This window comes from Christiangramia sp. 3-2217-3z (assembly GCF_051195275.1).
Lineage (GTDB): Bacteria > Bacteroidota > Bacteroidia > Flavobacteriales > Flavobacteriaceae > Christiangramia > Christiangramia marina.
Window position 1 is genome coordinate 1 of the sequence record NZ_JBNJLI010000006.1, and the last position, 230686, is coordinate 230686.

A 230686-nucleotide genomic window follows, 5' to 3' on the forward strand; every position below is an offset into this window, starting at 1 on the left:
CAGATCCTCTCACATCACCCACCATTACTACTTTCAACGAACATACGCCTTGCTGCCAAAGCGGCTGCAAATATACATCCCATTTTTAATTACACAATAGCTTTCTGAAGAAAAATATAAAATAAATACAAGATTATTTATAAGTGATTGAAGATCAAATACTGCTCTATAGAATTAGTTTGAAACTTTTCTTAATTTCTGCTTACTATTCCACTTATCACTAAGATCAAGATATTCAAAATCCAAGGCAGAAGATTGTCTTTCCAGAATATTATCCCTGAATGATCGTTGTAAGATGTCTTCGATCAGGAAATCTTCCTGGTTATTTTTCGGGTTGTACTCTTCTTTTAAAGAAATGTCGAACATACTGGCAGTTGTATTGTACCAGAAGGCTCTCCAACCACTCTTAAGTTCTCTTACTAGCTCGAAAGCTGTTGTTCCAGTTTGACGATGAATAAGCTTCACGAGAATCTGACCTTCAGTTCTGGTAAGCTTCTTTAATTCAGCAGAAAATTCATCTTCAATATAATCCTGAACGACCTTGGTATACTTCTTACGGGCACGTCTTGACTTAATATCGTCCAACCTGGAATTGAGCGTAAGCAATCTTTCCGAAGCCATTTTAGCATATGGATATACTTTTCTAGTCTTTCTCCTTAATATAAGGTAACGCTTCCTATCTGCATTACTATCAAACTTCAATCGTCTCAAAAGCACCACTTCTTCCAGGTCAATAAGTTCTCTGGGAATCGAATCTCCTGCAATGATCATATACTGTGCGGTCATAGACGTATCTACTTCCGTAGAATCCATAGGCCTTGATAAAGTATCAGATTGAGCTACTACTGTAGCTGAAGTAAGTAAAAGTAAGATGTAAAATATACGAATCACTATAAAGTTTAATTTTGGATCATCAATTCTTTTTGCTAAAACCATTCCAAAATTAGTCAATAGCCACTTCTCTCCAATCTAAATTTTTTAAATTCGTGAAAATTAAAAGAAACTATGGATAAAACTGAAGTACTGGATCAAAAATCCCTCGAATTTCTAGAGAAATACCTTAATAATGCAGCTCCCACAGGATATGAGTCTGAAGGCCAGAAATTATGGATGGAATATCTGAAACCTTACGTGGATGAATTCATTACTGATACCTATGGAACCGCAGTTGGTGTCATAAATCCGGAAGCTAAATATAAGGTGGTTATAGAAGGTCATGCTGATGAAATTTCATGGTATGTAAATTATATCTCTGATGAAGGACTTATATATGTAGTTAGAAACGGTGGTAGTGATCACCAGATTGCTGCTTCTAAACGTGTTAATATCCACACTAAAAATGGTATCGTTAAAGGAGTTTTTGGATGGCCGGCGATCCACACCCGTGATAAGGAAAAGGAGCAGTCTCCAAAAATGGACAATATCTGTATAGATGTTGGATGTACGAATAAAGAGGAAGTTGAAGCTTTAGGTGTTCATGTAGGATGCGTAATTACTTATCCTGATGAATTCTTTATTCTGAATAAGGACAAATTCGTATGTCGCGCTCTGGATAATAGAATTGGTGGCTTTATGATCGCACAGGTAGCCAGATTACTGAAAGAAAAAGGCGAGAAATTACCGTTCGGACTTTATATCACTAATTCAGTTCAGGAAGAGATTGGTCTTCGTGGTGCAGAAATGATCACACATCGTATTCAGCCAAATGTTGCTATTGTGACCGATGTTACTCATGACACCACTACTCCAATGATCGAAAAGAAAACCAATGGACTTAACAGAATTGGGGACGGACCAGTCATTTCATATGCTCCAGCGGTACAAAATAAACTGAGAGAGTTGATCATTAATACTGCGGAAGAAAAGAAGATTCCTTTCCAGAGACATGCGTCATCGAGATTCACAGGTACAGATACCGATGCATTTGCTTATAGCAATGGTGGTGTGCCTTCGGCACTGATCTCTTTACCTTTGCGTTATATGCATACGACCGTTGAAATGGTGCATAAAAATGATGTTGAAAATGTGATCAATCTTATATATGAATCATTATTAAAGATTAAGGATGGTGATACCTTTAATTACTTTGACTAATTGAACACTTCTCAAGATGTTGTTAAACTCCCTGTAATCAGGGAGTTTTTTATTTTATAACACTAAACTTTCACTTTTCTTTAATTCTGAAGTGCTCAATTTCATCCTATATTTAAACAAAAAAATAATGACGCTATCGCCTGATGATGTAGAAGTAATGATGAGTGATACTCATGAAGCCGTAAAACTTGCGAATCTTAGATACGTTAATGAAAGCTTACTCTCAATAAGCAGAAAGAAAGTAGGACGTGGTTTTGCATACTATCGTAAGGATGAAAAAGTTACCGATCCGAAAACGATTGATCGCATTAAAAGTCTGGTGATCCCGCCAGCCTGGAAAAATGTTAGGATTACACATCTTCATAATGGTCATCTTCAAGTAGTAGGAAGAGACGAAAAAGAACGCAAGCAATATATGTATCATCCCACCTGGTCCAAAGTTCGAAATCAGACGAAATTTTTCAAAATGACTGCCTTCGGGAAGATGTTACCCAAGATCAGGAAGCAGGTGGATGAAGATCTCAATCTCAAAGGAATGCCTAAACGCAAAGTTCTCGCCTTGATCATTAGACTTATGGAGGAAACTCATATAAGGATTGGTAATGAGTATTATGCGAAGAATAATAAAACTTATGGTCTATCTACTTTTCGTACCAAGCACGTGAAAACTATGGATGACGGACTCAAATTCGAATTTATAGGAAAGAAAGGGAAAGAACATTCTATTTCAGTGGAAGATAAGCGACTCATTAAATTGATCAATCAATGTGAGGAAATTCCTGGATGGGAGCTTTTCAAGTTTTATAATGAGAATGGTGTTAAGCAAACTATAGATAGTGGAATGATCAATGATTATATCCATGAAATTAGTGGAGACATGTACTCGGCTAAGGACTTTAGAACCTGGTCTGCTACCAAAATATTCTTTGAAACTCTACACGAATTAGGGTATACGGAAGAAGAAAAACAAAATAAAAAGAATATCCTTATTGGTTTTGATGCTGCTGCTGAAGGCCTTGGCAACACACGTTCTGTTTGCAGAAGCTACTATGTACATCCAAAAGTGATTGAAACTTATGAAAACGGAGAGATAGAACCATACTTTAAAAAGGTGAAAGAAGATATAAAACCAGAATACGTACAACTTTCAGAAACAGAAAAAGCAATTTATAAGCTTATCAAAGATTACGAAATAGAAATTGCTGACTAATCCAGGTGTGTATTGTCGGATTTTCAGATAAATTTGAAATATGACAAATTCCATTGCCGCTCGTATCGCCGATTTTCTAGAAAACTATCCGCCATTTTCACTTCTGGAAAAATCTGAATTACTTCAAATTTCGGAATCTATTACCGTATTCTATTTCGAGGCTGGTAAAATGATCTTCAAAAAAGATGAACAGGTTCACGATCAATTCTACATAGTTCAAAAGGGAGCAGTTGACCTTCAGAAGGTTGAAGAATCTAAAGAACCTGAAACTATAGATAAATGTGATGAAGGTGATATTTTTGGATTGCGTCCATTATTTGCAAAGGAGAATTACCAGATCAATGCCATCACAGATGAAGAAAGTGTTATCTATGGCATTCCGTTGAACCTTTTTAAGCCTTACACGATCAACAATCCTGAAGTAGGAGATTTTCTTATGGAAAGCTTTGCTTCAAACACCCGTAACCCCTATTCAGAAAAACATCGCGGCAGGCTATTTACAGATGAAGAAGAAATTCAGCTAAATAAAGATCCGTTATTTGAGCTTCAGCCTATTCCAATTGTCAAGAAAATGGTGACAGTATCCAGGAACACCAGCATTCAAAAAGCCGCTACTCTTATGAGTGAGCGCAAAGTTGGATCTGTTATCGTGGTGGAAGATAAAAAGCCTGTTGGAATCGTTACCGATGTGGATTTTAGAGAACTGGTTGCTACCGGTATTTTGCCTATTACCAGCGACATTTCAGAAGTAATGAATTCTCCGGTGATTTGTTATTCTAAAAACCTCACGGTGGCACAGGCACAGCTTGCGATGATGAAACATAAGATCAATCATATCTGCATCACCAAAGATGGCACTCCAAATACAAAAGTAAAAGGAATTGTTTCTGAACATGATATTATCGTTTCTCAGGGTAACAATCCTGCTGTATTGATGAAAGCTATAAATAGAGCGAATTCCACCAAAAAGCTGAAGAAGATTAGAACAAAGATCATGCTGTTGCTCGATGGATATATAAAAAGCAATATTCCGGTATCCCATATCAGTACCATTATTTTTGAATTAAATGATGCAACTATTAAAAGGACAATTACTCGTTGCATTGATAAAATGGAGGAACCTCTACCCTGTAGTTTTAGCTGGATGTCTCTGGGAAGTCAGGGAAGAAAGGAACAATTACTACTCACAGATCAGGACAATGCGCTTGTATTCGAAAATGTTATGGAAGAAAAATTGGAAGAAGTTAGAGCCTACTTTCTTAAGCTAGCCAAAAAGGTTACCAAAAGGCTTAATATCATTGGTTATCAGTTTTGCCCGGCGGAGATGATGGCTAGGAATGATAAATATTGCCTGTCTTTATCTGAATGGAAAGATCAATTTTCAAACTGGGTTACTACTTCAGGAAATGATGAAATTCTACTCTGCCAGATCTTTTTTGACTACGACATTAGTTATGGTGAATCAAAGCTAACCAATGAACTTTCTGACCATGTTTATGACATTTTAAAAGGAAACCGGAATTTTTTGAATCGACTTGCAGCACAGGCATTGAGAAATCCTTCTCCTTTAGGATTTTTCAGACAATTTTTAGTAGAGCATGATGGAGAGAAAAAGGATCTTTTCGATATTAAAAAACGTGGAATAATGCCACTTACAGATGCAGCAAGACTTCTAATTCTGGAACACCGGGTTAAGAATATAAGTAATACTGCGGAAAGATTTGCAAAGCTTGCACAGCTGGAACCAAATAATAAGGAGATCTACCAGGCTTGCGCCTATTCTTCCAAAGCACTTATTAAATTCAGAACGAAACAAGGCCTTAAAAATAAGGATAATGGCCGATTCATAAATCTTGAGGATCTAGGAAAAGAGGATAAGATCAAATTAAAGCGCTGCTTCAAATCTATTAAAGAAATCCAGGAACTTATCAAGATACGTTTTGAAACTACTTATTATTCATGATTCGAGAATGGTTTAAAAAAAACGAACAACCTGAAGATTTACCAGAATATTTTTCCAGGTATCTTTCTTTATTTGATAAGGATAAAGCTGAAGACGTAGCAGTCCAACGTTTTGTTGTTTTTGATACCGAAACTACCGGCTTTGACATTCATGAAGATCGGATTTTGAGCATTGGCGCAATCGCTATTCAGAATAATCAACTTAAGGTGAAAGATCATTTTGAAGTTTATCTGAAGCAGAACACCTTTAATCCTGAAACCGTGAAGATTCACGGGATAATCAAAAACGAACGTTTTGCTCAGTTACCCGAAGCTGAAGCTTTGGAGCATTTCATTAACTATATCGGCAATTCAATTCTTGTTGCTCATCATGCAGGTTTTGATAAAAGCATGATCAATAAAGCATTGGCAAGAAACGGTTTGCCAAGGCTTCAGAATAAATTCTTGGATACCGCAATTCTTTATAAGAAGACCAGAATAGTAACAAACTTTATAGATAAGAATAAAGTCTATTCATTGGATGAAATCGCTGAAGATTATAACATCGATCTTACCGATAGGCACACTGCTTCTGGTGATGCATTTATTACAGCACTCATATTTATGAAATTGATAGCTAAAATCGACGCGAAAAATATCAAGATTCGAAAATTACTTAGATATAGATACTAAAAAAGCCCCGTTATGGGGCTTATAATTTTCTAAATGTAATACTGAAGTTAATCCTGTTCTAACTTCTTGAGAAAATTAGAATGCTCAATATTTTCCGCTAAATCTTTACCTTTCAAGTCTAGCTGACTAAACTCCTCATTATCTAAAGAGGCGTAATAGGTAGTTAAAATTTTATATTTACCATTTCTAGTAGAATGATAAGGGGTCCTATTTGGAATGGCTGGAATTACCTCTATCATTGGAACACCTACTACCTGATAATTTTCTTCATCTCTAAACTTAAGAACATATTTTTGACTACCACCTGGTAAATTTGAGTTCTTATCTTTTCTCGAGTATTTGTAATCTTTCGTTGAGAATGATAAATCTGGTGCATCCGGCAATTCGTAAACTTTCGAGGAATTTAAATTCTTTTTGATATGAAATACCTCATCCAATACGTTGTAACGAAAATACAGATACTCTGATTCTCCTTGTTATTTATAACCTTGCCTTCCACAAATTCATTCTCATAACATGGTGATTCATCAAAATCAAACATTCGAACCTCCCTAAGTTCATCATTAAAACCTGCAACATTACCAGCTGCTGGCCAGGTTTGCGCGTTGGTTAGGAGTGGAACAAGAATTATCAAACAAAATAGAATTTTTTTCATGATACTGATTTCAGGTTAGTAACTAAGTTGATTTAATTCAATTGCTCATAATATTTAAGCAAAGAGACAACATCTTGCTCTGTTTTTATTTTATTGTCATCCAAATAATCTTCCATTTTATCCCCTTTAAATAAATCCTCCAGATCCTTTTCCTTCAAACGAACCTCCTTGAATGGTGCTCCATCTACTGAGATGTAGTAAACCATATCTACCGATAACTTAGCCTGTTTATCCTCTCCATAGGCAGTTGAAGCAGCTTTTGCCGGTGTATAATCAGCAACAGGTTGCCCAACAAAATCGCTCTTATCACCCTGATAAAATCTGGCGAAATAGGCTTCCAGCTTACCGTCCTCTGTATTGAGCTCATCAATGAAATAAGTGTAATTCCCTATTTTGTATTTGATAGACTTTATCTTAGGTAGTACATACTCTTTCCCTGTAGTTATATCTGGTTTCAAAACAACTACATCTTCTACCGCATTATATCGCATTAACAAATTAACCCTACGGTCCTTATCTATTACAGTTCCCATCATAAAATCCTGTTCATAATATGCTGATCCTGTAACACCTTCAGATTCCTTCTGTTTAGTAAAAATTTGCATACCGGTATTCTCAACATTTGCCCAATATTGTGCATTGATTTGAGTAACGGATGCAGATAAAATGATTGCAAAAAGTAAAAATTTCTTCATGATTTTTCGATTTAATTAAAATAATAATATCAATAACGGTGCCGAATATAATTTATTTAAGATTTCCTTCAATAATGTCTTCAACAACTTCTGGGTTTAGTAATGTTGAAGTATCCCCAAGATCAGAGGTATCATTACTTGCGATCTTTCGTAATATTCTACGCATAATCTTACCGCTCCTGGTTTTCGGTAAACCTTCTACAAACTGTATTTTGTCTGGTTTTGCTATAGGCCCGATCTTATCAGCGATTTGCTGATTGATCTCTTTCCTTAAATTATCGTGATTCCTCGATTCTCCAGATTCTTTCAGAATAACGAATCCGTATAGAGCGTTTCCTTTTACTTCATGAGGGAACCCAACAATAGCAGATTCTGCTACCGCCGGATGTTCGTTAATAGCATCTTCAATTGGTGCAGTCCCTAAATTATGTCCTGAAACTATAATGACATCATCTACTCTCCCCGTAATCCGGTAATAACCAACCTCATCACGCATCGCTCCATCACCAGTAAAATACTTGTTCGCAAAAGCAGAAAAATAAGTATCTCTATACCTATCATGATTACCCCAAATAGTTCTTGCCATGGATGGCCACGGGAATTTAATACATAATCTGCCATCAACCTGATTTCCTTTAAGCTCCTTTCCATGCTCATCCATTAAAGCAGGCTGAATTCCTGGGAAGGGTAAAGTTGCAAAGGTTGGTTTTGTAGGAGTAGCAAAGGGTATTGGAGAGATCATGATTCCGCCAGTCTCCGTTTGCCACCAGGTATCAACTATCGGACTTTTATTCTTTCCAATATTATTATCGTACCAGTGCCAGGCTTCCTCGTTAATTGGCTCGCCTACCGTTCCCAGCACTTTTAAGGAAGAAAGATCATATTTATTGACAAAATCAAGATTTTTCTTCGCTAAAGCTCTTATCGCAGTTGGTGCCGTGTAGAATTGATTTACTTGATGTTTTTCTACGATCTCCCAGAATCTACCGTAATCCGGATATGAAGGCACGCCTTCGAACATTAAGGTGGTAGCACCATTTAATAACGGTCCATAAACTATATACGAATGCCCGGTAATCCATCCAATATCGGCAGTACACCAATAGACATCATCATCCTGATAATTAAATATATTCTTAAAGGTGTAAGCTGAATAAACCATGTATCCCGCAGTTGTGTGCAACATACCTTTTGGTTTTCCTGTTGATCCCGAGGTATACAATATAAAGAGTGGATCTTCTGCATCCATGATTTCAGGAGTACAGGAATCAGCAGCTTTAGACATTTCCTCTTCCAGCCAGAAATCCCTTCCTGCTTCCATATGTATGTTAGCCCCGGTTCTTTTAGCAACCAGTACTTTTTCAACATCTGGGCAACTATCGAGTGCCTTATCAACGATCCCTTTAAGATCAATAGTCTTTTCTCCACGGAATGAACCATCGGAAGTAATCATCATCTTACAATCGGCATCCTGAGTTCTGGCGGCCAGAGCCGAAGCCGAAAATCCAGCAAATACGACAGAATGTATTGCTCCGATTCTTGCACACGCTAAAACTGAATAAGCCAGTTCGGGAATCATAGGAAGATAAATGCATACCCTATCCCCTTTTTCAATGCCGTTTGCTTTTAGAACATTTGCAAACTGACTTACTTTTTTATGTAATTCATTATAGCTGATCTTCAGAGTTTCTTCTGAAGGATCATTGGGCTCCCAGATAATGGCAGTCTTATCTCCCTTGGCAAGTAGATGTCTATCAATACAATTTTCAGTAATATTCAGTTTGGCATTCTCAAACCATTTTACTTCCGGCTTACTAAAATCCCAGCTAAGCACATTGTCCCATTTTTTTCTCCAGGTAAAATGTTCTTCAGCAACTTCCTGCCAGAAGTTTTCAGGCTCACGTATGGATTTACGGTATACCTGAAAATATTCTTCCAGGTTCTTTATATGGTAGTTACTCATAATTAATATCGTTTATAAAAGAAGAAAACCGGAAATACCGGTTTTCATTAAAAATATTAAATACTGAGCAATCAGAAAAAGAAACTGCTAAAAAATCATGGTATCATTTACATAATTAATAGAAATGTTCATCTTCCTTACTTTTTATTTGTGAGATTCCAGATAATTAAGAACGTTCTGTTCAATTCTAGTTTCAATATCACTAACATTAGCCTTTTTAAAAGTTTCTCCAGAAATGTTCTCGTAAAGCTCAATATACCTTTCAGAAACTGTTTCGATATACTCATCGCTCATCAATGGTACTTCCTGACCTTCAAGTCCCTGAAAACCTTCACCTATAAGCCATTGCCGAACAAATTCTTTAGAGAGTTGTTTTTGTGCTTCACCCTTGGCCTGTCTTTCCTGATAACCTTCCTTATAGAAATATCTTGAAGAATCTGGCGTATGTATTTCGTCTATCAATACAATTTTTCCTTCGGAAGTTTTTCCAAATTCATACTTGGTATCTACCAGGATCAGGTTTTGTTGATCGGCGATCGCAGATCCTCTTTGAAATAATTTACGAGCGTAATCTTCAAGCTGAAGATAATCTTCCTTTGAAACGATATTTTTAGCTATAATGTCCTCTCTGGAAATATCCTCATCATGATCTCCCATTTCTGCTTTTGTAGCCGGAGTGATGATAGGTTCAGGAAATTTATCATTTTCCTTCATTCCTTCAGGCATCTCAACTCCACACAATTCTCTCTTCCCTGCTTTATACTCCCTTGCGGCATGACCAGAAAGATAACCACGAATAACCATTTCAACTTTAAAAGGCTCGCAGTTTTTACCGATTGCCACATTAGGGTCTGGTGTTGCTTCTAACCAGTTTGGAACGATATCCGCAGTCTTTTCCATCATTTTCGTAGCGATCTGGTTAAGGATCTGACCTTTAAATGGAATACCTTTTGGCATGACCACATCAAAAGCTGAAAGCCGGTCTGACGCGATCATTAACAACCTGTCATCTTCCAGGGTATATACATCTCTGACCTTTCCTTTGTAAACCGATTTTTGTCCTGGAAATCGAAAGTCTGTTTTGATAATTGTTTTACTCTTCACGAGTTGAAAATTTAGTCGTTATGTTCAATAGTTTTGTAAGCGGCTATGATCTTTTTAACCAGTCGGTGTCTTATCACATCTTTGTCATCAAGATAAACCATACCAACACCTTTCACATCTTTAAGTACCAGTAATGCTTCCTTAAGACCTGAAATAGTTCTTCTAGGTAGATCTATCTGTCCAGGGTCCCCCGTGATCATGAATTTCGCATGTTTTCCCATTCTGGTTAAGAACATCTTCATTTGAGCATGCGTAGTATTCTGTGCTTCATCAAGGATCACAAAAGCATCATCCAGAGTCCTACCTCGCATAAATGCTAAGGGTGCAATTTGGATAACACCTTTTTCAATAAACAATTCGAGCTTTTCATGTGGGATCATATCCCTTAATGCATCATATAATGGCTGCATGTATGGATCCAGTTTTTCTTTTAAATCACCCGGCAGAAATCCAAGATTTTCGCCTGCTTCTACCGCGGGTCTGGTAAGAATGATTCTTTTCACCTGCTTCTCCTTAAGAGCTTTTACCGCGAGTGCTACGCCCGTATAGGTCTTTCCGGTTCCAGCAGGTCCAATAGCGAAAACAAGATCATTCTTTTTGGTAAGTTCTACCATCCTACGTTGATTCGCAGTTTGAGCTTTGATCACCTTCCCACTTAAACCATGAACAATCGTCTCGCCACTTTCCTTAGTGGTTTGATAATCCTCTTCACTTTCGCTAGTGAGAACTCTTTCGATTGTATTTTCGTCCAGTTTATTATACTTTCCAAAATGATCCATTAACATAGAAAAGCGCTTGTCGAACTCCTCCAGCATTTCCTCATCACCAAAAACTTTAATTTTATTACCTCTGGCAACTATTTTGAGCTTGGGAAAGTATTTTTTTAGTAATTCGATATGTTCGTTATGTTGCCCGAAGAATTCGCGTGGGCTTATTTCTGAGAGTTCAATAAGAAGTTCGTTCAAAAGCTAGAATTTTAGATGAAGCATTGTGAATTTTTCAGTTAGAATTTATTTGTCCTTCGTATTTGTATGTTCTAATTTTGGGCTGAGAAAAGCGTTACTTTTGACTGCTGTCCTCGAGCGAATCACTAAAATAAAATTTATATTCGCTACCTATACAAACTTAAGGAAAATTACCTGTTTCAGGTTAAAAAAATATTAACAATCGCCTATGTCAATCATCACTTTAACGACCGATTTTGGGGAGAAGGATTATTTCGCTGGAGCGGTTAAAGGTGCTATCTACAATGAGCTAAGTGATGTTCGAATTGTTGATATTTCACATTCGGTTTCACCCTTTCATATTAGTGAAGCTTCGTATATTATCAAGAACGCTTATAGAAGTTTTCCGAAGGGAAGTATTCATATTATTGGGATCGATTCAGAACTTACACCAGAGAACAAACACCTCGCAGTAAAACTGGATGACCACTATTTTATTTGTGCCAATAACGGGATACTATCTTTATTAGCTTCAGAAATAAGACCGGAGAAAATCGTGGAAATCAATATTCATGATAAGATACAAACCAATTTTCCTGTACTGGATGTTTTTGTAAAAGTCGCCTGTCATATCTCCCGGGGAGGAACGCTGGAAGTAATTGGTAAGAATATTGAGCAAATTAAGCATCTCAAACAGTTCGAACCCATTATTAATAGCGAACAGAACCAGATACTGGGACACGTGATTTATATTGATAACTACGGAAATGTGATCACAAACATTTCCCGAAAATTGTTTGAAAGTACAGGTAAAGGCCGACCCTTCAAGATTAGTGCGCGCAGGCATAATTTCGATGCGATTTATGAAACCTACAGTCATGCTATTAATTTTGAGGTAGAGAAAGAAAACAGGAAAGAAGAAGATGGTAAGAAACTGGCAGTTTTCAATTCTGCCGGCTATATAGAACTTGCGATCTATAAAAGTAATCCTAATACGGTGGGTGGTGCGGCCAGTTTATTTGGTCTGGAATATCTTGACACTGTAACTATAAATTTTGAATAGATGTTCGTGAGAATTGTGAAAATGGGCTTTAAGGAAGATAAGGTCGAAGAATTTCTGAATAACTTTGAAGAGGTAAAATCCAGGATCAGAAATTTTGAAGGCTGTCAATTTCTGGAACTATACCGTGATAAAAACAATACAAATACATTTTTTACGTATAGTTACTGGGAAGATGAAGATGCTTTGGAGAACTACCGACACTCAGATCTATTCAAAAAGGTTTGGGCAGAAACGAAAGTTCATTTCAATGCAAAACCCGAAGCCTGGAGCGTTGATAAACTTGTAAGCCTGGACTAAATGTTCGCGATCTTTAAAAAAGAAATTCAATCATTTTTTGCAAACCTTACCGGTTACCTGGTAATTGGTGTCTTTCTGCTGATTAGCGGATTGTTTCTTTTTGTATTTAGTGGAGGCTACAATATTCTGGATAGCGGTTTTGCAGATCTCAAACCATTTTTTGATCTCGCACCCTGGATATTTATATTCCTGATTCCTGCGATAAGTATGCGCAGCTATTCCGAAGAAAAGCGAATGGGAACCATGGAAATTTTGCAAACCCGCCCAATTAGTAGTTGGGATCTTGTGTTTGGTAAATATTTAGGCGGACTAATTTTAGTACTTCTTGCGATCATTCCAAGCCTGATTTACTTGTTAGCCATTGGAGAATTGGGACAGACAACTTATAATTTTGATACCGGCGCAACTATTGGATCTTACCTTGGTTTGATCTTTCTGGCTGCAAGTTATACCGCGATTGGCACCTATGCTTCCAGTATTACATCCAATCAAATTGTGGCGTTTTTAATAGGAGTTTTCCTCTGTTTTGCCATCTACTATGCATTCGAAGCACTCGCCACCATCAACATTTTTGGAGAATTCACCTATTTGCTGGAATACTTCGGAATAAGTTATCATTATCGTAGTATTAGCCGGGGTGTATTAGATACTCGTGATCTCATATATTTTGTAAGTGTGATCGCTTTGTTTCTGAAGCTTACCCAGGTAAATATTTCATCAGCAAAAAACCGAAGATGATGCGAAATAATAACATATCGCGTTTATTGGTTTTTGTGATCATTTTGATCATGCTTAACATCATTGCTGCTAATTTCTTCACAAGACTTGATCTCACCGGAGACCAGCGATACAGCCTATCTTCAGCAGCCAAAGAGATCGTGGACGATGTCGATTCTCCTATAATCATTGATGTATTTCTTAAAGGCAGTTTTCCTTCGGAATTCAGACGGTTAAAAGAAGAAACAAGGCAAATGCTTGAAGAGTTTGTTGCTTATAATTCGAATATAAAATTCAATTTTATCGATCCTTTAGCTGAAGGTGATGATGCCAATGCTATTGCTGAAGAATTCTATAAATTAGGGATGACACCTGCCCGACTGAATGTTCAGGAAAACGGGAAAAACAGCGAAACCATCATTTTTCCCTGGGCTATTGCTAATTTCGAAGATAAAACGGTCAAAATTCCGTTGCTAAAGAACCAGATTGGAGCAACCGATGAGGAGCGAGTGAATTCTTCCGTACAGCAATTAGAATATGCTTTTGCTGACGGTTTAAACAAACTTATATATCCAAGGGGAAAAAAGATCGCGGTAATGCGCGGAAATGGAGAACTTCCAGACGCGAGAATAGCAGACTTTATCAAAACCGTACAGGAATATTATTTCCTGGCACCTTTTACGCTGGATTCGGTTGCCAGTAATCCGCAGAAAACACTGAAGGATCTAAAATCTTATGATCTGGTGATCGAAGCGAAACCCATAATCCCTTATTCTGAAAAAGAGAAGTATGTGCTCGATCAATATTTAATGAATGGCGGCAAAATGCTCTGGCTTGCAGAAATGACCAGTATGGAGAATGACAGCCTTTTTAATGAACGAGGTTCAGCACTTGCCCTACCTAGAAATCTAAATCTTGGTGACTATTTCTTCTCTTATGGCCTGCGCATTAATTCTGAACTGGTAAATGACCTATACTCTGCTCCTATTATTCTTGCTAGCGGAACTGGAAATGAAACCCGTTTTAATCCATATCCATGGTATTATAGTCCGCTTACAAGTTCTATGGCCAATCATCCTATAGTCAACAATATTGAAGCTGTAAAATTTAATTACGCCAACCCAATCGATCTTTTGGAGAATGACCTTGAGAAAACTGTATTACTAAGCAGTTCTCCAAAAACAAAGCTTGAAGGGGTCCCGCTGCAAATTGGACTGGATATTATTGGTTCAAAGCCAGTAATGGAAAGTTATAATGCCGGTGAACAACCTTTGGCAATATTACTGGAAGGCAATTTTAAATCTGTGTATAGGAATAGATTAAAACCTTTTGAGACAACTCACCTCGATAATAGCAAGAATACCAAAATGGTGGTAATATCTGATGGTGATGTGATAAAGAACGACCTGCAGCAAGGAAAACCACTGGAACTTGGTTTTGAACGGTATACGGGGATGACCTATGGCAATAAAGAGTTTCTACTCAATACTGTCAACTATTTGCTAGATGACTCAGGACTTGTGGACGTGAGGACAAAAGAGATAAATCTGGCATTTTTAAGCATGGACAAAGTTGCCGCTCAACGTGAAATGTGGCAGATCATTGCTATTGGCGCACCATTGTCATTGCTTGCACTGTTTGGTGCTGCCCTTACCTACTTACGTAAACGAAGATATATACGTTAAAACTTCGATAGAAGGCTACAGAATATTCAATTTGAACATATTAACAATTATTACTGAATAAAAATCTGTAACAGCATATTTTACAGCTACTTAGATATGCAAACCAGATAATTTCTGTTAATAAATACTACAGGTTTAAAGGGTCAATTTATACATATTAAAATATATTTGTAATTGATTCAAAATAAATCAATAAAAGCCGATGAAATTTATTGTATCCAGCAATTACCTGCTGAAACAGCTACAAATACTTGGAGGGGTAATCAATAATAGCAACACGCTACCAATATTAGATAATTTCCTTTTTGACCTTCAGAATGACGAATTAACTGTATCTGCTTCAGATCTTGAGACTACCATGTCTGCAAAGCTTAAAGTAGAGTCAGATTCAGAAGGAAAGATCGCAGTTCCTGCAAAACTACTTCTTGATACCTTGAAGACCTTTCCGGAGCAGCCTCTAACTTTTGTAGTTGAAGACAATAACACGATAGAATTGAGTTCGAACCATGGTAAATATGCTCTTGCATATGCTGATGGGGAGGAGTTCCCGAATCCGGTTGCTTTGGATGAACCTAGCAGTACGATCGTGGAAGCCGATATTCTTTCTTCAGCAATTAGTAAAACAATTTTTGCTTCAGGAAATGACGATCTCAGACCAGTGATGAGTGGTGTCTTTTTCCAGTTTAAGGAAGACGGATTAACTTTTGTAGCGACAGATGCTCACAAACTTGTAAAATATTCACGTGAAGACATTCAGGCGAATCATGCAGCAGAATTTATTATGCCGAAGAAACCTTTGAATCTTTTAAAAGGAATTCTGGCAGGAAGTGAATCTGAAGTTTTGATCGAGTACAATGATTCGAACGCTAAATTTACTTTCGATGATACTCAACTGATCTGTAGATTGATTGACGGAAAATATCCTAATTACGAAGCGGTAATTCCAAAGGAAAACCCGAACAAACTTACTATTCAAAGAAATCAATTCTTGAGTTCTGTAAGAAGGGTTTCTATTTTCTCCAATAAAACCACGCACCAGGTAAGACTTAAGATCGCCGGGGCCGAATTAAATATTTCAGCTGAAGATGTGGATTATAGCAATAAAGCTGAAGAACGTTTGACCTGTGATTATCAGGGTGACGATATGCAAATTGGTTTCAACTCGCGCTTCCTAATTGAGATGTTAGGAAATCTTACAGCAGACGAGGTGATGCTTGAAATGAGCTTACCAAACAGAGCTGGAATTCTAACTCCTGTAGATGGGCTTGACCCGGGAGAAAAAATTACCATGCTGGTTATGCCGGTGATGCTTAATAGCTAAACAAAATTCTCAAATAATAGAAAAAGCCCGTTCGATCGAACGGGCTTTTTTATTCTTATACTTCAGCAATACTATTTTAAAAACTGTATGGTAAGAGGATAATATGGCATTTCTCCATTGCTCACTTTGATCGCATTCAGAATTGGTAGAACAAGCGCCAGCAAACCAACAAGAATTAGTAAAATGATTCCGAGGCCAAATAAGATGATAAGCGGAATACAGATGATACTATATATAAAAATGCTGATCTGGAAATTGATGATCATTTTGCCATGCATATCCATCCCTGCTACTTTATCTTTTTGGGTAGCCCATATTATTAATGGAACAATAAATCCTCCTATGCCGGTCACCAGGTCGAGTAACTGACTTAAATGCGTGATGACCAGTAATTGATTGTCTTCTCTCATTTTTTGATTTTTGATGGTTAGTGATGTATTCTACTTAAAAGACGGTAAAAACCTATGTTTGTTACAGAATTTGCTACAGCAATGAATTCTTTCATAAATTTGCCGCATGAAATTGAATGATACAATCGTTGCTCTTGCGACACCTTCAGGAGCCGGTGCCATTGCTGTAATTAGAGTTTCTGGCCCCGATGCCATTAATATAGTTACGCCATTATTCAAAGCAAAAAGTAGAAAGGAGCTTTCATCGCAGCCTACTCACACCATTCATCTTGGAAATGTGGTAGATGGAGAGAGAACGATCGATGAAGTACTAGCTTCGGTTTTTCGTGCTCCAAAATCCTATACAGGTGAGGAAACCGTGGAACTATCCTGTCATGGGAGTCCATATATTCAGCAGGAAATCATTCAGTTATTAATTAGAAAAGGCTGCCGTTCTGCGGAAGCTGGAGAATTTACCTTACGCGCGTTCCTAAATGCAAAAATGGATCTTAGCCAGGCTGAGGCTGTGGCTGATCTTATTAATTCTGAAAATGCCGCTTCTCACCAGATGGCCATGCAACAAATGCGTGGCGGCTTTTCGAACGAGATTCAGAAATTACGCGAAGAACTGATGAACTTTGCATCACTTATTGAACTTGAACTGGATTTTGCTGAAGAAGACGTGGAATTTGCAAATAGAGATCAATTTAAATCCCTTGTTGTTAAGATACAGACCGTTCTAAAAAGATTGATTGACTCCTTTGCTACAGGAAATGTACTCAAAAACGGAATTCCAGTTGCCATCGTTGGTGAACCCAATGTTGGTAAATCTACATTGCTCAACGCCCTTCTAAACGAAGAAAGGGCCATAGTATCAGATATTGCCGGAACTACTCGTGATACAATTGAAGATGAACTAAGTATTGGCGGTGTGGGATTCAGGTTTATAGATACTGCCGGGATCAGAGAAACCCAGGATTTAGTGGAAAGTATTGGCATCAAGAAAACATTCGAGAAAATTGGTCAGGCACAGGTTGTTGCTTACCTGGTGGATAGTTCCCGCATAGCAAATGATGACGATAGACTAAAGCAGGTTTTAATTGAAATTGAAAAGATCAAGAACAAATTCCCTCAGAAACCGATTGTAATTATCGCAAATAAAACTGATCGACTGACTACCGAAGAACTTGATCAATTAAAAGCTCATTTAGGTTTTATTTCGAATACAAGTTTTCAGCCATTATCTGCCAAAACGGGGACTGGTGTGGAAGAGTTAAAAGAAAGCCTACTGGAATTTGTAAATACCGGAGCACTTAGAAATAGTGATACTATTGTAACCAATAGTAGACACTACGCAGCATTATTGAAAGCCCTGGAAGAGATCAACAAAGTAGAAGATGGTTTGAACGCAGACCTTTCCGGAGATCTTTTAGCTATTGACATCAGGCAGGCCTTGCATCATTTCGGTGAGATCACCGGGGAAATCACGAATGATGATCTTCTGGGGAATATTTTTGCAAATTTCTGTATTGGAAAATAAACAGAAGATATTATTTGATATTAAACTGAATCAAATACACTTAAAACCTATTAAACAGGGGCTTCAGAGCCTCTGTTTTATTTTATATATTTTCCCTTAGAATACCCTTGGTACACCTTATTTTACACCTCTGGTACACCTCAAAGTTAAAAAAGGGTAATGAGGTGTAATTTGGTACACCTTAATAAAATTTTTATGTATCTTTATGAAAATCAAGGTCGTATGAAAATCAAGCTAAAAAAGAAAAAACTGGCTTCAGGAAAACATAGTCTTTATATCGAATATTATAAAGGCAATACCAGAGATGAAAAGGGGAAGCAGACTCATAATAGAGAGTTTGAATATTTGAAAGAATACCTCTATATCAATCCTCAAAATGCATTTGAAAGAAAACAAAACGATGAAACGCTTTTACGAGCTGAACAGATTCTTTCCATCCGCCGAGCTGAATACGCACAGGGTAAATATGGCATTAAGGATAGATCAAAGGACAAATTGCTGTTCCTAACTTATTACGATAAATTAAAGGAAGAACGCTATGAGAGCAAAGGTAATTATGACAACTGGGACGCAGCGCAGAACCATATTGAAGATTACTGCAAAAAAAGGAATATAACCTTTGAGGACATAGATGAGGAATTTGTTTTGGGATTCAAAAAGCATTTAAACAAAACTGCTAGAACTAAATCTAGTACTCCCCTATCTCAAAATTCAAAATATACATATTATAACAAATTCAAGGCTGCCTTGCGAAATGCATTCGATGATGGTTATACTAGCAGGAACTTTGCGACAACAGTAAAAGGTTTTGCACAGGGAGAAACCTCAAGAGAATATTTAACACATGAGGAATTACAGGAACTTGCTACAGCAAGGTGCAAGCACCAAGTTTTAAAGAATGCATTTTTATTTAGTTGCTTAACCGGATTAAGATGGAGCGATATTAATAAATTAAACTGGGCCGAAGTTAGAGATGAAGATGAAGGTTCCCGACTCATCTTTACGCAAAAGAAAACTAAAGGCCAGGAATACCAGTATCTTTCACATCAGGCTAGGAACTTGTTAGGTAAAAGGAAGAGTGGAAATGATAGGGTTTTCCAAGGTTTAAAATATGGGGCTCATTTTAATGCTGAAATTCTTAGATGGTGTATGCGAGCAGGTATCACTAAGCATATTACTTTTCATAGTGCAAGACATACTCATGCAGTACTCCTACTTGAAAATGGAGCAGATATTTATACGGTTTCAAAGGTACTTGGCCATAAAGAAATCAGAACCACTCAGGTTTATGCGAAGATTGTAGATAAAAAGAAAAAAGAAGCAGCCTATCTAATACCAGAGCTTCATATGAATTATGAATTTTGATATAATTACATATCTATCTTGCTTTGCATTTATTTACGTCTATAGTCGTTTAGCTATTCATTATCTTCCCGTTATCTATTCACAATTTTTAAATGAAAATTTAAGCTTAGCCAGTTCAATTGAAAAACCACGATTATTATTTCATATTACTGGACTAAGTTTTATGCATTTGATGTTTAATTTTCATCAATCAAATCAAACTTCAAATCTGGCCGTCCAGCTTATAATTGTATTAGTCTATTTACTAGGATTATATTTCTGTCATACTTCCTGGAGAGAAAATTTTAAATCTTCTTTTTCAGAAAAGCTAAGAATCAAAACTGCTAAACCTTCCTTTAATTTCAACTTATCCATTTCAGATATTCAAATAAACCGATTATATAATGAGATGATCCGGTATAATCTGATTGACCAAGAAGAAACTTCTATAGCGGATTTTAAAAATGTTTTACTTAAGGATTGGAATAGACATAGTTCAAAGATTCACCTGAAAATGGATGGTCCCAGCTGCAGAGAATTTTACGAATTTCTTATTAAAACATTTCCCAATAATTCAATCACCCTGAAAAATCTATTTAATACCTCTGGATTAATTCTTAGACCGGATGGCAAAAAATACAATTATAACACCTTGAAAAATGCTCCTACCCGCACTCCTATATCGAAACAAAATGAAGTTTTGAATTCAATTTTCCAGAGTCTCAATTAGACTATGCATTAGAACTCAGCTTTGAAAGCCGGTTCCATAATTAATTGTTCCTTATTAGCAATTCCTATCTGTTGAGCCAAAGATTTCCAATTACTTACTATAGATAAAATTTCCTCTATTATTTGATCCATTTCATCCTGACTTAATCGAAAATATTCTCCAACACTTATTGCAAGGTCGAAATCCAAGGCATTATCATCTGTATCAATATTTAATGCAAGTCCATCTTTATCCACAGAAGGATTTAAATCATATGCCGGAGATAATTCCCATCCCTTTTCATGTAGTATAAAACCATGATTTCTTAAATGATCATCAGTATTCGATACAGCAATATTAAAAATTAAACGACGCCATAATTTATGTAAATTCTCCTCCACATTGATACCATAATTTTCTATTACATCCACAATATCAAGGTAACTTGGACTAGCAGTTTTTAAAGATTCTTCGGTATTACCGGTCATTGTCATTGCTGAAGAAAAATGAATTCTTTCCCCTTCTTGACGATCGAACCTTTTTGTCAAAAATGTATGATAAGGCCCTGAAATTTTTTCAATTTTTGATTCCGCCATTTCTATCCCACAATCAAGAGCTAACCTATATATTAGGAATTCCCATGCACCCTTGTCAATTGTATCCATTTTAGAAGGAAATTTTGCAATCCAGAGATCTCCATTTTTTCCTAATACATTAGCCTTTGGCCTGGCACCTCCCAGAGAAGATCCCGGAGCTATCAGAACGGCAAGCCATTGTCTAATCGCATCATTTTCAGAATCACTTTCAAGGTGATTTACCGCCTCCTGCAAATCGCCTAGAGATGACCATGGTGGAGTTGGATTCTTAGTGTCATTATCTAAAAATGGTCCCTCGCGATCAGTCTTGAATCGTAAAGCTCCCATTCTACTTTCATCATATACACCTAATAAATAATCAATTTCATAGAGTTTGGGGACTTTTTCATTTCTTGATCTGGCCTCCTGTGCAGCCCTTCTCTTCATCAATGTCTTTCCCCATGTATCGGGCATACTGTCCAGGAAAACTCCGAAATTTTCTTTATCTGACGGGTATTATGGCCCTGAAAAAAAATTAATGTCAGGGTCGAGGAATTGATAAGAATTGCGCTTCAACCAATCTTTATTATACTTAAAGCTGAATGCTTTTTTGGCTTTAGCAAATTGTGCTGAAAGTACTCCGATCTCGGTGGGAGCTTCTAATCCTTTCCAGTCAGCATAAACGTATATATCGATTTTTCCTTCCGCCATAATTTAGAGCAAATCCAAGTCCTGAAGTTTACGACCAAGTTTATCATCATTTGCAATGTTAACAAAATCCTTTTCAAGATTTAATACTTTGAGCACATTGAAATAGATTCCCATTGCAACTGAAGGATCTCCCTTTTCTACTCGATATAGGGTAGCACGATGCACACCCGCCCTTTCAGCGACCTGCTCCGCAGTTAATTTTCTTCGTTTGCGAGCAAGTTTAATATTCTCTCCTATTCCATCAAATATTTTATGATATTTAGGAAGGATTAATGCTTTCTTAGAATTCATTTGTCGCTTATTTTCAACAAAAATATATTATATGTTGTAAATAAACAACATTTAGGGATTATTCTTATAATAGCATTTAGATATTTCAAATTAAAGATATCCCTTTCTCTTAATTTCCAATTAATGCATACCACATCTATCATTTTACATACCCCGCACCCATAGCATACAATACCTTTAGTTTCCGTTCCTAGTTTAGCTCTAGAATTCACCGATCAAAGGAGTAATTGCTCCTCTTCTTAATTTAAAAATTTGAATTATGGAAATACTAAAAATCTTAGAACAACTGGATCGCATTGAAAGACTAGTACGTACCCACAAAAATGTTCTCAACTTTGAAGAAGCTTCCGATTATACCGGGATCTCACAGAGCTATTTATATAAGCTAACCGCCAAAGGTGAGATCCCTTTTTCTAAGCCCAGGGGTAAAATGATTTTCTTCTCAAAAGAGAAACTTGATGACTGGTTACTATCAAATCAAAGAAAATCCATAGATGAAATAAAAACAGAGGCAGTTAACTATGCCTTTAGAAATAAAAAAAGGTTCTAATAAATAAGCTCATGAAAATGGCTATATCGCATGATAAAATATACGGAGTAAAGGAGCATAAGAAGAAAACTATATACGACACCATTAATGATTATGTGCTAGTCAAATATGACATTCGCTTTGATGAATTAGGACATGAATTCCAGATTTCTCTTAAAGATCAGAACCAATGGGAGATCCTTGAGACGAATTCCTTTCTAATAGAACTGGCGCAATCAAATATTGAAGTGAATCCTGCAAAGCTTGAAATCTATCTAAAATCTCATTTTATATCCAAATTCAATCCGATTTCGGAATATTTCAAATCATTGCCTAATTGGAATGGTGAGGATCATATCAAAGATTTAGCATCATATCTCCCTATAAAAGAACCTGTACTGTTCCTCTATCATTTAAAAAAATGGCTTGTGCGTTCCGTGAAATGCGCCTTGCAGGAGGATTATTTTAATAAGCAATGCTTGGTTCTGGTACATCCCCACCAAAATTCTGGAAAATCAACTTGGTGTAGATTTTTAAGCCCACCAACTCTATCTAAATACTTTGCAGAAGATATGAATACTGATAAAGATGCTAGAATTCAATTAACTAGAAACTTTCTGATCAATCTTGATGAGTTATCAATTCTAGCAAAAAAAGAAATAAATGCCTTAAAGGCTTATTTCTCAAAAACTATGATTAATGAAAGACTTCCCTATGAAAAAAGAAATACTACGTTGTACCGTACATGTAGTTTTATAGGTTCCACTAACCGTGCAACATTCCTAAATGATGAAACTGGATCGGTGAGATGGCTCTGTTTTGAATTGGATGGTAAAATAGATTTTCGTTACTCCAGTAAGGTTGATATTAATAAGGTCTGGTCTCAGGCGTATCATCTAGCTTATATAGATGAAAACTTTTATCCTGAGTTGACTATAAAGGATATTGCTGAAAATGAAGAAAGAAATAAAACATACAAGGAATGCAGTATGGAGGAAGAACTACTATGTAAATACTATACACAAAGTAACGATACGGCAGATTTTAAAACTGCTTCAGATCTAGTTATAAAATTGAACAGTATTAATCCCAGACTAAATATGTATAGTATGGGTCGTGCATTAAAAGCACTGGGCTACGAAAGAATTAAATCCACGAAAGGAAGAGTTTACGGTTACCTTATAAAACCTCTGTTTGAGAACTCCCCTTTAGAGAGATTATAAAATATAATTTACCCAATTACCTCACACTACTGACACCTTACTGAATACGAGGGTTTATAACGGGTAATTAAGAAAATTGAATAATTACCCATCTTACTGAGGTAATTGGTAGATATAACAATTAAGTAAACAACTCTAAAACCCAACGTGTCACAGACCTGGGTAGATGGGTAATTAAAAATCGAAAAAATGAACTTAAAAACTATATCGTGGAGTAGCGCCCGTAATATTTGTATCATAAAAACACTCGCGAAATTAGGGCACTACCCCACCAAAATATCGGAAAAAGAAGCTTGGTTTCTGAGTCCCCTTCGGTCAGAAACGCAAGCCTCTTTCAATGTTTCTTTAAATAAAAATCTTTGGTACGATTACGGACTAGGAAAGGGTGGTAACACGATTGACCTTATAATAAGCATCAAGAGGTGTTCGTTTCATGATGCCCTTATCTTATTGTCCAAGGGCGAATTTGACTTTTCTTTTTGCCCGCCATTGGTTGTAAAAACGAAGCATCCAAAAAATAGTATATCTGTCAATCGTTGCCTCAACCTAAATCACCCAGCCTTGCTTAATTATATTATGTCAAGGGGTATTCCATTAAGTGTTGCAGGAACCTATTGCAAGGAAGTTTGGTATGAGATTAATTGCAAGCAATATTTCGCTATAGGACTGAAAAATCATTTAGGTGGATGGGAACTCAGAAACAAGTATTACAAAAATTCCTCTTCTCCAAAATCATATAGTTCTATCCAACATTCTTCAGATCGATTATTAGTTACAGAAGGGATTTTTGATTTTCTATCTCTGGCCGTTATGAAGACAGATATCGTAAAAAATTCTGATTGTATTGTACTTAATTCATTGGCTTTTATCAAAGACATCGATCAATTATTCTACAAATATTCGGAAGTATTGTTATTCCTGGATAATGATTCAGCAGGAGAAAATGCAACAAGAAGACTCTTAGAACATTATGATAACGTTTCTGATAACAGTCAATTTTACTCCGGCTATTCCGATCTAAACGAAAAATTAATAAGCCATGTTGGAAAAGTATAATAGCATCAATCAGAAAGAATTTGGAACTGAGGAAATTAAGGGAATTCCAAAGTCTGAAAAGGATCAGAAAGAACTTATAGTGCCTGCTACAAATTTAGAAGATAATGCAAGATGTGTGCCTGTGGGCACAATCTTGATTACTCCCGATGGTCGCAATAACAAAAGAGAGAGGTTTAAGGGCAAAAGTGAATTTATAAAATTTAGATGCTCTATCTATGAAAAGAAGATGCTGAGAGTTAGAGCAAAACAAAGCGGACTTTCGTTAAGTGAATTCTGTAGAAGGGCGATCTATGAAAAAGAGATCAAAGAAAGACTTTCTGATGATCAGATTGAGATTTATAAAACACTGTTGAAGTTTCATAACAATTTTAAATCTATCGGAAATATGTTCCGGAAAAAGGATCCGAAATTATCCGGTAGCGTATATAAGTTAGCCGAGGAAATAAAAAGCCACCTTCAAAATTTAAACCGATGATAGGTAAGGGAAAAGCCATTTCACATACCCAGGTAAGTATGCAATATGGCTGGGATCAAGAAAAAAATGCACAGGTAGTCTATGCTCAAAATATAGCGGGAGATTCTCCTAAAGAGATTACAGCAGAATTTAAACTAACACAGGATCTAAACATTAATTGTGAAAAGAATACTCTCTCCTTTATCATTAGTCCCACTATTGAAGACGGAAAAACTTTGGATAAAAAAGCGCTATCTAAAGTATGCCAGGAATTTATGAAGGAAATGCGACTTAAAGATCGTCAGGCTATTGGATTTGTTCATCTAGACAAGGCTCATAAACACATTCATTTATATGTAAATAGAATTGATTTCCAGGGCAAGGCTTATAATGATAGCTTCATTGGTAAAAGAAGTCAAGTAGCAGCAGAGAAAGTTGCCGATCGAATGCAGTTGACAACTGTAAAACAGGTACAGTGGGAAAAAGATCATAACCTACAAGCCATTAGAACGGAGATTAAAAGGAGGCATGATCTAACCATGCGCCAATTTAAACCCCGAACGTTCCAGGATTATATCAAAGCAATGGAAACTAACGGTGTGAAGGTAATTCCCAGTATCAACAAGGCTGATAAACTTCAGGGTTTTAGATTCGAATTCGATAACTATAACCTTAAAGGCAGCGAAGTACATCGTAGCATGACCGGAGGGAACATTGGCAAACAACTATCCGGGGATAAAAACATAAAACAGTTTATAAATGAAAATACTACGCTAAAATTAGCAGGTAAAACGGTCCAACTTTCTACCGGCATCTTGCGGACAATGGTAAAAGAAGTAATTAAAAAAACGATCTCAAAGACAATAGATATTGGAATGGGAATTTAAATTAAATAATGATGACGAAATTAGAACAATTGAGTGAACTGTTAGTTTCAGAAATTAGCCAGTTTGAGAAAACTGTTGAGTTACTGAAAAAAATTCAAGCGGAGAATATAGGTGTCGATATAAGTGGTTTAGAAAACTTGTTCAAACAAAATCAGATGTATCTAGATGATATAGTAGCTAATCATATCAAGGAAATGAAAAATCTAGGAGGAAACTTGCAAAAATCTAAAACATATCCTCTATGGGCCTTAATACTTTTTATTACATCACTACTAACTAATGTGATTCTGACATATACCTTATTCTTAAAAATATAACCTGAACTATATCAATGTATAAAGTACCCAATTTTGAAGTATCGGTAAATTGGATATGGCATTACTCAAATTCGTGCAGTAGTCAATACTGAAAAACTTAAGGTTAACCGAATTCAGAGAATGGTAAAAAAATTAAAGCTGTTGATTAATATTCCTTTCTAAACCGTTCCCCTATAAATGGAGTATAGAAAAACATGACTTAAATCGATAAAAAAACCTGATTCTCTTATAACTAAAATACCAAAGAAACTTTGGCTCCTTTCTCATGCAAATTGTCAATTTGAATTTTGCCGCCATGTAAAGTCATGATCTGCCTGGATAGGCTTAAGCCTATACCGCTCCCCTTTTCTTTTGTAGTGAAAAATGGGACAAACATCTGATCTTGAATTTCAAGAGGAATTCCTGACCCATTATCGATGACGGCAATCAATATCTTGCCATTCGGTTTTTTTACGGCCATTACAATTACTTCTGGTTTTTCTGTTCTTTCACATGCTTCCACAGCATTTAGAATAAGATTGATTATGACCTGCTCCATAAGATATGTATCTATCTCTATCTCCAGTGTTTCATCTGCAAGCCTAAATTCTAGCGCTACATCCTTATTTTTTAGCTGCGCCTTCATAAGATGTTCTAAATCATCAAAAACATCCTTAATCAAGACTTTCTCAAGGTTCAAGCTTGTAACTTTATTGAGGCTGCGGTACGTTTTAGCAAACTTCAGTAAACCTTCACTTCGTTTTTCAATACTCGAAAGACCAGCGTCCAAATCCTCGATGTCCAATTTATTAGTTCCTGGATTTTCCTGATGTATTTGTACTTGGAATTTTAAAGTATTGGCAAGGGAAGAAATTGGTGCAATGGAATTCATGATTTCATGGGTCATCACACTTAATAGCTTTTTCCAAGCTTCAGATTCGGTTTTATTTAACGTGTCTTCTATATTGTGAAGTACCACGAGCTTAAAACACTTGTCGCCTATTTGAAAAATGCTATTAGAAAGGAGCACCTTAATAGTTTCTTTTTGCACACTTATTTCTATCGCGGTAGGCTTCGGATAAAATTTGTCGAAAATTAGTTCATAAACTTCAGGGTTTCGGCTCGAAACAAAACTGATATTCTTAAAGGAAGGAAATTCAAGGGTGTTCTGAAATGAGCCATTGGACCAAAGCACCTTTCCACTTTCAGTTTCATAGGCCATAATACCGATATCGACCAGTTCCAGTATTTTTTGAAGATAAAGATATTGTGTCTCTTTTTCAGAATTTATTTTACGTACAACTTCATTTACAGTATTAAACCCCTCATAAAAAAGTCGTATATCTTTGGCTTTATTTTCAGCTAGATACTGTCGGGAAAAATCACGGTACTTAACCGATTCAAAAAAATCATCGATGACTTCAAATCGCTTACTTAGAAATCTGAATAATTCGTAAACTGAGATAATAGTGAGCAACAAGCTGAAAATGCCTGCTATATACCAAAGCTTAAAAAAACAAAACAATCCCGTAGCAAGCAGTCCGACAAGGATTAAAATACGTAGGAAAATGCCTATATGGTAGCTTTTAAAGGTCATATTTGTCTAGTCTACGGTACAAGGCGGCCCTTGTAATACCTAACTCCTTTGCCGATTTTGAAATATTTCCCTTGTTCTTATCGATCACCTTTAGAATGGTATTTTTTTCCACCGTTTCTAAACGCATATCATGAATTTCTTCATACTGCAGCTTGCTTTCAATGGGTGAAAAGGAAAGATCGCTATCTCTTAGTAAATTGGACTCGGACATAATCACAGCTCTTTCAATTACAAATTGTAATTCCCTTACATTTCCAGGAAAGGCATGATTTTTCAGCTTTTTTAAAAATCCCTGTTCCAATTTAAAAGGTCCTCTATCATATTTTTCTGAATACTGGTCCAGAAAATACCTGGTTAGCAAAGTCACATCAGTACCTCTGGCCCTCAGAGGAGGAATAATAAGATCTACTGTATTAATGCGGTAGATAAGATCTTTTCTAAATTTATTTTCATCAGAAAGTTCAGAAATATCCAGGTTCGTAGCACAAATTAACCGAATATCGACAGGGATACTTTCATTCGATCCTAATGGAGTAATATACCTGTTCTGCAGCACCGTAAGCAACCTTGCCTGTTGGCTAAGACTAATATTACCAATCTCATCTAAAAACAATGTGCCTCCATTGGCAGCTTCGAAACGACCTTTTCGATCTTCTCGAGCATCCGTAAATGCTCCTTTCTTATATCCAAATAATTCGCTTTCAAATAAAGTGGAAGTGAGTGCACCAACATCTACTTTTATAAACGCCTTATTTTTCCTCTTGGAGTTTTCATGAATTGCTTTAGCCACAAGGTCTTTACCCGTACCGTTCTCGCCCAGAACTAGAACATTGGCATCTGTAGGAGCAACCTTTTTTATTTTAGAAAAAACCTGCTGAATTTCCTCGCTCTCCCCCACTATTTTCTCTCCTTTCGTATTCGATTTTAGTGATTTTGAACCGGCTGTTTTTCTATTCTGAAGCATTTCTCGAATAGATTCAATCACTTTCTGATTCTGCCAGGGTTTCACGATAAAGTCTGAGGCTCCTTCTTTTAATGAACGAATGGCAAGATCAATATCACCATAAGCAGTAATGAGAATCACATCGGTAGCCGGAGCAATCTCTTTTATCTTATTTAGCCAGAAAATACCTTCGTTCCCGGTGTTCACCAATCCATTAAAATTCATATCAAGAATGATAATTTCAAATTTCTTTTCAGAAATGATCGACGTAAGATTTCCGGGATTCTTTTCGGTTAAAATTTCAGCTACAAAAGGTTTTAATAATAGGCGCATCGCCGTTAGCACGTCTGTATCATCGTCTATCACCAGTATTTTAGCGTCCTTTAGCTGCATAGACACAATATTACGATTTTCTTTAGAGGCTGATCGAGTTTCAAAAGCAGAAATATATTTAAGCTTAAAATTGTATTGTCACCGAACATACAGTGTATCAAAATCGAACACCTTAAAGTTTAAAATAAAACATAACTTACTGATATAATGCGTTTTAAAGTTATGGCATCATATTGACTATTAATCAAGTGGAAACAATTATTTTATGGACATACCTTTAGAAAAGAAACGCTTCACACCCAAAAGAATAGGAATTATCGCCGGCTGTGTTATTATTGCCGCATTGATACTTTTTGTGCTTTTTTCCTCTACCGGAAATTCTAAACTCAACGTAGAAAAAGAACGAATTAGCATAAGTGAAGTTCAAAATGGTAATTTCCAGGAAAACATTCCTGTAAACGGTGTTGTATTGCCTATTAATACTATATATCTAGATGCGATGGAAGGCGGTCGTGTGGAAGAACGATTCGTAGAAGACGGCGCGATGATGAAAAAGGGAGAACCTATAATTCGCTTATCTAATACCGATCTCGAACTTAGCCTAGTAAACCAGGAAACCCAGGTTTATAATCTACTTACCCAGATGCAAATCTCACAGAATGCCGCGAGACAAAACACCATTAATAAGAGGAATAACCTTACCGATGTAGAAAATAATCTCATTGAAGCAAAACGTAAATATCAGCTCAACAAAAAACTGCTTGAAAAAGGAGCCGTTGGTCGACAGGATTATATAGAATCAGAAAATAATTTCAATTATCACAAAGAGAAATTCCAGCTGGCGCGGGAAGTATTGGCTCAGGATTCAACTTCCAGTAAGCAGGAATCGCAGCAGGCACGTGAATCATATGAAAGAACTAGAAAAGCTTTGGAGCTAATGCGCAGAAAAGTAGGAGATTTAGTAGTGAAGGCTCCGGTTGATGGGCAGCTTACCGCGCTTGATGCGGAAATTGGACAATCCAAACAAAAAGGGGAGCGCCTGGGACAAATTGATGTTATTAGTGGTTATAAGGTTCGAGCTGAAATTGATGAACATTACATTTCCAGGATTTTTACCGGCCAACGTGGTTCTTTTGATTTCAACGGAGAATCTTATGCACTGGAGATCAAGAAAGTTTATACCCAGGTTTCTAATGGAAGGTTCCAGGTAGATATGCATTTTGTCGATGGTGTTCCAGAGAATATACGAAGAGGACAGAGTCTTCAGATAAAATTAGCGCTGAGTCAGGAAAAAGAAGCCGTGTTGGTATCTAAAGGAGGATTTTTTCAGCAAACGGGAGGAAACTGGATTTTTAAAGTTTCCGAAGACGGCGAAACCGCCTATAAAACACAAATTCGCCTAGGAAGCCAGAATACCGAATACTACGAAGTCCTGGAAGGAATTGCACCAGGAGATAAAGTGATTACCTCCAGCTATTCTAACTTTGGAGATATCGAAGAGTTAGTTTTAGAATAATGTCACGAATTTGAAATTTATAACGTCTTTAAAAAATTACAGATAAATCAATTAAAAATGATAAAAATCACCAACCTCGAAAAATATTACACAACCGAAGAGGTACAAACCATCGCCCTTAATAAACTTTCCTTTGAAGTTAAAGAAGGAGAATTTGCTGCCATCATGGGACCTTCCGGTTGTGGAAAATCAACATTACTGAATATACTCGGATTACTAGACGATCCCGATGGAGGTAGCTATTTATTTAACGGTACGGAAGTCGCAGGCTTTAATGAGCGCCAGAGAGCCAAGCTTAGAAAGCACAATATAGGTTTCGTATTTCAAAGCTTTAATCTCATTGATGAACTTAGTGTTTTCGAGAATGTGGAGCTGCCCTTAATCTATACCGGCGTAAAGCCTGCCGAACGGAAAGAACGTGTTCATCAGGTTCTTGAAAAGATGCAAATTATGCATCGTAGAAAACATTTTCCACAACAATTATCGGGAGGACAGCAACAAAGAGTGGCAGTTGCCAGGGCTGTGGTGAACAATCCAAAACTCATACTTGCCGATGAGCCAACCGGAAACCTAGACAGTAGCAACGGAAACGAAGTAATGGACCTTTTAACCGAACTCAACGAAGCAGGAACCACCATCATCATGGTTACCCACAGCGAGCACGACGCAAAATTCAGTCATCGAATCATCAGGATGCTGGACGGACAAAAAGTAACAGAAAATGTACTAGTCTAAGAGGGTCATTCATCAATCAAAAAAACATGCTCAGAAATTATTTCAAAATCGCCTGGAGAAGTCTAATTAGGAACAAGTTTCTTACTCTCATTAATCTAATAGGTTTAGCAACTGGTTTTGCAATCACATTGCTTATAGTACAATACGTTCAGTTTGAAAGAAGCTACGAAAGTACTCACCCAAATGCTGATAGAGTTGTGCGACTCACATTGAACATGATGACCGGAAACTCAGTCACTACTCAGGATAGCGAGGTATATCCTCCGGTTGGTCCGAAGATTATTTCTGAAGTACCTGAAGTGGAAGCTTACACTAGGGTTTATGCCATAGGTGAACCAAATTCTTCTATAGAGATTGAGGAAAAGCAATTTCTAATGAAAGATATCTATGCTGTTGATGCAGATTTCTTCAAAATGTTCGATTATAAATTGATACATGGTAGCGAAAAAGATTTATTCATAAAACCGAACCAGGCTGTCATTACCGAATCTACAGCTCTAAAATATTTCAACAAAACTGATGTGGTTGGTGAAGTTATAACTTCTCTAGGAAGTGAAGATGCTATACTTTACACAGTGGTTGGTGTAACCCATGACAGCCCTGCGAATACACATTTGAAATTTGACATGCTTATTTCATATCCAACCATGCTTGCAGACGCCGAAATGCTTAAACGGCATGGAGAAAGGGAAGAAAATTGGAGTAGTAATAACTCATTTATGTACGTGCTATTGGCTGGAGGCACAAATTTCGATCATTTTACTACCTCGTTAGCAGATTTTAACAAACGATTGGTGGAAGAAAAGAAGATAAAAAGTGAAGAAATTGTTGCTCAGCCTATTAAAGATATTCACTTATACTCAAAAAAGTCCTTCGAACCTGAAATTAATGGAGATGCAAAATCTGTTTTCTTTCTTCTGGGAGTAGCCTTGTTAATTATAATTAGCGCTTACGTAAACTATATAAACTTAGCCACTTCAAAAGCATTGGATAGGGCCAGAGAAGTGGGAATTAAAAAAGTGGTAGGATCTTCCATTGCTCAACTTAGACTTCAATTTTTAATAGAATCTCTGGTAATCAATGTACTTGCCGGAGGCCTTGCATTAATTATCGTTTGGATAGTAAAATCTAGTTTTTTATCACTTTCCGGATTACCACAGGATTTCGTACTCTTCGGTAATATTACTTTCTGGATACTTCTTTTGGTCCTGGTGATATTGGGAGGACTTCTTTCAGGACTCTATCCAGCCATAATTTTATCTTCTTTCAAACCATCAGCAGTTCTAAAAGGTGATTTTTCACATTCAGTGAAGGGAGTAATATTGCGTAAAGGGCTTGTAGTTTTTCAATTTGCCATAACCATCGTCTTATTAATTCAAACATTTACAGTTAGTGAACAACTTGAATATATGCGTAAATTAGATAAAGGAGTTAACGTTCAGCGTAGTATTGTTATTGAAGCACCTACCAAAAATTCGCCTGATAATTATTCGGTATTCAAGCAAGGGCTTTTGGCGCATTCAAACGTAAATACTGTTTCCCTATCCCATACTGTGCCTGGCCTGCCATCTTCCTCTTTAAGCACAACGGCCGATATACATATTTCGGGAATTACTCCAGAACAGTACCACAACTTTTATATAACTTTTATCGACAAGGATTATATTCCATTGTTAGAGGTTGAGATGTTGGCAGGATCAAATTTTGATGATGGTACGATTTCAGAAAAAAATGAAGTTGTCGTAAATGAGGAATCTATTAAGCTTTGGAATATCCAAACTCCCGAAGAGGCAATAAATAAAAAACTCACTTTTTGGGGGATTGAATGGACGATCAAGGGAGTCGTAAGAAATTATCATCAGCAATCTCCCAAATCACCCTACTTGCCCATGATCCACATCTTCAATAACAGGTTTAGAAGCCTTGCCACAGTTCAGTTTAATGGAGGTTCGCCTAAAGATAACGTGAAACAAATTAAGGATAGCTTTGATGCAGTTTATCCGGGGTCTCCTTTCTCCTACTTCTTTATGGATCAAGAATACAATAAGCAATTTGAAGCTGAAAATCGCTTTAAAAATGTATTTATGATACTTACAGGTTTCTCTATTCTGGTAGCCTGTTTGGGACTATTAGGGCTCGCCTCATTTTCTGTTGAAAAAAGAAAAAAGGAAATTGGAATTCGAAAAGTTATCGGGGCCAGCAGTACAAATATATTATTGCTGCTTTCTAAGGATTTTTTAAAAACCATTATCCTTTCCGTTCTATTAAGTGTTCCAATCAGCTTCTTTCTGATTCAAAATTGGTTGAAAAATTTTGCCTTCAAGATCGAATTGCACTGGTGGCTGTTTATTCTCCCTATACTATCTGTATTCGGGTTGGTACTCTTCTCAATTAGTATCCAAACTTTAAAGACTGCACTGGCCAATCCAATCAACAATTTAAAAACAGAGTAAACCTTAAAAAATGTTTAGAAATTATCTAAAAATAGCATTGAGAAGTCTTCAGAAAAACAAATTGCAGACTATTATAAATCTACTGGGTTTGACAGTTGGAACTGTTTGCTGCCTAAGCATTCTGGTTTACGTTTTTGCTCAATTTGGATATGACCAACAATTTTCCGATTCCTCCTCTATTTACCGAATTAATACATCTATAAAAGAACATAATGAAGGTAAACTCTCTGCTGGAACTTCACCTCCAATAGCTTTCGCCATGAAAGAAGACTTCCCAGAAGTCGTGGAGGCAACTAGAGTAGTTTATTTTGGAGCAGGTAATGCAGGTCTTCTTAGAAATCCAGAATCTGGTGAATCTTTTTATGAGAACCGGGGTTATTTAGCTGATTCTACATTCTTTAAAATTTTCGATTATCCGTTTGTGGAAGGCACCTCTAAAGCTTCGCTAACCGCGCCAAATACGGTTGTACTTTCAGAATCATTATCCCGAAAATTTTTCGGAGATGAAGGAGCTTTAAATAAAACCCTCATATTAGGAAGTGGCGATGAGGAACAGCGACTGGTGGTAACCGGGGTATTTAAGGAAGATTTTGGTAAATCACATCTTCGACCAAATTATATTCTTACAATGAATTCTGGCGGACTCGGGCAGCACGTTAGAAATGTACAAAATTTCGCTACAGAAAATTTTGCCATGAGCTATGTGAAATTGAAGCCGGGAGCAAGTCCTGAAAATCTAGAGAGAAAATTTTCAGAATTCCTGCAAAGACATGGCGCAAAGGATTTTGCGATGGTTGGTTTTCATAAATCGCTCAATCTTCAGAATATTACTGATATTCATTTATACTCAAAAGATATAAGCAATCAGCTTAGCCCTGTTTCTGATATTAACTTTTTATACGTTCTACTTCTTCTGGCGCTATTTATTCAGCTAGTTGCCTGTATCAATTTTATTAATTTGAGTACAGCGCGTGCAGGTAAAAGGGCCCGAGAGATTGGGGTACGAAAGGTTATTGGAGCTGACAAAAGTTCCTTAATAAAGCAATTTTTAGGGGAATCACTATTACTCTCGTTATTTGCATCCTTAATTAGTATCCCATTCACTTCAATGGTATTGCCTTTTGTGAACACAATCACTGAGGGCAATATCAGTTTCACCGCTTTGTTCGACTGGAAAATCCTGATTGCTCTCTTACTGCTAGGAATTCTAACAGGGCTTATAGCCGGAATTTATCCTGCTTTTATATTATCAGGTATTAAACCCATCAAAGTTTTAAAATCATCAGTGAATCTGAATCTAGGCAATGGTGACCTTCGAAAAGCGCTAGTGGTGTTCCAGTTCGTAATTTCGATAGGACTAATAAGCTCGGTTATTATTATCACTCAGCAGGTGAAATATTCCCAGAAACTGGACATGGGTTTTAGTAAAGAAAACCTTATCGCTATGCGTTTGGGAACAGAAACTGTTTCAAGAAGGTTTAAGGCAATAAAGGAAAGTTTTGAATCCATCAGTGGTATCGGTAATGTTGCGGGATCCAATTATTATCCCACTGAGTTTATTATGGGAGATATGGGTATGACGCTTCCAGGTGGTAGTCTTAAAGATCGCACGTTAGTTCACTATCACGGCGTAAGCCCAAATTACCTTGAAACTGTTAAAACCAAACTGCTGGTTGGTCGAGGATTGAACACGAACGATGGAAATCAGATATTGGTTAATCAGACAACCCTTGATGCTTTTGGAATTCCTCTTGATAAAGCGGTTGGATCCAGACTTGTAGACACTAATGGCGATGATTCCGATTCGTACGAAATTATAGGTGTTACCGAAGATTATCGATTTGGAACTTTGAAAGATGCCATTGAGCCATTGTTACTATATAACGAAACCCAACCTGGCTGGATTATTTTACGTACAGATACTGAAGATTTTGAAACACTCCTCGCAGACCTAAAACGTTCCTGGGAAAGCATAAATCCTAACACGCCATTTATATACAATTTTGTAGATAAAGAAGTAGAGAAGTTATATGCTGAAGAAAAAAAATTGGCGACAATTTCTGTTGTATTTACCGCACTAGCAATTCTAATTAGTTGTCTTGGACTATTCGGCCTCGTTTCCTTTGTAGCTGAACAAAAGAAAAAAGAAATCGGGATCAGAAAAGTTCTTGGGGCAAATGTGAGAAATATAGTGCAACTGCTCACCAAAGATTTTATCGGTTTAGTGTTGATTGCATTTCTAATTGCTTCACCTCTCGCCTATTTTTTAATGTCTAACTGGTTAGAAGATTTTCCAAACCGAATAAGTATAGAATGGTGGGTATTCGTTATAGCTGGAACCGTGGCTTTACTATTAACGCTTCTTACGGTAGGTTCCCAGGCAATAAAAGCTGCAGTTTCCAATCCAATTAAGAATATGAGAACAGAATAGTTATGATAAAAAATTATATAATAATCGCATGGCGCAGTCTCTGGAAAGAGAAGACCTATACATTCCTGAATTTATTTGGCCTATCCGTTGCTTTCGGAGTAGCCATTCTTCTAACAGTATATGCACTTTTTGAACTTTCTTATAACAAATTCCACGAAAATGCGGATACTATTTATCAGGTTTATCGCACAGAGTATACCTCAAAGGGGCCACAGCCAGGAATCGCACAACCTCTACCCTTCTCAAAAGCATTGCAAGATGAAGTTCCGGGAGTTAAAAGTATAACTCGCTTTAATGGTGGCAGTGTTTTAGCTAGTATCGGTGAAAACCAGGTGCATTTACAATCTGCCTTTGTGGATCCTGAATTCTTTTCCATATTCACCTTTCCAATTATTAAAGGTGATCAAAATCCGGTTTCTGGAAAATCAGAGATTGCTCTTTCTGAAAAAGCTGCGAAAACACTTTTCGGAACAAAGGAAGCATTAGGTAAATTGGTCAATATTTTTATTGATGAAAAGGAAGTTCCTTTCACAGTAACTACAATAATGGAAGATGTTCCTGTAGAAAGTAATATCTCTTTCGATATCGCACTTAATTTTCAAAGTCAACCGTACCATGCTTATGAAAGAAATGTTGGAAGTTGGGATAATTCCAACCACGAAGTTTATCTGCAGCTGGAAAAAGGAATCTCTCCTCATCAATTCGAAAACGCTACCCAGGATTTTACAAATCTACATTACCAAAATGATATTATTAATGCCAAGAGAGATGGTGCAAAGCCTAACCAAGACGGTCAGTATATTCAGCAAAGACTCTTATCTGTAAAGGACCTAAATTTCGTAAAGATAGAAAACGGGATGGCTGTACCCAGTAGAATCTATCCATATCTGATCTTGTCGATAGCATTCTTAATCCTATTTATCGCTAGCGTTAATTTTATCAATATGAACATTGCTAAAAGTTCACGGCGTCTACGTGAAATAGGAATGCGTAAAACTCTCGGTGCTAATAAAAGTCAACTATTCTTTCAATTTTGGGGAGAAAGTATACTTATATTTCTGAGTGCACTGATAATTGGGTTGTTCGTATCCAATCTACTACTAAAGCCATTTCAGACTTTATTTAACACCAAAGCTACTTTTTCTGATATTGTTAGTTTGACGAATATTATCGGGTTTATAGTTACCCTAGTTATAATTACTTTAATCGCTGGCGGGTATCCTGCACTTCTCTTGAGTAAAATTGGCACTCTAAAAGCTTTAAAAGGAAAGATTCAGGTAAATGGAGGTAACAGGTTGCGAAATGCTCTTATAGTAGTCCAGTTTAGTATAGCAATTCTTCTTATTAGTGGGACGCTGGTGCTTTGGAATCAGCTTGAGTTTATGAGAAACAAAGATCTAGGTTTCAATAAAGAACAGGTCATCGCTTTTCCACTAAACGGAAAACGAGAAGACTTTCAGGCTATGCAACTACTGCGAAATGAACTCCAGAATAAACCTGAAGTAATTAGTGTTTCAGCAAGTAATAATATCCTCGGAATAGGAAAGGACCGTTCTACTACCACCAGTGTAACAGGTTTTGAACATAAAGGACGTGTGGTAAAAACTAACATTTTAATAGTAGATAAAGATTATTCAAAAACTGTAGATCTGGAAATAATGCAGGGAAGAAGCTTTGATAATGCAAGAGCGTCAGACAGTCTATCTGTGCTCATTAATGAAGCTATGGCCAAAGAGTTAGATGAAAAGGAGCCTTTGACGGCACGTCTTGGTATCATGGAAGACCGGCAGTATTCAGTAATTGGAATAATTAAAGACTTTAATTTCCAATCCTTGGATAAGGAAGTAGAACCACTTACTATTTTCTTAAATCCAAATTGGAATTTACGGTATGCATATGTAAAAGTATCGCCCAACAATTTATCAGATTCATTTAATGAAGTAAAAACTGCTTGGAATATAATTGAACCTAATGCTGAATTTCTAGGTTCCTTCTTAGATGAAAATATTGACCGTACCCTAGAGAAAGAGCGCAACATGACTACCATGATTACTGCTGGGTCTATAATCGCCATCATTCTTAGCTGTGTGGGACTTTTCGCTATATCGTTACTTGTTGTTTCCCAAAGAAGAAAAGAAATAGGTATTCGTAAAGTTGTAGGTGCTAGTGTTGGAAAAATCACTGTTTTGCTAACTACAGATTTCTTAAAACTAGTTGTCGTTGCTTTTTTGATTGCAACTCCAATTGCATGGTATTTTAGCAACGAGTGGCTTCAGAATTATCCCTACCGAATGAATTTGAGCCTATGGATCTTTGCTGCAGCTGGAATTATTGCACTCATTATCGCCATATTGACAATTAGTTTTAGAACTATTCGTGCGGCTATGCAGAACCCGGTTAAATCATTAAGAACTGAATAATCATGATTAAAAATCATTTCAAAATAGCGTGGAGAAGTTTATGGAATACGAAATCGTATACCTTGATAAATATCGCAGGTTTATCTGCTGGTTTGGCCAGTTTTATAATCGTGCTTTTGTACCTAAATTATGAGCTAAGCTATGACACCTGGTCACCAGAACTGGAAAATGTCTACCGCGTGAGCATGGAAAATGATGGTGATGTACAAAATCAAACTCCTGCACCATTAGCTTCATTTCTAGGCGAAAAGTATCCAAAGATCGAGGCGTCCACCTCTATGCAGGGAGCTGGTGAATACGAAGTGCTGATTAATGGAAATGGTAAAAGTATTTATCATCAAGGCTTTGCCTCTGCAGACTCTCTTTTTTTAAAGGTATTCCCTTATCAACTTCTCCAGGGTGATAGAAGTACTGCGCTAAATGCTCCAAATTCAGTCATTCTAAGTAAGGAACTAGCTACCACTCTTTTTGGTGAAACCAATCCTATGGGACAAACCGTCAAAGTTTTTGATGCCATGGAGGGAGTGGTCACGGGAATTATTCAATTACCAAAGACACCTTCACACCGCCAGGTTCATTTAATCATGCGGGATCCTTATGAGAAACAGAATTTTTTCTGGAATAATCATTCCTATGAGACCTATATCAAAGTAAACCAGAACATAGCTTCTACGCAGTTGGAAGAAGATCTTAATCGTATATATTTTGAAGAGAGAATAAAAAAAGACGAAGATTTAAATAAAGCTTATTTAGAGACAGGAGATAGATTCACACTGTTTACGGACGCCGTACCCGATATTCAGAATTTTTCCAAATACGGTACAAGCAATATTGAAACGCTATCGATACTTTTTATACTTGCCGTCTTACTACTCCTTGCAGGTGCTGTCAACTTCAGCAATCTCAACGTCGCGAAATCTATTGGCCGCGCCAAAGAAGTTGGAGTAAGAAAAGTACTGGGGTCAGGGAAAAGAAGTCTGGTTTTTCAGTTCATGGTAGAAACTGCACTGCAATGCATGATAAGCTTTGTGATTGCAGCGGTATTAATTTTGTTATTCCTACCCTATGTAAATAACGCTCTCAACCTTCAGCTTAATTTCTGGCAGCAAAATTCCTGGGTGCTTTTAGGTCAAATAGGAATCTGTTTAATAGTGATCATACTGCTCTCGGGGATTTACCCTTCCTTTTATCTTTCAAGATTCAATATCATCAATGTTCTAAAAGATAATTTTTCTGGCGGAAATAAACGGACAGGGCTTCGGAATGTCTTGCTGGTATTTCAATTTGTAGTAACCGCTTTTTTTATTGTGGCAATTCTAGGTGTAAATAAGCAGCTTGATTATATGCAACATGCTGATAAAGGCTTCTCCGAAGACCAGATATTGCGTATTGAAACCACACAGGCAACCCGGGAACAGGGATTTCAGAAAACCAGAGAAGAATTATTAGCTATTCCCGGAGTGAGCAATGTTGTGAAAACTACCACGGTTCCAGGAGATAAAATTGCAGATTCCTCTACCTACAATTTTCAATTTAGAGGAGAAGAAGTACGCATGGGATCGGTGAAAGTGAGTACTGAATATTTCGAAGCTTTAGAAGTGCCTTTGATAAACGGCAGGTATTTTAATGATAGTTATGCCGACCAAAATACACGCAGTGCAGTTATTAATGAAACTGCTGCAAGAAAATTGGGGGTAGGGAATCCTCTGGGAAAAACGATCTCATTTGGCGGATGCGATGAAGGTGATGTGAAAATAGTGGGGATCGTTAAAGACATTAATGTGCACGGATTTGAATCTGCAATTAAGCCAATGGTGTACACTATCGAAAATAAAGCCTGTATGTATCAATCTGGCGGAGCGATTTTACTGAAATTAAATTCAGATAAAGTACAGGCTACGGTTGCTGCTATTTCCACCAAATGGAAATCTATAGAACCACAATTTCCTATTCGCTATACTTTCCTTGACAGCAATTTTCAGCAATTATTTATCTCTTATTTCAGACTTCAAAAAATCCTGAATTTCTTCGGGATTATTGCGATCCTTATTTCTGTGATGGGGTTATTTGCCCTTACTGCTTTTACGATTAAACAAAGGGATAAAGAAATTGGCATTCGGAAAGTTCTAGGCGCTAAGGTCTCAAGTATAGTGGCTCTTATAACCAAAGATTTTATGATGCTACTAATACTGGCCATCCTTATTGCTATTCCTCTAGGTTGGTACGCAATGGATAAATGGCTTGAGAATTTTGCCTATAAAACCGAGCTCAGCCTGTGGATTTTTATAGTGGCAGCAGGCTCTATTTTTGGAATTGCGGTCTTAACGGTAAGTTTGAAAACCATAAAAACCGCAATGAAAAACCCGGTAAAAAGTTTAAGAACTGAATAATCATCAACACTATTCATCATGATTAAAAACTATTTAAAAACTGGTTGGAGAAATATCCAAAAGAACAGAGGCACATCCATGGTCAATATAGTTGGCCTTGCACTGGGAATAGCATCGGTGATCATGATTATACTATATGTTTCTGATGAATTAAGCTTTGACCAGTACAATGAAAAAGCTGACAGGATTGTTAGGGTTGTTTTTAATGCCAATGTCAACGGTGAAGAGATGAAAGAAGCAGTAGTGATGGCCCCGGTGGCACAAACACTGAAAAATGATCTTCCGGAAGTAGTTGATGCTACGCGTCTTGCAAAATCTTATAATAACAGGCTGGAGTATAACGGATCTTACTACGGGCAAAGCAGTTTAGGTTATATAGATCCTAACTTTTTTGATGTTTTCACACTTCCTATCACTAACGGAAAAAAAGACAACCCTCTAAATAAGCCGAATTCCGTAGTTGTATCTGAAACCCTGGCGGAAAACATCTTTGGAAATGCAGATCCTATCGGAAAAACAATTACCGTCACTAACAGAGAGGAACAACTAACTGTCTCTGCGGTCATGCAGGATATTCCAGATAATTCGCATTTTCATTTTGATCTGCTTGTTTCTACATTGGGATATGCCCAAGCCAAAAAAACCAGCTGGATGGAATCTGATTTTTTTACCTATCTGGTTCTCAAGGAAGGAGTCGCTATTAGTGAAGTTGAAGCCAAGCTTCCCGCGATCAATAAGAAATATATGGGTCCGCAAATGATGGATGCCATCGGGATGTCTTATGACGAATTTCAGAAAGACAATAGCATTGGACTTTTTCTCCAGCCATTAACAGATATACATTTACATTCAGATTTTTCTGATTCCACCACGTTGGAACAAGGCGGGGATATCAAGTACATCTACATTTTTAGCGCTATTGCCCTTTTTATGCTAGTGATTGCTTGTATCAATTTTATGAATCTAGCTACCGCTTCAGCTTCTAAAAGATCTAAAGAAGTTGGAATACGAAAAATACTTGGTTCTAATAAAAATCAATTGATTTATCAGTTTCTGGCAGAAGCTTTTATTTCCACCTTGGTCGCCACTATGCTGGCTATTGCTTTTTTCGCGTTTACGCTTCCATTTTTCAATCAGCTGGCGGGTAAAGCTATAGAATTCAACTCTCTTCTAAAACCTGTTTACTTGTTATTTCTTTTCGGATTGATCCTACTTATCACTCTTCTGGCGGGAAGTTATCCGGCATTCTACCTTTCCTCGTTTAATCCGTTAAATGCCCTAAAAGCTAAGTTTTCAGGAAATGGCCAACGTTCCGGCATACGCAGTGGCCTGGTAATCTTCCAGTTTGTGATTTCCGCAGGACTAATAGTAGCGACTTTGGTGGTTAGAGAACAGATGAATTATATTCAGAATAAGGACCTGGGATATGAAAAAGATCAGCTACTTGTAGTTCGAAATACCTACCTCCTGGAAAACAACGAAGATAATTTCATACAGGAAATTGAAAATAATCCGCGAGTAGCCAGTGTTACGCATTCTGCATTTGTTCCAACCGGTGAAAGTGATAACGAGGTTGGCGGAATTTTCCAGAATAGTGAATTTCTTCGCCGCATGTATTTTTATAATATAGACGAGAACTACATTCCAACCATGGGGATGGAATTGTTGCATGGTCGAAATTTTTCTGATGATTTTGGAAATGAAAATAATAAGGTAATCATCAATGAAATAGCCGCAGAGATCCTTGGGTTCGGGAAAGATGCCGTGGGAAAAACGTTTCAACGGGACACTGATGAAGGTCTTCGAGACATCACGGTTATTGGGGTGATTAAAAATTTCAACTGGAAATCTCTCCACCAGGAAATAGAACCGCTTATTTTGAAAAAGAATCCTTACGGCGGAATTATTATTAGGTCTAAGACAGCAAATATGTCCGGGATTATTGAGAACCTGGATACTGCATGGAATCAATTCAATCCCAAAGAAGCACTGGACTACAGTGTACTGGATGATGCTTATAACTATACCTATGTCAAAGAACGTAAAATGGGAACCCTTCTTAGCCTTTTTGCAGTTCTAACCATTATTGTGGCCTGTTTAGGCTTATTCGGACTCGTGACGTTTACAGCAGAACAACGATTTAAAGAAATAGGAATAAGGAAAGTACTGGGTTCTTCAGCAACACAAATTGTAGCCTTGCTATCTAAAGATTTTATAAAACTGGTGGGTATTTCATTTGTCATCGCTTTTCCCCTTAGTTATTACCTGATGAATAAGTGGTTACAGGATTTCGCTTACCGAATAGACATTCAATGGGAGTTATTCCTGCTGGCAGCATTGATCACTATGGGAATCGCTTTTTTAACCATCGGAATTAAAAGTTTTAAAGCTGCCAGTGCCAATCCAATAAAAAGTTTGAAAACCGAATAAAAATAACAACTATGAAAAAATCAATCTTAACTCAGAACAAAATGCTCATCCCAATAATTCTAGCCCTTTTAAATTTCGGTCTATCTAATGCTCAATCTGAAACTGTGGAAGTTTCCAGTTTTTCAGAAGTCACTATAAGTCCATATATAAAAGTGGATTTCAAACAAGCTGATACCGAATCGGTAATTATTCAGAATACAAAAGTAGAACGCGAAAAGATCAATATTGAGGTAGATGGTAAAGAACTTCATATTTACCTGGAAGACGCAAAGATCGTTGCCAAAGAAGAGGAAGTGAAGATAAACGGTCGTGAAATGGATCGTTCTATTTATAATGGTACGGAGGTTCACATCACCGTCTATTATAAAAAACTGGAAGCTGCGGAAATTCGTAGTGAAGAAGTGATCAATTTTGAAGATGCCATCAGCGTAGAAGATTTTGACCTTGATATTTACGGCTCTCCAAAAGTATATTTTGAAAGTATTACTGCAGATGATTTTAAAGTAGCCATTTATGGAGAAAGTTACCTGGAAGTAAAAGCTGGTAATGTTGATTTTCAGCGCTATCGATGCTACGGAAAAAGCGAAGTAAATGCAATTGATCTTCCATCTTCCGAAACCAAAATCGCAGCGTATGGCAACAATCATATTGTGGTAAATGTTTCTGAGAAACTGAAGGTTTCAGCTTTCGGAGAAGCCCGAATTCAGTACAAAGGCGATGCGAAAGTGAATAACGGACTCAAAATAGGAGAAACCGTGGTTCAGAAAATCGATTAAATCTTTTATAAAATCATCTATGCTTAAAAATTTCATCAAAATATCCTGGCGAAGAATCAAAGCCGATAAAACATTCTCTTTCATCAATATTCTTGGTCTTTCGATTGGATTAACCATAACCATCTTACTGTTCCTGTTCGTATTGCAGGAGCGAAGTTTTGATACGATGTATGCCCAAAAAGACCGGATCTACCGGGTGATCTTTAATACCTCGCAGGAGCGAGATAATGAAGTTTGGGCAACAGTGCCCGCTGCACTAAAGCCCTCTGCTGCTAATGAAATTCCGGAAATACAGAAATCTGCCAGATTATGGGATCATGATTTCGGAAAAACCGCGTCTATTGAAGCCAACAATCAGCAATTCACCGAGCAAAAATTATATTATGCAGATGCGGAGTTCCTGGATATTTTTCAACCTGAATTTATCTACGGAAATTCAAAAAGTGCATTGGTAAGACCTAATACCATTGTTATTTCTAAATCTACCGCTGAAAAGTATTTTGGAAATACGAATCCCCTTGGCCAGACGATTGGTATAGACAATAAGAAAAACATGGAGATCACCGGGGTCTATATGGACTTTCCGGAAAATTCCAGCCTGGATGGTAATATGATCGCTTCGTTTAATTCTGTAGGTTTTTATAATGATCCTACCTGGGGAAATGCCAGTTTTGAAACTTATTTTCTACTGAACGACCAAGCAAACCGTACAGAGGTTACCAAAAAAATGCAACAACTTGTTGATGCTAATGTGGAAAAAGAACACCAATGGTATACCTTATCGCTGCAACCATTAGAGAAAATGCACCTCTACTCTGCAAATATTAAAAGTGCTTTCTCCTCAAAAACGGGAAGTATTGAGGAAGTTCGAAATTTCAGCTTACTGGCTATTTTAATTTTATTGATCGCCTGTATTAATTATATGAATCTTGCCACGGCGAGATCACAAAAAAGTACTAAAGACGTAGGGATCAATAAAACGCTTGGTGCATCCAGCAAAATATTGATCTTACGATTCTTTACAGAGACAGGTTTTGTCACTCTGCTGTCTATATTTCTTGCTTTGATTTTTACTGTTTTGGCGATTCCTTTTTTTGAAAGTATCGTTGGCGTAGATCTTTCCACTAAATTTCTATGGTCTCCTGAATTTGTCATCGCCCTCATCGCAATCTGGTTGATCACCACGCTCATCGCGGGATCGTTCCCTGCATTTCACCTTTCTAAATTTTCCCCGATGGAAGTGATCAGGTCTGGCACCAATAAAAATAGTTTTACAGCGGTCCTAAGAAAAGGACTCGTGGTGGTTCAATTTTCCGCCTCTGTGATATTGATCATCAGTGCGATAGTGATTTATAATCAGCTGGAGTTTATGAGGAATAAAAATCTTGGATACAATCCTGATAATACCGTGGCGATCTCAATCGCTGCTGTAAATTCTGAAAATGAAAAGCAAACCCTACTTGATGAATTTGAAAGTCTGCCTGAAGTTTCGTCTACGACTATGGCCCAGGGATTTCCGGGAATCAGCGTTAGCGGCCGGGCGCTTTATAGAAATATGAATTCAGACGAAGCGATGTCTCTGCAAACTAATCGTACCACGGGTGGAATTGTGGAAACACTTCAACTGGAACTTCTAGCTGGAAAAGATTTACCGGCAACTAAACAGGAAGGCGATTCAATAGTAGATGTCGTACTCAATAAGAAAGCGGTGGAATTCCTTGGAATAGAACCACAAGAAGCCATTGGTAAGAATCTAATTGCCCAACTGGGGCCTAATGCCTACGTTATTGGGGTAGTAGATGATTTCAATTTTTCATCCTTGCGTTCTCCAATTGGTGGTTATGCTTTTAATAATGGTCTTGAGCCCCTTCAGTATATGCTGGTTCGGTTTGAAAGTGAAGAACTGCCGTCCACGCTGGACAAATTCCAAAGTAAATTTGCGGAAGTGGTACCATCTTCTGCATTTGATTATACGTTTCTGGATAAGAATGTAGAACAGATGTATGCCAGGGATCGTCGCACGGCGACCGTTGCACTCATCTTTGCCGGACTTGCAATTTTTGTAGCCTGCCTGGGACTTTTTGGACTTGCCGCATTTATGGCGGAACAACGTACTAAGGAAATTGGAATTCGAAAAATATTAGGTGCCAGCGTTACTGGTATTATTGGACTGCTTTCCAAAGATTTCGTGAAACTAGTATTCATTGCACTCATTATCGCTTTTCCGCTGGCATATTGGCTTGCGTATAAATGGCTTCAGGAATTTGTGTACCGCATCGAGATTAACTGGCAAATCTTTCTGTATGCCGGGCTGGTCGCACTGCTCATAGCAATTACAACGGTAAGTTTCCAGGCCCTCAAAGCAGCGATCTCTAATCCTGTTAATTCTTTAAAAAACAATTAAAAAATATACTAATGCTAAAGTTAAAACACATTTATAAATGGGTGAAATCTGGTGGAAAAAGAATTTTTCTACTGAACGATCTAAGTCTGAATGTCGAACAGGGAGAATTTCTCTCTATCATGGGACCTTCAGGTTCTGGTAAATCTACTTTGCTGAATATCATTGCTATGCTGGATGAATTCCAGGAAGGTGAATATTATTTCGAAGACGAAGCGATCCATCAGCTTAAACCAAAAAAAAGAACAGAGATCTTCAACGAGAATATCGGGTTTATTTTCCAGGCGTATCATTTGCTGGACGATCTAACTGTATATGAAAATATTGAAACTCCCCTACTCTATAAAAATGTAAAGAGCACAGAAAGAAAAGCGTTGGTAGCCGATATGCTGGATCGCTTCAACATTGTTGGGAAAAAAGATCTTTTTCCGCATCAATTAAGTGGCGGGCAGCAGCAACTTGTAGGTATTGCTCGCGCCCTAATCATCAAACCTAAATTAATTCTTGCCGACGAACCTACCGGAAATCTCAATTCCAAACAAAGTGACGAAATTATGCAGCTTTTTATCGACCTGAATAAAGAAGGAGTAACCATCATCCAGGCAACTCATTCTGAAAGTAATGCTCGATACGGTTCGCGAACTATTCATCTCTTAGACGGCAGCGCCACGAAACTATAAAACCACTATTTTGAAAAAATTCATCATTCTATTTCTTATCATCACCAACGTATTAGCTGCACAGGATTCTTCAGAAACCAAATTATCCCTGGAAGAATGTATTAACCTGGCCATCGATTATAACATCAATTTCAAAAGATCCAATTTGCGGTCTGAAACCGAAAAACTCAATTTTCGTGCAACGAAGTCCCAGGTGCTACCAACTATTAACGGAAGTTACAATTATGCTTTAAATAAAGGGCGGAGTATAGATCCTTACACGAACGATGTGATTGACCAGCAGTTTAGTTTTAGTAATGCCGGTTTGCGGTTAAATGCCCGGATTTTTAATGGTTTTGAACTAAGAAACAGTATTCAACGGGATCGTTATAATATGAAGGCCGCTGAAGCCGAAAAAGAATCCGATAAGCAACAATTGATTCTTGACGTTACCCTAGCATATTTTCAGATTCTTAATAACCGTGATCTAGTGGAACTGGCTAAACTAAGACTTGAAAGTACAAAACAGCAAACTGATCGTGTTCAAACGCTGAATGAACAGGGCGAAGGTAATCCGGCAGATTATACAGACATACAGGGACAGATAAGTAATGACATGTCTGCCGTTATCGCAGCTGAGAATCAGTTAAAACAATCGAAACTGGAACTTGCACAATTGCTCAATACCGATGCTGAAATTAGCATTGAAAATTTGCAGGTATTACCTCCGATTACAGCATACGATCTTACTGCGGAAGAAGTTTATTCAGAATCCTTGGACAACCTGCAGGTTTTTAGAACAAGACGATTGCGACTGGATGCAGCGGCAGAAGACGTTGCCGTAGCAAGATCCCTGTATTTGCCTGAAGTTTCCCTGTTTGCACAGTTAAATACTAATTATTCCAGCCTGGCCAGCCTGCTCAATGAAACCGGTACACAGATAGTTGAAACCGGTCAATTTATAAACGTGGATGGAATTAATTACGCGGTACAATCAAACGAAAGCCAGTTTTCGCAACAGGATATTCCATATATCGATCAATTAAATAACAACCTCAGTTCGGTTGCGGGAGTAAGTATTAATATTCCCGTTTTCAACGGTTTTAGGGCTAAAAGAGAGGTGTCTCTAAAAAAGATTCAACTTAAAGATACGGAGCTAGAGCTGGAAGACATTAAAAATCAATATGAGCAGGCCATTAAGCAAGCCTATAATGCCATGCAGGCAGCATATGATAACTACTTCGTTTTACAAGAACAGGTCGCGTCTTATGAAGAATCTTATCGCGTAAATGAAATCCGTTTTCAGAATGGAGTCTCCAATCTTGTGGAATATATCATTAGCAAAAACAACCTCGATCGCTCAAGGATTAAGCTGGCGAATACCAAGTATGAGTTTTTAATCCGGGTTAAAATTCTGGATTATTATCGAGGTGCCAATTTTTCCAGTTAATTGTTCTATTCCTTATCCCCTACTCATTTTAGTAGCTATTTTCTTTTAATTGAGTAGATATCATAAATGCGCCCTATGCTGTTTTTACTTTACGTTTAATTTTCCATACACTATAAAAACAGCACAGGTTCCATGCTCAAGGTTAGTTACGGTAGAGATGGGGCCTTAAACTCACCTATGTACATTAATTAAAATTTCCTGCTTGCTGCAGCTATTAAATTATAATTGATTATTAAAAAATTCAATTTTCTAAAATCATCCTATAACTTGATAACATCAATAATAGCAACCAGCGATGAAAGATCCTCTGGATTCTTTACAGGTATTATCTCGAATTCTCCGGTTTGATAGTCATACTTAAAAAGGCCATGACCTTCCCTTGCAATTAACGCAATTAACTCCTTCGAATCATAGTTAACATATGTCTTATTCGCGAAATGTAGCGCGGAGATTCGAGGTACAGCATCTATTAAAATTAACTCTTCCATGGTAATATCATAGATATATGGTTTTACCGCACCCGCATAACCTGTATTAAGCTGAGGAGCAAAACCAAGTAATTTACTAGTATTTGGTATAGCAGCCAGATTTACGAGACCTGTCTCTATACTGTCCTGGGATAAAACCTTGATGGTTTTATTGGAAAGATCAACTTCCAAAAGATCCGCATCGCTTATTCGGGAATTCTTCGATGCGCTAACATATATTTTCTGATCGATCAATTGGGAGGAGAATACATTTTGATAACCCAGTGTATTTAAATCTAGATTTTCTAAAACCTGTATCTCATACGTATCAGGATCTATTCTGGCAATTTTTACAGGCTTATCTGTTGAAGGACTATCAAATTCATGTCTAATGATCCCTATCAGACTATTTTGAGTTTCATCCCAATCCAAGGACATAAAGCCGGGAATATTTCCGAACTCTTCCGGAAATTTCAATTCTACCATTTCACTATTTCCGGTCTCTCGATTACGGATAAATAATCTTGATTGTGGTGGGTCAAACCAGGGTTCGTAGATATAAGTATTTTCCGAAGAAGAGGTTACCGTATTGAATATACTATTAAACTCCAAGTTCGGAATACTTCCTGCCGGTTCCACTACTCCACTTTGATCTCCAATAGTAAATAGTTTCCCATCATTTCTTAGAGCAATATATTGAAACTTATCCTCTATTACCTGTTCTTCAGGTTGCTGTGTTTCTTCATTGGGTTCCGAATCTTTAGAACAGGACACAAGGATTAAACTAAGGATAAGTAAAAGGTGAAATCTTGAAAATTTTAACATGTTCAGCGTTAGGTTTTAAAGTGGTGAAAATAGTAAATTTTCATTCTGATTATCTAACCATGCATAAAAAGATTAAACTTACCAGAAAAGAGCTATTTTCCGCGGTATGGGAGCATCCACGAACCTATTTCACTGAAAAATATATGGTTTCGTATGCCAGTTTTAAAAGGATATGTGAGCGAAATGAAATAGCATTACCTCCTAACGGTTATTGGTCGAAAAAGAAATACGGAAAGGAGGTTGAAAAGCCACGGCTTAATTCCATAGATAATGAAACAAACATTGAGCTATACCTCCGACCGGAAGGTGATCATAGGGATTTTGGAGATCTCACTGAAATGGATCAAAAAATTTTGGAAATAGAAGCTGATTCCCGAACAAATTTCTCCATTCCAGAAAAACTGTCAAACATGTTAGATCCAGTTTTAATACACACCAAAAAATGGTATAATAAAGATGTTAAAGTCCCAGAGGATCTTGATTACTATGCAAGATATTATCCAGGACCAATTCGCTGCTATATTTCTAAAAAACAATTGAGCAGAGCTTTATTATTATTTAATGTATTACTGAAAAACCTCAATGCCAGGGGTCATGAATTGACCTTCGGAAGGTATAATTCTTTCGTAAAATTATACGGAATTGAAATAGAGATCAGTATTTCGGAAAAGAATAAAAGAATCAAAATTCCTGGCAAATATGGTGAAGAATATAAATCGGAACCTACCGGTATGCTAGCCATAAATACCGGTGAATATTATTATAGTAAAACCTGGAACGATGCTAAAACCATCAAACTTGAAAATAAATTATCTGCAATAATAGCATGGTTGGAGATTGAAGCTGAAGCAGAAAGACAACGGGAAATTGAAAGTAAGAAACGAGAGGAGGAGGAAAAGGAGAAAGAACGTTTAGAAAAAGAAAGACAGATATTAATTGATAATGAGATTAGCCTATTACAAGATCTAAGACAGAAATCAGAGCTATGGCATGAGGCAAATAAGTTAAGAAAATTTCTTTATGAATATGAAGCTCAATTAGAAAAAGACAATCAGCTAACCAAAGAGAACATAGAATTATTGCACTTTGGATTTCAAAAAGTCGATTTGCTGGATCCTCTTATTCAGACCCATGATGACCTGTTTTCAGATATTGATCCATTCAAGCTTCTCAAATTATGGAAGTGATTATTTGAGTATACCTATTTAGACCTATCACTAGTTTTATTCTAGCTCTATTGCCAAAAGTTTTTACGTGAAAAACGTTCTCAACCCGCAGGAAGAAGCAGATCTTCATGCAAATAATTTTTCAAAGACCTTCGGTATATTACTTATTCCAGATTTTAGTTGAATTCCCCAAAGACGATGTCTTCCGAAGCTAATTGAACTGCTAAACTTATTTTGTCCATTTCTAACTTCTCCAAAATACTTTTGATATCCTCCTGAATTACATTCAAGGCTTGTTCTCGCTGGATACCTTCATTAAAACTGGATACCCAAGTATCTCTTACCTCGCTAATTTTTGACCACTCTTTCTTGATCATTTCCTGTTCAAAAAATTCTTTTGTTTCGGCTGAGTTATTTTTTAAATCCAAAGATATTAAGGCATTTAATCCCACGATGTAGTTTTTTATGAGTTTTTTCAAATATACATGATTCTCTTTCTACCTACTTTCAAATTAGAAAACCTAACAGAATTTCCATATACTATGACCAAAAAAATAAGAGTAGCCCACGCGTTGTATATGCTCTACGCATTTAGTGAGTGTCTTTGACCTCACCTTACGGGTGTACAAGCACCCTCATAACCAAAACTTTAATCTATAATAAGTTCCACCCCGGCCTTTTCAGCCTTGTATTTTATTTTTGTCATCAGCTCATAATAACTCCAGTTTCTAAATACGAATTCTTCTTCTTTGGCTATCCCGATCTTGTCTTCCTGATTTAATAAAATGAGTGTTCCAGCCTGATGTTTAATACAAAAGTCAATAAGCCTTTTTGTATATACGTGAATACGCTGATGCACATAGTTTTTTTCCATATTCTGAAATTTATCTACAGCCTTTGTTTTTCTTTTAATGCCTTGGCCAGACCTGGAATAGGTAGCTCCAACCTGTGCTCTTTTCCTTGCTGCCTGGATGGCCAGCCTTCTGTATAAAAATTCTTCCCGGGTGCCTATGCTTAGCTTTGCTTTTCCCGATTTTACCACGATAGGATATTCAAGTGACAGCGAAGCTTCTGCAATCACCTCCGGTTTAAGTCTATGTTTTTCTTTTTCAATTTCGAATACCGGAAGCCAAAAGATCTTGCCCTCTTTCAGTTTAATATGGGACATGCAGAGTTTGGTTTCTCCTTGTATGACGTGCTGCAGTAACTTCCGTTTATCGGTAAAGTCCTTTCCTAAATAGGTGCGAAAAGGAATTTGATACAGGCTGAAACAAAATGCTTTTTTCTCTGCATTAAAATGTAATCCGCTAATCAACTCCATATCAAATGGAAAAGCCATATCTCTCCGGAAGTTCTGCAGGGAACGTTCACCACTCCAGTACTGCGGTAAGTTCTTTTTAAAAGTAGAAATAAGAAATTGGTTTAAGTTCGATAATATGTTGGTGGGGATTTCTCCTTTGAAACGATTGGAGATAAGCCGGTAGGTGGTATTTGTTCGGGAGCGATTTAAGATCCCGTAAGCATCTTTATTTTCATCGGCTAATTTATACTTAACGCCTTCAGATAAATAAAAGAATTCTTTGATCATTTCCTGGGTATACAAATGGGTCATGATAAGGTTTGCTGCTCTAAAACATCGGTTCTGCCACTGGTACAATTTATCCAGGGCTTCCTTTCGTTCTTCTTTGGTGGGAAGATCAACTAATAGCTGGATTTTCCGGGTGAGTTTCATGGTAGACTTTTCCATATTATGCCGATTCTAATTGCTGTTCATGTTTCTCCTGCATCAGTTTATAGGCTGTTATAAATTCCTGGTGGACTTCCTTTTGAGAAAGGTTCAGTTCCATAGCAATGGAAGCAAATGAATACTTCTTTTCACAGCGTAGCTGCAATACCTTTTCCTGCTCCTCGGTCAATTTCTTCGGAAGCTTTATTTCAAGAATAGGTTCTGGCTTCGTTTGAAGCCTGCCTTCCTGGGTGATGATCGTTTTAATATCATGGATCGCCTTTTTCACCTCGTTGCTAGTCTCGGTAACACTGGTGCCTTTAAGCTGCGCAATCGCTTTATACTGAAAGCCGTATTTTAAACAGAGCTCGATCAGTCGGCTTCTTTCTGGATCTATTAAAGGCAGCACCCTTTTAATACTATCCAATGCTTGTTGATCCTGCTCGTGATCCTGGAGGCTCTCAGCGTCTTTTAAAGGATCATAGCCCAGCATATAATCCTGATAGTTCTCATAAGTCTCTAAAGAATTTACTTTTCTGAAAAACTTATTTTTAGGCCGGGTATAGTAGGTGATGCATTCTCTTTTCATCACCATACGTAAGAAGAAGAATAGATGTTTTTCTGATTCGATCTTATCTCTGTTCGCCCATAGCTTTAAAAAGGTATCCTGCACTAAAGATTCCACCACGAAATCATCGCTAATGATTCTTTTTCCAAGCCAGAAAACCATATGGCTGTACCTGGCATGAACTTTTTCCAAGGCAGAAGAATCGCCTTCTTTTAATAGTTCATAATTATTTTCCCGCATAATAGAACTCATTTAAATTGATAGATGTTCGTAAAATTTGAAACTGACAGGGGTTTTCTACCTGCAATTACAGCATAATGTAGGGAATGAAGCTGCGGCTATTAAGACAAATCCAAAAATGGAGCTATCTAAACAACCATGCGAGTTCTAAAATTTTTAAAAGAAGAAAGCTTTGAAAAAGCGTTGAGAAGAAGAGCCTCTTTCAACAAGTAAAAAGGCGTGGATACTCAACTTATCGGATTGGGGTACTGGTATACCTAACACACAATAAGCAAGCCCACGCCCGGGTCGTGAGCATTATGCTTATCCTCTCGTGTGTTTAAAAATTACCAGTTTTCAATCCGAGATTCAAAGCGAAATGCTTCTAATATTTTACTTTAAGAAGTTTCGCAAATATATTAATATGAAGTAAATATAATAATTATTTTTAAAAAGTGTCAAACTTGACAATTTTTTTTGATTGTTTGAAGTGATATTGTGCTTGTGAAAGACTGGCGCCAAGAATATCGAAAAAAATTTAGTGAGCATTTAAGAAAACTGATTGATGAAAGCGATCGAGATATTGCTACTATTGCGTCAATTGGCAATATTGAAAATAAAGCTATTTATAGAGTTCTGGCCGATGAAAATGAACCAAAAATCACCACACTCTTACCTATAGCAAAGGGTTTAGGTATTCATCCAATGGAATTATATAATTTTAGTTTTTCTCTGCAGGAATTAGAAAAATAAGTTTTCAATTACTTATTAAATATTACAATTTCTCGTAATCCAGATCCAATTCAATTATAGAAATCAGACAAACCTTTCTTTATCCCTTAGATATTTTAGGTTAAAGAGTTATATTGCTTTGGATATAAAGTGTTAGGTGCAATACTTCAACAAAATTATGGCAATAAAAGAAATTACTGAAGATCAATTTAATTCATACCCTAGTAGAAAAAATGCAATGTCAACTTTCGTTGCAAAAGAAAAGCAATGGTTTGCAGATGATGAAAATAATTTATTAGGCACAATTCTATTAGACAATTTTGATAAGGATTGGAGCTATGTTATTATGGCAAAAGAAAGTGACGGAAATTACGGGTTTATAGATGCTAAAGTCTCATTAGAAACAAAAGAAATTTCAAGTCGCGAACTTAAAAATAGGATGAAAAATTTAGCTCAACAAGGAAAAATTGAGGAAAGCCTATTTGAGGATAAAGTTTCAGGAAATAGCGAAGAATCCAAACTGATAATAACGGATATTAATTTGGAAGTGAAACGATATTTCAAGAAGTACCCTGATAAATTATATAATATAGATCCCAGAAAATTCGAAGAATTAATCGCTAGTATTTTGGAAGATTTTGGATTTGACATTGAACTCACAAAAGCTACACGAGATGGAGGAAGAGATATAATTGCTAATATTAAAAATGAAGTATCAAATTATCTAACTTATGTAGAATGCAAAAGATATGCTCCAGACAATAAGATTGATGTTAAAATAATAAGACAAGTTTCTGGTGTGCATAATTTCCATAGGCCATCTAAGAGTCTTATAGTTACTACTAGCACATTTACACCAGATGCAATTAAAGAAGCCTCAATTTTAAAAGATCAAATCGATTTAAAAGATTACAACCATTTAAAAGAATGGCTCAGCAGGTATTAAGAATACCGTATTGCACCTAACAGCGGTTCATCTCAAATTCCGGGTGTCTGAAGAAAAAGTGTAATTTTAATAACCAAGAAAAAACAACGGTAAGCCGACAAGTCCGAGTCCCTACTCCCGTAACTTGTGATAATCGCAAATCGTTAGATACAATCAAAAAATAAATAAAATTATTAGTGAATATAAATGATCCAATTTTCTTTGATAGTAGACAAGAATATCTTGAACACATTAATGAGGAGATAAATTTAATTCGTTCCGATAGATCTGGGTTTATCGACTTATCATCACTCCAACTTAAAGAAATTCCTGAAATTTTGAAAGAAGTCGAAGATAAATTTTGGTTGGATTTGAGTGATAACTTACTATCCGATATACCTGATTGGTTTTACGATTTAGACAATATCCTTTTTTTAAACTTAAGCTTAAATAATTTTTCTCAACTTCCCATTAGACTCCTTAAAATGGATTCTATTATAAAAATAGACTTTAGTTTTAACGATCTAGGAAAATTAAAAACTTTTGAATGTGATAAATCACATTTGGAAATACTAGTGTTAGACAATTGTCATTTGAAAAAATTTCCAAAGTTTATTAAAGGATTAAAGAATTTAGTTAACCTGTCTGTTAAAAATAATTTCTTAAGAAAAATTCCTGATTGGGTTAATGAATTGACCAAGATCAAAACTTTAAATTGTGAGAACAATTATCTAAGGAATCTTCCCGTAATTGAAAATCTAAATGAACTTGAATGCCTCAATCTCAAAAGAAATAAAATTTCGAAAATAACCAATGATCTAACAATTTGTCAAAACTTAGAACAGTTAGGACTTAGCTCTAATAAAATAGGGGAATATCCAAAGGCATTAAAAAATTTAAGTAAACTCAGAAGATTAGAATTAGAGAATAATAATCTAAAAATAATACCTGCATTTGTAAAACACTTAAAGAATTTAGAAGTTTTGAATATCAGCAATAATGCAATTTCAACTCTTAATCCTTTAAGTGATCTTGATAGTTTAATAAATTTGGACTTCTCATCTTGTAAGGTTGTTTCATTAGAGCCAATCTTACATATGCTTAACAAAGGAATACAGATAAATGAAAAACCTTCGTCCGGAAATCCATTTTTTGGTTCAGTAAATCTCAAGAACAATAATTTAGAATATCCACCAATAGAAATTATTAAACAAGGAAATTCATCGATTAAGAGGTACTTTAAAAGACTTAATAATACCAAGAAAAAATCAATTCTTAATGAAGCGAAAGTATTAATTGTCGGTAGAACAGGGGCAGGTAAAACATCGTTGCGGTATAAACTAAAAGATGAAAAATCAAAACTTCCCAAACCTGATGAAAGTACTCAAGGAATTGATGTCGAAGCTTTATCGTTGAAGTTAAACAATAGAAGTTCTATAAAACTTAATATTTGGGACTTCGAAGGACAAAGTATAGCTTATCAAACTCATCAATTTTTTCTAAGTAAAAGATCTTTATACCTTTTTGTTGTTGATACTAGAACTGAAAAGATAGATACTGACTACTGGTTACAAATTGTAGAAATACTTGGAGATAAAAGTCCTCTTATCTTATTCAATAATGAAAAACAAGGGAAAATTGCTCATTTAAATCAAAAGGCCTTAATCGAAAGATTTGGAGTTTTTTTAGATGACAAATTTTATCAAATTGACTTAGGAAAAATTCCAGAAGATAAACCTCAAAGTCAAAAATTTCACACCTTCAAAGATGAAATCATTAATAAAATAAAATCGCTCCCTCTTGTCGGTATTGAACTTGAGAACTCTTGGTTAAAAGTTAGAGACGCCATACAAAAACTTTCAAATTCAAAAAGTGTTATTTCTGTAAATGAGCTTTTCAATATTTGTGATGAATTTGGGATAACTGAGAAACAAGATAAATTAGATCTATCTCAGTTATTTCATGATCTTGGTGTTTTTCTTCATTTTCAAGATCAAAATTCTATTTCGGCATTGAATAAAATTATAATCCTTAAAAAGGAGTGGTCAACAAAAGCTGTCTATAAAATCTTAAAATCCGAATCAATCAAAAAAGATAATGGAAAGTTTAGGCTGAAAGATATTCATAACATTTGTAGTTCGGATGAAAGCATGCACAAAGACTTTGAGGTTGAAATTTTAGAGTTAATGTTGAAATTCAAATTGTGTTACCAAGTAACAAACACTGATTATTTCATTATACCTCAATTGCTAGAGCCAAACAAACCAATTGAAGAAGAGTTCGATTATAATAAAACCACTCAAATCAAGGTCACCTATGATTTTATGCCTAAAGGAGTAATTACGTTATTAATTGTTGAACTTCATTCTTTTATAGCTCAAAATCAAACATCTGTCTGGAGAGATGGATTAGTTATTGAGTATTCTAATTCTGTAGCTGAAATTGAGGAAAGCCAAGGTATACGTGAAATTCTAATAAAATCTAAAGGACCTAAAAGAAATTTGGTAGCATTAAAAGCATTGTTTGCAATAGATACTATTAATAGCCGATATAATTTTAATGAACAATCAAGTGTTAAAACGAAACTACAATGTACTTGTGAAGAGTGCGTGAACGATGAAAATCCATATTTTTTTGATTTACTTTCATTGGAAAAATATAGAGAAAAAGGTGGTAAAGATTTTCCTTGCGGTAAAACGGGTAACGTCGCTTCGATAAGTAAAGTGCTAAGTATATTAGAGAATGGAGAACAAAACAATAATCTAGAACTCGATTTATTTAAAGAACTTAACGAGAAAATTCTGGAAAAAATAACATCAGATTTACTTGAAGTTTCGTCTCGTATTTTAGAACGTAAATTCGTAAAAAGGATTGAAGACCAAATTAATGATGATATCGTTGACTTATTGAGAACAAAGGGATTCAATGTAACTGATCAAACAAGATCAGGAGCTTCCGAGTCTGGGCTTCAATCTGGAGAGTTAGATTTAATGATAAGGAGAGAAAATGGAATACCATTAACTATAATCGAATCCTTAAGATTAAAAAGTTGCGGCTCCAAAAACAAATCAATAGCAACTCATATAAACAAATTATTCACAAAATATGACACGCATGGTCTTCAACGAAACTTTATGTTAGTGTTCGGAGAAGCTCGAAATTTTCAAAGTCTGTACAAAAATTATTTCCAATATATCAAAAAACTGAATTCCAAAATTGGTTTTGACGAAAAGGAATTTCCGGTAAATAAAGTAACTCAAAATTCAAATCTTTCAGAGTCTGCTAATATTAAAATAATCATATCATATCATGTCCATAATGGTGAGACCAGAGAATTAACTCATATAATACTAAACATGAAATAGTGACAGCAACTAACAACGGTTAAAAATAAATAAATTGATCAACGAACCAATACTAAGCCTGATGTGCTCTAATTACTGTTCAAACTAATACAATGGTGACTTATAAATTAAGGTGTCAATCCAACTAAAATTTTAATGAAAAACTTCGGTAAAACAATAAAAATCTTCCTGGTAGATGGAGAGCCAAATGGAAGAATGACCTGCGAATTATCAAATTGGTCTGGTAAAGCATTAAAAATTCCTAGAAAGAAAATTAAAGAGTCATTTGACCGGCCAGAATTAGAAAATACCGGTATCTATATTTTATTTGGAAAATCCGACAAATCTGAAAATAAAGAACTAGCATACATTGGGGAAGCAGAAGGAATTTATAAAAGATTAAACCAACATTTATCGGCGAAAGATTTCTGGAACGAAGCTCTGGTCTTTGTAAGTAAGGACGAAAATCTAAATAAAGCCCACATAAAATATTTGGAGAGTAGACTACACGAAATTGCGATAAAAGTTAATCGCTATGATTTAGATAATAATAATTATCCAACTAAATCAATAATTTCGGAATCAGACCAGGCAGAAATGGAGGAATTTCTAGAAAATATTAAACTTCTAGTAAATGCTTTAGGTTTCAAAATATTTGAAGAATTAAGAAAAGACCAAACATTTGAAGAAGAAATCAAAAGTACTTTTTATATAAATGCCGCTAGAGGAGCAGATGCGAAAGGGCAAATGACCAATGAGGGGTTTATAGTTCTTAGAAATTCAGAAATCGCAACTTCACCGACAATTTCCTTTCCTGAAAAATTGATCAGTTTGAGGCAAAGTTTGATAGATGATGGGATAGTAACTTCAATTGATAATAAACTAATTTTTAAAGAAGATTATTTATTTTCAAGTCCATCTGCGGCTGCGGCAGTGGTGATGGGAAGAAGTGCTAATGGTTTAAAAGAATGGAAATTAAAAGATGGTAGAATATTAAAAGCAGTGGAATCTGACAACTAAACGCAGCACAAACCAACGGTTATCTTAAATGCCTGGTTTCTACTCTCAAAAGAATTTCGTATAATTTTTTTGAAATTACCCTGGCAATTATATTATTCCGCTTCAAATTTTATTAAAACAAAACTTCAAAAAATGAACGCATTTATATCATACAGTCATCAGGATAAAAATTATCTCGATTTATTACATAAACATCTTTCTCAGCTAACTAGGGAAGAATTAATTAATACCTGGACCGATGAAGAAATTAAAGCTGGTAGCAATATAGATCAAGGAGTATCTCAATCGTTACAAAATGCTAAATTATTCCTGGCATTATTGAGTCCCGATTATATTGACTCTGAATATTGCTATGAAAAGGAATTTAAAACAGCATTAAGTAAAGAGGAAAATGGAGAATTAATAATTGTTCCAATTATAGTTGAGCCCTGTGATTGGCTAAACACTCCTTTTAAAAAATTTAAAGCTTTGCCCAAGGATGGAAAACCTGTTTCAGAATGGAAAAATATGAATACCGCATTCTTAAATATTATTCAGGAGTTAAGAGCTTTATTAACTGAGCCCTCTGGTTTAATCCACTTACCAACTAAAGAGAAAAAAGTTTCTTCCACAAACTATAAGATTAAAAAAGATTTTGACTCTATTCAGAAAATGGATTTTCAGGAAGAAACATTTAAAAACATTAAAGAGCATCTCAGAGAAAATATTTCTGAACTCAATTCTCTCGAAAATATCCGTGCGCGAATTACCGAGGACGAAAAAAATAAATTTGAGGCTATACTGGTAAACCGGAATAAAATTAATAATGAATCGGTCCTAACCTTAACCACAGATGCAACATCTGCAATTCCTCGAATAAATTTCAATAAATCAGATTTTACAATTTCATATTCTACTGGAGAAAAACGGTATCATAATCATGGAAATAGTTTTAACCTGGTAGATGATGAATATGATCTTTTTTGGCAGAGATTTTCTATAGAATCCTTTAATAATTCTAATTCAAAAAAGAAATTAACTTATATAGATATGGTAGATGACATATGGATTGAATGGTTGAATAGTGTGGGTATAGAATTTTAGATAAGATTAGACCACCGCAAAAGTGAACCTTTGCTCCTACTCATTCTCATTCAATGTTTTGTATAATCATTCAATCTTATACTACTTTTAAAATTAAAAATGTGACGGCGGTTTGTTAATCACTGCCATTAAACAAAGACCTTTTATAATTGTTTCAATATATTTGGTTGCAAAAATTATTCTAACCAAATCAATCAATGTCAGAAGAACAAAAGAAGCTGCTTCAGAAAAAATTATGGGCTATTGCCAACCTTCTAAGAGGTAAAATGGATGCCGATGATTACCGAAATTATATCTTAGGTTTTATCTTCTTCAAATACCTTTCTGAAAAGCTTCATATCTATGCAGATGAAATCCTCAAACCAGATAATCTTAAATACGAGACCCTTAATGAAAATTCAGAAGAAGGCTTAAAGTATATAGAAGCAGTAAAAAAAGCCTGTATAAAGAATTTAGGCTATTTTCTAAAGCCTTCCGAACTTTTTACAAGCATTGCTCGAAAAGGCTATAATCTTACTGAGATTGAAACTAACGATAATCAGGAAGCAACTCAGTACTTTATTATTGAAGATTTAGAACGTATTCTGAACAATATTGAGCAGAGCACCATGGGAACAGATTCAGAAGATGATTTTGTTCGTTTGTTTGAAGATCTGGATCTTACTTCTTCCAAATTAGGAAAGACCTTAAAAGCCAAAAATGAGATCATTGCAAAGATCCTAACCCATTTAGACCAGATAGACTTCCAATTGGATGATGTGGAAACTGATGTGCTGGGTGATGCTTATGAATATTTAATTGGAAAATTTGCTGAAGGCGCTGGAAAAAAAGCTGGCGAATTCTACACCCCGCAACAAGTTTCAACCATTTTAGCCAAAATAGTAACTTCCAGAAAAAAACGTATAAAATCGGTTTATGATCCAACTTGCGGGTCGGGTTCTTTACTCCTTCGGGTATCACGAGAAGTTGGTAAGGAAAATGTGGGATATTACTATGGACAAGAGCTTAACAGAACGACCTATAACCTTGCCAGAATGAATATGATCCTGCATGATGTTCATTATTCTAAATTTGATATTAAGCAGGAAGATATCCTGGAAGAACCTCAGCATTTAGATATACAGGCAGAAGCAATAGTTGCAAATCCGCCGTTCTCAGCTAAATGGAGTGCAAAACAGGTATTTTCCAGTGATGACCGTTTTAGCCAATATGGGAAATTAGCCCCTAAAAGCAAAGCCGATTTTGCCTTTGTGCAGCATATGATTCATCATTTGGATGAAAGCGGAATCATGGCTTGTGTATTACCTCACGGGGTTTTATTTAGAGGTGCAGCCGAAGGGCATATTAGAAAATATCTGATAGCAGACCGTAATTATATTGATGCCATTATAGGTTTACCGGCTAACATCTTCTTTGGAACGGGTATTCCTACCTGTATTCTGGTAATTAAAAAATGCAGGGAAATAGATGAAGATGTATTATTTATAGATGCCAGTAATGATTTTGAAAAAAGGGGAAAAGACAATGTATTGCTTTCTGAACATATCGAGAAAATAACCGATACCTTCATTAACCGGACTGAATTAGAAAAATACAGCTACAGGGCGAAATTGAAAGAAATAAAGGAGAATGATTACAACCTAAACATTCCCCGTTATGTAGACACTTTTGAAGAAGAAGAACCGGTTGATATTACAGCGATAGCAGCAGAATTAAAATCTTTGGAAAAGGAGATTTCTGAAACGGATAAGACCATTGCGGATTTCTGCAGGGAACTTAATATTGAAACTCCTTTTTAGTTATGGAAAATCTACAAAAACTCGCTCTCCCTTTAAGGTTTCCAGAATTCACCCAAAATCTTAGACAAAGGAACTTAGGAGATATTGCTAAGTTTTTAAAAGGTAAAGGCATTTCAAAAAGCGATATTAAAGAGGATGGAATAAACGAATGTATTCGCTATGGGGAATTATATACCCATTACAAGGAAACCATTTCTAACATTCTCTCAAAAACAAATAAATCAAAGGATGAAAGTGTTTTAAGTCAAAAAAATGATATAATAATTCCATCTTCCGGTGAAACTCAATTAGATATTGCTACGGCTTCATGTGTAATGAAACCAAATGTTATTTTAGGTGGAGATCTAAATATTATCAGATCGAACGAAGATGGTGTTTACTTATCCTACTACCTGAATAGCAGAAAAAAAATAGATATTGCTAAACTATCTCAAGGTAATTCGGTTGTTCATCTCTATGCAAAACAACTCTCAACCCTAAAAATCAATCTTCCAGAATTTTCTGAGCAAAAGAAAATTGCAACCTTCCTTTCTTCTGTAGATGAAAAGATAAATCAACTTCAAAAGAAAAAAGAACTTTTAGACCACTATAAAAAAGGAATGATGCAAAAGATCTTTAAACAGGAAATCAGATTTAAGGGTGAGAACGGGAAGGATTTTCCAAATTGGAAAAAAAGGTATTATTTCAGATTTTGGATCTTTTTATTATGGAAAAAGTGCTCCAAAGTTTTCACTTTCACCCGATGCCCCTACTCCATGTGTACGATACGGAGAACTTTATAGCACCTATAAGGAAATAATAAACGATATTAAATCCTATACTAATATAGATCCAAATAATCTCAGATTTAGCAAAGGTGGAGAAGTACTCGTTCCTCGTGTGGGCGAGGATCCTTTAGATTTTGCTAATTGTAGTTATTTACCATTACCTGATATAGCTATTGGTGAAATGATTTCAGTTTACAACACTAAAGAAAATGGTTTATTTATCACCTATTATTTTAATGCTATGATGAGGAAATCATTTGCAAAAATGGTAGAAGGAGCCAATGTATCTAATCTTTACTATAAATACTTAGAAGATATTGAAATGGAAGTACCATGTAAAGAAGAACAAAATAAGATAGTAAAGTTGCTGTCTTCAATTGATAATAAAATAGAATCGATTAAGATAGAAATTGAGCAAACAATAATGTTTAAAAAAGGGCTTTTACAGCAGATGTTTGTGTAATGAATTTTTCAAATAAAGAAATAGCAGTCTTCGTTGACAATTTTGAAAAGGATCTTTTTAGCTCTAAGCGTATTGAATTTAATTTTGATAAAAAATGGTCTTCTAATTTTCCTAGTGAAGCAGGAATTTATGCCATTTACGACCAGGATAATTTGGTATATGTCGGTGAAACCGCAAATCTTAAAGAGCGAATGAAGGAGGTTAAGAGAACCTATAATCATAGCTTCAGAAAGAAATTAGGAAAATTTCTGGTGGAAGGATCAAAGATTGTTAAAGGTAAGTTTGGAGAGAAATTGGAATTGAGGCTGAATGATTATTATTTGGAACGAATCAATTTCAGATATAAAGAGATAAACTTTGGAAGACTTGAAGTTGAATCATATTTAATCCATAGACATTGCGACAATGGTCTTCTAAACTCACCTGGAAAGAGAAACCGAATTGATTAATTTAGCACGCCAAATATGACCACTCAACCGGAACAAGTTCTCGAAAATAATCTTATCTCCCAATTAACCAGTTTAGGACACGAGCCGGTTGTTATAAGAACAGAAAAGGATCTTTTGGAAAACTTCAAAGCTCAACTTGGAAAACACAACCAAACCTTTTTTTCAGATACAGAATTTGAGAAGATCATTATTCACCTCAGCAAAGGAAATATCTATGATAAAGCCGTTACTCTAAGAGATAAGTTTGAACTTATAAAGGATAACGGAGATAAAGAGTATATCGAATTTATCAATCAGGATTTCTGGTGTCAGAATCAATTCCAGGTTACTAACCAGATCACCATTAACGGGAAACGGGAAAATCGTTATGATGTAACCCTGCTTATCAATGGTTTGCCCTTGGTCCAGATCGAACTAAAAAGACGGGGAATCGAATTAAAAAAAGCTTTCAACCAGATACTACGCTATCAGAAAGATTCATTCGCAGCTAATCACGCCCTTTTCCAGTACGTGCAGATCTTTATTGTTTCTAATGGAGTAAATACTAAGTATTACGCGAATAGTCCCAAACAAAGTTTTAAACAGACCTTCTTCTGGAGTAAAGAGAATAATAAAAACATAACTCAACTCACCGATTTTGCCAATGTCTTTTTAGAACCCTGCCATATTGCAAAGATGATTACCAAGTATATCGTTTTGCATGAAAGCGATAATATTCTAATGGTATTAAGGCCTTATCAGTTCTATGCAGTAGAAGCGATAATCAACAGGGTAAAGAACAGCACTAAGAACGGGTATATATGGCATACTACGGGATCGGGTAAAACATTGACTTCCTTTAAAGCCAGTCAGATTCTTACAAATAACCCAAAGATTAAAAAGGTAGTTTTTGTTGTGGATCGGCAGGATCTGGATGACCAGACAGTGAAAGAATTCAGGGCTTTTGATAAAGAGAGTATAGACGGGACTGAAAACACAAAAATGTTGATAGATCAGTTTCTGGATGATAGTAGAAGGTTAATGATTACTACCATTCAAAAATTGAATGCAGCGATCTCTAAAGCCAAATTCAGGAATAAAATAGAAAAGCTAAAAGATGAAAAGATCGTTTTCATTTTTGATGAATGCCACCGCAGCCAGTTTGGAGATACCCATAAAAGAATTGTGAAATTCTTCACGAATCATCAGTTATTCGGCTTTACAGGCACACCCATATTCGCGAAAAATGCACACAGGGAAAACAGCCTGAAATATACTACTACAATGCTTTTTGACGATTGCTTGCACCGTTATATTATCACAGATGCCATAAGGGATGAAAATGTCCTGAAGTTTAGCATTGAGTATTATAATGTATTCAAATCTAGAAATGAAATAGAGGATCTTCAGGTGGAGGGAATTAACAAGGCTGAAGTTTATGAAAGTGATGAGTATGTTGAAACCGTTACCAACTACATAATTGCTAATCATAACCGGAAAACACATAACAGGACTTTCACAGCAATGTTTTGTGTTAGTAGTGTTGATATGCTAATTAAATACTATGACCTTCTAAAGCAAAAAAAGGAAGAAGGTAAACATAATCTCAACATTGCAACTATTTTCTCTTATGGAGCGAATGAAGAAGATAAAACGGCAGACGGTTTTATAGCTGAAGAAGATTATAATCTGGCAGCCGAAGAAGGAAGCGAATATAAAGTATTACCGCGAAGGGATAAGTTAGATTTATATATCAATGACTTCAATGAGATATTCAATACAAGGCATTCTGCAAAAGACGGAAACGCATTCCTAAACTATAAAAAGGATATTTCTAAAAAAGTTAGAAGCCGTCAAATAGATATTCTTCTGGTAGTAAATATGTTTTTAACCGGATTTGACAGTAAACCGCTTAATACGCTGTATGTAGATAAGAATTTACAATATCACGGGCTTATTCAGGCTTTTTCCCGTACTAACAGAATCCTCAACGAGAAGAAGTCGCAAGGGAATATTTTAGCCTTTAGAAACCTTAAAAAAGCGACTGATGAAGCTATTGGATTGTTTTCAGATAAGAATGCAAAGGAAACTATCATCATTGCGCCTTATGAAGAACACCTGGAAAATTTCAACAAAGCTTATAAACTTTTGATGTCTATTGCCCCAACGGTGAACAGCGTAAATGATCTACAGACTGAAGAAGAAGAACTGGAGTTTGCTAAAGCTTTCAGGGAAATAATGAGGTTAAAAAATATACTTGCTTCATTTACTGATTTCAGTTTTGATGATACATATATGAATGAACAGGAATTTGCTGATTATTCCAGTAAGTATTTAGATCTCTATGATAAAATAAAAACCGATAACCAGAAAGAAACTATTTCCATTCTGAATGAAATTGATTTTGAATTAGAATTGATTCACAGGGATGAAGTAAATGTTGCTTATATACTTAAGCTTCTAGCCGAATTGAAAAATGCACCTAAGAAAGATCAGGCTAAAAGGGAAAAGCAAATTATTGACATGGTTGCCGGTGAAACCGAATTGCGAAGTAAGAAAGAACTCATTCAGAAATTCATTGAAAAGAATCTTCCTAACATAAAGGATGATGAGAATATTGAAGATGAATTTAACCGGTTCTGGCAAAAGGAGACCAAAGAAGCGATTTCAGACATTACCAGAAAAGAAGGTTTGGATCAATTCAAAGTTGAAGATATTATCAATGATTATCTGTTCACAGGAAGAATGGCTACCGAAGATGAAATTATAGAAGCCTTAGAAAAACAGCCAAGCGTTTTACAAAGGGAAAGCATTAGCGACCGGATCATTAATAAAATTCAGGGCTTTATTGCAACTTATATAAGTGGGGTTTAGAAGTTTGTTATAAACATCTTAATCAAATTTAATGTAGAATATTATTTGAATAAAAATATACTTTTAAATGAAACTATTACCAAACAATATAGAACCAGATGAATATTTTGGTAAGAATATTCAGTTCTTATCATTATTCTTATTCTTAATACTGTTTATTATAATGGTTATATTCTTTGGGATTTTTTACAGAGATTTTTCCATTGGAGAACTTGGAGCCATATTAAGCGGTACTATTGGAACTATGGTTGCACTTATAATTGCAGTATTTACGTTCTTAGCATTTTATGTGCAATATGAAGCTAATAAAAAGATTCAAGGACAATTTAATATCCAAAGAACAAATGAGCATTTTTATAAGATGTTAGATATACATCTAAATAATGTAGATTCATTTAAAATGAATAGTCACAGACTAATTGAAGAACCCTCAATAATTAAAATTGAAGAACTCAAAGGTTCATATACTCTAAAAAACTTTTCAGAAGCTTTTAATTATATATTCGTCACCGTACCATCTACCAACTCACAATTTGACACCCAGCCCATAATTATTAATAAAGAAATTTTAAAATACAATATAACCTGTACCTCTACTGAATTTAGGACTTCAGCTGTCAACGATAAACGGGTATTTTTACTTATGATTAAAGATTTTCATTTCTGTCATTCTATGATAAAAAATGCTAATGAATTCTTCAAGTATAAAATTAAAATTGATTCACTCAACGAATTATCCTACAAAGTTTTCTTTTGGGGTAGCGATTCAAATCATTTATCTACCTCAGGCGTTACCGCAGAACAACTAGAAAATATTGTAGCTTATCTTACATCAATAAGAAGGACATTCAGAAATAATAAAGGTGCAAAACTTTCTTTTACCTATAAAACCCACGAAGGGGAAAAATTAAACACTATACGTTTTGTTCCTTTGTCAGGTCATGTTTCGAGATTAGCCCATTATTTTAGACATTTATATCAAATGGTCAAATTCGTTCATTATAGTTATGTTGGTAATTTGATTTCTAAACTTGAATTAGAAAACAATCTAAAAGTTCTGAGAGCACAATTTACGAACGAAGAAGTTCTTTTACTGTATTATAATTATCGTATAGGGTTTGGAAAAAATTGGGATAAACTTGGAGAACACGATTATCCATTTTTCAGAGAATATGAACTTTTACATAATATTCCTTTATATGATAATATCCCTATTGATATTCAACACCCATTAAACCACTTTGAGAAATTTATAGAAGAAAAAAGACAGATCAATCCAAAGTTCAAAATGTTCGAATGGCAACGGAAATAAAAATTATATAAAGTAACTTAAGGCGCAACTACTGTCAACTATAAAATAAAAGCTCCGTTATCATTGTGATACAGGCATTGTTAGTAATAAAAATGACTAAAAAGTAAAAATATTTGCGCAAGCTGATGAAAGTGAGTTTTTTAAGTACTAAAACTAGTTTAATTGTTTTCCTTATTACCTTTTAATCTGGTTTTACTCTACAGATACCGAAGCCAACTCCCTCAAGATACGCTCATTTTTAACGAGCTATATTACTCAGCCTGAGAGGGCAATTAATTCCCTTCTATTGCTTTTAAAAAAAAATTCAACGACCTTTGTCATTACCTTTTAGAAAAATTTCTACCCACTCTTTTATATTTTTCTTAAAGGTAATGATCTCAAGTGATTTTCCGGCATATTTCAGCTATTTCCTCCCACTAAAACCTCCAAAAAATACTCCATAAACCCTCATTATAATATGGATTACAGCATATTTACAATGTATTTGAGCGAAAAAACATCAAATACCTCATTAAAGTATGGATTTTAATGTATTTTTGAATCCAACCGGTATTTTGATTTATAAATCCTCAATATACTATGGGTTTTAGCATCTAAAATATGGAAGCAATCGTACAAATCGGAAAGCTTATTCAACAACGACGTGATCACATGCGTATCAATCAGGAACAATTAGCCGAGATGGCCGATATTGGGATCATTACTTTGTATAAGATCGAGACCGGACAGGCCAATCCTACCTTAAAATCCCTGCAAAAGATCACTGATGTATTAGGTCTAGAGATTACCCTTCAGGTTAAAAAAATATAGCTTAAATGAGACAAGCCGCTATTTTATATAAAGGAACAGAGGCCGGTATGCTCCAACAGAATGATGATGGCAGCTTTACTTTCCGCTATCTGGACAACTGGCTGGCCGATCCGGACAATCCCCCTATTAGTCTTACCCTACCCCGGTCCCAACAGGAATACCATTCCAGATATTTATTTCCATTCTTTTATAATATGATTCCGGAAGGTACCAATAGGCAAGCTGTTTGCAAGGCAGAACGCCTGGATGTAGATGACTATTTTGGGATCCTGATGTCTACGGCCCGTTATGATACTGTTGGGGCCATCACAGTTAAAAAATTTAAAAGCTCCGTATGATATCTAATCTTACACATTGTCCCGGGACCTTATCCCCAGGCTTTGATAGCTATAGCCGAACCAGCCTAAAACGGATGTTTGATGGGCGCAAGGTGTCCCACATCCTACCCTATGAGGCTCCAAATTCAGATGCCCCAACGGACAAGTTGTTTGAAGAGAATCAAAAGCGAATATCCATATCAGGAGTCCAGGAGAAATTTTCAGTATTGCTGGAAAAGAACAAGCTACGCCTTATAAAAAAAGGAGAGCGAGGCACATATATTCTAAAACCAGTTCCTAATTCCGGAAAAAAACGGGACCAGATGCCGTCCAATGAGCATTTGAGCATGCAGATAGCGCGGCAGGTATTCGGGATTGAGACCGCAGAAAATGCGCTCATCTTTTTTAAAAACGGCGCTCCGGCCTACATCACCAAACGATTTGATGTACACGCGGACGGCAGCAAAAAGGCCAAAGAGGATTTTGCTTCACTGGCCGGTAAAACCCCACAAACTCATGGGGACCATTATAAATATGAAGGGAATTATCTGGAGTTATTTGAACTTATGAAGAAATACCTTCCTGCCTACCGTGTGGAAACACCCAAATTATTTAAACTTCTATTGTTCAATTATTTATTTTCCAACGGAGATGCCCACCTGAAGAATTTTGCGATCTTGGAAACCCCTATGGGAGATCACCGCTTAAGTCCTGCTTATGACCTGCTGAATACCCGCATTCATATTGAGGATAGTGATTTTGCATTGGACGGAGGTCTGCTACCGGCCCACCTGGCCCAAACCCATGTCGCCGGACAGTTTAAAGTTCTGGCCGAACAGGTAGGCCTTTCCTCGAAGCAGTTTAATACCATCATGGATTCCATGCTCAATGGTTCCGATCAGGTAGATACCCTAACTATGGCTTCCTTTTTAGATGATAAAACAAAAAGAAACTATTTGCAGGCCTATAAGACCCGATTAAAAAAACTGACCAAAGAGTAATTATAAGCGATAATTTAAATTCTGGCAGTAGATAAACTGATATCTTTAAGAGATTTAAAAGTTAAAAATTATTTTTTGATGGGCGAGGTATATTTCCCATTTTAAGAGTGGAGAACTAACCGGTGAAATCACCTAAGATTACATATTTGATAATATTTTGTGACTTTTTTTCAATATGTTATAATGGCCGTGTACTTAGATTACACCTCGATTCCTTGGAACTCCCCTATTTCCTAAAAAGGTAACTTCTGTATTGGGAAATAAATCCTGTTTTCTCTCGTTTCCTTTTCTGCTCTTTCCTTTACCAGTAAGGAATTAGAGCGATTTTAGTTTTCTTATCATTTCCTTTGTTAGTATATTTGGTACCTCATATGTACCCCACTTTTTTAAAATGGGGTACAAACGTACCTCACTATGATTATAACACTCAAAGAACGCAAGTTAAAAAGCGGCAAGATCAGTCTATTTATAGAATACTACAAAGGTTCAGAAACCAATGAAAATGGTAAACGAAGACATATCCGAGATAGAGAGTATTTAAAAATGTTTCTTGTTGCGAATCCAAAAAGTGCTGCTGAAAGAAAGGAAAACAAGGAAACTTTGGTGTTAGCCAAGAAAATACTGGCCATTCGAGAAGCCGAGTTTTATCAAGGACGGTATAATATTAAGAACACCACGAAAGAAAAACGTCGATTCTTGGACTTTTTTGAAGAAAAGGCAGAAGAGAAAAGCGACAGTGTAAAAAATTATGGCAACTGGACCGCCACGCTCGTCCATCTTAAACGGCATATTTCACCACAAACTACTTTCGAGGAAATTGATGAAAATTTTATAAAAGGGGTACGCAACTATTTTGATAAGGAAGCACACACCAAAAGTAATCTACCATTAGCACTTAATTCTAAGTATTCCTATTTCAATAAATTTAAAGCATCAATAAGAGCAGCTTTCAATGAGGGCTATTTGGCCATTAATTATGCAGCGAAAGTAAAATCTTTCGAGCAGGCGGAAAGTCAGCGTGAATACCTCTCTTTTAAAGAATTGCAAACCCTGTTTCAAACCAGTTGTAAATATGAAATCTTAAAATCTGCTTTTTTATTTTCTTGTTTAACCGGATTAAGATGGTCGGATATTAATACTCTGGTCTGGTCGGAAGTTCGTGATGAAGATGATTCCAGCCGAATAAATTTCAGGCAACAAAAAACGGATGGTGTAGAATACCTGTATATCTCGAAACAGGCACGTGAATTATTGGGCGAACGTCAAGAGCCGGAAAACAGAGTTTTTAAAGGATTAAAATATTCTGCGGTTTACAATAACGAAATTGTACGCTGGTGTAATCGTGCCGGAATCTCCAAACACATAACGTTCCATAGTGCCAGACATACTAATGCAGTTCTGTTATTAGAAAATGGAGCCGATATTTATACGGTTTCTAAGCGTCTTGGACATCGAGAAATAAGAACAACAGCCATTTATGCCAAAATTGTAGATCAAAAAATGAAAGAAGCTTCTAATTTAATACCTGAGATAAAACTATAATATGATAAAGGTTATTACGAGTATTTTAGTTCTTATAATAGCATCAACCCTTGTAAACTACAGCTATTGTAAATGGGATGATCTGATTTTGCGTGCAGGACTATTTTCTATAATTATTTATTTATTCGTCAAAGAGATAATAATCCTATTAAAATTCTTTGGCGCATATATGTTCAATTTACGCACTGACTTCTTTAATAAAAAAATTGAGAGACCTCGATTATTCGTTTATTTAACACTGGGTACAGCTAGTATCGTATTGTTTATTCAGTACTCTCGCTTGTATAAAAGCTTATTTTTCAACCAATATATTACATCTACACTTGTATTGGTGCCATTAATCTTTTGTGTTTATATTTTAAACTTTACTTGGGATAAGAGGTTTTACGAGAAATTTGTCGAAAAAGTACAGAAACAGATTTTATCAAGAGGACATAAATCTTATGAACTATCTTACAGTAATAGACAAAGATTAGAATTGATTTATGAAAATCTGTACGATAATAATTTCATTAATGTAATTAATATTAAGGACGATGATATTGGTAAGGAACTGTTTTCTGAAATTTTGTTTTCTGGGAAAATACCTGAGTATCCAGTTTTCAAATTGAATATGGACAACATTCAAACAAAATACCTTTTTGATATAATATCTGAGAATAGCAAGAATTTTTCACTTGACAAATTCTTGAAAATCTTTGAAAATAAGAATAAAAAAACTACTAGAAACTCGGTGGAGGCTTCTTTCTCAAAAGCTAAATCTGAACCAAAAATGAAGAAAGAAATAATTAATTCATTTCAATAAACAAATAGGTTAAGATTCTAAAGAAATAGGTTAAGACCTCTTAACCTTCAGCTACTTAGAAGTGATGAAAACATTTCCTTTGTTATCGTTAATCCACAAAAACAAAGCAATGGAAAATCAATTAATTATCGAAAAACTGAACCGATTAGAAAGACTAATCGTTGATTCAACTAAGGAAATCCTAAATGTAGAGGATTTAATAAACTATACCGGCTATAAGCGATCATATATCTACAAGCTCGTTCATAATAATATCATACCATTTTCAAAACCGAATGGGAAGACTTTGTTTTTCGAAAAGTCTGAAATAGATAACTGGTTACTTCAAAATAAAAGTCAATCTATCTCTCAGATAGAAAACAAGGCTCACGATTACATCAATAATTCCAGAAAAAAATAAAGCGTTCAAAAGTACCAGTTTTGAACGCTCAAGATCATTATTAATTCAATTGAATTCTTATATGCAAATATAAGGATTATAATCATAAAAATTTATGGACTTAGATATTCCTTATATCCGAGTAGGAACTTACTACTATAAAATTATTGAAAAGCCTCTAATTTCGGGCGATAAAGTTAAAATAATGGTTCGATGGAACCGTGAAACTATTGTTACAGATCACGGGAAAGCCTACTTCAACAAAATTCTGAAACTTGATGGCTTTTGCTGTATTCCCAATCATTTCGATTATAAAAAAATCGTAAAAGGCTTTTATAACACCTATCACGAATTACAAAATAAACCAGTAGAGAAAGATTATTCCTTAGAAGAGCTCGAAAGATTGATCCCCCATTCTTTGAAGTTTATCAAACACATTTTTGGCTCCCAAAGTGAATACGGTTTGGACTATATTAAACTCTTATACGAAAAACCAACGCAGAAACTTCCAATTCTTTGTCTTGTGAGTAAAGAAAGAAGCACCGGAAAGAGCTCCTTTATTAAATGGATGAAGTCGATTTTTGAATTGAATATGACATATATCAAAGGGGATTCTTTTGGCTCCCAGTTCAATGCAGATTGGGCCAGTATGCTTCTAGTTGCCATTGATGAAGTATTCTTTGATAAGAAGGAAATCACAGAACGATTAAAATATTTATCCACCACTGATAAGGATAAAGTTGAAGCAAAAGGAAAGGACAGGCAAGAAATTGACTTTTTCGCCAAATTTATTATGTGTTCCAATAATGAGGATAATTTTATTCAGGTCGATGACGAAGAGATTCGATACTGGGTAAGAAAAATTACACCGATTGAGAGCGAGGATGTTTTCTTTAACAGCAAGCTCAATAAAGAAATTCCATACTTTTTAAAATACCTAGTAAAAAGAGAATATGTCTCTAAACACTCTACTAGAATGTGGTTTCGGAAGGAGGAAATTATGACCCCTGCCCTTTTGAAGCTTTTAAACCACAATAACGCTTCCTCCAAAATATTGGAACAAATTCATGAGTGTTTTGAGAAAGTTGATGATGAAGAATTAAAACTTGCACCAAAGGACATTCACACCCTCTTAAAAAAGCATAATAATAGAACTACAGTTTCATTAAACGATATAAGAAAGGTGTTAAAAAAATGGAATTTTGAACCTGAAAGTAATTCTAAATCCTATTCCGGAATCGAATTATTATCGCACGGAGAATACGTCAAAATTGATAGAAGAGGTCGATTTTATACTATAGGAAGATTTTCATTTTATAAAATATTTGATGCTTTGATGCAGGATTGACTTAAATAGCTATAGATAAATAAGTTACGGCTGCATCAAACTTTGCATCAAACTCAAAACCCCCATAGTTTGATGCAAGTTTGATGCAGAACAAGAAAAAGTTTGATGCTTTGATGCAAGTTTGATGCAGAGATAGTCTATTGATTATTAAACAATTGAGTGGTGTTTGCATCAAAGCATCAAAATAACTGGAAATCCAAACCCGGAAAACTTGGGAACGGTATAACAGCAAAACAAATTAGATTGAGCTCTATTTCTCATAAAATAGCAACCATAAAAAAGCTAACATAAAGCGTGAAATAAAAGATGGATAAACTTTGAAATTGATGGTCCAACAATTTTCCGATTTAACTTCAAATTGGAAAAAGGAAGAAATCTTTTGAGTTACGCTTTGGGATATTTCAAATGTGATTTAAGCAAGACTGCAAAATTTTTGGATATAGATTATTACTTTTTTCTTTTCATCAGCAAAAAGAACTCTGTTGAGAAAAAAAATGATGCTCGAGAAATAAGCGTGGAAATTATCAGGCACCTTGCTTTTTGGAATTGAGAAAATAAATATGGTCTTAGAATGAAAGATACTTTAAAGAAATTCATTACTTCAATTATGACAATGCAACATCATTTAAAAAAAATATGCTGTTGAAAAATAAAAAGACGCCTTTTTTTGAAAATTATTTAATCTCTAGTAGGAATAAATAACAGCCAAAATATTTTAGTAAGAAAGATTGAAAAAAACGTAGAATCCAGGAAAATATCATACGAAAAAATAAAGCGTTTTCCTTTGCGGAAAGTAAAGGCAAGATGTATGCAATGTGGCCACAAATAGCCAAATTACATTCCTTTGCCCGATCAATCGGGAAACAATCTTCTTCGAAGATTGGAGTTACTTTTTAATTTAAATACAAAAAAATGAAAAAGAATAAATACATTAAATTTCGTGTATCAATCGAAGATAAAGCCGAGATAAAAAAATTATCAGAGACATTAGGCTATGATAGTATTAGTGATTATTTATCCTCTATTGCATTAAGCGGAATGACTCATAAAGATAGAATTTTAGCCTTTCAAGAAGTCGATTCCTTAAGAAAAAGAAATGCAATGGTCGAGAATAATATTAATCAAATAGCAAAATACGTGAACACTTATAAGGTAATTGATAAAGATAGATATGACGAGTATGTAAAATTGTTTAGAAGTTTTATCACAGCACGATATGAACAGAATTTACATCTCGAAGAGTTTTATAAGAGAATCTCAGACTTGAAAAAATAAAAATCTTGAATTTTTTTTCTTATTATTCTGAACAGATCCATTAAGCCAAAAACCGATTTTAAAAAATAATATGCCTAAATTTATCGTCTAAATTAAAATATGAAATAAAAAGAAATTAAATAATATTAAGCGTTTCGCTTCTGATTAGGTTTTAGAAAATCGCCAGTTTTTGAAATCGACCAAATCGTAGCTAAGACGCCCACGCCACGGCGTGGGCTGTTCTTACTTGGTCGATGGGTGTCTGGCGATACCTCTAAAACTTGTAGGTTCAGTTCCACGCTTTTTTAATGCTCAAAAATGAAACAAAAGGAAATAATAATTACAGACAAGTTAAGTCTTGATGCCGAGCAATTGATTTACGAATATTTTGCGGTCAAGAGAATAGGAAAAATTGAAGGATTTATAGTGTCGGAAGAAGAATTCATAAACCGTCATCAAGGTACTTATGCCTATCAAGAAATGATGCAAGCCGACTTTCACGCAGTGTATAAGGTGAAAAGCTGTGATATCTGCTTCAAATCCTTTAAGGTAAACATTAACAGTCGAGAACACTTAAACAAGTATTTCCGAGCAAAATATAAATTATGCCGGGGGTGTCAAAAATTCCATTTTCATTTAAGCCATACTATGGGAATGAAACTGGATGGTGATGTAGCATCTTAATAATCTTAAATAAAATACCTATGAAAATAAAATCTACAATTATATTATTATGCAGTCTCCTTTTGGTTTCTTGCGGTTCAGACGAGCTTACAAAATCTAAAGCTGCGGCTCTGGCCAAGAAATGTGAAGCCAAGTCCGAAAAAAAATTGGTTAGAACATCCAAATTTAAGTACGGAGAAATGAGCTTGAACGCGACAGATAAAAATCAGAATCAGGAATTACTCAAATATTATGAGAAATTAGAGAATCTAGGTGTAATTAAATTAAGTACTATTGAAAGAAAAAAAGGTGCTCTGGGTGAGAAGGATCACTTTGAAGTTTCCATAACCCCGAAAGGTGAAACATATCGGGTGGGAAAAGAGCAGGATTTTTTAGGATCACTATCTGGTCAATTCAAAATCTGTGAATATAAATTCAAAGTGGCCAAAGAAATTCAGGAAATTCCCGAACGCAACGAAGCAAAGGTTTCACTTATACTTAAGCGATTTAACGAAACCCCCTTTTTCCAAGATGCTGATGAACCAAATAATCCTAAAGAAATTGTAGAGACTGCCATTTTTAGAAAAACTACTGATGGCTGGAAGCTTTGTAATTAAGCACCTTAGAATTCGCTAAATTTTTAAACCGCTCATTGGCGGTTTTTTTATTTTATACAATTGCTAATACAAAAAAGTCAAATATAGATGGTTTTATTCAACTTTTATATTACATTTGACATATATTGACAAGTCTAAAATTGAAAAATGCGCTTTGGCGAGTATTTAAGAAATTTAAGGGAACAGCGTAATTGGCTATTGCGGGAAGTTGCCGCAAAGACAGATATGGACACCGCACTATTAAGCAAAATAGAGCGCGGCCATCGCAATGCCCATAAGGAACAAGTTTCCGCTTTCGCGAAAGTATTCGATGTAAATGAACAAGAATTAGTTAAACAATGGATGGCAGATCAAATCGCCCAGATGCTATACGACCAAGAAAATCCAAACGAAATTTTAAAAGTAGCCGAAGAGCAAATACAATACATTAAAAAGACACCATCAAAAAAATGAAACTATACAACCACATAAAAGACCTACTCGCAACCGTTCCCATATACAGTAAGGAAGGCAAACTGTTTAAAAACGTAATTGTAGAAGATGGTTTAAAACTCGATCCTACACTACTCAAACTTTTGTTGAATGATGAGCGCAGTAAAAAGCACTTTTTTCAAGATGTAGATGGAGTATCGGTTTTTGACAAAACCAAATTCCAAAAATTCATTTCAAATAAAGAATTTCTACCAGACAGCTTTACAGCCTTTTCACAAAACATAGGGCTAACTGCAAATGGCAAGTTCCTAACTGAAGCCAACGAAGTGGTACTGGACTTTCCCTATAAGGATTGTGTGCTGGAAGGTGGCCAGACCAAGGAAGACCAGAAACGCAAGGAAATTTTCTGGAACGAGACCCTGGCACCAGATGAGATAGACAGGCTCTTTGATCCCAAGGCATTAACCAACATAAAACACTACGACAAGGACGGTACTCACGATGTAAAAGAGATTAAGGACACAGACAACCTAATTTTTAAAGGCAACAACCTACTCGCGTTACATAGTTTAAAGAAAAAATACCGTGGCAAGGTCAAGTTGATCTATATCGATCCGCCTTATAATACGGGTAATGATGGGTTTGATTATAATGATAACTTCAATCATTCGACGTGGTTGACTTTTATGAAAAACCGTTTAGAAGTCGCTAAAAGTTTACTTTCTCAAGATGGCACTATTGCGATTTCGATTGATCACAATGAGATTGCCTATATGATGGTATTGCTCGATGCTATATTTGGTTTAGAAAATCGGAAAAACATAATTACTGTTAAACGTGGTTCGGTTACAGGTGCCAAAGTTATAAATGCAGGAGTTGTTAATCTTTCAGAATACGTTGTCTTGTATTCTAAAAATTCGAAAGATTGGAACCCTAATAGGGTGTATATGTCTAAAGACTGGGACAGAAGATATAGCACATTCATTCTAAATTATGAAGAAGGAATTGAAAAATGGGAATTTTCAACAGTTTTAGAAGAATTTGCCAATCAAACAGGTGTTAAAAAAAGTAGATTGAAAAAGCATTTTGAAGAAGAATATGAAGCAAAACTTGAACAATTTGTTTATGATAATATCGAGAAAATCATACGTCTTGCTGCTTTAGATGAAAATGCCATTAGTAAGGATGCACTTGAGCTAAAATTAAAATCAAAAGATGCGTCGGATACTGTCCTAATTATGGAGCGTGATAATAAACGAAATTATCATATGATTAATGGTCAACTTATTTTATTTGCTGAAGACAGACTTTCTAACATAGATGGGAAAGACACTTTTTCTCAACCTGCTACGGATATATGGGATGATGTTTTGCCAAATGACCTACACAACGAAGGTGGTGTAACATTGAAAAAAGGAAAAAAACCTGAAAAACTCATTTCAAGAATTATTGAGTTATGCACGGATGAAAAGGAACTGGTTTTAGACTTTTTTGCTGGTAGTGGTACTACTGGAGCAGTAAGTTTAAAATTGAATAGACAATTTATTATTTGTGAACAACTTGAATACACTGATGCCTTGCCGATCCAAAGACTTAAAAATACAGTTGAAGGTGAACAATCGGGCATCTCAAAAGCCGTCAACTGGCAAGGTGGCGGTAGCTTTGTCTATGCAGAACTTGCAAAAAACAACCAGAACTATATAGACCGCATACAGGCGGCAGATAGTGACAAAGAGTTACGTGAGCTATACAAAGAACTTACCGATAGCCATCTTATAAGCTATAAAGTTTCCCCAGAAGATCTCAAAGAAAATAATAATGAGTTTGCAGGATTAACCCGTGATGACCAAAAACGATTTCTCATCAAGTTGCTCGACAAGAATGAACTGTATATCAACTATAGTGAAATGCGGGATGAATGCTATGTGTTAGATAAGGATAAAAGCAAGGCTGAAAATATATTTGCCATAAACGATAAATTCTATTCATAAATACCATTTTGTAAAGCCCAACCAAAAGGTCACACCATTTTGCTGAAGTCAGCAATATGGTATAGAAGAAAAAAACAATGAGCGAGACAGCAACATTATACGACGGTTTACAGGCAGCTTTTAAATACGGGGTGCCAGTACCAGATGTACCAGACTACATAAAGGATAATCTTAATCCTAAATTCCCGCTACGTCCCTATCAGGAAAAGGCATTTGGGATGTTTATACATTATTCAGAACGGTTTCCAGAACGTGCACAGCCTACACAATTATTGTTTCATATGGCAACAGGAAGCGGTAAGACATTGATTATGGCAGGTGCAATGTTGCACCTGTACCATTTGGGTTACCGCAATTTTATCTTTTTTGTGCATAGCAAGGCCATTATAGAAAAGACCAGGGACAACTTTTTAAATCCATTATCTTCTAAATATCTTTTTAATGATAAGCTCAATTATCGTGGTCAGGAACTCAACATTGTAGAAGTAGATAATTTTGAAAGCGCCAATACAGACGATCTTAATATTGTGTTCAGCACGACAAATAAGCTGCACAGCGTATTGAATACACCACGAGAAAACGCGCTGACCTACCAGGATTTTGAAGATAAGAAAATAGTCCTGTTAAGTGATGAAGCGCATCACATCAATGCCGAAACAAAAAAAGGTAAGCTCAACAAGACCGAACAAGAAGACATATCAAGTTGGGAACAAACGGTAGATAGAATTTTCAAGGCAAATCCTGAAAACTACCTATTAGATTTTACTGCCACGGCAGACCTTAAAAACCCTTTGATTGCCGCAAAGTACAGGGACAAATTGCTTTTTGATTATCCGCTGAAGGAATTCAGGCACGATCAATATTCTAAAGAAGTAAAAGTTCTACAGGCGTCACTAAAACCTTTTGACAGGGCGTTACAGGCAGTATTACTTAATCAATACCGTTACAAGATATTTCAGGATCCAAAGCATCAATTACAAATAAAGCCAGTCATTTTATTTAAGTCAAAAACAATACCTGCAAGTCAGAAGTTTTATCAGGAGTTTATAGATGGCATCGCAAACTTAAAAGTGCAGGATCTGGAACACATTAGGCAGGTCAATAAAGATAATGTAATGTCAAGGATGTTTAAAAGCTTTCGCGAAAGCGGTATCACCCTTGCAAATCTGTTAGAAGAACTTAAAGTGGACTTTTCAAAACATAAATGCATTGCTGTAGATAGCAAGAACGATAGCGAAGAAAAGCAGCTTATCATAAACAGTCTGGAAGATACCGATAATGAATACCGCGCCATTTTTGCGGTTGATAAATTAAATGAAGGTTGGGACGTACTTAATCTATTTGACATCGTGCGATTATATAATACACGAGATGCAAGAAATGATAAACCTGGAAAGGGAACTGTACAAGAAGCGCAATTGATAGGCCGCGGCGCGCGGTACTGCCCTTTTGTTATTGATGAGAACCAAGAGCGTTTTAAACGCAAATATGATGAAGATACAGATAAAGAGATACGGCTTTGTGAAGAGTTGTATTACCACAGTGCTCATAATCCGGACTACATTAGAGAATTAAACCTCGCTCTTATTGAAATTGGTATGAAAGACAAGGAAACGACACAAATACAACTTACCCTTAAGGATAGCTTTATTGACAGCCCGTTTTACAAAAGTGGGTTGTTGTTTCTTAATGAACGAATTAAAAATGACAATAAAGACAATACACAATTAAGTAAAACAGTACGTGAAAATGTAGTATTGATAAACTTGCCAAGCGAGATTGTTTCAGAAAGCCTTGCTTTTGGAGATGAGCAAGAGAAGGTGATAGAAGACAAAAAGCCGCAGACTTTCAGTTTGCTTTCATTTGGTAAGCCTGTGTTGCGCAAGGCGATGAGTAAACTGCCGTTTTTTCGTTTTAGCAACCTGCAATTCTATTTTCCGTCATTGACGACGATTGAGACATTTATCACATCGCCTGATTTTCTCGGCAATATACAAGTACAATTATCGGGTACGCCAGAACAACTGAAAAATGTAAGTCAGAGTGATAAGTTGATGGCAACGTTAAAGGTGTTGGAAAACGTGCAAGCTGCAATACTTACGGGTTCTCATAAATTTATAGGAACAAAACTATTCCGGCCACAAGCGGTGAAGGTAAAGTATGAAAACAAGCCTAAAAAGATGAACATTACCGTAAATGAAGGCGATGCCGAATATGGCAATCCCCAAAGTCAAGCAAAAAAATCAGAATTGGTAATTGATCTTTCCAAAGCAGAGTGGTATGCGTTCACAGAAAATTATGGTACATCACAAGAAAAGTATTTAGTAAAATACATCGAGCAAGCCTACACGTCACTTTCATCAACCTATGATGAAATTTATCTGTTGCGAAATCAAAAGCATTTCACACTATACACCTTTACTGAAGGGCAGGCAATGGAGCCAGATTTTGTGCTGTTCTTGAGCAGCAAGAAAAATAAAAAGAAGTTTACCTATCAAATATTTATAGAACCAAAAGGTGGCGACAGAATAACAAATGAAGATAGCCGGATTAAAGAACAGTTTCTAATGGAGTTGGCAAATTTGTATTCCATTGAAACAGTCTTTGAGAACAAGGAGTTTAAACTGCTGGGCACACCATTGTACAATGAACAGGTTACACGGACAAAGTTTGAGAAACATTTAAAGGACGAGAATATTCTTTCATAAATATATAAAAAGGAGTTAATAGAATAACAATTTATGATTACAGTACTGACCCCAGATGTGGAGTATTATCATTACGAAAAAAATGGAAATGTAGCTAAACAGTTTTTTTCAGGGGCAACGAGTTTCCCAAACTGTATGTTGGAAAGTGAAGTGCCATTTATTTTTAATTCAAATGGAAATAGAATATTGGTATCCACTGATAAAAAACTTAAAGTTCCAGCTGGGGTTGAATATGTATTATAGCGTCCAAGAAGCCAACCGGAAAAGACTTTACTCGTTCAGAACTTCCAATTACACGATGGATAAAGCATCCTTCCATAACTATAAAAAATCCGTCAGAGGTAAAAGAATCGTGGTTTGGAAATTTTCATTTTATAAAAGAAGATTTAGAGAAAAATATAGATGGTCTAAGACCACCCCAACTCGGTGCCTTATACTCGATATTATCGCATATTCAAAACCAGAGCGACAAAGGCATTGTTGTTATGCCAACAGGAACAGGTAAAACAGAAACAATGATTTCGGCATTAATTGCAAATCAATGCGAAAAGTTACTTATATCAGTTCCATCCGATGCGTTAAGAGAACAGCTATTTAAAAAGTTTTTTACGCTTGGATTGCTTAAAGATTTTAATATAGTTGCCACAACTGCATTGAATCCAATTGTAGGATTGATTACGAAAAAGTTTAAGAGCGAGGACGAACTTCAAAAATTTCTTTCAAAGGTAAATGTAGTTGTTACTACAATGAGCATTCTGTCGGGTTCTGAACAAGCCCAGAAGGCAGTAATGAGTGATGTTTTTTCTCATTACTTCATTGATGAAGCGCATCATTCGGAAGCTAAAACCTGGCGAGATTTTATTGATTTATTCGATAAAAATAAAGTGTTTCTATTTACTGCTACACCTTTCAGAAATGACCAGAAGAAGCTCGATGGAAAGTTCATATTTGAATTCTCTTTAAAAGCGGCACAGGAACAGGGCTATTACAAAAAAATTGTATTTAAACCAATAAGGGAATATAATATTGAAAGCGCCGATAAGGCAATTGCAGAAAAAGCAATTTCTGTTTTAAGAGAAGATTTGTTGAAAAATTTAAACCACGCATTACTTGCAAGATGCAAAACGAAAAATAGAGCAAAAGAGGTTTTTAAATTTTATTCCTCACATTCTGATTTATCCCCAGTATTGGTATATACAGGAATTGCGGGACTGAAACAGAAAATAGAGAATATAAAACTTTTAAAGCATAGAGTAATTGTTTGTGTTGATATGCTTGGCGAAGGGTTTGATTTACCAGAATTGAAAATTGCAGCCATCCACGATGACCGACAAAGTATTCCAATTATGCTTCAATTTATTGGAAGATTTACACGAACATCTGGAAATAATATTGGGGACGCAACATTCATTACGAATACAGCTTATCCACCTATACAGCAAGAACTTGATGAACTTTATGCTAAAGGAAGTGATTGGAATGCTTTACTTCCTAAAATAAGTGAAGGAGCAACCAAAAGTCAACTTGATATTCAAGCATTTTTAGGAGGTTTTAAGAATCTGGAAGAATCTGAAATACCTTTTGAGTCAATTAGTCCAGCTTTGAGTGCCGTAGTTTATAAGGTTACCTGTGAACGATGGAGTCCAAATAATTGGAAAGAAGGTGTTGCAAATATTGAATCTTATGAGCATCAATTTAGTGATGTAAACGATAACGAGAAAACTTTAGTGGTCATTTTAGGTAAAACTGGAAGGACAGATTGGGGAACTTTTGATTCAGTCAAAAATTTGCAATGGGAATTATTAGTAGTCCATTGGGATAAGAGGAAAGAAAGTAACCTGGCATACATTCATACATCATTCAAATCTTTAAAAAGTGAAAAGTTGATAAACGCAATTTTCAATGAGCCAAATTCAATTATAAACGGAATGAATGTTTTTAGAGTTTTTCACGATGTTAAACGATTGAGGCTTTATAATTTTGGTGGTCGTAAAGGAATTGGTCAAGATATTAGCTATCAATCTTTTTTTGGTAAAAATGTAGAAGATGGAATAAAACAATTGGAACAAGGAACATTAAAGAAAAACAATGCTTTTGGTACTGGACATACTTCAGGGGAGCAGGTTTCCATAGGTTGCTCTGTAAAAGGTAAAGTTTGGGCATATCTTCGAGGTAATTTAAAAGAATTGAATGATTGGTGTGAAAATTTAGGAAGTATCCTTATCAATGACACTATTAATCCAAACATTTTTTTAAAGAACACTATCATCCCATCAGTTATTACAAGTCGTCCAATAAACACACTTCCGATAGCCGTAGATTGGAACGCTGAAATTTATAAGCATCCAGAACACCGATATTCATTTAAAACAAAAAATAATCAGAAAACTTACGACCTTTCCAATTCTGAATTGAATATAATAGATACGAACGTTGAAAATCCAATTAAATTTTCTTGGGATTGTGATGACTTAAGTATAGAATTCGAGGTTATTTTAGGCACAAAAATAATTGATGGAGTTTCAGTATCAAATTGTAAAATAGTGAAACTTGGTAACGCTAATGCAACTGTGAGTTATGGCAGTAAAGTTGAGAAAATCGAAGAATTTTTAAATGAATTTCATCCAATAATCTTTTTTGCAGACGGATCACAACTTGAATTAAATTATTATTTCAAACCAAAAGACCCAGTTGAAAATTTTGATAAGGAATTATTGCAGAGTTGGAATTGGGATGGCGTGTCTTTGAATAAGGAATCGATGGGTATTGCACCCTACATTCAAGATTCTATACAATATCAATTCATTCAAAAGATTAAGGATGATTACGATATAATTTATGACGACGACGGTTCAGGCGAAATTGCCGACGTGGTGGCCATAAATAAATCAGAAGGAAAAATAGATATACATCTATTTCATTTAAAATATGCAAAAGGTGGTAAAGTAGGTAATAACATTGACAATTTTTATCAAGTCTGTGGTCAAGCCCAGAAATCCTTAAACTGGAAATATAGGGAAGGAAAAGAATTGTTTGTCCACCTCTTTAAGCGAATAGTTAAAAAAGAAAAAGATAAAGAATGCTCAAGACTGATAAAAGGCACAGAAGAAGAGCTTGAATTACTACTCACAGCTGTTAAATGGAATCTTGATACAAAGTTCCACATATACATAGTTCAGCCATCCTTATCTAAAGAAAACGCATCAGATAGTATTTTGTCACTGTTAGCGGTAACAAGTCATTATCTGGCAACTGTAGGGGATGTAAATTTGCAGGTTATTACAAGTTAAGAAGTAATATTATACTTAACAAAAGCAAAATTAGCACTAAACTAAATGAAGAAGGATAAAAATTTAAAACCCAGTGATGAGCTAAGCGATTTTATTCTTTACACCGCTCCAAATGGTGACGTAAAGATAGAAATCTATGTGCAAAATGAAACCGTATGGTTGACGCAACAGAAAATAGCAGAACTATTTGGAGTAGATAGATCTGTGGTTACTAAACACCTTAAGAATATTTATTCTGAAGGAGAATTAGAAAAAACGGCAACTAGTGCAAAATATGCACAAGTTCAAAAAGAAGGTAACAGAGAGGTAAAGCGAAATATTGAATTTTACAACTTAGACGCCATTATTTCAGTAGGCTATCGGGTAAACTCCACCAAAGCTACACAATTCCGTATTTGGGCTACCAAAACTTTAAAAGAATACATCATAAAAGGTTTCGCCCTGGACGATGAACGCTTAAAGCAAGGAAAAGCGGTTTTCGGTAAAGATTATTTTAAGGAGTTATTAGAGCGGGTACGTTCTATTCGCACCAGCGAACGCAGAATCTACCAACAGATCACTGATATTTTTGCCGAGTGCAGTATCGATTACGACCCAAAATCGCCTGTAACCCGAAATTTTTATGCTACCGTGCAAAATAAATTTCATTACGCCATTACCGGCAAAACAGCCGCGGAGATCATTTACTTAAAAGCAGACAGCTCTAAACCAAAAATGGGTTTGACAACCTATAAAAATGCACCGGAAGGCAGGGTATTAAAGTCTGATACGGCCATTGCAAAAAATTACTTAGAAGAAAAAGAAATCAAGCAATTGGAACGTACCGTAACCGGTTATTTTGATTATATAGAAGGTTTGATTGAACGAGAAAACACCTTCACGATGGAAGGTCTGGCGGCAAGTGTCAATAAGTTTCTCGAATTTAATGAATATAAAGTTTTAAGTGGACTGGGAAAAAGATCAAAAAAGCAAGCTGATAAGAAAGCTTATTCAGAATACGATAAGTTCAACAAAACTCAAAATATAGAATCCGATTTTGATAAGATGGTAAAGGGGATAAAAAAAGAAAAATGAGTTTGCAAAAAGCAATTGTCAAGAAATGTTTAACAGTTCAAAAAGATTAGACGAACTTATTTTGTATATCAATACTTTACAAATTTGTATATTTAAAGCAAATAAATAATGTGCGTACGCAAATTAACATTGCAAAAAAATTCCCAAAGCACTTATTTTGGGATATGGATGCCAGTAGATTATCGGTTAAAGAAGATAAGGCTCTTATCATCCCCAGGGCTCTATTTGCCACAACGCAAGCTACGTTTGAAAGGGATATTCAACGTTTAGAAGAAATCTATTCAAAAAAGGAGATTGTCAGTATTCTTAAAAACACCAAAGAGCGTATAAGTAATGAGGTTTGCATTTTAGTAACTAAACGTTACAACGCAAAACCCTTTCTACGTTACTCATTATGAAAGCCGTAAGTCCGGTACTTTATCAAACCATAAAAGAGTTACAGAGCTTAAAAAGTTTACAATTAAAAATGATGTCAAAAACGGATATGAACGAAACAATGATTTTTCAAGCTGAAAACGGAGCTTTGGAAATCCGATCTGATATTGATCATAAGACCGTTTGGGCCACGCAGGATGATTTGTCTTTTTTATACGGCAAGGATCAGTCGGTTATTTCACGCCATATTCGGAATATTCTCAAGGATAAGGAAGTCGATAAAAAAAGCAATATGCAAAAAATGCATATTCCTAATTCTGATAAAAGGGTTAATTTTTACTCTTTAGATATTATTTTAGCTGTGGGTTACCGAACCAATTCCGCTAGGGCGATTCAGTTTCGAAAATGGGCTAATGAAATTTTGAAACAGCATATTGAAAAGGGATTTACAATCAATCAAAACCAACTAGAAAAAAACAAAATCCAATTTTTGCATACCTTAGAGAATTTAAAAATTCTCTCTCAAAATAATACACAACTCGAAATTCCGGATGTTTTATCGCTTATCCAAAATTTTTCAGATACTTGGTTCTCATTAGATCAGTTTGATAAAAATGAGTTTCCTAAAAAAGGGACTAAAGAAGAAATTCAGCTTAGCGCCAATGATTTACAGTTGGATTTGGGGCAATTAAAAATAGACCTTATTAAAAAAGGAGAAGCCACCGAGCTTTTTGCACAAGAAAAGTCTAAAGGAAATTTAGAAGGCATTGTAGGTACTGTTTTTCAAACAGTTTTTGGAGAAGATGCTTATCCTACAATAGAAGAAAAAGCTGCGCACTTAATTTATTTTGTGGTCAAGAACCATCCGTTTAATGATGGCAACAAACGCAGCGGGGCTTTTGCCTTTATATGGCTGCTACAAAAGGCTGGAGTTAATTTCACAAAAAACATATCTCCGGAAACCTTGACAACCCTAACGCTGTTAATTGCGCAATCAGACCCAAAAGAAAAAGATAAAATGATTGGGGTTGTATTACTGCTTTTAAATTCAGATCAAAAATCACCTTTTTCAGAATGAGAAGTAGTATGAATTTCCGTGTATGTTATTTCTTTTCATAAGTTTTTTTCCCCTTCCATTTGCTTATACTGTACCACTCCTGTACCGCACTTACCCCCTAACCCCCCCGTAAACAAAGGAAAATTACATATTGCATCGGAAAATAAACACCCTTTTATTAGAGCATTATAAACTCTTCTCAAGAGGTAGTTGGTATCTTCAATTCAATAGGATAATTCTTTACACTTTTTTAATTTACAATATCTAAGCTGAAGTTATTGATTGGCCCAATAACAATTGCCAAAAGTAGAAAATTGTTATCGCTAACTTTTCTGCTAATTTATTGTAGCTCGCTATTTTACGTATAATAGAATTGATTCAATATTTCAGGTTTCAAATATGTGGACCTGTTTTTCAAGTTCACTGCAAGACTTACCGAATCCAAATCTTTCAAAGTATTTATCTTATGACCTTCGAATAACTTAGATAAACGAACCAGCAAGAATTCCCAATGAAATCAATATACTCTATCAGCTTTCTAGCTTCCGATATTTCCAAAATTTTATTATACCGAATATCGATGTGATCCTTTTCGAAATTATAAGCATCCAACAGGTATTCACACTGTACATTTCAGTTAAACTTACGAGTCCATCGACTCGCTATTTCTGCAATTTACTGGAAGTACTAATCCTTTCTTTTGAGCCGAATTGGACCTTTTGCTTCTGAAGGTAAATCCTGAATAAGGACTCCATTTTGCAACGTGATTAATTTATTCTCTTTAACCAGTTCATCAGCAACTATACGCACCATGTCCATTCCATCTCTCAATTCTCATCAAAATATATTCTGGCAATTTCTGAAGGACAGAAACTGGAATCATTTGATTTCCTCTGATCCGAAATTTCCTCAATTAAACCTTTAATTTCTAAATGTTCATCTTTCAAAATTTAGTTTTTGAATGTTTTAAATACGTGAAATAATTCAAGGTAGAATTGACTTACAAATACCTTCGGCAAATTTTATTACTTTTGATCACTTCAATATCTCCAATTTGAAGCTAATATTGTAATTTTAGAACCAGCTTTTATTTTGCAAACCATTTTTTTCCAAAGATTATGAATATTTTCTATTTCGTTATCGGAGTGGTAATTGTTTTAGTGACCATTTACGATATGATCTATACAATCCTATCCCCTAGAGGTTCGGCGCTATTAGCCGATAGAATATCGAGATGGTTTTGGAGATTTGCATTAAAGGTTTCCGGTAAAAATGGCAGGAACAAGCTTCTAGAATATATTGGTCCGTTAATATTGTTGGGTGTCGTTCTAACCTGGATCATAATCTTATGGCTTGGAAATACTTTAATTGTCTATTCAGATCCACAAGCCTTGTGGTCCTCTCAAGATAGTGCATACGTAACTGGTTTTTATAATAAGCTCTATTTTGCAGCTTATGTACTTTCATCTATGGGTAACGGTGACTACACTCCGGCTTCTGACTGGTGGTTGTTCTTTACAGGTTTTATTTCCTATACTGGAGTGGTATTCATCAGCTTAGGGATTTCCTTCTTAATTCCGGTAGTGGAAGGAATTACTTTAAAAAGAAAGTTGAGTATGCAAATTCATAATCTGGGCGAAACACCAGAAAGAATAATTTCCAATTATAATAGTAATAATTTTGAGCAATTATCTTCAGCATTAAGCGATCTGGAAGCGCCCTTATTAAAAGTGGCCCAAAGTCATTTAGCTTACCCAGTAATTCATTATTTCCATTCAGTAAATATTAATGAATCCTTACCGGTTCAATTAGCTACTCTTGATGAAACCTTATCCATCCTGCTTTATCAGGTCGAAGAAGACAATTTTGAGGATAGGCTGAGTATGGAAAGAACCTATAAATCCCTGACATATTACTTATCTACCTTAGCTTCTGCCTTTATACATCCCGGAGATGATGAGCCTGAGCATCCTAATACTGATTATTTACAAGATTTAAAAAAATCTGATCAGGCGATCGATGACTCAGCAAATCGCAAACTTGCTGCTAGAAGGAAACTATTACTAGCATATCTTCAAAATGATGGGTGGGAATGGGATGTCATAGAAAAAAAAGAAAAAGTTACGATCAAAGAAAGAATTTAGATCAACTGCTATCTAATAAATTTCTGACAATCGTAAATAACTATTCGCCATCTGTTTCTGTATTTTCTGCAGCTTGTAATTCTTCTCGAGTATTTATATTCCGTAAAATCGCTGTATTCTCGAGTGCGTTTAGATTTAATATGACATGGGGTTGCTTTGAAACAAAATCCTGCATTTTTAATTCATCTGCCAAAATAGCTTTCTCTACTTTTTCTATTACTGATTTTGGGTAGCAGGCTAAAAGGGGAGAAATTCGCTCCGAATGTGTGGCCACAGTTATTTTTTCAGGTTCGGCTACAGTCATCAAACTCTGTATTCCTTCTTTGTTAATGGAAGGCATATCGCAAGCCAGCAATAAAACCATTGGAGCCTTAGAATATTCAAGTGCAGCATATAATCCGCCCATAGGTCCTTTCTTCGGAATAATATCGGTATACAAAGGTTTACCGAATTTCAAATATTCCTTGTTATTACTAATTATATTGGTTTTCAGGTTTAATTGATCGAGAAGCTTTATGATATGCAAGATCATGGGAGTTCCTTTAAAATTAAGCAGACCTTTGTCTGTTCCCATTCTTCTGCTTTCCCCTCCCGCAAGTATAAAAACTTCGATCGCTTCTTTTTCTATCACTTCAATTGATTTCAGGAAATAAAAATAAGCTAATTTTGAAAAGACAAACCTGATTTGAAAATCTAGATGTATTGTAATTAAGCAGAAATTTAGATAGTAAACTACATCTTGAAATCTAGAAAGTTTAGATCGTTTCTTATTCCGTATCAATCATAAATTACCACAAAACCTTAAAAGCACCTTAAAAGTTTTATTTCGGGTAATATTCTTATCCATAATTAAAAACATTAGGCTTAACTTTAAATGGTTGTTTGAATAGTCAGCAGCCAATAAAATTACATTAAAATGAAAATTAGGATTCGAGGAAATTCGGTGAGATATAGATTGACGAAAAATGAAGTGGAACACTTATGCAGAAAAGGATCTATCGAAGAAACCACAAATTTTCCAAACCTGGATTTCGCTTATGAAGTGAAAGTTGCAACAACTGAGCAGTTGAATATTGATTTTGTGAATAATAAGATCTCTTTGCAAATTTCTGATGTTCTTCTGAAAGATTGGGATACTAACAATCGGGTAGGATTTTCTCATTCTGTCATCACTTCTAAAGGCAAATCTATAGATGTCCTTCTCGAGAAAGATTTTACCTGCCTGGAAGATCGTGGTGAGGACGAATCTAATAATTACCCTAACCCAAAAACTCTTGCGCTCTAGATGAAAAAGAAAATCGAAAGAAACGTAAATCATAGAGGACCCGTTAAGTTTCAGGAACTTGAATTTAAAGATCCCGTTACCCATGCTGCAGGAAAACTGGGGATTAGAGAAACCGTAAAGCATACCTTTAAAGAAATGGGTGTTGTAGATTCCATGCGAGCTCTATTCACTATTAATCAGCAGGATGGTTTTGACTGCCCTAGCTGTGCCTGGCCCGATCCTGAACATCCTTCCAAAATTGGAGAATATTGCGAGAATGGAGCAAAAGCCCTGGCAGATGAAGCTACGCATAGTCATATTGATGCCGCTTTCTTTCAGAAATATTCAGTGGAAGAACTTTCAGAGTTAAGTGATTTTCAGCTAAATAAATTCGGGCGACTTATAGAACCACTGGTCTTACGCGAGGGCAGCATTCATTACGAAAGCATTTCCTGGCAGGATGCCTTTGAATTAATTTCAGAAGAATTACGCAGTCTGGATTCTCCAAACGAAGCTATATTCTATACATCCGGTCGTTCCAGCAATGAAGCTGCTTTTTTATACGGAATGTTTGTTCGCGCTTATGGAACCAACAACATGCCAGATTGCAGTAATATGTGCCATGAATCCAGCGGAGTCGCCCTTGACGAAACCCTGGGGATTGGAAAAGGAAGTACCAAACTTGAAGACTTTTATGAAGCTGAAGTGGTGATCATTGCCGGGCAAAATCCTGGCACCAATCATCCAAGAATGCTATCTGCACTTGAAAAATGTAAAGAAAACGGTGGCTATATTATTGCGATAAATCCATTAGAAGAAACCGGTCTGGTTAATTTTAAAAATCCCAAAAATATCAAGGGTTTACTTGGCAGTGGTGAAGATATTGCCGACTTACATTTAGCAGTCAATATTAACCAGGATATTCCATTGGTGAAATTGATTCTTAAACGTCTAGCGGAAAAAGATGCTTTAGACCATACAGTTTTTGACCATGAGTTTCTTGAAGAATACACACAGGGATATTCAGAATTGATAGACGATCTAAAATCCTTCAATGAAGAAGAATTGCTGGCTTTAACGGGAGTTTCTAATGAAAAAATAAATCAAGCCGTAGAGGTACTTGCCAAGAAGACCAAAATTATTGTCTGTTGGGCCATGGGACTTACTCAGCATAAAAACGGGGTGGAAACCATCCGGGAATACGTGAACTTATTGCTTCTGAAAGGAGCTATAGGCAAGGAAAATGCGGGTACCTGTCCCGTACGCGGGCATAGTAATGTGCAGGGAGATCGAAGCGTGGGAATCATGCACTTTGTAGATAAAGATCTTAATGAGCGTATTAAAAAGCATATGAATTTTGATCCGCCTACCGAAAAAGGTATTGATGTGGTTGAATCCATGGAGGCGATGCACGAAGGCAAAGCGAGTGTATTTTTCGCTTTAGGAGGAAACTTTTTAATGGCCGCTTCAGATACCGATTATACTGCGCAGGCACTCCATAACTGTAAATTGACAGTCCAAATTAGTACTAAGCTAAACCGCTCGCACTTAGTAACGGGTAATAAAGCATTGATCTTACCTACTTTCGGCAGGTCTGAAAAAGATGAGAAAAATGGAAATCTTCGTTTCCTGACAATGGAAAGTAGTATGGGACGAATCCGGCAATCCAAAGGTGTTTTAAAACCTGCTTCCAGCGATATTATGAGCGAGCCTGAAATTATCGGGAATCTAGGCCATACATTTTTCAATGGAAATCACCCCGTAGACTGGATAGCAATGGGAGAAGATTACGAATTAATACGCGAGAAAATCGATCTGGTAGCAAAAGGATTTGAGGAGACCAGTGAACGATCTAAAGGTTTTGGATATTACCTTCCTAACAATGCGCGGCACAGAGATTTTAGTATGTTGCCTAATGGTAAAGCACAGATCACTTTGAATAAACTTCCAGACCACCAGTTACAGGAAGATGAATTAATGTTGATGACCATTAGAAGTCACGACCAGTTTAATACCACTATTTATGGCTTAGACGATAGGTATCGCGGAGTTTATAACGAACGTCGGGTAATCTTTATGAATCAGGAAGATATGGAGAAGCGCGGTTTAAAGAAATTTGAGATCGTTAATTTAAGTAGCACCTATGATGGCAAGAAAAGAATGGCGTACAAATTTAAAGTATTGCCTTATAACATTCCGGCCGGCAACACTGCTGCCTATTACCCTGAAACCAATCCGCTGGTGCCTTACAACCATTTTGCAGAGCGTAGTAATACACCCATTAGCAAGTCGGTAAAGATTCGGATTGAAAAGGAAACTTAATTAAGTAGACGATCTTCAATGTGATAAAAAAATCTTCTCTGTAGAACTAACTTAGGTATCAGAAGCTAATTGGAATAAGTTGTTTAGTTGAAAACAGGAATAAAATCATAATCTTCATAGAGGCATAAGCCTGACTTTTGATGAGAATTAATCATATACTTCGGAAGTAAAAAATAAAATAGATAGATATTTCCGAAGTGACAGTGCTTCTATAGTTTCTTAAAATTGAACTATTTTAGAGTTACAACCAACTGTTCCAGATGCCTGCTATTTTTTCTGGCAACTAAAAGTTTACATATCTCTAAGGCTATTAAAATTAATTTTAAAATGATAAGGAACAATTATAATTATATCCTGAGTACGATCTTCTTTCTTAGTTCTATCACCTTCAGTTATGCACAGAAAATTCCGGATTTTATCAATCCCGAAGATCTGAAAAATGTAAAATTTAAATGTCTGGAAGAATTTGAAGTGTATTCCGAAAAGGAACAGAAGTATATCGATATTTTATGGAAAGAATCGCTGCAGTATCTTGAAGCTTATGCGGTGGCTTGAACGACCTCTCCAGCTGGAAGCTCTTGCATTGATTCAGACGTGGCAACTTATGAAACCGTGGACGGAATTGGTAAGTTATGTGTGATGGAGCGTCGCGATATGCAATTAATAGTCAAAAACATCTACCAGATCCTGCACAATCCTGCGGCTGCAAAAGCTTGCTTCGCTGCAAGAGGCAATGTTGACTGGCTCTATAGTCCCGGCGGTGAACTGGAGGCAAGGTCTGAAGTAGCTAAATGGCTTGATAGAACCACTTTTCAAGAATTTTTTGAAACTAAAGTTAGCGATCCAGAGGTGAAAGCTAAAGGTTATACCTTCTCTGATAATTTCTTTAGCATGGTGACCAGTGAAAAGGTGAAGGCACCTAAAAATTTCCCTTATGATTTAAGTGCCAGATCACTACCAAATCTTTGGCCATCTGTAGGCTGGTTCCCAATGTATGCTGAAGAAAGTGAAAGAAATCAAAAAAAATTCGCAAATGTAAGAGGTGGATATGCTTATGCTGAAATCCTGGGACATTGGGGATTGCTAAGAATAGATGAGATCAACGGACAAAAAGTTGGTGCCGAAGTTGGAATGACCGTTCAGGCTGTAAACACCTTATATCCATACCATAACCACGCTACTTCTGAGTTGTATTATACGATGCGCCAGCCATCCTGTGTGAATCAATTTAAAACTTTTGCCATCAGGGATACTAACTAAAAGCTTACAACCATCTCAGAAAATGAAGATGAACGCGTTGTTCAGTTTGATACGGGAATGCCTGATGAATTCAGGATGTGGACCACCTCATCGTATGATCGGGATCCTTTTGTCTATTTTTACGAAAATACTATTCATGCATTTGAAATCGACGGGGACTGTGAAGAAGATCCGGAAAAAAATGCGCTTGTATCCATTTGAGCACGCTCCGATGCTCATGAAAAGCTCAATGACTACGGAACTACAAAGTTGTGTGAATGTGCTGAAGAACCTGGCAAACCAGCCGCCAGAGGTGGAAAAATACAATGTCAGCTAACAAAGCTGAAGTATTAGAATTTCATCTCAAGCTATACTTATAGATCTTATATTCCACTCAAATTTTAAAGCTGCCTTTTTAGAGTAAGACTTTTAAAAAATTCGTTTAGTTTTTACTTATAATAGCGTGTTTATAAATTAATAGATCATCAAACTTTAAAGTATTCGCAAATTCAACTCTATAAAATAAAAAAGCGGCCATCTGAAGATTCATTTAGCCGCTCTATTTAGAAAGGAGTTTTTATTAAACTTTGGCTAATTCCAAAAAAGCTGGAACATTTTTCCTTTCATTCTTTTCCTCATATCGGGACTTAAAAGAGATGTCTGATCTTAAATCGTATATCAGGTTGTCTTCCGTAGGATCTAAAACCATTACGTAGATCCATTGATTTTCAATATGTTTTTTAGTTTCAGGATTTCTGGATACTATTTCTCTTACCTTATTTAAAGGTGCTTGAATAACTACCGACAATCTTAAGGGCTCATGATATATTTCTTCATCAAATTTCATGAGTGATTGGAGAGGTAGTCCTGTTTTAAGATCAACTCCATTCCCTTCTACTACGCCAAATCTGCCCGTAATATTATGGACGATTTTGTTTCCACCACCAAATTTGTTATTATCAACCATGGCATAATAATAGTGATTGTTTATCCATTGAGTGACCGTCATAGGACCTTGTAAAATAGCCTCGAGTGCCTTTCCCGACTTATCGAGCTTCCAATTATAGGAATGTAAGAAGCATCGACTGTCCAGATCAACTTTTTTGGTTAGATTTCTGGGTCCTATAATGAATCCGGCGTTTTTTGCGAGTCCTCATTCTGGCCTGGTTTCGCTCCAGTCATTTGCTTTACGTTCTGCAAGAGAAACTGAATTTTTCTTCGTGCTAAGTCGTTTAGCTGTAGCGCGCTGCTGAACCTTTTTCAGGTCTGCTTTTAAAGACATGATTGCTGCCTTATGAATATCTTTGGTCTTATCTTCAAATAGCAGGATCTCATCGGTCGTTGTATTGTGCTCAGCTGCTAGAAATAAGGTGTTTTCGGGAATTTCAATATCAAAATTGGTTGCCAGAATTTTTCTTACAACTTCGTTATTTGCTATTTTAGCGAGCATTCTGGCGTTGTGTCTACCCGGGTTCGCAGCACATGCACCGCAATCCAGACTTGAACCAAATGCATTATTCGCAGTATGACTACCATGTCCGGTAAAGACGATCAAATCTGCAAAAGTCTGCCATCCAAGTAAATCAAACGCATTTTTTAAGATTCCGGCCTGTTCAATTAACGGAATTTGAATATCACAATCGTTTACATTTTTCAGTAAATCTGTATCGCAATAATTTTCGTACGGATTTTCAGAATTTCGTTTCCATTTATACAAACCTTGCGGAACTATTGTCCTACTGAAAAGTCCTCCGCCATAAACCAGACCAGCAGCTTCCACAAATCCGAAAGCCGATGGAAGCATGGCGTTCTTCGGAAATATTTGACCAGAAGTAAACAAAGAGAGCTCTCCCCTACTTTATTCCGGAATAATGAGATCGATATTTGATATTATTTATTCTGAAGCTGGCCCGATAAATTCCAGAAGAACTGAAGATTAAAATATTCCGAAGTATAGGTGATCATTTATATTAGAAACAGTTAGAACTTTATGCAGGTTTATCTACTTCATATTTTGCTCCATTTCTTCAGATAAAGTTTTTTATATAATCTTCGGAATTTGCCATAAATGGCTGAAATAGCTTGCATTCTTTGCTAGTTTTCTAACTTTCCAATTAAGTATTCTGGGTTCCTCAGTTTTTATATATTTTCGCTAAATGCAAATCTCAAAGTATTTTCTGATCTACCTCTGTATTTGTCTGGGCCTGACCGCTTGTGACCAGGCTTCGGAAAACAGTTCAGAAGAAATTAAACCTGGCAGCGGAGAATATTATTTTCAGCAAGGATTAAAATTAAAGTTGCCAGCAGAAATGCTTGCTAATTTTAAATATGGTCTGAACTCTTCCAGGATCGACAATGATACAGTGCATCTCAAGTTATTGGATGGCGTTATCTATAGCTTTAATCAATTAAGGTATTATGACAGCTCACTGGTCTATTCCTCAAAAATGATCGATCAATCTAGGATCTATGAAAATATTCATTTTGAAGCTACAGGTTTTTACCGTAAAGCTATTATTCATCGCTCTCTAAACGATTATAAAGAATATTTTAGAAATGCTTTTATCTCCAGGGAGTTACACCTTGCTGATGGAGATTCTTCCAGGGCCGGGCAAAGAACAATAGAGATGGCTAATGCACAAAGCAGATTAACAGATTATACCGGAGCTCAACAAACTGCTACTGAAGCCCTCAAACTACTGGATCCCACTGACTCCACTTACTTTAGTACCGCTTACAATATTATTGCAACAGCATATCGTAACCAGGGTTTTCAAAGTGATGCCAAACGTGAATGGAGAAACGCTCTTGCATTTGCTGCCAATGTGAAGGACAGTTTGAGTAATTTAAACAATATTGCACTATCTCTCCAGGATGAAAAGAATTACAATGAGGCCATAATTATTTTTGAAAACATCCTGCGCAGTTCTGATTCAACTAATATTCTCTCTAAGGCCAGGTTCTTAGATAATCTGGCTTACACCAGGTGGTTGCAAGACTCTACCGCTAACGTGGAAGATGATTTGTTAGAATCCAGGAATATAAGACTGCTGAACAATGGGAAAAATGGCCTACTCGCCAGTTATGATCACCTTTCCAATTTTTACCGAAACAAGGATGAAGTTGTGTCAAAACTTTACGCAGATAGCTTGCTCACTACAGCCAGGGAACTCAATAGTAAATCGGCGCAATTGAATGCCATAGAAAAATTGATCCACCTATCGCCAATGGAATCGGTCAAAAAATTCTCAACAATCTATATTCAGCTAAGCGATAGCATCCGTTCGGAAAATGCCCAGGCTAAAAATATGTTCGCTAAAATTAAATTTGATGAGGAACAGAAAGAATTAGAGATCAATCAATTACAGGATCAAACTGCTCTACAGGCTATAGAAAAAGAGCAACTGCAGGACCAAATCATCATATTATCACTAGGAAGTCTGCTGGTATTAGTTAGTGGTGGATTTGGCTATTACTATTTAAGACAAAGACATACCAGGGATAAAATTCGCGAAGCGCATCGTACAGAATCCAGAATTTCCAAAAAAATACATGATGAACTGGCAAACGATGTCTACAATGTTATGAGCGGTATGGATTCGATTGCAACCAATATGCTCATGGAAAAGCTGGAAAATATCTATAACCGAACACGTAATATTTCCAGGGAAAATAGCAGTATTCCAACAGGAGCAGATTTCCTTCCCCATTTACTCTCCACGCTTAGTTCCAGTTTACCGGCAGATGCCAGACTAATTCTTCGTGGGGAAAACAGCATCAACTGGAAAAGCTTAAGCCCGGAGAAAAAGATCATTCTTTACCGTGTCCTTCAGGAGATCATGATCAATATGAACAAACATAGCAAGGCCAGTTTGGTTGCTATTGTATTTTCCGAAGAAAACAGAACGCTGCATATTCAATATTCTGATAATGGGATAGGTACTTCACGTCAAAGTCTGAAAGCCGGTAATGGTTTTATTAATATGGAAAACCGTATTCTTTCTATCAAAGGAAAACTTAATTTTGAAACTGAACAGGAAAAAGGATTGAAGGTTCTAATTCAAATTCCAATATAATTTTAACATGTTTAAAAAAGTTCTGGTTGCTGAAGATATGGACAGTATAAATCATGCTGTCGCTTTTGTGTTAAAAGATTTGAAAATTGCACAGGTAGATCACGCGCAATATTGTGATAGAGCCTGGCTTCTGGCCAAAAAAGCTATTCAGGAAGGCAGTCCTTATGATCTACTAATTTGTGATCTTTCTTTCAAACCAGATTACCGGGAGGAAAAACTAACGTCCGGAAAAGACCTTATCTCCGCATTAAAATTCGAAGATCCTCAACTTAAAGTTATCGTGAACTCGATAGAAGACCACCCTCAAACGGTCAGGGAACTCTGGGCAAGCGGAAATATAGATGCCTATGTTTGCAAAGACCGCAATGGCTTAAAAGAGCTGAAACAGGCGATCCTGAATTTGAATGAAGGTGCCAATTATAATTCTCCGTCGATTGAAAAGATCCTGAACCAGAATAATGTGCTTACTTTAAATGACTTCGAGATCAATATTGTTAAATATCTGGCAAACGGTTATACACAGGACGAAATTCAAAAGGAATTAAAAAATAAGAATATCAGGCCGAGTAGTAAAAGTGCGATCGAAAAAAGGCTAAAAGAATTGAGGGATGAATTTAGAGCGAATACGAATCCGCATTTGATTTCGATCATGAAGGATCTGCAATTGATCTAATACAAGTAATTACGAAAGAATTCAAGCTATTCCTCCTACCTGCAAAAAGTTTGTTTATTTTACTCTATCTTACAAGTATCTCCTACGAATTATTTCACAGGTCTAACGTTCTCCATAAAGCCTTTCCAAAAGACATTCCTTAAAACGATTCAAATTAGAGCTATTTAACATGGAAGGTACCAACCCTTGCTTAGATAGGAACTCCTTGAAAAGTGAGAATTATCAATTTTAAATTAATCAGTAATTTTAAATCCGGGAAAATCTGCATCACCGTTCTCTGTAGAACCATTTCAATTCGATGAATCCGATCCGCTCTGCTTAAAAGTGTCTAAAAAACCAAACACAAGTCCCTACAATATTTTAACATTATATCTACCTGTATTTCAAATCAATAGAAATTAATAACTTTTCTTGTGAGTTTTATTTGGATTTAGTCTAAATAGATATAATTTTGTCTGGAATTACTACTACAATGACCCGAACGATTTTAATACTACTACTTATACTACCAACGGTATTATTTAGTCAGTCGCAACTAAAAGGCGAGATTACTGATGCTAATAACTATATCGTAGCGAATGCAGAGATAAAATTAAGTCGATCAAATTATAGTCGCACTACCCGTACAAATGGTAATGGGATCTACTTATTTAAAAATATACCTACAGGTACATATCTTCTGGAAGTTAACACCAATAAATCCGTAAGTTTTCATCAGGTAATTTTAGACTCAAATTATGTAACACATGATATTCAGCTAAAGAATGAAGGTGATTATGAACTTGATGAAGTGGCAATTCAGGGAGAATCCAAAAAAACGAAACTTGAGAAAACTGGTTTTGCCATCAGTGTAATTAATACTGAAGAAACTAGCCAAAGAAATATTCAGACTACTGAACTTCTTAATAATACGGTTGGAGTCAAACTCAGACAAAATGGTGGTTTAGGATCAGATATTCAATTTAGTCTGAATGGACTATCCGGGAGTGCTGTTCGCATATTTATTGACGGAATTCCTATTTCTACTTTTGGTTCATCTTTCAATTTAAATAGTATTCCGCCATCACTTATCCAGCAAATTGAAGTGTATAAGGGAGTGGTTCCCGGACACCTGTCTGACGATGCTTTGGGTGGTGCCATCAATATTGTATTAAATCAATCTATGAATACCAGTTTAAATGCCTCCGTATCTTACGGATCATTTAATACGTTCCAGGCTTCTATGAATGGTTTGTATCGCGCTGATGATAGCGGATTTACCATAAAAGCATCAGGTTTTCACAATTATTCAGATAATGATTACGAAGTTTCGGGCAGAAGTGTTGTAGTTACAGGTCTTGGAGGAGTTCAAACTCCTATTACTGCAAGAAGGTTCAATGATGCATATCGTTCGACAGGTGGGATTGTACAATTAGGATATACCGATGTTTCGTGGGCAGATCAATTTTTTGTTGGCTTCACTGGATCTGATGATTACAAAGAAGTTCAGCATGGAGCATTTATGACCATTACGCCGTATAAAGACCGCTTTTTTGAATCCCAGGCTACTTTGGCAAATCTGAGTTATCAAAAATCAGATCTATTTACAGATGGTCTGAACGCTAAAGTAAATGCTTATTATGGAAAACGTGACCGCCAGGTCACAGATACTCTTGCCTGGGCTTATAGCTGGAATGGAGAACGAGCCATAGATTTCAGAGGAAATGAATACCAATATACCTGGGGCTCCCAGCAAGAAGGAGGCCCGACGCTCGCTAAAATTGACAGAAATGTTGCTTCTATAAGAACCGGACTCTCCTACTCCATTGCAGATAATCATACTTTTCTAGTCAATCATTTGTATAGTTCCATAGATCGCGAAGACAGTGATGCACTGGATTCTGAATTTGAAAATAGCTTCGTAGGTACAAGAGATCTGCGCAAAAACATTATTTCAATTACTTATGAATTGAATGCTTTCGAAAATAAACTGAAGAGTAGCATTTTTGGAAAATATTATCAGCAGAAAACTATTAGTACAGATCCTGCCTTCGTAACAGATATTACTGGCGACAGGAGAATAGTTAACGAGACCGTAAGTAGCAATAAAGAAAATGAAGGTTATGGATTTGCACTATCCTACGCGATAACTCCAGAAGTAATGCTTCTCACCTCTGCGGAAAAGGCCGTTAGACTACCAGACGAAACTGAAATCTTTGGAAATGATGGAGATAATGTGGTAGCAAATTCTAGTATCAACCCTGAACAAAGTAACAATTTCAATGTAGGATTAAGATTAGGTACTTTTAATTACCAAAGACACCGTATAGGAATAACCACGAATCTTTTTCTACGAAATATTAAGGATAGAATTGGATTGCCTATTGAAACGTCCCTGAATGTAGATGATGAATTGATCTTATACGTGAACCAGGGCAGCGGAACTTCCAAGGGTTTTGATGCACAATTCAATTACTCCTATAATAACAATCTGGATTTCAATTTCAATGTTTCCCGTTTTGACCTTAAAATCGAAAACAGGGGATCTGAAATTGATGTGCCAAATACTCCATTTCTTACTATGAGTGGAAATACCAGATATACGCTTAAAGATCTACTTCAGAAGAAATCGAGATTGGATCTTTTCTACAATATGTACTTCACAGATGAATTTTCTTACTTGGTGCCTCAAGGTTCCAATACTGTTGGAGACGACTTTTTTAAAGTACCACAACAGCTTACTCATGATCTCGGTTTGAGCTATACATTTCCTCGGAAGGATATTGTAGTAAGCTTCGATGTAAAGAACATTTTAGACGAGGCTGTTTTTGACAATCTTTCAGTTCAAAAACCTGGAAGAGCATTCTACTTAAAATTAAACTATTCATTAAATAAATTCTAACCAAAATTACTCATAACATGAATCGTAATTATTTCAACTTTAAGTCAATTTTTAGCGCGATAGCAGTCGTTGGACTTATGTCCTCCTGTAGTAGCGACGATAGCACAGATGATATTATTCCTGAACCAGAGACCGAAAGCCGCTGGATTACCGTTGCTGCAGCAAAAATGGGCGAAGAGCCAGGTGATGGAAATGGAGGAACTTTAATATATTCAGTTTCAAGCGAAGATGCAAAAAATCCTGACTTTTCTATAGAACCATTTGAAAATGGATTTATTGTTCCGTCGAATCGAACAGCACGTTTACAGGCTTCAGAAGATGGAAGCACTATTTTCAATATTAGCTATGCCGGGGATACTGGTGGAAATTACACAAAATACAATGTTCTAGGTGGGCAAAATTTCGAACAAACAGGTTCGGAGATCAGTATTGCTCCTTATGTAGGATCTGCTCCAAGATGGATCAAACTTTTTGATGGAGACCAGACTGGAGCTGCAGTTTATGTAAATACTGGAAACGAATTTAGTGATAATGATACTCCAGACGATTCATCAGATGATTTTTATGTACGTACTGAAGCTACCATGGGAATTGTAACCCTGGATTTGCAAAACTCTTCAATCAAGGAATTTCAGGAACATAGTGTACCTCTTTCTGCTGAAGAAGAAGCTGCAGGATATTATATCTCAAGAATCGATATGCCTACTTTAAATGCAGCGGGTGATAAAATCTATATTGGTGCGAGACTTAGTAAGGTAGATCCAGAAACTGGAGAGAGAGATAATGATGGTGCGGTTTTAGCCTCCAGATCTATTGTTCTTGATTATCCATCACTTCTAAACCCTGAAGTGATCGTTTCTGAAGTTGGAGTTGGTAATACTAACGGGTATCGTAGTATAAATGCCTTTGAATATAATGGAAGTGTATACCAGGCGAATCAGGGTGATCCACAAGGTTCACATATTTTAAAGATCGACTCAGATAATGAATATGATGACTCTTATGTATTCAATCTTGACGAAGCTCTAGGCGTAAATGATGCTTATATCCTTGCATGGAGACCAGCATCGAATGGAAAGGCTGTGCTTGCATATCGTCATGCCGGATCGGCTGAAGGTGTTGCTGGTGCACAGGGATATTTTGCTTTAATAGACCTTAATTCCAAGACAGCACAAAAGATCGACGCTATTCCTTACGACCCTAATTTCTACCTTTTCCAATACCAAGGATTTGCAGTAGATGGTACCGAGATTTATCTTACGCAGGCTCCGGTTGGCGAAAATGGAAATATTTATATTGTAGATACCGAGACTGGAGAAGTTACTAAAGGTGCTGAACTGGTGAACACTCAGGGTAGTCACTTTATAGGAGCGTTCTAAGTGTAATAACTCAACCACATTATTCTGTTTTGTGAAGGCGAAAGGCCACTATTTATAATAGTGGCTTTTTGCATTTTTGAAGCTTAATAAGTCTTGCGACTTTTTTACAGGTTATACACTATGGTCATATCTTTCCAAATATGTAAGTTTATGGCATGATCAAAGTAGTTATAATCGACGACGAGCTAAGTGCTCAAAATGTACTTGAAAAAACACTCCTAAGGTATTTTCCCAACAAATTCAATATTGTAGCCAAATGCCATTCTGTTGACAGCGGCGTTATTGCTATAAACAACTATACACCTGAGCTGGTATTTCTTGATATTCAGATGCCGGAAAAGAGCGGATTTGAATTATTCAAGCAATTCGATCCTATTAATTTTGAAGTGATCTTTACCACCGCACATAATCGTTTTGCTGTCCAGGCCATAAGGCAGAGCGCTCTTGATTATATTCTGAAACCCATTAATCATATCGACCTGAGAGATGCGATCAAACGTTTTGAGGAACGAAAAAGAAAATTATCCACTAAAGATAAACTAATAATGCTTCTCGAGAACCTGAATGTAAATGATCAAAATATCGCAAAACTTGCCTTCCCTACGCTGGAAGGTTTTGAGCTAATCCATTCTAACCAGATCCTCTATTGTAAGGCTGAAAGTAATTATTGTTCGATAAAAGGTATTGATGGAACTACAAAAACTGCCACAAAAACACTTAAGTTTGTAGAAGAAATCCTCCCTTCAGCATTTCTAAGAATACATAAAAGTTATGTCATTAACCTGAATTTTGTTGTGCGCTACCATAAAGCGAACAAGGAAGTTGAGTTAACCAACGGGGAGAAACTTCCGGTTTCCTTCCGTAAAGAAGAGGAATTCATCAATGCTATCTTACAAAATAAATAGAAGCTTTATAGGCTTTCTTTTTTGTGTCCAGTGCCTCTGGGCCCAGAATTTTCCCTCCAGGAACTATTCTGCTGCGAACGAACTGCCGAATAATGCAGTCCGCGCATTGTTCGTTGATAGCAATAATGTGCTATGGATAGGAACCGAGAACGGAATTGTAAGTAAGCAGAATAATATTTTCCAAAGCTATTTTGAAGAAGATGGACTCGCCCTGAATAGTTGCTGGGCAATCACTGAGGATAAGCAAAACAGGATCTGGTTTGGAAGTTATGGGAGCGGGTTAAGTGTTTTCAATGGTGATGATTTCAAGATCCTCTCTACAAAAGACGGACTCGTTCATGATGAAATAGTCCAACTTTTTCCATATAAAAATTATATCTACGTTGGAACCAGTGATGGTGTCTCAAGAATTGATATAAACACATTCGATATCCAGTCATGGAAAAATGAAGGGTCTAAGGCTTTACTAAGAGTTTCTGGATTTTTCGAATTTGAGAAAGAACTCTATGTTACGACCTATAGAACCGGAGTTTTTAAAGTTTCTTCGGAAGGATCTTTCAGTCTAAAACAGGTAAACGATCAAAGGTATATCTATTCTGCATTCGTTGACAATAACAGCATATTCAGTAGCAATAAGGGGCATTATACAAAATCTGAAATTTCAGAATATATAAAATCAGGAGAGCCTGCTTCAGAAGAACTCGGGAATTCAATAATCTGGGACTACGTAAAAACGAGTGACTCAACTATCTATGCTGCGGCCTGGGGAATTTATGACAGTAATGGGGGTATTTTCGAACTGAATGAAGATTTTAGAGACCGTACAAATTCCTTCGGAATACAGGGAAATGATATGTATTCTCTGGCCTACGACGAAGCTTTTGAAAGATTGTACATAGGCACCTTATCTTCAGGGGTCTACGAAATTCAGCTTAAACCACTAATAAAATTTGAAGAACTGTTCAATCAAAATATCCAGGGTTTTGCGGAGATAGATGGGAACACAGCATATTTGCTTGAGCAGGGCGTTCAAATCAACTCTGCAACGAACCAGTTTTTTATTCAATTATTAGATTTTAAGCGTTGGCAGCAAAATTATCTCAGGACCACAACGAGGCCACTACCAGAACATAAAGATGATTTTTATGAACTGGACCATAACACCACAGCAAGTAACATCAAGTTCTATGACATCAAAACTTCAAATAACCTTTATTGGATAAATTCTAATATTGGGATATTTTCGATAGATACAGATGGAAAACTGGATACCTATTTACCATTACATTCAGAAGAGATCAATTTCACGACCGATGGCAAATTGATCGAAACCAACCCTTATGGAGGTGTTCGAATTTACAACGATCCAAAAAAATTGTCTTACAAATATTATCCACAGGATCATAAAGACACACCAACCATGGTGGTAAGCAGTCTGAAAACTGATAATAAAACCTATTTCACATCAGTATTTTCTGGTCTTTATAAATATGAGAATGGCCGTTTCGAGTCTTACCTGAATTTAAAAATCTGGAAGGAAAAAAATCTTCGGCATATGGTATCTCACAACGACAATCTGGCTATTTCCAGTGAATTCGGCGATGTTTTCATCGTTCGGGACAAACCTGGATCTTTTGAAGTTTTAACAAGAATTCCCCGGGCCAGTATTCAGGGAAATACCATTTCTTTCCTCAATGCCTATGGTAGTACTTTAATCATTGGTACAGAACGTGGACTTACACTCGTTAATGATGACCGCTTTATATTTCTGGACGAAGAGCAAGGTTTGGAGCAGCCCTTTTTCAGCAGTAAAATCGAAAACGATGAATTACATATTGGCAGCGAAAATGGGTTATTCAGGGTCAATATTAAAGAAGTTCTTGCATCGTCTAATCGGGTAAAAAGGATTCAGTTAAAAGATATTGCTATTAATAACAAAGAGTACGAATTGACTGAAAATGCTTTAAATGATCTCGATCTTGATTACGATGAGAATACGGTGCTGCTCAGCTTTTCTACCAATGCTCATCCATATCCTAAAAAATTACAATATCAATACAGGCTAAACCAGGATGAAGAATGGAGTACTCCAACCTCCAATTCTGAAATCCTGTTGCCATATCTTCCAGCTAATAATTATGAGGTACAGGTTCGTGTTCTTGATTCCAGTACAGGATTAAACTACTCACAGAAAATTCTTAATTTCAGCATAAAGCCTCCCTTCTGGAAAACCTGGTGGTTCTTTACCTATATTTTTCTGGCACTAATGGCGATCGTTTATGCGATCTATAAATATGAACTTGCCAAGAACAAACGATTCGAGCGGCAAAAGCGGGCTATCCAAAGAAGGTTTGAAGAAACTAAAATGGAAGCATTACTTGCTCAAATGAATCCGCATTTTATCTTCAATGCCATGAACTCCATTCAGAATTATATTATGGATAGCGACATTGATAACGCCACGATATTTCTGGGTGATTTTGCCAAACTCATTCGCCTGAATCTTGATCACTGTACTAAACCTACTATTTTACTGGTTGAAGAAATCGAATATTTACAATCTTACATTCGGGTAGAAAACACTCGTATGAATAATGCTATAGAGGTTAATTTTGAGCTGGATCCTAAGATCGACACCTATGATGTAGAGGTTCCTACCATGATTCTTCAAACATTTGTCGAAAACGTATTTGTACATGCTTTTACTGTAAAAAGTATAGATTCAAAACTGGATATAATTTTTGAAAAGCTTGATGAGCATGCCTTATGCTGCAAGATCATCGACAATGGTTCTGGTTTTACGGCTACTGGAAAGAATCGGCTGCATAACTCTAAAGGTCTAAGCTTAGTAAAAGAAAGACTAGCACTTTTAGACTACGACATTGAAGATGCGCTGAACATAGAATCTGAGCCTGGAAAAGGTACCATGGTAAGCCTGAAACTAAGTTTGCAACGATAACTCAAGAAATCGATACGTTTACTAAACCGTTAATTTTGAGCTGAACATAAGTTATAAATTCACCAAAAATTAGATGGCGGTAGCTGCTATATAAGATGTAACCATCTAATTGTATTTTATGAGTAGGGTCATAAACTATAATTGAATTACAGTTGCCGCTTTTCTAACTTTTTCACTCCCAGGGTTTAGAACCAAAATCATTATTTCTTTCTCAAATAAACTACTACAGTTTTCATTTTTATCCTGAAGTGTTTTTGACTTTCTAATATCCACATAGAGAATTACGATCGTAATTTTTCTTAAAATAAGTCATTTGAACTATATTCCCGCCTATCTAAAATTACAGGTAATGGAAAATTCTAAAGTGACAAAATATATACAAAACATACTCCCGAACATTCCCGAAGACTGGGTTAAATTGACTACACACAGGCTGGATATATATAATGAAGATCTGGCTAAGACAGAGTTTCTGGAGAAGTTTGAGGAATTATACGCCAACAATGATCATAGCGCTGAAAAACTAGCTGAGCTACCAACCGCATATGATTATATACGATTAGGGCATCCACTTTCCTCTATTCTGGAATGGTACGTGGGTAAATTGAATGCTTTGAAATCTGATCATATTATTGGTTTTTCCTCTCAAACTACTCCCCTGTTAGCTGTACTGCGGAAGAATTTATTTGAGAAGAAAAGCACCCGAATTATCTATTCTGAAAATCTTCCGGAACATTTCAATTTTGAGCTTTTCCGAAGTGTCTATGGATATGAATTTGAGACGTTACAGATCAATGAAGGTGAAATACTTCCAGATTTCGATGGTAGTAGCATTTATATCACTTCCAAAGCAGATCTTAAAGACCTGAAAATTGATCAGAATATAGATTTTCTACTAAGTCTTCAGCAGAAACTTGGTAGTGTTATTATTGTAAATGGCGAAAAGAACGCTTCTTATATTTCCGAAATTCAGCACGTACGCAGAAGGGAAACGATCTCGATGACTCCGGCCGATACTCATAAATTGCTACACAATCTTGTAAGCATTTCTTCCGAAGAGAATACGGCGAAAGATGAAGACAACCTTAAAAAAGTGATCGAAGAAGTTCAGAAGATCACCGCGACAAATTCCAAAGTTCTAGTAGGTTCTTGTGGTCTTTCCATGCAGTACGCGATTATGATGGGTCTTATCGATGACGCGATGGCCGAACATCCAGGAAAAGGCATTCGAATTATTGTACCGCCAAACTGTTATGGAGGAACTAATGATCAGGCTCGTCGTGTTGCCGCTTGTCTGGATAATGTTGAGATCATGGATCTTCCAGTAGATGGCGATAATGATATGGTGCAAAGCACCGATAAAGTGCTGACTCAGGCTGCAAATGAAAATGCAGTGCCCTTGATTATTGCTGAAATCCCTACAAATCCACGTGTTGAAGTTCCTGAACTTGAAAAACTACAGGAAGTTCTGGCGAAAACCCGAAAAACTGCAGATGGTAAAGCTGCTGTAGATCCTGTATTTATTCTGGATCAAACCTTTTGCCCGAACGTTCAGTTCTGCGGTGAAGATGGTATTCTTTCCGGAATCAGAGTAATCTCCTACGTAAGCGGATCCAAATTCCCGAGTGGTGGAAAATGTACCGCCGGTTATGCTGTAGCGAATCAAAGAGCTGCAGAGTTGATGGATAAGATCGATACGCATTTGAAAGTATGCGATAATGAAGCAACCTCTTTGCAGGTCGAAATTCTGGCGGAACAATTACCGTCCATGAATCAACGAATTGCTGATGCCTATAAAAACACCCGTGAATTTGTGAATTTCATCAAATCTGAACTTCCCGAAGCAAAGATCAATTTTGTTTCTGAAGAGTTAGCAGCTGCTGGTTTTACTCCTTCAGTATTTTCTCTCGACCTTCCTACAAAAGGAGAAACCGCTGCAGATCGTGAATCTTATAAAAGGTCCCTGAACCAAAAACTGATCAATATGATGATCACCAGGATTCCTGAAGAAAGCAAGTATTGTGTAAGTTACGGCCAGTTAAAAGGATGTTACTGGACGATACCGGCGACCTCAACTCAGGGTACTACAAAAGAAGATGATAAGGATTATATCGCCCGGGTTTCAGTTTCACCAGACCTTGACCTGGAGATGCATAAAAAAGTATTTTCTCAGTTCGTGGAAGATATCAAATAGAGCTAAAGCTCAATATTTTAAGATCCGGTATGAAAATCTATAATCATACCGGATCTTTAATTCCATAAACAACGCTACTTCAGTTCTAAACCGACACCTATTTTTTCCAGTAAATATGCATTATGGTCGATCACCAGAATATCATTTTCAATACTTAGATCTTTCAGAATCTTTAGGAGCAAATCTATATCTTCATAATGTAAGCCAGTGCTAGGCTCATCAAGTATATACAGTACATCCTTACTACCTTGCAAAAGCCAGTTCAGCAACAATAGACGCTGCTTCTCTCCTGAAGACAGACTTTGAATAGGTTGATCCAAATTTAAATGACCAAGACCTATTTCCTCAAGTTTTTCCAGAACCTCCCATAATTTCTCGAGGTCACCATGTTGCTTCAACCAGGCCTCAAAGCCATGAAGATCCAGATTAAGAACCTCAGCGATATTCTTATTATAAATCGTATGTTCCAGAATTTCTGGTTTATACCGCTGTCCCTGACAGGTTTCACAGGTTTCCACAGCATTGGCAGTAACATCAAGACTCGTTTCCATGTAACCCTTTCCTTTACAATCGGGACACTGACTCGTCTTCGTTTTATAAGAGAAATCCTTAGGTTTCAATTTCGAATTTTCAGCAAAGATCTTTCCAATTTCCTTTAGAAAATCCAGGTAAGAAACCAATAAGGTGGCAGAATGTGATCTTAATTTCTTTGCCTCAAAATAATGTGCATTATTATAATTTTCAGGATATGCTATCTGCTCGCAATAAACTGGTTTTTGATTTCTAATAGAAGGGATAATGATGTCCTTAACCAATGTTGTCTTACCAATCCCACTTTTCCCGCTAAGCGCGGTGATCCCTCCAACTGGAATTTCCAAAAGCTTGCGTTGCAAAGTATAACGCGAAACTCCATGTATTTCAATTTTGCGCTCACTTTCAGAAGTAAACTCGGTTCCGGCATTTTGGTTTTTGAAATAGCCATGGGTATCTTCTTGTTTCACAAAATCTGCAGGAGTTCCCTGGAAAGTAATTTGTCCGCCATTTCTCCCAGCCTTTGGACCAATTTCAATCAGCTCGGTCGCAGCCTCTATGATCTCCTTATTATGCTCAATGACAAGTACAGTATTTCCTTTGGCTACCAATTCCTTTAGAATCGCAATAAGATCTGGAATATTATGTCCTGAAAGTCCTGCGGAAGGTTCATCAAGAAGATAAGTAACTCCTTTTAACGGACTATTTAACTGCGTGATCAAAGCCACCCGTTGGTTTTCCCCACCAGATAAACTTTGAGATTTTCGGTTTAACTGAAGGTGATCTATATGTAGCTGAGTTGCCCTGTGTATCGTATTTTTAAGAAATGGCTGAATCTTTTCAATTAATTCCTGATCGATTTGTGAATAGGTGCTTGCATTCTGAATCCAGGTATCAATCCCGGAAAAATCAAGGTTCTTGATCTCGCGAATAGACAGGCCACCAATCTCAAATTTCAATCTTTCCGGTTTCAGTCCACTTCCGAAGCAATTGCTACATATAGCCGGTGTGAACAGAGCAGTTAAATTTTCAATGAATTTGTTTTTTCGGGTTTTATAATATTCCTGTTTGAGGTAATTATCCAGGCCTTCCCATTTCATTTTGATCTGCTGAGTTCCTTCCCTGGTTTTGGTTCTAAACTTCCACTGGGTTTCCCAAACTTTCTCCCCGGTTCCTTCGAAAATGATCCTCTTTTGATCTTCGGAAAATTGGTTGAAAGCAGTATTTCTGTCAAAACCATATTCCTGCCCTACTTTTTCGAGTATTGCCATATACTGGCTGTCCCTCTGCCCATAATAGGCAAGCGCCTTATTATGTTCAAAAACTCCTTCTGAAATACTTAAATTAATGTCGGGTGCAAGCTTCTTAACATCTGGTAGCAGTTCTTCACCCAGCCCGTCACAGATCTTACATTTACCAAGTTCGTGATTATTGGAAAAATGACTGGCTGAAAGTTCTTCCCCCTCAAATTCAGCCTTACGGGAAAAAGCAAATCTTAAAAGTTTATCGATACCTGTTTGCTTGGCAAGATCAGACCTTTTTGTAAAATTAGGCACTTTTCGGGTCACGCAGATCGTGGGAGTTAATCCGTCAACTTGATCGACTTCCATTTGAAAATTTACCCCAACCCTCGACTGTTGATATGCTGAAAATTGCCGCGTCATCTCCTGCATCCCATAAGCATGCACCGTATCTATGAGCAGGGAAGATTTCCCAGATCCCGAGATACCTGTGACCACGCTCAAGCAATTCTTTTGCAATTCAAGATCAAGATCCTTCAAGTAGTGCGTACGCGCTCCCCTAATCCTGATCTTATCTGTCTGCTGGTTCACTAACTCTGGTTTAGAAGATTCCAGCGCAGATTGCGAATTATCGAAATAAGCGTCTGCTTGTAATTTGAAAAGTTCATGGTTTTCAAAACAAACGATACCTGCTGTTTGTTCTTTTAGCTTATGCAAAGCAGTAATTAATTGTCGAACATTACGCTGATGCAGTCCAATACTGGGTTCTTCAAGTATTAAAATATTATCCCTGGAAGGTTTGGCAAAATTCCTGGTCAATTTGATTCGCTGGGCTTCTCCTCCAGATAAGGTATTGGAAGGTTGTCCTAATTTTAAGTATTCCAGTCCGAGATCCTTCATAAGTTTGAGGATATTCAAAATCTTCCTGTCTGTTGAGAAAAAATCGATTGCTTCCAGGATGCTTAGATTGTAGATATCTGCAATGTTCTTCCCATTCCATTTAACTTCCAGTACTTCCTTTTTAAAGCGTTTACCTTTACAAACAGGACAAACCTGGTTGATCGTTCCCATCACATTCATGGAAAGACTTATTACCCCTGCACCTTCACATTCTTCACATCTACCTGCTTTATTATTAAATGAAAATGAACCTTTACCTAATTTGCGAGTCTTCGCATCATCAGATTTTGCCAGAAGATCACGAATTTTATCAGCTAAGCCGGTATAGGTCGCGGGATTGGAACGCGGAGTTTTTCCAATGGGCTGATCACTCACGGTAACCAGCTTCAGATCTCTTTCTTCTGAAATTTCCTGAAGCCTCTTTTCGATGGCTTCATTCTTCCGACTTATAACTGTTAGTCGTCCTGTTTCCGCACATATTGTTGCTACGGAATTACTTAAAACTTCTAAAGAATCTTCTTCCGAAGCATTCATTTCCGCCAGAGTAGGACTGGGAATGGATTCAGATTTTAGAAATTGTTCTATTGGACCGTTGAAGATGATCTCTCCTCCTTTGTTTCCAGCTTCAGGACCTAATTCTATGATCCAGTCGGCGGAGCGAATAAAATTAAGATCATGCTCCACGACCATGACCGTATTTCCCCTGGCGATCAATCTTTGTAGAATATAACGAAGATGCTTTTGATAATTTTCTGCCAGGCCAATGGAAGGTTCATCAAAAATATAAAGTATTCCCTGCAGATTGCTGTTTACCTGTTTGATCAACTTGACACGTTGTGCATCTCCAGAAGAAATCTTAGAGCTTGGCGTACTTAGACAATAATCGCCCATTCCTAATTGTACCAGATCATTAAGCTGTACCTGGATCTTGCTAACAAGGTCCTTTTCTCCACCCTTGAGATCAAGGCTACCTAAGAGTTTATGTAATTCTGAAAGGGGTATATCCATCCATTCCGCAAAATTTCTGTTTTGCCACTTGAACTTCAGATGATCCGGTTTGATCCTGGCGCCATGGCATGCGGGACAGATACTGGAACTGGCGAACCTTAATATATTCTTATTTCGGTCTCTTCTAAGAATATCCTGCATAATGGGAAGCATTCCCTTATAATAACCTTCCTCTCTTGGTTTCGCCTTAAAGCCTTCCCAGCGCAATCTTGATTCTAACGTATGTTTTCCGTAGAAAACTTTGAGGCGATCGCTTCCGTTCAGGACAACATCTTTTTGCTCGTCTGTTAAGTCTTTCCAGGGAATATCCACGCTAAAACCATGCGCGTGGCATACTTTATCGAGTTCTTCAACAGTGATCTGAGAATAGACGATATAACCACCCGGTAAAGTGGTAGTGATGGCGCCTTCTCTTAAAGTCTTATTTTCATCACCAACCAGTTTTTCAATATCAATATATTCAGCTTCACCAATTCCGCGACAGGTTTCACAGGCACCTTTGGGATGATTAAAGGAAAATAGAGATTTATTCATAGGCTTACTTGCGGAATAACGGGCGAAAATTATTCTGAAAACCGATGCTATTTCAGAAAGGGTTCCGAAGGTGGTATTGATGGATTGAAACCTTTTGGATTGTTCTACTTTAATAACCGGAGGTAGATCCTCGATATCGTCAACTTCCGCAGTAGGAATAAGATTTGCATTCTGTTGATTATATGCCGGCAAACTTTCCAGGAAGAACCTGTAGCCTTCATTCCCTATAACTCCCATCGCCAGCGATGATTTACCCGAACCTGAAAGTCCCGTAATAACGATCAATTTGTTCTCGGGAATCTCGAGACTAAGATTCTTCAGGTTATTCTGGTAAGCATTGATGATGCGCATAGATCTGTATTTCTTTTTCAAAAATTAAAGATATAGAGAATCTTATAGCTCATCAACCTATCTGCCGGGAATCGCTTTTGGACTATTTTAAAACATGATTTTGTCAATCTATGGATCGAAGGCTCCCTTGATCCTGGAGAATTAGACAACTTTTACATATTTGGAAGAGGATCTGGAGAACCGTACTTTCGACCCTGTAAAGGCAATGCTACAACCAGCGTTATTAATAGTACTATTACATGAATAAAGCCGAAATACCGGACAATGAAGATCTGAGATTACGAAGTGTACGACAACTTGGCCTGTTAGATTCACTTCCGCAGGAATCATACGATACTATTACCACTCTGGCCAGTGAGATTTGTGGTACATCTGTAGCGCTGCTTACCATTCTCGATAAGGATATTCAGTGGTTCAAATCTAACAAAGGTCTTGCAGCAGATCAAACCGGCCACGATGTTTCATTTTGTGGACATGCAATACTAAAACCCAATGAAGTCTTCGAGGTGGATAATGTTTGAAAGATACTCGCTTTGAGGACAATCCACTGGTTCTGAATGAAGAAACCCATTTTAGATCCTATGCTGGCGTTCCAATTTTAAATAAACAAGGATTGCCGCTTGGAACGCTGTGTGTGATCAACAAAACACCTAAAAAATTAAGCATACATCAAAAAAGATCTTTAATCGCTTTGGGTAGACAGGTAGAGATCTTATATGAATATCACCTTCAAAACACCGAACTAAAAAAGGCACAAAATAATCAGCTTGAAAATAACAAGATCCTTCGGGAATTTGCTGGTAATGTGAGCCATGATCTTAAAATGCCCCTGGCCAACATGATTATCACCTCAGATATTGTAAAGGCAAAATATGCCAGCGTACTCGATGATAAGGGAAAAGAATATCTCGATTATATAAAAAATTCCGGATTAAAATTAAGTGAATACATCACTGGTTTAGTGGAATATTATTCTGAAGATGGTTCAAAAGCTTCGGAAGTAAAAGAATTCTTTCTGAATGATCTACTTGAAGATACCATTGATCTATTGCATATAGATTCCAATTGTGATATTCGCCTTCCGGAAGAAAATCTCAATATTCTGGGAAATTGTGCAGGATTAGGGCAAATAATGATGAACCTGATTAGCAACAGTTTAAAATATAATAATGCTGAAGAGATCGTGATCGATATAGACTGTATTGAGAATGAAGAGTTTTATCATTTTTCTGTTACCGATAATGGGATTGGTATTCCTGAAGAAAACCTGGATCAAATCTTTGAGCTATTTACTGTCATTAACGTAAATGGTACACCAGATGAGCGAGGTCATGGAATTGGACTAAGCACAGTAAAAAAACTGGTGGATACCATGAATGGAGAAATTTCGGTAAAAAGCACACTTAATAAAGGTACTACCTTTAACTTTTCCATTTCAAAACCTGAATTTAACCAAATTCAGGCAAATTAAAATTCATAATCTTCCATATCCATTTCCAGAATTCGAAATGAAAAGGGAAGGGTCAGTTTTGTTAAGAATTTTAAAAGACAGACCACTTACTGTTATAATTCTCCTAAAAATATTCTAACGACAAACAGGCGATCCTATATCGCACACTTGTTTCATTTTTACTTGCTAATTTTAATTCAACCATATTAATAAATTAATCAAAAGATGAGCGAGAAAGAGAAGGATAAAAAATCCCAGGATCTCACAAGGGATACCAAGAATGCCGAAGGTAAAACAATGACTACCAACCAGGGTGTAAAGGTAAATGACACCAACAATTCCCTGAAGGCCGGGGAAAGAGGAGCTACTCTCCTGGAAGATTTTATTTTAAGAGAAAAAATTACCCATTTTGATCATGAAAGAATTCCGGAAAGGATCGTTCATGCGAGAGGAAGTGGTGCTCATGGATATTTTGAACTATATGAAAGTATGGACAAATATACCAAAGCTCCCATTTTCACAGATACCAGCAGAAAAACTCCCGTTTTCGTAAGATTCTCAACCGTGGCAGGTTCTAAAGGCTCTGCAGACCTGGCGAGAGATGTTCGTGGATTCGCTGTGAAATTCTATACAGACGAAGGAATTTTTGATCTTGTAGGAAACAATATGCCGGTATTTTTCATTCAGGATTCCATGAAATTTCCTGATCTAATTCATGCGGTAAAGCCTGAGCCAGATCGTGAGATACCACAGGCGGCATCTGCTCACGATACTTTCTATGATTTCGTTTCCCTTACTACGGAAACCTTGCATAACCATATCTGGGTAATGAGTGATCGTGCTATTCCAAGAAGTCTGCGAATGATGGAAGGTTTCGGAATTCATACTTTTAGATTAGTTAATGCTGAAGGCAAATCTCATTTCGTTAAATTTCATTGGAAGCCATTATTAGGTACACATTCAGTTACCTGGGATGAAGCAGTAAAAATTCATGGAGCAGATTCCGATTTTCATAGAAGAGACCTTTGGGATGCGATCGATGCGGGACACTTTCCAGAATGGGAACTTGGTCTTCAAATCATTCCTGAAGAAGATGAACATAAGTTCGAATTCGACATTCTGGATCCAACGAAACTCATCCCTGAAGAAATAGTGCCGGTACAACGTATTGGTAAAATGACCCTAAATCGTAACCCAGACAATTTTTTTGCAGAAACTGAACAGGTGGCATTCCACCCAGGTCATATCGTACCCGGAATAGACTTTTCCAACGACCCATTACTACAAGGTAGATTATTCTCGTATATAGATACTCAGTTATCGAGGCTTGGAAGTCCTAACTTCCACGAATTACCAATTAACCGCCCGGTGAACGAAACGCATAACAATCAGCGTGACGCTCATATGAGAATGACGATCAACAAAGGAAAGACTGCATATTTTCCTAATTCCATTGGTGGAGGTTGCCCACATCTTGCAAAAATGGCTGAGGGCGGATTTACTCCTTATGAAGAAAGAATTGATGGTAGAAAGACGCGAGCTAGAAGCGAAAGCTTTAATGATCATTATTCTCAACCAGCGCTGTTCTACAGAAGTTTAACCGACTGGGAGAAAGATCACGTTGCAGATGCTTATACGTTCGAAATAGGAAAATGTACCTACGATCATATCAAGGAACGTATGCTTTATATCATCAATCAGATCGATGAGGATCTTGCAGCTAAGGTTGCTGAAGGATTGGGTATGGAAATTCCAAGTAAAGTTGAAGGTCCGGTAAACCAGGCTATAGGAGCAGATGCCGATGTTGAAAAGCATCAACCACCTAAGAAAAAGAACTATCTCGAGAAATCTGAAGCACTTAGCCTTACTCATTTAAAATCTGATAGTATTGCTACACGCCAGATCGGTTTTCTTGTTGGAAATGGCTTTGATGGTGAGTCGATGGGGAAAATGAAAAAAGCTTTAGAAGATAAAGGAGCGATGGTTCAATTGCTGGCCCCTCATGGTGGTACTGTAAAGTGTGATCAAGGCAAAAGTCATAAAGTGGACGCTGCTTTATTAACTACGGAAAGTGTTCTATTTGATGCGATTTATATTCCGGGAGGCACTAAAAGTCTCGAAGCTTTAAACAAAGCTCCTAAAACAGCAAAGTTCATCAACGAAACGCTGAAACATTGCAAAGCAATTGCTTTGGATAAAGATGTGATGGGTAAGATCGAAAGTACTTATCTGGATAAGTTCAAAGAAGATGCCGCCGTTTTGATCGATAAAGCTCCAGCAAAGTTCATTGAACAGATCGCAGCTCACAGAAACTGGTCGAGACAGAACGAAGCAATGTCTATACCTGTTTAACTGTATTCAGGAAGAAAAACCGCTGGTGAATACCAGCGGTTTTTTTATTTAAACAGGAATTGAGTTCAATGATTTTTAAAAGTATATAATTATGGAAAAATGGTTTGACTTAACATTAGATTCTGCTTTAGCGATTGTAATATCCTGTCTGGGAATCTATATATCCATTATAATTTATACCAGAATATTCGGAAAAAGAAGCTTTTCAAAAATGTCCAGTTTTGATTTTGCGATGACCGTTGCTGTTGGATCGATGCTGGCCTCTACTGTACTGTCTGATTCTGTAACGCTTCCGGAAGGAATGATCGGACTCTTCTTTATATACCTATTCCAATTAGTCGCAGCCTATCTACGGAGATGGGATTTTTTCAGAGAAGCTATAGATAATTCTCCGCTGCTCTTAATGGATGGAAATGATATCCTTCATGATAATCTTACCAAAGCCAGAGTAACGGTAACTGACCTTCGATCCAAATTAAGAGAAGCAAATATCGTAGAACTTGAAGATGTAAAAGCAGTAGTTTTTGAAACAACTGGGAATATTGTGGTGATCCACTCCCATGATAAAAGACCTGTAAATGACTGGCTCTTAAAAGATGTACGTAGGAAATAAGTGTAACTAGATCGCTTCCTACATCATTGAAAGCAGAATACTATCCATAGAAGTTAAACTTTTGATAAGTCTGTAGCCATAACGAGTCATTCAACTTACATTTGCATCGTGCACGACATAATCGCGTGTAGAACATATCTTATGAAGAATTATATTGAAACTACTACCCTACAGAATATCTTCCGAATACTACTTTCGGTTTTCATGATTTACGCAGGATTTAGTCATTTAAGTTTTAACCGTGTAGACTTCCAGGCGCAAGTGCCAGACTGGGTGCCAATGAGTAAAGATCTAGTGGTAATTCTTTCCGGGATCGTTGAAATGATTCTGGGTCTTGCCCTACTCTTCTGGAAAAACCAGCGTGTTAAGGTTGGCTGGTTCCTGGCCATTTTCTTTGTACTGATCTTTCCAGGAAATATCGCGCAGTATGTTGATGGTAAAGATGCTTTCGGAGTGCTGGATTCAGATAGAGCAAGACTTATAAGATTGTTTTTTCAGCCTGTACTAATAGCCTGGGTTTTATGGTCTACCGGCGCATGGACTGCCTGGAGAAATTCTAAGAGATGATAATGATGGAAGAAAATGAGAATCTAAAATTAGAAAATCAAATTTGTTTTCCCTTGTATTCTGTGTCCAGATTAATTACAAGGGCGTACAAACCTTACCTGGATACCATGGGACTAACTTACCCGCAATACTTGGTATTGCTTGTGCTCTGGGAGAAAGATGAGCAAACCGTTAATCAAATCGGGAAAAAGCTATTACTCAACACTAATACTTTGTCACCTCTCATTCAGCGTATGCAGAAGAATGGTTTACTGGTACGTACCCGCTCTTCCGAAGATGAAAGAACAGTAAAAGTCAATTTAACCAGGAAGGGATTTGACTATAAAGAACAAGCCAGGAACATTCCTAAAGATCTGCTTGGAAAGCTACTTAATGAGGACGTGCAGGTTACAGATGTTATGCTATTAAAGAAAACACTTGATTCCTGGATTGAGATATTGAACAATGAAAAGGAAATGAATATAAATTCAGAAAAATAAAAATATGAAAGCACTACAAATAAAGAAATACGGAGAAATTAAGGACGGTCTTGAATTTGCTGAAACCAGCAAACCCGAAATAGCCGATAATGATGTTTTAGTTGCTGTAAAGGCTGCTGCTCTTAATCCAATAGATTACAAATTGGTACAGGGTCATCTAAAAGATATGCTGAAATTGGATCTTCCAACCGGGATCGGCTATGATATGAGCGGAGAAATCGTCGAAATTGGGAGTAAAGTTAAAGACTTCAAAGTTGGAGATGAAGTCTATGGTCGTGTACCACAGGAATACATGGGTACTGTGGCTGAATTTGTAGCCGTAGACGCTAATGTGATCGCACATAAGCCTGATAACGTAACTTTCGAAAAAGCTTCTTCTCTGCCACTTGCCGGGCTTTCCGCGATGCAGGCGCTACAAAAGGCTGATATCAAGAAGGACGATAGAATCCTAATACATGCAGGTTCCGGTGGTGTGGGTAGCTTCGCAATCCAGTACGCCAAATCCATAGGTGCTATAGTCTACACGACCACGAGTGATACGAATGTGGAATGGGTCAAAGCACTTGGTGCAGATAGAGTGATCGACTATAAGAACGAAGATTATAAGGAAGTTGCGAACAACCTGGATATCGTTTTCGATACCCTCGGAGATCATTATACTTTTGATGCTTTCGAGATCATTAAAGATGGCGGAAAAGTTACAAGTATCGTTGGACCACCAGATGAAAAAACGGCTAAGCAAATGGGGATGAACGACTATCAAATGCCTGAAAAACTCAGCAAACTTATCAAGGAAAAATCCGCTCAATATACCTTAACCTGGATGCAGCCAAATGCACCTCAACTTAAGGAAATCAAGACGATGGTGGAAGACAGAACCATTAGACCGGTTATTGACCTGGTATATTCTTTCGATAAAGCAGTGGAAGCTTTCGAGTATCTAGCTACAGGTAGAGCCCAGGGTAAAGTCATCGTAAGCCTTGCCGAAACCTTCGAAAACAAGTGATTAAATTTAGAAATTTGTTAATTAAAAATAATAGTTATGAGTAAAGGAAAAAATGTATTAGTTGCCGGAGCAACCGGAACTACTGGAAAAATTATTGTTGATCTACTTAAAAACTCTTCAGAATATGAGCCAATTGCCATGGTACGTAAGGAAGAGCAACAAAAAGAATTCGAATCTCAGAATGTAAAGACTATTCTGGGGGATCTGGAGAAAGACCTGAGCCATACCACTCAAAACGCGCATAAAGTGATCTTTGCTGCTGGTTCTGGTGGGAAGAATGTTATAGGTGTAGACCAGGAGGGAGCTAAAAAGCTTACTGATGCTGCTAAAAATTCCGGAGCTTCGAAATTTGTGATGTTAAGTTCTATGGGAGCAGATGATCCTTCAGTAAGCGAAGATCTGCAGGAATATCTTCAGGCAAAACAGAATGCAGATGAACATCTAAGATCCAGTGGTATAAATTACACGATTGTAAGACCTGGATCATTAACTAACAAAGATGCTTCTGGGAAGATCAAACTAAAAGAAAAGTTTTCAGAAATGGGTGAGATTTCCAGAGCAGATGTTGCTCGTACGTTGGTAGCCGTTCTGGAAGATGATGTAAGAAGTAATCAAACTTTTGAAATTCTTTCCGGCGATACTGAAATCAACAATGCTGTAAAGGCATAATAAGTCAACATATTTGAAAAGAACTGAATGAACTTCAGTTCTTTTCTGTTCTAAAAAATAAGCTATGAAAAGATTATTACTTTTAATCCTGATAGTTCTTTCTCAGAAAGTAACGAGCCAGGAACCGATAGTTTCCCAATCTGAAGTCGAAAAAGTGACGGCATTCAAGGGGCAGCAGGTTACAGGAATTAGCATTAGCACAAAAGGAAGGATCTTCGCGAATTTTCCGAGATGGCGAAAGAATGTCGAGCATTCTGTTGTGGAGATCGGTGAAAACAAGGAGGCTGTAGCTTACCCAGATGCCAGATGGAATAGCTGGAAAGTTGGAGAAAAGGATCAGGATTCCATATTTGTGGCGGTGCAATCTGTCATTGCTTCTGAAAATGAGTTGTTCGTTTTGGACACCAGAAATCCGCTTTTTAAAGGAGTGGTGAATAATCCGAGAATATTCGTCTTTGACCTGGAATCAAATAAGCTGAAGCATATATTTGAATTAGGAAAAGATAGTTTTTACAGGGATTCTTATATAAATGATCTGCGTGTGGATAAAGCGAACGATCACATTTATTTAACCGATTCAAATCACGCTGGTCTGGTTGTTATAAATATGGAAACTGGAGAAAGCAAACGTGTTTTAAGCGACCATTACTCTACTCTGGCCGAAACCGACGAATTAACGATCAATGGGGAACAGTATAAGAACACGATACATTCAGATGGAATTGCACTGGATGAAGCGGAAGGTTTACTTTACTACCATGCCTTAACGGGCTATACGCTTTATTCTGTTCCAACAAAAACTGTTCGCGATGGATCTAAGGAGGAGATTCAGAACTCGGTAAAGAAAGTTTCAAAAACGACTGCACCAGACGGGATGATTCTAAATTCCGATGGAATGCTTTACCTGGCAGATCTCGAAAATAATGCTATCATGAGATTCGATACCAAATTGGAAGAGCAGGAAGTTCTTGCACAGGGTGAAAAAATACGCTGGGCAGATACTTTTAGTCTTTACAACGGATATTTATATTATACGAATTCGAGGATCAATGAGGTGAAAGGAGATATTTCAGATATGGAATTCAGTATTTACAGGATTCAGCTATAATCTTGAACTACTTTATAAAAAAAGCAGATCAAATTATGATCTGCTTTTTTTATGCTTTTTCAGCGTGTAAACATTTAAACCGAAGATTTCCTGCATCAGAATATTTAAGTCTGATCTTGTAATTCAATGGGCGATCTTCTTTATGAAATTCTCCCGATTCCGGATCGAAACCACCATCGGTGGTGATTGATATACTTCTTACATGGTCCGCTTCAATTCTATTTAAAAATTTAAATTCTTTCTTGCTCAGTTGTTTTCTGGACAGGATCGAATTGATTGTTTGCAAGTGTTTCGCTGTAGCATTCATCATATTAATTTTCGTTCAACATCTTCTCTTTTTCGTTCTTCATTTCCTCTTCCTCATCTTCCCTGGTAATTAATCTATGGTCATTTTTAAGACCAACTATGTGTATGATCGCTGTAATGGTGGTATAAAGCATCAGTACAACCGTGATCATCATTCCGCTTAATACTGAAGTACAGAATAAGCTTATCCAGTAAATCGATGAATACCAGTTTAAAGGAACATTATCTGCTTCGGTGATTTGAATATTGAATAATTGAAACATTACAATTGCACTAACTATTAGGATGGTATCGAGTTTTGCGATATCCAGAACCTGATAATAGTGGGCGCTCTTCAACTTGGATTCAGTACCGGTACTTATTCCCAGTAAAGTTAGTAACAAGGTAAGTATCGTCGCAGAAGCAAGGGTGATCGTATTGCAAAGCATGTTTAGACCACTATGAGAGGATTCAATAAGTTCTTTAGCTTCATAACCGGAAAGCTGACCTAACAGGAATATTCCTAACCCTGTGAGTACGGTAGCTACTATTCCACCATAAATTGCCTTTCTATTATCAATAAAAAAGTTCTTCATTACTCTTTTTCTAATTGGTGGAATGGGCAAACCCAGTCTTTACCGGTCGCCTTACCACTATATTGTTTTGCTTCGCTTGATAATCCAAAGTCTTCTAACATTGGATTCATAGTGCCCTGAAGTTCCTTATCTCGTTCTCTAATCTTATCACGCACCTTTTCATAAGCTCCCATTTCCCTCAATTTCTCAAACTGCGCATGCAGGTTAAAGGCTATGGAAGGATAGGGACTTCTACGAGCCTTTCTCGAACTATTAGGATGCATACCTACAATATAAAAAGATCTTCCGGCAATACTGAAACTGAAATTATCATCTTCAGGATCCCGACTTACTGAAGGATCCCAGTCTACCGTATCTATTTTCTCAATTTCTTCTAATTGTTTCCATAATAACAGCTCAAATTCATCTTCTGTAGCAATAGTTGATTCCGGAAAAACTGCGATGAAAGATTTGAAATCGTTTGTCTCAAAATCATACTCTGCGATATACTTTTCAAGGTCCTTTAGCAAGATACTGGTATGCTGGGGATCTCCCAGTTTACCGTATTGCTTGGTTTTCACATGTTCCTGGCTAAATACCGTTTGCGCCATGATACAAGGATGATCCTCCTCAAGGATCCAGTGTTCAAATTTCTCTTTCGTTTTCATCTTCATTCAATTTTAATTCTACATGTATGCAGCTTGTGGCTTGTAGGACTGCTCTATCAAATTTTTATCAGCTTTCTTCAAGATTTCAATAGTGCTTCCATCTGCCTCCCATTGGATCAACCCGAGATTTCTAAATTCCTCGAGCCAGTTCTCCATCACCCATCGTTCCCATTTATCGTAAAATATTCGTGCATTGATAACAATCGCTTCTACCTGGTGAACTGGTGGTGAATGCACCGGATGTTGCTGGTGATAAACCTTGGCGGGTGACAATAGCAATGGATAAATACTTTTAAGCTGACTTATTTTCATAGCCATATCTGTATCTTCTGCACCGTAGCCTGTAAACTGGGCGTCGAAACCTTCCAGTACTTTAAATAACTGCTTGGGAATATAAAAAGCGAGGCTCCAGAAAAGCATATAATCACTGGCTTCGGCTAGTTCTTTGATTGCTGGCCGGGCAGGATGTGCAGCGCTAAGTTTTTCAAGATCGTTCAATTCAAAATTCTTCGGAATGCTACTCTCAAGATAATGTGGATTACCCATAATCAATGTTTTATGAGCAAGACCTTGCGTGATCATATCGGCAAAAAAATCTGGATGAGGAATACAATCCACATCGAGAAATATCAGTTGGTTAAATTTGGCATTTTGAGCGCCTATATTCCTTGCTTCAGCTATCGGAAGATTTGCGCCTTTGGAACTAATTTGAGAAACCTCAATAGGTAAATCTTGAAAAGCAGATACATCTGGTAAATCATCAATCGCCACAATTCTTATCTCATCTGGCTGCAGACTGCTTCTCCTGACACCTCGTAGTAAGTTATGTAAATGTTCTTCGCGACCTTTAACGATCGTGATGACTGTAAAATTTACTTTATTCTGCATGCTGCTGTTTTGGTTGGTTTGCAAATATTTCGGGAATTAATGGTAGTCGGTTACAATTCCCGTTGAAATGATTTTTCAATTTGCTAATGGCCCTGAGTTCATCATCCACATCCCATGTTATATGCTTTAATATTTCTGAATCTTCCAGTTCAAAGAGTGAGTTGAGATCTATGGCCAGATCAGTTTCATATAGATGAGTTGCTGTAGTTTCCTGTTCTTTATAGGGTCTTTCTTCCGGGATCGCCACAAAAGCTTTTTTAGCCTGTAAGATTTCGGTTACGGAGTTGAGTCCGCAATTCGCCACCACAAGATCAGCCTCCTCAAGCAGATTCTGAAAATTTTGAACATAACCACAGTTCTTGATTCTGGCACTATTGAAGCTTTCCTCCGGCATCCCGATAACCTTGATCTCTGCGGAAATAAAACGTTCCGGAAGTACATTGATCGATTTAAGAAGTCTTTCGTTTCCTCCTCCCCCACTAATCACGAGGATATTATTCACTTCTTCTGAAGAAGCCATTATTTGTTGCACGACCTTCCGATCGGTAATAAAGCCCAGGTAGATCGTTTTCTTCCGTAGCCAAACAGGTGTTTGCTCGCTTTCAAATTCTTCAGGGTAATATGCAAGAACAAATACTGCACCTTGAAAAGCCTGTACATGTGCCGCATCATCCCTGTGACCTGGAAGTTTGACGTAAGCATAAGGTATTGATGAACTTCTCATCAACGCTGCGATTTCTACGCTTACATCAACGATCATCAATTTGATGTTCCTTTCCACAACTTCCTTTAGGATCTGAGCGCTTCGCAATTGTATAGATCTTTGTCCAACCGGACTGTAGTGCAAATAATCTGGTTCTGCAATCTGGTTTTCTTCGCTTGCTGTACCATCAGGATTTTCGTCTGCCAGCTGCACAAATTGCCCTTTCATAGCCCCAGACTTTTTTAAACTACTAAAAGTGCAGATCTCGTCACCAAAAACCTTTGCAAACAAGCGGGCAAAATTAAGATGACCACTACCATGCTGATGTGCGTAATACCCTATCATACCGCAACCCTTTTTAGCTTTTCAGAGATCATTGTTTCGTAGAGGTTTTCATAGGCATCCACCATTTGCGCCTTGTCACAAAAATCTATAGCTCTCTCACGGCAATCATTTCTGTCAAGCTTCTTACAGGATTTGATTGCATTTATAAATTCTCTTTCATCCTCAAGTTCCACAAGAAACCCTGTCTCTTTGGTCAGGATTTCAGGGGCAGCTCCTACATTAAAAGATATTACAGGCGTTCCACAAGCGAGTGATTCAGCAATTACGAGTCCGTAAGGTTCATCCCACACACTGGTAAATAAGGTCGCTTCAGAGGAACCAATTAATTTGTTTAAACCTTTATGCTTCAGATGTCCAATATATTCGACTCCATCGAGTTCTAATCTTGGCTCTACATATTCTTTAAAATATTCAGAATTGCTAAGTGGTCCGGCCAGAACAATTCTCTTATTTGCTTTTAAAGCATAATCTATAGCCAGATGTGGGGCTTTTTCCTTGCAAATACGACCAATCCAACAAAGTTTATCTTCTTCAGCAGATTTGGAAAAAGTCCATGCAGCAGTGTCAATTCCATTATAGACTACATTTTTTTCCGGAAGTAAGTGAGCATAAGTCTCGCCTAATTTTTTACTTACCACGCTAAATTTTTCACTATGATCTCTTCCGAAGATATTTTCAAGGCCCGAATGAATGCTCTCAAAAACCGGTGTATGAAAGGAAGTAAGAAACTGGTGCCTGCTATTTGCTCCCCAAATGATCGGTAGTTCATGCATACTGTGATTGTGTACCACATCATAATCTATGGATTCAATGATCTCCAGTACATTTCTATACATAAGTTCATCAATTTTGGATTCGGTCAACTCATTATTTGCAACCTGAACAATATCCAAAGAAGTCACGTCAAACTGAGGGTCTGAACCGGATAGCGCATACAAATGAACTTCGTGTCCCCGTTCCATAAGCGTTTGCACCAGCTGGTGAGTAATCATTTCCAATCCTCCGGCATACGGCTCGGCAATTGGAAATTTATTATGCGCGAGAATGGCTATTTTCATCCGGAAGTATTTTTAGTTGGTTAATCGATTTAGGTGTAAATTCTGAATAGAGATAAATTCCTGATAATAGAAAAAGCAAGCTTACCTGAAGGCTATACATGGCGATTCCAGTTTTTCCCACCGCAAATAATAACATCGTCATCATAAATAAAAGCGTTGGAATCCTGAGCGGAATATGTTTGAGACTGGAAACCGATGCAAATTTGCTGGTCGTGACAAAACTTGCCGGCATTCCTATTAAAGCCATAATGGGAGAAAAAGCCATCTCAAAACTCAGTGCTAAATGGATCAGGAAGGCTTTAAAATTATATTGAAAGGTGTTTTTAGAATTGGACAGAAATAAGAATAATTTACCGAACACGTAAATACTAAATTGACTCAGGATAAGCATTGGAATCCAGTCTGAAATCTGCCAGCTCGTAAATATTTCTGCCAGTATATAGATTAAACTAAATACAATTGGGAAGGACAATAAATTTACCCAGGCAGATAATTGCATGAAAACTGATAATTTACACTGGTCTTGCACACGAAGACTGCAAAATTTCAGGAAACACTGAGTATTTCCATATACCCAGCGATGTCTTTGTTTGCGTAGATCTGCAATACTTCCCGGCATAACTCCCTGCCCTAAAATTTGATTTGAGAAGTAGGTAGTAAATTTTTCAGATAGAAATTTAATTCCCAGGTGTGCATCTTCTGTAAGGGAATCTGTAGGCCATCCTGAAACAGATAATAATGATTCTACCCTTACCATGCTTAAGGTACCGGTTGGTAAAGTAGAAAGACTACGGTTCCCTGCTTCAGCATACCCACTGAAAAAGTGTTCCAGCTCGTTGAATAATCCATGACGCTCGTGATGAAGTGTATAATGCTGAGGAAATTGAACCACTGCTGCATCTGTACCATTAATGACCGCTACAGCTTTACAAAGACTATCAGGTTTCAAAATATAATCTGCATCTACAGTAAATATATATTCCGTAGCTGGATGCATTAGTTTCAGACACTGATTCAAAGCACCTGCCTTGTATCCATCAAGTTTGTCAAAGTGTTTGAAGATCACTTTTTCAGGATATCTGTTACAAAATTCCCGAACCGGTTTCCATAGCTTTTTATCTGAAGTATTATTATCCAGAACTACGATCTCGTAATTTTCATAGTTAAGCTGAAGAGCTGCCCGAATTGTTTTGATAACCAATTCTGAAGGTTCATTACAAATGGCAATATGTATCGAAACTCTTGGTGACTTTTGAAGCCTGGAAGATTTTGAACTAATTTTATTCTGGCGGCGGCAGAATCTAATTCTTGCGATCGATTCTACCAACATTAGAAGACTTAACAGGCTTAAAGTTATGATCAAAGTCATTTCAAAACCTACTGCAAAATAAGATATGATCATCACAATATTCATGACATAGCAAAGCATTAAAATGTTTTGAGATACTTTCAAAATTTCCTTTTCTTTTTACGAATTTGGTGGAAGTCGCGCTTGAAAGTGTGCGGTTTTACATTTGAGCTTAACGATATTCTTCTTATTAGGAAAGGTTTAACTTCAGATTCCTGTAGTAATAGAGACTTGTTAATATTTTAGTATAACTAAAAACGACCACTAAGAATGCAGACCATTAAAATTGCTGAAACGTCAGCCAAATCACTATTAAAAGAACTAGCATCTGTTTTTGAAACGGACTATACAGAAAATTATGGAGAAGCTTATATCGAGTTTTCCAATGAGCATGGGGATGGTATAATATCAGGAATAAATTTTCCTAACGGTGTCGGCATCTTTAGATTCGAAACAAAGTTGGAGAGTGATACCTGTTTAGATTTCCATGGTGATATGGTGCATCCTTTTAAATTTATCTATGTTATTGAAGGTCGTCTTGACCATAGGTTCCGAGATGAAGATATCGTGCATCACATAGAGAAGGATCAGTCAGTAATAATTGGGGCTAACAGAGGCAGCGGCAATAAGATTATGTTTCCTGGATGTATCAAGGTCTCTGCAGTAGTGCTCGATGTAGATAGAAAGAAATTTGTAGAGCAACTTACTTTTCCCCTGGAAGATATGGATGACATCTATCACAGGATATTTGCAGATACTAATGCGATGCGAACGCTTTATCACCATACGCAATATAGCCTTAAGATGTCTCATCTCATACAGGAATTAAGAGATTTCACAACTCCTGGATTGGAAAGGATAAGTTATCACGGGGCAAAAGCTCTGGAGCTTCTTACTTACATGCTCATGCTCTACCGGGAAGACAGTAAACCTGAAGACCATCAAAATGTACTCAGGCAAAAAGATCTGGAAAAAGTAAAACAGGTGATCTTTCAAATAGATAAGAATATCTCAGAGCTTGGCAATATTAACTCCCTCGCACAATCTGTTGAAATAACCGAAACCAAATTACAGGAAGGGTTTCAAATACTTTTTAATTGCACAGTTCATGAATACATTCAACGTAAAAGGATGGAAACTGCGATGCTGTTATTACTGAAAACCAATAAAACCATTAGTGAGATCGTATATGAAATCGGACTCAACAGCAGAAGTCATTTTTCCAAGATCTTTAAAGAAAAGTATGGAATGACTCCAACTGCCGTAAGAAATAAGGAAAAAGTATGATCGTAAATTCTAATGCTGAAGGCTGGGAGATCTTCTCACATTCTGCACATGGATTGCTGGCGGGTAAAATTGCAGACCAACTGAAGCCAGATATTAAAGGTAGAAACTGGGTTGCTACCCTCACTGCGATCGTAGAACATGACGACCGGCAGTTAAACTTCAGAGAAAAGGATTACCTCACCAATATTGGTACTCCTCAGGATTTTCTCGACGAGGACAGAAATATTAACGATATCATTAAAAGAAGCCGCAGGTTACTGGAACAAGCCAGACTTAAGTCTAGTTGGGTCACTATTCTAGTCATGAAACACCTGGAGTTTTTATACAAGGATCTTTCCGAAGAGAGCATAATGATTGATCGCTTTATGAATGAGATCAGTGTGGAAATACAGGAACTCATGAAAGTAAATTCGATGACTGACCAGGAGGTACATGACCTTTACCAGATCATGGTATTTGCAGATAGATGTTCACTCATACTTTGCCAGAATGGAGTACCCGCCAAAAATCGGGAACTTGAAATCAACACAAGTATTCAGAATACCAAATATGTGATCTCAAGAAATGAAGCTGATGATATCTTTATAGAGCCGTGGATCTTTGAACAGAATTCTTTCGAGTTAAGTTGTGAATACAAAATGCTGGAAAAGGCGTCATTCTCCGGAAATAAAGAATTTGAAGATTGTCTTCGGAATACTCCAATTAGTCTGAGGCATTGGAAAATCAGTAAACTGAAATAATTCTTTATAGAGCTCAGCAGATTCTTTCTACATACTAGTGTAATTAACTGAAGTTTTCTAGTGATCTTAGTAATGCTAATAACTACAAAAAAGGCATGAATATGAACGCTAGGTCTGATATTGAAAAGTTTTGGAAAAGGTTTCTAAGTTCTAACCCAGACTATTCTACGAACACAATTCCTCCACACTACTATTTTTGTGATAATAAGAAGGATGCAGATGAATGCGCAGACCTGGTAGTCAAAGACATTAAAAAAGCCACGGCTACTTCACTTTGGTATTTCGAGCAGCATAACGAAGTTTCACCGAAAGCTGGCAATCTTGCTATTGTAACAGACTGGATTGGAAATCCCAACGCAATCATTAATACTACCAAAATAGAACACGTAGCTTTTAATCAAATTACCGCGGAATTTGCAGAGATTGAAGGGGAGGGAGACAAGTCGCTTAAGTATTGGAAAGAAGTACATCAGGCTTATTATGAAAGAGAAATGGAAAATTATAGTGATGAATTTGATGAGAATATGATCATTGTTTGTGAACATTTCAGAAGAATATATAGTGAAGTATGATCTCCAAATACTAAGAAACATTTCCAAATTGTATACTGATGCGCAAAACAATAAACACCTGATTATATATCGGTCACACCCTTAGTCAATTTCCAGTATGATAAGGTTTTCTTAAAGCTTTTGGTGTAAACTAAACGATTGGTTAGTTTTGTACCAGCATTATGGCAAGAACCAAAAAATACAACGAAACAGAAGTAGCAGAAAAGGCAATGAATCTTTTCTGGAAAAACGGTTATGGCAATACTTCGATGCAAATGCTCGAGAAAGAAATGGGAATTAATAAATTTTCTATCTACTCTAGTTTCGGCAATAAAGACGGCCTGTTTTTAAAAAGTCTGGAATGTTATAAATCAAAATTGTTCGTTCTAATCGATAAACTAGTTAAATCTACAGAAGGTATTCCAGCTATTAAGGAATACTTTTACGACTTTGTGGATTTTACGAGGGACACTAAGAATGGTAAAGGTTGCCTGGTCACGAATACCGCGAATGAAATTGGTCTGGAAAGCGAAGAGAAAATTCCGCAGGTTTTAAAAAGTTTTACCGATGAGATCAAACAGATTTTTGCTGATAAACTAAAAGTTGAAAGAAATTACGATCTGGATAAAATCGAAGAACAGGCAGATTATCTTTTAATTTCGATGTTCGGACTTTCCTCTGCCACTAGAATATTTACTGAAGATCAATTGGAACATTATATTAAGAACATATTTAAAAACATATAAAAAAATTTACCCTGAAACTAAACGATCGTTTAGGTACGATAAATATTTAATTAAAAATTGATAATTATGAATACTGAAAAGAACACAGATTTTTAAACTGTACACACTAAAGAATCTGCTCCTGAAGGAGGGAAAGCACTTTTGGAAAAATCTGAAAAAGCTTACGGATATGTACCTAATCTGCATGCAGTACTTGGAGGTTCACCACAATTACTGGATGCATACCAACAATTGCATGAGCTATTTTCCAATTCATCATTTAACAAGGATGAATTAACTGTTGTATGGCAAACCATAAATGTGGAACATGAATGCCACTATTGTGTGCCTGCGCATACTGCTATTGCCAAAGCGATGAAAGTTGATGATGCTATTAGCAATGCGCTGCGTAATAAGACTGAACTACCTTCAGAAAAGCCGGAAGTTCTTAGAAATACAACCCTGGCGCTTACTAAAAATCGTGGAAATATTTCAAAATCTGAGATCCAGGAATTCTATGATGCTGGGTATCCTCAAAGACAGTTACTGGATATCGTACTTGGACTTTCTCAAAAAGTAATTAGTAACTACACGAATCATATTGCTGAAACTCCTATCGATAAAGGTTTTGAGCCTTTTAAGTGGAATGCCTAATATTACAGGCATATTAGAAAAAAAGCAGCCCCTTCAGGGCTGCTTTTTTTATGCATTAGATTCAGGTTTCTCTATTTTACAGCATTGCGGGCAATGTTCTACATGTTGGTAGTGCTTTTTCGCCTGCGTTAGTATCAGTTCCATATCACTTCCTCTTCCAACTTCCAACCTGCCATTCACATCTGGCAATACCTCGCAATTTTCGCGGTGCAGTACATGATATTTCCCGAACTTCATTCGCTTTTCGACATAATAGACATGGGTTTTATGGCCTGGTCTAAACCAGTTTAACAGGCTATCGAAAAGTTGTTGTGTTTTCATAGAATTATTTATGGAAATATAACTTCTCAGTCTGGCATAGATGTTTCAGCTATTTTAATAAAAGCGGGCTAGCATTATCTCTGTGTTAAGCACACGATTGGCAGTAAAAACAGCTTTAGGTGACCAATGTTACTTTTGCTTTCATTTTGCAGTCCTATCTTTGTATTATCAAACGCTACAATTATGAAAATCGAACAAATTTATACGGGATGTCTGGCTCAGGGCGCTTATTACATAGAAAGTGATGGAGAAGTCGCTATTATAGATCCGCTAAGGGAAGTTCAGCCATACCTGGACAGGTTAACTGAAGCTGGCGCAAAACTCAGCTATATTTTTGAAACACATTTTCATGCTGATTTTGTTTCGGGTCACTTAACGCTTTCAGAAAAAACAAACGCACCTATTATCTACGGTCCAGAGGCGAATCCAGGATTTGAAGCGATCGTCGCTGAAGATGGACAGGAGTTCAAACTAGGTAAGTTGAAGATCAAAGTGCTGCATACTCCGGGACATACCATGGAAAGCACGACCTATTTACTGAAGGATGAAAACGGTAAGGATCATGCATTATTCACGGGAGATACGCTTTTCCTTGGGGACGTTGGTCGTCCTGATCTGGCTCAGAAAGCCGCCAGTATGACCCAGGAAGAACTCGCAGGAATTCTCTTTGACAGTCTCCGGGAAAAGATCATGCCACTTGCAGATGATATTATTGTATATCCCGCCCACGGTGCAGGTTCTGCCTGTGGAAAGAATATGATGAAAGAAACAGTAGATACCTTGGGTAACCAAAAGAAAATGAATTACGCTTTGAGAGCAGATATGACCAAATCTGAATTTGTAAAAGAAGTGACAGATGGATTACTACCTCCTCCTGCCTACTTTCCAATGAATGTCAAGCTGAATAAAGAAGGTTACGAAAGTATTGATAAGGTAATGGCAAAAGGATTGCAGGCACTAAACCCTGAAGCATTCGAAGCTGCAGCGAATGAGACTGGCGCAGTAATGCTGGATATTAGACACCAGGATGAATTTGCAAAGTCACACATTCCTGGCTCCATATTTATAGGTCTTGATGGCAGTTTCGCTCCATGGGTGGGCGATCTTATTAAAGACATTGCACAAACAATTCTACTAATTGGTGATGAAGACAGAATTGAAGAAGCAATCACCAGACTGTCCAGAGTTGGTTTCGATAATACCATTGGCTATCTTAAAGGTGGTTTCAAATCGTGGATCGATGCTTCTAAGGAAACCGATACTGTGGAAACGATCAGTGCGATAGACCTGAAGTCAATTGTAGAAGCTGCACCTGTTTTTGATGTACGAAAACAAGGCGAATACCAATCTGAACACTTGCCAGATGCAGTTCATACCTCTCTTTCCGAAATCAATGAGCACCTTTCAGAATATCCTGAAAATGAGAAATTTTATCTTCATTGTGCCGGCGGTTACCGGAGTATGATCGCTGCTTCAATTTTAAAAAGCAGGGGAATTCATAACCTTGTCGATGTACAGGGTGGTTTTAAAGCCATCAGGGATGCCGGTCTCAAAACGACTAACTACGTGTGTCCTTCTACATTATAAGCGATACACTACTAAATATATAAGGCGGTCTATTTGATCGCCTTTATTTTTGTAGAACCAGGGTAGTCATCGCTCTAATATCCTGAACATTCGTAGTCTTTATAGGTTCCAGCAGTTTAAGATTGTATTTGTCCAGCAATTGGGAAATAGTCTCTCTGTTTAAATAATAGCCTGCTTTCCTATCATTATAAGAATCAGATAAGTCTTCTGTAGTTTCCCGCAAACCAATATTAGAAGCTGTTCTAATTAAAATACTTCCTGTAGGCTTCAAAACTCTTATCAATTCTGAAAACATTTTACAAAAATGATTTTCATCTTCAGCAAAATGAAGTACAGCGCTGCAAATGATATGATCAAAATGAGCATCTGGAAATGGTATTTCTGAAAGCCTTGCATGGATCAAATTCTCCTTTAAATTTGGAAAGATTTCCCTCGTGATGCTCAACCTTTCAACGTCCATGTCAATTCCCCAAATATTATAATCGAATCCTGCGAACCATCTTAGATTTCTTCCTTCACCACATCCTGCATCAAGTATTCTATCATTTCTCCTATACTTCTGCTTCATGATCTGGTCGATCAGGTAGATATCCATGTTTTGTATGTACTTAAATATTTGTGATTCTTCCATCGGAGTCTTATTTTCGAAACAAAGATAGAGAAGCAACTTATGTTACTCAACAGGTGGCAATTCTATCTTACTTTAGCAAAAAAATTAAATGAACCTCTTCCAAAGATTATTTCGAAGTCAGCAAAACAAAAATCACAACATAGTCAGGTTAGATCCGGTTGATTTTAAAAAAGCCATTTCAAAAAATTCCGGGAAACTTATCGATGTGCGTACGAAAAGAGAATTCGCTACCGGTGTAATTCCCGGCGCGATCAATCACGATCTTATGCAAAAGAATGATTTTCTACAGGCATCATTTCATTGGTCCAAATCTGAGCCTGTTTATCTTTACTGTCAGTCCGGAATGAGAAGTATGAAGGCTGCCAGGCTTTTATCCCGCAATGGTTTTACAAAGATCTATGATTTAAGAGGAGGAATCTCAGGATATGATCTCTAAAAAAAATTCATGAGAAAAATAAATTACGCAATCTTCTTATTATCAATTTTAGGTTTTTCATTTGCAGGGCATGCCCAAGATAGAAAGGAATACGGCAGCTGGAATGCTGCATTTGTAACTAAGAATATTGGCGAAGACTGGAATGTAAGGCTCGAATATCATCATCGTACCACTTCTTTTCTTAAGTATCACGAACAAACTGTAATTCGGCCGTCTGTCGATTATCGACTTGATAGTATTTTTAGTTTTGCTGCCGGGTATAGTTATCTGCATAATGATCAAAATATAAACATCGCCAAACCAGATTTTTATGAGCATAATCTCTGGCAACAGGTTGCACTGTCCCACGAAATTGGTTCAATGAATTTTAATCATCGATTGAGAGTAGAGGAACGTTTTATCGATGCGATCGTAGAGCGTGATGGCCAGCAGCTAATTGATGGTAGTAATTACCGAACCCGATTAAGATACCGCTTGACAGCCAGTATAAATTTGTTGAAAAATCCAAACATATCTCTGGTCGCTTACGACGAGTTATTTCTAAATTTTGATTCCGGGATCTTACCAGATACTGTAGATCAAAACTGGGTTTTTATAGGCCCGCAAATAGGACTTGCGAAAGGCCTGAACATCACCTCTGGCTATCATTATATAGTGTTACCTCGATCTGGAAATGACCTGCACAGGCATATATGGGATACCATTTTAAGTTATACTTTCTAAAATGAAGCGCTTAGGGAATTTCCAGGTGAAGGATTACTTTTTCGTAAGCTTGCAATTCTTATTATTCATTGCTTATTTCATACCGGTAGATCTCTTTAGAATAGAGCTACCTGGTTGGTTGAGAATGATCGCTTTAGTTTTAGTTATTTTCGGGATTGGCCTAGCTTTATTTACACTATTTCAACTACGAAATATGTTGTCTGTATTTCCTACACCAGTAAATAGCGGGAAATTGATTACCAGTGGTGCATTTTCGATATCCAGACATCCAATCTATACTGCAATAATTCTCTCTGCTTTTAGCTTCGGAATTTTTTCTGAATCGGCATTTCGACTAATAATTACAATATTGCTATTCATATTTTTCTATTTTATATCTAATTATGAAGAGCAGCTATTACTACTGAAGTATCCCGAATACTCAAATTATAAAAAGTCTACCAGAAAATTCTTATAAAAAAAGCCACTCCGCAGAGTGGCTTTTATATTCAGCAGCTTGAAAGACTACTTTTTTGGACTCAATGAATATTGAAGTCCGATAGTTCCAGCGAGTTGGTTTTTCATCTGAATACCATTCACATCCTGATATAATGGTAGCTTTACTTCAATACCGACTCTTAGGTTCTTCAATGTTCCAGTTAATACGTAAAAATTACTTCCAATGCCCAGATCTAACTGACTCCTACCCGAATTTGTAGTATCGAATAAGGGCATCATCATAGGATTCATTTCTACATCAACACCATCGATCTCCTGTTGATCGAAGTAACTCAAACTACCTGAAACACTCCAACTCTGGAATAGACTATACGCAGTCCATGCGACTGCATCAAAGCGATTTCCTAGATTATAATCTTGAGAATTTTCACCTAATCTAAACTTAAATTTTGGCTGAATACCCCAGGAAAGTTTATCAATTTGTCCAAGATAAGTAACTCCTATTGTTGGGTCCAGCGTACCACTGCCCAACTGCATAGGGTATGCAAGTCTCGCATTCTCCATCATTGGCGTATCACCAGACTGTTCCAGATCACCGGTAGGTATCGACACACCAATATTCGCGTGCATTTTTTGCCTGTTCTTATCATAAAAGTTCACCAGCGCATTTACGGCGATATCACCAAATCCTGAAGATTCTGTAGTGAAATTCATACCCATTTTAGATCTAAGAACCATATCGTTATAAATATAGTTCAGCATAGCCGCAAGGGTTACTTTATTGGAAATGGCGTACATCGCTCCAAGCATATGCATATCCATACGCATATCTTGAGGAACCGCCATATACCTGTCGAATACCTCTCCATTTTCGATCTCATCACTACCATTTATCAATCCGTCCATCCACATTGGCATATATCGGTATGAGAGCATAAACTCACCTTTGTTATGAGTATGATCACCCATAATGCTAATTGGTGCATGTCCATCTGCCCTGTCACTACTCCACTTCTCCTGCGCTACCATCATGTTTGAGCACAACAATACTGATCCCAAAAAAGGGATTAAAAATTTCTTCATTTCTTGATATTAAAAGTTGACTTATTTTTTCACACGGATAGCAGAAAATTCTGCGGAGGAGGAGAAGGAATTTCAGTAATATATTCTGTAGCAACTATTTTGTAATCAGGCAATACCTTACTAGAACCTGTAACGAATTGAGTTGTAATTATCTTAGTTCCCTGATGGAAATAAAGTGGTAAAGGTTTATACCTGTAATCAACAAGTCGTTCTTCTGAAGTATCATTCTTGATAATCGAGCTTTCTGAAAGTTGATCTTTCAAATAACACTTTCCATCACATTCAAGTTCAGGTTTGTCCTTGTTGATACAAAGAACTTCTACTATATAATCGTAATTAATAAAATATTCGAAAACTGGAAGAACAGGTGCCAATATGCTCCAGATAAAGAGGGAAAGTATGAATAGACTGAAAGACTTTTGCATGGCCATTTTTCCGACCGCAAAGATACGATGAACCAAGGCTTGCAAATTGAAATTTCCAGGGAAAATTGATGATACTGAATGTTAATTTATTCTAGTATTGCCAGAACCTGCGTGAGTTCAGCGCGGGTGTTCCAGAGTTTTTCCTGCACGCTAATTTGCTTCAGTCGTGCACTTATCAAACTCTTTTCCCGGGTATTCACCAGGAATACAGAACTTTCGCCAAGTTGCAGCTTTCGTTCTTCAGCATTCAGCATGATTTCGTAATTTTCTACCAATTGATTGATCATCAATACCTGCTCCTGGTAGGACAGAAATTGCTCTTTCAATGCTCTTATTTTATTCTGAAGATTGAGCTGTTCACTATATAATTCTAATTCTGCATCCTGAAGTTTGATCTTCGATTTTTGTAGATCTCCGCGTTCTTTCCGAAGAAATAAAGGAATACTGAAGTTTACACCCACCTTATAATTCTCATTAACAAAACTCCTTAAAATATCGGGATCGCCACTTAGAAAATTATATTCAAGGTCCAGTTTCGGTAATAGTTTATTAGCCTTTAATCTTCTGTCAAATTCAAGAATCTCCACTTTATACTCCAATGAGCGAATCTTTGGGTGCGTGGTAATTTCAGTATCACTTAAGAATTCGGCAGGAATCGTGCTATTTTCGAACAACGCATCTTCAGGATACACACGCTCCCTAATGACCAAAGGTGTATTATTTTCAGCCCATAAATAAGTTCCTAATTGCTGAGAGGCTTTGAAAAACTTCAATCGTGCCTGCTCCAGACTCAGCTTACGGTCCTGTATTTGAATATCGGCTTCCAGAGTATCAATAGCCGGCTTATCCCCTACTTCAAAGCTGGAAAGGATTCCGTCATATCGAAACTGCGCATTCTCAATAAAGTTGTTGTACAACTTAAGCTCCCGATACGCACTAATCCAATCAAAATAAGCTACAGATGCGTCATAAAGAACTTTGTTCACCGCCAGTTGTTGATCTGCAAGAGATTGCTGCTGGTACGCTTTTGCTTGTTTCAATGCAGCCATTCGCTCGTTGATGAACAAACCCTGTCCTATAGGTACAGAGATTCCTGCTGCAAATAAACCATCATCTGGCACCGTATTTTGCGGGTTCAAATAAAAACCTTCGTTCTGTTCAAATTTCGCCTTCAGTTCAACTCCATACCAGGTTGGGATCTTAAAAGCTGCATTGAAAAGATCAAAATACCGGGTATCCTTAAAGTCCTTTCGATCGTAATTAGCTTCAATCTTCGGGTCAAACCCACCTCTAGCCTTGAGCAATTCTGCGTCACCAAGATCGGCTTTCAACCTTGCTTGTCTAACTACCGGATGAAAGGTTTTAACCATCTGCAGGTATTCCTCAAAATTGAGTACTATACTATCCTGAGTCTGGCCATATTGTAACACAGGCAGAAGCAGCAAGGCAATAAGCAAAGTCTTTTTTAAATTCATTCCTTCTTATCGGTTTGAGTTTGACCTTCCGGAGTATAGTAATTTGGAGGGAAGCCATTCAAATGACGCCATAATTCATACCATATCGGTACGTCTTCCAGCAAAGCCAAGGTATTAGCCCCCGACCCCACTCTTAAAGCATCTGGCCATTCATGATCGTTTTCATCTGGAGCCAGTAAAACTCTGTATTTTCCATTCGGACTAATAAAATTCTCTATAGCCACTACTTTGGCTCCATAAGTACCGTAAGATACATTTGGCCATCCGCTGAAAACGATCGCTGGCCAGCCGTCAAACTGAACTCTAACCTCTTCACCCTTATGCAATAGCGGCAAATCAATTGGTTTCACAAAGGTTTCCACAGCAAGATCATATTCTGAAGGCATGATATTCACCAGCTGCTCTCCTTCTTTAAAAGTTTCACCAATCCCGGCTTTTATAGCCTTATTTATATATCCATTCTGCGGAGCTTTGACATAGTAAAGATCCTGCCTCATTTCATAATTCGTATAAGCGTTCTCCAGTTTACTCACTTCAGCCTGAGCATCGAATTTCCCTGATTCAGCGGAAGAACGATCACTCTGAGTCTTGGAGATCTTATCGCTATACTCTGCAGCTGTACGATTAATTTCGATCCTGGCATTTATAATATCATTTCTACTCGCCATAAGCTTATTTTCTTGCGAAATAAGTTTAGCTTGAGTTTCCTGTAGTTTAAGTCGCTTTTCTTCAACATCTGTCATCGCTTTCAAACCTTCTTCCTGAAGGGTCTTAGTACGATTAAACTGAGTTTCTGCAATGCTTAGATTTGTCTTAGCAGCCTGCAGATCAATGCTGTCACTTTTGGTTTTCAGTTTTGCCTGCTCCAGTTTGTTTCTCGCCTGTTCCAGTTTGAGTTCGCGCTCCTGAGCCAGCGCCTGCAACTGCGTGCCTAAAGCCGAGATCTTTTGATCGTAGGATTTCAATGAATTAGATTTGGAGGCTACCTGGTCACCGGTTCTTTCTACCAAGGATGGATCAAAATATTCATTTTTAACTTCGGTAATATGTAGGATCGTATCTCCTTTTTCAACATAATCTCCTTCATTTACGAACCATTTTTCGATTTTACCCGGGATGACCGACTGTATTGTTTGTGGCCTTTGCTCTGGACTTAATGTAGTCACAGAACCATTTCCCGATATCGTCTGGGTCCACGGAAGAAAAAGTACGATGACTCCGAAGATCGCAGAGAACTTCAGGAATCTGTTGAAGTATTTAAAGTGTCTTGTATGCAGAACCTTTTTCCCGGCTTTGAATTGCCTTAGGTCAACATGCTCATTCAATGGATTTCTGGTAATATTAAGCATAGTCTTTAAAGATTAGATTCAAGTTTACCATCACGAAGAATGATATGACGATTACAACGATTCTGCCATACCTCGTCTCCACTGGCAACTATGATAGACCATTGTTGATCTTCAGCCATTAGATGATCTACAATTCGTTTCTCATCTTCATAATCAATTTGATGCAAAGGTTCGTTGAGGATCAACAATCTTGGCTCGCGCAATAAGGTCCTGGCTAAAATGATCTTTTTGGCGATGGTATGAGGTAATTTCATTCCTTCAGGATAAATTAAAGTTTCCAGACCATCGGGTTGCTGACGTACAAATTCTTTCAAACCTGTCTTATCCAGTACTGAAAAGATCGCAGAATTAGTGATCGTATCATCACCGAAAGTAAGATTGTCGAATAAAGTACCTTCAAACAGTGATTCTTCTGTGAGCGACTGCCCTAAAAGACCATGATAATAGTTTAGATCTATATTCTTCAACGAAATCCCGTTCACGTAGATTTTTCCCTGAGTAGGTTCTACAAGTCCTGCAATGATCCTGAGTAACAAAGATTTCCCGGAACCATTTGGACCTTTGAGCAGAATCTTCTCTCCCGCCTTGATCGTTAAATTAATATCTTTTAGAATTTCCTGTCCATCAGGCGTTTTAAAGCCAATATTCTTAAGTTCTATTTCCAGATTTTTATGTTCTGAAAAAGAAGTGTCTCCACCAGATCTTTCAAGCTTTTTATCAACTACTTCCCCAAGTTTTTCGAGGGAAGTTAGCAGGTCGTAAAAGTTTTCCAGTCCCATGATCATCTTTTCTACAGAACTAATGATCAATAAGATGATGATCTCTGCGGCTACAAACTGCCCGATATTCATTTGCTGATTAAGCACCAGGAAACCTCCAATTAAAAGTAAACCGGCAGTAACAAGTGTTTTGAAACCTACCATTTGAATGAACTGAAGCTTAAGCACCTGGAAGTGGCTCTCTCGTTCTTCAAGGTATTTGGTTACAAGCACATCATTCTTTTGGATAGCATGTTTGGTTTTACCAGCTACTTTAAAACTAATTAAGGTTCTGGCTACTTCCTGTATCCAATGAGCGATCTTATACTTCATTTTCGATTCCTTGATACTCGTATTCAAACCTCGTTTCGCAGTAAATCTGAAAACTAAATAAATTAGAAGCACCAGTAGTATTCCGTAGAAAATAAAGAAAGGGTGATATAGAGAAAGGAGTATTAATCCAAAAACGATCTGCAAAATTGCCGCTGGAAAGTCCAGAACCAGTTTCGCGATCCCCTTCTGTATGGTAATGACATCAAAAAATCTATTGGCGAGCTCTGGAGGATAAAAGTTATCAAGCTCAGACATCTTGATCTTCGGAAATCTATAAGTAAATTCAAAAGACGCTCTGGTAAATATTTTCTGCTGAATGTTCTCCAGAATTCTGATCTGCATTAGCTGAAGCACTCCAACAAAAGCAACTCCTAGAGTTACCAGAATTACCAGAATGATCCACGAAGTAGTGATACGAGCACCCTGAATTAGGTTTACAATTGCCTGAATTCCCAGTGGTACCGACAGGTTTACCAATCCAGCGAATATTGCGTAATAAAGGATTTGCAGAAAATCTTTTTTATCAAGCTTTAGCAAGCCAACAAATCGCTGCCAGGCGGTCATTTTTTCTTCAGCCATTGAATTCAATTTTTAAGGTATTGATCACGAGGTCTTTAAAATAATTGGATACACTTTTCTTTTCTGTACAGTCTGTGATCGACTGAATATGATCTTTTAGGAAATGCTGATGTAATGCGCCGTCCAGAACCATGCTGGAGAGACTAAGAGAATATTGATAATCTGTTGACACTTCAGAAATCATTTCTGCTATCCTGGTAACCAGTCTCTTATAGATGGAAAAATAACCTTCTTTATTATCTGTTTCCACCTCTTTCGTGAGATAGGACTTTGAAGATTCATTAATGATGATATGGTTCAGGGCAACCTCGTTAATATGCTGAAATCTAAAATCCTGAACAACAGGATGCGTGATCACTTCAATGGCTTTCAGTAATTTTTCATTAGAGTCTGAAATGCCATATGTCGACATTGTTAATTGAAATTCTTTCCAGCCCCAGAACCAGTTAGTAATATATACCAAAAACTTATGCTTGTTCTCGAAATAGCGATAAATAGAACTTTCGTTTGACTTGATCTTGACACCTAGTTTTTTGAAGGTGAACTTCTCAAAACCTATATCGTCAATGAGAAGGATTCCCTGACCTACGATCTTTTTCCCTAACTCGCTGGATTCAGGATCTTTCAGAAATAATTCTGAATTCACCGAAATATTTATGTTCTGATATAATTTATCCACATAATCTTATTTCAGGCAAACCTAATAGTATTACTATTAATATATGATAGTTTATATCTTAATTAACAGTTGTTAAACTCTCACAGATATAAGAAACCCGGAAAATTTTCCGGGTTATAATCTTAAACTTCCTGAACACCGGGTTCCAGCGGTGCTTCTATTAGTTTTTCAGGTGTTATAGGTAGCTCTCGCATTCTTTTACCGGTAGCATTAAAAATGGCATTCGATAGTGAAGCGGCGACACTGGTTATTCCAAGTTCCCCAATTCCTTTGATTCCCATTTTGTTAGCGATCTTATCTTCTTCTGGAAGAAAAATAACATCAATGTTCGCCATATCCAGGTTCACCGGAACATGGTAATCTGCAAAGGAACGGGTAATGAAATTCCCGAAATTTGGCTCCACATCTGTCTTTTCGGCAATCGCCATTCCTGCTCCCATGGTAAGTCCGCCAATTATTTGTCCGTATGCAGTCTTAGGGTTTAAAATTTTTCCAGCAGCTCCAACATTAACCATTCTTTCGATCCTCCACATTCCTGTATCTTTATCTACCCAGACTTCAGCGAAGTTGGCACCAAAAGAGAATACAGAATGTTTTTCAAATTCTGTAGAAGGCTCGGCCATCCCGGTCATTTCAAATTTGGTTAGCTGATTCTGCTTCAAAAGTTCAGCTAAGGCAACCTCTTGATCTTCAGGAATACTTCTATCATCTTTTAGTTTCATGACGGCATTCTCACAGGCAGCTCTGGCACCATTACAATAAGATGCAGCACCCCATGATCCTCCAGACCCAGGAGTTACCGGGAAGTTGGAATCTCCAAGTTCTACTTTGACCTGTTCCACTGGAATCCCTAGATATTCCGCAGCAGTTTGAGCCACGATCGTATAAGTTCCTGTACCAATATCGGTCGCATCCATTTGTATAGTCGCTTCTACCTTCTCTTCAACAAGCTCTAGCAGTACTTTTGCGTGCGTTTTGCGATAAGGTGAATTTCTGGAAGCCGCACTAACACCATATCCTACAAGCCAGTTTCCTTTTATATTCGTTCGAGGTTGGTCCTTGCGATTTTTCCACCCAAATTTTTCAGCGCCAATGCGCAAACATTCAACCAACAATCGTGATGAAAAAGGTTGGTTCTTATGAAGATCTGTTTGAGTATCGTTTTTGATCCTAAATTCTAATGGATCCATCTTTAACTTCCAGGCCATTTCATCCATCGCAGATTCCAGTGCAAAACTTCCCGTAGCTTCTCCCGGAGCTCTCATCGCAAACGGTGTTTGAAGGTTCATGGGCATCAGTCGCTCGGTCACCTTGGCATTCGGACTGTTATATAACATTTTTGAAACCATTCCGCACGGTTCCTGGTACACTAGATTCGGGGAAGTATGCGATAAGGTATCATGAGAAAGTGCCGTCAAGGTTCCATCCTTTTTAGCGCCAATCTTCATGGTTTGCTCGTTCTTTTGTCGCAGTCCGGTATTGGTAAACATCTGTGTCCTGGTAACGGTAACCTGCACAGGTCTGCCCACCTTTTTAGCCGCCATGACCGCGAGGGTAACATGCCGCTCTACATTAAGTTTGGAACCAAAACCTCCCCCAACATAAGCTGCAACCACCCGTACATCCTTCTGCGGAATCTGGAAAGTATCTGATATGGCTATGGTAGCATCTTCCACCATTTGCTGACTAGCATAAGCAGTGACTTTACCATTATTCCACTCGGCAATCACTGCATGAAGTTCCATGGGATGATGATGTTCGATCGGGGTTATATAAGTCTGCTCGATGACCTCATCTGCTTCAGCAAGTCCTTTTTCCATATCACCACGAGAATAATCTGAATCCTCGCCTGGAAAAAATGCATTATCCCGATGTTTATCAAAATGTATCGCAGGATCACTCGCCTTGCTATATTCGAATTTAACCAGCCTCGCAGCATATTGAGCCTGTTCGAAAGTTTCAGCAACCACAACCCCTACGTATTCTCCATAATAGTGCACTTTATTACTCTGAAGTACCGGTGCAATTGTATCTGTAGCGATCTGATAGCGATCTTTCTTGAAATCGTTGAGCTTTTCAGCGTTCTTGTGGGTTATTACCGCAAGTACGCCGGCAGCATTTTCTGCTTCCGTAGTATCTATAGAAACAATAGTTCCTTTCGCAATGGTACTATTGATACCCTGAGCGTAAACTTTATTCTCTATAGGAAATTCTGAAGCATATGTGGCTTTGCCGGTAACTTTCAAGTGTCCTTCTACCCGGTCTATAGCTGCACCAACTCCAGTTTTGTTCATTGTCTTCATCTTATAATTTTTTGAAATTGGTTATGCTGTTCGATTTGTAGCCTGCTCCAGTGCCCGCACTATAGCTTTCTTACCCATCTCGACCTTGTATTTATTCTTTTCAAAAGGCTTGGCATCTTTTAGAGCTAGTTCCGCTGCCTTTTCAAAATTCTCGGTATTTGCCTTTTTACCATTCAGAAAATCTTCCGCTTCTGAAAGTTTCCAGGGTTTATGAGCAACTCCACCCATGGCCAGACCTACTTTGGAAATCATCCCATTTTGAATAGACAATCCTGCTGCGACTGAAATAAGCGCAAAAGCATAACTGGAACGTTCTCTAATCTTCAGGTAATAGTAATTATCTGCAAATTCCGGAGAAGATAAATGTATCTGCGTTATAAGCTCTCCTTCTTCTAGAGTAGTATCTTTTTCAGGTCTATCGCCGGGCAATCTATGGAATTCGTTAAATGGAATTTTACGACTGGAACCGTCTGTCTTCTGAACCTCAACTTCTGCTCCCATCGCAGCAAGGGCAACGCACATATCTGAAGGATGTGTAGCGATACATTCCTTGCTATAGCCAAAAATTGCATGCACTGCATTCATTCCATCTATGGCGCCGCAACCAGAACCTGGTTCTCTTTTATTGCAAGGCATCGAAGTTTCGAAGAAATATGGACATCTGGTTCTCTGCAATAAGTTACCTCCATTGGTAGCCATATTCCTGATCTGCGCAGTCGCAGCAGATAGCATCGCCATGGATAATAATGGGTAATTCTGACGGATATCCGGATGATTCGCAGTATCAGAGTTATTTAGCATCGCTCCAAGACTCCAGCCTCCAGATTGGTTTTTTTCAATTTTATTGAATTCAAGATTATTAACATCCACTAATTGATCTGGACGTTCAACATCTTCTTTCATTAGATCTACCAGATTAGTTCCTCCGGCCAGGTAATGTGTCGTTGCAGTAGTTTTCTGCAAAGCTTCCTGTGTATTTTTGGCATTCGTATAAGTGAATGGTCTCATATCTGGTTGGTATTAAGCGTTCTTTGCATTTTCCATTTGTTCCTGGGTAGCAAATTCCCAGGTTGGCATTTGACTATCTCCGGAATGAACCTCTTTAAAGGCCTGTACAATATTATTGTAAGCACCACAACGGCAAATATTTCCAGACATACGCTCTCTAATTTCTGCTTCGGAAAGTTTCAGGTCTTTTTTGATCGTTTTCAGATCTTCAGTTAAATAGCTGGCTTCTCCATTTTTCGCTTCTTCCAGCAAAGCTACGGAAGAACAAACCTGTCCAGGAGTACAATATCCACATTGGTAGCCATCGTGTTTCAAAAAGGCTTCCTGCATAGAATGAAGTTTCCCATCGCTGGCAAGACCTTCTACCGTGGTGATCTCTTTTTCGTTGCAGGTGGCTGCAAGAGTTAAACAGGATAATTTTCTTTTTCCATCGATCATCACCGTACATGCACCACATTGTCCATGGTCACAACCTTTTTTTGTACCGGTAAGAGCAAGACGCTCCCTGAGTGCATCAAGCAAACTCATTCTCGAATCAATATTTAGTGGTTTGCTCATATCATTCACTCGCAAATTCACTTTTACCTCATTTAATAAAACCCGTACTTCTTCTGGAAGGTCTTCCATATTACTGGCAAACAGGTCATTTGTAAAGTATGATGTTGCCCAGAGACTCATACTCGCCACTGAGACCTGCTTTAAAAAGGTTCGCCTTGAGGAACCTTTCAGCCCCATTTCATCAAAAACCTTCCTTTCATCATCGGTAAAGTCATCTGCCTCAACCTTGGCTTTCCATTTGTCTAAATCTTTCATGTAATTATTTTTGGAGGTAAGTCTACCTTTTAAAATTACAGAATTAAGACTTGGCAAATGTTACCGAAGTGTTAACAGCCAGCGTCAATGAGGCATTTGAAGCTTCTTTTAACCAAAGTTTATTATTAAATGAAAAATATCAGATGCTTAGATCAAGTCCGAACTTGAAGATAAGCCGAAGTCCAACATAAAATATCAGGACAGCAGTCAGTATTCCCAAGACTTTTAAATTGAATTTTTTACTGCTTAAATAAGAACCAATTATTCCGCCAATTACAACAGCAATGATCAATTCAAATAAAAGATCTGTATCGAGTTTAAAAGTATCTGCTATATGAAGTCCCACTAAACCTGCAATACTATTTACCAGTATAAATACTGAAGCCAGAGAGGCGATAATGCGCGCATCCTTCCACCTCATTAGGTTGAGAACAGGCGAAAGAAAAATTCCACCTCCAATACCAGAAATGCCTGATAACAATCCAATGACTCCACCCAGAACTGCCTTTTTCAGATTGGTGAATTCCGTAGATATCTGAGCAGATTTCCAATATCGAAGACACATAAAAACGCCCGCCAGTAAAAGTGCAAATCCTAAAATTATAAAGAAAATAGCCTGCGATAGTTTCACCTGAGCACCCAGATAGGCAAGGGGAATACTCAGTACGAAAAATGGCCAGAGAATACGAGGTTTTAAAACACCGTTTCTCTCGAAAAGAATGGTGCTAATTGAAACAACGCATACATTCAACACCAAAGCGGTAGACCGAATTTCATAGAAATCGGCCATTACAAGGCTAAGTATAGCCAGGTAACTGGATCCTCCACCAAACCCTACCGAACTATAGAATAGCGCGATAAAGAAAAATAACAGTGGTAGGTATTCCAGAGGCATGCTAGGAGATCAGAAATGTTTTAATTAATGATCCTTTTTCTATTTTTTTGAAAGCTTCAACATAGGCCAGGGCATTACCTTTTGCCATTGAACCTATCATGGAAGATCCCTGTGCATTTAAAATCTCTACCAGATTATTACCAATATTAGCTTTTAGGAAAACCGGACGGTCTCCCTTGTTCTCGAAATCTTTGGAAACTGGCAAATTAAGTTCTAGTAATCCTTTCCCAGGAAGTCCGCTAAGCTTTTGTAAAAGCGGTAACACATAAATATAAAAGCAACTAAGAGAAGATGCGGGATTTCCTGGTAGCGCAAATACAAATTGATTTCCTTTCCTTCCAAAATATAATGGTTTTCCGGGTTTTTGCTTCACCTTATAGAATAGCTCTTCTACCCCGTTCTCCTCCAGCGCCTGCTTTACAAAATCGTAATCTCCCACTGAAATTCCTCCTGAAAGAATCAATACTTCCGTATTTTCTAAAGCTTGAGAAATTCCAGTTTTGATCAATTCAAAATCATCCTCCATCTGTATGCTTGCGGAACTGGAAAATCCTTTGCTTTTCAATGCCGCTTCTATAGCACCACTGTTGGACTCATAAATCTGCCCGGCTTGCAATGATTCTCCCGGGGCGACCAGTTCATTCCCAGTGGTGATCAACTGAATGATCGGTTTCTTAAATACTTTTATTTTATGGAGCCCAAGACTACCTAGCATCCCAATTCCTGCAGCGGTAATTTGATAAGACTTGCTAAAAACCAGCTCATCTTTATTTAGCTCTTCACCTTTTTTTCGAATGCACTGACCTTCTTTTGGTAACTCCTTAAGAATAAGTAAGTTCTCTTTTACCTCTGTTTTTTCCTGCATGATCACTGCGGAAGAGCCTTCCGGAACTTTTGCACCGGTAAAGATTCGAACAGCTTCACCTTTCTTCACTATAAACTCCTTTGAATCACCTGCAGCGACTTCGCCAACAATTTTATATTCCTGCTGAAGTCCGCCCAAAGCATAACCATCCATAGCCGAGTTATCAAAACCAGGCAGATCAAAACCTGCTTTTAAATCTTCAGCCAAAACTCTGTCCAGTGAATCCTTAAGGCTCACAACTTCAGAATCTAGTTGAACGCTCTGTGATCTAATTATTTCTAATGCCTCCTTAATTTCTACCATTATCCTCCTATTGAGATCATAGACCGGTTTTGTTCATAATGCTCTGCATTCATTTTTACATCCATCCCATCCCTGGAATGTTTCTTTGATTTGATGGCATTTAAGATAATCGGACTTACTTCCTCACCGGCTCGCATAGGACTTAGCAGATCGGTTTCAGAATTGGCAAACAGGCAGTTTTTCATCTTTCCATCGGCAGTAACTCTAATCCGGTTACATTCGCTGCAAAAAGGATTAGTGATGGTACTAACAATGGCAAAGCTTCCAGTATGACCAGCCACTTTAAAATTTGTACTGGTACTATGCTTAGGATTTTCGAGTACTTCAATTTCTCCAAATTCTTTCTGAACTGTATCCAGTATTTCCTGTTTACTCACTCCCTTACTCCAGTCCCATTCATTTCCCTTAAATGGCATGAATTCTATGAATTTCACCACTAGATTCTTATGCTTTGTAAGCGCAATAAAATCATTGATCTCGGCATCATTTACTCCTTTTATCAGCACGATGTTAAGTTTGATATGCATACCCATCTCAAGTGCCTTCTCCAAATTAACCATTATGCGGTCATAAAAATCCCGCTTGGTTATAAAAATCGATCTTGCTTTATCTAAAGTATCAAGACTAAAATTGATCTTTTTCAAACCTATTTTTTGAAAGAGATCGAGGTATTTATCCAGTACAATACCATTTGTAGTAATCTTTAAAGTCACTCCCAATTTGGAAAGTTCCTCCACGAGATAACCAAAATTCTTGCGAACTAGAGGTTCACCTCCCGTAAGCCGAATAGTATCCACTCCAAGGTCTCTAAAGCTGGTTGCCAAACTAATGATCTCTTCCAGGGTCATAATACTGGGTTTGTCCATTAGCTGAATTCCATCTTCAGGCATACAATAAAAACATCTCAAGTTGCAACGATCTGTAAGTGAGATCCTCAAATAGGTATGTGGCCTTCCAAAATTATCTACGATCTGCTTTCTTTCTTCAATCATGTCTCTTTCCTTCTAAAACTTTAAACGCATGCAAAACATGCGGAAATATGGCGTCCATGCATTCTGCAGCGCCTTTGGTGGAACCTGGAAATGCAAGTACAAGCTTTCCCTTCATCACCCCTGCTACAGATCTTGACAGCATAGCAAAGGGCATACGTTGTTGTCCATAACTTCTAATTTGCTCTTCTACACCGGGTAGATTTTTGTCCAGCATCTTACTAATTACCCCGGGAGTATTATCTCGATCACTTACACCAGTTCCACCTGTAAAAATTACCAGGTTTCCTTCGGCATTTTCCAAAGCTGTTTTAATTTCTGAAGGTTCATCTGCAATGATCGATTTTGTGCCAGGAATATCCAGATCCTTCAATTTAGAAAGGATTATTTCTCCAGCCTTATCCTCGCCATTCCCTTTCGAAATAGTATCGGAACATACGATAATGCTTGCAGTAATCCCTTCAGAATTAATTTTAAAGGAAGATTTACCGCCTTTTTTTTGCTGGAGTTTTATACTGCCAATCTCCACCTGTTTATCGATGGGTTTCAGCATATCGTATAAGGTTAGAGCGACGATACTGGCACCATGCATAGCTTCAACCTCAACCCCGGTCTTGTAGATCGTTTTCACTTCTACAGAAATATGAATCTCAAGATTCTTTATCTCGTAATTAATACCGGTATATTCGATCGGCAATGGATGACAATCTGGAAGCAGATCTGGAGTTTTCTTCACCCCTAAAAGTCCGGCAGCTTTAGCCATTTCGAAAACATTTCCCTTAGGAACCATATTATTCTGAATGGCCATAATGGTCTCTTCCGAAGAAGTTTTTACAACCGCCACTGCCGTTGCTTCTCTCAGCGTGTTTATTTTGTGTGTGATGTCTACCATTATTTATTTACTTTCCATTGGTGAGAATCGTCCTCAAAAAGTTCTTTTCCAAAAATGGGTGCTTTCGCTTTAATCTCTTCCACGAAAAAATTACATGCCTCTATTGCTATTTTACGATGTGCCGAAGATGTGAACACGAACAAACAGATCTCGCCGGCATTCACCCTACCCATACTATGATAAATATGTGCGCAGGTAATATCGAATTTCGAGAACGCGCTTTCCCTTATTTCGTGAAAAACCTGTTCTGCCATTTCTTCATAGGCACTGTATTCTATAGCCTGAACAATTTTTGCATCTACTTCATCTGCACGAATCTGACCAAGAAAGATACTATGTGCACCAATATTGGTCTTGGACTGATGATTTGCGATGGATTTCGCGATCTTTTCTGGAGGAATTGCTCCCTCTACAAATACCTTTTTAGGTTTTTTCTTATCCATTTATGATTGTTTGAACTCCACCGGCAACATTTTTAAGATTCCCAAAATGAAATTTATTTTCTAATAACTCCTTTGCTCGCAGACTTCTAACTCCTGACTGGCAAAAGACCTGTATTTCTTTATTCTTCGGAATTTCTTCCACCCGCTTTTCCAATTGCTGAAGCGGAATTCTAAGTACATTCTTCGATTCGATCAACGGCTCTTCATGCAATTCCCGAACATCCAGGTAAAGCTGATCTGTATCTTTTAAAGTACAGTTGGTTACCATACTTTGTATACCTTTTTCCAGTATCATTGCGATCTGCTCCGGTCGTTTTTTTATCTCAATAAGCTGATCCTGTTGAAACATCAAATTCTGAATTTTTAGTTTTCCAGATAAAACTGTTCCTATTCCAAGAATGATTTTTACAGCTTCCATTGCCTGGTACATTCCGAAAATTCCAGGTAACATTCCAAGGGTTCCCGTAACTTCGCAACTTATATTCTCACGCGCTATCTTCGGAAAAAGACATCGATAACTTGGCCCAGCGTTGTAGTTGAAAACAGAACACTGACCTTCATGTTTATAAACCGAAGCATAGATCCAGGTTTTGTCTTCCAGTAAGCAGGCATCGTTGATCAGATACTTAGTTTCAAAATTATCGGTCCCATCAATGATCAGGTCGTAATTCGAGATCAGTTTGCGGACATTAGAAGTATTCAGTCTTTCATCGTAGATCTCCAGGCAAACTTCTGAATTCAATGCCCGTAATTTTTTAGCTGCAACTTCTACTTTTTTCCTATCGATATCACCTTCAGCAAACAATGTCTGCCTGTGCAAATTTGTAACAGACACGCTGTCGTGATCAAGCAAGCCAAGTCTGCCAATCCCGGCTCCTGCAAGATACGTGGCGGCGGGGCAGCCAAGGCCGCCCATTCCAATAATTAGAATGCTGGCATTCTGGAGCTTCCCCTGTCCGGAAACCCCAATATCATCTAAAGTTATTTGCCTGTCGTATCTCATCCTCCGGCGAAAGGAGGCAGAAATGCGATTTCATCTCCTTCTTTTAAAGTTTTATTTTTATCAAGTTGCTGATTCACTGCTACCTGAATTGTTTCAGAATCATCAAATTTATATTCCTCGAATACTATTCTTTTGAGTTCTGCTAGTGTATCGGCACTTTCCAATTCTTTATATTCTTCCTGTAAGCCTGCCGTTTCAGCGAGTTTTCCGAAGTATTTAAGTTTAAGCTTCATGCTCTAATTTTTTTAAAAATTGCAAATCCTTCTCTGTATCAATATCCACAATACCTTTTTCGAATAGCAGCAATTGGTAATTCGTAAGTCCGTTTTTAATCAAATCTCTCGCACCACGATCACCTTCGATCCTCATCAGGTCCGGGAAAATTTCACTGGAAAATATAGCTGGGACACCCGGAATTTCCTGGTATTGTGAAAAAGTTGCCAGACAATTTGCCGTTAAGTGTTTATCTATAAGTTCCTGTAAAACCAACTCACTTATAAATGGCTGATCTGATAGTAATACGAGGACATGCTTAATAGTAGGATGCCAATTTCGAATTTCTTCCAATCCGTTTTTTAGGCTTGTGGACATGCCTTCCTGCCAGTTTTTATTGATTAAAAGTTTGTGATTTTTAAGATCAACCTCGTTTAAAATTTTTTCCTCATTTGCGCCAAGAACAATTATTTTTTCTGAAAGATCTAAAGCTTCAGAAACATCGATACTATGCTGTAGTAGTGTTTTATTTTTGAATTTCACCAATTGTTTTGGCTTTCCCAATCGTTTACTAGAACCTGCGGCGAGAATTAGAACGGCAATATTTGATTTTTCCCCGTTCATATCTTAAATACTCGGTATTTCTGAAGTTCTTCTTTCGTGAATTGGAGCATTTTTAAATTTCAATGATTTAGCGCTGGAATCGGTTAGTTTTGCCTGAATTTCTGCCAGAATGGACAAACCGATCTCAGCTGGCGTTTCAGCTCCCAGTTCCAGGCCTATTGGTGCATGAATTCGATCATTATCGAAACTGGAAACTTCAATCCCTGCGTGATCCAGATCATCCTTCATGCGTTCCCATTTTTTAAGCGGGCCAAGAATACCTATATAAGGAACTTCTGTTTTTTTAAGCAATAATTGAAGTACTGCCAGATCATAATGGTAATTATGACTTATCAATGCAAAACAGGTTCTTTCATCTATCTCAATCTTTTCCAAAGTATTTTCCGGTCTGGTCACGATCACCTGGCAACCTGAAGAAAATCGGTTTGTATTCGCATGAGTTGGCCTTCCATCTGCAATGATGATTTTCCATCCCAGAAGTTCTGCCTGGCTGGCCAGGATCATTGCATCATTCCCCGCACCAACCAGAACCAGCTTGATCGGTGGTTCGTAAAACTGGATATAGTTCATACAGCTGTTGCCGTTTCGCTCCAACTTTAAAAAATCAGATCGCTTTTTCTGAATAACTTCTGAAGCTTCAAATAAAATTACCTGTTCTATTTCAGCTGAAGCGAATATTTTATCTTCAGAATAGATCAAAGCAACCGTACCAGGTTGCAAATTGGTTTCTTTTAGATCGAATTCAATCAAAATTGAAGCCTTTTCCCCAGTTTTTGAGGCAGTTTGAAGCAATTCACAGGCATTTCGCTCATTTTCAAAATCGATCGCTTCAAACAACACTTTAATGATCCCGTTGCATCCTAATTGTGCGCCAATAACTGCATTATTTTCATCGCTTGTATCATAAGTAACCAGTTTATTCTTTTGCTGATGCATAGCATGCAGAGCTTTTCGAAGTGCATCGCCTTCTAGACATCCGCCACTAATCGCCCCGGTGAGATTGCCGAATTCATCTACTAACATTCTCGCACCTGCCCTTCTATAAGAAGAACCTTGCACGTGAACCACCGTCGCCAGAACACATGAAATTTGTGCATGTTTCAGTTTGTTATATTCTGCTACAATCGCATCAATCTCTCTCATACCACGCTGGTTTTTCTAATACTATTGATCGCAGTTTGAATATTTTCGAATGCCAGGTTCATATCTTGCTGCGTTGTAGTTCTACCCAGACTAACACGGTAGGTAGCCAGCGCCAGTCTTTCTTCGAATCCCATAGCAGTCAGCACATGCGAAGCATCTATTATATTGGAAGTACAGGCTGAACCTCTAGAGATCGCGATCCTGTTCATTCTTCGATAAAGTGCATCTCCATCCACATTGTGAACACTAAAACTTATGGTATTCGGAAGTCGGTCCTGATCTTTTGCAGTTATTTGAACATCCTCTAAAGCCTGCAGCTGCTCTTCAAAATTAGTACGTAGTAATAGCAATTCTTCTGAAGTTTTCTGCAACTCAATTTTTGCAATTTCTGCAGCAAAACCAAAACCAACCATTGCCGGAACGTTTACAGTTCCCGGTCTCATACCATTTTCCTGATTTCCTCCGTACATATACCTTTCTAAGTCGATCTTTGAGGAACAGTATAAAGCGCCTGCTCCTTTAGGTCCATAAATCTTATGAGACGAAAAAATTGCGAGATCTATTCCCATAGCCTTTATATCAACATCGATTTTACCAACTGCCTGGGTAATATCGCTCATGACCACGCTAGCATTCTGAAGCGCTAACTCTGAAATTTTAGTGATATCCTGAATGACGCCAGTTTCATTATTAGCCAGCATCATCACTACCATGCTCGTATCTGGACGCAACAAACTTTGAAACTGTTCCAAATCTACTATTCCGTCGCAATTGACCTCTACATAGCTAATTTCATAACCATCTTTTTCTAAGGCATTTAAGGTTTCCAGAATAGCTTTATGCTCGGTTTTACAACTAATTATATGCTGTCCTTTATTCCTGTTTTTCTTTGCAAACCCAAGCAACGCAAGATTGGCTGCTTCTGTAGCTCCTGAAGTAAAAGTAATTTCTGAAGTATTGGCATTGATCAAAGCTGCCACCTGCTTTCTTGCTTGCTCCAATGACTCACTGGCATCCCAGCCAAATGCATGATCACTATGAGGATTTGCAAAATTTTGAGTAAAATATGGCAGCATCTTATCCAACACCTGTTCATGAACCGGGGTTGTGGCATTGTAATCAAGGTATATTTTTTCGGATTTTATCAAATGCTTTAAGCGTTATGTATTTAAATATATATCGGACTTTAAAACTATGAAAGAAGGCTTTAAATTTCTCAGTTTTAGTTTTAATTTAAGATTTTAAGTAGCTGCTTCTCTTCTTTAGTAACGTCTTGCAGTTTTTTCTGAAATTTATTGTAGGCTTCCATTACTTCTTGAGCATGAATAGTAACTTCTGCACCACCACCAGTCTTCCCTCCTTTTCTTAATATCACCAAAGGTTCTTCGGAATGCTTATTTAACTGCTGAACAATATCCCAGGCTTTGCGATATGACAACTGCATTTTCTCAGCTGCTTTGGATAAACTCCCTTCATCTTTAATATTCCGAAGTAATTCATGAGGACCGGGACCATAGAGTTTATCTCCATTAGTCTCGATCCAGCATTTCACCTTGATACTTTTCATATACTTCAGGTCTTAAGATCGCCCTGCAAACCAGTGATAAACGGTTGCTTATAAAACCTTTTTCCGGTCGCCTTGTATAGGGCATTCGCCAATGCTCCCTGAACCGGCGGAAATGGCGGCTCTCCCAAACCTGTAGGATCGATCCCGTTATCTACAAAATGAACATCAATCTTTTTGGGAGCTTCTTTATGTCTAATGAGTCGGTAGCCGTCAAAATTGCTTTGCTGCGGAACTCCTTCAGCAAAGGTCATTTCGCTGAATAGAGCATGACCAATTCCATCGATCGTACCACCTTCCACCATATTCTTAGCAGCTTCAGGATTTACCACGATTCCGCAGTCAACGGCGCAGGTCACTTTATCTATAAGAGGTTGATTATTCTCAACGGTCATATCGAGGATCTGGGCGACATAAGAATTATGACAATAATAGGCCGAAACCCCTCTGGCCATCGGTGAACTCGAATTCCAGCCTGATTTATCCCTTGCCAGTTTTAATACCCCCGCATATCTCTCAGGATCGTAATCATTGTTTTCGCCTACTGGCTTATTTTTCGCTTTTTCCAGCATTTCTAATCTGAATTCTATAGGATCCTTGCCCATTTCTTCAGCAAGTTCATCGAGGAAAGATTGCTCGGCTCCAGCAATAAAGTTCGACCTTGGAGCTCTAAAAGCTCCTACGGAAATATTGGATTCTACCACCCAGCTTTCTGCCAGGTAATTATCAATAGCTCCTGCCGGGAATCTATTGGCGAAAAGCGGACTTTCAGGAATCCCTCCTGCATTCACATGGAAAGCAGTTAATTGATTATTAGCATCTAATGCTGCCTTATATGTTACATGATAAGCCGGCCGGTATACACCATTGGTCATGTCATCCTCACGTGTATACACTAGTTTGATAGGTGCACCTACCTTCTCTGAAATCACCGCTGCTTCCACCAGAAAATGACCGTAAAGTCTTCTTCCAAAGCCTCCACCCATTCGTGTCATCTGGATGTCAATATTTTCAAGATCCATCCCAAGGCGCTTCTGTACGCTTTTTTCAGCATATTCCGGAGTTTGTATAGGACCTATTAATTCCGCTTTTCCATTGAAGACATTCGCGAAAAAATTCATGGGTTCCATACAATTATGCGCCAGGAACGGGCAGGTATATGACCTCTCGATCACTCTCGCTGCATTCTTAAATGCTTTTTCAGGATCTCCATCTTTTCTTACAACTTCAGCATTTTTACTGCCTGCTTCTGCCATCAAGGAGTTATGTATATCGCTACTTTCGAGTCCGCTTGCATCCTGCATGCCAGCCGACTTCTCCAGAATTTCAATTTCTTTAGTAAGTTCAGGGTTAAGATCCCATTCCACCTCCAGTTCTTTTCTTGCCTGCATTACCTGCCATGTGGTCTCGCCAACGATAACAACCAGTTTTGAAAACGATCCAACATCACTCCATTCCTTTTCCATATCCTCAGGATAGGTATCGATGGTAAAAATATCAGTAATACCGGGCAGGCCTTTGGCCTTTTCAGCATTCATATTTTTAAATTCCATTCCAAAGGCGGGTGGCTGCATTACCATTGCGATTAGCATTCCATCTCTATGGGTGTCCAGTCCATATAATGGTTGCCCGGTTACGATCTTTCTGGCATCTACGTTTTTTCTGGATGTACCAATAATCCTGAAATCTGTATTTTCCTTTAAGTTTACTTCCTCTGGAACTTCAATAGCGGCTGCCGATTTTGCAATATCTCCAAAACCGATCTTCTGTCCGGATTTGGCATGCTCGATGATACCATTATTTACCGTAATTTCCTCCTGAGGTACATCCCACTGTTTTGCAGCTGCTGCAACCAGCATATATCTTGCAGTAGCACCAGCTGTTCTTAAAGATTGCCAGCCCTGTCTAATAGATTGACTTCCACCTGCAAGTTGTCTTGTAAAAATTTCAGTATTAAGCGGAGCCTGCTCTACTATTACGTTATTCCAGTCTGCATCGAGTTCCTCTGCCACGATCATAGGCATGGAAGTCTTTACATTCTGACCAATTTCAGGGTTTGGTGAATAGATGGTAACTATACCATTATCTCCAATTTTAAGATAGCCGTTCAACTCGAACCACTCATCTGGCATTTGCATCGCCAGTTCTTCACTACCTTCTTCCGCCGGGCCTTTGCAAGCCATCCAGTTAAAGCCAATTATTAGTCCGCCACTAGCGATAGAAACACTCTTTATAAAGGATCTACGTCCAAATGTTGTTTTTACTTTACTCATCTTAATCTTCTTTGACTATAATTAAACTTCCTGAGAATTGGATGCGGTTTTGATGGCTGCTTTGATACGGGTATAGGTTCCACATCTACAAATATTCCCATTCATAGCGTTCTCTATTTCAGAATCTGTAGGATTTGGATTCCGGTTGAGTAGTGCAGTTGCAGACATGATCTGGCCAGCCTGGCAGTATCCACACTGCGGAACATCGTGTTCCAGCCAGGCTTTCTGCACGGGATGATCTCCGTTTTCAGAAAGACCTTCGATTGTAGTGATCTTATTCCCTGCGGCAGAAGATGCCGGCAATTGACAGGATCTTACAGCATTGCCGTTAAAATGTACAGTACAAGCGCCACATTGAGAGATTCCACACCCAAACTTGGTACCTACCAAATTTAAATGATCCCTTAAAACCCATAGCAACGGAGTATTGGGATCTATGTCCAAAGAGTGTTCTTTATCATTGATGTTGAGGGTTATTGCAGCCATATCTTAAATTTTCCTAAAAATTACGTAATTATTCCAAGCGAAACCAGCCTTACTATCATTTAGCTAGCTATTTCCTATAAATAACTAACAAGATTTTAACCTGTCTAATTGATTTATATCAACTTTAAACACCAGCTACATCCCTAAATTTGTCCTAATTAATACTCTGACTGAACATTAAGTTGGAACTTGAGAATAAACCAAAAAAATAATATTATGAAAGTTTTATTTGTACTTACATCACACGATAAATTAGGAGATACTGGAAACAAAACTGGTTTCTGGATCGAAGAATTCGCTAATCCATATTATAGCCTGTTAGACAAAGGTGTTGAAATTACTGTTGCAACTCCTGAAGGTGGAAAGGCACCTATTGATCCTACCAGTGATTCTGAAGATAATCAAACGGAAGATACCAAACGATTTAAAGACGATGAAGCTGCACAGAAAGTGATCAATAATACGCATAAGCTTTCTGAAGTGAAAGAAGAAGATTTCGATGGTGTATTTTATCCAGGAGGACATGGACCACTTTGGGATCTATCTAAAGATGAAAAATCTATTAAGCTAATTGAAAGCTTTAACGAAGCCGGAAAACCAATTGCATTTGTATGCCATGCACCTGCAGCTTTGAAAAATGTAAAAGCTAAGGATGGAAACGCTCTTGTAAAAGGTAAAAAAGTAACCGGATTTACAAATTCTGAAGAGGAAGCGGTTCAGTTAACCGATGTTGTACCATTCTTAGTGGAAGATATGCTTAAGGAAAATGGAGGAATCTATTCCAAGGAAGCTGACTGGAATGAATATGCTGTAACAGACGGTAATTTGATCACAGGACAAAATCCGCAATCTTCAGGAGCAGTTGCTTCCAGATTATATGATATGTTGAAATAAGAATTTAGTTTTAAAATAAAAGAAAGCCTCTGACAGATCAGAGGCTTTTTTTTATTTCTTTTTTGGAGGTAAGTCAAAAGCTATTGCTTCGTGTTCGAAATGATTTCTATGAGCTCCATCACAGAATGGCTTATTGTTGGATAACCCACATCTACATACTGAAACCAGGTCTCTTCCACCCAGATCATACACATTCCCATTCTTATCTACGATCTCAAAATCTCCTTCTACTTTAAGAGATCCGTTACTATTCACTGTTAGTTTTGTTTTCGCCATAATTTCTATAAGTTGAAGTACGAAGATAATTCAAAGCAGGTTTAGACTCTTTCTATTTAGGGGCCTTCTTTTAAAAACTGTACAAAAGAAAAAAGCTTCAGAGAAGAAGCTTCTTTCTAAAGTGAACATTATTAAAACAGATCTATAAACAACCTTAGACTTATAAAAAGCACCAGTTCAAATTCATTTTAAAATGATAGAATTAATAGCGGCCAGAACGTTTATACCATTAAAAATCAAATAATTAATAGATCTGAGCTAAAAATAGTGATTAATTTATACTTAATATAAGTGAACATTTGTTAAATATAAAGTTCGCTTTTACTTTCCCATTATCCTTAAGATTTCAGTTAGTTCTCGAAAGGGTTTCATATTATTTCAGACTTAGGTACCAATGAAAAATTTACCCCAATTCATTTTCCTATTATTCCACACACTTTTTATTGGAGTCGCAGTGTACGAGAGTCAGGAGCAGCTTTCTCAGCTTATACCGCTAACGCTGATCACCTCGTTGCTTCTATACTTTTATCTTCACAATTTTTCGAAAAGTAAGGAACCAGCAGAAAAAGATATACAAATATCAACCATCATATTTGCTATTTTAGGTGGAATTACAACCTTTTTCCTACAGGATCGACTTGAACTTACAGCGGTGCTTTCTGCCGGAACCATTGGCCTTTTCGGCGGAATTTTACCTAAGATCATTAATAAGCCTTTAGCTAAGATCGCTTCGCCAGCCATATATTGTGGTGCTTTTGTTGGAATGACTCCTCCGGTTTTGGCAGGAAATTATCTATTTATAATACTAGCTTCATTTTCCGCTGGTACTATACTCATACTTGCACGTAAGAGTTTTAATGGTTATGCCGGAAAACTTGGTAGTATCGCTTTTGCTGGCGTAAGTCTGGTTAGCCTTTTAACCTACGTGCTATTATAATGAATTTCTTACTCATATTAACCTGTAGTGTACTTTCAGGTCAGCTCACTTATACCTTAAACAATTGTTTAAATCTTGGTGCTGTCATTGCTTCTTCTCTGGTGAGCATTTCAGGAGGATTATTGATCTACACTCCAGTATCGGAAGTTCTGCAAGAAACTTTACCTCTGGTAATTATGGGTGCAAGCTTTGTTGGAATGGCTTCGGAAGAGATCGCGGCCAGAAACCGCATTATTATACTATCCTCTATTTTCTTCGGAATTCTATTTTATTGTACCGGAGTTTTCTTTGTAGGTTTTGGTGGAAGTTTAGGAACCACTGCTGCGATCGCATTTTTTGCCAGCCTGGGGTTTCAGCAATTAGTTTTTAAGAAGGGATTCTAAAGTTTCCCAGATATTTTCTACTAAGATTGGCTGAGCTTCAGCAGTTGGATGAATACCATCCTGTTGATTGAGTTCCGGATCGCCGGCGACACCATCCAGTATAAATGGAATTAAGTAAATGTTCTCTTTTTCGGCAAGCTCTGGAAATAACTCTCTGAATTCTGTAGTATAATCTGCTCCAAGATTTGGTGGGATCTGCATCCCAGCAAGAATAATCTTAGTTTCTGAATTTCTCTCCTGAACATAATCTACGATCTTATTGAGATTGGACCTGGTTTCAGCTAAAGGAACACCGCGTAATCCATCATTCGCACCAAGCTCCAGAACAAAAATTTCCACATTTTGCTTTAGCACCCAATCGATCCGGTTGAGTCCTCCGGCAGTCGTCTCTCCACTAAGCCCGGCATTGATCACCGTGTAATCATACCCAAGAGAATCCAGTCGCTGCTGAATTAGATTCGGGAAAGCTTCATCTGTCTCAAGACCGTAGCCTGCAGTAATGCTATCTCCAAAAAAGAGGATGGTTTTAGAATTTTCTTCTTCTGAATTATTCTCAGATTCTTCAGTAGCAGATTTCTCTTCAGCTGCAACCGATTTTTTTTCATTTCCGCAGGATAGATTCAGCAGTAAAACTAAACTAAGCGCAAAGATTGGAAAGCTTCGAAAGATAGGTGCAGTATTCATAAAATCATTTCTTATTTTGTTGGCCCGAGTAAAGAAAATTAAAAGAACTAAGATGGCAAAAATTTTAAGGGTTGAAAATCTCAGCAAAACCTATCAAAATGGTAATAAAAAGCTGGTCATCCTGGACAATATCAATTTTGATATTGAAGAAGGAGAAACTTTTGCTATCGTTGGCCCTTCAGGTAGTGGGAAAACAACTTTACTTGGCCTGAGTGCAGGACTTGATCGAAGTGATGAAGGCACTGTAGAACTCTGCGGCAAAAATCTAAATCTACTTGATGAAGATGGTCGCGCTGCATTACGGAACAGTCACGTAGGATTTGTATTTCAAAACTTTCAGCTCATTCCTACCCTTACCGCTCTTGAAAATGTTGCTGTTCCTTTGGAACTTCGGGGAGATTCGAGTGCAGAAACTGAAGCTACAGCCCTTCTGGAGAAAGTTGGTTTAAAAGATAGAATGCATCATTACCCAACACAATTGTCTGGAGGAGAACAGCAGAGAGTTGCTCTAGCTAGAGCATTTTGCAACAAACCCAGGATACTTTTTGCAGATGAGCCTACTGGAAACCTGGATGAAGCTACAGGCCAAAAAGTGATCGATCTGCTTTTAACATTGAACAAGGATCTGGGGACAACCCTGGTAATAGTTACTCATGACATGGAACTGGCTCAAAAAACGCAGCGAATTCTTAAACTTCGCGGAGGAAAAGTTCAGGAATTACAAATCCAGGAGTAATATGAGTTCAAAAAGATCAAGCGCCGGTTTCCCATGGTTAATGAAGATGGCCTTGAGGGATGGGAAAGCAAGCAGCAGAAAATTGTTTTTATTTATCGCATCGATCGTACTTGGAATTGCTGCGGTAGTTTCTATACAGTCTTTTAGCGCTAACCTCAAACGTAACATCTCTCTACAATCGAAATCCCTGATGGGTGCCGATTATATTATTGACAGTGATAAACTTCCTACGGAAAAAGTTTACGGTATTATTGATTCTCTTGGAGGCGCAGAAGCAAGAGAGATTAGCTTCGCGTCCATGGCTTCATTTCCTGAAAAAAATGGAACAAAACTGATGCAGGTTCGGGGAATAGAAGGCGGTTTTCCTTTTTATGGAGAAATAGAAACTACACCTGCCCAGGCAGCTAAAAATTTTAAAGAATTTAATGTTGCTCTGGTAGATGCAACGGTCATGCTTCAGTTGGGACTTAAAGTTGGCGATGTTGTAAAAATTGGGAATACAAGTTTGGAAATTGGCGGAGCATTAAATAATGTTCCCGGAAGTTCCAGCGTTTTTAGTTCTATAGCTCCTCCTCTACTGGTGCCCTTTTCTGCCATAGAGAAATCGGGTCTGGTTCAAACCGGTAGCCGCATTGATTACAGGTATTACTTTACCGCTCCGGAAAATCTTGATATGGAGAAGTTTGATGAAAAGCTTGATCCTATACTTGATGCGAACGATGCAGATCTGGACACTCACCTCTCCACTAGTCAGAGATTAGGAAGACGGTATGAGAATTTTGCGAAATTCCTGAACCTGGTGGCTTTCATTGCGCTATTACTGGGTTGTGTTGGAATCGCCAGCGCCATACATATCTATATAAAAGAAAAAGTTGCATCGATCGCTATTTTGAAGTGCCTGGGAGCTTCCAGAAAACAAAGTTTTCAGATCTTTTTGATTCAGGTGATCATTATTGGATTGATCGGTTCTGTAATTGGAACGTTATTAGGACTCGGTTTGCAGGAATTATTCCCCTACTTGTTACAGGATCTTTTGCCGGTGGAGATAGATCTCCAAATTTCACCTGTAGTAATTATTACAGGAATTATGCTTGGAGTAAGCATGTCGGTTCTTTTTGCTTTATACCCACTGCTTACCACTCTGGATATATCACCCTTGCAGACTTTACGCATGCAGCAATCTGCAGGATCGAACAAAAAATATAAGATCCTGGTATCAGTGGCTGTCATAATTTTCATCTGGGTCTTTGCATTCTGGTTGCTTGATAACTGGTTATATGCGATCTGGTTCGTGCTTGGACTGGCCATCACCTTTGCTATTTTGAGCGGGTTTGCAGCTTTGATCATGAAATTGCTGAAAAGGTATTTTCCGAAGAACTGGGGATTCCCGGCAAGACAAAGTGTTTTAAATCTCTACCGACCGCAGAATCAAACGCTCATTCTCATTCTCGCCATTGGGATTGGAACATTTTTAATTAGCACTCTGTATTTTACCAGGGATCTGCTTCTGTCTCAAACTACATTGGAAAGTCAACAGAATACGCCGAATATGATCTTGCTGGACGTTCAAAGTGAGCAAAAAGATGAGGTTAAACAGGTAATTGACAGCAGCAACCTAATACTATTACAGAATATTCCCATTGTCACTATGCGTGTTATTGAGCTGAAAGGTAGAAGTGCGAACGAAATTCGTGAAGACACCAGCAGTACGATCAATAATTGGGTTCTTGATCACGAATTTAGAACTACCTACAGGCACTCTCTTTCTGAAGGAGAAGAAATTCTGGAGGGAAAATGGAAAGCTAATTTTACCGGAGAAGGAATAATCCCGATTTCTATAAGTGATAATCTTGCTGAAGATGCTCAGGCCACTATTGGAGACAAAATAATATTCAATGTTCAGGGCGTTCAGCTGGAAACTGAAGTGGCAAGTATTCGTAGAGTGGACTGGAGTAATATGCAGATCAATTTCTCAATTTTATTCCCGACCGGTGTTCTGGAGGATGCGCCGCAATTCACGGTGATGACAACTCGGGTGGAAGATGATCATGCTTCCGCGCAACTTCAGCAAAAACTGGTACAGCAATTTCCGAATGTGACCATTATCGATCTAAGACAGGTTTTAAAAGTCGTTGAAGAAATTCTAGGAAAGATATCCTGGCTAATTAATTTCATGGCATTTTTCAGCATTCTTACTGGTATCATTGTACTTATTGGTGCAGTAAGAACCAGTAAATATCAAAGAATTCACGAAAGTGTTCTTTTAAGAACCCTTGGTGCCAAGAACAGGCAAATCTTAAAAATCCTTGGACTGGAATACTTATTTCTGGGAATCCTGGGAAGCCTTTCTGGAATATTATTATCATTTATTTCCAGTTTTCTAATTGGCTATTTCCTGTTCGATACTACATTTATTCCATCAATGATTCCATTCTTTGTGGTATTTCCGGCGATAACTGCATTGGTGGTAATCATTGGGTTAGCAAATAGCTATAGTGTAGTGAAAAGCCCACCACTGGCCGTTCTTCGGAAGGAGTTAGGATAGCTGAAATTGATGGTGTTGTCAAGGTCAATATGAATTTAACAATTCTTTAGCCATGATAGTTTCAGCCGCTGTGTACCTTGTAAGAGTTAACAAGCTAACTCAATTTTTATGAAGACTTATCATTTAGAAATAAATGATGTGAATGATTTTATTCCTGAACTTGCGAAGACTTTAGGAATTGATCATTCAGAACACCTGGGCGAATTCTCTCTATTTATACCTGATTCTATTGGCGATGGCAACATTCGTGGAATCAATTTCCCTAATGGTATAGGTCTATATATGTATCATGTCATGGTTCGAGAAGACACGGAGCTAAGGATTTCTCATCCAACTATAAAGCCGATTCGCTTTATCTATTGTCTGGATGGAATGATTGGAAGTAGTTTTGATTTTATAGATACTGAAGATATTGTAAAAGATCATGAATTCGTGATTGCTGCTCCAAAAAGTAAGGAGACGTACAACATTAGCTTGAAGAAAGATATAGAAACCACGCTCTGTTATCTCGAAATTGACCGTCTAAAATTTCAGGAATACTTCAGTTTTGACCTTCATGAACTTGAGCCAATTTTTTACAAATTATTTAGTGATGTACAGGCACATTATCGGGTTTCCAACCTAGGAAATATTAGCCTCCAAACTTCAGAAATTATCAAGGAGATTAAAACCTGTGATCTTACAGGATTTCCAAGGATTAATTTTGTAGGAGCCAAATCTCTGGAGATCCTCAGCTATATGTTGAATCGTTTTAAAAAGGAAGATCATCAAACTCAGAATGAACTAAAAGACAAAGACCGGGCGGCTGTAGAAAAAGTTGTTAAGTATATAGATTCCAATCTCGCCCAGTCTGGAACCGTGAACGAACTGGCACAAATCGCCGGCGTTAATACTAATAAACTTCAGGAAGTTTTTCAGAAGGTTTATGGGAAAACCGTTAACGAGTATGTGCGTGACATACGCTTAACTCGAGCGCTACATATGCTTTCTTCAGGAAAAAAGAATGTAAGTGAGGTTGTTTATGAATTAGGATTATCCAGCCGAAGTTACTTTTCAAAGATCTTCAAAAAAAAATACGGAGTTTCGCCAAGGAAAGTACTTTCCAAAAATGAATTACCAACTAAATAATTTATAAAAAAATAGACTAACCAGGATATTCGAAGCCTCGCTTTGGTCCGGGTTTTGTAAGTTAACAGACTTCGAATAAAAATAGAATATGAAAAAGAAATTAAGAACAGGCCTGAGTATGATCGCACTATTTGCACTAATTATTCAGTCCACTGCTCAGGAAAATAATCAGGAAATTATGCAAAATCCATTACTTAAAGAATGGCAGGGCCCTTATGAAGGAGTTCCGGCTTTTGATAAGATGGAAGTTTCACTTATCAAGCCAGCAATTCGCAAGGGAATGGAATTGCATCTGGAAGAGATCAACCAGATCGCTAACAATACTGCTGAAGCTACCTTTGAAAACACCATTATTCCAATGGAAAAAGCAGGAAAGGAACTGGATCGTGCCTTTACCTATTATGGAATCTATAGCAGCAATGTTTCCAGTCCGGAATTCAGAGCAGTTCAGAAGGAACTGGCTCCAGAAATTTCAGAATATTCCTCGAAAATCAGTCAGAATGAAGCTTTATTCAAACGAATAAAAACGGTTTATGAGAACTCTCAGGAGAAGCCATTGGATTCCGCAGAACAAAGAGTGATCGATTTAGTATATGAGGAGTTCGCCATGCAAGGCGCCGATTTAAATGAGGAAGATAAGAAACGTTATGCAGAAATCAACAAAGAACTTTCGGCATTATATACTAAGTTTTCAAGCAACGTATTGGCAGACGAAGAGAATTATGTGATCTACCTTACAGAAGAACAAACTGGCGGACTGCCGGAATCCTATGTAAAATCTGCCGCTAAAGCTGCTGAAGATCGTGATCATAAAGGTTCTTATGCAGTTACTAATACAAGATCTTCCATGGATCCATTTCTTACCTATTCTACGGAAAGAGAACTCCGTGAAAAGGTATGGAAGAACTACTATTCCCGAGGTGACAATAACGATGAATTTGATAATAAAGAGATTATTCAAAAGATCCTGAAGCTTAGAGATGAGCGAGTGGAATTACTTGGTTTTGATAATTATGCCCAGTGGCGCTTGCAAAATCGTATGGCTAAAAATCCTGAAAATGCCATGGATCTAATGATGCAGGTATGGCCTGCGGCTTTGGCCAGAGTAAAAGAAGAGGTAGCAGACATGCAGAAAGTTGCAGATTCTGAGAATGCTGATATAACTATTAAGCCATGGGATTATAGATTCTATGCTGAAAAAGTCAGAAAAGAAAAGTATGACCTGGATAGCGAAGAAGTAAAACAATACCTGGAATTAGGAAACCTTACCCAGGCGTTATTTTTCACAGCTGGTGAATTGTTCAATTTTGAATTTTCTCCTGTAGAAAATAACAGTGTTCCTGTTTTTAATGAAGATGTCAAAGTCTGGGAAGTTAGTGATAAGGATTCCGGAGAAATAGTAGGATTATGGTATTTAGATCCATATGCGCGACAGGGAAAACGCTCTGGAGCCTGGGCAACTACTTACAGAGGTTATACGAAGCTTACAGGTGAAAAACCAGTGTTGGCTTCTAACAATTCAAACTTTATAGAACCTGCTCAGGGTGAGCCAGTACTGGTTTCCTGGGATGATGCAGAAACATTTTTCCATGAATTTGGTCATGCCCTGCACTTTCTATCAGCTAATGTGGAATATCCTACCTTAAATGGAGGTGTACGTGATTATACTGAATTTCAATCGCAATTATTGGAGAGATGGTTGTCTACAGACAAGGTGATCAACCAGTTTCTTAGACATCACGAAACTAATGAGGTGATTCCTGAAGCTTTGGTAGCAAAGATCAAAAAGGCTTCTACTTTCAACCAGGGATTTGGTACGACCGAGTTTTTAGCTTCTGCGATCATGGATATGAAGTATCATACTACAAATCCAGACAAGATCGATCCTGCCAAATTCGAAAAGGAAACTTTAAAAGAGCTTAATATGCCAGAAGAAATCGTCATGCGTCATAGAACACCTCATTTTGGACATGTGTTCTCTGGTGAAGGTTATGCTTCCGGTTATTACGGATATCTATGGGCAGATGTTCTGACGGCTGATGCTGCGGAAGCTTTTGCTAAAGCTGAAGGTGGCTTCTATGATAAGGAAGTTGCTCGCAAGTTAGTTAAATATCTTTTTGCTCCTAGAAACGCAATGGATCCTGCGGAAGCGTATAAAAAGTTCCGTGGAAGGGATGCTGAAATCGATGCGTTGATGCGTGATCGTGGTTTTCCTGTTCCTGAATCCTCAAAAACTACTGAAGACTAAATTCAGAACTTTTAATAACAAAAATGCCCTGAAGTTTCAGGGCATTTTTTGTTTAAGATCTATATCTTATAATTTTACTGACTATATTTTAAACTTTACTCATACCACTTTTAATACTTTCAGCAATACTGATAGTTCGCTTTACCTGATGTGTTATAGAAGTTTTAGATTGCTCGTTAAGATTATCCAATCCGCCATCAGAACTAAAGCCGTAAGGATTACCTCCAGTTTTAAATAATTCTTCTGAAGTATAACCAGGAGCGGCAACGATGGCGCCCCAATGAAACATGCTTTTATAGAGTGTTAATAAGGTAGTCTCCTGACCACCGTGTGGATTTTGTGCACTTGTCATACCGGAAACGACTTTATTAACTAATTTCCCTTTACTCCATAAACCTCCTGTGGTATCAAAAAACGCCTGAAGTTGGGAAGGTAAATTTCCATATCTGGTAGGTATACTAAAAATTATTGCGTCTGCCCAATCAAGATCATCCAGTACCGCTACCTCAACATCCTGGGTTTCCTGATAATGTTTTTTCCAGGCATCGTTAGATTCAATAGCTTCCATTGGAGCAGTTTCCTTTAATTTTCGGAATCGAACATCATGGTCTCCGTTAGACTTTGCTGCTTCAGCTGCCCACTTCGCCATTTGATGGTTTGTACCGGTTGCACTGTAATATATTATAGCAATTTTCATAAATAAGGTTTTAAATTTGTCTCCTATTAACTTAGATAAATTCGTTTAAAACAAGTTTTAAAGTTTTGATAAATCTTCCATTGTGTACTAAAATTATGACTTCAGATTATCACAGACATTTTAAAATATACAAACCTTACGGTTATTTGAGTCAGTTTATAACCAATCAGAGAAAGGGAGGAAAGCATAAACTTCTGGGAGAGCTGGGTGATTTTCCTGAAGGTACGATGTCCATTGGGAGACTGGATAAAGATTCTGAAGGACTTTTATTATTGACGACAAATGGCAAGCTTAGTACCAAGGTTACAGCCGGTAATTCTGAAAAGGAATACTATGTACAGGTTGATGGCGACATTTCAGAAGAAGCAATAGCAAAACTTCATAAAGGTGTTGAAATAGGGATACAGGGCAAGAAATACCAAACTAAGGAATGCAAGGTTTTTAAATTAAATGTAACTCCAGAATTTCCTGAAAGAAGCAAACCAATACGCGATGAACGTCATGGGCCTACAAGCTGGATAAGTATAACACTTATCGAAGGCAAGTTCCGGCAGGTAAAGAAAATGACCGCAGCAGTTGGCTTTGCCACCTTAAGACTGGTACGGGTGCGTATCGCTAATGAAAAACTCGATAATTTAGATAGCGGCGAAGTGCGAGAAATAGAACGCGTCAGTTTCTAATATCCCACCGCTTTACCAGTGTAGCTTCTGGAATCGGCAGAACCCTGGTAAACTCCTGTTTCAGGATCTATGATAATTCCCATGGCTCTACCTTGTGAAGATCGCGTTCCTGTTTCGTGTCCGTAGGATTTTAAGATCTCTATCGTATCTGGCGAAAAACCCCACTCTTCAAAGGTGATCAGATCTGGCAACCATTGATGATGAAATTTTGGTGATTCGATAGCTTTTGCGAGATCCAGATCGTAATCTACAACATTGAGAATCACCTGTAGGACAGTATTAATGATAGTTCGGCCTCCTGGTGACCCAATAACGATATAGGCCTTATCGTTTTTCGCTACAATGGTTGGACTCATACTTGAAAGCATTCTCTTCCCCGGAGCAATTTGATTAGGTTCTGTTCCAATCCTACCTTCAGAATTTGTCAATCCGGGAATCGCATTGAAATCTCCCATTTCGTTATTCAGAAGAAATCCGGCTCCTTCTACCACGATCCGATTTCCGTAAGAATGTTCTAATGTATAGGTAAGCGAAACAGCATTTCCTTCTTTATCGACCACCGAGATATGCGTAGTTTCAGCGCTTTCAAACTGAAGATGTTTCTTATTGAAATTAGCAGAATCACTGGTAGAAGCTGTCTTTTCCTTAATTGCTGATTGTAATTTACTAGCATAGGATTTCGATAAAAGTGAATCCAGTGGCATGTCAGGATTAAATTGAGGATCGCCAAGAAATTGAGCTCTGTCTGCGAAAGCTAATCGCATTGCTTCACTAATATAATGAATGCTCTGAGCGCTGTTAAGTCCGTATTCCTGAAGATCGTAATTCTCAAGAATGTTTAGCATCTCTATGATCGCAGTTCCACCAGAACTTGGAGGAGGCATCCCGATAATCTTATTCCCACGATAAGTTCCCACGAGTGGTTCTACTTCTTCCGACTCATAACCTGTTAGATCACTTTTGGAAATAATACCACCGGTCTTCTTCATGAAATCATGAATTAGCTGGGCAGTTTTACCACTATAAAAACCCTCAGCTCCATGATTACGTATTCTAATAAGGGATTCAGCAAGATCCTTCTGAATAATCGTATCGCCCGTTTGATAAGCTTCTCCATTGCTTTTCAGGAAAACAGCGGCAGTACTTGAATATCCTTCTTTGTTATCGTAAACCCATTCAGAAAATCTGGCCAGATCAGGATATACCGTGAATCCATACTGGGCAAGATCGATCGCAGGTTGAACCAGGCTGGCCCAATCCAGTTTTCCATATTTGGAATGTGCCTTAAACAATCCAGCAACAGTTCCCGGTACACCTGCAGATAATGTCGTTTCGTGGTTCGAGTTATCCTTGATTTTACCATCTTCACCCAGGAACATAGTTTTTGTAGCTTTTTGAGGAGCTTTTTCTCTAAAGTTAAATCCGGTTGCCTTATCTGCATTCGGTTTATAAAGCAGAAATCCACCGCCACCAATATTACCGGCGGAAGGCAAAGTCACAGCTAACGTAAAAGCAGTTGCGATAGAAGCATCGATAGCATTTCCTCCTTTTTCGAGTATTTCCACACCTGCTTCTGAGGCTAGATAATGAGAACTTGCCACCATCCCATTTTCGGCTTCCACTGGAATCCTTCCCGATTGTGCCTGCAGATCAAGTTGCAGAATTGAGAGAAATACAAGTAGAAGTAATTTTATCTTATACATAGCAAGGTATATTAATGAAAAAAGTCCTGAAAAGGACTTTATAATTTTATCAAATCAATTTTGAACGCTTCTTCAAACAGATCAAAAGTTTGCTGAGCCTTTCTGGCAGCAATTTCTTTTTGATCTTCAGTAAAATTTTTATTCCGAAGGAATTTTAAAAATTCATTCCAGCTTTTGATCTGGTCTCTTTTTCCACTGAAAAATTGTTGATCCGGCAAATGTTCAAGATGAGGACAATTCTTCAGCTCCTTCCCTATCATCAAACCTCCCATTGCAGAACCTTCTACAACATATGCTGCACCTACAGCTTCTGCTTCATTGTCACACTGGAATTCAAGAGAAGTTTCAGCCTTTTCTATTCCAAGGCTTAAAAGATCCAGTTTGATTGCATGAGTTTTAGTAGAAGAATAATTTTTTAGATGGAAGGCTATAGAGTCTTCAGTAGCAGCATAGGCAGCATAATTCTGAAGCAGGAGTAGTTTGTACTCTTCTTCAGTGATACTGTGATCCATGATTTTGTTGGCCAGATTTTCACCTTCAAATGCCTCATGTTGAGCTTTGGTTGCTTCGCGTAATTTATTCAACATCGTTTCTATCTATATCGAAATTACCGATCGCTTCCCTGATCTTATTAATATTCTCTTTCTGAGCTTGATCTTCAGAATTCATTTTATCCAGATAATCGTAGATTTTGTTCACCGTTATTTTATTCTGGCGAATCATGCTTCTAAGTTCCTGTTTTGAGGTCATGTTGATGACCAGCTTTTTCAGCAATGGTTCCAGCTTTTTACTCAGGTTGTTAATATTCTTTTTAAGAATATAACCTGAAGCTCCATTTAAAATAGTGTTTGCCGCTAATTCCTCGTCATTGATAGTTCCGGTAATAAAAATAAATCCAATAGAATCATCTATTTCCTGCACGGTGGTTAGCACATCCAGACCTGTACAGTTAGGCAAGTTATAATCTGATAGAACGACATCTGGTGCGAAGTTCAAAAGTAATCGTTTACAATCCTCCAGATTGTCTGTAGTTTCGATCACGGGTTCCTCTACGATCTTTGATATTTGCCGTTTGATGAGAAAAATATCGTTCTCATTATCTTCAACCAGAAGTATGTTAAGTTTTCTGTGGATCATGATTATACCTATATCTAAAGCGAAAATAAACTAAAACAAAGTATGAAGCAATTGCTAAAAAGTTAAACATGAAAGTAGAAGGCTGAACCTTTACCCGGTTCACTCTCTGCCCAGATCTTACCATTATGTTTTTCGATGATCTTTTTTACGATCGCTAATCCAATCCCGGTTCCCTGGTAATTATCTCCTGAATGCCTTGAAAACAAGTTGAAGATCTCCTCTTTATATTTTGGATCAAAACCAATCCCATTATCCTTAATGTGGTATACAGTAATGTTTTCTTTTAAATTATATCCAATTTCAATTGCTGGACTGGAACTTCTTTCACTGTATTTCAAAGCATTTGCAATGAGATTGGACCAGACCTGACCCAGCATTCTTCTGTCTCCCAGCATTTTTGGTAAGGACTCATCGATACTAACAGACGTATTGCTAAAGTTAGACTTTATATTAAATGACTTCAGTATATCACTAACCATAGTATCTGTAGAGACGACCTGTTTGCTTAAATTTTCGTTTGAGACGCCGGCAAAGGAGAGTATGTTATCGATGAGATCCTGCATCTCCTGAACTGATGATAAAATAGTATCTACCGCCATTCTCCCTTCTTTATTGAGACTACTGAAGTGATCTTCTTTCAATATATGAGCATAGCCATCAACACCACGTAAAGGTGCTTTTAGATCGTGCGAAAGACCCTGACTGAAAAGTTCAAGTTCCTTATGAGCAATCACCAACTTCTCATTCAGATTATCTATGTTACGTTTTTGATTATCGAGAATGACATAATTAACGTTTTTACTGAGTTTCCTTGCGCCACTAAGTTCATAGTCCTTCCAGAAAGTTGCTACACCGCTTAAATCCTCGGTCCACTTCTCAAAAGATTTTCGCGGAGTCAGCCGCTCTTTTTGTGAATCGTAGAATGCTTTATTATTAGGATCACCACCCCAGTCAATTTGTTGAATTACTTCAGGACGAAACCAGATCAAATAGTTCATACTGTCATTCCCCAACCGTGAACTTAAAATACCCGACCCAGTTGATTTATAGTCTTTGGCTTCAGGATATAAACTCAATAAGTTCTTTGTATAGAATATGTTATCCTGTTGTTTACTTAGAAACTTTTTGATGAGCGTTTTAATTTCTTTTTTAGAAGGTGTCTTTCCAACGAGCTTGATTTTGCCGTCTATTACAATTGCCGCTCCAGAAGATTCAATGAGATCTGTAAGTTTAAGATCATTGGTTGCGAGTCCTTTTTTAATGGAATCCTGTTTCAATACCTGATCCATAAGTTGTCCTGCTACTTTTTCTACCTCTCCTATTTTACTTAAAAATATATTGGAGTTTTTTAGTGAAAGTTCATTCGAGAATATCTGGATTAGAAATTCACAGGTTTGTCTTTCGTAGTAACTCACAAATTTAGCCTTCCGATGATGGCAGGCCAGCAGACCCCATAATTTTCCGTTGCTGATTAAAGCAGCAGTCATACTCGCACCAATGCCCATATTTTGAAGATATTCAATATGGATTGGGGATACACCTCTAAGTTTTGATTTCGAAATATCCAGAGGTTCACCACCTATTGGTGAAATTTGAGGAATAATTTTTACAGGAGCATAATTAACATCAGTGATGATACGCACTCTGTTCTTAAAGAATAGTTGTCTCGCCTGCTTCGGAATATCACTTGCCGGATACTGCAATCCCAGAAAAGCTTCCAAATCATCATTCTTTGCTTCTGCGATCACCTTTCCATTCCACTCGTCATCGAACTTATAGACCATCACCCGGTCATATTCAAAAATCTGGCGGGTAAGATTGGCTGCATCCTGACAAAGCTCTTGAGGATTTTCGCTTGCAGATAAGGTATTCAGTAATCCGGATAACTCCTTCTGAAAGTCGAAATTATCTTTCTTTTCGTGTGTGGGTTCAATATCGAGAATTAAAGAATCACCGCTTAAATGTGGGATTATAATGAAATTCTTACCATTCACAAGGGATTCTTCAACTTCCAGTCTCTCATCCTTCAGCAGAGAATCATTGACATTTTTAATTACTTCCGAAGATAAAATTTCAGAAATATTGAGTTTCAGTAATTCTTCTGAAGCAATACCAATAATATGACCGGCATTCTCGCCAACCTGAGTGATCTTACCTGTCTTAATACACGAGGCGATCAACAAACCATGTGATTGTGTGGTTCCTATAATATGAATAGGCTCCTTTTCACAGCTGCTAAGGTCTACTTCTACCGGGTACTTATTCTCTTCTGCCATTAAAATACTTAAGCCTTCAGTTTAAAATAAAAGGTACTTCCTACTCCTTCCTGAGAGTCTACCCAGATGGTTCCCTCGTGAAGCAATACGATCTTTTCTACGTGTGCCAGTCCAACTCCTGTTCCTTCCATATCCTCATTTCCAGGCACACGGTTGAAGATTGTAAAAATGTTTTTCTGATCTTCTTTCGATATTCCCAGACCGTTGTCCATGATGGAAAATACCCAATAATCATTTTCACGATAAGAAGAAATTCTGATCTCTGGATTTCGCTCTTTTGGAACGTATTTAATAGCATTACTAATAAGATTCTGAAATAATAATCTAAGTTCTACTTCATACCCCATGATTTGTGGCATCGAACCAACATTTATTTTTGCATCTGTATCCCTAATACTCTTACCGAGATCATATTTCACAATTTCAACAACCTCTTTTATGTTGACCAGTTCTTTTGCTCCATTCTTTCCTATTCTGGAATGTTCCAGCAGTGCTTTTATCTGTCCGGATAGTCTGTCTGAAGCATTCTTGATATACTTGATATAGTTCTCCCCTTTTTCATCCAAATGCTTGGCATACATTTTCCCTAGTACATCACTACCAAATTTTATAGTTGCCAAGGGCTCCTGTAGATCGTGAGAACAAATGGAAACGAATTGCTCCAGATCTCTATTTGCTCTCTCGAGATCACTTTTTTGCTCCTGAAGTTTAGCTTCTGCTTTTTTCAAGGCTGAAATATCCACGCAGGTATAGCGAATGGTTTTGAGGTTTTCGGCTTCGTCTTTTTCAGCAGTTGCATTTAAGATCACCGGCAAAATAGTTCCGTTCTTGGTGATCATATTCTGCTCTACATTGATGATTTCACCAGATTTCTTAATATTCGATTTAAGTTTTGTGGATGAAACTTTTGTGTCTTTATCGAAAAACTCATGAATAGACCTTCCAATCACTTCCTCTTTTTCCGTATAACCTAATTTCTGAACAGCCTTACGGTTACATTGTACGATCTCTGAAGACTTTGGATCTACACTCATATGTAAGACAGGATCATCTTCATAGAAAGATCTAAAACGTTTTTCGCTGGCCGCCAGTTTCTCTTTGGACTTCTGAATCGTTTCTATATCAATAAAGGTGATCACCACCCCATCCCGTTCGTTCTCTGAATTAAAATATGGAGATATACGTTGCAGGTAATTACGTCCTTCCCTGGAAACTATATGCTTTTCCAATACCTTACAACTTTGAAGTACTCTTTTACAACGATCTATAAAACTCCGTCTACGTGTGAGCCCGAAACTATTAGTGAAATTATCGATTGGTCTGCCAATATCACTATTTAGTAGACTGAAGTGCTTTTTAATTGCCGGAGTAAATTTTCGAATATTGAATTGCGAATCCAGGAAGATCACACCAATATCGGTGCTCTTCAATAAATTATTCATATCTGCATTTAATGCGGCGAGATCATCCATTTTCTGGACATTCTCTGCATTAACTGTATTTATTTCCTCATTAACACTTTGCAGCTCTTCATTGGTACTTTGCAGCTCTTCATTAGATGCAAGTAATTCCTCATTCGCCGCCTGAAGTTCTTCATTACTGGTTTCTATCTCTTCCAGCGAAGTTTGCAGGTCTTCCCGGGTACGCTTCAACTCATTCTCGAGATTATTAACGTATTCTTTCGTCTGGTTGGAAGGACTCACCTTTTCGACTTCCTGAACCTTTGAGAAGTCAACATCGTTCTCTATAAAGGTGATGACATAATTTACTTCGTTTTCGAGAGAGTACTCTTTAAGCGGTTTTATAATAATATCAACTCCAAGTTTCTCATCATCTTTTTCAATAACTACGTCTTTGTAAACCGAAATTTCTCCAGTTTCAAGAGCTTTATTAAAAGTAGACTGGATGACATATTTTAAGCTGGAATCCAGCATATCCAATAAGTTGATAGAAAATCCGCTTACAGGTAGAGCGGCATATTTTCTAAATTCACCAACTGCCTGCAGTATATTATAATCGGTATCTACAAAAACCGCAGCGCCACCAAACTGACCAAGAATTGCCTCATTTAATTCATGCTGCAATTTCTGGCGTATAGGATTTACCTGAGCCCTTCGGTTTTTGCGTTCTCTTTTTGCATTGTTCTCAAGAATTCTGGAATAATCATTATTCATTTGAGAAGCATGGCTAATCCCGTCTTTAAGTCTCTTGCTGACTTTCTTATTTCTGAAAACCTTCCATTTCCTGCTAATTTCAGTAAACTGATCCCTCAGCGTATGAGGATTTTCACTGGTACCCAGCACAAGAATACCATCTTGTTTTAAAGCATAATGAAGCATATGCATTGCTTTTTTCTGAATACTATTCTGAAAATAGATCAAAAGATTACGGCACACCACCATATCCATATTACTGAAGGGTGGATTTTTAATGATATTATGCCTGGAGAAAATAACAGACCTCCTTAATTTGTCGGTAACCTGATAGCCTTCAGAATTACTAAGAAAATACTTCAGTAAAAGATCTTTTGGAACATCTGCGACAATACTTTCAGGATAGAGTCCTTTGCTTCCAATGTCCAGGTGAGCCTGAGAGATATCTGTTGCAAAAATTTTAATTTCAATATTCTTTTGCTGTCTCTGCATTTCTTCGTGCAGGCAAATAGCAAAGGAATATGCTTCTTCACCTGTGCTACAACCAACACCCCAGATTTTTAGAACATCTCCATTGCTTTTACTTTTAATTAATTCAGGAAATACCTCATCTCTTAGAATATTCCATACCTCTTCGTCCCTGAAAAATTTAGTAACACCAATCAGAAATTCTCTATAAAGGATTTCGACTTCTTCGTCGTTCTTTTTTAAATAATCAAAATAACCATTAAGATTATTGCAGTTGCAAATATTTACTCTTCTTGCAATTCTTCTCGCTAGTGTAGCATATTTATATTCTCTAAAATCCAGACCTGACTTCTCGTTAACATAATTCAGGATGGCATTCAATTCATTTTCGTCAAAATTCGCATGACCATCTTCAGAATGAAATATAGGCGGGGTTGAAATAAATCTTTTAAGCTCATGCCCCATATCGTTTACGGAAAGCACATAGTCTACAAGGCCTGTGTTAATGGCACTTATAGGCATACCATCAAATTTCGCTTCATCTGGCTCCTGAACCATGACCATACCGTCATTCTCCTTAAGTGCACGCACACCCCGGGTTCCATCACTTCCGGTACCGCTCAGAATTACCCCTATAGCTTTGTCTTTTCTTTGAGAAGCGAGGGATTCAAAAAATATATCAATAGGTAGATTGAGAGTCTGTGTCTTTGGTTTTTCTGTAAGTATTAATCGATCACCATCAAGCTTAAGGTTATTAACCGGAGGGATCAGGTGAACATGCCCGGGTCTAACCTGCATTTCGTGATCGATCTGGATTATTGGTAACCTGCTGTTCTTTTTCAGTAATTCAGCCATCATACTCTTATAATCTGGAGACAGATGTTGAATTACGACATAGGCGTTGAGATCGCTAGCTTCTATATTTTCGAAAAAGGCTTTCAGAGCCTCCAGCCCTCCAGCACTTGCCCCCACAGCTATAATACGAGTTTGATCGTTTTCGGTTTTTGATTCAGACGTAACAATTGAGCGTTCTCCTGTACTTTCCATTAATCTGAGTAGTAGATAATTAAAGAATAGCCACTAGGGCTTTTAGTAATTTGTAATTATAAAAAAATTATTCGGTTTAAAGTAACCCTAATCCAACAATTGTTGAGCCAAATCAGTAGTGTTTATAGTGCCTATGACAGTATTCATGCGTATCATTCTGGCGTTCTAATGAACTCTGCTCTCTCAAGCCTTATTCTATAAGCACTGTCCAAGTTCTGCCATTATTACAGTTAATTGACAGAATTGCGCAAAAACACCTTCCATTGTTTAACGTTTAACATAACTTTAAGATAACTAAACATTCTATGATTGCGTTTATAATAATCTATTTTCAATCTGTCATCAAACCAACAGAACCATTACAAATATCTGAATTTCACGCTATCAATTTATCAGTTTATGAACGAAAATCGGCTTATACTTCAGGATATAATAATCTGATTTTAAGTTTTTATTAATGCTAATTCTAACCGAATGTAGGTAAATTATGGGGGTGTTAGGGCCAGAAACATTTAAAAAGTGTCGTATCGCATGGTAATTGCACCAAATAGCTCGAAATCGTTCGACTATAAGTCGATAATATTTGAATCAAAAAATCAAAAATGAAAACATTAGTAATTGGAGCAGGAAACATGGGGTTAACTTATGCTGAAGGTATGGCACAATCTGCTATGCTTAACAGAAGAAATCTTATGGTATTCGATAAATCAGCAGATGTGATCGCAAGACTTAGAGACTTGGATCATTTCGATGTTTATGAATCACTGGAAGAATGCCTGCCTCAGGCCGATATGGTTTTTGTAGCTGTAAAGCCTTATCACTGTGATGAGCTTTTTGAGGAGATGAAATCAATGGTTAATAAGGATCAGATATTCGTATCCTTGATGGCCGGTGTTACCATAGAAAAAATTCAGAATGGTTTAGGAATCAAGAAAGTGGTTAGATCCATGCCTAATTTACCTGCACAGGTTGGCAAGGGTGTTACTTCTTATACAGAATCTAAAGAAGTATCCAGAGTAGAACTTCTAATGGTTCGCAATCTTCTAGATACTACTGGAGAATCTATTCATGTTAAGAATGAGAATTTTATTGATGCCTCTACTGGTATTTCAGGAAGTGGTCCGGCATACGTTTTCTATTTTATGAATTCCATGCTGGAAGCTGCTCGAAAGATGGGCTTCAGTAAAAATGATTCCAAGGTATTAGTAAGTCAAACCTTTGAAGGTGCTGTGGAACTTTTCAACCAGAACGATCTTAGCCCGGACACATGGATGGACCGGGTAGCTTCCAAAGGTGGAACTACCAGAGCTGCATTAGATTCCATGGATGATAACAATGTGAAGGAACTCATCAAAGATGCAGCATACGCAGCTTTCGATAGAGCCGTGGAACTAGGAGAAGAAAAATAATCAACTAACAAGACCAGATAACCAAAACATCTATAATGGATAAGAAAAGAAGAATTGTCGTAAAAGTTGGAACTAATGTCATGACCAACAAAGACAACAGAATTTTGGGACCAATATTGAAAAGTTTGGTGCGACAGATCGCAACATTATACGAAGAAGACATCATGGTTGTTCTAGTTTCTTCAGGATCTGCAATTGCAGGGAAAGAGATTCTTGGACAAATTAGTGTAGAGGATGCCAGCAAACGTAGACAGGTGTACTCTTCAGTAGGGCAACCTAGAATGATGCGTCATTATTATAGCATCTTTCATGACTACGGAATGCGATGCGCACAGGTACTAGCTACAAAAAGAGACTTTAGCCCGGGTATACACCGTGAGAATATGATCAATTGTTATGAATCCTTGCTATCTGAAGGAATTATTCCAATTGCAAATGAAGATGATGCTGTATCAGTAACTATGTCTATGTTTTCTGATAATGATGAGTTAGCTAGTCTTGTTGCTGAATTGATCGGTGCTGAAAAACTAATCATCCTTAGTGACACAGATGGTCTTTATACTGGTCATCCTGAACATGACGATTCAGAAAAATTGAATAAAGTACAGATTGATGAGAATGTAGAAAAATACGTTCAGCAATCTGAGAAAGGTGAAGGCGAAGGTCGTGGAGGAATGGAGTCCAAGATCAAGATCGCCAAAGGAACTGCAGCCAAAAACATCGATACCTATATTGCTAATGGTAAACGTGAAGATGTGATTCTGGACATTATGGCTGGAAAACCAGTAGGTACCAAGTTCACCTCGTAATAACCAATTAAAAACCTTAAAGAAACGAAGAAATGAAGTTGATAAAAACAGATACTAAAAATAACGTACTAAAGTCTATGATGAATATTCTGGACAAAAGACGCCAGGAAATCATAGCAGCAAATAAGAAAGATCTTGATGCTTTCACGAAAGATGATCAGGCCATGTATGACCGATTGATCGTGGATGAGAAAAAAGTTGACGGTATGATCCAGTCTGTAAAAGAAGTGATGGAACAGCATGATCCGGTTGGCCAGGTAATCGAGCATAGAAAACTGGATACCGGACTGGATATTACGAACAAAACTGCTCCGTTTGGAAATATCATGATCATTTATGAATCCAGACCAGACGTAACTATTGAAGCAGCTGTTCTTGCCTTTAAAGCGAACAACAAGATCTATTTAAAAGGTGGTAAGGAAGCAATTGAAAGTAACAAAATACTGGAAGAATGCTGGCATGAAGCACTTGAGGAAAACGGGTTGGATAAAGAGTGGATCAAGCTTCTACACCTGGATAGAACCGAAACTCAGGAATTCCTAAAAAACCCACCAGAGCAATTAGACCTTATCGTACCACGTGGTGGCGAAAGACTGATCGCTTTTGTTAAAGAACATGCAACCGGAGCAGTATTAGTTTCCGGGAGAGGAAATAACTTCCTGTATGTATCTAAAAATGCCGATTTCGAAATCGCCAAGAAAGTAATGCTGAATGCCAAGATCGATAAGATCTCTGGTTGTAATGCCTTAGATAAGGTTCTGGTAGATACTAATATTGAAGGATATGAGTCTAAACTGAAGGAGTTAGAAGAATTGTTCAGCGACAATAAAGTTGAAATTCTGGTAGATGAAAAAGTATCTGAAGTTCTTACAGATCAATCTAAAGTACCTTCTGAAGATACCTGGTATGAAGAATTCCTAGCAATGAAAATTGTGATTGGAGCTGTAGACGGACTTGATAATTCTATCGAGAAGATCAACCAGTACTCCGGAGGTCACTCCGCCTCTATTATCACTACAGATAAAGAAGAAGCGATCACTTTTATGGAGCAGGTAGATTCGGCAGCAGTATATCATAACGCTTCCACCCGTTTTACTGATGGTGGGCAAATGGGCGTTGGAGCTGAACTTGCAATTTCAACCGACAAGCTTCACCATAGAGGACCATTGGGCCTTAAACAATTGGTGACCAATAAATACTATATTTTGGGTGAAGGACATGTAAGAGTATAATCTCAATCTATATAATTTGAAAAGCCTGGTAAATGCCAGGCTTTTTTTATGTCCGGATTCCAGTATAAGATGTTTTGCGTTTACCCATCCAAGAGAATGCGTCAATTCTTGAATCTTCCAGTTCTCGAACATAATTAAACCAATAACTGTAACGTTTAAAGGACTGTTCAGTCTTATAAACAGAAAACAAAAGCACATATGAAAAAATTAGTGATGGGTCTGGCTGCAGCTTCAATGTTGTTTGCTTGTAAGACTCAGAAAAATCCCCAGGCAACCATTGAAAAGCCAGTTCTGGCTCAACTTGATCTGGTAAATGTTGAAAATGACAAAGTATGGGTTACCGTAGACCCTGCAGAATTTAAAATAGAATCTACCATATTCAACATTCCGAAAACTGTTCCCGGAACTTATTCTGAAGATAATTATGGAAAATTTGCCGAATCTTTCAAAGCTATTGACTATAATGGAAACGAATTGAGCTTCGAAAAGCTGGATGATAATAGTTATAAGATCGAAAAGGCCGCAAATCTGGATAAAGTTATGTATCTGGTAAACGATTCTTTCGACTGGGAAGCAGAAGGTGGTGTTTATTCCATGGCAGGAACAAATATTTTGAAGGATAAAAACTTTCTTCTAAATCTACATGGTTTTGTAGGCTATTTCGACGGAATGACCGAAAAGAAATATCAGCTTGAGATCGTACGCCCTGAAGATCTTGTAGCAGGAACTTCTCTTACTATCGCTTCTACTAAAAATTCTGAAGCAGGAAACTCTAAAACAGATGTTTACCACCTGGATCGGTATTTTGAAGTGATTGATAATCCTATCATGTATTCAAAGCCGGATACTACCAGTTTCATGGTAGAAAATATGCAGGTTTTACTCAGTGTTTATTCACCAAATGAAAAACATTCAGCGCAGACATTAAAGCCTGGAATGGAGAAAATGATCCGTGCACAAAAGGAATTTCTAGGTGATATAAACTCTACAGATAAATATGCCATTCTTGTTTACCTTTCCGAAGGTGAAGGAGATGCTTCGAACTATGGAGCTCTGGAACATCATACCTCAACAGTGGTGGTAATGCCTGAGTCTATGGATGCATCTTCTCTGGACAAAAGCATGACCGATATCGTATCGCATGAGTTTTTCCATATCATTACTCCACTTGGAATTCATTCTAACGAAGTCCATTATTTCGATTACAATGATCCCAAGATGTCCAAGCATTTATGGCTCTATGAAGGTGTAACAGAATATTTCGCGAATCTTTTCCAGGTAAATCAGGGACTTATCGATAACAAGGAGTTCTATAAGCGAATGAATCAAAAGATTACAACTTCAAAAAGGTTTGATGATACCGTTCCATTTACGGTAATGAGTGAAAATATACTTACAGATGAGTATAAAGATTCCTATTACAATGTTTACCTGAAGGGAGCGCTCATAGGAATGGCCCTTGACATCAGGCTAAGAGAACTTAGCGGTGGAAATATGGGAATTCTGGATCTTATGAAGAAATTGAACGCAAAATATGGGAAAGACAAACCATTTAATGATGATGAATTAATTCCTACGATCGTTGAGCTTACATATCCTGAAATTCAGAATTTCTTTGACCAGTATGTAACTGGTGAAACACCGATTCCTTATGACAAGTTTTTTGCAAAAGCCGGAATTGAAGAGCAGGAGCAAATGACGGAAGTTGGTTTCTTTTTAAAAGGGCAGCAGCCATACATTACCGCAAACCAAGAAACTATGCAGATCGTTTTCCGTGGAGATACAGAATTTAATACATTTTTGAAGGAGCTTGGAGTTGAAGGCGGGGACGTGATCAAAAGCGTAAATGGAGAGGAATATAATGTCCAGAATGTTTATGAACTCATACGCAAGTCCCAGGAATGGAAAGAAGGAGATGACTTTACCATGACCATTGTTCGAAATGAAGAAGAGATGCAATTGAAAGCTAAGGTATCTACACCTATGGATACCCAAATGACTTTAAGCGAAGTACAGAATGCAGATGGCGATAAAATTGAATTGCGAAATGCCTGGTTGAAGGGTTAATCATATCCAGGTATTTCATATAAAGCGGCAGTATTTACTGCCGCTTTTTTCGTTTAAAAGCTAGAGTCGCTCTCGCATTATTTTTATCTTTAAAATCTAATTAACCAGCCAAAATATGGAAATTCCAATCCTTCAGGATATTGTAATTATACTAGGATTATCGATTGTGATCATTCTCGTATTCCAGAAATTGAAACTACCGGCAATTCTGGGATTTCTTCTTGCTGGAATCATAGCAGGCCCGCATGCTTTTAACCTAATTAGTTCGCAGCATGATGTAGAATTGCTTTCAGAAATAGGAATTATTTTCCTGCTGTTCGTAATTGGGATCGAACTATCTTTAAAAGGTCTGGCATCCATCAAGAAGATCATATTTCTTGGTGGTGGTTTACAGGTTGGAGGTACTATTCTTGCCACTGCCGGAATATCAACCGCCTTGGGATTGCCTTTAAATACATCTATTTTCCTGGGTTTCCTGTTTAGTTTAAGTAGTACGGCGATCGTCTTAAAATTACTGCAGGAGAAAGGGGAAATCTCCACACCGCATGGAAAAATAGGTCTGGGAATTCTTATTTTTCAGGACATTGTGGTAGTTCCCATGATGCTTTTCACACCCTTACTGGCCGGAGAGACGCCAAATATTCTCACGACAATAGGGATCATGGTCTTAAAGATCCTACTGGTATTGGTGATCGTATACATCCTTGCGCAATATGTGGCACCTAAGATCTTTGGATGGGTCGTAAAAACCAAGAACCAGGAATTATTCATTCTTACGGTCGTTGTATTTTGTTTCGGGGTGGCATGGTTAACTTCTACGGTCGGTTTATCACTTGCCTTAGGAGCGTTTTTCGCCGGACTCATCATTTCTGAGTCAGATTACAGTCACCAGGCTACCGCAAACGTATTACCCTTTAGAGAAATATTCATCAGCTTTTTCTTTATCTCTGTAGGGACACTGCTGAATCTGGATTTCTTTGCTGAAAATATCCTGATTATTATTGGTCTTGTACTCGCGGTTGTATTATTGAAAATGCTGGTAATTGGAGTTACTGTACTAATTCTGAAGTTTCCAGCCAGAACCATGTTTTTGGCCATCTTCAGTCTCTTCCAGGTTGGTGAATTCTCCTTGTTGCTTTCCGGAGTAGGAAAAGAAAGCGGTATTATTCCTGAAAATATTTACCAGTATTTCCTGGCCATTTCTATCATTACGATGGGAATGACGCCGTTCCTGATAGAATCTGCTCCAAGGATCACTTATGCACTTCTGAAGGCACCAATTCCTCCAGCGGTTAGAAAAAGACTGGAAAACATTAAGAGAAGTACCAAAGCCGACGAAGAATTTTCCGAAGAGAATCTGAAGGATCATCTTGTTCTTATTGGATACGGGATCAATGGATCCAACATATCTAAAGCGGCTCAAAAGGCTGAAATTCCATACGTGATCATTGATGCAAATCCGGAAGCATTTGATAAAGCAAAAGAACTTAAAGAACCCGTAATTTTCGGGGATGCCATCAATACAACGATCCTCAAGCATGCTCATGTGCAGGAAGCCCGGGTTGTAGTAATTGCAATATCAGATGCTGGTGCGACCAGGAAAATGCTTACTTCGATAAGGCAATTAACCAAAACCGCTACCATTATTGTTCGTACCAAATATGTAAAAGAAATGGAAGAAGTCCTGAGATTGGGAGCAGACGAAGTGATCCCTGAAGAATTTGAAACTTCCATTGAGATTTTCACCAGAGTTCTTAAAAAATATCTTGTGCCTTTTGATGAAATTCAGGAATTTATCAACCAGATTAGATCTTCAGATTATGAGATGCTGACATCCATGAAGAAAAGACCACACTCTCCTGCCCTGCAACACCTGAACATTCCGAACAGGGAAATCGTTACTCTAAAAGTGAATCGGGATAACCGCCAGATCGTAGGAAAATCCATCGAAGATTCTGGTATTGGAAAGAACTTTCAGGTCACCTTGCTTGCGATACAAAGGGACCGCAGGTATTTGACAGAGATTTCCCCAAAAACTATTATAGAACAAGGTGATTTATTATACCTGTTTGGGCATCCAACCAATATCAACCATCTTAATGATCAACTTTCTTTCAAGTAAATTAATATGCTGTTCAGCAGAAATACTTAAATCAAATATGAAAAAAATACAATTACTGTTTCTCGCATTATCATTCTTTTCTTACATCGGCATTGCACAAAAAGTCGAGATTCCACAGGACACCATGGTGACTACCAGTCATTCAGTAAGAATAAATGGGAAATCTATTGACTATACTGCGGAAACTGGTATGATGCCTCTCTGGAATGAAAGCGGAACTCCTATTGCAAGCCTATTTTACACCTATTATAAGCGTAAAAATGTAAATAATACTGAAGACCGTCCATTGGTTATTTCTTTCAATGGTGGACCCGGTTCAGCTTCCGTTTGGATGCATATTGCCTATACCGGTCCAAGGGTTTTGAACATCGATGATGAGGGTTTTCCGGTACAACCATACGGCATTAAAGAAAATCCGCACTCAATTCTGGACGTGGCAGATATCGTTTATGTGAATCCCGTAAATACAGGTTTTTCAAGACCTGTTCCAGATGCTGAAGGTAAGGTTGATAAAGAACGATTTTTTGGCGTACAGGCAGATATCACCTACCTCGCTGAATGGCTAAGTACTTTTGTAACCAGGAAGAATAGATGGTTATCACCAAAATATCTTATTGGTGAAAGTTATGGTACCACTCGCGTATCTGGACTGGCTCTCGAATTGCAAAATAGTCAGTGGATGTACTTAAACGGCGTGATCCTGGTATCTCCTACTGAAATTGGAATAGATCGGGAAGGTCCGGTTGAAGTGGCAAACAGGCTTCCTTACTTTGCCGCGGCCGCGTGGTATCATAAAATGCTACCTTCAGAATTACAACAAAAAGATCTTGAAGAGCTATTACCCGAAGTAGAATCTTATGCGATCAACGAGCTTTTGCCGGTTCTTATGAAAGGTGGTTTTGCAGACACTGAAAAAAAGAACGAAGTCGCAGAGAAAATGGCTGAATACTCCGGTATAAAAAAGGAAGTCATTCTTCAGAATAATATGGAAGTACCTTTTCAGTATTTCTGGAAAGAACTTTTAAGAGACAAAGAAGGTTACACCGTTGGCCGACTGGATTCTCGTTACAAAGGTCTGGACGCGAAGAATTCAGGAAATTCTCCAGATTACAATTCAGAGTTGACTTCATGGTTACATTCATTCACTCCGGCGATCAATCATTATTTACGAAATGATCTTCAGTTCAATACTGATTTAAAGTACTTTATGTTCGGCCCTGTTCACCCGTGGGATCGTAGTGGAAATAATTCCGGAGAGATGCTAAGACAGGCAATGGCGCAAAACCCTAATCTGGATGTTCTAATTCAATCTGGTTACTTCGATGGGGCGACCACCTATTTCAATGCCAAATACAGCATGTGGCAACTGGATCAAAGTGGTAGAATGAAGGATCGTCTTAGTTTTAAAGGTTACCGAAGCGGTCATATGATGTACTTAAGAAGCGAAGACCTTCAAAAAGCGAATGATGATCTACGCGATTTTATCAATAATACACTGCCTGCAAAGGATCAGTCGGCTAAATATTAAATTCTAACGCAACTATATTCATGTTAAAGCATCTAATAAGAAACAAGTATATCTTATGAAAAAATTTTTGATATTACTCTCCGTTCTATTTCTTACTGGATGCTCTAGTGATGACGACACATTATCAGACAATGCAGTTGAAGGCGTTTGGGAAAAGACTACTATAGTAGATTTTAATGAGTATGACGAACTGGATGAAAATTTGAACTACGAATCTGTGATTCAATATAAATTCCTGAAGGCAAGTAAGTTCGAAAGTTATACTTTCATTCGAGCTATTGAAAGTTCAGAGATTACCGGTTATATGTTCAAGGAACTCGGAAGCTATACTATCAATAACAACCGACTTTCTTTAATTTCTGACAGATGGATTTCTCAAGATGATTCTGGAGCTCTTCAATCTCTGCAGGAATTAAGTTTAAATGAACAAGAAGTAGAATGGAGTTTCAATATAATACTGGAACAAAATACTTTAATATTTAATTTTGATCCCTGCGGACCTGCTGAGAATTGTATAGGAAGTATAACCCTGAACAAGGTTAATTAGAAAAATTTATTACATTCTAATATTAATAATCTTCCAGAAGAAATTCTTTCAGCTCTGCATACGTGCTTAGCTGAAAGGATTTCTTCTTTTTATCCAGAATTCCTGCTATAGAATCCGGCATAACTACTTTTGCTCCAGAAGCTTTTTCTACAGTTTCCAGGAATTTCACAGGATGCGCTGTTTCTAAAAACACTCCGCTATATTCCTGATTTATTTTCAGAAAGTCTTTGAGCCCCAAATAACCAACTGCGCCATGAGGATCCATTAAATAATTATGTTCTTCATAAACCAATCTAATTGCTTTATTAGTCTCGGAGTCGGTATAACTCATAGCCATCAAATGTTGTTTGAGATCTTCAAAGTGATTCCCGAATAATTCCAGGATACGAACAAAGTTGCTGGGATCACCAACATCCATAGCATTCGAAATGGTTTGAACACTCTCTCTTGCCTGGTAATTATGAGATTCCATAAACCTGGTTATGGTATCATTGGCATTATTAGCCGCGACAAATGTATCTATAGGTAACCCCATCTTTTTTGCCAGTAGTCCTGCGCAGATATTCCCGAAATTCCCACTTGGTACGGAAAAGGCTATCTTATTGTTTGTTTCTAACTGTCTGTAAGCAAGAAAGTAGTAGAACATTTGAGGCAACCATCGAGCCAGATTGATCGAGTTCGCAGAGGTAAGTTGCCGGCGATCTGTAATTTCATTATCCAGAAATGCCTTTTTTACCATTCCCTGGCAATCATCGAATGTTCCATCAACTTCGATCGCCTGAATGTTTTGTCCCAGAGTGGTTAACTGTTTCTCCTGAATATCACTCACCTTACCTTTTGGATAAAGAATGACCACATCAATCCCATCAACACCCAGAAAACCATTAGCCACAGCGCCACCGGTATCTCCTGAAGTTGCAACCAGTACGGTGACTTTTCCTAAATTTCCCTTCTGAATAAAATAGCCAAGACTACCCGCCATAAAGCGTGCTCCTACATCCTTGAAGGCCAGGGTTGGACCATGGAATAATTCCAGCACTGAAACATCTGGCTCAATTGATTTGACCGGAAAATCGAACGAAAGCGTTTCTTCCAATATTTTTTGTAGCTCAGTCTCAGGAATTTCATTGCCAACGAATGGCGAAATTACATGCTTTCCAATTTCTGCGGGATCCAGTTTCATCAGGTTGCTTATGAATTCGGTAGATAACCGTGGAATCCTCTCTGGGAAATAAAGCCCTTTGTCGGGTGCAAGTCCGCGAACCACCGCATTCTCAAAATTGCTATGATGTTCTTTATTGTTAAGACTATAGTACTTCATAATATTCTGATTCCTGTTTTATTAATTTCTGAAACATGTAGTTCGAATCCCATTTCCTTATCCTGAAGAAAATTGTGATAAGTTGCCTTTACCTCTTCTGCAGCACTATCACCTTGACACATAGCGAAAACTGAAGGTCCTGAACCTGAAATCCCAAAGCCGAGGGCTCCGTTGTCTAAAGCAAGTTTTTTTAATTCATCAAAGTACGGGATCAAAATGGATCTAACAGGTTCTACAATAGCATCGTGAAGACTTCTACCCATAAGCTTATAATCATTGGTATAAAGCGCACTGACAAAAGCTCCCAGATTTCCCCATTGTGCAATGGCTGATGCCAGCGTAACATTCTGTTTTATGATCGACCGGGAATCGCGCGTTTTAATTTCGATCATTGGATGAAGAACGACCATTCTTATTTCGGATGGTGCCGGTAAGGCAAGAGTTTCCAGTGGATCGTAACTTCTAACAAGACTAAAACCACCCAGTAAAGCTGGAGCAACATTATCTGCATGAGCATTTCCACTAGCAAGTAATTCACCCTGCATCGCAAACTCGATCAACTCATTGTTAGTAAATGGATCATCCAGAAGTTTGTTAACTGCATAAACCGCTCCGGCAGAACTTGCTGCGCTACTCCCGATCCCGCTTCCAGATCGAATTTTTTTATCGATTTCGACATCAAAACCCTGCTTCGAACCGAGTCTATCCAGAAGAGCGAGAACAGCAACCCCGGCAACGTTCTTATGAATTTCCATTGGAAGATCTGCGCCAGTAATTTTAGTAATACGAAGTTGGTTTAGATCATTCATTTTTACCAGCATCTCGTCACCTACGTTCTGCAAACAACATCCAAGTACATCAAAACCACAGGATAAATTAGCGACCGTAGCCGGAGCAAATATTTTAATTTCTTTCATAACTATCGTTTACCGATTCTTATCACATCTGCAAAAATTCCTGATGCAGTTACATCTGCTCCCGCACCTGCTCCTTTTACAATTAATGGTTGCTCAGGATAACGCTCAGTAAAGAACAGTACAATGTTATCACTCCCACTCAAATTTGCGAAAGGATGTTGCGCATGAACCTTTTGCAACCCGACTTTAGCCTTTCCGTTCACTAATTGAGCTACATATTTAAGTTCGGCACCTTCAGCTTCTGCTTCATGATACATTTTCTGAAAGCTTTCTTCATCTTTCTCAATAATCTCAAAAAATTCTGCATTATTTGCTGCGTTCAAGCTAGCTTCAGATAAGAAACTATCTTTTTCAATATCCTCCAGTTCAAGCTGAAGTCCAGATTCTCTAGCCAGAATTAAGATTTTACGTGCTACATCTACTCCGCTAAGATCAATTCTTGGATCCGGCTCGGTAAACCCTTCTTCCATCGCCTTACGTACAATACTATGAAAAGGCTCTTCAGCTTTATAATTATTAAAGACAAAATTCAAACTCCCGGAGAGTACCGCCTGAATTTTCAAGATTTGATCTCCAGAAGCCATAAGATTTTGTAGCGTATCTATAATTGGCAATCCTGCACCAACATTAGTTTCATAAAGAAAGGAAGCTCCATATTCCCTGGCAAGATCCTGCAATTCCTGATAGTTTTCAAAAGAATCTGCGCAGGCAATCTTATTACAGGTTACTACCGAGATAGAGTTTCTCAAATAGTGCTTGTACCATCCAGCAATCACTTCACTCGCAGTATTATCCACAAAAATACTTTTGCGTAAATTCAATTTTTTAATGGTTTCGAAAAAAGCTTCTGGTGCGCACTCATCAGCTTTAGCTAAATCTTCCTGCCAGGAGTTCAGGTCGATACCATTTTCAGAAAAAAGCATCTTTCGGGAATTTGAGATTCCCAGCACCCGCACTTTCAGTCTTAACTTCTGAAGTAGATATGCTTCCTGCTTGTGAAGTTGCTGTAAAAGTTTGCCACCCACATTTCCTACGCCGGTGATGAATAGATTCAACTCTTTTGAAGGCACCTCAAAAAACTCTTCATGTAATAGATTTAGAGCTTTGGTTACATCCTTCTTCGCGATGACAGCTGAAATGTTCCTTTCTGAAGCACCCTGAGCAATTGCCCTGATGTTGATATTATTATGTCCTAAAGCACTGAACATTTTACCACTAAGACCATGATGACTTTTCATACGATCACCTACTAGAGCAATGATCGCGACATCATCTTCAATTTTTACTGCTTTGATCTTACCGGAAGAAACTTCAGCTTCAAATGCATCATTCAACACATTTCTTGCTTCCAGAGCTTCATCATCCCTTACTGCAATACAAATACTATGTTCCGAAGAAGCCTGAGTGATAAGCACAACATTGATCCCTGATAAATAGAGCGCTTCAAATAGTCTTTTAGAAAATCCCGGGATACCAACCATGCCACTACCCTCCACGTTCAGCAGACTTATAGCATCGATATGGGTGATACCGGTTACCCATCTAAAGTTCTTTTTGCTGGATCGGGAAATTACTGTTCCATGACTATCAGGATCAAAAGTAGATTTTATATGGATTTCAATATTCTGATTGATAAGCGGTTGTAAAGTTGGAGGATAAAGCACTTTGGCACCAAAATGAGAAAGCTCCATCGCCTCTTCGTAGGAAATATGTTCAAGTGGATAAGCCTGTGACACCAAATTTGGATTTGCGGTGTACATTCCGTTCACATCAGTATAGATATAAACCTTTTTAAGATTTAGAGCTGCACCAAGGATCGCCGCAGTAAAATCTGATCCACCTCTTCCCAAAGTACTGGGAACTCCTTCCGAATTTTTCGAAATAAAACCAGGAACTACATAAATCTGAGCATCATGATTATTAAAGTACTGACGAATCTTAGTGTTCGACGGCTCGTAGCTTACCTGCACTTTTTCTTTAAAGTTACGGCACACTATAAGCTCTCTAGCATCTACCATTAATGTCTTATTTTCACTCAACTTAAGATAAGCTGAAATGATCTCGGTACTAAGCATTTCTCCGAAACCGGAGATCACATGAGTCGTTTTATCTGAGAGTTCACTTAACAGAAAAACACCCTCACAGAGCGTTTCCAAATGATTTATGAATGATTTCACTTTGCTTAAGACAGCACTCTGCTGGTTGACAGGTAATAATTCCCGAACCGCATCCAAATGTCTTTTTTCAATAGAAGTCAGAAGTTCTTTATAAGAGTCATCACGGTCCCGGGCAAGTGTAGCTACACTTAGAAGGTCATTCGTTACACCTCCAAATGCTGAAAAAACAACAACGACTTTTTCATTCTTACTAAACTGTTGAACTAACTTGGATAAAGACTTGATTCTCTCTGGAGAGGATACAGATGACCCCCCAAATTTCAGGATTTGCATGGCTGAAATTATTTAAATGAATAAAACAAAATTAGGTATGGACGAGTATTATATAGCTAGAACCCCACAAGGGGTAATACCTGTAATCGTGATAAACGTAGTCACTGTAGAAGAGTAGATTTCTTCCTGGATCATGTTAATAAATGAAGTTGTAAAATTCACGATTCTGGTCTTATTTATTTTAAAGGTATTTAATAATTCTACATGACAAAATTTTAAACCTTAATGAATTGAAGATTTATGGAATTCTCAAAATAGGACAGAAAAAAGCCTGATAATTCAAATTATCAGGCTGATTATTAATTATTTAAAAATACAGATTATAATCCGCTAATGTAACTTCCGTAGAGATCCTTAAACTTAAGACCTTTAGAAAAACGCTGTTTACTTAACTTTTTATGTTCAACTAAAGCCCATAATAAGAACTCTTTCATAAAGTACTTATCTGATGTTTCAATATTCGGTTGATATTTCTGAATGAGTTCATTTAGAGGTTCAATAGAATCTAGCTGTTCTTTATATTCTGAATCACTTAGATCATCTGGCAGTTCAAAACCTGAACTTTCAAAAAACCATTCTACCAGATCATCATAAGGTGTAGTTGCGTCTGGCTTCTGAAGTTTTTCGATCTTCGGAAAGTACTCCGGGAACAAGGTTTTTACCGCAGCACCAATAAGCTCCATAGCTACAAAGGCTGCACCTTCCTGCTCTCCTTCATAAACGAGTTCAACTTTCCCCGTAATTGCAGGAATTACCCCAAGAAAATCACCAAATCGCAGGGTTGTTTCTTCACTTCCGGTTTTAAGGATGCGTCTCTCGGCAGTACTTAATAAATTTTCGAAAGCGGTAATACTCATCCTTGCACTAACACCACTTTTATGATCTATATATTCACTGTCCCTGGCTTCGAAACTAATTTGTTCTAAAAGATCTTTCGCAAGTTCGGGTACTTTGATCGTATCTTCCTGCCTACCATCTTTTTTTGCTTCCTGTGCCGTAATGGTTTTGGCGATATCAATATTCTGTGGATAGTGGGTTAGAATTTGAGATCCTATCCTATCCTTCAGCGGAGTTACAATACTTCCTCTATTTGTATAATCTTCGGGGTTGGCTGTAAATACAAATTGCATATCCAATGGTAAGCGCAATTTGAAACCTCTAATCTGGATATCACCTTCCTGAAGTATATTAAAGAGGGCAACCTGTATTCTTGCCTGTAGATCTGGTAGCTCATTGATGACAAAAATACTTCTGTTCGCCCGGGGAATCATTCCGTAGTGAATCACGCGGTCGTCTGCATAACTAAGTCTCAAATTCGCAGCTTTGATTGGATCTACGTCACCAATAAGATCTGCAACAGTAACATCTGGAGTCGCCAGCTTCTCGAAGAATCGATCCTCTCGATGCATCCATTCTATAGGAGTTTCATCACCTTCTTTATCGATCTTTTCTTGAGCATAACGGCTAATTGGATTTAAAGGATCATCGTTGATTTCTGAACCTTCAACTACCGGAATCCATTCGTCCAGTAAATTCACCATGAGCCTGGCAAGTCTTGTTTTTGCCTGTCCGCGTAATCCTAGTAAATTAATATTATGTTTCGATAAAATGGCCCGTTCAATTTCCGGGATCACCGTGTAATCATAGCCGTGTATGCCTTCAAAAGCTTTTTTGCCTTCTTTAATTTTAACTTTTAAGTTATCTCTAAGTTCGTCTTTAATACTTTTAGTCTGGTAACCTGAAGATTTTAAATCTCTAAGCGTCTTGATGTTTTTCGTATTCATAGCTTTATCCTCTAATTCTTTTTTTTCTGTTCGATTCGTAATCTTCAAAGATCATTTCACCCAATCCTTTTAATCCAGTATAGAATGCCTTCCCTTGATTGGCGGCGGTAAATTCCTCTACAAACCTGGTAAGGTATGGATCCTGGGCGATCATAAAGGTGGTAATGGGAATTCTTAGCTTTCTAGCCTGCCTTGCTTTATTATAACATTTATCGATTACATAAGGATCCAGTCCAACGCTGTTTTTATAATAACTTCCATCCTTTTCCCTGATGCAACTGGGCTTACCATCAGTGATCATAAAGATCTGTTTGTTGGTATTTCTCTTTCGGCGCAAGAGATCCATTGCTAATTCAAGTCCGGCTACTGTATTGGTGTGGTAGGGACCAACCTTTAGATATGGCAGTTCAGCAATTGAAATTGGCCAGGCATCATTTCCGAAGACAAGGATATCCAGAGTATCTTTTGGATAACGTGTAGTTATTAATTCTGAAAGTGCCATCGCTACCTTCTTTGCTGGAGTGATACGATCTTCGCCGTATAGGATCATGCTGTGACTTATATCGATCATAAGTACGGTACTCATTTGTGATTTAAAATGAGTTTCTTCTACTACCAGGTCTTCTTCAGACATGCTGAATTCACCAATTCCATTGTTTATTTGGGCATTTCGAAGACTTTCGGTCATAGAAATCCTACTTAAAGAATCTCCATATTGATATTGCCGGAAGTCTCCGGTATGTTCATCTCCTCTTCCTGTTTTGTTAGTTCTGTGATTTCCTGCGCCACCTTTTTTCAATCTTCCGAAGATCTGCTCCAGGGCTTGCTGTCGTATAGCACGTTCGGTTTTCGCAGTAATGCTCATTCCACCGTTACCATCTGGTTCGATCTCTTCCTTGATGTAACCTTTCTGCTTCAGCTCTTCAACGAAATCATCGATCGAATAATCATCGGTAGTAAGTTGATACTCATCATCCAATTGTCTAAGCCAGTCTAAAGCCTCGTCCAGATCTCCAGAGGTATGCGTAATGATCTCTTTGAAGATGTCAAAAAGCCTGTCAAATACAGACTTTTCAGGTTCTTCGAATTTATTGAAAACAAAGCCCCTTACTTCTTTCTCCTTCTTTTTCATAGTAATAAAATTAATGCTTTTCAGAAGAATCTAAAAACGCCTGATGATGCACAGAGACTAAAGTTATGTTAACTAAGATGTTCTACCTTCTCAACACAGGATGTTATTTTTGTCATAAATTCCAGGGCTTATGCTGTGGTGTTTCTAAGTAGAATAAATCAAATTAGCCTTTGCAGGCTCATATTGACAAGGGTTCAGGAAATCAATTAGAAATAGAACATAGCATTTAAAAACTATAGCTACTTAGGCTCTCTTTTACAATTGCGATGCAAATACTATCTTAGAGGCCTGTAGTAGATTTTTGCGCTACAGATTAAGGATGGAATGATTTCTCAATGGAATTATTCTAGACTTGATAACCAATCATAAACGACCAGTATGAGCATTGGAGAGATTATCGTGATCTTTTTTTCAGTAGTTATGTGTATTCCTACGATTGCATCAGCTACCAGATTTGATCAATGGTGGATTCGTGGATTTGATTTTCCAAGAATACAGATCAGCTTTTTAATTATCTGCGTGATCATCGCTTCCATAGTTGTTTATGATTTCGATAAAGACTGGCATCTTATAGCTATTGCTGTCCTCTTTATAAGTTTGCTGTATCAATTCGTAAAAATTTATCCCTACACATATCTTTCGGGTAAACAGGTTATGAAATTTAAAGGCAGTGATCCAGATGCCTCGATTTCCATTTTAGTTAGTAACGTACTTACACCTAATAAACGCAGTGATAAACTTATAGAACTGGTCAAAAAGCGTAATCCGGACATTCTTTTAACCTTGGAATCTGACCAGCGCTGGGAAGATGAAATGTCGGTTATCGAAAAAGATTATAAGTACACGGTCAAGATTCCTATGGATAATCTTTATGGTATGCACTTGTATTCAAAACTGAAACTTGAGGATATAAAAGTAAGATATCTGGTGCAACATGATATTCCATCTATTCATGGAATAGTAGTTCTAAAAAGTGGCAAGAAAGTGAATATACACTGTCTACACCCAATGCCTCCAAGTCCTACGGAAAGTGATACCAGTACTAACCGAGATGCTGAACTTTTGATGTTGGGTCGGGATATCGACAGTGAAAAACATACAACTTTAGTATTCGGTGATCTGAATGATGTAGCCTGGTCAAGAACTACAAGACTTTTTCAAAAGTTGAGTGGACTCATGGACCCAAGGATTGGTAGAGGCTTCTTCAATACCTTTCATACAGGTTACGCCTTATTACGCTGGCCTCTGGATCATGTTTTCCACACCAGAGATTTTACACTTATCGATATTGCCAGGGAGAAAAGTATAGGCTCAGACCACTTCCCGATGTATATTAAGCTGAATCACGAACCTATTGCGGGAGCGATCAATGAAGACACTGATGCACCTGATGAAGAGGAAAAGAACTGGGCTGAAGAAAAAATTAAAACCGCAAATCCTCTTGTTGAGAAAATTCCCTTTAGCTCAATTGGAAATAGGGTGCAAGCTTAGAAATTCCCTTTAACTTTTCACAATGTCTTGCTGACAGAGGCTTCTCAATAAAATCTACGACATGTGGATCATTTGCCGCTTCACGTTTGTCCTTTCGATCTATAGATGAGGTTGCCATCACTACATGCAAGCGTTCATCTAAAGGTAATTTTTTGATATGGTCTAAAAATTCCCAGCCAGAGATACCAGGCATGTTGATATCCAGCATGATCAAGTATTCCTCTTCCTGACTAGCTTCATGTTCCAGAAATTCAAGAGCTTTATATGCATCCTTAAAGACTAAAGGATCAGTATCCAGACCACTTTTAGAAACAATTTTTTTCTGTAAAAAAGTGACAATGTCATCATCATCAATAATTATTGTACGTAACATATAGGGTAATTTTGGGGATTGCTACAATTCATTTTCTGTCTTCACAGCAATTTCTCGGATGATCCCATCCAATTCATTCGCCGAAATTAATATATTTTCTAGTATTTCATCGATGTTACCTAAATCTTCTCGATAGTTTATCATCAAATCTACCAAGCCCATTATCTTTGCCAAGGGTGCGCGAACTATATGGGACTGCATCCAGGCTATTTCCTTCAATCGCTTATTATGATTTTGAATGGCGATAAGATGACTTTTTCGCTCAGTGATATCCTGCAGTGAGCCTATGATTCTGATAGGCTTCTGTTGAGAGTCGAGCATTAAATGACTTCGATCCAGCATGTATTTATAAGATCCATCAGCGCATCGAAACCTATATTCAATAGTAAGATTCTGAATACTATTTTTGAGAAGGTCTTGTACAGAGTTTCTTACTTCCTCGTAATCTTCAGGATGAATTTTATCATTCCACCATTCCGAAGTAAAGCTTCCATTTTCAGAAGTCCAACCGAAAACCGATTCCAAGGTGTCACTGGCTTTCATAATTCCAGAAGCAATCTGATAATCGGTAATTATATCACTAGTAGCTTTTGCCACTATATCATAACGCTTAAGACTTTCGATAAGCTGGCGTTCCTGAATTATAAATTCTGTAATGTCTCTAGAATTAAGCACAATACCACCTACCGTATCATCATCGGAAAGATTTGTGGCGATAGTTTCAATCCAGTGAATAGTATCACTTTGATCCTTCACCCTGTAACTAGGTAGTTGAAATCTCTGTCCTTCTTTGAGTTCTTTTAGGATCTCAGCAATTATAGGCCAATCATCATTACAGACCCTATCTGCAAAATGAGTATGAGATAATTGATCTATAGAAAAACCATAGAGCTGCTCTGTACCCGGGCTATTATATATAAACTTTAGATCGTGATCTAGAATCGCAATATGATCTGAACCTTCCTGAACCAGTGCTTTAAATCGCTTCTCACTATTTCTAAGTAAGGCTTCATGATTTTTAATTGCCGTAACATTGGTTCCGTAGATATAAACAATATTTTCGTTTTCAAAGAACCTTGAAAAACGCCAGGATATCCAGATATAATCTCCATTTTTTTGCCTGCAACGAATTTCAAAATCCTCCGCTCCTATAGAAATTTGTTTGATAGCTTTAAAAGTTTTATCCAGATCATCAGGATGTATAAAAGTTGAGAACGGTTGTGATAAAATTTCAGCCGTGCTATAGTTGAAAGTCTTCACAAAAGCCGGATTCGCCATTTTGATAAATCCATCCAGCCCGATCACCGCTGTAAGATTCGGGGAATACTGAAAGAAATCTGATAATTGATTCTGACTCAGTTTTCTTTCCATAGCTGAGGCTATCTGAATGCTAACATCTGAATATATAGCTTGTTCTATTTTTTTACGGTTAACTTTAGAACCAAAACAAAGAATACTGATCAAGCGTTCTTGTAATATTATAGGTATTCCAACGGCAGTTTGTATTGATTCAGTTTCATTCAGCATCATATTTTTGAGCAGACCTGTATTATCTGCTTTATGAATAATTTCGATATTCATAGAGGACCATACTTTCCCTGGAAGACCATCATCCTTTTTATAACGAACGCTCTCAGAATCTCCTTCCTTGAAATCCAGATTTTCAGGCCAGTAAGCTGTTCGAATCAATTCTATATTGTTTGCACTTAGCTTATAAGCTTCTGCATATTCAAAGCCTAATTCATTACTGAATATTTCAAGGGTTTTGATAGTTGCATCCTGGAATGTTCTTTTATCCCCAAATGCCTTCAAGGTTTTCAGAATCAGATCCTTTCTTTTATTCTGAAGAAAAGCATCTGTGTTGTTTCTTGCTATCCCTGCTTAACCGATTACATTATCTTCCGCATCTTTCAAAGGAACTTTTGTTAACAGCACCATTTCCTGACTACCATCATTTTTTTCAACAATATCCTGGCTATTGTAAACTGCTTTACCTGAATTCATTACTAAATCATTATCGGCAATGATTTTTTTAGCTTTGGTCTCCTCAAAATAGTCAAGCGGAGTAATATTTGAGTTGGCATGCAAATCATCCAGACCTAATATATTATTCGCGAATTTTTTATTAGTAAGAATAGAACGATTCTTCCGATCCTTTACAAAAATATAATCTGGAATATTATCGATGATAGCACGCAACATTTGCTTATCTGCTCGACGTTTACGCTCAATTTCAAGCTTTTCTGTTATATCTTTAGCAATTCCGAATACCCCGATAATTTCTTGCTGAAATACAATTGGAAAGTTTTTAACCTCCAGTATTCTATGGTTACCCTTAGCTGTAACAAAACTACATTGATAATCCAGAGACTCGCCGTGTAGAGCTCTTCCGAAGTAATTTAAAACCTGTTCCTTCTCTGCTTCAGGAATGAACGGTAAAAAGTGCATTTGCAACAGTTTTTCCTCGGAAGTTTCGGCTAATTGTGCAGATTGTGCATTTACATTAATGAACTTTCCCTCTTGATTAAACAGAAAAACCGCATCTGGATTATGATAAAAAAGATTTGTGTAAAATTGTGAACTGTAATTTAATTCCCTTAGTAACAGGTCTTCCTTCTTTCTGTATGTCTTGTCATTCTTTTCTATTGACAAAGAAACACTACTAATTTTACTGTCATCACCTATAATTGGTGCTATATAAAAACTAAAAACTGACGAGTTGTGATCTTTCTGATACGTATGGGTTTGAAAGCGACCTTTCTTACAAAAGGTCATTTTTTCATTGATCTGTGCGGCAAGTTCTGAAGGAAAAAGGGCGAATAGCATACATCGCAGACTAATTTCTGAAGAAAAGTTTTCCTCGAAAAATTGTGCTGCAAAACTATCAAATGCAATGACACCCTTAGCATAACATAAGGTAATCACTGTTTCTGTAATAGAATTTATAGAAACGTAATTCAAGGTACTATAGTAGGTTTGGGTTTAGGAAAATACAAAAAAATTTGAGCTTGACCTAAAATAAAGGTCTGGAGAATTTTAGACCTGCACCAAAATTAGATTGATCTACGTTTTTAATGTCTGAAGCGACAAAGGCAGAAAGGTTATAATCCCCCTTCATTAACTCGACTTCCAGGTAAGAAGACAATACTTCTTTTGTAACAGGAAAGAACGAATCTTTGACACCATAGTTTTTTCTATAAGAAAGCAAAGCTCTATAGGGTAATTTGAAGGCCTTACCGGTAATACCAACGTGATGAGCCGTAATTATATTAACTCCAATTCTGAAACGCTCATCTGTAGTCAAAATAAATGGATTCCCAATGATAAGATTTTGATACGTCCAACCAGATCTGTAAAGATTATTATTGAAATAATTATCTGCTCCATCAGATGTTGAGCTCTTTCTACTTCTACTTTGATTCTTGGTATAGTGGAATTCGTAAATAATTGCTTTTATCCAATCCTCACCCCAGAAAGTATCTCTATTATCCTCCACATAAATTCCATAGCGACCATCTGGTAAATTCCCCATTTTCAAACCGGAGCCATCTTCAAATATATGGTTGTAAAAGAACTCAAAATCGAGATTACTAATCCTCGAGCTTATCTTCAATTCATAACTTCCAATTTGATTTCCAAGCGCATTAACTTCCTCACCTTCTACATCATCCGTTCCAGCACTACCTGTGATTACACTACCATAATCTTCGAGGCTTTGTGGTAATCTGCCAAATTCTTCTGATGTTCCTGCCCATTGCACGAATTGTTGTAACCCGAGACTCACTTCGAAATCTTTCTGAGTTCTATAAACTAAATGTCCACTTTTATGATGCAACCTTGTATTATCAATAAATCGCTCATCATCTAATAGGTATTCTCCAATGGAAAATTTAAATCCCAACCCGTAATCTTTAAAATTAAAAAAGACTGGTTCAACTGTTTCAATAGAGATTCCTGGAAATGGCGAAGCATTGAGAGACCACAGAATACTTTCATTGCTAACACTTAAACCCTGGTAAAGATCGGTTCGCTGTCTTTTGCCAATATCGACTCTAATCTTTGGAGAAACGTAACTAAAATAAGCTTCGTCAATTTTGAAGCTATTATCATAGCCATCTTTATAAAGGATTCCACCCCCAAACTGAAATGACCTGGTATTATCTATTTCAAATATAGCCGTACCCGTTAATAATCCACTATAGAAAGTCCTTTCGTCCAACCTACCTCTACGGTTAGAATGTATCCAAAAAGGAGATTCTGATCCACTAAAAAGCCCGGCAGTTCCTGTGGCATTAAGATTAAAATAATCCTGACCATACGAGCTTAGGCCAAGAATTATAAATATGCAAAGAATAAAAGGATGCTTCATACGTCTACTTGGGTTGCAAATATTACTAATTAGAATTTAAAATATGTAATTTTGAACGGTTAAATAGATTATATGTTATCAATATTTAGTAGAAGTAAATATTTAGTTGATCTTATAGAAGGGATGCCAGATTTTCATAATCATACCTTGCCAGGAATTGATGATGGTTCTGATAGCATTGATACATCACGGGAATTATTTAAGGGGTTCTCAGAAATAGGAATTAATCATATTGTGGCAACTCCGCATATTATAGGTGAATTTTATCCTAACACTCCCAAAAACATCGAAGAAGTTTATAAAATGCTACTGCATGAAAATGCTGGTCCTAAAAAATTAAGCTATGCTGCTGAATATATGATGGATCAGCATTTTCTCGAAATTCTAGAAGATGATGATTTACTTACAGTAACAGATAATAAGGTCCTCGTGGAAATGTCTTATTTTCAGGCTCCGATCAATTTGACCCAGATACTTTTTAAACTTCAGAATAATTCTAAGGTTCCGATCTTGGCACACCCCGAAAGATATACATATATGCACTCTAAAGATCTAATAAAATTTCAGGATCTAAGAACAAGAGGCTGCCTTATGCAAGTTAATATGCTATCACTATCCAATCATTATGGAAAAGCTATACAGAAAATAGCATATCAATTAATTGAAAACGATTTTATTGAATACATCTGTAGCGATGTTCACAAACTTACACATCTTGATAAGATCAAAGAAATCAAGGTTCCAAGTAAGTATATTCAAAACATCATACGAATAAGCGATAATAATCGTGCTCTACTGCAGCAACATTTTAGTTAGAGTTTGAAATACGTTTCTTAAAACGTTGCCATCGCGATTCGCTATCCTGCCCATAGCCATAACCATACCCGTAGGAATAGCCATATTTGGCCCCATAAGAAAACTTTGAATTATCTACATCATTTAAAACAACAGCAAGGCCTTTTAATTTACCTTGTTTCTTTAAATCTTTTGGAAAATCTAAAAGTTTCTTTTCAGTATAGTCCGATCGAGTTACGTACAGAGTATAATCTGCTAACTGACTTATTAAAAGAGTATCCGTTACGATCATTGTGGGAGCAGTATCAACAATTACATAGTCGTAAAGAGTCTTAAAATGCTTTAATAACTCCTCCATTCTATCGTTCATTAATAATTCTGCTGGGTTAGGAGGAATTGGCCCTGAAAGTACCACATCAACTTTGATTTCTTCTTCTTTGGTTCTAGAAATAATATCATATGAATTAACATCAAGATCATATAAGTAATCCGAAAGACCCTTTTCTACTGTCCCTTCAGTTGCTATGGTATAACGATGTAATTTTGGATTTCTAACATCTGCCCCAATAAGAATTACAGACTTGCCGGTACTTGCCAGGGTACGCGATAGATTATAAGATATAAATGTTTTTCCCTCTCCTTTAACTGTGGAGGTCACAAATATTACATCGCCAATATTTTTATCTTTATTCTGAATTAAGTAAGCCAAATTCGTTCTAAGTATTCTAAATGATTCGGCAAGTGGAGAGCGATCGTTAGTCTGGATAACATCACTTTGACCGGAATTAATCCTAGGTATCTCTCCTAAAAATGGAATGGTTTTTAACACCGGATCTAAGTCTCCTCGATGATGAATTTTAGTATCTAGGAAATTTTTTATAAATATTATTCCAATTGGAATCAACAGTCCAATTAAAAGTCCTCCTAGCAATATCAATCTCGGAGCAGGATCTACAGGATTTTCGTAAGTAAAAGCTTCATCAACAACTCTGGCCACAGAAGCTGTTGCGGCGAATGAGATAGCAGCTTCTTCCCTGCGCTGCAATAGAAAAAGATACAACTGCTCCTTAATTTGCTGCTGACGTTCTATGTTACGCATGCCTTTTTCTAAACCTGGGAAATTACTGAATTCTCCTTCGGCTAAATTTTCTCTTTGAGAAACCTCTCTAAGCTCTATGTTTAACGTCTGCCTAGTACTTTCTATACTTTCAAATAAATTGTTACGTAATAAGTCAAGTTGTTCTGTTATAGTTTTAACCACGGGGTTTTTCGCTGTACCCTCCTCTAGGTACACATTCCTTTCCATGACTAGAGTATTATATGAACTTATTAAGCCAGAAATACCACCATTAGCTATCCCTACCTCGGGTAGGAACTCGTATTGACCTCGTTTCCTCAATAAATTTTCTACAGATCGCAGTAATTCTATTTGAGTTTCAAAGTCAAAGATTTGCTGTTCAGCGGCCGAAAATTTTGACTGAAATTGAGCTGCTCCAGCCTGTACGCTCATTATTTGGTTTTCTCTCTTAAATTCTGCAATTCCAACTTCTACTGAATCTAATTCAGAAGTGATCATTTCTAATCGCTCTTGAATAAAAGAAGTCGTATTAGCAGCAACCTCCTGCTTATCTTCCACACCTTCTTCATTGAACCTAAGCATTAATTTATTCAAAAAATCTTCTGATTTAGCGCTTGATTCGTTTACAGTACTCAATATTAAAATATCCTTAGCTTTACCTTTTGGAGCTACAAATAGATCCGCAATGAGGTTATTTGTAACAACATTTACGGGAGTAATTTTAATATATACAGTACTAGATCTTTTAAAAGATCCTTCTTCCTCCCCTGACTTTGGGAGAATAATAAATTCTAGATTACCTAAGCTTATAATTTCACCTATCTTATGAGTATCGTAATAATTTTCATCTTCGCTTTCCAGTGTAAAATCTGTATCGGATATAGGAATAACATTAAAATTTAAGTAAGTATTATCTACTACACTATCAGCGGAAATGAACTCAACTACAATTGGACTTGCCTTGTATGCCTCAACAGTTATTACATTACCCTCAATATAATATGCTATATTTAGATCTAATTCTTTTACAACACTTGAAACTAGTTGTTTGGATTTCAACTTCTCGATTTGACTTTGCAGACCATCCTCATCAAGGGATAAAATAGTACCTCCACCAGTAGGAAGTGCACTCATTGCGTTCGCCTCTTGGTCATCAACCATGATCAGCGTAGAAGTTGTTTGGTATTGCGGTATTGTATATCTATTGTACAAAAAAGCTATTAAGCCTCCTAGAATTAATCCAAGTAGAATCCATTTCCAGTATACTAGATATTTATATAGCTCAGCCTTAAGATCAAAATTCGAACTATTATTTTCTTCAGTAAAATCGTTCAATTCCTCCATTTATCTAGCGAATATAAAAACTAATCCAATAACTGAACTGATAAGACCTATTATTGCTCCGGGATTACCAAAGAAACCAGCCGATTTCATTCTAGCATAGGTGGGTTCTACATATACGATATCATTCTGTTTCAGATAGTAGTATGGACTATCAAATAAATCTATTTCGGTCATATCGATCAATCCTACAGATTTTACTCCATTACTTTCCCTAATAACTCTAATATTTTGGCGTTTCCCAGTATAACTAATGTCACCACTCATAGCAAGAAGTTCTGGCATCGTTACCCTCCCGTCTGTAACTTGTACTCGGCCTGGCGATCCCACCTCTCCAAGAACTGTTACACTAAAATTTACTATTCTTACATCGACTACAGGGTCTCTAACATAATCAGAAATTTGATCTTCCAGTTGTTCCTGTATTTCAGTTCTAGTTAAACCCAAAACATTTATAGAACCTAGTACAGGAAAATTGATTGTACCTTCTGGACTAACTAAGTAACCCGTTAAAGATAAACTCTGCCCTCCTCCAGCGCCTCCAGAAGATTGACCCCCTTGTTGGTTCATTTGAAAGGGAGCTACAATGTCAGGGTTTATGGAGGATGAGGATACATTTATTCTTAAAACATCATTTTTTTCTATTTTTGTCTCGTAATCTAATATATTTCTATGTCCTTCTAATGAATTTACATCATTAAAGTAAACAACCTGATCTTTTGTTGCACAGCTAAAAAGGCAGTTACAAATAAGTGCTACAAATAAAAATTTCTTCATAAATAAAATTCTAGTTTTTTTTAAGTTCAGTAACTTTATCCAATCGCTCGTATGATGAATTGTTACTTTTAAACTCTGGAATTAAATCTTTTAACTTTGCAACGACTTTGTCATTTTTTAATTTAGTTGCGGATTTTATTATCTTCCCAATCTTATCATTAATTAAATCATAATTCCTTACTACCTCCTGTCCAATCATTATCTTCTTGTGATGAGTTGGAAGCGTTTGACTATCATCATTTAGCAACTCTTCGTATAATTTCTCGCCTGGTCTTAGTCCAGTAATTCTAATTTTAATATGCTTGTTCGGTTGATAACCCGCAAGTTTTATCATCTTGATAGCTAAGTCCATAATTTTCACCGGTTCACCCATATCAAAAACAAAGATTTCACCACCTTTACCCATTGCGCCTGCTTCTAACACAAGCTGACAAGCTTCTGGGATGGTCATGAAATACCTGATGATATCAGGATGAGTAATGGTTACAGGACCACCTTTCTCTATTTGTTTCTTGAATAGTGGCACTACCGAACCGTTAGAACCTAGAACATTTCCAAAACGTGTAGTTATAAACTTCGTAGTTCCTATACCTGCTTTCATTTGGTTATGAAACAAAGATTGAACGTACATTTCAGCAGCTCTCTTAGAGGCTCCCATTACATTACTTGGGTTAACCGCTTTATCTGTTGAAACCATAACGAAATGTCCCACATTGTACTTCACAGCAAGATCTGCTAAATTTTTGGTTCCATGTATATTAACAAATACCGCTTCATGTGGATTACTTTCCATCAAAGGAACATGCTTATATGCTGCAGCATGATAAACCACATCGATGTCTTGATTCTGGAACATAAGCTCCAGTCTCTTTTGGTTTCCAACATCACAAACAATTACTTTGAAATTCAGGTCTGGAAACTTGGATTCCACCTCCAATTGTAAATTATGTAAAGGAGTTTCAGCCTGATCTAGTATTATCAAACGCTTTGGATCATATTTAGCAACCTGTCTCACGATCTCGCTACCAATAGAACCTGCTGCACCAGTAACAAGTATTGTCCTGTCCGTTAATTGTTCAATTTTATTCTGAGTTTCAAGATTAATAGGTTCTCTATCCAGCAGATCTTCAATCTGCAATGTTTTTACCTTATTAGCTATCGGCTCCCCACCCCAGGTAGAAACTAGAGGTGCATTATAAATTGCTATATCATGTTCCAAACACTCCTCTACCAATTTAAATTTTTCTTCTGAAGAAAGAGTGTGTTCAGAAAATATGATCGCTTCAGCGCCAAGAGAATTTAGTTCTTCATGAATCTTTTTAGTATGTTTTAAAACCGGCTTATCCAGTACACGGAGTCTTTTATGTGAATCCTGTGTTAGAAATCCCATAATTCGGAATCTACGCGGATGTTCAATTTCAAGCGCACCTGCTATAGAGATCGCATTTTCATCAACCCCTAATATAACTGCATTAATTAGAGACTCATTCTTCTGAAGAATCTTAAAATACTCATAGAATTGTTTGACACTAAGTCTGAAAAGGAATAATAGCGAAAATGATATCCATAAATTAATTAGCAATCCGCCAATTAAAAAGATTTTTTGACCTATTAGGAAGTAGGATGCATAATTAATCGCAACCAACCCAACGAAAGCACTACAAGTTGATAGTAATAACTTCAAGGCATCTACGTTAGAAGAATAACGTATAATACCAGCATAAGTCTTGAAAACAAAAAAGAAACCAACGTTCATAGTAATTACCAGAAGTGCTTTCTCATAAAAATTCAATAAAGTATAATGAAAAGGAGATAGATCTAAAAGGATAAGTATGGTTAAAATCGTTGAGATAGTAACCAGACCTATATCGATCATCAAAATTGCCCATCTAGGAAGATATCTAAGATTTCGGATATCCAAAGAGTTATCAGGACCTGATATTATGTTAGAAAGGGCTTTTCTTATGCTCCCCATAGTCTATTGGTCTTTTTTCAAATGACTTTTAATTGCATTACTGATTCTGGACCTATCATTATCCGACAGATTGCTGCCACTTGGCAAACAGAGTCCATTGTCGAACATGGTCTCAGCAACTCCCGTGCCGTAAAACGGACTATCCGCAAAAACAGGTTGCATGTGCATAGGCTTCCAAAGCGGTCGACATTCAATATTTAAAGCACCGAGTGATTCTCTTAAGTCTTCTCTAGAGAACCCAGTAACCTCACTATCAATAGTTAGAACGCTTAGCCAATGATTACTGAAATAATCTGTAGAAGGTTCAGAAAACAAACTGACTCCTTTGACACCACGGAATAAATTTACATAAAATTCGAACATCTCACGTCTTGCTCTTACTCTTTCGTCCAATACCTCCATTTGTCCACGACCAATTCCTGCGGAAATATTACTCAATCTATAATTATAACCAATTTCGCTATGCTGGTAATGTGGAGCATCATCCCTGGCCTGAGTTGCGAGAAAAACAGCTTTCTGCTTCATTTTCTCAGTCTTATTAACCAAGGCGCCACCACCAGACGTAGTGATAATCTTATTACCGTTAAATGACAAAATAGCTAATTCGCCGAAAGTGCCACAATTTGCACCTTTGTATGTACTCCCAAGAGCTTCAGCGGCATCTTCTATAACTGGAATGTTATATTTATCTGCAATCCTATTAATTCGATCCACCTGATATGGCATACCGTATAAATGAACGGCAATAATAGCTTTCGGTTTTTTGCCTTTTTTTATTCTATCCTCTATAGCAATCTCCAGCTGATCAGGACAGATATTCAAAGTTTTGGATTCACTATCAATAAATATTGGAGTGGCACCCAGATACTTAATTGGGTTGGCTGAAGCCGCGAAGGTCATGCTTTGACATATAACTTCATCTCCATTCGAGACTCCAAGCATAATTAAAGCCAGGTGCAATGCAGCAGTTCCAGAACTTAATGCTGCAACTTCAACTTTTCCACCAAGATATTTTTTAATATCATTTTCAAATCCAGAGACATTGGGACCCAAAGGTGCTATCCAATTCTCATCGAATGCATCATGAATATATTTTAACTCATTACCACCCATATGCGGGGAGGATAGCCAGATCTTATCGTTTGACATATTAATTCTTATTGTATTTAATTATTCGGCCTGGATTCCCAACAACCACAGCGTAATCTGGAATATCTTTCAATACAACAGCACCAGCACCAATAGTAACCCACTTGCCAATACTTATTCCTGGGATGATTGAAGCTCCAGCTCCAATGTGGGAGCCTTCTCCAATACTCACTGCTCCAGTTACAATTGCACCTGGAGAAACATGTGCAAATTTAGCGATGCTTACATCATGTTCAATGATAGCATTCGAATTAATAATGCTGTTTTCGCCTACATTCGCTGAGTGACTAATAACAGCTCCAGCCATAACAACAGATCCTTTTAACACAATCGCGGCTTTTGAAACAGTTGCAGTTTTGTGAATCAATGCCTGATGCAGTTTTATTTTATATTTTAAACAAATATGCTTCCGGATCTTGTTATCTCCAATGGCCACAATTGTATCGATCTTCTGAAGTATATTTCTGTCAACTGTATGATTGATTTCAAAACCAGCTAAATCGAAAATTTCAGAATTATCATCTAATATATAATCCACGGTATCACCAGTTCCGGAATTGATAATATCCAGAATAACTTTTGCATGTCCGCTTGCACCAAATAAGATCATTAATTATTACCGTTAAAAGGTTCTGTGGTAGCCATGTTATCTGCATTTATGCCTTCAGAAATAACAACTTTTTTAATAGTTTTAAATAATATTTGGATATCTAGAACAAATGACTGCTTTTCTACGTACCAAACATCATATTCAAATTTCTTAAGCCAGCTTATTGCATTCCTACCATTTACTTGCGCCCAGCCGGTAATCCCCGGTTTCACCTCATGCCGTTTTAATTGTTCAGCATTATATAGCTCCAGATACTGAGGAAGTAATGGTCTTGGACCGACAATACTCATATCACCTTTCAGAACATTGAACAACTGTGGTATTTCATCAATTGAAGTTTTTCGAACAAAGCTACCAATTTTCGTTAATCTTTCAGAATCCGGCAATAGATTCCCCGTTGGATCCTTTTCATCAGTCATGGTTTTAAACTTCACTATTCTGAAAATATTCCCATTTCTACCAGGTCTGGCCTGATAAAAAAATGGCTTGCCATTGTTTGCCCGATATAATAGTATAGTAACTACAATTAAGACCGGACTCAGAATCACCAGCGCTATAACAGCAGCTAAAAAATCAAAGATTGGTTTAATTAAATTTCTGTACATTCAGTCAATTAAGAATTACTTCAGCCGGGGCGCGAATTTAATCATGTTTGAGAGAGCTTTCTAACTCTTTGTATTCTTTTAACAGAATTTGCCAAAAGTACTCTCTTTCATATTTTTCTTGAATTATATGACGAGCATTTAATGTAAGTCGACTTCTCAATTCTATATCATCGACTAATTTTTTCATAGCAACCTGCAACGCTTCGACAGACTTTACGGGTATGATAATACCGTTCTCACCATCCTGAATAATTTCATTACAACCATTAATATCAGTAACGATTGCTGGTAAAGACATGGCACCTGCCTGTAAAACTACATTTGGAAAACCTTCTCGATACGATGGAAAAGTTAGAATATCAGCGATTGCTAAATATGGTCGCACATCCAGCTCGTAACCGGTGGTTACAATTTTCGGATTATTTTCAATCTCCTGAATAATTTCTTCTGAAATTGGGTCCAGATCCTGTTCAAATGGGCCAATTAATAATAAGCTACATTCCGGAGTATTAAATCTAAGTCTATTAAAAGCACGAACAAGTTCTTCTATGCCTTTCTCTTTTACCAGTCTCCCTACAAAAACAAAAACGATATCTTCCTGTGGAATACCTAAGGTTGACTTTAAGTCCGCTTTGAAGTTTTCAGAATACTGTTGGGGATCAAAATAAGTCGTATCTATCCCGTTTGAACTACCATTTCCCAACACCTTCAATTTAGATTCATTAGCATATTCTAAATCCAAAATAATACTCTTTAATTCAAATGAGTTTGGAAATACCTTATGAGCTAGTTTATAAGTAAGCTTTTCTACTGAATCTAAAATTTTTCTCTTCGTTCCACTTACCTCTAATAAGGGCAAACCAGCAACAGTATGTAACCTGATTGGAACACCTGCGAGCCAACCAGCTAACATACTAATTATACCAGCTTTAGGAGTATGACTATGAATAATTAGGGGTTTTTGTTTACGTAAAAAACTGGTGAGTTTAAATACAGCTTTAAGGTCGGCAATGGGAGTTATAGCTCGAGTTAATTCTACAGTATAGGTTTCTACATCATTGTCAACCCCATATTTCTCGAGTCTTTTTTCATCTGCGGCAACAGCTATTACATGATAATGCTGACTCATAAAGGTAAGCTGTCCTTCAAGAAGCTTTTCCAGAGATAAAGGAATGGTGGTAACGCGAACAATCTTTTGCATCTTATAGCGTCATATAAGTTTGTTTATACCATTTCTGAAAACAGAAGAATGCCCAAACTCTAAAAGTATTATCCTGTTTTCCTGTGATATGTTGTACTACTAGATTACGTACAAATTCCTTATCGAAAAGATTCTGTTTTTCCAAAAACTGATCCTCTATATAAGATTCCAATTCAGGTTTCAGATATCCTCTAAGCCAATCTCCTACTGGTACACCAAAACCCTTCTTTGATTTATTTAAAAAATCGTTCGGAAAATACTCCTTGAATGCTTCTTTCAATAAGTATTTTTTATTCCAACCCTTCATCAAGTAATCTTCAGGTAATTGACCGGTAAAATCCCAAAGCTTTTGATTTAAAAAAGGAGCCCGGGATTCCAAAGAAGTTAGCATACTAGTTCGATCTACTTTAACTAACATATCCCCCTCCAGGCTCAGAATTTTATCGATATTACGAAAGTCGGTCAGATCTTCAGCTTTATTATTAACGATGTTCTTATATGGCTTAAAGACTTCAGATTTCACCCATTCATCTTTCAGTAATCGTGATAAATCTTGCTGTTGGAAAGCGAGAGAAATTATATTATAATAAAAATCACCTTCATAATTAATCGCATTCATCAATTTACGCATTCTAAAACGAGTGCCGCGCTTATCGTCACTCGTACTTAGAACCTTATTTGCTACCGTTTTAAAACTATTATGAAAGGTTTTCGGCACTACCGATGAATACTTCTGGTTCATTTTGCCGATATAGTACTTATTATAACCACCAAAAATTTCGTCTCCGCCATCTCCGGTAAGGGCAACTTTTACATGCTGTCTGGTTTTGTTGGCTACTAAATAAGTAGGTAAGGAAGATGAATCGGCAAAAGGTTCATCAAAATTCAGTAATATATTATCCAGATTTCCTTTTAGGTCATTCGCTGAAATAATAAATTCATGATGATTGCTATCAATAAGATTTGCTACAGTTCTTGATTTATCAGTCTCATCAAAAGATTTTTTTTCAAATCCTACTGAAAAAGTATCGATCTTCGAATCACTATGCTTGGAAAGTGAGAGAGAAACTATAGACGAGTCCACGCCTCCTGAAAGAAAAGTACCTAATGGAACATCAGCAATCGACCTAGATGAAACACTATCATTAACCAGGTCATGCGTAATACTTTTTGCCTCATCAAAGCTAATAGTAGGATCAATTTTATTACTGAAATTTTGATTTATTTCCTTGACAAGAAAAGACTGATCCGTGCAATCAATCTCAAGATAGTGATTAGCTTCAAGTTTATTAATGTCTTTGTATATAGTATATGGTGCCGGAATATATGTAAGTTGGAAATATAAGTTTAAACCTTGTTTAGAAATTTCAGGTGTTTCATTTATTACTGAAACAATAGATTTAAGCTCGGAAGCCCATAATAAATTGTTTCCGTTTTTTGTATAATATAATGGCTTTTCACCAAAATAATCTCTTGCTATAAAGATCTTATTTTTCACATTATCATAAATGCTAAACACAAACATCCCATCTAGCATTCCAAATGCATCCTTTCCAAAATTTTCGTATAACTTAAGAATAACCTCAGTATCAGATGTAGTATTGAAAACTACTTCCTTCTTTATTAAAACCTCTTTAAGCTCGAGATAATTATAAATTTCACCATTGAAAACAATACAAATATTACCATCTTCAGAAAACATAGGTTGTTTACCAGTGCTGAGATCTATAATTGATAATCTCCTCATTGCAAAGCCAACAGAATAAATATTAGAATTATTTACAAAAAAACCGTCTTGATCAGGCCCCCTATGTATAATTTCCACATTCATTTTAGACAACTCCCTTCTGATATCTTCCGTTTCGTGTTTGCCTTTAAATAATAATCCGTTGATTCCGCACATATAAACAATTTTAAGCTTGCAAAGATAAATAAAGTAGAGCGTAGATAATCTTTTGTAAGACTAAATAATAGTTCTAGCTAATTCTAACATATTCAAAGAGCGAAATTCATATTTATCCTCTAAGAATTTATAATGTTTAATAATATGAGAAAGATCTATCAAACTTTCTACCGGTTTCTCCCCGAAGTTGTGTGGATGCCACCATAAATGATATACTTCATCACTTTTCGCTGCAATTGTCATTTCGCTTTTGATTCTATCCAATTTTAACTTTCTAAGTATGGCATTACCTTCCACAGGTCTCAAAAATCTACTCGCCTTTTGTTCTAATGGCAAATTTTCAAGTGCTACTAACTCTGAGATTGGATAAGATTTCTTACCCAAATTTATGTATGCATCTGCAGTTCTGGCGATTTTGGAACTTAAGTCGCTTTTACTAGTATTATTCCAATACCAACTTTTAGGATTTGAACGAACATTTTCAATACCAAGATCATAGCAAATTTTCAAATAATCCTTTCTAATTTGATTTCTAGGAAATACCAGAGACTTTAATTCTATGCCCATATCACGAGATACTGATATAGCTTTCTCAAGATCATCTCCAAAATCTTTTACTTCCTGAGTTTTTTCTAGACAATAATAATGTGAATACGTATGTGTAGCAATCTCTTGACCTTTTGATTGATTAATCATTTTAATAAGCTCAGGCGCAAAACATAGCTTGTTATATTTTGTTAATTCTATGGTCTCACCAAATTTGTATGAGGATAAATTAGAATTCTTATAATGGGGCAAATTCGATGGTTTGTTGTGCCTCCATTCTTGCCAATTTTTATTGAATAGCATTCCTACACTAGCCCAAGTAGCATGAATATTTTCCTGGACAAATAAATCTAACATCTTTGGAATTACAGTTCTTGTATTCAAAAAATATTCTAGCTTTTGATCAATACTCACGGTATCGAAAACGCCCCATATTAATTCAAAATCAAGCGAAATTACGAGGGCACCATTGTTTTTCATAAGATTTACATTCAGATTTTAAGATGATTGCGCCGTTTCTTTCATCCTGTCATTTCTGCGCTTCACCCATAGTAGTTTGACATACTTTTTCTCTGCTAGATAATAATATATAACATAAAAAATAAAATACATCACCATGGTCTTTTGCCTCATAATAATTCCAAGATTCGACATCACAAAGGTCATTGCAAACGATGTTGAAAAAAATATTACGAAGCTCATTTTTACCAAAGCCGGTGACTTCCTGATAAAATTCACAAAATCCTTTTTTATGATTTTAACAAACAATAAAAGGTAAACAAGATTTTCTACAGAAGTAATTAAACCTAATATGTTCGGAGCATCTAGAAAGAGAGGTCTAAACCAGAAAGTAAATAATTTCAAAGGCAATGGATAAGAAGACATATTTACTCCTGAACCTGCAGTCTGTAAATCCTTAGAGTTTTTCTCCGACGCCGCCTGAAAATCTTCAACCAAATTTTCAGAATCCTGAAGATTCATAACTCCAAGTATTTTATCCTGTAATAAAATTAAGGATCCAAACATTACAGCAAAAATCATGATTTTCTGCCAAAGTGCGATTTTCTCTTTACCACTCATAAATCCCAGAATTGCACCTACTGCCACAAACATGAAAACGTGAGGACGTATATAAAATATAATGGCCGAGCCAATAATCAATAAAAGAACTCTACTTTTCGGCTGAACAATAGCGTACATAAACATCATCAATCCCAGAAAAATGGCCGAACCTTTACCTAAAGATGCAGTCCAAAAGTGCATGTTCGGAAAAAATAATATCAAAGTCAAGAAGTCAAAACGCTTGAATACTTTGATCTTTATAGGTATTTTCTCTCTGAAAAATAAATATGCATATACAAATCCCAAATATCCAAACCATGAAAAAGTAAACATTATCATATCATAATTGAAACCGATATAATAAAACGGGTAAGATAAAAAGTTGATGAATAGTGTGTCTGTCCCGAATAAATCGAACCAGGAACCTGTATGAACAGAAATTTGTCTAAAGTAATTTATCGAATCTGACGGATTGTTATAAGCATACCACGTATAAACGCCGTAGAAAAGAATATGATAAAGATATAATAGATTCATTTTTTTCTCTGAAAAAAACGAATGTCTTTTTTTGAATGTGCTGAAAAAGACTTGATTTAAGCCGTAAAAAATGATGATCAAAAAAATGACAGCGAACATAGGCTTAAAATAATTCTAAATCACCAATACTACTATTCCAGTTAGAGATATCCACTAAATCATTAGACTCATCTAAATTTAAATTTAGTTTCCTAATTGTAAGTATTGGCCCGTAATTACCTAGAAGTGCTATTTTATTTAGCTTAAGTACATTAGGTGAATATGATATTATTTGCACTCCAAATTTGTTACTATAGTATTTTATTAGTTTTGAAAGAGCATTCACTCCCTTCTTTTCATCTGCGAATATGCACTCTGCGATTCTCAATTCGCTAATTTTACCACGCTTTTTAACATACAATGCTACGTATAAACTCTCGGTAGCAACAACTTCATATTTTCGAAGTGGATTATCTTCATATCTCCATTTAAGAAAGCTGCTGGATTTGGGTGTGAAGGTTTTTCCCTGTTTAGATAATCGTTCATTCCATGAGGCACACAATTGATCGAGTTTATCTGAGGTAACGTTTAAGTTTAATTGATAGACAAATGAATCTTCAAATATTCTCCAAAAAGAATTCCAGGCTGGTATGATTGCAATATTAACCTTATTAACTATAACCCATCCCATCTTTAAATAACCTGGTCTACTGTTTTCATTCGGGGTATTAAAAACAAATGAATATCCACTTTGCTGAGCTATTTCAATTGCCTTTAAAGTGAGTTTTTTGAAAATACCTTTACCTTGATGATTCGGATGTGTTGCAGTATCTACTGCTCGAAAACAATTATAAACTTTATTATCCATCATCCAGTTCCAACGCATAAAAGCTCTAACCCCAATAATCCTATCTTCCTCTTCCGCAACAAGGACCAAAGATGCTCCAAAGGGATTATTAACATGTTTGAAGTTCCAAATTTCCGGTGATAGCTCCAAGTCTACAGTTCCAAGACTCGCGATTAACACTTCCACTATTTCGTTTACATCACTAGTTGTAGCTTCTCTGATTATCATACTTCCGCATATTCTTTATAACAGACTTCCAGTGATTCTACCATAGTTTGTAAACTAAATGAGTTTTGAACTCTAAGGCGGGCATTCTTCTGCAAATCAATTAGTTTAATTTCATCATCTATTAAGATCGAAACATTCCTTGCCAACGTTTCTGCATCATTTACTTTACTTAAAAGACCTTCACTATCTTTCGTAACAACCTCCCTTACACCACCTGCTGCTGTTGCTACGATAGCACACTCCATACTCATTGCCTCCAATAAGGCTATAGGTAAACCTTCGAAATTGGAACTCATCATGAATATATCCATCGCTGAGAAATAGGCTATTGTATCTGTTTGAAGACCTGGTAATAAAATTCTATTTTCTAAACCTAACCTTTCGATTTTTTGTTTCAGGAACTGCTCTTCGGGACCTGCACCAACGAGTAATCCATAAACCTCATATTTTTTGGCTATTATGGAAAAAGCTTCAATCCAAAGATCAAGGTTTTTTTGTTTTCTAAAAACTGCAATATTTCCAATGACAGTTGCATTTTCTGGAATATTGAATTCAGTTTTAATTTTTTTACCAAAATCTGCATTTTTAATAAATTTCTCAGTATTTACTCCATTAAGTAATGTCTTTACCGGTATTCTAGGCTTAATGTTTTTAGCTATAGAATCACTCACGTCCTTGGAAACACCGAGAGCTAAGTTTTGGGAATTGAAGGTGAACTTATTTAGCAGCCTTGTAGCTATATGATATCTTTCCTGGATATTATGCTCCGTATAGATTACAGGAATTCCAGCCTTTGCAAAAACTGATCTCGCAAGAAATCCGGACCAGGGAAGATGGCTATGTATTATATTAATCTGTTCTTTTTTACAATATTCAATCACATTATTCACCTTCAGCATCATTTCTATGTTATTTTTTGCTGAATAACACATAACAGTACCATGGTTATCCTCTATAACCGATACCATTTGATTTTTCCATGGAAGAAAATAGATATAATGGAATTCAAAATTTCCATGATCATGGAGTTTTAAAGTTTCCGGAAGAAGCATCTCTGCTCCACCTCTACCTAACGACTTAATAATGTGAAGAACCTTAATTTTACCCATCTAATATATATTAGAGCAAAATTAAGTTAATTGTAGGAGCAAGCAATAATTTAGGAGAACTTTAAAAGTGAATCCATTAGTTTCTATCACCCATTATGCGATTTTTTATTTTTGAGCTTGCAATTTCCCAGTAATTGATAGCATTCCTATTTTTTAATAACTGATAAATATGAGCATTAATTTGATCCTTTTTTCTAGTCTTTATAATATGTGAAACGTAACTATGTTTTAGTCGCTTATATTTCTCAATATTGAAAACTGGCGTATAAAGGTGCAATTTTCCTAAAAGGTCTAATGTTAAAGCTGTACGTAAACATTTATTACACTGGGAACAATTTATGCCATCCCTATAACTTTTGCTACTAGTACAGACGTCCAGGTAGTTGTAGGTTTCTGGAAATTCAGAAATTAAATCTGTTCTTTCCACTCTTGTTAATTGAGCAACTGCTGAATGAAAAGAAGTGGATTCCGTAGATAGCATATTCAGAATTAAAGAATCATAATCCTGAGTATCGTAAGAATGTAGTTTATAATAATCAAATCTATTTTTGGAAGCGATATAATAATTCTTAAATAATTTTTGAAATATCAAAACGCAAGAAACGTTCCTCAAGGTATTCGTAGCCTGAAATTTCATATCTAGCATCTCACTTAAATTACTATCAATTTTTATGAGATCTTTTCCAATAGAGTCTGCGAACTTCTTTGATTTTTCAAATCTATCCTGAAATAGCTTATCAGTCTTCTCACCAGAATTACCATGACTTCCAGCATTGAAAAAAGCAAAATATTCTATTTTATAAGACTTACTCTCAGAAATATGATCGAAATAAGTTGCGAAAGAATCCACACCACATGACAGACCTGTACCAGCAGTTCGTTGTATATTCAGATCAACTTCAATTAAATTTTGAGGAAAAATTTCTATAGCAATATACTTAGGATTAGCTAAACATAAAGCTGGTATCACATAATGACTGAGATTGTAAAATAATTTTGCAGAAACGTCTCCTTTTAAAGTTATATCCTCACCTTTTTTTAAAGCCAGAAAAAGGATTCCAACTAAAAACGCATCAACAGTTTCTGTAACTAAAAATTTCTCATATTGTCTGGGAACTAAATAACGTAGGCTCTTCGTCTCTCCATTAATAAGAATATTACTGGATAAAATTGAGACATCTTCATCTGTTATTATTTTAGGAGAATTAATGTAAATCAATAGTAATGTTTTTGTTTTTGGATTTAACACTCCACTACCCAGGTCTAAGTCTTCCCAATAATAGTGTCATAGGATTGTAAAAACTTTTTAGCTATATTTTCATTCATAAAATTGCTAGTGACCATATCATAGGCCACACTAACTTTCTGCTTTGGAAAAGCTTCTAAAACTTTTACAATGGCGTTTTTGAATTCTTCTACATCATCTTTGCTAACAAGAAAACCAGTCTTTGAATTAACGATTTCTGATATACCTCCAACGTTATAAGCCACGACAGGAGTTTTACAAAACATCGCTTCAAGAATAACTCCTGGCAACCCTTCTATTTTGCTTGGTAGAACAAGTACGTTTGCTCCAGATACATAGTTTAATGGGTTATCTATAAAACCATGGAAATTTACAAACTTTTCCAACCTTGCATTTCCAACCATAGTTTCTATGGATGATCTTAGAGGTCCATCGCCTATGAGGTGTAAGTATGTGTTTGGATTATTTCTATGCAAACCTTCAAATATCTCAATTAAGGCTTCATGGTTTTTTTCAAAAGTAAACCCACCAACGTGTATAATGTGGAAAGCTTCCTTCGGCTCGAAGTATACTTTCTTAATGCTGGTATTATTTTGTAATCCAATTGGAATTACAACAGTTCTTTCTTTCAAATATGGAAAGCGACTTATTATATCTTTCTTAGAAGCATTAGAGACAGATATTATGTAATCTGTTCTTTTAAAGAGAAATGAGTTATAATTCTTTTGAAGATTTGAGTTCAAATATCTTCCAATCTCACTTGCATTTCTAAAGACTATCGGCACTTTCCAAAAGAAAAAAAACTTTGAAAAAATAGCGTACTTCAGAGTATCTCCTGCATTTGCCTGAATTACATCCGGATCGAATTTTTTAATAATTCTAGAAAGTCTGTACCAAGCTTTAATATCATAAAACCTACTGTTAAAGGAACCACTTAAAGTTTCGATCTTAGATATTGTTTTAAGGGAATCATTCCCAGTATAAACTGAAACGATTTTAACTTCGTGACCATACCTTTGTTGGATTTCACTTAACTGTACAGCAAAAATTTCAGCACCTCTTCTCTGGTTAGTATGAATTAGATGGAGAATCTTCATTTAATAAATGAAATTAGTTTTATGACTTGTTTGAACAAGCGAATATTTATTAGCAAATTCTTATATACTTGCAAATTTAGAATGAATATTTGAATACTTTATCTAATGTTCTGAAAAATCTTAGGTACTCATTAATTGTTCGATATATTAAACTGATTTGTCATTTGAATTGAGGGCGATTAATTAGATTTGCTAAAAATATAGCCTCTATCCCATGTTGAGAAAGATTTTTAAAATACCTCGATTTATCTATTTAAAAATGGATATCATTATTAAATTCTTTTTGTTTAAAATTTCTAAGAATTGGGTGATATTGAACAGAATTAGCCCAGACTTAAGGCCGTTTTTATGGAAATTAACCGGCGCGAAAGTAGGTAAGGGTGTTGGGATTGGATACGACGTTTATTACGACGTTCATAATGCCAACCTTATCAACATTGAAGACGATGCATGGGTGGCTGCTAGATGTTTAATTCTTTGCCACAAAAGGGATCTGGGCAGTTACTATAAACATGACAGATACAACGATTTAGGTTATCACAAGCTTCCGGTTACTATTAAAAAGGGTTCTGTGGTAGGAATGGGTAGTATAATCATGCCAGGCGTTACCATTGGAGAAGGTGCTATTGTAGGTGCTGGTTCCTTAGTGATTAAAGATGTTCCAGCTTGGTCTATAGCAGTTGGAAATCCTGCTAAAGTCGTGAAGTACTTAGAAGAAAGGAAAGTTCCTACAGCATAATGTAATACAAGGGTAATCAATGAATTCCTCCATGATTATTACATACATCTATTACATACATCATATTTATTCCAAGCTAGATAGCACAATTATAATTTCTGATTAGTAACATTTATCAGAAATCCATATTTTGCCTAAATTGGTATTTACGAGAGCTATTTTAAATATTACAAAATAATTGATATACTTCATGTCAAACTAAGCGCTTATATAAGTCTAGCATTTTTTTATTGTTAGCTTCCTCTTGAAATTTCTCATTGTAATGCAATAGACTTTTAATGCCATAGCTTTTTCTTAATTCAGCATTCTCTATAAGCTCTCCTATTGCATCTACTATTGTCTCTGTGTCACGTGAGTTAAATAGATTCGCATTTTTATTCTTTCGGACAACTTCCTGAAAGACCGGAATATCGTTGCATGCTATAGGCAGACCTGCAGATTGGGCTTCTATTAGTGCTCCACCCAAACCTTCATAAAGTGAAGGAAAAACAAAAATATCAGAATTCAGTAGCAATTCAGGAATGTTATTATGGTACCCCATAAGTAGTACCACTTCCTCCAAACTATTTTCCTTTATATAATTCTTCAATTCTGAAGTCACACTTCCGTCCCTCCCGTATATACGAATTATAAAAGAGAGACCATGATCTTTAAGCTTCTTAGCTGCCTTTAGCAGGAATATTTGCCCTTTCTGAAACTCATGCCTCCCTACGTTGATTATTTGAACAACTTCACTGTTTGGTCTAACTGGTCTGTCTTCATAGTCGTCAAGTATAGGCTTTCTTCCTCTAGGTATAATAGTTATTTTTTCGCTGTCATAACCTACCTTCTCCACGTAATGGCTCTTAACCGCATTGGTAATACTATGAAAATGATCTACACCCCATTTACTGGAATACGTATCTAATTTCTTATAGAATTTCAATACTGTTTGATTCACTTTGGCGTCTGAGAAGCGTTCCTTCGAATAAGTAGTGTTTACAAGACTTTCGAGATGAACAAATTTGGTTTTTAGCTTAGCAAATCTTGTTCTAATATTTGATCGAAATAGAATGCTGTGTACCAGATCAAAATTTCCAGAAGTGATAATTTTTGCTATTTGAGAGGTTTGAGATAAAAAGCTCCCATTTTTTAAAAATTTTATATTGTAACCTTTGTTTTGCATTTTTTGCTGAACCCCAATTTCTCTATGATCAAGACACAAAATTTCAAAATTTACGTTATTCTCAAAAAGATAATCTGCCATTACTTCTGTGGAACGTTCTGCTCCGCCAGAACCCAAACTGTCTATAATAATTAAAATTTTCATTAAGAGTTCTTTCTAAAATTATGGTATATGTATGAATGAAATCCAGAAACCTTCACCTTAAATTCCTTTAAATTAGTATTACTATCTACTCTAATCCTGGATATTCTTAGCGGATCAACTTTACGCTTATTTATTTTATGATCGAATAGAAACGCCATCTTTATTCCGCTATTAACCAACTCCTGCTCTGAAGAATTATCATAGTTCCCATTAGGATAAGCAAAAACGTTATAATGAAAACCTAGATCTTTGAGACAACTAATGGAGGTCTGTAACTCATCTTTTATCTCTTCTGTTTCACATTGATCAAACATAGGATGTGTTGAAGAATGATTCCCAATCTCCATACCACTTTTATTTAAATCATTAAGTTGCGAAGAACTTAATTGCTCAGCATTTAGGGGAGCTTTAGGTGATTCTAAAATTAGCTTTTCGATATATGTAATTCGTTGTTTATTAGACCAATGCTTAACTTCCCACGATTTTGACTCACCCTTTTCACCATCTATGTGATGACGTATTTGATCCCACCAGAACGGTTTGGTTGTATTAATGAGGCTTGTAATGACGAAAAGAATTGAAGGGATATTGTACTTCGTAAATAAAGATAAACCATTATTATAAACAGAAATATCTCCATCATCAAAAGTTATTAAGAGAGGTTTTGAAGGCAGCTTCTTGTTTTTAAATAGATGTCCCTCTAAGATATCGAGATCAATAATATTAAAGTTCTCTTTTAAATATTTTATCTGTTTCTCAAATTCTGAAGAATCATTAATAGTATGATATGCCAAAACTCTAAGATTATTAGAGTAGATCTTGGAGTAAATCTTTTGAAAATAATTTAGAGTATCATATAACCGCTGTCGCATCAATTTGTAAAATATAAGTACTATTAATTTTATTTTTTTATATAAAATGATAATGCCTCCACTATTTAAGGTATTTCATATAAAATAATTTAATATATTTTAAACGAAATGTATAAATCATAGTTTTGAAAATTCTAATTTCAATTTTATCCTTTTTACCAGAAAAATCTTTAAGAGCTGAATTTAAAAAATCTATTGCATTTTTTATTGAATGATGATGCGCTTTGATAACTGATGCATCTTTGACAAAACTCTTATGCGCTTCAGGTTCTTGAGTAAGCCAGGTTTTGTATTTAGAGTATTGTTCATCTAGTGCTGAAAGGACATTCGAAGAATTGTAAACCCTGGCGTTAGAATGATGATTAACTTTTACCAAATACTCAGGAACAAATTGAAAATTGAAATTTTTACAAATTCTCAGTAAAAAATCCCAATCCTGCATGGCAGGCATCTTTGGATCAAAAAGTATTCCTTCGGCTTTTAAGACATTACTTCTAACCATCAAAAATGGAGTTCCTGCCCCAATTTTACTTTCTTTAGATAATAATGCGAAATAGTAATTTTTTTTGTATTCAGGCATACGACGATTATACTCTAAGTTATCACGAAAATCTACAGCACCACAGGATACCACCCCTAAGTTCTGATCATCACTTTTTTTAAATATTTCTATTTGTTTTTCAACTTTCTCTGGATAATATTCATCGTCTGAATCCAGGAAAGTTATAAATTTTCCTTTAGCGAGATCTATACCTTTGTTTCTAGCAGCACATGCTCCAGAATTGGACTGCAACCGATGAAAAATTATTCGCTCGTCCTCTTTCTGTAACTCTCGTACAACTTGAACTGTATTGTCAGTTGAGCAGTCATCAACTATAATGAGTTCCCATACATTGTAAGATTGCTTTAAAACGCTCTGGATTGCGAATTTTAAACTATCCTCCCTATTATAAGTAGGCATTACTATAGATACCAATGGCTTGTTTAACATGTGTAGTTGATCAGGAATAATCTTGAGGTTTTCAATATTTAACTATGACAGAGTACGGTTGCAATAGAAAAAAGCTTTCGCGCGACAAATTTAGGGTTTCCATGATAAACAGATAAAAACTAAGTAGACAAAATAATAAGAATTCTATACTTATCTATGACCTCAACTAAACGCAATAAATTATTTCGTAATAGATTATCAAAATATCGCCCTACAGGCTTTTAGCTATTCTGAACTATTGCAAAGGTATAAAATACAGAAGTCTGCTTTATGATTAAACTTATGAAAGTCTCCAAATTATCCCTAACACATATCAAATGATCAACGCCAAATTTATATATAAATTTACAATTATTGATAAATTGGAAAGTATGAAATCATAAAAGACTATAAGACTATTTCACAATTGTAAAGTAGAAAATATATCCTATCTAATTTCTTCTAATAATTTTTAGTAACATTCTGCGATTATCTCTAGAAATAATTGAGAATCCAACAGTTATTAAACCAAACACTAAAACCTTTAGAATTAAACTCCAGATAGGATTATCTAGTGACATTATAGAAATTGCGGAGAATATTGCAAAAGCTACTACCAAAGAAATGAGTGGAAGTAAAAAAGATTGTAAAAATTTTAGGTATGATTGTCTCAGAGCTTTTTTGATTAACATGTAAAACCCGGCCAGAAAGTTTATGGTAAATGCAACGAGAAGTCCTAATCCAACAGATTCCAGACTTTTACCAATAAAGACACCATATAAAATTCCTGCAACCATAAATATGGAACTAAGTAAGCCGGAAAGAAATAACAGATCTGTTCTATTTGTAGCCTGAAAAATTGCACCTGTAGAAGATAAACACATCTGCAGACCTACCGTTAGAGCCAGAATCTTAAATACCGGGATGCTTTTATCCCATTGTGGACCAAACATGATAAGAATCAACTCCGGAGCAGCAAAATATAAAAATACAGATAATGGAAAACCAATAAGAGCTAAAATTTTGACAACATTCAAATAGGATGAGTAGATAAATTTTAAGTCATCCTGGTGCTTTGCTAATACTGGATGTAGAACCGGGGTTATAACATGAGTTAGATTCGCTACCGGCAATTGCATTAACGTATATGACTTGTTATAAAAACCAAGTGATGCATTACCCAGATATTTTCCTATGAAAATATTATCGAGATTTCTAGAAAAATAGTTGATGAAATTAAAAGCAAACTGGTAACTGGAAAAAGCAGCAATACTTTTAAGCGGTTTAGCGCTAATTCGAATGATTGGTAGTACCGGATATAATAGATAAAACACTAAAAACAATAAGAAACCTGAAAGTATATTTTGCACTACAATTGCATAATAGCTGTAATCTGCATAAGCCATCCATATCGCGACGATGCCCGTTACAAATTGTACTATGACGGTTACCACACCCATTTGTTTGAAGCGCAATTTTTTCCTATTCAAAGCTTTAGGTACAATACTTAGAATATTGAAAAAAATGCTTAAGGATAGTAATCTTACTATAAGAACAAGTTCCGGTTCTTCATAAAAATTCGAAATCACTTCTGCTAGTGCAAAAAAAACTGCAGCAAGCAACAAGGCCATTAGGGCTGAAAAGCTAAAGATAGATCGCAGATCAAGGTTGGAAAGCTCCTTACTCTGAACAATGGCTGGGCCTACCCCTAAAGTTCCCAGCAAATTAAAAAACCCAATAAATACTGTAACAAGTGCCACGATACCAAACTCGGCAGGTGTGAGTAATCGTGAAAGAATTGCAGTGATGCCAATAGTGATAAGAACCCCGGAATATTTTGATGCTGCTGTATACAGTATGCCTTTTAGCATTGAATCTCTAATTAAGACTTAAGTAATTTATAAAGTTTCTTTTTTGCTGCAATTTTTAAAACCAGAAGTGGAAATGCAATTTTAAACAAGTAAGTAGAGTTTTTCGAAAACCACATATTTTTGAAAGTTATAAGAAATTCCTTATCACCAACTTTCTTATACTTCCAGAGCCTCCAGGGTTGACTTTCAATGACCTTCAGTTGCAGTTTTGTAATTTGCCACGAACTTAATGGCAGATTGATATAGTTATCAAATAAGTCATTTATCAATCCATCCTCTCCGTAGTTCCAATCTTTGTTTTTTTGACCTGGGTTTGTAACTCTGACTGGGAATTTGGTGTAATGAAATGTATTACCTTTCAGACAGGAATATGCAGTAAAAAAAACAAAAATATAAAGATTACTAAATCTAAATTTTTTAACGGCATCATAAATTCCATTTCTCTTAAGAACCAATCCGCTTAGTTGATGACCTCTCCATCCATTTTCTAAACAATTTTCATAACCTGCATCCCAGTAACTATTCTGCAACTCAAAATCTCTTCCATTTTTAACGAATTCATCATGGATATTAACTTCTATTAAGCTTGGTAAGACAACATGAGTAGATTTATTATTCTCTATATGAGTAATTACACCATTAAGGTAGTTTTCATCGATATAGTCATCATCACCCAAATACATGACATATTCAAAATTAGCATTTTTAAGGACTTCTAATGCATTTTTTAGTAAGCCAATATTAGATGATTGATGAATAGGTAGAATCGACAATGTCGGGTTATCTTTAAAAAAGTTTCCGATTATTTCACTTGTATCATCACTTGAAAAATTATTAGATACAACTATTTCCACCTTGCTCTCTAAATCGTTATCTAAAATATAGGATTTGAGCATGGTTAAGTTTTTATTCAAAAAAACTGAACGGTTGTAAGTTGGAATTAATATACTTAAGAGCATAATTTAAAATTTTAATCGGATCCTATTTCAGGAACATACCTCATGATTTCTCCTTTCCTGTAAGGCAAATCACCAATTTTAAGTTGTCCTTCTGCTTTCCATTTATGCCACCAAAATTTAGTAAAGTTCAAAATGGTTTGAGGTTTTCCACTTCCGACGTTAAAAATTTTAAAATAAGAGTTCTCAAAATTTTCGATTTTACACATCTCAAGAAAGTTATCAATTACGTCTAGAACATGAATAAAGTCTCTTACTTGTTCACCTTCCGTCATAGGAAAATCACTACCACTTTTTGCTGCTAACTTTAGCGAAGGCCACAACCTAGTTTTAAACTCGCCTTCCCCGAATACTTGAAACAGCCTATGGACTGATAAACAGACTTGGTTATCTATTGCGAACTGTTTGAATGCCAATGTCGCCATTGCTTTTGATGTGCTATAACTCGAAGTTGGTTCTAAAGGGGCATTGGTAGGTATGTATTCGTATCTCTCTCCAGACGTACCATATTCAAAACAGCTACCTGCAACTACAAATCTCGATACACCCGCATTCTTTGCAACTTTGAACAAAGCAAGAGGATGATTAACGTTGTATTTTAAACAATTTTCTAAAGTGTCAAAGGGATATATTACCGAGTGGGCAGCTAAATGTACCAAAACGTCGACTCCACTAAAATCTAATTCCTCCACCTCCAGTATATCCTTAAACAACCATTGAGGCTCTATATCTAAACAAATTTTTGGTTTGGAATTAAGCGACCTTCTTAAGGCTATGACTTCATGGCCAACCTCCAATGCAGATTTTATAAAATGAGACCCTATAAATCCTGTTCCTCCTGTTAAAAATATAACCATGTTAAAAATTCAGTCCGAAAAATTCTTCGAGCTTATCGGCTACGAATTCAAAATGTTCCTCACCCAGTCCTGGATAGATCCCTATCCAGAATGTTTGATTCATCGTGATATCTGTATTAGTCAAATCTCCTACAACGCGATAATCTATATTTTCAAAATACGGTTGCCTTGTAAGATTTCCTGCAAACAATAGTCTAGAACCTATTTTATTATCATCTAAAAATCTTAACAGATCTACTCTGTTTACTCCTGAATTCTCCTTTAGAGTTATAGGGAAACCAAACCAGGATGGATCACTATTTGGAGTAGCCTCAGGCAATTGAAAGAACTCTGAAAGCGTTTGAAGTCTATTCACCAGATGTTTAAAATTGTCTTTTCTCTTTTGAATAAAGGTTGCAGCTTTATCTATTTGCGCTAAACCACAAGCTGCTTGCATATCTGTTATCTTTAAATTATAACCAGCATGAGAATAAATATATTTATGATCATAACCATAAGGAAGTTCACCTTGTTTTTGCTCGAACCTGCAACCACAAGTATTATCGCATCCTGGTGCACAATAACAATCTCTACCCCAATCTCTAAAAGATTCTGCAATAACCTTTAATTCTGGATCATTCATAAAGACAGCACCACCCTCTCCCATAGTAATATGATGTGCGGGATAGAAACTAAGTGTTGCAATATCTCCAAAAGTTCCAACCAACTGTCCATTATAAGTAGCACCAAGTGCATCACAGGTGTCCTCTACGAGCCATAGATTATGCTTCTTACAAATTTCCATCACCTTTTCCAGGTTAAATGGGTTACCCAACGTATGAGCAAGCATTATAGCCTTAGTTTTAGGTGTTATCGCAGCTTCTATCAGGCTGGCATCAATGTTATGGGTTTTAATATCTACATCTACAAACACTGGTACCGCCCCAAACTGAACAATTGGGTTCACAGTGGTTGGAAAACCAGCCGCGACACCAATAACTTCATCACCCTTTTTTATAGCCCTATCTCCTAATTTTGAAGATGTAAGGGTACTAAAAGCTACTAAATTAGCAGATGAACCAGAATTAACAGAAAGACAATATTTAACACCTAAAAATTCAGCAAGCTTCTTTTCAAATTTCTCATTGAAACGACCAGTTGTGAGCCAACCATCTAAGGAGGCGTCTACCATATTCATCAATTCTTCTTTCCCTATCACTTTACCGGAAGGAGGAATAACAGATGTACCAGGCTCAAAAGTTGTTGGTTTATATTTCTCTTCAGCAAATTTAGAAACTAATGTTGCAATCTCTTTTCTTAAATTTTCCTGTGTAATATTTTCCATTATTGTAATTCTTTGTTATATAGCTTAATTTCATTTAAACATTTCGCTTGCATATCCTCTCCAGAATTCCAGGCTTTATACCAATCTACGATCAAGTCTAAAGTTGTATCAAGATTCCAAACTGGATACCAATCTAATTTGCTTTTTGCTTTTGAGCAGTCCAGTTTTAGAAAGCCAGCTTCATGAGGATTACTATTATGATCTAATTCCCAGGAGGCACCCTCGCCCCATTTAGACACCATTCTATCTAATATGGATGCTACCGGCTGGCAGTCTTCATCGTTAGGTCCAAAATTCCAACCTTCTGAAACTTCATTGCCCTTATTAAACAAATCTTCAGCCAAGATAAGATAACCTGAAAGCGGTTCCAGTACATGCTGCCAGGGTCTGGTTGAAAGCGGATTTCTAATGATGACGGGTTCAGAGTTATTGAAGGATTGGAGTATATCTGGAATTAATCGATCTTCTGCCCAATCACCTCCACCAATTACATTTCCTGCTCTTGCAGAAGCCAATGAGGCCGAATCATCACTATTAAAAAAGGATTTGCGAT

The 230686-nt window shown here is 37.0% G+C and carries 198 protein-coding genes and 2 pseudogenes (1 of these 200 cut by a window edge); 109 read left to right on the forward strand and 91 right to left on the reverse strand.

What is annotated here, in order from left to right; genetic code table 11:
* Nucleotides 1-174: 174 nt before the first annotated feature.
* Entirely contained in the window at nt 175-936 is a 762-nt protein-coding gene (locus ACSHZO_RS11220) for a DUF4294 domain-containing protein (protein ID WP_295182618.1), read from the reverse strand.
* A gap of 69 nt (nt 937-1005) precedes the next feature.
* On the opposite strand from ACSHZO_RS11220, the gene ACSHZO_RS11225 reads away from it, so the two are divergent.
* The 4 genes from ACSHZO_RS11225 to ACSHZO_RS11240 all read left to right on the forward strand — a co-directional run bounded on the left by ACSHZO_RS11225 (nt 1006) and on the right by ACSHZO_RS11240 (nt 5938).
* The gene (locus ACSHZO_RS11225) at nt 1006-2094 is read left to right on the forward strand and encodes a M42 family metallopeptidase (protein ID WP_298247283.1); all 1089 of its coding nucleotides are present in this window, start codon (nt 1006-1008) and stop codon (nt 2092-2094) included.
* Nucleotides 2095-2221: 127 nt separating this feature from the next.
* On the forward strand, nt 2222-3304 hold the full coding sequence (locus ACSHZO_RS11230) for a DNA topoisomerase IB (RefSeq protein WP_298247284.1): 1083 nt from the start codon (nt 2222-2224) through the stop codon (nt 3302-3304).
* A 40-nt stretch (nt 3305-3344) separates the two neighbouring features.
* Nucleotides 3345-5267: a DUF294 nucleotidyltransferase-like domain-containing protein gene (locus ACSHZO_RS11235; RefSeq protein WP_298247285.1), complete on the forward strand. Its 1923-nt coding sequence runs from the start codon at nt 3345-3347 to the stop codon at nt 5265-5267.
* Nucleotides 5264-5938 carry a 3'-5' exonuclease gene (locus tag ACSHZO_RS11240; RefSeq protein ID WP_298247286.1) on the forward strand — a complete coding sequence of 225 codons (675 nt, stop codon included), beginning with the start codon at nt 5264-5266 and terminating at the stop codon, nt 5936-5938. The genes ACSHZO_RS11235 and ACSHZO_RS11240 overlap by 4 nt, the downstream gene beginning before the upstream one ends.
* Nucleotides 5939-5985: 47 nt before the next feature.
* Here ACSHZO_RS11240 and ACSHZO_RS11245 read toward each other — a convergent pair whose 3' ends face one another.
* The 6 genes from ACSHZO_RS11245 to ACSHZO_RS11270 all read right to left on the reverse strand — a co-directional run bounded on the left by ACSHZO_RS11245 (nt 5986) and on the right by ACSHZO_RS11270 (nt 11320).
* A complete protein-coding gene (locus ACSHZO_RS11245; RefSeq protein ID WP_298247287.1) occupies nt 5986-6375 on the reverse strand; it encodes a hypothetical protein in 390 nt (129 codons plus the stop codon).
* Nucleotides 6342-6593: a hypothetical protein gene (locus tag ACSHZO_RS11250; RefSeq protein WP_298247288.1), complete on the reverse strand. Its 252-nt coding sequence runs from the start codon at nt 6591-6593 to the stop codon at nt 6342-6344. Before ACSHZO_RS11250 ends, ACSHZO_RS11245 begins: the two co-directional genes overlap by 34 nt.
* Nucleotides 6594-6625: 32 nt before the next feature.
* Nucleotides 6626-7288: a hypothetical protein gene (locus tag ACSHZO_RS11255; protein WP_298247289.1), complete on the reverse strand. Its 663-nt coding sequence runs from the start codon at nt 7286-7288 to the stop codon at nt 6626-6628.
* 52 nt (nt 7289-7340) lie between these two features.
* Nucleotides 7341-9251 (reverse strand): acetate--CoA ligase, encoded by a 1911-nt coding sequence (gene acs, locus ACSHZO_RS11260; protein WP_298247290.1) that lies wholly within the window; start codon nt 9249-9251, stop codon nt 7341-7343.
* A 144-nt stretch (nt 9252-9395) separates the two neighbouring features.
* Complete coding sequence (locus ACSHZO_RS11265) at nt 9396-10355, reverse strand: phosphoribosylaminoimidazolesuccinocarboxamide synthase (RefSeq protein WP_298247291.1); 960 nt, start codon at nt 10353-10355, stop codon at nt 9396-9398.
* 11 nt (nt 10356-10366) lie between these two features.
* Nucleotides 10367-11320, reverse strand: coding sequence for a PhoH family protein (locus ACSHZO_RS11270; protein WP_298247292.1), 954 nt, complete (start codon nt 11318-11320; stop codon nt 10367-10369).
* Between the two features lie 208 nt (nt 11321-11528).
* Between ACSHZO_RS11270 and ACSHZO_RS11275 the strand changes: the two genes are divergently transcribed.
* From ACSHZO_RS11275 to dnaN, 5 genes are all read left to right on the forward strand, one after another.
* Nucleotides 11529-12362, forward strand: coding sequence for an SAM hydrolase/SAM-dependent halogenase family protein (locus tag ACSHZO_RS11275; RefSeq protein ID WP_298247293.1), 834 nt, complete (start codon nt 11529-11531; stop codon nt 12360-12362).
* The gene (locus tag ACSHZO_RS11280) at nt 12363-12659 is read left to right on the forward strand and encodes a putative quinol monooxygenase (protein WP_298247294.1); all 297 of its coding nucleotides are present in this window, start codon (nt 12363-12365) and stop codon (nt 12657-12659) included.
* Nucleotides 12660-13397 (forward strand): gliding motility-associated ABC transporter permease subunit GldF, encoded by a 738-nt coding sequence (gldF, locus tag ACSHZO_RS11285; protein ID WP_298247295.1) that lies wholly within the window; start codon nt 12660-12662, stop codon nt 13395-13397.
* Nucleotides 13394-15061: a gliding motility-associated ABC transporter substrate-binding protein GldG gene (gene gldG / locus ACSHZO_RS11290; RefSeq protein WP_435067120.1), complete on the forward strand. Its 1668-nt coding sequence runs from the start codon at nt 13394-13396 to the stop codon at nt 15059-15061. Before gldF ends, gldG begins: the two co-directional genes overlap by 4 nt.
* Before the next feature lie 202 nt (nt 15062-15263).
* Nucleotides 15264-16382, forward strand: coding sequence for a DNA polymerase III subunit beta (dnaN, locus tag ACSHZO_RS11295; RefSeq protein ID WP_298247296.1), 1119 nt, complete (start codon nt 15264-15266; stop codon nt 16380-16382).
* Nucleotides 16383-16453: 71 nt separating this feature from the next.
* On the opposite strand, the gene ACSHZO_RS11300 is transcribed toward dnaN, so the two are convergent.
* Nucleotides 16454-16792: a DUF4870 domain-containing protein gene (locus ACSHZO_RS11300; protein ID WP_141877514.1), complete on the reverse strand. Its 339-nt coding sequence runs from the start codon at nt 16790-16792 to the stop codon at nt 16454-16456.
* Between the two features lie 106 nt (nt 16793-16898).
* On the opposite strand from ACSHZO_RS11300, the gene mnmE reads away from it, so the two are divergent.
* The 3 genes from mnmE (at nt 16899) to ACSHZO_RS11315 (ending at nt 20385) form a co-directional block, all read left to right on the forward strand.
* Nucleotides 16899-18311 carry a tRNA uridine-5-carboxymethylaminomethyl(34) synthesis GTPase MnmE gene (gene mnmE, locus ACSHZO_RS11305; protein WP_298247297.1) on the forward strand — a complete coding sequence of 471 codons (1413 nt, stop codon included), beginning with the start codon at nt 16899-16901 and terminating at the stop codon, nt 18309-18311.
* 222 nt (nt 18312-18533) lie between these two features.
* A complete protein-coding gene (locus ACSHZO_RS11310; protein ID WP_298247298.1) occupies nt 18534-19676 on the forward strand; it encodes a site-specific integrase in 1143 nt (380 codons plus the stop codon).
* Nucleotides 19666-20385, forward strand: a complete 720-nt coding sequence (locus tag ACSHZO_RS11315) for a hypothetical protein (protein WP_298247299.1) — start codon at nt 19666-19668, stop codon at nt 20383-20385. Before ACSHZO_RS11310 ends, ACSHZO_RS11315 begins: the two co-directional genes overlap by 11 nt.
* Before the next feature lie 8 nt (nt 20386-20393).
* Here the strand turns inward: ACSHZO_RS11315 and ACSHZO_RS11320 are convergent, their stop codons facing one another.
* The 3 genes from ACSHZO_RS11320 to ACSHZO_RS11330 all read right to left on the reverse strand — a co-directional run bounded on the left by ACSHZO_RS11320 (nt 20394) and on the right by ACSHZO_RS11330 (nt 21941).
* Nucleotides 20394-21386, reverse strand: coding sequence for a type II toxin-antitoxin system HipA family toxin (locus tag ACSHZO_RS11320; RefSeq protein WP_298247300.1), 993 nt, complete (start codon nt 21384-21386; stop codon nt 20394-20396).
* Nucleotides 21387-21455: 69 nt separating this feature from the next.
* The gene (locus ACSHZO_RS11325; RefSeq protein ID WP_298247301.1) at nt 21456-21650 is read right to left on the reverse strand and encodes a hypothetical protein; all 195 of its coding nucleotides are present in this window, start codon (nt 21648-21650) and stop codon (nt 21456-21458) included.
* Nucleotides 21651-21653: 3 nt separating this feature from the next.
* Complete coding sequence (locus ACSHZO_RS11330; RefSeq protein ID WP_298247302.1) at nt 21654-21941, reverse strand: helix-turn-helix domain-containing protein; 288 nt, start codon at nt 21939-21941, stop codon at nt 21654-21656.
* Between the two features lie 259 nt (nt 21942-22200).
* Between ACSHZO_RS11330 and ACSHZO_RS11335 the strand changes: the two genes are divergently transcribed.
* From ACSHZO_RS11335 to ACSHZO_RS11365, 7 genes and pseudogenes are all read left to right on the forward strand, one after another.
* On the forward strand, nt 22201-22491 hold the full coding sequence (locus ACSHZO_RS11335; protein WP_298247303.1) for a helix-turn-helix domain-containing protein: 291 nt from the start codon (nt 22201-22203) through the stop codon (nt 22489-22491).
* A gap of 17 nt (nt 22492-22508) precedes the next feature.
* On the forward strand, nt 22509-23693 hold the full coding sequence (locus ACSHZO_RS11340) for a VapE domain-containing protein (protein ID WP_298247304.1): 1185 nt from the start codon (nt 22509-22511) through the stop codon (nt 23691-23693).
* A gap of 189 nt (nt 23694-23882) precedes the next feature.
* Nucleotides 23883-24137, forward strand: a pseudogene (locus ACSHZO_RS11345) (CHC2 zinc finger domain-containing protein); the annotation flags it as partial.
* A gap of 132 nt (nt 24138-24269) precedes the next feature.
* Nucleotides 24270-24749 carry a toprim domain-containing protein gene (locus ACSHZO_RS11350; RefSeq protein ID WP_298247504.1) on the forward strand — a complete coding sequence of 160 codons (480 nt, stop codon included), beginning with the start codon at nt 24270-24272 and terminating at the stop codon, nt 24747-24749.
* Entirely contained in the window at nt 24733-25224 is a 492-nt protein-coding gene (mbpA, locus tag ACSHZO_RS11355; RefSeq protein WP_298247305.1) for a mobilization protein MbpA, read from the forward strand. Before ACSHZO_RS11350 ends, mbpA begins: the two co-directional genes overlap by 17 nt.
* Complete coding sequence (locus tag ACSHZO_RS11360) at nt 25221-26090, forward strand: relaxase/mobilization nuclease domain-containing protein (RefSeq protein ID WP_298247306.1); 870 nt, start codon at nt 25221-25223, stop codon at nt 26088-26090. The genes mbpA and ACSHZO_RS11360 overlap by 4 nt, the downstream gene beginning before the upstream one ends.
* 8 nt (nt 26091-26098) lie before the next feature.
* Nucleotides 26099-26407 (forward strand): DUF6730 family protein, encoded by a 309-nt coding sequence (locus tag ACSHZO_RS11365; RefSeq protein WP_298247307.1) that lies wholly within the window; start codon nt 26099-26101, stop codon nt 26405-26407.
* A gap of 232 nt (nt 26408-26639) precedes the next feature.
* On the opposite strand, the gene ACSHZO_RS11370 is transcribed toward ACSHZO_RS11365, so the two are convergent.
* On the reverse strand, nt 26640-27983 hold the full coding sequence (locus ACSHZO_RS11370) for a sensor histidine kinase (RefSeq protein WP_298247308.1): 1344 nt from the start codon (nt 27981-27983) through the stop codon (nt 26640-26642).
* The gene (locus tag ACSHZO_RS11375) at nt 27973-29319 is read right to left on the reverse strand and encodes a sigma-54-dependent transcriptional regulator (RefSeq protein WP_298247309.1); all 1347 of its coding nucleotides are present in this window, start codon (nt 29317-29319) and stop codon (nt 27973-27975) included. The genes ACSHZO_RS11370 and ACSHZO_RS11375 overlap by 11 nt, the downstream gene beginning before the upstream one ends.
* Nucleotides 29320-29524: 205 nt before the next feature.
* Here ACSHZO_RS11375 and ACSHZO_RS11380 point away from each other — a divergent pair, with 205 nt between their 5' ends.
* The 11 genes from ACSHZO_RS11380 to ACSHZO_RS11430 are packed head-to-tail and all read left to right on the forward strand — an operon-like array spanning nt 29525 to nt 48920.
* Nucleotides 29525-30775 carry an efflux RND transporter periplasmic adaptor subunit gene (locus ACSHZO_RS11380; protein ID WP_298247310.1) on the forward strand — a complete coding sequence of 417 codons (1251 nt, stop codon included), beginning with the start codon at nt 29525-29527 and terminating at the stop codon, nt 30773-30775.
* Between the two features lie 57 nt (nt 30776-30832).
* On the forward strand, nt 30833-31510 hold the full coding sequence (locus ACSHZO_RS11385; RefSeq protein ID WP_298247311.1) for an ABC transporter ATP-binding protein: 678 nt from the start codon (nt 30833-30835) through the stop codon (nt 31508-31510).
* Between the two features lie 26 nt (nt 31511-31536).
* Complete coding sequence (locus ACSHZO_RS11390) at nt 31537-33963, forward strand: ABC transporter permease (RefSeq protein ID WP_298247312.1); 2427 nt, start codon at nt 31537-31539, stop codon at nt 33961-33963.
* Nucleotides 33964-33973: 10 nt separating this feature from the next.
* Nucleotides 33974-36394 carry an ABC transporter permease gene (locus ACSHZO_RS11395; protein WP_298247313.1) on the forward strand — a complete coding sequence of 807 codons (2421 nt, stop codon included), beginning with the start codon at nt 33974-33976 and terminating at the stop codon, nt 36392-36394.
* A gap of 2 nt (nt 36395-36396) precedes the next feature.
* Entirely contained in the window at nt 36397-38814 is a 2418-nt protein-coding gene (locus ACSHZO_RS11400; protein ID WP_298247314.1) for an FtsX-like permease family protein, read from the forward strand.
* A 2-nt stretch (nt 38815-38816) separates the two neighbouring features.
* Nucleotides 38817-41204 carry an ABC transporter permease gene (locus tag ACSHZO_RS11405; protein WP_298247315.1) on the forward strand — a complete coding sequence of 796 codons (2388 nt, stop codon included), beginning with the start codon at nt 38817-38819 and terminating at the stop codon, nt 41202-41204.
* Between the two features lie 18 nt (nt 41205-41222).
* Nucleotides 41223-43634 carry an ABC transporter permease gene (locus tag ACSHZO_RS11410; RefSeq protein ID WP_298247316.1) on the forward strand — a complete coding sequence of 804 codons (2412 nt, stop codon included), beginning with the start codon at nt 41223-41225 and terminating at the stop codon, nt 43632-43634.
* An 11-nt stretch (nt 43635-43645) separates the two neighbouring features.
* Nucleotides 43646-44410: a head GIN domain-containing protein gene (locus ACSHZO_RS11415; protein ID WP_298247317.1), complete on the forward strand. Its 765-nt coding sequence runs from the start codon at nt 43646-43648 to the stop codon at nt 44408-44410.
* 19 nt (nt 44411-44429) lie between these two features.
* Complete coding sequence (locus ACSHZO_RS11420) at nt 44430-46814, forward strand: ABC transporter permease (protein ID WP_298247318.1); 2385 nt, start codon at nt 44430-44432, stop codon at nt 46812-46814.
* Nucleotides 46815-46825: 11 nt separating this feature from the next.
* On the forward strand, nt 46826-47491 hold the full coding sequence (locus ACSHZO_RS11425) for an ABC transporter ATP-binding protein (RefSeq protein WP_298247319.1): 666 nt from the start codon (nt 46826-46828) through the stop codon (nt 47489-47491).
* A 10-nt stretch (nt 47492-47501) separates the two neighbouring features.
* The gene (locus tag ACSHZO_RS11430; protein ID WP_298247320.1) at nt 47502-48920 is read left to right on the forward strand and encodes a TolC family protein; all 1419 of its coding nucleotides are present in this window, start codon (nt 47502-47504) and stop codon (nt 48918-48920) included.
* A 260-nt stretch (nt 48921-49180) separates the two neighbouring features.
* Here ACSHZO_RS11430 and ACSHZO_RS11435 read toward each other — a convergent pair whose 3' ends face one another.
* Complete coding sequence (locus ACSHZO_RS11435) at nt 49181-50212, reverse strand: hypothetical protein (protein WP_298247321.1); 1032 nt, start codon at nt 50210-50212, stop codon at nt 49181-49183.
* A 59-nt stretch (nt 50213-50271) separates the two neighbouring features.
* Between ACSHZO_RS11435 and ACSHZO_RS11440 the strand changes: the two genes are divergently transcribed.
* On the forward strand, nt 50272-51399 hold the full coding sequence (locus tag ACSHZO_RS11440; protein ID WP_298247322.1) for a hypothetical protein: 1128 nt from the start codon (nt 50272-50274) through the stop codon (nt 51397-51399).
* A 155-nt stretch (nt 51400-51554) separates the two neighbouring features.
* On the opposite strand, the gene ACSHZO_RS11445 is transcribed toward ACSHZO_RS11440, so the two are convergent.
* The 3 genes from ACSHZO_RS11445 to ACSHZO_RS11455 all read right to left on the reverse strand — a co-directional run bounded on the left by ACSHZO_RS11445 (nt 51555) and on the right by ACSHZO_RS11455 (nt 53924).
* On the reverse strand, nt 51555-51857 hold the full coding sequence (locus tag ACSHZO_RS11445; protein WP_298247323.1) for a hypothetical protein: 303 nt from the start codon (nt 51855-51857) through the stop codon (nt 51555-51557).
* A gap of 170 nt (nt 51858-52027) precedes the next feature.
* A complete protein-coding gene (locus ACSHZO_RS11450) occupies nt 52028-53125 on the reverse strand; it encodes a hypothetical protein (RefSeq protein ID WP_298247324.1) in 1098 nt (365 codons plus the stop codon).
* Between the two features lies 1 nt (nt 53126).
* The gene (locus ACSHZO_RS11455) at nt 53127-53924 is read right to left on the reverse strand and encodes an RNA polymerase sigma factor (protein ID WP_298247325.1); all 798 of its coding nucleotides are present in this window, start codon (nt 53922-53924) and stop codon (nt 53127-53129) included.
* 465 nt (nt 53925-54389) lie between these two features.
* Here ACSHZO_RS11455 and ACSHZO_RS11460 point away from each other — a divergent pair, with 465 nt between their 5' ends.
* The 29 genes from ACSHZO_RS11460 (at nt 54390) to rhuM (ending at nt 88322) form a co-directional block, all read left to right on the forward strand.
* Nucleotides 54390-54644, forward strand: a complete 255-nt coding sequence (locus tag ACSHZO_RS11460; RefSeq protein WP_298247326.1) for a hypothetical protein — start codon at nt 54390-54392, stop codon at nt 54642-54644.
* 157 nt (nt 54645-54801) lie between these two features.
* Nucleotides 54802-55569: a restriction endonuclease gene (locus ACSHZO_RS11465; protein WP_298247327.1), complete on the forward strand. Its 768-nt coding sequence runs from the start codon at nt 54802-54804 to the stop codon at nt 55567-55569.
* A gap of 176 nt (nt 55570-55745) precedes the next feature.
* A complete protein-coding gene (locus tag ACSHZO_RS11470) occupies nt 55746-58913 on the forward strand; it encodes a COR domain-containing protein (RefSeq protein WP_298247328.1) in 3168 nt (1055 codons plus the stop codon).
* A gap of 135 nt (nt 58914-59048) precedes the next feature.
* Nucleotides 59049-59912: a GIY-YIG nuclease family protein gene (locus tag ACSHZO_RS11475; protein ID WP_298247329.1), complete on the forward strand. Its 864-nt coding sequence runs from the start codon at nt 59049-59051 to the stop codon at nt 59910-59912.
* Between the two features lie 132 nt (nt 59913-60044).
* Complete coding sequence (locus tag ACSHZO_RS11480) at nt 60045-60995, forward strand: toll/interleukin-1 receptor domain-containing protein (RefSeq protein ID WP_298247330.1); 951 nt, start codon at nt 60045-60047, stop codon at nt 60993-60995.
* Between the two features lie 197 nt (nt 60996-61192).
* On the forward strand, nt 61193-62794 hold the full coding sequence (locus ACSHZO_RS11485) for a type I restriction-modification system subunit M (protein WP_298247331.1): 1602 nt from the start codon (nt 61193-61195) through the stop codon (nt 62792-62794).
* A 2-nt stretch (nt 62795-62796) separates the two neighbouring features.
* Entirely contained in the window at nt 62797-63576 is a 780-nt protein-coding gene (locus tag ACSHZO_RS11490; protein ID WP_298247332.1) for a restriction endonuclease subunit S, read from the forward strand.
* A gap of 25 nt (nt 63577-63601) precedes the next feature.
* Entirely contained in the window at nt 63602-64024 is a 423-nt protein-coding gene (locus ACSHZO_RS11495; RefSeq protein ID WP_366941469.1) for a restriction endonuclease subunit S, read from the forward strand.
* Nucleotides 64024-64473, forward strand: a complete 450-nt coding sequence (locus ACSHZO_RS11500) for a GIY-YIG nuclease family protein (RefSeq protein ID WP_298247334.1) — start codon at nt 64024-64026, stop codon at nt 64471-64473. Before ACSHZO_RS11495 ends, ACSHZO_RS11500 begins: the two co-directional genes overlap by 1 nt.
* A 15-nt stretch (nt 64474-64488) precedes the next feature.
* Complete coding sequence (locus ACSHZO_RS11505; RefSeq protein WP_298247335.1) at nt 64489-67326, forward strand: type I restriction endonuclease subunit R; 2838 nt, start codon at nt 64489-64491, stop codon at nt 67324-67326.
* 67 nt (nt 67327-67393) lie between these two features.
* Nucleotides 67394-68638 carry a putative phage abortive infection protein gene (locus ACSHZO_RS11510; protein WP_298247336.1) on the forward strand — a complete coding sequence of 415 codons (1245 nt, stop codon included), beginning with the start codon at nt 67394-67396 and terminating at the stop codon, nt 68636-68638.
* A gap of 600 nt (nt 68639-69238) precedes the next feature.
* Nucleotides 69239-69448, forward strand: a complete 210-nt coding sequence (locus tag ACSHZO_RS11515; RefSeq protein ID WP_298247337.1) for a helix-turn-helix domain-containing protein — start codon at nt 69239-69241, stop codon at nt 69446-69448.
* 5 nt (nt 69449-69453) lie between these two features.
* Nucleotides 69454-69786, forward strand: coding sequence for a HipA N-terminal domain-containing protein (locus tag ACSHZO_RS11520; RefSeq protein WP_298247338.1), 333 nt, complete (start codon nt 69454-69456; stop codon nt 69784-69786).
* Nucleotides 69783-70766, forward strand: a complete 984-nt coding sequence (locus ACSHZO_RS11525) for a type II toxin-antitoxin system HipA family toxin (RefSeq protein ID WP_298247339.1) — start codon at nt 69783-69785, stop codon at nt 70764-70766. The genes ACSHZO_RS11520 and ACSHZO_RS11525 overlap by 4 nt, the downstream gene beginning before the upstream one ends.
* A 414-nt stretch (nt 70767-71180) precedes the next feature.
* Entirely contained in the window at nt 71181-72308 is a 1128-nt protein-coding gene (locus ACSHZO_RS11530) for a site-specific integrase (RefSeq protein ID WP_298247340.1), read from the forward strand.
* A 1-nt stretch (nt 72309) separates the two neighbouring features.
* A complete protein-coding gene (locus tag ACSHZO_RS11535) occupies nt 72310-73113 on the forward strand; it encodes a hypothetical protein (protein ID WP_298247341.1) in 804 nt (267 codons plus the stop codon).
* Nucleotides 73114-73222: 109 nt separating this feature from the next.
* Nucleotides 73223-73513 carry a helix-turn-helix transcriptional regulator gene (locus tag ACSHZO_RS11540; RefSeq protein ID WP_298247342.1) on the forward strand — a complete coding sequence of 97 codons (291 nt, stop codon included), beginning with the start codon at nt 73223-73225 and terminating at the stop codon, nt 73511-73513.
* Nucleotides 73514-73607: 94 nt separating this feature from the next.
* Nucleotides 73608-74840 (forward strand): primase-helicase family protein, encoded by a 1233-nt coding sequence (locus ACSHZO_RS11545; RefSeq protein ID WP_298247343.1) that lies wholly within the window; start codon nt 73608-73610, stop codon nt 74838-74840.
* Between the two features lie 912 nt (nt 74841-75752).
* Nucleotides 75753-76115 carry a plasmid mobilization protein gene (locus ACSHZO_RS11550; RefSeq protein WP_298247344.1) on the forward strand — a complete coding sequence of 121 codons (363 nt, stop codon included), beginning with the start codon at nt 75753-75755 and terminating at the stop codon, nt 76113-76115.
* Nucleotides 76116-76412: 297 nt separating this feature from the next.
* Nucleotides 76413-76778 carry a hypothetical protein gene (locus tag ACSHZO_RS11555; protein WP_298247345.1) on the forward strand — a complete coding sequence of 122 codons (366 nt, stop codon included), beginning with the start codon at nt 76413-76415 and terminating at the stop codon, nt 76776-76778.
* Between the two features lie 179 nt (nt 76779-76957).
* On the forward strand, nt 76958-77374 hold the full coding sequence (locus ACSHZO_RS11560; RefSeq protein ID WP_298593653.1) for a hypothetical protein: 417 nt from the start codon (nt 76958-76960) through the stop codon (nt 77372-77374).
* A 147-nt stretch (nt 77375-77521) separates the two neighbouring features.
* The gene (locus ACSHZO_RS11565) at nt 77522-77827 is read left to right on the forward strand and encodes a helix-turn-helix domain-containing protein (RefSeq protein WP_298247347.1); all 306 of its coding nucleotides are present in this window, start codon (nt 77522-77524) and stop codon (nt 77825-77827) included.
* The gene (locus tag ACSHZO_RS11570; RefSeq protein ID WP_298247348.1) at nt 77824-79797 is read left to right on the forward strand and encodes a DNA methyltransferase; all 1974 of its coding nucleotides are present in this window, start codon (nt 77824-77826) and stop codon (nt 79795-79797) included. Before ACSHZO_RS11565 ends, ACSHZO_RS11570 begins: the two co-directional genes overlap by 4 nt.
* A gap of 77 nt (nt 79798-79874) precedes the next feature.
* Nucleotides 79875-82505 carry a DEAD/DEAH box helicase family protein gene (locus tag ACSHZO_RS11575; RefSeq protein ID WP_298247349.1) on the forward strand — a complete coding sequence of 877 codons (2631 nt, stop codon included), beginning with the start codon at nt 79875-79877 and terminating at the stop codon, nt 82503-82505.
* Nucleotides 82506-82538: 33 nt separating this feature from the next.
* Nucleotides 82539-82748, forward strand: coding sequence for a hypothetical protein (locus ACSHZO_RS11580; protein ID WP_298247350.1), 210 nt, complete (start codon nt 82539-82541; stop codon nt 82746-82748).
* 155 nt (nt 82749-82903) lie between these two features.
* A complete protein-coding gene (locus ACSHZO_RS11585; protein WP_298247505.1) occupies nt 82904-85795 on the forward strand; it encodes a DEAD/DEAH box helicase in 2892 nt (963 codons plus the stop codon).
* Between the two features lie 45 nt (nt 85796-85840).
* Nucleotides 85841-86869: a virulence RhuM family protein gene (locus ACSHZO_RS11590; RefSeq protein ID WP_298247351.1), complete on the forward strand. Its 1029-nt coding sequence runs from the start codon at nt 85841-85843 to the stop codon at nt 86867-86869.
* A gap of 110 nt (nt 86870-86979) precedes the next feature.
* Entirely contained in the window at nt 86980-87267 is a 288-nt protein-coding gene (locus tag ACSHZO_RS11595; RefSeq protein ID WP_298247352.1) for a DUF6922 domain-containing protein, read from the forward strand.
* Entirely contained in the window at nt 87264-88322 is a 1059-nt protein-coding gene (gene rhuM / locus ACSHZO_RS11600) for a virulence protein RhuM/Fic/DOC family protein (RefSeq protein ID WP_298247353.1), read from the forward strand. Before ACSHZO_RS11595 ends, rhuM begins: the two co-directional genes overlap by 4 nt.
* Nucleotides 88323-88988: 666 nt before the next feature.
* Here the strand turns inward: rhuM and ACSHZO_RS11605 are convergent.
* A complete protein-coding gene (locus ACSHZO_RS11605; protein ID WP_298247354.1) occupies nt 88989-89132 on the reverse strand; it encodes a DUF3253 domain-containing protein in 144 nt (47 codons plus the stop codon).
* Between the two features lie 287 nt (nt 89133-89419).
* Between ACSHZO_RS11605 and ACSHZO_RS11610 the strand changes: the two genes are divergently transcribed.
* The gene (locus tag ACSHZO_RS11610; RefSeq protein WP_298247355.1) at nt 89420-90445 is read left to right on the forward strand and encodes a potassium channel family protein; all 1026 of its coding nucleotides are present in this window, start codon (nt 89420-89422) and stop codon (nt 90443-90445) included.
* A 40-nt stretch (nt 90446-90485) separates the two neighbouring features.
* Here ACSHZO_RS11610 and mobA read toward each other — a convergent pair whose 3' ends face one another.
* Nucleotides 90486-91076 (reverse strand): molybdenum cofactor guanylyltransferase, encoded by a 591-nt coding sequence (mobA, locus tag ACSHZO_RS11615; protein WP_298247356.1) that lies wholly within the window; start codon nt 91074-91076, stop codon nt 90486-90488.
* A gap of 285 nt (nt 91077-91361) precedes the next feature.
* On the opposite strand from mobA, the gene ACSHZO_RS11620 reads away from it, so the two are divergent.
* The 5 genes from ACSHZO_RS11620 to ACSHZO_RS11640 all read left to right on the forward strand — a co-directional run bounded on the left by ACSHZO_RS11620 (nt 91362) and on the right by ACSHZO_RS11640 (nt 95492).
* Complete coding sequence (locus tag ACSHZO_RS11620; protein ID WP_298247357.1) at nt 91362-91730, forward strand: DUF7009 family protein; 369 nt, start codon at nt 91362-91364, stop codon at nt 91728-91730.
* Nucleotides 91731-94031, forward strand: coding sequence for an FdhF/YdeP family oxidoreductase (locus ACSHZO_RS11625; protein ID WP_298247358.1), 2301 nt, complete (start codon nt 91731-91733; stop codon nt 94029-94031). It abuts the gene before it with no gap.
* 327 nt (nt 94032-94358) lie between these two features.
* Nucleotides 94359-94586, forward strand: coding sequence for a hypothetical protein (locus ACSHZO_RS11630; protein ID WP_298247359.1), 228 nt, complete (start codon nt 94359-94361; stop codon nt 94584-94586).
* Between the two features lie 39 nt (nt 94587-94625).
* Nucleotides 94626-95291: a dimethylsulfonioproprionate lyase family protein gene (locus ACSHZO_RS11635; protein WP_298247360.1), complete on the forward strand. Its 666-nt coding sequence runs from the start codon at nt 94626-94628 to the stop codon at nt 95289-95291.
* Nucleotides 95292-95348: 57 nt separating this feature from the next.
* Entirely contained in the window at nt 95349-95492 is a 144-nt protein-coding gene (locus tag ACSHZO_RS11640) for a hypothetical protein (protein WP_298247361.1), read from the forward strand.
* A 358-nt stretch (nt 95493-95850) separates the two neighbouring features.
* On the opposite strand, the pseudogene ACSHZO_RS11645 reads toward ACSHZO_RS11640, so the two are convergent.
* Nucleotides 95851-97074: pseudogene (locus tag ACSHZO_RS11645) on the reverse strand (putative inorganic carbon transporter subunit DabA).
* A 352-nt stretch (nt 97075-97426) separates the two neighbouring features.
* Here ACSHZO_RS11645 and ACSHZO_RS11650 point away from each other — a divergent pair.
* The 7 genes from ACSHZO_RS11650 (at nt 97427) to ACSHZO_RS11680 (ending at nt 110337) form a co-directional block, all read left to right on the forward strand.
* Nucleotides 97427-99346, forward strand: coding sequence for a tetratricopeptide repeat-containing sensor histidine kinase (locus tag ACSHZO_RS11650; protein WP_298247362.1), 1920 nt, complete (start codon nt 97427-97429; stop codon nt 99344-99346).
* Between the two features lie 7 nt (nt 99347-99353).
* Nucleotides 99354-100019: a DNA-binding response regulator gene (locus ACSHZO_RS11655; RefSeq protein WP_298247363.1), complete on the forward strand. Its 666-nt coding sequence runs from the start codon at nt 99354-99356 to the stop codon at nt 100017-100019.
* Between the two features lie 472 nt (nt 100020-100491).
* A complete protein-coding gene (locus ACSHZO_RS11660; RefSeq protein ID WP_298247364.1) occupies nt 100492-102900 on the forward strand; it encodes a TonB-dependent receptor in 2409 nt (802 codons plus the stop codon).
* A 17-nt stretch (nt 102901-102917) separates the two neighbouring features.
* Entirely contained in the window at nt 102918-104279 is a 1362-nt protein-coding gene (locus ACSHZO_RS11665) for a hypothetical protein (protein ID WP_295180080.1), read from the forward strand.
* Nucleotides 104280-104434: 155 nt separating this feature from the next.
* Nucleotides 104435-105184, forward strand: coding sequence for a LytR/AlgR family response regulator transcription factor (locus ACSHZO_RS11670; RefSeq protein ID WP_298247365.1), 750 nt, complete (start codon nt 104435-104437; stop codon nt 105182-105184).
* Complete coding sequence (locus ACSHZO_RS11675) at nt 105162-108143, forward strand: histidine kinase (protein ID WP_298247366.1); 2982 nt, start codon at nt 105162-105164, stop codon at nt 108141-108143. The genes ACSHZO_RS11670 and ACSHZO_RS11675 overlap by 23 nt, the downstream gene beginning before the upstream one ends.
* A 349-nt stretch (nt 108144-108492) precedes the next feature.
* The gene (locus ACSHZO_RS11680; protein WP_298247367.1) at nt 108493-110337 is read left to right on the forward strand and encodes a cystathionine beta-synthase; all 1845 of its coding nucleotides are present in this window, start codon (nt 108493-108495) and stop codon (nt 110335-110337) included.
* A 74-nt stretch (nt 110338-110411) separates the two neighbouring features.
* Here ACSHZO_RS11680 and ACSHZO_RS11685 read toward each other — a convergent pair whose 3' ends face one another.
* Nucleotides 110412-114923 carry an ATP-binding cassette domain-containing protein gene (locus ACSHZO_RS11685; protein ID WP_298247368.1) on the reverse strand — a complete coding sequence of 1504 codons (4512 nt, stop codon included), beginning with the start codon at nt 114921-114923 and terminating at the stop codon, nt 110412-110414.
* 218 nt (nt 114924-115141) lie between these two features.
* Here ACSHZO_RS11685 and ACSHZO_RS11690 point away from each other — a divergent pair, with 218 nt between their 5' ends.
* The 9 genes from ACSHZO_RS11690 (at nt 115142) to ACSHZO_RS11730 (ending at nt 123146) form a co-directional block, all read left to right on the forward strand.
* Nucleotides 115142-115423, forward strand: a complete 282-nt coding sequence (locus tag ACSHZO_RS11690; RefSeq protein WP_298247369.1) for a hypothetical protein — start codon at nt 115142-115144, stop codon at nt 115421-115423.
* On the forward strand, nt 115420-116373 hold the full coding sequence (locus tag ACSHZO_RS11695; RefSeq protein ID WP_298247370.1) for a GAF domain-containing sensor histidine kinase: 954 nt from the start codon (nt 115420-115422) through the stop codon (nt 116371-116373). The genes ACSHZO_RS11690 and ACSHZO_RS11695 overlap by 4 nt, the downstream gene beginning before the upstream one ends.
* A gap of 204 nt (nt 116374-116577) precedes the next feature.
* Nucleotides 116578-118704 (forward strand): catalase, encoded by a 2127-nt coding sequence (locus tag ACSHZO_RS11700; RefSeq protein ID WP_298247371.1) that lies wholly within the window; start codon nt 116578-116580, stop codon nt 118702-118704.
* Nucleotides 118705-118795: 91 nt separating this feature from the next.
* Complete coding sequence (locus ACSHZO_RS11705) at nt 118796-119317, forward strand: DUF421 domain-containing protein (RefSeq protein WP_298247372.1); 522 nt, start codon at nt 118796-118798, stop codon at nt 119315-119317.
* A 141-nt stretch (nt 119318-119458) separates the two neighbouring features.
* Entirely contained in the window at nt 119459-119884 is a 426-nt protein-coding gene (locus ACSHZO_RS11710) for a DoxX family protein (RefSeq protein ID WP_298247373.1), read from the forward strand.
* A gap of 2 nt (nt 119885-119886) precedes the next feature.
* Nucleotides 119887-120363: a MarR family winged helix-turn-helix transcriptional regulator gene (locus ACSHZO_RS11715; protein ID WP_298247374.1), complete on the forward strand. Its 477-nt coding sequence runs from the start codon at nt 119887-119889 to the stop codon at nt 120361-120363.
* A 4-nt stretch (nt 120364-120367) separates the two neighbouring features.
* A complete protein-coding gene (locus tag ACSHZO_RS11720) occupies nt 120368-121369 on the forward strand; it encodes an NADP-dependent oxidoreductase (RefSeq protein WP_298247375.1) in 1002 nt (333 codons plus the stop codon).
* A 36-nt stretch (nt 121370-121405) separates the two neighbouring features.
* On the forward strand, nt 121406-122038 hold the full coding sequence (locus tag ACSHZO_RS11725; RefSeq protein WP_298247376.1) for an SDR family oxidoreductase: 633 nt from the start codon (nt 121406-121408) through the stop codon (nt 122036-122038).
* 64 nt (nt 122039-122102) lie between these two features.
* On the forward strand, nt 122103-123146 hold the full coding sequence (locus ACSHZO_RS11730) for an L-dopachrome tautomerase-related protein (protein ID WP_298247377.1): 1044 nt from the start codon (nt 122103-122105) through the stop codon (nt 123144-123146).
* 49 nt (nt 123147-123195) lie between these two features.
* Here ACSHZO_RS11730 and ACSHZO_RS11735 read toward each other — a convergent pair whose 3' ends face one another.
* From ACSHZO_RS11735 to ACSHZO_RS11765, 7 genes are read right to left on the reverse strand one after another with little or no spacing between them, the layout of a single operon-like run.
* Nucleotides 123196-123456, reverse strand: coding sequence for a hypothetical protein (locus ACSHZO_RS11735; RefSeq protein WP_298247378.1), 261 nt, complete (start codon nt 123454-123456; stop codon nt 123196-123198).
* 1 nt (nt 123457) lies between these two features.
* Nucleotides 123458-124027: a hypothetical protein gene (locus ACSHZO_RS11740; protein WP_298247379.1), complete on the reverse strand. Its 570-nt coding sequence runs from the start codon at nt 124025-124027 to the stop codon at nt 123458-123460.
* Entirely contained in the window at nt 124027-124674 is a 648-nt protein-coding gene (gene gntA, locus ACSHZO_RS11745; RefSeq protein ID WP_366878240.1) for a guanitoxin biosynthesis heme-dependent pre-guanitoxin N-hydroxylase GntA, read from the reverse strand. The genes ACSHZO_RS11740 and gntA overlap by 1 nt, the downstream gene beginning before the upstream one ends.
* A gap of 18 nt (nt 124675-124692) precedes the next feature.
* On the reverse strand, nt 124693-125562 hold the full coding sequence (locus ACSHZO_RS11750; protein ID WP_298247381.1) for a glycosyltransferase family 2 protein: 870 nt from the start codon (nt 125560-125562) through the stop codon (nt 124693-124695).
* Nucleotides 125552-126610 carry a glycosyltransferase gene (locus ACSHZO_RS11755; RefSeq protein ID WP_298247382.1) on the reverse strand — a complete coding sequence of 353 codons (1059 nt, stop codon included), beginning with the start codon at nt 126608-126610 and terminating at the stop codon, nt 125552-125554. The genes ACSHZO_RS11750 and ACSHZO_RS11755 overlap by 11 nt, the downstream gene beginning before the upstream one ends.
* Entirely contained in the window at nt 126607-127668 is a 1062-nt protein-coding gene (locus tag ACSHZO_RS11760; RefSeq protein WP_298247383.1) for a glycosyltransferase, read from the reverse strand. The genes ACSHZO_RS11755 and ACSHZO_RS11760 overlap by 4 nt, the downstream gene beginning before the upstream one ends.
* On the reverse strand, nt 127643-129097 hold the full coding sequence (locus ACSHZO_RS11765; protein ID WP_298247384.1) for a glycosyltransferase family 2 protein: 1455 nt from the start codon (nt 129095-129097) through the stop codon (nt 127643-127645). The genes ACSHZO_RS11760 and ACSHZO_RS11765 overlap by 26 nt, the downstream gene beginning before the upstream one ends.
* Nucleotides 129098-129286: 189 nt before the next feature.
* On the opposite strand from ACSHZO_RS11765, the gene ACSHZO_RS11770 reads away from it, so the two are divergent.
* The 5 genes from ACSHZO_RS11770 to ACSHZO_RS11790 all read left to right on the forward strand — a co-directional run bounded on the left by ACSHZO_RS11770 (nt 129287) and on the right by ACSHZO_RS11790 (nt 132973).
* Complete coding sequence (locus ACSHZO_RS11770; RefSeq protein WP_298247385.1) at nt 129287-130303, forward strand: helix-turn-helix transcriptional regulator; 1017 nt, start codon at nt 129287-129289, stop codon at nt 130301-130303.
* Nucleotides 130300-131043, forward strand: coding sequence for a DUF3891 family protein (locus tag ACSHZO_RS11775; RefSeq protein ID WP_298247386.1), 744 nt, complete (start codon nt 130300-130302; stop codon nt 131041-131043). The genes ACSHZO_RS11770 and ACSHZO_RS11775 overlap by 4 nt, the downstream gene beginning before the upstream one ends.
* A gap of 101 nt (nt 131044-131144) precedes the next feature.
* Nucleotides 131145-131615 (forward strand): ASCH domain-containing protein, encoded by a 471-nt coding sequence (locus tag ACSHZO_RS11780; protein WP_298247387.1) that lies wholly within the window; start codon nt 131145-131147, stop codon nt 131613-131615.
* Nucleotides 131616-131776: 161 nt separating this feature from the next.
* Nucleotides 131777-132340 carry a TetR/AcrR family transcriptional regulator gene (locus tag ACSHZO_RS11785; RefSeq protein ID WP_295180190.1) on the forward strand — a complete coding sequence of 188 codons (564 nt, stop codon included), beginning with the start codon at nt 131777-131779 and terminating at the stop codon, nt 132338-132340.
* Between the two features lie 141 nt (nt 132341-132481).
* Complete coding sequence (locus ACSHZO_RS11790) at nt 132482-132973, forward strand: carboxymuconolactone decarboxylase family protein (RefSeq protein ID WP_298247388.1); 492 nt, start codon at nt 132482-132484, stop codon at nt 132971-132973.
* Between the two features lie 48 nt (nt 132974-133021).
* On the opposite strand, the gene ACSHZO_RS11795 is transcribed toward ACSHZO_RS11790, so the two are convergent.
* A complete protein-coding gene (locus tag ACSHZO_RS11795) occupies nt 133022-133294 on the reverse strand; it encodes a hypothetical protein (RefSeq protein WP_298247389.1) in 273 nt (90 codons plus the stop codon).
* Between the two features lie 183 nt (nt 133295-133477).
* Between ACSHZO_RS11795 and ACSHZO_RS11800 the strand changes: the two genes are divergently transcribed.
* On the forward strand, nt 133478-134881 hold the full coding sequence (locus ACSHZO_RS11800; protein WP_298247390.1) for an MBL fold metallo-hydrolase: 1404 nt from the start codon (nt 133478-133480) through the stop codon (nt 134879-134881).
* A 43-nt stretch (nt 134882-134924) separates the two neighbouring features.
* Here the strand turns inward: ACSHZO_RS11800 and ACSHZO_RS11805 are convergent, their stop codons facing one another.
* Nucleotides 134925-135512, reverse strand: a complete 588-nt coding sequence (locus tag ACSHZO_RS11805; RefSeq protein WP_298247391.1) for a class I SAM-dependent methyltransferase — start codon at nt 135510-135512, stop codon at nt 134925-134927.
* Between the two features lie 88 nt (nt 135513-135600).
* Between ACSHZO_RS11805 and ACSHZO_RS11810 the strand changes: the two genes are divergently transcribed.
* Genes ACSHZO_RS11810 through ACSHZO_RS11820 form a run of 3 tightly spaced genes read left to right on the forward strand, consistent with a single transcriptional unit; the run spans nt 135601 to nt 137128 of the window.
* Nucleotides 135601-135948: a rhodanese-like domain-containing protein gene (locus ACSHZO_RS11810; RefSeq protein ID WP_141877465.1), complete on the forward strand. Its 348-nt coding sequence runs from the start codon at nt 135601-135603 to the stop codon at nt 135946-135948.
* Between the two features lie 9 nt (nt 135949-135957).
* On the forward strand, nt 135958-136671 hold the full coding sequence (locus ACSHZO_RS11815; protein ID WP_298247392.1) for a DUF2490 domain-containing protein: 714 nt from the start codon (nt 135958-135960) through the stop codon (nt 136669-136671).
* Between the two features lies 1 nt (nt 136672).
* Nucleotides 136673-137128, forward strand: coding sequence for a methyltransferase family protein (locus ACSHZO_RS11820; RefSeq protein ID WP_298247393.1), 456 nt, complete (start codon nt 136673-136675; stop codon nt 137126-137128).
* Between the two features lie 47 nt (nt 137129-137175).
* Here the strand turns inward: ACSHZO_RS11820 and ACSHZO_RS11825 are convergent, their stop codons facing one another.
* From ACSHZO_RS11825 to ACSHZO_RS11930, 22 genes are all read right to left on the reverse strand, one after another.
* Nucleotides 137176-138192 carry a transporter gene (locus tag ACSHZO_RS11825; RefSeq protein ID WP_298247394.1) on the reverse strand — a complete coding sequence of 339 codons (1017 nt, stop codon included), beginning with the start codon at nt 138190-138192 and terminating at the stop codon, nt 137176-137178.
* A gap of 29 nt (nt 138193-138221) precedes the next feature.
* Nucleotides 138222-138617 carry a hypothetical protein gene (locus ACSHZO_RS11830; RefSeq protein WP_298247395.1) on the reverse strand — a complete coding sequence of 132 codons (396 nt, stop codon included), beginning with the start codon at nt 138615-138617 and terminating at the stop codon, nt 138222-138224.
* Between the two features lie 86 nt (nt 138618-138703).
* Nucleotides 138704-140092, reverse strand: coding sequence for a TolC family protein (locus ACSHZO_RS11835; RefSeq protein ID WP_298247396.1), 1389 nt, complete (start codon nt 140090-140092; stop codon nt 138704-138706).
* Nucleotides 140089-141441, reverse strand: a complete 1353-nt coding sequence (locus tag ACSHZO_RS11840) for an HlyD family secretion protein (RefSeq protein WP_298247397.1) — start codon at nt 141439-141441, stop codon at nt 140089-140091. Before ACSHZO_RS11840 ends, ACSHZO_RS11835 begins: the two co-directional genes overlap by 4 nt.
* Before the next feature lie 5 nt (nt 141442-141446).
* Nucleotides 141447-143111 (reverse strand): peptidase domain-containing ABC transporter, encoded by a 1665-nt coding sequence (locus ACSHZO_RS11845; protein WP_298247398.1) that lies wholly within the window; start codon nt 143109-143111, stop codon nt 141447-141449.
* Nucleotides 143104-143790 carry a TetR/AcrR family transcriptional regulator gene (locus ACSHZO_RS11850; RefSeq protein WP_298247399.1) on the reverse strand — a complete coding sequence of 229 codons (687 nt, stop codon included), beginning with the start codon at nt 143788-143790 and terminating at the stop codon, nt 143104-143106. Before ACSHZO_RS11850 ends, ACSHZO_RS11845 begins: the two co-directional genes overlap by 8 nt.
* A 122-nt stretch (nt 143791-143912) precedes the next feature.
* Nucleotides 143913-146093 carry a xanthine dehydrogenase family protein molybdopterin-binding subunit gene (locus tag ACSHZO_RS11855; RefSeq protein WP_298247400.1) on the reverse strand — a complete coding sequence of 727 codons (2181 nt, stop codon included), beginning with the start codon at nt 146091-146093 and terminating at the stop codon, nt 143913-143915.
* 21 nt (nt 146094-146114) lie between these two features.
* The gene (locus ACSHZO_RS11860) at nt 146115-147101 is read right to left on the reverse strand and encodes an FAD binding domain-containing protein (protein ID WP_298247401.1); all 987 of its coding nucleotides are present in this window, start codon (nt 147099-147101) and stop codon (nt 146115-146117) included.
* A 12-nt stretch (nt 147102-147113) separates the two neighbouring features.
* Entirely contained in the window at nt 147114-147914 is an 801-nt protein-coding gene (locus ACSHZO_RS11865) for a 2Fe-2S iron-sulfur cluster-binding protein (protein WP_298247402.1), read from the reverse strand.
* 139 nt (nt 147915-148053) lie between these two features.
* Complete coding sequence (locus tag ACSHZO_RS11870) at nt 148054-148809, reverse strand: TSUP family transporter (protein WP_298247403.1); 756 nt, start codon at nt 148807-148809, stop codon at nt 148054-148056.
* 1 nt (nt 148810) lies between these two features.
* Nucleotides 148811-149977 carry a molybdopterin molybdotransferase MoeA gene (locus tag ACSHZO_RS11875; protein WP_298247404.1) on the reverse strand — a complete coding sequence of 389 codons (1167 nt, stop codon included), beginning with the start codon at nt 149975-149977 and terminating at the stop codon, nt 148811-148813.
* A complete protein-coding gene (gene moaA / locus ACSHZO_RS11880; protein ID WP_298247405.1) occupies nt 149977-150969 on the reverse strand; it encodes a GTP 3',8-cyclase MoaA in 993 nt (330 codons plus the stop codon). The genes ACSHZO_RS11875 and moaA overlap by 1 nt, the downstream gene beginning before the upstream one ends.
* Nucleotides 150962-151858, reverse strand: coding sequence for a bifunctional molybdenum cofactor biosynthesis protein MoaC/MoaB (gene moaCB / locus ACSHZO_RS11885; protein ID WP_298247406.1), 897 nt, complete (start codon nt 151856-151858; stop codon nt 150962-150964). Before moaCB ends, moaA begins: the two co-directional genes overlap by 8 nt.
* A complete protein-coding gene (locus ACSHZO_RS11890; RefSeq protein WP_295181250.1) occupies nt 151858-152301 on the reverse strand; it encodes a molybdenum cofactor biosynthesis protein MoaE in 444 nt (147 codons plus the stop codon). Before ACSHZO_RS11890 ends, moaCB begins: the two co-directional genes overlap by 1 nt.
* Entirely contained in the window at nt 152294-153304 is a 1011-nt protein-coding gene (locus tag ACSHZO_RS11895) for a HesA/MoeB/ThiF family protein (RefSeq protein WP_298247407.1), read from the reverse strand. Before ACSHZO_RS11895 ends, ACSHZO_RS11890 begins: the two co-directional genes overlap by 8 nt.
* Nucleotides 153301-153537, reverse strand: a complete 237-nt coding sequence (locus ACSHZO_RS11900; protein WP_298247408.1) for a MoaD/ThiS family protein — start codon at nt 153535-153537, stop codon at nt 153301-153303. Before ACSHZO_RS11900 ends, ACSHZO_RS11895 begins: the two co-directional genes overlap by 4 nt.
* Nucleotides 153527-154141: a nucleotidyltransferase family protein gene (locus ACSHZO_RS11905; RefSeq protein WP_298247409.1), complete on the reverse strand. Its 615-nt coding sequence runs from the start codon at nt 154139-154141 to the stop codon at nt 153527-153529. Before ACSHZO_RS11905 ends, ACSHZO_RS11900 begins: the two co-directional genes overlap by 11 nt.
* A gap of 3 nt (nt 154142-154144) precedes the next feature.
* A complete protein-coding gene (locus ACSHZO_RS11910; RefSeq protein ID WP_298247410.1) occupies nt 154145-155284 on the reverse strand; it encodes an XdhC family protein in 1140 nt (379 codons plus the stop codon).
* The gene (locus tag ACSHZO_RS11915) at nt 155281-156432 is read right to left on the reverse strand and encodes a cysteine desulfurase family protein (RefSeq protein WP_298247411.1); all 1152 of its coding nucleotides are present in this window, start codon (nt 156430-156432) and stop codon (nt 155281-155283) included. The genes ACSHZO_RS11910 and ACSHZO_RS11915 overlap by 4 nt, the downstream gene beginning before the upstream one ends.
* A gap of 80 nt (nt 156433-156512) precedes the next feature.
* Nucleotides 156513-156851 carry a winged helix-turn-helix domain-containing protein gene (locus ACSHZO_RS11920; protein ID WP_298247412.1) on the reverse strand — a complete coding sequence of 113 codons (339 nt, stop codon included), beginning with the start codon at nt 156849-156851 and terminating at the stop codon, nt 156513-156515.
* Nucleotides 156852-156856: 5 nt separating this feature from the next.
* Nucleotides 156857-159121 carry a xanthine dehydrogenase family protein molybdopterin-binding subunit gene (locus ACSHZO_RS11925; RefSeq protein WP_298247413.1) on the reverse strand — a complete coding sequence of 755 codons (2265 nt, stop codon included), beginning with the start codon at nt 159119-159121 and terminating at the stop codon, nt 156857-156859.
* Nucleotides 159122-159142: 21 nt separating this feature from the next.
* Complete coding sequence (locus ACSHZO_RS11930; protein ID WP_298247414.1) at nt 159143-159607, reverse strand: (2Fe-2S)-binding protein; 465 nt, start codon at nt 159605-159607, stop codon at nt 159143-159145.
* Between the two features lie 216 nt (nt 159608-159823).
* Between ACSHZO_RS11930 and ACSHZO_RS11935 the strand changes: the two genes are divergently transcribed.
* Nucleotides 159824-160501 carry a type 1 glutamine amidotransferase domain-containing protein gene (locus ACSHZO_RS11935; RefSeq protein WP_298247415.1) on the forward strand — a complete coding sequence of 226 codons (678 nt, stop codon included), beginning with the start codon at nt 159824-159826 and terminating at the stop codon, nt 160499-160501.
* Between the two features lie 51 nt (nt 160502-160552).
* On the opposite strand, the gene ACSHZO_RS11940 is transcribed toward ACSHZO_RS11935, so the two are convergent.
* Nucleotides 160553-160777, reverse strand: coding sequence for a CDGSH iron-sulfur domain-containing protein (locus ACSHZO_RS11940; protein ID WP_295181266.1), 225 nt, complete (start codon nt 160775-160777; stop codon nt 160553-160555).
* A gap of 394 nt (nt 160778-161171) precedes the next feature.
* Between ACSHZO_RS11940 and ACSHZO_RS11945 the strand changes: the two genes are divergently transcribed.
* Complete coding sequence (locus ACSHZO_RS11945) at nt 161172-161714, forward strand: hypothetical protein (RefSeq protein ID WP_298247416.1); 543 nt, start codon at nt 161172-161174, stop codon at nt 161712-161714.
* Nucleotides 161714-162097, forward strand: a complete 384-nt coding sequence (locus ACSHZO_RS11950; protein WP_298247417.1) for a hypothetical protein — start codon at nt 161714-161716, stop codon at nt 162095-162097. The genes ACSHZO_RS11945 and ACSHZO_RS11950 overlap by 1 nt, the downstream gene beginning before the upstream one ends.
* Here the strand turns inward: ACSHZO_RS11950 and ACSHZO_RS11955 are convergent.
* The gene (locus ACSHZO_RS11955) at nt 162074-162781 is read right to left on the reverse strand and encodes an arylesterase (RefSeq protein ID WP_298247418.1); all 708 of its coding nucleotides are present in this window, start codon (nt 162779-162781) and stop codon (nt 162074-162076) included. The genes ACSHZO_RS11950 and ACSHZO_RS11955 overlap by 24 nt on opposite strands.
* A gap of 52 nt (nt 162782-162833) precedes the next feature.
* On the opposite strand from ACSHZO_RS11955, the gene ACSHZO_RS11960 reads away from it, so the two are divergent.
* The 4 genes from ACSHZO_RS11960 (at nt 162834) to ACSHZO_RS11975 (ending at nt 169438) form a co-directional block, all read left to right on the forward strand.
* Nucleotides 162834-163517 carry an ABC transporter ATP-binding protein gene (locus tag ACSHZO_RS11960; protein WP_298247419.1) on the forward strand — a complete coding sequence of 228 codons (684 nt, stop codon included), beginning with the start codon at nt 162834-162836 and terminating at the stop codon, nt 163515-163517.
* A gap of 1 nt (nt 163518) precedes the next feature.
* The gene (locus ACSHZO_RS11965) at nt 163519-166062 is read left to right on the forward strand and encodes an ABC transporter permease (protein ID WP_298247420.1); all 2544 of its coding nucleotides are present in this window, start codon (nt 163519-163521) and stop codon (nt 166060-166062) included.
* Between the two features lie 108 nt (nt 166063-166170).
* Nucleotides 166171-167190, forward strand: coding sequence for an AraC family transcriptional regulator (locus tag ACSHZO_RS11970; protein ID WP_298247421.1), 1020 nt, complete (start codon nt 166171-166173; stop codon nt 167188-167190).
* Nucleotides 167191-167278: 88 nt separating this feature from the next.
* The gene (locus tag ACSHZO_RS11975; protein ID WP_298247422.1) at nt 167279-169438 is read left to right on the forward strand and encodes a M3 family metallopeptidase; all 2160 of its coding nucleotides are present in this window, start codon (nt 167279-167281) and stop codon (nt 169436-169438) included.
* Nucleotides 169439-169526: 88 nt separating this feature from the next.
* On the opposite strand, the gene wrbA is transcribed toward ACSHZO_RS11975, so the two are convergent.
* On the reverse strand, nt 169527-170135 hold the full coding sequence (gene wrbA, locus ACSHZO_RS11980) for an NAD(P)H:quinone oxidoreductase (RefSeq protein WP_295181430.1): 609 nt from the start codon (nt 170133-170135) through the stop codon (nt 169527-169529).
* A gap of 95 nt (nt 170136-170230) precedes the next feature.
* Between wrbA and ACSHZO_RS11985 the strand changes: the two genes are divergently transcribed.
* On the forward strand, nt 170231-170815 hold the full coding sequence (locus ACSHZO_RS11985; RefSeq protein ID WP_295181432.1) for a pseudouridine synthase: 585 nt from the start codon (nt 170231-170233) through the stop codon (nt 170813-170815).
* Here ACSHZO_RS11985 and ggt read toward each other — a convergent pair.
* The 5 genes from ggt to ACSHZO_RS12010 form a co-directional block, all read right to left on the reverse strand.
* Complete coding sequence (gene ggt, locus ACSHZO_RS11990; RefSeq protein WP_298247423.1) at nt 170812-172518, reverse strand: gamma-glutamyltransferase; 1707 nt, start codon at nt 172516-172518, stop codon at nt 170812-170814. The genes ACSHZO_RS11985 and ggt overlap by 4 nt on opposite strands.
* Nucleotides 172519-172556: 38 nt before the next feature.
* Nucleotides 172557-173105: a biliverdin-producing heme oxygenase gene (locus ACSHZO_RS11995; RefSeq protein ID WP_298247424.1), complete on the reverse strand. Its 549-nt coding sequence runs from the start codon at nt 173103-173105 to the stop codon at nt 172557-172559.
* Nucleotides 173095-173655 (reverse strand): response regulator, encoded by a 561-nt coding sequence (locus ACSHZO_RS12000; RefSeq protein ID WP_298247425.1) that lies wholly within the window; start codon nt 173653-173655, stop codon nt 173095-173097. The genes ACSHZO_RS11995 and ACSHZO_RS12000 overlap by 11 nt, the downstream gene beginning before the upstream one ends.
* 62 nt (nt 173656-173717) lie before the next feature.
* On the reverse strand, nt 173718-175931 hold the full coding sequence (locus tag ACSHZO_RS12005) for an ATP-binding protein (RefSeq protein WP_298247426.1): 2214 nt from the start codon (nt 175929-175931) through the stop codon (nt 173718-173720).
* An 8-nt stretch (nt 175932-175939) separates the two neighbouring features.
* Nucleotides 175940-179599 (reverse strand): CheR family methyltransferase, encoded by a 3660-nt coding sequence (locus tag ACSHZO_RS12010; protein ID WP_298247427.1) that lies wholly within the window; start codon nt 179597-179599, stop codon nt 175940-175942.
* A 602-nt stretch (nt 179600-180201) separates the two neighbouring features.
* Between ACSHZO_RS12010 and proC the strand changes: the two genes are divergently transcribed.
* The 7 genes from proC (at nt 180202) to ACSHZO_RS12045 (ending at nt 189313) form a co-directional block, all read left to right on the forward strand.
* Nucleotides 180202-181008 (forward strand): pyrroline-5-carboxylate reductase, encoded by an 807-nt coding sequence (gene proC / locus ACSHZO_RS12015; protein ID WP_298247428.1) that lies wholly within the window; start codon nt 180202-180204, stop codon nt 181006-181008.
* 35 nt (nt 181009-181043) lie between these two features.
* A complete protein-coding gene (gene proB, locus ACSHZO_RS12020; protein ID WP_298247429.1) occupies nt 181044-181817 on the forward strand; it encodes a glutamate 5-kinase in 774 nt (257 codons plus the stop codon).
* A gap of 32 nt (nt 181818-181849) precedes the next feature.
* On the forward strand, nt 181850-183049 hold the full coding sequence (locus ACSHZO_RS12025) for a glutamate-5-semialdehyde dehydrogenase (protein WP_298247430.1): 1200 nt from the start codon (nt 181850-181852) through the stop codon (nt 183047-183049).
* Between the two features lie 198 nt (nt 183050-183247).
* The gene (locus ACSHZO_RS12030) at nt 183248-185116 is read left to right on the forward strand and encodes a peptidase M61 (RefSeq protein ID WP_298247431.1); all 1869 of its coding nucleotides are present in this window, start codon (nt 183248-183250) and stop codon (nt 185114-185116) included.
* 115 nt (nt 185117-185231) lie between these two features.
* Nucleotides 185232-187238 carry a cation:proton antiporter gene (locus ACSHZO_RS12035; RefSeq protein ID WP_298247432.1) on the forward strand — a complete coding sequence of 669 codons (2007 nt, stop codon included), beginning with the start codon at nt 185232-185234 and terminating at the stop codon, nt 187236-187238.
* 37 nt (nt 187239-187275) lie between these two features.
* The gene (locus tag ACSHZO_RS12040) at nt 187276-188766 is read left to right on the forward strand and encodes a S10 family peptidase (protein WP_298247433.1); all 1491 of its coding nucleotides are present in this window, start codon (nt 187276-187278) and stop codon (nt 188764-188766) included.
* 55 nt (nt 188767-188821) lie between these two features.
* Nucleotides 188822-189313, forward strand: a complete 492-nt coding sequence (locus tag ACSHZO_RS12045; RefSeq protein ID WP_298247434.1) for a hypothetical protein — start codon at nt 188822-188824, stop codon at nt 189311-189313.
* Nucleotides 189314-189335: 22 nt separating this feature from the next.
* Here the strand turns inward: ACSHZO_RS12045 and thrC are convergent, their stop codons facing one another.
* The 5 genes from thrC to ACSHZO_RS12070 all read right to left on the reverse strand — a co-directional run bounded on the left by thrC (nt 189336) and on the right by ACSHZO_RS12070 (nt 196917).
* Entirely contained in the window at nt 189336-190634 is a 1299-nt protein-coding gene (gene thrC, locus ACSHZO_RS12050; RefSeq protein WP_298247435.1) for a threonine synthase, read from the reverse strand.
* Nucleotides 190631-191551: a homoserine kinase gene (locus ACSHZO_RS12055; protein WP_298247436.1), complete on the reverse strand. Its 921-nt coding sequence runs from the start codon at nt 191549-191551 to the stop codon at nt 190631-190633. The genes thrC and ACSHZO_RS12055 overlap by 4 nt, the downstream gene beginning before the upstream one ends.
* Nucleotides 191552-191553: 2 nt before the next feature.
* Nucleotides 191554-194001 (reverse strand): bifunctional aspartate kinase/homoserine dehydrogenase I, encoded by a 2448-nt coding sequence (thrA, locus tag ACSHZO_RS12060; protein ID WP_298247437.1) that lies wholly within the window; start codon nt 193999-194001, stop codon nt 191554-191556.
* A 320-nt stretch (nt 194002-194321) separates the two neighbouring features.
* Entirely contained in the window at nt 194322-195785 is a 1464-nt protein-coding gene (locus ACSHZO_RS12065; RefSeq protein ID WP_298247438.1) for a magnesium chelatase, read from the reverse strand.
* 4 nt (nt 195786-195789) lie between these two features.
* Entirely contained in the window at nt 195790-196917 is a 1128-nt protein-coding gene (locus ACSHZO_RS12070; protein WP_298247439.1) for a vWA domain-containing protein, read from the reverse strand.
* A gap of 378 nt (nt 196918-197295) precedes the next feature.
* Between ACSHZO_RS12070 and ACSHZO_RS12075 the strand changes: the two genes are divergently transcribed.
* Nucleotides 197296-198408 carry an endonuclease/exonuclease/phosphatase family protein gene (locus ACSHZO_RS12075; RefSeq protein WP_298247440.1) on the forward strand — a complete coding sequence of 371 codons (1113 nt, stop codon included), beginning with the start codon at nt 197296-197298 and terminating at the stop codon, nt 198406-198408.
* Here the strand turns inward: ACSHZO_RS12075 and ACSHZO_RS12080 are convergent.
* The 4 genes from ACSHZO_RS12080 to ACSHZO_RS12095 form a co-directional block, all read right to left on the reverse strand.
* Nucleotides 198377-198781 (reverse strand): response regulator, encoded by a 405-nt coding sequence (locus ACSHZO_RS12080; protein ID WP_298247441.1) that lies wholly within the window; start codon nt 198779-198781, stop codon nt 198377-198379. The two genes, ACSHZO_RS12075 and ACSHZO_RS12080, sit on opposite strands and share 32 nt — an antisense overlap.
* 21 nt (nt 198782-198802) lie before the next feature.
* Nucleotides 198803-200593 (reverse strand): PAS domain-containing protein, encoded by a 1791-nt coding sequence (locus ACSHZO_RS12085; protein ID WP_298247442.1) that lies wholly within the window; start codon nt 200591-200593, stop codon nt 198803-198805.
* 69 nt (nt 200594-200662) lie between these two features.
* Nucleotides 200663-201742 (reverse strand): PAS domain S-box protein, encoded by a 1080-nt coding sequence (locus tag ACSHZO_RS12090; protein WP_298247443.1) that lies wholly within the window; start codon nt 201740-201742, stop codon nt 200663-200665.
* 52 nt (nt 201743-201794) lie between these two features.
* Nucleotides 201795-203150 carry a capsule assembly Wzi family protein gene (locus ACSHZO_RS12095; RefSeq protein WP_298247444.1) on the reverse strand — a complete coding sequence of 452 codons (1356 nt, stop codon included), beginning with the start codon at nt 203148-203150 and terminating at the stop codon, nt 201795-201797.
* Between the two features lie 72 nt (nt 203151-203222).
* Between ACSHZO_RS12095 and ACSHZO_RS12100 the strand changes: the two genes are divergently transcribed.
* On the forward strand, nt 203223-203966 hold the full coding sequence (locus ACSHZO_RS12100; protein ID WP_298247445.1) for a tyrosine-protein phosphatase: 744 nt from the start codon (nt 203223-203225) through the stop codon (nt 203964-203966).
* Here the strand turns inward: ACSHZO_RS12100 and ACSHZO_RS12105 are convergent.
* From ACSHZO_RS12105 to ACSHZO_RS12170, 14 genes are all read right to left on the reverse strand, one after another.
* Complete coding sequence (locus ACSHZO_RS12105) at nt 203959-206367, reverse strand: exopolysaccharide transport family protein (protein WP_298247446.1); 2409 nt, start codon at nt 206365-206367, stop codon at nt 203959-203961. The two genes, ACSHZO_RS12100 and ACSHZO_RS12105, sit on opposite strands and share 8 nt — an antisense overlap.
* Complete coding sequence (locus ACSHZO_RS12110) at nt 206368-207141, reverse strand: polysaccharide biosynthesis/export family protein (protein ID WP_298247447.1); 774 nt, start codon at nt 207139-207141, stop codon at nt 206368-206370.
* Nucleotides 207142-207151: 10 nt separating this feature from the next.
* Entirely contained in the window at nt 207152-209116 is a 1965-nt protein-coding gene (locus tag ACSHZO_RS12115; protein ID WP_298247448.1) for a polysaccharide biosynthesis protein, read from the reverse strand.
* Between the two features lie 3 nt (nt 209117-209119).
* The gene (locus ACSHZO_RS12120; RefSeq protein ID WP_298247449.1) at nt 209120-210265 is read right to left on the reverse strand and encodes a DegT/DnrJ/EryC1/StrS family aminotransferase; all 1146 of its coding nucleotides are present in this window, start codon (nt 210263-210265) and stop codon (nt 209120-209122) included.
* A gap of 1 nt (nt 210266) precedes the next feature.
* Nucleotides 210267-210875, reverse strand: coding sequence for an acetyltransferase (locus ACSHZO_RS12125; RefSeq protein ID WP_298247450.1), 609 nt, complete (start codon nt 210873-210875; stop codon nt 210267-210269).
* Nucleotides 210875-211480, reverse strand: coding sequence for a sugar transferase (locus ACSHZO_RS12130; protein ID WP_298247451.1), 606 nt, complete (start codon nt 211478-211480; stop codon nt 210875-210877). Before ACSHZO_RS12130 ends, ACSHZO_RS12125 begins: the two co-directional genes overlap by 1 nt.
* 37 nt (nt 211481-211517) lie before the next feature.
* Nucleotides 211518-212681, reverse strand: a complete 1164-nt coding sequence (locus ACSHZO_RS12135; protein ID WP_298247452.1) for a glycosyltransferase family 4 protein — start codon at nt 212679-212681, stop codon at nt 211518-211520.
* Nucleotide 212682: 1 nt separating this feature from the next.
* Entirely contained in the window at nt 212683-214584 is a 1902-nt protein-coding gene (gene asnB / locus ACSHZO_RS12140; RefSeq protein ID WP_298247453.1) for an asparagine synthase (glutamine-hydrolyzing), read from the reverse strand.
* Between the two features lie 60 nt (nt 214585-214644).
* On the reverse strand, nt 214645-215610 hold the full coding sequence (locus tag ACSHZO_RS12145) for a polysaccharide deacetylase family protein (protein ID WP_298247454.1): 966 nt from the start codon (nt 215608-215610) through the stop codon (nt 214645-214647).
* A gap of 18 nt (nt 215611-215628) precedes the next feature.
* Nucleotides 215629-216525, reverse strand: a complete 897-nt coding sequence (locus tag ACSHZO_RS12150) for a hypothetical protein (RefSeq protein ID WP_298247455.1) — start codon at nt 216523-216525, stop codon at nt 215629-215631.
* A gap of 307 nt (nt 216526-216832) precedes the next feature.
* Nucleotides 216833-217783 (reverse strand): GNAT family N-acetyltransferase, encoded by a 951-nt coding sequence (locus ACSHZO_RS12155; protein WP_298247456.1) that lies wholly within the window; start codon nt 217781-217783, stop codon nt 216833-216835.
* The gene (locus ACSHZO_RS12160; RefSeq protein ID WP_298247457.1) at nt 217780-218892 is read right to left on the reverse strand and encodes a glycosyltransferase; all 1113 of its coding nucleotides are present in this window, start codon (nt 218890-218892) and stop codon (nt 217780-217782) included. Before ACSHZO_RS12160 ends, ACSHZO_RS12155 begins: the two co-directional genes overlap by 4 nt.
* Nucleotides 218893-218968: 76 nt before the next feature.
* The gene (locus tag ACSHZO_RS12165) at nt 218969-220111 is read right to left on the reverse strand and encodes a hypothetical protein (RefSeq protein WP_298247458.1); all 1143 of its coding nucleotides are present in this window, start codon (nt 220109-220111) and stop codon (nt 218969-218971) included.
* A 44-nt stretch (nt 220112-220155) separates the two neighbouring features.
* Entirely contained in the window at nt 220156-221235 is a 1080-nt protein-coding gene (locus ACSHZO_RS12170; RefSeq protein ID WP_298247459.1) for a glycosyltransferase, read from the reverse strand.
* Nucleotides 221236-221494: 259 nt separating this feature from the next.
* On the opposite strand from ACSHZO_RS12170, the gene ACSHZO_RS12175 reads away from it, so the two are divergent.
* Complete coding sequence (locus tag ACSHZO_RS12175; protein ID WP_435067180.1) at nt 221495-221974, forward strand: acyltransferase; 480 nt, start codon at nt 221495-221497, stop codon at nt 221972-221974.
* A 193-nt stretch (nt 221975-222167) separates the two neighbouring features.
* On the opposite strand, the gene ACSHZO_RS12180 is transcribed toward ACSHZO_RS12175, so the two are convergent.
* The 8 genes from ACSHZO_RS12180 to rfbG form a co-directional block, all read right to left on the reverse strand.
* On the reverse strand, nt 222168-223283 hold the full coding sequence (locus ACSHZO_RS12180) for a glycosyltransferase family 4 protein (protein ID WP_298247461.1): 1116 nt from the start codon (nt 223281-223283) through the stop codon (nt 222168-222170).
* A complete protein-coding gene (locus ACSHZO_RS12185) occupies nt 223283-224155 on the reverse strand; it encodes a polysaccharide deacetylase family protein (RefSeq protein ID WP_298247462.1) in 873 nt (290 codons plus the stop codon). Before ACSHZO_RS12185 ends, ACSHZO_RS12180 begins: the two co-directional genes overlap by 1 nt.
* A 61-nt stretch (nt 224156-224216) precedes the next feature.
* Nucleotides 224217-225116 carry a glycosyltransferase family 2 protein gene (locus tag ACSHZO_RS12190; RefSeq protein ID WP_435067183.1) on the reverse strand — a complete coding sequence of 300 codons (900 nt, stop codon included), beginning with the start codon at nt 225114-225116 and terminating at the stop codon, nt 224217-224219.
* Between the two features lie 461 nt (nt 225117-225577).
* Nucleotides 225578-226996, reverse strand: coding sequence for a lipopolysaccharide biosynthesis protein (locus ACSHZO_RS12195; protein WP_298247464.1), 1419 nt, complete (start codon nt 226994-226996; stop codon nt 225578-225580).
* A gap of 11 nt (nt 226997-227007) precedes the next feature.
* Nucleotides 227008-227955, reverse strand: a complete 948-nt coding sequence (locus tag ACSHZO_RS12200) for a glycosyltransferase family 2 protein (RefSeq protein ID WP_298247465.1) — start codon at nt 227953-227955, stop codon at nt 227008-227010.
* Between the two features lie 11 nt (nt 227956-227966).
* Complete coding sequence (locus tag ACSHZO_RS12205) at nt 227967-228809, reverse strand: NAD-dependent epimerase/dehydratase family protein (protein ID WP_298247466.1); 843 nt, start codon at nt 228807-228809, stop codon at nt 227967-227969.
* Between the two features lies 1 nt (nt 228810).
* Nucleotides 228811-230133 carry a lipopolysaccharide biosynthesis protein RfbH gene (rfbH, locus tag ACSHZO_RS12210; protein WP_298247467.1) on the reverse strand — a complete coding sequence of 441 codons (1323 nt, stop codon included), beginning with the start codon at nt 230131-230133 and terminating at the stop codon, nt 228811-228813.
* Nucleotides 230133-230686, reverse strand: the 3' portion of a protein-coding gene (gene rfbG, locus ACSHZO_RS12215; protein WP_298247468.1) for a CDP-glucose 4,6-dehydratase. It continues 517 nt past the right edge of the window; the window shows 554 of its 1071 coding nt (coding positions 518-1071); the start codon falls outside the window, past its right edge — the gene reads right to left on this strand; its stop codon occupies nt 230133-230135. Before rfbG ends, rfbH begins: the two co-directional genes overlap by 1 nt.

Excerpts from the sequence above, each read along its gene's own strand:
- ACSHZO_RS11220 (WP_295182618.1), bottom strand. The coding sequence starts at position 936 with ATGGTTTTAGCAAAAAGAATTGATGATCCAAAATTAAACTTTATAGTG.
- ACSHZO_RS11225 (WP_298247283.1), top strand. The coding sequence starts at position 1,006 with ATGGATAAAACTGAAGTACTGGATCAAAAATCCCTCGAATTTCTAGAG.
- ACSHZO_RS11230 (WP_298247284.1), top strand. The coding sequence starts at position 2,222 with ATGACGCTATCGCCTGATGATGTAGAAGTAATGATGAGTGATACTCAT.
- ACSHZO_RS11235 (WP_298247285.1), top strand. The coding sequence starts at position 3,345 with ATGACAAATTCCATTGCCGCTCGTATCGCCGATTTTCTAGAAAACTAT.
- ACSHZO_RS11240 (WP_298247286.1), top strand. The coding sequence starts at position 5,264 with ATGATTCGAGAATGGTTTAAAAAAAACGAACAACCTGAAGATTTACCA.
- ACSHZO_RS11250 (WP_298247288.1), bottom strand. The coding sequence starts at position 6,593 with ATGAAAAAAATTCTATTTTGTTTGATAATTCTTGTTCCACTCCTAACC.
- ACSHZO_RS11255 (WP_298247289.1), bottom strand. The coding sequence starts at position 7,288 with ATGAAGAAATTTTTACTTTTTGCAATCATTTTATCTGCATCCGTTACT.
- acs (WP_298247290.1), bottom strand. The coding sequence starts at position 9,251 with ATGAGTAACTACCATATAAAGAACCTGGAAGAATATTTTCAGGTATAC.
- ACSHZO_RS11275 (WP_298247293.1), top strand. The coding sequence starts at position 11,529 with ATGTCAATCATCACTTTAACGACCGATTTTGGGGAGAAGGATTATTTC.
- ACSHZO_RS11280 (WP_298247294.1), top strand. The coding sequence starts at position 12,363 with ATGTTCGTGAGAATTGTGAAAATGGGCTTTAAGGAAGATAAGGTCGAA.
- gldF (WP_298247295.1), top strand. The coding sequence starts at position 12,660 with ATGTTCGCGATCTTTAAAAAAGAAATTCAATCATTTTTTGCAAACCTT.
- gldG (WP_435067120.1), top strand. The coding sequence starts at position 13,394 with ATGATGCGAAATAATAACATATCGCGTTTATTGGTTTTTGTGATCATT.
- dnaN (WP_298247296.1), top strand. The coding sequence starts at position 15,264 with ATGAAATTTATTGTATCCAGCAATTACCTGCTGAAACAGCTACAAATA.
- ACSHZO_RS11300 (WP_141877514.1), bottom strand. The coding sequence starts at position 16,792 with ATGAGAGAAGACAATCAATTACTGGTCATCACGCATTTAAGTCAGTTA.
- mnmE (WP_298247297.1), top strand. The coding sequence starts at position 16,899 with ATGAAATTGAATGATACAATCGTTGCTCTTGCGACACCTTCAGGAGCC.
- ACSHZO_RS11310 (WP_298247298.1), top strand. The coding sequence starts at position 18,534 with ATGAAAATCAAGCTAAAAAAGAAAAAACTGGCTTCAGGAAAACATAGT.
- ACSHZO_RS11315 (WP_298247299.1), top strand. The coding sequence starts at position 19,666 with ATGAATTTTGATATAATTACATATCTATCTTGCTTTGCATTTATTTAC.
- ACSHZO_RS11320 (WP_298247300.1), bottom strand. The coding sequence starts at position 21,386 with ATGAAGAGAAGGGCTGCACAGGAGGCCAGATCAAGAAATGAAAAAGTC.
- ACSHZO_RS11325 (WP_298247301.1), bottom strand. The coding sequence starts at position 21,650 with ATGGCGGAAGGAAAAATCGATATATACGTTTATGCTGACTGGAAAGGA.
- ACSHZO_RS11330 (WP_298247302.1), bottom strand. The coding sequence starts at position 21,941 with ATGAATTCTAAGAAAGCATTAATCCTTCCTAAATATCATAAAATATTT.
- ACSHZO_RS11335 (WP_298247303.1), top strand. The coding sequence starts at position 22,201 with ATGGAAATACTAAAAATCTTAGAACAACTGGATCGCATTGAAAGACTA.
- ACSHZO_RS11340 (WP_298247304.1), top strand. The coding sequence starts at position 22,509 with ATGGCTATATCGCATGATAAAATATACGGAGTAAAGGAGCATAAGAAG.
- ACSHZO_RS11350 (WP_298247504.1), top strand. The coding sequence starts at position 24,270 with ATGTCAAGGGGTATTCCATTAAGTGTTGCAGGAACCTATTGCAAGGAA.
- mbpA (WP_298247305.1), top strand. The coding sequence starts at position 24,733 with ATGTTGGAAAAGTATAATAGCATCAATCAGAAAGAATTTGGAACTGAG.
- ACSHZO_RS11360 (WP_298247306.1), top strand. The coding sequence starts at position 25,221 with ATGATAGGTAAGGGAAAAGCCATTTCACATACCCAGGTAAGTATGCAA.
- ACSHZO_RS11365 (WP_298247307.1), top strand. The coding sequence starts at position 26,099 with ATGATGACGAAATTAGAACAATTGAGTGAACTGTTAGTTTCAGAAATT.
- ACSHZO_RS11370 (WP_298247308.1), bottom strand. The coding sequence starts at position 27,983 with ATGACCTTTAAAAGCTACCATATAGGCATTTTCCTACGTATTTTAATC.
- ACSHZO_RS11375 (WP_298247309.1), bottom strand. The coding sequence starts at position 29,319 with ATGCAGCTAAAGGACGCTAAAATACTGGTGATAGACGATGATACAGAC.
- ACSHZO_RS11380 (WP_298247310.1), top strand. The coding sequence starts at position 29,525 with ATGGACATACCTTTAGAAAAGAAACGCTTCACACCCAAAAGAATAGGA.
- ACSHZO_RS11385 (WP_298247311.1), top strand. The coding sequence starts at position 30,833 with ATGATAAAAATCACCAACCTCGAAAAATATTACACAACCGAAGAGGTA.
- ACSHZO_RS11390 (WP_298247312.1), top strand. The coding sequence starts at position 31,537 with ATGCTCAGAAATTATTTCAAAATCGCCTGGAGAAGTCTAATTAGGAAC.
- ACSHZO_RS11395 (WP_298247313.1), top strand. The coding sequence starts at position 33,974 with ATGTTTAGAAATTATCTAAAAATAGCATTGAGAAGTCTTCAGAAAAAC.
- ACSHZO_RS11400 (WP_298247314.1), top strand. The coding sequence starts at position 36,397 with ATGATAAAAAATTATATAATAATCGCATGGCGCAGTCTCTGGAAAGAG.
- ACSHZO_RS11405 (WP_298247315.1), top strand. The coding sequence starts at position 38,817 with ATGATTAAAAATCATTTCAAAATAGCGTGGAGAAGTTTATGGAATACG.
- ACSHZO_RS11410 (WP_298247316.1), top strand. The coding sequence starts at position 41,223 with ATGATTAAAAACTATTTAAAAACTGGTTGGAGAAATATCCAAAAGAAC.
- ACSHZO_RS11415 (WP_298247317.1), top strand. The coding sequence starts at position 43,646 with ATGAAAAAATCAATCTTAACTCAGAACAAAATGCTCATCCCAATAATT.
- ACSHZO_RS11420 (WP_298247318.1), top strand. The coding sequence starts at position 44,430 with ATGCTTAAAAATTTCATCAAAATATCCTGGCGAAGAATCAAAGCCGAT.
- ACSHZO_RS11425 (WP_298247319.1), top strand. The coding sequence starts at position 46,826 with ATGCTAAAGTTAAAACACATTTATAAATGGGTGAAATCTGGTGGAAAA.
- ACSHZO_RS11435 (WP_298247321.1), bottom strand. The coding sequence starts at position 50,212 with ATGTTAAAATTTTCAAGATTTCACCTTTTACTTATCCTTAGTTTAATC.
- ACSHZO_RS11440 (WP_298247322.1), top strand. The coding sequence starts at position 50,272 with ATGCATAAAAAGATTAAACTTACCAGAAAAGAGCTATTTTCCGCGGTA.
- ACSHZO_RS11450 (WP_298247324.1), bottom strand. The coding sequence starts at position 53,125 with ATGGAAAAGTCTACCATGAAACTCACCCGGAAAATCCAGCTATTAGTT.
- ACSHZO_RS11455 (WP_298247325.1), bottom strand. The coding sequence starts at position 53,924 with ATGAGTTCTATTATGCGGGAAAATAATTATGAACTATTAAAAGAAGGC.
- ACSHZO_RS11465 (WP_298247327.1), top strand. The coding sequence starts at position 54,802 with ATGGCAATAAAAGAAATTACTGAAGATCAATTTAATTCATACCCTAGT.
- ACSHZO_RS11475 (WP_298247329.1), top strand. The coding sequence starts at position 59,049 with ATGAAAAACTTCGGTAAAACAATAAAAATCTTCCTGGTAGATGGAGAG.
- ACSHZO_RS11480 (WP_298247330.1), top strand. The coding sequence starts at position 60,045 with ATGAACGCATTTATATCATACAGTCATCAGGATAAAAATTATCTCGAT.
- ACSHZO_RS11485 (WP_298247331.1), top strand. The coding sequence starts at position 61,193 with ATGTCAGAAGAACAAAAGAAGCTGCTTCAGAAAAAATTATGGGCTATT.
- ACSHZO_RS11490 (WP_298247332.1), top strand. The coding sequence starts at position 62,797 with ATGGAAAATCTACAAAAACTCGCTCTCCCTTTAAGGTTTCCAGAATTC.
- ACSHZO_RS11500 (WP_298247334.1), top strand. The coding sequence starts at position 64,024 with ATGAATTTTTCAAATAAAGAAATAGCAGTCTTCGTTGACAATTTTGAA.
- ACSHZO_RS11505 (WP_298247335.1), top strand. The coding sequence starts at position 64,489 with ATGACCACTCAACCGGAACAAGTTCTCGAAAATAATCTTATCTCCCAA.
- ACSHZO_RS11510 (WP_298247336.1), top strand. The coding sequence starts at position 67,394 with ATGAAACTATTACCAAACAATATAGAACCAGATGAATATTTTGGTAAG.
- ACSHZO_RS11515 (WP_298247337.1), top strand. The coding sequence starts at position 69,239 with ATGGAAGCAATCGTACAAATCGGAAAGCTTATTCAACAACGACGTGAT.
- ACSHZO_RS11520 (WP_298247338.1), top strand. The coding sequence starts at position 69,454 with ATGAGACAAGCCGCTATTTTATATAAAGGAACAGAGGCCGGTATGCTC.
- ACSHZO_RS11525 (WP_298247339.1), top strand. The coding sequence starts at position 69,783 with ATGATATCTAATCTTACACATTGTCCCGGGACCTTATCCCCAGGCTTT.
- ACSHZO_RS11530 (WP_298247340.1), top strand. The coding sequence starts at position 71,181 with ATGATTATAACACTCAAAGAACGCAAGTTAAAAAGCGGCAAGATCAGT.
- ACSHZO_RS11535 (WP_298247341.1), top strand. The coding sequence starts at position 72,310 with ATGATAAAGGTTATTACGAGTATTTTAGTTCTTATAATAGCATCAACC.
- ACSHZO_RS11540 (WP_298247342.1), top strand. The coding sequence starts at position 73,223 with ATGGAAAATCAATTAATTATCGAAAAACTGAACCGATTAGAAAGACTA.
- ACSHZO_RS11545 (WP_298247343.1), top strand. The coding sequence starts at position 73,608 with ATGGACTTAGATATTCCTTATATCCGAGTAGGAACTTACTACTATAAA.
- ACSHZO_RS11550 (WP_298247344.1), top strand. The coding sequence starts at position 75,753 with ATGAAAAAGAATAAATACATTAAATTTCGTGTATCAATCGAAGATAAA.
- ACSHZO_RS11555 (WP_298247345.1), top strand. The coding sequence starts at position 76,413 with ATGAAACAAAAGGAAATAATAATTACAGACAAGTTAAGTCTTGATGCC.
- ACSHZO_RS11560 (WP_298593653.1), top strand. The coding sequence starts at position 76,958 with ATGAGCTTGAACGCGACAGATAAAAATCAGAATCAGGAATTACTCAAA.
- ACSHZO_RS11565 (WP_298247347.1), top strand. The coding sequence starts at position 77,522 with ATGCGCTTTGGCGAGTATTTAAGAAATTTAAGGGAACAGCGTAATTGG.
- ACSHZO_RS11570 (WP_298247348.1), top strand. The coding sequence starts at position 77,824 with ATGAAACTATACAACCACATAAAAGACCTACTCGCAACCGTTCCCATA.
- ACSHZO_RS11575 (WP_298247349.1), top strand. The coding sequence starts at position 79,875 with ATGAGCGAGACAGCAACATTATACGACGGTTTACAGGCAGCTTTTAAA.
- ACSHZO_RS11580 (WP_298247350.1), top strand. The coding sequence starts at position 82,539 with ATGATTACAGTACTGACCCCAGATGTGGAGTATTATCATTACGAAAAA.
- ACSHZO_RS11590 (WP_298247351.1), top strand. The coding sequence starts at position 85,841 with ATGAAGAAGGATAAAAATTTAAAACCCAGTGATGAGCTAAGCGATTTT.
- rhuM (WP_298247353.1), top strand. The coding sequence starts at position 87,264 with ATGAAAGCCGTAAGTCCGGTACTTTATCAAACCATAAAAGAGTTACAG.
- ACSHZO_RS11610 (WP_298247355.1), top strand. The coding sequence starts at position 89,420 with ATGAATATTTTCTATTTCGTTATCGGAGTGGTAATTGTTTTAGTGACC.
- ACSHZO_RS11620 (WP_298247357.1), top strand. The coding sequence starts at position 91,362 with ATGAAAATTAGGATTCGAGGAAATTCGGTGAGATATAGATTGACGAAA.
- ACSHZO_RS11625 (WP_298247358.1), top strand. The coding sequence starts at position 91,731 with ATGAAAAAGAAAATCGAAAGAAACGTAAATCATAGAGGACCCGTTAAG.
- ACSHZO_RS11630 (WP_298247359.1), top strand. The coding sequence starts at position 94,359 with ATGATAAGGAACAATTATAATTATATCCTGAGTACGATCTTCTTTCTT.
- ACSHZO_RS11640 (WP_298247361.1), top strand. The coding sequence starts at position 95,349 with ATGCCTGATGAATTCAGGATGTGGACCACCTCATCGTATGATCGGGAT.
- ACSHZO_RS11650 (WP_298247362.1), top strand. The coding sequence starts at position 97,427 with ATGCAAATCTCAAAGTATTTTCTGATCTACCTCTGTATTTGTCTGGGC.
- ACSHZO_RS11655 (WP_298247363.1), top strand. The coding sequence starts at position 99,354 with ATGTTTAAAAAAGTTCTGGTTGCTGAAGATATGGACAGTATAAATCAT.
- ACSHZO_RS11660 (WP_298247364.1), top strand. The coding sequence starts at position 100,492 with ATGACCCGAACGATTTTAATACTACTACTTATACTACCAACGGTATTA.
- ACSHZO_RS11665 (WP_295180080.1), top strand. The coding sequence starts at position 102,918 with ATGAATCGTAATTATTTCAACTTTAAGTCAATTTTTAGCGCGATAGCA.
- ACSHZO_RS11670 (WP_298247365.1), top strand. The coding sequence starts at position 104,435 with ATGATCAAAGTAGTTATAATCGACGACGAGCTAAGTGCTCAAAATGTA.
- ACSHZO_RS11675 (WP_298247366.1), top strand. The coding sequence starts at position 105,162 with ATGCTATCTTACAAAATAAATAGAAGCTTTATAGGCTTTCTTTTTTGT.
- ACSHZO_RS11680 (WP_298247367.1), top strand. The coding sequence starts at position 108,493 with ATGGAAAATTCTAAAGTGACAAAATATATACAAAACATACTCCCGAAC.
- ACSHZO_RS11690 (WP_298247369.1), top strand. The coding sequence starts at position 115,142 with ATGAATAAAGCCGAAATACCGGACAATGAAGATCTGAGATTACGAAGT.
- ACSHZO_RS11700 (WP_298247371.1), top strand. The coding sequence starts at position 116,578 with ATGAGCGAGAAAGAGAAGGATAAAAAATCCCAGGATCTCACAAGGGAT.
- ACSHZO_RS11705 (WP_298247372.1), top strand. The coding sequence starts at position 118,796 with ATGGAAAAATGGTTTGACTTAACATTAGATTCTGCTTTAGCGATTGTA.
- ACSHZO_RS11710 (WP_298247373.1), top strand. The coding sequence starts at position 119,459 with ATGAAGAATTATATTGAAACTACTACCCTACAGAATATCTTCCGAATA.
- ACSHZO_RS11715 (WP_298247374.1), top strand. The coding sequence starts at position 119,887 with ATGATGGAAGAAAATGAGAATCTAAAATTAGAAAATCAAATTTGTTTT.
- ACSHZO_RS11720 (WP_298247375.1), top strand. The coding sequence starts at position 120,368 with ATGAAAGCACTACAAATAAAGAAATACGGAGAAATTAAGGACGGTCTT.
- ACSHZO_RS11725 (WP_298247376.1), top strand. The coding sequence starts at position 121,406 with ATGAGTAAAGGAAAAAATGTATTAGTTGCCGGAGCAACCGGAACTACT.
- ACSHZO_RS11730 (WP_298247377.1), top strand. The coding sequence starts at position 122,103 with ATGAAAAGATTATTACTTTTAATCCTGATAGTTCTTTCTCAGAAAGTA.
- ACSHZO_RS11735 (WP_298247378.1), bottom strand. The coding sequence starts at position 123,456 with ATGATGAATGCTACAGCGAAACACTTGCAAACAATCAATTCGATCCTG.
- ACSHZO_RS11740 (WP_298247379.1), bottom strand. The coding sequence starts at position 124,027 with ATGAAGAACTTTTTTATTGATAATAGAAAGGCAATTTATGGTGGAATA.
- gntA (WP_366878240.1), bottom strand. The coding sequence starts at position 124,674 with ATGAAAACGAAAGAGAAATTTGAACACTGGATCCTTGAGGAGGATCAT.
- ACSHZO_RS11750 (WP_298247381.1), bottom strand. The coding sequence starts at position 125,562 with ATGCAGAATAAAGTAAATTTTACAGTCATCACGATCGTTAAAGGTCGC.
- ACSHZO_RS11755 (WP_298247382.1), bottom strand. The coding sequence starts at position 126,610 with ATGATAGGGTATTACGCACATCAGCATGGTAGTGGTCATCTTAATTTT.
- ACSHZO_RS11760 (WP_298247383.1), bottom strand. The coding sequence starts at position 127,668 with ATGAAAATAGCCATTCTCGCGCATAATAAATTTCCAATTGCCGAGCCG.
- ACSHZO_RS11765 (WP_298247384.1), bottom strand. The coding sequence starts at position 129,097 with ATGCTTTGCTATGTCATGAATATTGTGATGATCATATCTTATTTTGCA.
- ACSHZO_RS11770 (WP_298247385.1), top strand. The coding sequence starts at position 129,287 with ATGCAGACCATTAAAATTGCTGAAACGTCAGCCAAATCACTATTAAAA.
- ACSHZO_RS11775 (WP_298247386.1), top strand. The coding sequence starts at position 130,300 with ATGATCGTAAATTCTAATGCTGAAGGCTGGGAGATCTTCTCACATTCT.
- ACSHZO_RS11780 (WP_298247387.1), top strand. The coding sequence starts at position 131,145 with ATGAACGCTAGGTCTGATATTGAAAAGTTTTGGAAAAGGTTTCTAAGT.
- ACSHZO_RS11785 (WP_295180190.1), top strand. The coding sequence starts at position 131,777 with ATGGCAAGAACCAAAAAATACAACGAAACAGAAGTAGCAGAAAAGGCA.
- ACSHZO_RS11795 (WP_298247389.1), bottom strand. The coding sequence starts at position 133,294 with ATGAAAACACAACAACTTTTCGATAGCCTGTTAAACTGGTTTAGACCA.
- ACSHZO_RS11800 (WP_298247390.1), top strand. The coding sequence starts at position 133,478 with ATGAAAATCGAACAAATTTATACGGGATGTCTGGCTCAGGGCGCTTAT.
- ACSHZO_RS11805 (WP_298247391.1), bottom strand. The coding sequence starts at position 135,512 with ATGGAAGAATCACAAATATTTAAGTACATACAAAACATGGATATCTAC.
- ACSHZO_RS11810 (WP_141877465.1), top strand. The coding sequence starts at position 135,601 with ATGAACCTCTTCCAAAGATTATTTCGAAGTCAGCAAAACAAAAATCAC.
- ACSHZO_RS11815 (WP_298247392.1), top strand. The coding sequence starts at position 135,958 with ATGAGAAAAATAAATTACGCAATCTTCTTATTATCAATTTTAGGTTTT.
- ACSHZO_RS11820 (WP_298247393.1), top strand. The coding sequence starts at position 136,673 with ATGAAGCGCTTAGGGAATTTCCAGGTGAAGGATTACTTTTTCGTAAGC.
- ACSHZO_RS11825 (WP_298247394.1), bottom strand. The coding sequence starts at position 138,192 with ATGAAGAAATTTTTAATCCCTTTTTTGGGATCAGTATTGTTGTGCTCA.
- ACSHZO_RS11830 (WP_298247395.1), bottom strand. The coding sequence starts at position 138,617 with ATGCAAAAGTCTTTCAGTCTATTCATACTTTCCCTCTTTATCTGGAGC.
- ACSHZO_RS11835 (WP_298247396.1), bottom strand. The coding sequence starts at position 140,092 with ATGAATTTAAAAAAGACTTTGCTTATTGCCTTGCTGCTTCTGCCTGTG.
- ACSHZO_RS11840 (WP_298247397.1), bottom strand. The coding sequence starts at position 141,441 with ATGCTTAATATTACCAGAAATCCATTGAATGAGCATGTTGACCTAAGG.
- ACSHZO_RS11845 (WP_298247398.1), bottom strand. The coding sequence starts at position 143,111 with ATGGCTGAAGAAAAAATGACCGCCTGGCAGCGATTTGTTGGCTTGCTA.
- ACSHZO_RS11855 (WP_298247400.1), bottom strand. The coding sequence starts at position 146,093 with ATGAAGACAATGAACAAAACTGGAGTTGGTGCAGCTATAGACCGGGTA.
- ACSHZO_RS11860 (WP_298247401.1), bottom strand. The coding sequence starts at position 147,101 with ATGAGACCATTCACTTATACGAATGCCAAAAATACACAGGAAGCTTTG.
- ACSHZO_RS11865 (WP_298247402.1), bottom strand. The coding sequence starts at position 147,914 with ATGAAAGATTTAGACAAATGGAAAGCCAAGGTTGAGGCAGATGACTTT.
- ACSHZO_RS11870 (WP_298247403.1), bottom strand. The coding sequence starts at position 148,809 with ATGCCTCTGGAATACCTACCACTGTTATTTTTCTTTATCGCGCTATTC.
- ACSHZO_RS11875 (WP_298247404.1), bottom strand. The coding sequence starts at position 149,977 with ATGGTAGAAATTAAGGAGGCATTAGAAATAATTAGATCACAGAGCGTT.
- moaA (WP_298247405.1), bottom strand. The coding sequence starts at position 150,969 with ATGATTGAAGAAAGAAAGCAGATCGTAGATAATTTTGGAAGGCCACAT.
- moaCB (WP_298247406.1), bottom strand. The coding sequence starts at position 151,858 with ATGGTAGACATCACACACAAAATAAACACGCTGAGAGAAGCAACGGCA.
- ACSHZO_RS11890 (WP_295181250.1), bottom strand. The coding sequence starts at position 152,301 with ATGGATAAGAAAAAACCTAAAAAGGTATTTGTAGAGGGAGCAATTCCT.
- ACSHZO_RS11895 (WP_298247407.1), bottom strand. The coding sequence starts at position 153,304 with ATGAGATACGACAGGCAAATAACTTTAGATGATATTGGGGTTTCCGGA.
- ACSHZO_RS11900 (WP_298247408.1), bottom strand. The coding sequence starts at position 153,537 with ATGAAGCTTAAACTTAAATACTTCGGAAAACTCGCTGAAACGGCAGGC.
- ACSHZO_RS11905 (WP_298247409.1), bottom strand. The coding sequence starts at position 154,141 with ATGAACGGGGAAAAATCAAATATTGCCGTTCTAATTCTCGCCGCAGGT.
- ACSHZO_RS11910 (WP_298247410.1), bottom strand. The coding sequence starts at position 155,284 with ATGAGAGAGATTGATGCGATTGTAGCAGAATATAACAAACTGAAACAT.
- ACSHZO_RS11920 (WP_298247412.1), bottom strand. The coding sequence starts at position 156,851 with ATGAAAAGTATCAAGGTGAAATGCTGGATCGAGACTAATGGAGATAAA.
- ACSHZO_RS11925 (WP_298247413.1), bottom strand. The coding sequence starts at position 159,121 with ATGAGTAAAGTAAAAACAACATTTGGACGTAGATCCTTTATAAAGAGT.
- ACSHZO_RS11930 (WP_298247414.1), bottom strand. The coding sequence starts at position 159,607 with ATGGCTGCAATAACCCTCAACATCAATGATAAAGAACACTCTTTGGAC.
- ACSHZO_RS11935 (WP_298247415.1), top strand. The coding sequence starts at position 159,824 with ATGAAAGTTTTATTTGTACTTACATCACACGATAAATTAGGAGATACT.
- ACSHZO_RS11940 (WP_295181266.1), bottom strand. The coding sequence starts at position 160,777 with ATGGCGAAAACAAAACTAACAGTGAATAGTAACGGATCTCTTAAAGTA.
- ACSHZO_RS11945 (WP_298247416.1), top strand. The coding sequence starts at position 161,172 with ATGAAAAATTTACCCCAATTCATTTTCCTATTATTCCACACACTTTTT.
- ACSHZO_RS11950 (WP_298247417.1), top strand. The coding sequence starts at position 161,714 with ATGAATTTCTTACTCATATTAACCTGTAGTGTACTTTCAGGTCAGCTC.
- ACSHZO_RS11955 (WP_298247418.1), bottom strand. The coding sequence starts at position 162,781 with ATGAATACTGCACCTATCTTTCGAAGCTTTCCAATCTTTGCGCTTAGT.
- ACSHZO_RS11960 (WP_298247419.1), top strand. The coding sequence starts at position 162,834 with ATGGCAAAAATTTTAAGGGTTGAAAATCTCAGCAAAACCTATCAAAAT.
- ACSHZO_RS11965 (WP_298247420.1), top strand. The coding sequence starts at position 163,519 with ATGAGTTCAAAAAGATCAAGCGCCGGTTTCCCATGGTTAATGAAGATG.
- ACSHZO_RS11970 (WP_298247421.1), top strand. The coding sequence starts at position 166,171 with ATGAAGACTTATCATTTAGAAATAAATGATGTGAATGATTTTATTCCT.
- ACSHZO_RS11975 (WP_298247422.1), top strand. The coding sequence starts at position 167,279 with ATGAAAAAGAAATTAAGAACAGGCCTGAGTATGATCGCACTATTTGCA.
- wrbA (WP_295181430.1), bottom strand. The coding sequence starts at position 170,135 with ATGAAAATTGCTATAATATATTACAGTGCAACCGGTACAAACCATCAA.
- ACSHZO_RS11985 (WP_295181432.1), top strand. The coding sequence starts at position 170,231 with ATGACTTCAGATTATCACAGACATTTTAAAATATACAAACCTTACGGT.
- ggt (WP_298247423.1), bottom strand. The coding sequence starts at position 172,518 with ATGTATAAGATAAAATTACTTCTACTTGTATTTCTCTCAATTCTGCAA.
- ACSHZO_RS11995 (WP_298247424.1), bottom strand. The coding sequence starts at position 173,105 with ATGTTGAATAAATTACGCGAAGCAACCAAAGCTCAACATGAGGCATTT.
- ACSHZO_RS12000 (WP_298247425.1), bottom strand. The coding sequence starts at position 173,655 with ATGATCCACAGAAAACTTAACATACTTCTGGTTGAAGATAATGAGAAC.
- ACSHZO_RS12005 (WP_298247426.1), bottom strand. The coding sequence starts at position 175,931 with ATGGCAGAAGAGAATAAGTACCCGGTAGAAGTAGACCTTAGCAGCTGT.
- ACSHZO_RS12010 (WP_298247427.1), bottom strand. The coding sequence starts at position 179,599 with ATGGAAAGTACAGGAGAACGCTCAATTGTTACGTCTGAATCAAAAACC.
- proC (WP_298247428.1), top strand. The coding sequence starts at position 180,202 with ATGAAAACATTAGTAATTGGAGCAGGAAACATGGGGTTAACTTATGCT.
- proB (WP_298247429.1), top strand. The coding sequence starts at position 181,044 with ATGGATAAGAAAAGAAGAATTGTCGTAAAAGTTGGAACTAATGTCATG.
- ACSHZO_RS12025 (WP_298247430.1), top strand. The coding sequence starts at position 181,850 with ATGAAGTTGATAAAAACAGATACTAAAAATAACGTACTAAAGTCTATG.
- ACSHZO_RS12030 (WP_298247431.1), top strand. The coding sequence starts at position 183,248 with ATGAAAAAATTAGTGATGGGTCTGGCTGCAGCTTCAATGTTGTTTGCT.
- ACSHZO_RS12035 (WP_298247432.1), top strand. The coding sequence starts at position 185,232 with ATGGAAATTCCAATCCTTCAGGATATTGTAATTATACTAGGATTATCG.
- ACSHZO_RS12040 (WP_298247433.1), top strand. The coding sequence starts at position 187,276 with ATGAAAAAAATACAATTACTGTTTCTCGCATTATCATTCTTTTCTTAC.
- ACSHZO_RS12045 (WP_298247434.1), top strand. The coding sequence starts at position 188,822 with ATGAAAAAATTTTTGATATTACTCTCCGTTCTATTTCTTACTGGATGC.
- thrC (WP_298247435.1), bottom strand. The coding sequence starts at position 190,634 with ATGAAGTACTATAGTCTTAACAATAAAGAACATCATAGCAATTTTGAG.
- ACSHZO_RS12055 (WP_298247436.1), bottom strand. The coding sequence starts at position 191,551 with ATGAAAGAAATTAAAATATTTGCTCCGGCTACGGTCGCTAATTTATCC.
- thrA (WP_298247437.1), bottom strand. The coding sequence starts at position 194,001 with ATGCAAATCCTGAAATTTGGGGGGTCATCTGTATCCTCTCCAGAGAGA.
- ACSHZO_RS12065 (WP_298247438.1), bottom strand. The coding sequence starts at position 195,785 with ATGAATACGAAAAACATCAAGACGCTTAGAGATTTAAAATCTTCAGGT.
- ACSHZO_RS12070 (WP_298247439.1), bottom strand. The coding sequence starts at position 196,917 with ATGAAAAAGAAGGAGAAAGAAGTAAGGGGCTTTGTTTTCAATAAATTC.
- ACSHZO_RS12075 (WP_298247440.1), top strand. The coding sequence starts at position 197,296 with ATGAGCATTGGAGAGATTATCGTGATCTTTTTTTCAGTAGTTATGTGT.
- ACSHZO_RS12080 (WP_298247441.1), bottom strand. The coding sequence starts at position 198,781 with ATGTTACGTACAATAATTATTGATGATGATGACATTGTCACTTTTTTA.
- ACSHZO_RS12095 (WP_298247444.1), bottom strand. The coding sequence starts at position 203,150 with ATGAAGCATCCTTTTATTCTTTGCATATTTATAATTCTTGGCCTAAGC.
- ACSHZO_RS12100 (WP_298247445.1), top strand. The coding sequence starts at position 203,223 with ATGTTATCAATATTTAGTAGAAGTAAATATTTAGTTGATCTTATAGAA.
- ACSHZO_RS12105 (WP_298247446.1), bottom strand. The coding sequence starts at position 206,367 with ATGGAGGAATTGAACGATTTTACTGAAGAAAATAATAGTTCGAATTTT.
- ACSHZO_RS12110 (WP_298247447.1), bottom strand. The coding sequence starts at position 207,141 with ATGAAGAAATTTTTATTTGTAGCACTTATTTGTAACTGCCTTTTTAGC.
- ACSHZO_RS12115 (WP_298247448.1), bottom strand. The coding sequence starts at position 209,116 with ATGGGGAGCATAAGAAAAGCCCTTTCTAACATAATATCAGGTCCTGAT.
- ACSHZO_RS12120 (WP_298247449.1), bottom strand. The coding sequence starts at position 210,265 with ATGTCAAACGATAAGATCTGGCTATCCTCCCCGCATATGGGTGGTAAT.
- ACSHZO_RS12125 (WP_298247450.1), bottom strand. The coding sequence starts at position 210,875 with ATGATCTTATTTGGTGCAAGCGGACATGCAAAAGTTATTCTGGATATT.
- ACSHZO_RS12130 (WP_298247451.1), bottom strand. The coding sequence starts at position 211,480 with ATGTACAGAAATTTAATTAAACCAATCTTTGATTTTTTAGCTGCTGTT.
- ACSHZO_RS12135 (WP_298247452.1), bottom strand. The coding sequence starts at position 212,681 with ATGCAAAAGATTGTTCGCGTTACCACCATTCCTTTATCTCTGGAAAAG.
- asnB (WP_298247453.1), bottom strand. The coding sequence starts at position 214,584 with ATGTGCGGAATCAACGGATTATTATTTAAAGGCAAACACGAAACGGAA.
- ACSHZO_RS12145 (WP_298247454.1), bottom strand. The coding sequence starts at position 215,610 with ATGAAAAACAATGGTGCCCTCGTAATTTCGCTTGATTTTGAATTAATA.
- ACSHZO_RS12150 (WP_298247455.1), bottom strand. The coding sequence starts at position 216,525 with ATGTTTACTTTTTCATGGTTTGGATATTTGGGATTTGTATATGCATAT.
- ACSHZO_RS12155 (WP_298247456.1), bottom strand. The coding sequence starts at position 217,783 with ATGATAATCAGAGAAGCTACAACTAGTGATGTAAACGAAATAGTGGAA.
- ACSHZO_RS12160 (WP_298247457.1), bottom strand. The coding sequence starts at position 218,892 with ATGGGTAAAATTAAGGTTCTTCACATTATTAAGTCGTTAGGTAGAGGT.
- ACSHZO_RS12170 (WP_298247459.1), bottom strand. The coding sequence starts at position 221,235 with ATGAAGATTCTCCATCTAATTCATACTAACCAGAGAAGAGGTGCTGAA.
- ACSHZO_RS12175 (WP_435067180.1), top strand. The coding sequence starts at position 221,495 with ATGGATATCATTATTAAATTCTTTTTGTTTAAAATTTCTAAGAATTGG.
- ACSHZO_RS12180 (WP_298247461.1), bottom strand. The coding sequence starts at position 223,283 with ATGAAAATTTTAATTATTATAGACAGTTTGGGTTCTGGCGGAGCAGAA.
- ACSHZO_RS12185 (WP_298247462.1), bottom strand. The coding sequence starts at position 224,155 with ATGCGACAGCGGTTATATGATACTCTAAATTATTTTCAAAAGATTTAC.
- ACSHZO_RS12190 (WP_435067183.1), bottom strand. The coding sequence starts at position 225,116 with ATGCCTACTTATAATAGGGAGGATAGTTTAAAATTCGCAATCCAGAGC.
- ACSHZO_RS12195 (WP_298247464.1), bottom strand. The coding sequence starts at position 226,996 with ATGCTAAAAGGCATACTGTATACAGCAGCATCAAAATATTCCGGGGTT.
- ACSHZO_RS12200 (WP_298247465.1), bottom strand. The coding sequence starts at position 227,955 with ATGCTCTTAAGTATATTAATTCCAACTTACAACCGTTCAGTTTTTTTG.
- ACSHZO_RS12205 (WP_298247466.1), bottom strand. The coding sequence starts at position 228,809 with ATGGTTATATTTTTAACAGGAGGAACAGGATTTATAGGGTCTCATTTT.
- rfbH (WP_298247467.1), bottom strand. The coding sequence starts at position 230,133 with ATGGAAAATATTACACAGGAAAATTTAAGAAAAGAGATTGCAACATTA.